The 167,542-nt window shown below is 61.5% G+C and carries 154 protein-coding genes, 1 tRNA gene and 2 pseudogenes; 88 read left to right on the plus strand and 69 right to left on the minus strand.

Going from position 1 to position 167,542, the window contains the following annotated elements:
- The coding region (locus tag M2A_RS18285) for a hypothetical protein (RefSeq protein WP_210164854.1) at positions 1-200 on the plus strand (200 nt) is incomplete at its 5' end.
- Between the two features lie 174 nt (positions 201-374).
- Here the strand turns inward: M2A_RS18285 and M2A_RS17275 are convergent.
- Positions 375-1,193, minus strand: coding sequence for a class I SAM-dependent methyltransferase (locus M2A_RS17275; RefSeq protein ID WP_081875477.1), 819 nt, complete (start codon positions 1,191-1,193; stop codon positions 375-377).
- Positions 1,194-1,401: 208 nt separating this feature from the next.
- Positions 1,402-2,619, minus strand: a complete 1,218-nt coding sequence (locus tag M2A_RS07875; protein WP_045445517.1) for an acyl-CoA dehydrogenase — start codon at positions 2,617-2,619, stop codon at positions 1,402-1,404.
- A 358-nt stretch (positions 2,620-2,977) separates the two neighbouring features.
- Between M2A_RS07875 and M2A_RS17280 the strand changes: the two genes are divergently transcribed.
- Positions 2,978-4,642, plus strand: a complete 1,665-nt coding sequence (locus tag M2A_RS17280; RefSeq protein ID WP_197052878.1) for a sensor histidine kinase — start codon at positions 2,978-2,980, stop codon at positions 4,640-4,642.
- Positions 4,643-4,735: 93 nt separating this feature from the next.
- Here M2A_RS17280 and M2A_RS07885 read toward each other — a convergent pair whose 3' ends face one another.
- The 3 genes from M2A_RS07885 to M2A_RS07895 all read right to left on the minus strand — a co-directional run bounded on the left by M2A_RS07885 (position 4,736) and on the right by M2A_RS07895 (position 8,384).
- Positions 4,736-5,152, minus strand: a complete 417-nt coding sequence (locus tag M2A_RS07885; protein ID WP_045445520.1) for a hypothetical protein — start codon at positions 5,150-5,152, stop codon at positions 4,736-4,738.
- 26 nt (positions 5,153-5,178) lie between these two features.
- Entirely contained in the window at positions 5,179-7,071 is a 1,893-nt protein-coding gene (locus M2A_RS07890) for an alkyl/aryl-sulfatase (protein ID WP_045445523.1), read from the minus strand.
- 131 nt (positions 7,072-7,202) lie between these two features.
- The gene (locus tag M2A_RS07895) at positions 7,203-8,384 is read right to left on the minus strand and encodes a PQQ-dependent sugar dehydrogenase (RefSeq protein ID WP_081875479.1); all 1,182 of its coding nucleotides are present in this window, start codon (positions 8,382-8,384) and stop codon (positions 7,203-7,205) included.
- A 131-nt stretch (positions 8,385-8,515) separates the two neighbouring features.
- Here M2A_RS07895 and M2A_RS17285 point away from each other — a divergent pair, with 131 nt between their 5' ends.
- Entirely contained in the window at positions 8,516-8,950 is a 435-nt protein-coding gene (locus M2A_RS17285) for a hypothetical protein (protein ID WP_052379304.1), read from the plus strand.
- An 82-nt stretch (positions 8,951-9,032) separates the two neighbouring features.
- On the opposite strand, the gene M2A_RS07905 is transcribed toward M2A_RS17285, so the two are convergent.
- Positions 9,033-10,040 (minus strand): NAD(P)H-dependent flavin oxidoreductase, encoded by a 1,008-nt coding sequence (locus M2A_RS07905; RefSeq protein ID WP_045445526.1) that lies wholly within the window; start codon positions 10,038-10,040, stop codon positions 9,033-9,035.
- A gap of 219 nt (positions 10,041-10,259) precedes the next feature.
- Here M2A_RS07905 and M2A_RS07910 point away from each other — a divergent pair, with 219 nt between their 5' ends.
- The gene (locus tag M2A_RS07910; RefSeq protein ID WP_045445528.1) at positions 10,260-10,919 is read left to right on the plus strand and encodes a peroxiredoxin-like family protein; all 660 of its coding nucleotides are present in this window, start codon (positions 10,260-10,262) and stop codon (positions 10,917-10,919) included.
- A gap of 84 nt (positions 10,920-11,003) precedes the next feature.
- Here M2A_RS07910 and M2A_RS07915 read toward each other — a convergent pair whose 3' ends face one another.
- Positions 11,004-11,885 carry a metal-dependent hydrolase gene (locus M2A_RS07915; RefSeq protein ID WP_197052879.1) on the minus strand — a complete coding sequence of 294 codons (882 nt, stop codon included), beginning with the start codon at positions 11,883-11,885 and terminating at the stop codon, positions 11,004-11,006.
- A 176-nt stretch (positions 11,886-12,061) separates the two neighbouring features.
- Here M2A_RS07915 and gdhA point away from each other — a divergent pair, with 176 nt between their 5' ends.
- Complete coding sequence (gene gdhA, locus M2A_RS07920; protein ID WP_045445530.1) at positions 12,062-13,405, plus strand: NADP-specific glutamate dehydrogenase; 1,344 nt, start codon at positions 12,062-12,064, stop codon at positions 13,403-13,405.
- Positions 13,406-13,429: 24 nt separating this feature from the next.
- On the opposite strand, the gene M2A_RS07925 is transcribed toward gdhA, so the two are convergent.
- Positions 13,430-14,332 carry a LysR family transcriptional regulator gene (locus tag M2A_RS07925; RefSeq protein ID WP_045445532.1) on the minus strand — a complete coding sequence of 301 codons (903 nt, stop codon included), beginning with the start codon at positions 14,330-14,332 and terminating at the stop codon, positions 13,430-13,432.
- Between the two features lie 227 nt (positions 14,333-14,559).
- Here M2A_RS07925 and M2A_RS07930 point away from each other — a divergent pair, with 227 nt between their 5' ends.
- Together M2A_RS07930 and M2A_RS07935 are read left to right on the plus strand one after the other, a co-directional pair.
- On the plus strand, positions 14,560-15,558 hold the full coding sequence (locus tag M2A_RS07930) for an NAD(P)H-dependent flavin oxidoreductase (RefSeq protein WP_045445808.1): 999 nt from the start codon (positions 14,560-14,562) through the stop codon (positions 15,556-15,558).
- A 104-nt stretch (positions 15,559-15,662) separates the two neighbouring features.
- Positions 15,663-16,517 carry a TauD/TfdA dioxygenase family protein gene (locus M2A_RS07935; RefSeq protein WP_244444409.1) on the plus strand — a complete coding sequence of 285 codons (855 nt, stop codon included), beginning with the start codon at positions 15,663-15,665 and terminating at the stop codon, positions 16,515-16,517.
- Here the strand turns inward: M2A_RS07935 and M2A_RS07940 are convergent.
- From M2A_RS07940 to M2A_RS07955, 4 genes are all read right to left on the minus strand, one after another.
- The gene (locus tag M2A_RS07940) at positions 16,514-17,419 is read right to left on the minus strand and encodes an EamA family transporter (protein WP_045445536.1); all 906 of its coding nucleotides are present in this window, start codon (positions 17,417-17,419) and stop codon (positions 16,514-16,516) included. The two genes, M2A_RS07935 and M2A_RS07940, sit on opposite strands and share 4 nt — an antisense overlap.
- A 33-nt stretch (positions 17,420-17,452) precedes the next feature.
- Entirely contained in the window at positions 17,453-18,694 is a 1,242-nt protein-coding gene (locus M2A_RS07945) for a serine hydrolase domain-containing protein (protein WP_045445539.1), read from the minus strand.
- Positions 18,695-18,723: 29 nt separating this feature from the next.
- On the minus strand, positions 18,724-19,038 hold the full coding sequence (locus M2A_RS07950; RefSeq protein WP_045445542.1) for a hypothetical protein: 315 nt from the start codon (positions 19,036-19,038) through the stop codon (positions 18,724-18,726).
- Between the two features lie 89 nt (positions 19,039-19,127).
- Positions 19,128-20,198 (minus strand): serine hydrolase domain-containing protein, encoded by a 1,071-nt coding sequence (locus M2A_RS07955; protein ID WP_081875480.1) that lies wholly within the window; start codon positions 20,196-20,198, stop codon positions 19,128-19,130.
- A 93-nt stretch (positions 20,199-20,291) separates the two neighbouring features.
- Here M2A_RS07955 and M2A_RS07960 point away from each other — a divergent pair, with 93 nt between their 5' ends.
- The gene (locus M2A_RS07960) at positions 20,292-22,280 is read left to right on the plus strand and encodes a glycoside hydrolase family 5 protein (protein ID WP_244444410.1); all 1,989 of its coding nucleotides are present in this window, start codon (positions 20,292-20,294) and stop codon (positions 22,278-22,280) included.
- Positions 22,281-22,283: 3 nt separating this feature from the next.
- On the opposite strand, the gene M2A_RS07965 is transcribed toward M2A_RS07960, so the two are convergent.
- Complete coding sequence (locus M2A_RS07965; protein WP_081875481.1) at positions 22,284-23,105, minus strand: helix-turn-helix domain-containing protein; 822 nt, start codon at positions 23,103-23,105, stop codon at positions 22,284-22,286.
- Positions 23,106-23,237: 132 nt separating this feature from the next.
- Between M2A_RS07965 and M2A_RS07970 the strand changes: the two genes are divergently transcribed.
- Genes M2A_RS07970 through M2A_RS07980 form a run of 3 tightly spaced genes read left to right on the plus strand, consistent with a single transcriptional unit; the run spans position 23,238 to position 25,275 of the window.
- Positions 23,238-24,119, plus strand: coding sequence for a TauD/TfdA dioxygenase family protein (locus M2A_RS07970; protein ID WP_081875482.1), 882 nt, complete (start codon positions 23,238-23,240; stop codon positions 24,117-24,119).
- 41 nt (positions 24,120-24,160) lie between these two features.
- Positions 24,161-24,736, plus strand: coding sequence for a DUF1214 domain-containing protein (locus tag M2A_RS07975; protein WP_052379306.1), 576 nt, complete (start codon positions 24,161-24,163; stop codon positions 24,734-24,736).
- Positions 24,733-25,275 carry a DUF1254 domain-containing protein gene (locus M2A_RS07980; RefSeq protein WP_045445545.1) on the plus strand — a complete coding sequence of 181 codons (543 nt, stop codon included), beginning with the start codon at positions 24,733-24,735 and terminating at the stop codon, positions 25,273-25,275. The genes M2A_RS07975 and M2A_RS07980 overlap by 4 nt, the downstream gene beginning before the upstream one ends.
- A 4-nt stretch (positions 25,276-25,279) precedes the next feature.
- On the opposite strand, the gene M2A_RS07985 is transcribed toward M2A_RS07980, so the two are convergent.
- From M2A_RS07985 to M2A_RS08000, 4 genes are all read right to left on the minus strand, one after another.
- A complete protein-coding gene (locus tag M2A_RS07985) occupies positions 25,280-27,388 on the minus strand; it encodes a S9 family peptidase (RefSeq protein WP_045445547.1) in 2,109 nt (702 codons plus the stop codon).
- Between the two features lie 86 nt (positions 27,389-27,474).
- Positions 27,475-27,927, minus strand: coding sequence for a MaoC family dehydratase (locus M2A_RS07990; protein ID WP_045445825.1), 453 nt, complete (start codon positions 27,925-27,927; stop codon positions 27,475-27,477).
- Between the two features lie 194 nt (positions 27,928-28,121).
- Positions 28,122-28,598, minus strand: a complete 477-nt coding sequence (locus tag M2A_RS07995; RefSeq protein ID WP_045445552.1) for an OmpA family protein — start codon at positions 28,596-28,598, stop codon at positions 28,122-28,124.
- 137 nt (positions 28,599-28,735) lie between these two features.
- Positions 28,736-30,301, minus strand: coding sequence for an AMP-binding protein (locus M2A_RS08000; protein ID WP_045445555.1), 1,566 nt, complete (start codon positions 30,299-30,301; stop codon positions 28,736-28,738).
- Between the two features lie 209 nt (positions 30,302-30,510).
- Between M2A_RS08000 and M2A_RS08005 the strand changes: the two genes are divergently transcribed.
- The gene (locus tag M2A_RS08005) at positions 30,511-31,416 is read left to right on the plus strand and encodes a crotonase/enoyl-CoA hydratase family protein (RefSeq protein WP_045445558.1); all 906 of its coding nucleotides are present in this window, start codon (positions 30,511-30,513) and stop codon (positions 31,414-31,416) included.
- 9 nt (positions 31,417-31,425) lie between these two features.
- Here M2A_RS08005 and M2A_RS08010 read toward each other — a convergent pair whose 3' ends face one another.
- Together M2A_RS08010 and M2A_RS08015 are read right to left on the minus strand one after the other, a co-directional pair.
- Entirely contained in the window at positions 31,426-32,694 is a 1,269-nt protein-coding gene (locus M2A_RS08010; RefSeq protein WP_045445561.1) for an MFS transporter, read from the minus strand.
- Entirely contained in the window at positions 32,691-33,947 is a 1,257-nt protein-coding gene (locus M2A_RS08015) for an MFS transporter (protein WP_156101705.1), read from the minus strand. Before M2A_RS08015 ends, M2A_RS08010 begins: the two co-directional genes overlap by 4 nt.
- Positions 33,948-34,255: 308 nt before the next feature.
- On the opposite strand from M2A_RS08015, the gene M2A_RS08020 reads away from it, so the two are divergent.
- Positions 34,256-35,506: a sensor histidine kinase gene (locus M2A_RS08020; RefSeq protein ID WP_052379307.1), complete on the plus strand. Its 1,251-nt coding sequence runs from the start codon at positions 34,256-34,258 to the stop codon at positions 35,504-35,506.
- Here the strand turns inward: M2A_RS08020 and M2A_RS08025 are convergent.
- Genes M2A_RS08025 through M2A_RS08040 form a run of 4 tightly spaced genes read right to left on the minus strand, consistent with a single transcriptional unit; the run spans position 35,496 to position 37,348 of the window.
- Positions 35,496-36,182 (minus strand): NAD(P)H-binding protein, encoded by a 687-nt coding sequence (locus tag M2A_RS08025; protein WP_045445567.1) that lies wholly within the window; start codon positions 36,180-36,182, stop codon positions 35,496-35,498. The genes M2A_RS08020 and M2A_RS08025 overlap by 11 nt on opposite strands.
- 46 nt (positions 36,183-36,228) lie before the next feature.
- Positions 36,229-36,654 (minus strand): Rap1a family protein, encoded by a 426-nt coding sequence (locus tag M2A_RS08030; protein WP_045445569.1) that lies wholly within the window; start codon positions 36,652-36,654, stop codon positions 36,229-36,231.
- A gap of 28 nt (positions 36,655-36,682) precedes the next feature.
- Positions 36,683-36,952 carry a hypothetical protein gene (locus M2A_RS08035; RefSeq protein WP_045445572.1) on the minus strand — a complete coding sequence of 90 codons (270 nt, stop codon included), beginning with the start codon at positions 36,950-36,952 and terminating at the stop codon, positions 36,683-36,685.
- Positions 36,953-36,994: 42 nt separating this feature from the next.
- On the minus strand, positions 36,995-37,348 hold the full coding sequence (locus M2A_RS08040) for a hypothetical protein (RefSeq protein ID WP_045445574.1): 354 nt from the start codon (positions 37,346-37,348) through the stop codon (positions 36,995-36,997).
- Between the two features lie 199 nt (positions 37,349-37,547).
- On the opposite strand from M2A_RS08040, the gene M2A_RS08045 reads away from it, so the two are divergent.
- Positions 37,548-38,702 carry a DUF2336 domain-containing protein gene (locus tag M2A_RS08045; RefSeq protein ID WP_045445575.1) on the plus strand — a complete coding sequence of 385 codons (1,155 nt, stop codon included), beginning with the start codon at positions 37,548-37,550 and terminating at the stop codon, positions 38,700-38,702.
- A 16-nt stretch (positions 38,703-38,718) separates the two neighbouring features.
- On the opposite strand, the gene M2A_RS17740 is transcribed toward M2A_RS08045, so the two are convergent.
- The gene (locus M2A_RS17740) at positions 38,719-39,492 is read right to left on the minus strand and encodes a helix-turn-helix domain-containing protein (protein WP_081875484.1); all 774 of its coding nucleotides are present in this window, start codon (positions 39,490-39,492) and stop codon (positions 38,719-38,721) included.
- 19 nt (positions 39,493-39,511) lie between these two features.
- On the minus strand, positions 39,512-39,793 hold the full coding sequence (locus M2A_RS08055; RefSeq protein ID WP_045445578.1) for a hypothetical protein: 282 nt from the start codon (positions 39,791-39,793) through the stop codon (positions 39,512-39,514).
- A 152-nt stretch (positions 39,794-39,945) separates the two neighbouring features.
- On the opposite strand from M2A_RS08055, the gene M2A_RS08060 reads away from it, so the two are divergent.
- Both M2A_RS08060 and M2A_RS08065 read left to right on the plus strand, forming a co-directional pair.
- Entirely contained in the window at positions 39,946-40,863 is a 918-nt protein-coding gene (locus tag M2A_RS08060) for an alpha/beta hydrolase (protein WP_045445581.1), read from the plus strand.
- A 119-nt stretch (positions 40,864-40,982) separates the two neighbouring features.
- A complete protein-coding gene (locus tag M2A_RS08065) occupies positions 40,983-41,639 on the plus strand; it encodes an OmpW/AlkL family protein (protein ID WP_045445584.1) in 657 nt (218 codons plus the stop codon).
- A 15-nt stretch (positions 41,640-41,654) separates the two neighbouring features.
- Here the strand turns inward: M2A_RS08065 and M2A_RS08070 are convergent, their stop codons facing one another.
- Complete coding sequence (locus M2A_RS08070) at positions 41,655-42,710, minus strand: Rieske 2Fe-2S domain-containing protein (RefSeq protein ID WP_045445587.1); 1,056 nt, start codon at positions 42,708-42,710, stop codon at positions 41,655-41,657.
- Between the two features lie 593 nt (positions 42,711-43,303).
- Here M2A_RS08070 and M2A_RS08075 point away from each other — a divergent pair.
- The 4 genes from M2A_RS08075 to M2A_RS08090 all read left to right on the plus strand — a co-directional run bounded on the left by M2A_RS08075 (position 43,304) and on the right by M2A_RS08090 (position 46,998).
- Positions 43,304-43,732, plus strand: coding sequence for a Ros/MucR family transcriptional regulator (locus M2A_RS08075; RefSeq protein WP_045445834.1), 429 nt, complete (start codon positions 43,304-43,306; stop codon positions 43,730-43,732).
- 137 nt (positions 43,733-43,869) lie between these two features.
- Positions 43,870-44,406: a PAS domain-containing protein gene (locus tag M2A_RS17290; RefSeq protein ID WP_197052880.1), complete on the plus strand. Its 537-nt coding sequence runs from the start codon at positions 43,870-43,872 to the stop codon at positions 44,404-44,406.
- A gap of 90 nt (positions 44,407-44,496) precedes the next feature.
- Entirely contained in the window at positions 44,497-45,024 is a 528-nt protein-coding gene (locus M2A_RS08085; protein ID WP_156101706.1) for a hypothetical protein, read from the plus strand.
- 21 nt (positions 45,025-45,045) lie between these two features.
- Positions 45,046-46,998 carry a hypothetical protein gene (locus tag M2A_RS08090; protein WP_045445593.1) on the plus strand — a complete coding sequence of 651 codons (1,953 nt, stop codon included), beginning with the start codon at positions 45,046-45,048 and terminating at the stop codon, positions 46,996-46,998.
- An 18-nt stretch (positions 46,999-47,016) separates the two neighbouring features.
- On the opposite strand, the gene M2A_RS17295 is transcribed toward M2A_RS08090, so the two are convergent.
- Entirely contained in the window at positions 47,017-47,583 is a 567-nt protein-coding gene (locus M2A_RS17295) for a helix-turn-helix domain-containing protein (RefSeq protein WP_052379309.1), read from the minus strand.
- A 354-nt stretch (positions 47,584-47,937) separates the two neighbouring features.
- Between M2A_RS17295 and M2A_RS17300 the strand changes: the two genes are divergently transcribed.
- Together M2A_RS17300 and M2A_RS08110 are read left to right on the plus strand one after the other, a co-directional pair.
- Entirely contained in the window at positions 47,938-48,363 is a 426-nt protein-coding gene (locus M2A_RS17300) for a helix-turn-helix domain-containing protein (protein ID WP_081875486.1), read from the plus strand.
- Entirely contained in the window at positions 48,356-49,270 is a 915-nt protein-coding gene (locus M2A_RS08110; protein WP_052379310.1) for a DUF6456 domain-containing protein, read from the plus strand. The genes M2A_RS17300 and M2A_RS08110 overlap by 8 nt, the downstream gene beginning before the upstream one ends.
- A 6-nt stretch (positions 49,271-49,276) precedes the next feature.
- On the opposite strand, the gene M2A_RS08115 is transcribed toward M2A_RS08110, so the two are convergent.
- From M2A_RS08115 to M2A_RS08125, 3 genes are all read right to left on the minus strand, one after another.
- On the minus strand, positions 49,277-49,708 hold the full coding sequence (locus M2A_RS08115) for a SufE family protein (protein ID WP_045445598.1): 432 nt from the start codon (positions 49,706-49,708) through the stop codon (positions 49,277-49,279).
- Positions 49,709-49,844: 136 nt separating this feature from the next.
- The gene (locus M2A_RS08120; protein WP_156101707.1) at positions 49,845-50,348 is read right to left on the minus strand and encodes a DUF5330 domain-containing protein; all 504 of its coding nucleotides are present in this window, start codon (positions 50,346-50,348) and stop codon (positions 49,845-49,847) included.
- Positions 50,349-50,747: 399 nt separating this feature from the next.
- Positions 50,748-51,818: a hypothetical protein gene (locus M2A_RS08125; RefSeq protein WP_156101708.1), complete on the minus strand. Its 1,071-nt coding sequence runs from the start codon at positions 51,816-51,818 to the stop codon at positions 50,748-50,750.
- A 442-nt stretch (positions 51,819-52,260) separates the two neighbouring features.
- On the opposite strand from M2A_RS08125, the gene M2A_RS08130 reads away from it, so the two are divergent.
- A complete protein-coding gene (locus M2A_RS08130) occupies positions 52,261-52,659 on the plus strand; it encodes a DUF1491 family protein (protein WP_045445607.1) in 399 nt (132 codons plus the stop codon).
- Between the two features lie 42 nt (positions 52,660-52,701).
- Here M2A_RS08130 and M2A_RS08135 read toward each other — a convergent pair whose 3' ends face one another.
- Positions 52,702-52,923, minus strand: coding sequence for a hypothetical protein (locus M2A_RS08135; protein WP_045445610.1), 222 nt, complete (start codon positions 52,921-52,923; stop codon positions 52,702-52,704).
- A gap of 260 nt (positions 52,924-53,183) precedes the next feature.
- Between M2A_RS08135 and M2A_RS08140 the strand changes: the two genes are divergently transcribed.
- Both M2A_RS08140 and M2A_RS08145 read left to right on the plus strand, forming a co-directional pair.
- Entirely contained in the window at positions 53,184-54,773 is a 1,590-nt protein-coding gene (locus M2A_RS08140; protein WP_045445613.1) for a peptide chain release factor 3, read from the plus strand.
- A 38-nt stretch (positions 54,774-54,811) separates the two neighbouring features.
- The gene (locus tag M2A_RS08145) at positions 54,812-55,990 is read left to right on the plus strand and encodes a mechanosensitive ion channel family protein (protein WP_045445616.1); all 1,179 of its coding nucleotides are present in this window, start codon (positions 54,812-54,814) and stop codon (positions 55,988-55,990) included.
- Between the two features lie 12 nt (positions 55,991-56,002).
- On the opposite strand, the gene M2A_RS08150 is transcribed toward M2A_RS08145, so the two are convergent.
- Positions 56,003-57,097 (minus strand): DUF2336 domain-containing protein, encoded by a 1,095-nt coding sequence (locus tag M2A_RS08150; RefSeq protein WP_045445620.1) that lies wholly within the window; start codon positions 57,095-57,097, stop codon positions 56,003-56,005.
- A 285-nt stretch (positions 57,098-57,382) separates the two neighbouring features.
- Here M2A_RS08150 and M2A_RS17990 point away from each other — a divergent pair, with 285 nt between their 5' ends.
- The 3 genes from M2A_RS17990 to M2A_RS08160 all read left to right on the plus strand — a co-directional run bounded on the left by M2A_RS17990 (position 57,383) and on the right by M2A_RS08160 (position 60,160).
- Entirely contained in the window at positions 57,383-57,556 is a 174-nt protein-coding gene (locus tag M2A_RS17990) for a hypothetical protein (protein ID WP_156101709.1), read from the plus strand.
- Between the two features lie 309 nt (positions 57,557-57,865).
- Entirely contained in the window at positions 57,866-59,146 is a 1,281-nt protein-coding gene (locus tag M2A_RS08155; protein ID WP_045445623.1) for a D-amino acid dehydrogenase, read from the plus strand.
- 54 nt (positions 59,147-59,200) lie between these two features.
- Positions 59,201-60,160, plus strand: a complete 960-nt coding sequence (locus M2A_RS08160) for a hypothetical protein (RefSeq protein WP_045445626.1) — start codon at positions 59,201-59,203, stop codon at positions 60,158-60,160.
- 18 nt (positions 60,161-60,178) lie between these two features.
- Here M2A_RS08160 and M2A_RS08165 read toward each other — a convergent pair whose 3' ends face one another.
- The 11 genes from M2A_RS08165 to M2A_RS08215 all read right to left on the minus strand — a co-directional run bounded on the left by M2A_RS08165 (position 60,179) and on the right by M2A_RS08215 (position 70,052).
- Positions 60,179-60,547, minus strand: coding sequence for a PAN domain-containing protein (locus M2A_RS08165; RefSeq protein ID WP_052379311.1), 369 nt, complete (start codon positions 60,545-60,547; stop codon positions 60,179-60,181).
- A gap of 124 nt (positions 60,548-60,671) precedes the next feature.
- The gene (locus M2A_RS08170; protein WP_045445629.1) at positions 60,672-61,160 is read right to left on the minus strand and encodes a DUF934 domain-containing protein; all 489 of its coding nucleotides are present in this window, start codon (positions 61,158-61,160) and stop codon (positions 60,672-60,674) included.
- Entirely contained in the window at positions 61,147-62,805 is a 1,659-nt protein-coding gene (locus M2A_RS08175) for a nitrite/sulfite reductase (RefSeq protein WP_045445632.1), read from the minus strand. The genes M2A_RS08170 and M2A_RS08175 overlap by 14 nt, the downstream gene beginning before the upstream one ends.
- A gap of 74 nt (positions 62,806-62,879) precedes the next feature.
- On the minus strand, positions 62,880-63,188 hold the full coding sequence (locus M2A_RS08180) for a DUF2849 domain-containing protein (protein ID WP_045445635.1): 309 nt from the start codon (positions 63,186-63,188) through the stop codon (positions 62,880-62,882).
- A 172-nt stretch (positions 63,189-63,360) separates the two neighbouring features.
- The gene (locus tag M2A_RS08185; protein ID WP_045445638.1) at positions 63,361-64,167 is read right to left on the minus strand and encodes an ABC transporter permease; all 807 of its coding nucleotides are present in this window, start codon (positions 64,165-64,167) and stop codon (positions 63,361-63,363) included.
- Complete coding sequence (locus M2A_RS08190) at positions 64,164-64,913, minus strand: ABC transporter ATP-binding protein (RefSeq protein WP_045445641.1); 750 nt, start codon at positions 64,911-64,913, stop codon at positions 64,164-64,166. The genes M2A_RS08185 and M2A_RS08190 overlap by 4 nt, the downstream gene beginning before the upstream one ends.
- Positions 64,910-65,959 (minus strand): ABC transporter substrate-binding protein, encoded by a 1,050-nt coding sequence (locus M2A_RS08195; protein WP_045445848.1) that lies wholly within the window; start codon positions 65,957-65,959, stop codon positions 64,910-64,912. The genes M2A_RS08190 and M2A_RS08195 overlap by 4 nt, the downstream gene beginning before the upstream one ends.
- A gap of 76 nt (positions 65,960-66,035) precedes the next feature.
- On the minus strand, positions 66,036-66,794 hold the full coding sequence (locus M2A_RS08200; protein ID WP_197052881.1) for an HPP family protein: 759 nt from the start codon (positions 66,792-66,794) through the stop codon (positions 66,036-66,038).
- A 106-nt stretch (positions 66,795-66,900) separates the two neighbouring features.
- Positions 66,901-67,422 (minus strand): DUF1254 domain-containing protein, encoded by a 522-nt coding sequence (locus M2A_RS08205; RefSeq protein WP_045445644.1) that lies wholly within the window; start codon positions 67,420-67,422, stop codon positions 66,901-66,903.
- Complete coding sequence (locus M2A_RS08210; protein WP_052379313.1) at positions 67,419-68,027, minus strand: DUF1214 domain-containing protein; 609 nt, start codon at positions 68,025-68,027, stop codon at positions 67,419-67,421. Before M2A_RS08210 ends, M2A_RS08205 begins: the two co-directional genes overlap by 4 nt.
- A gap of 15 nt (positions 68,028-68,042) precedes the next feature.
- Positions 68,043-70,052: a transglycosylase domain-containing protein gene (locus tag M2A_RS08215; RefSeq protein WP_052379314.1), complete on the minus strand. Its 2,010-nt coding sequence runs from the start codon at positions 70,050-70,052 to the stop codon at positions 68,043-68,045.
- 86 nt (positions 70,053-70,138) lie between these two features.
- Here M2A_RS08215 and M2A_RS08220 point away from each other — a divergent pair, with 86 nt between their 5' ends.
- The 13 genes from M2A_RS08220 to M2A_RS08280 all read left to right on the plus strand — a co-directional run bounded on the left by M2A_RS08220 (position 70,139) and on the right by M2A_RS08280 (position 80,033).
- The gene (locus M2A_RS08220; RefSeq protein ID WP_439645668.1) at positions 70,139-70,657 is read left to right on the plus strand and encodes a YcgN family cysteine cluster protein; all 519 of its coding nucleotides are present in this window, start codon (positions 70,139-70,141) and stop codon (positions 70,655-70,657) included.
- A gap of 305 nt (positions 70,658-70,962) precedes the next feature.
- The gene (locus M2A_RS08225; protein WP_081875489.1) at positions 70,963-71,592 is read left to right on the plus strand and encodes a DUF2793 domain-containing protein; all 630 of its coding nucleotides are present in this window, start codon (positions 70,963-70,965) and stop codon (positions 71,590-71,592) included.
- 87 nt (positions 71,593-71,679) lie between these two features.
- Entirely contained in the window at positions 71,680-72,222 is a 543-nt protein-coding gene (locus M2A_RS08230) for a DUF7742 family protein (protein ID WP_045445647.1), read from the plus strand.
- Positions 72,219-72,437 (plus strand): hypothetical protein, encoded by a 219-nt coding sequence (locus M2A_RS08235; RefSeq protein WP_197052882.1) that lies wholly within the window; start codon positions 72,219-72,221, stop codon positions 72,435-72,437. Before M2A_RS08230 ends, M2A_RS08235 begins: the two co-directional genes overlap by 4 nt.
- Before the next feature lie 231 nt (positions 72,438-72,668).
- Entirely contained in the window at positions 72,669-72,860 is a 192-nt protein-coding gene (locus M2A_RS08240) for a hypothetical protein (RefSeq protein ID WP_147446258.1), read from the plus strand.
- Positions 72,861-73,020: 160 nt separating this feature from the next.
- Positions 73,021-73,824 (plus strand): SDR family NAD(P)-dependent oxidoreductase, encoded by an 804-nt coding sequence (locus M2A_RS08245; protein WP_045445652.1) that lies wholly within the window; start codon positions 73,021-73,023, stop codon positions 73,822-73,824.
- A 125-nt stretch (positions 73,825-73,949) separates the two neighbouring features.
- Complete coding sequence (locus tag M2A_RS08250) at positions 73,950-75,098, plus strand: acyl-CoA dehydrogenase family protein (protein ID WP_045445654.1); 1,149 nt, start codon at positions 73,950-73,952, stop codon at positions 75,096-75,098.
- Between the two features lie 15 nt (positions 75,099-75,113).
- Entirely contained in the window at positions 75,114-76,157 is a 1,044-nt protein-coding gene (locus M2A_RS08255) for an acyl-CoA dehydrogenase family protein (protein ID WP_045445656.1), read from the plus strand.
- Positions 76,158-76,206: 49 nt separating this feature from the next.
- A complete protein-coding gene (locus M2A_RS08260; RefSeq protein ID WP_045445658.1) occupies positions 76,207-76,878 on the plus strand; it encodes a nitroreductase in 672 nt (223 codons plus the stop codon).
- A 123-nt stretch (positions 76,879-77,001) separates the two neighbouring features.
- Positions 77,002-77,352, plus strand: coding sequence for a PepSY domain-containing protein (locus tag M2A_RS08265; RefSeq protein ID WP_052379317.1), 351 nt, complete (start codon positions 77,002-77,004; stop codon positions 77,350-77,352).
- A 24-nt stretch (positions 77,353-77,376) separates the two neighbouring features.
- Entirely contained in the window at positions 77,377-78,048 is a 672-nt protein-coding gene (locus M2A_RS08270) for a response regulator transcription factor (RefSeq protein ID WP_045445660.1), read from the plus strand.
- Complete coding sequence (locus M2A_RS08275) at positions 78,038-79,459, plus strand: ATP-binding protein (RefSeq protein WP_045445662.1); 1,422 nt, start codon at positions 78,038-78,040, stop codon at positions 79,457-79,459. Before M2A_RS08270 ends, M2A_RS08275 begins: the two co-directional genes overlap by 11 nt.
- A 109-nt stretch (positions 79,460-79,568) precedes the next feature.
- Positions 79,569-80,033 carry an RT0821/Lpp0805 family surface protein gene (locus M2A_RS08280; protein WP_045445665.1) on the plus strand — a complete coding sequence of 155 codons (465 nt, stop codon included), beginning with the start codon at positions 79,569-79,571 and terminating at the stop codon, positions 80,031-80,033.
- A 64-nt stretch (positions 80,034-80,097) separates the two neighbouring features.
- On the opposite strand, the gene M2A_RS08285 is transcribed toward M2A_RS08280, so the two are convergent.
- Positions 80,098-81,462 (minus strand): YhjD/YihY/BrkB family envelope integrity protein, encoded by a 1,365-nt coding sequence (locus M2A_RS08285; RefSeq protein WP_052379318.1) that lies wholly within the window; start codon positions 81,460-81,462, stop codon positions 80,098-80,100.
- A gap of 137 nt (positions 81,463-81,599) precedes the next feature.
- Between M2A_RS08285 and M2A_RS08290 the strand changes: the two genes are divergently transcribed.
- On the plus strand, positions 81,600-83,039 hold the full coding sequence (locus M2A_RS08290; protein ID WP_045445668.1) for a hypothetical protein: 1,440 nt from the start codon (positions 81,600-81,602) through the stop codon (positions 83,037-83,039).
- Positions 83,040-83,060: 21 nt separating this feature from the next.
- Here M2A_RS08290 and M2A_RS08295 read toward each other — a convergent pair whose 3' ends face one another.
- A complete protein-coding gene (locus M2A_RS08295; RefSeq protein WP_045445671.1) occupies positions 83,061-84,080 on the minus strand; it encodes a D-cysteine desulfhydrase family protein in 1,020 nt (339 codons plus the stop codon).
- A gap of 14 nt (positions 84,081-84,094) precedes the next feature.
- On the minus strand, positions 84,095-85,297 hold the full coding sequence (locus M2A_RS08300) for a CaiB/BaiF CoA transferase family protein (RefSeq protein ID WP_045445674.1): 1,203 nt from the start codon (positions 85,295-85,297) through the stop codon (positions 84,095-84,097).
- Positions 85,298-85,512: 215 nt separating this feature from the next.
- Here M2A_RS08300 and M2A_RS17310 point away from each other — a divergent pair, with 215 nt between their 5' ends.
- Positions 85,513-87,309, plus strand: a complete 1,797-nt coding sequence (locus tag M2A_RS17310) for a sensor histidine kinase (protein WP_052379319.1) — start codon at positions 85,513-85,515, stop codon at positions 87,307-87,309.
- Here the strand turns inward: M2A_RS17310 and M2A_RS08310 are convergent.
- Positions 87,306-89,501 (minus strand): acylase, encoded by a 2,196-nt coding sequence (locus tag M2A_RS08310; RefSeq protein ID WP_045445677.1) that lies wholly within the window; start codon positions 89,499-89,501, stop codon positions 87,306-87,308. The genes M2A_RS17310 and M2A_RS08310 overlap by 4 nt on opposite strands.
- A gap of 158 nt (positions 89,502-89,659) precedes the next feature.
- On the opposite strand from M2A_RS08310, the gene ccmI reads away from it, so the two are divergent.
- The 20 genes and pseudogenes from ccmI to M2A_RS08410 all read left to right on the plus strand — a co-directional run bounded on the left by ccmI (position 89,660) and on the right by M2A_RS08410 (position 113,432).
- Positions 89,660-90,544, plus strand: coding sequence for a c-type cytochrome biogenesis protein CcmI (ccmI, locus tag M2A_RS08315; RefSeq protein ID WP_052379320.1), 885 nt, complete (start codon positions 89,660-89,662; stop codon positions 90,542-90,544).
- A gap of 87 nt (positions 90,545-90,631) precedes the next feature.
- Entirely contained in the window at positions 90,632-91,561 is a 930-nt protein-coding gene (locus M2A_RS08320; RefSeq protein ID WP_045445680.1) for a chitosanase, read from the plus strand.
- Between the two features lie 132 nt (positions 91,562-91,693).
- Entirely contained in the window at positions 91,694-92,176 is a 483-nt protein-coding gene (ccmE, locus tag M2A_RS08325; RefSeq protein WP_045445683.1) for a cytochrome c maturation protein CcmE, read from the plus strand.
- Positions 92,173-94,161: a heme lyase CcmF/NrfE family subunit gene (locus M2A_RS08330; protein ID WP_045445686.1), complete on the plus strand. Its 1,989-nt coding sequence runs from the start codon at positions 92,173-92,175 to the stop codon at positions 94,159-94,161. The genes ccmE and M2A_RS08330 overlap by 4 nt, the downstream gene beginning before the upstream one ends.
- Entirely contained in the window at positions 94,155-94,661 is a 507-nt protein-coding gene (locus tag M2A_RS08335) for a cytochrome c-type biogenesis protein (protein WP_081875493.1), read from the plus strand. The genes M2A_RS08330 and M2A_RS08335 overlap by 7 nt, the downstream gene beginning before the upstream one ends.
- Before the next feature lie 77 nt (positions 94,662-94,738).
- On the plus strand, positions 94,739-95,974 hold the full coding sequence (locus tag M2A_RS08340) for a bifunctional alpha/beta hydrolase/OsmC family protein (protein WP_045445689.1): 1,236 nt from the start codon (positions 94,739-94,741) through the stop codon (positions 95,972-95,974).
- 114 nt (positions 95,975-96,088) lie between these two features.
- Positions 96,089-97,597, plus strand: coding sequence for a Do family serine endopeptidase (locus M2A_RS08345; RefSeq protein ID WP_045445881.1), 1,509 nt, complete (start codon positions 96,089-96,091; stop codon positions 97,595-97,597).
- Between the two features lie 234 nt (positions 97,598-97,831).
- Positions 97,832-98,508 (plus strand): annotated as a pseudogene (locus M2A_RS08350) (winged helix-turn-helix domain-containing protein).
- On the plus strand, positions 98,495-99,868 hold the full coding sequence (locus M2A_RS08355; protein WP_045445692.1) for a sensor histidine kinase: 1,374 nt from the start codon (positions 98,495-98,497) through the stop codon (positions 99,866-99,868). Before M2A_RS08350 ends, M2A_RS08355 begins: the two are co-directional and overlap by 14 nt.
- Before the next feature lie 267 nt (positions 99,869-100,135).
- On the plus strand, positions 100,136-100,420 hold the full coding sequence (locus M2A_RS08360) for an HU family DNA-binding protein (RefSeq protein WP_045445695.1): 285 nt from the start codon (positions 100,136-100,138) through the stop codon (positions 100,418-100,420).
- A 125-nt stretch (positions 100,421-100,545) separates the two neighbouring features.
- Positions 100,546-103,503: a bifunctional [glutamine synthetase] adenylyltransferase/[glutamine synthetase]-adenylyl-L-tyrosine phosphorylase gene (locus tag M2A_RS08365; protein ID WP_045445698.1), complete on the plus strand. Its 2,958-nt coding sequence runs from the start codon at positions 100,546-100,548 to the stop codon at positions 103,501-103,503.
- Between the two features lie 195 nt (positions 103,504-103,698).
- Positions 103,699-105,321: a phytoene desaturase family protein gene (locus tag M2A_RS08370; RefSeq protein ID WP_045445701.1), complete on the plus strand. Its 1,623-nt coding sequence runs from the start codon at positions 103,699-103,701 to the stop codon at positions 105,319-105,321.
- Entirely contained in the window at positions 105,318-106,910 is a 1,593-nt protein-coding gene (locus M2A_RS08375; RefSeq protein ID WP_052379321.1) for a phytoene desaturase family protein, read from the plus strand. Before M2A_RS08370 ends, M2A_RS08375 begins: the two co-directional genes overlap by 4 nt.
- Positions 106,903-108,144 (plus strand): aminomethyl transferase family protein, encoded by a 1,242-nt coding sequence (locus M2A_RS08380; RefSeq protein WP_045445704.1) that lies wholly within the window; start codon positions 106,903-106,905, stop codon positions 108,142-108,144. The genes M2A_RS08375 and M2A_RS08380 overlap by 8 nt, the downstream gene beginning before the upstream one ends.
- A gap of 254 nt (positions 108,145-108,398) precedes the next feature.
- Entirely contained in the window at positions 108,399-108,860 is a 462-nt protein-coding gene (locus M2A_RS08385) for an EF-hand domain-containing protein (protein ID WP_052379322.1), read from the plus strand.
- A 100-nt stretch (positions 108,861-108,960) separates the two neighbouring features.
- The gene (locus M2A_RS08390) at positions 108,961-109,542 is read left to right on the plus strand and encodes an RNA polymerase sigma factor (RefSeq protein ID WP_045445706.1); all 582 of its coding nucleotides are present in this window, start codon (positions 108,961-108,963) and stop codon (positions 109,540-109,542) included.
- Complete coding sequence (locus tag M2A_RS17315; protein ID WP_052379323.1) at positions 109,539-109,991, plus strand: hypothetical protein; 453 nt, start codon at positions 109,539-109,541, stop codon at positions 109,989-109,991. Before M2A_RS08390 ends, M2A_RS17315 begins: the two co-directional genes overlap by 4 nt.
- The gene (locus M2A_RS08400; RefSeq protein ID WP_045445708.1) at positions 109,984-110,565 is read left to right on the plus strand and encodes a periplasmic heavy metal sensor; all 582 of its coding nucleotides are present in this window, start codon (positions 109,984-109,986) and stop codon (positions 110,563-110,565) included. The genes M2A_RS17315 and M2A_RS08400 overlap by 8 nt, the downstream gene beginning before the upstream one ends.
- A 24-nt stretch (positions 110,566-110,589) precedes the next feature.
- Positions 110,590-111,939 carry an NAD(P)/FAD-dependent oxidoreductase gene (locus tag M2A_RS08405; RefSeq protein WP_045445710.1) on the plus strand — a complete coding sequence of 450 codons (1,350 nt, stop codon included), beginning with the start codon at positions 110,590-110,592 and terminating at the stop codon, positions 111,937-111,939.
- 107 nt (positions 111,940-112,046) lie between these two features.
- On the plus strand, positions 112,047-113,432 hold the full coding sequence (locus M2A_RS08410) for a glutamine synthetase family protein (protein ID WP_045445712.1): 1,386 nt from the start codon (positions 112,047-112,049) through the stop codon (positions 113,430-113,432).
- A gap of 10 nt (positions 113,433-113,442) precedes the next feature.
- Here the strand turns inward: M2A_RS08410 and M2A_RS08415 are convergent, their stop codons facing one another.
- Positions 113,443-114,297: a LysR family transcriptional regulator gene (locus tag M2A_RS08415; RefSeq protein ID WP_045445714.1), complete on the minus strand. Its 855-nt coding sequence runs from the start codon at positions 114,295-114,297 to the stop codon at positions 113,443-113,445.
- Positions 114,298-114,462: 165 nt separating this feature from the next.
- Between M2A_RS08415 and M2A_RS08420 the strand changes: the two genes are divergently transcribed.
- Together M2A_RS08420 and M2A_RS08425 are read left to right on the plus strand one after the other, a co-directional pair.
- A complete protein-coding gene (locus M2A_RS08420) occupies positions 114,463-115,257 on the plus strand; it encodes an enoyl-CoA hydratase/isomerase family protein (protein ID WP_045445889.1) in 795 nt (264 codons plus the stop codon).
- Between the two features lie 257 nt (positions 115,258-115,514).
- Complete coding sequence (locus tag M2A_RS08425) at positions 115,515-116,687, plus strand: PAS domain-containing sensor histidine kinase (RefSeq protein WP_081875495.1); 1,173 nt, start codon at positions 115,515-115,517, stop codon at positions 116,685-116,687.
- 63 nt (positions 116,688-116,750) lie between these two features.
- Here M2A_RS08425 and M2A_RS08430 read toward each other — a convergent pair whose 3' ends face one another.
- The 4 genes from M2A_RS08430 to M2A_RS08445 all read right to left on the minus strand — a co-directional run bounded on the left by M2A_RS08430 (position 116,751) and on the right by M2A_RS08445 (position 126,073).
- Positions 116,751-118,547 (minus strand): PAS domain-containing sensor histidine kinase, encoded by a 1,797-nt coding sequence (locus M2A_RS08430; protein WP_052379325.1) that lies wholly within the window; start codon positions 118,545-118,547, stop codon positions 116,751-116,753.
- 318 nt (positions 118,548-118,865) lie between these two features.
- Positions 118,866-121,514 carry an aminopeptidase N gene (gene pepN / locus M2A_RS08435; RefSeq protein WP_045445716.1) on the minus strand — a complete coding sequence of 883 codons (2,649 nt, stop codon included), beginning with the start codon at positions 121,512-121,514 and terminating at the stop codon, positions 118,866-118,868.
- A gap of 192 nt (positions 121,515-121,706) precedes the next feature.
- Positions 121,707-124,850 (minus strand): efflux RND transporter permease subunit, encoded by a 3,144-nt coding sequence (locus M2A_RS08440; protein ID WP_081875497.1) that lies wholly within the window; start codon positions 124,848-124,850, stop codon positions 121,707-121,709.
- 17 nt (positions 124,851-124,867) lie between these two features.
- Positions 124,868-126,073, minus strand: coding sequence for an efflux RND transporter periplasmic adaptor subunit (locus tag M2A_RS08445; protein ID WP_045445718.1), 1,206 nt, complete (start codon positions 126,071-126,073; stop codon positions 124,868-124,870).
- Between the two features lie 149 nt (positions 126,074-126,222).
- On the opposite strand from M2A_RS08445, the gene M2A_RS08450 reads away from it, so the two are divergent.
- The 6 genes from M2A_RS08450 to M2A_RS08475 all read left to right on the plus strand — a co-directional run bounded on the left by M2A_RS08450 (position 126,223) and on the right by M2A_RS08475 (position 132,859).
- On the plus strand, positions 126,223-126,729 hold the full coding sequence (locus tag M2A_RS08450; protein ID WP_197052884.1) for a MarR family winged helix-turn-helix transcriptional regulator: 507 nt from the start codon (positions 126,223-126,225) through the stop codon (positions 126,727-126,729).
- Positions 126,730-126,994: 265 nt separating this feature from the next.
- A complete protein-coding gene (locus M2A_RS08455) occupies positions 126,995-128,119 on the plus strand; it encodes an acyl-CoA dehydrogenase family protein (protein WP_045445722.1) in 1,125 nt (374 codons plus the stop codon).
- Positions 128,120-128,170: 51 nt separating this feature from the next.
- Complete coding sequence (locus M2A_RS08460) at positions 128,171-129,397, plus strand: acyl-CoA dehydrogenase family protein (protein ID WP_045445724.1); 1,227 nt, start codon at positions 128,171-128,173, stop codon at positions 129,395-129,397.
- A gap of 122 nt (positions 129,398-129,519) precedes the next feature.
- Positions 129,520-130,938 (plus strand): membrane-bound lytic murein transglycosylase MltF, encoded by a 1,419-nt coding sequence (gene mltF / locus M2A_RS08465; RefSeq protein WP_081875499.1) that lies wholly within the window; start codon positions 129,520-129,522, stop codon positions 130,936-130,938.
- Between the two features lie 80 nt (positions 130,939-131,018).
- Positions 131,019-132,017, plus strand: a complete 999-nt coding sequence (dusA, locus tag M2A_RS08470) for a tRNA dihydrouridine(20/20a) synthase DusA (protein ID WP_045445726.1) — start codon at positions 131,019-131,021, stop codon at positions 132,015-132,017.
- Positions 132,018-132,019: 2 nt separating this feature from the next.
- The gene (locus tag M2A_RS08475; protein WP_045445729.1) at positions 132,020-132,859 is read left to right on the plus strand and encodes a sulfite exporter TauE/SafE family protein; all 840 of its coding nucleotides are present in this window, start codon (positions 132,020-132,022) and stop codon (positions 132,857-132,859) included.
- A gap of 6 nt (positions 132,860-132,865) precedes the next feature.
- On the opposite strand, the gene M2A_RS08480 is transcribed toward M2A_RS08475, so the two are convergent.
- The 3 genes from M2A_RS08480 to M2A_RS08490 form a co-directional block, all read right to left on the minus strand.
- The gene (locus M2A_RS08480) at positions 132,866-133,294 is read right to left on the minus strand and encodes a PaaI family thioesterase (RefSeq protein ID WP_147446259.1); all 429 of its coding nucleotides are present in this window, start codon (positions 133,292-133,294) and stop codon (positions 132,866-132,868) included.
- Positions 133,295-133,334: 40 nt separating this feature from the next.
- Positions 133,335-134,834 (minus strand): phosphomannomutase/phosphoglucomutase, encoded by a 1,500-nt coding sequence (locus M2A_RS08485; protein ID WP_045445731.1) that lies wholly within the window; start codon positions 134,832-134,834, stop codon positions 133,335-133,337.
- Between the two features lie 123 nt (positions 134,835-134,957).
- A complete protein-coding gene (locus tag M2A_RS08490; RefSeq protein WP_052379328.1) occupies positions 134,958-135,653 on the minus strand; it encodes a retropepsin-like aspartic protease family protein in 696 nt (231 codons plus the stop codon).
- A gap of 224 nt (positions 135,654-135,877) precedes the next feature.
- On the opposite strand from M2A_RS08490, the gene cobA reads away from it, so the two are divergent.
- Positions 135,878-136,807, plus strand: coding sequence for a uroporphyrinogen-III C-methyltransferase (gene cobA / locus M2A_RS08495; protein WP_081875505.1), 930 nt, complete (start codon positions 135,878-135,880; stop codon positions 136,805-136,807).
- Between the two features lies 1 nt (position 136,808).
- On the opposite strand, the gene M2A_RS08500 is transcribed toward cobA, so the two are convergent.
- Both M2A_RS08500 and M2A_RS08505 read right to left on the minus strand, forming a co-directional pair.
- Positions 136,809-137,006 (minus strand): DUF1289 domain-containing protein, encoded by a 198-nt coding sequence (locus tag M2A_RS08500; RefSeq protein ID WP_045445734.1) that lies wholly within the window; start codon positions 137,004-137,006, stop codon positions 136,809-136,811.
- Positions 137,007-137,017: 11 nt separating this feature from the next.
- Positions 137,018-137,827: an adenosylcobinamide-GDP ribazoletransferase gene (locus M2A_RS08505; protein ID WP_045445737.1), complete on the minus strand. Its 810-nt coding sequence runs from the start codon at positions 137,825-137,827 to the stop codon at positions 137,018-137,020.
- A 163-nt stretch (positions 137,828-137,990) separates the two neighbouring features.
- Here M2A_RS08505 and M2A_RS08510 point away from each other — a divergent pair, with 163 nt between their 5' ends.
- From M2A_RS08510 to M2A_RS08530, 5 genes are all read left to right on the plus strand, one after another.
- Entirely contained in the window at positions 137,991-138,983 is a 993-nt protein-coding gene (locus M2A_RS08510; protein WP_045445740.1) for a nicotinate-nucleotide--dimethylbenzimidazole phosphoribosyltransferase, read from the plus strand.
- 36 nt (positions 138,984-139,019) lie between these two features.
- Positions 139,020-139,916, plus strand: coding sequence for a LysR substrate-binding domain-containing protein (locus tag M2A_RS08515; protein WP_045445743.1), 897 nt, complete (start codon positions 139,020-139,022; stop codon positions 139,914-139,916).
- A gap of 118 nt (positions 139,917-140,034) precedes the next feature.
- Positions 140,035-140,901 (plus strand): enoyl-CoA hydratase/isomerase family protein, encoded by an 867-nt coding sequence (locus M2A_RS08520; protein ID WP_052379329.1) that lies wholly within the window; start codon positions 140,035-140,037, stop codon positions 140,899-140,901.
- A gap of 216 nt (positions 140,902-141,117) precedes the next feature.
- Complete coding sequence (locus M2A_RS08525) at positions 141,118-142,311, plus strand: acyl-CoA dehydrogenase family protein (RefSeq protein WP_045445746.1); 1,194 nt, start codon at positions 141,118-141,120, stop codon at positions 142,309-142,311.
- Between the two features lie 169 nt (positions 142,312-142,480).
- Positions 142,481-143,611, plus strand: a complete 1,131-nt coding sequence (locus M2A_RS08530) for an acyl-CoA dehydrogenase family protein (protein WP_045445749.1) — start codon at positions 142,481-142,483, stop codon at positions 143,609-143,611.
- A gap of 71 nt (positions 143,612-143,682) precedes the next feature.
- On the opposite strand, the gene M2A_RS17320 is transcribed toward M2A_RS08530, so the two are convergent.
- Complete coding sequence (locus M2A_RS17320; RefSeq protein WP_052379330.1) at positions 143,683-145,254, minus strand: sensor histidine kinase; 1,572 nt, start codon at positions 145,252-145,254, stop codon at positions 143,683-143,685.
- Between the two features lie 239 nt (positions 145,255-145,493).
- Between M2A_RS17320 and M2A_RS08540 the strand changes: the two genes are divergently transcribed.
- From M2A_RS08540 to M2A_RS08550, 3 genes are all read left to right on the plus strand, one after another.
- Positions 145,494-146,306 carry a crotonase/enoyl-CoA hydratase family protein gene (locus M2A_RS08540; RefSeq protein WP_045445752.1) on the plus strand — a complete coding sequence of 271 codons (813 nt, stop codon included), beginning with the start codon at positions 145,494-145,496 and terminating at the stop codon, positions 146,304-146,306.
- A gap of 184 nt (positions 146,307-146,490) precedes the next feature.
- Entirely contained in the window at positions 146,491-146,787 is a 297-nt protein-coding gene (locus M2A_RS08545) for a putative quinol monooxygenase (RefSeq protein WP_121878519.1), read from the plus strand.
- Positions 146,788-146,846: 59 nt separating this feature from the next.
- Complete coding sequence (locus tag M2A_RS08550) at positions 146,847-148,055, plus strand: acyl-CoA dehydrogenase family protein (RefSeq protein WP_045445755.1); 1,209 nt, start codon at positions 146,847-146,849, stop codon at positions 148,053-148,055.
- Positions 148,056-148,137: 82 nt separating this feature from the next.
- Here the strand turns inward: M2A_RS08550 and M2A_RS18170 are convergent, their stop codons facing one another.
- The 3 genes and pseudogenes from M2A_RS18170 to M2A_RS08560 form a co-directional block, all read right to left on the minus strand.
- Complete coding sequence (locus M2A_RS18170; RefSeq protein ID WP_197052888.1) at positions 148,138-148,995, minus strand: ABC transporter permease; 858 nt, start codon at positions 148,993-148,995, stop codon at positions 148,138-148,140.
- Positions 148,996-149,076: 81 nt separating this feature from the next.
- A pseudogene (locus tag M2A_RS18175) lies at positions 149,077-149,919 on the minus strand (ABC transporter substrate-binding protein); the annotation flags it as partial.
- A gap of 203 nt (positions 149,920-150,122) precedes the next feature.
- Complete coding sequence (locus tag M2A_RS08560; protein WP_045445760.1) at positions 150,123-151,028, minus strand: SDR family oxidoreductase; 906 nt, start codon at positions 151,026-151,028, stop codon at positions 150,123-150,125.
- A gap of 330 nt (positions 151,029-151,358) precedes the next feature.
- On the opposite strand from M2A_RS08560, the gene M2A_RS08565 reads away from it, so the two are divergent.
- The 3 genes from M2A_RS08565 to M2A_RS08575 all read left to right on the plus strand — a co-directional run bounded on the left by M2A_RS08565 (position 151,359) and on the right by M2A_RS08575 (position 154,969).
- Positions 151,359-152,609, plus strand: a complete 1,251-nt coding sequence (locus M2A_RS08565) for a NupC/NupG family nucleoside CNT transporter (RefSeq protein WP_045445763.1) — start codon at positions 151,359-151,361, stop codon at positions 152,607-152,609.
- A gap of 61 nt (positions 152,610-152,670) precedes the next feature.
- Positions 152,671-153,279 (plus strand): glutathione S-transferase family protein, encoded by a 609-nt coding sequence (locus M2A_RS08570; protein ID WP_045445766.1) that lies wholly within the window; start codon positions 152,671-152,673, stop codon positions 153,277-153,279.
- A 253-nt stretch (positions 153,280-153,532) separates the two neighbouring features.
- Positions 153,533-154,969 (plus strand): MFS transporter, encoded by a 1,437-nt coding sequence (locus tag M2A_RS08575; protein ID WP_045445769.1) that lies wholly within the window; start codon positions 153,533-153,535, stop codon positions 154,967-154,969.
- Here the strand turns inward: M2A_RS08575 and M2A_RS08580 are convergent.
- Together M2A_RS08580 and M2A_RS08585 are read right to left on the minus strand one after the other, a co-directional pair.
- Positions 154,951-156,000, minus strand: coding sequence for an LLM class flavin-dependent oxidoreductase (locus M2A_RS08580; RefSeq protein ID WP_045445772.1), 1,050 nt, complete (start codon positions 155,998-156,000; stop codon positions 154,951-154,953). The genes M2A_RS08575 and M2A_RS08580 overlap by 19 nt on opposite strands.
- A gap of 25 nt (positions 156,001-156,025) precedes the next feature.
- Positions 156,026-156,457, minus strand: a complete 432-nt coding sequence (locus M2A_RS08585; RefSeq protein WP_045445775.1) for a PaaI family thioesterase — start codon at positions 156,455-156,457, stop codon at positions 156,026-156,028.
- Positions 156,458-156,656: 199 nt separating this feature from the next.
- Between M2A_RS08585 and M2A_RS08590 the strand changes: the two genes are divergently transcribed.
- From M2A_RS08590 to M2A_RS08605, 4 genes are all read left to right on the plus strand, one after another.
- Complete coding sequence (locus M2A_RS08590) at positions 156,657-157,811, plus strand: acyl-CoA dehydrogenase family protein (RefSeq protein ID WP_045445778.1); 1,155 nt, start codon at positions 156,657-156,659, stop codon at positions 157,809-157,811.
- Between the two features lie 62 nt (positions 157,812-157,873).
- Complete coding sequence (locus M2A_RS08595) at positions 157,874-158,503, plus strand: uracil-DNA glycosylase family protein (RefSeq protein ID WP_045445917.1); 630 nt, start codon at positions 157,874-157,876, stop codon at positions 158,501-158,503.
- Between the two features lie 100 nt (positions 158,504-158,603).
- Complete coding sequence (locus M2A_RS08600; RefSeq protein WP_197052885.1) at positions 158,604-159,488, plus strand: alpha/beta hydrolase; 885 nt, start codon at positions 158,604-158,606, stop codon at positions 159,486-159,488.
- Between the two features lie 85 nt (positions 159,489-159,573).
- The gene (locus M2A_RS08605) at positions 159,574-160,086 is read left to right on the plus strand and encodes an Hsp20/alpha crystallin family protein (protein ID WP_045445782.1); all 513 of its coding nucleotides are present in this window, start codon (positions 159,574-159,576) and stop codon (positions 160,084-160,086) included.
- 138 nt (positions 160,087-160,224) lie between these two features.
- On the opposite strand, the gene M2A_RS08610 is transcribed toward M2A_RS08605, so the two are convergent.
- The 3 genes from M2A_RS08610 to M2A_RS08620 form a co-directional block, all read right to left on the minus strand.
- A complete protein-coding gene (locus M2A_RS08610) occupies positions 160,225-162,672 on the minus strand; it encodes a patatin-like protein (RefSeq protein ID WP_045445784.1) in 2,448 nt (815 codons plus the stop codon).
- 110 nt (positions 162,673-162,782) lie between these two features.
- Positions 162,783-163,448: a hypothetical protein gene (locus M2A_RS08615; protein WP_045445787.1), complete on the minus strand. Its 666-nt coding sequence runs from the start codon at positions 163,446-163,448 to the stop codon at positions 162,783-162,785.
- Between the two features lie 160 nt (positions 163,449-163,608).
- A tRNA-Val gene (locus M2A_RS08620) sits at positions 163,609-163,684 on the minus strand.
- A gap of 131 nt (positions 163,685-163,815) precedes the next feature.
- On the opposite strand from M2A_RS08620, the gene M2A_RS08625 reads away from it, so the two are divergent.
- On the plus strand, positions 163,816-164,994 hold the full coding sequence (locus M2A_RS08625; RefSeq protein ID WP_052379332.1) for a DUF3047 domain-containing protein: 1,179 nt from the start codon (positions 163,816-163,818) through the stop codon (positions 164,992-164,994).
- 155 nt (positions 164,995-165,149) lie between these two features.
- Here M2A_RS08625 and gph read toward each other — a convergent pair whose 3' ends face one another.
- From gph to M2A_RS18290, 3 genes are all read right to left on the minus strand, one after another.
- Entirely contained in the window at positions 165,150-165,839 is a 690-nt protein-coding gene (gph, locus tag M2A_RS08630) for a phosphoglycolate phosphatase (protein WP_045445790.1), read from the minus strand.
- Between the two features lie 181 nt (positions 165,840-166,020).
- Positions 166,021-166,767: a GNAT family N-acetyltransferase gene (locus tag M2A_RS08635; RefSeq protein ID WP_052379333.1), complete on the minus strand. Its 747-nt coding sequence runs from the start codon at positions 166,765-166,767 to the stop codon at positions 166,021-166,023.
- 570 nt (positions 166,768-167,337) lie between these two features.
- Positions 167,338-167,542: hypothetical protein (locus M2A_RS18290; protein ID WP_210164855.1), on the minus strand; the 205-nt coding region annotated here is incomplete at its 5' end.

Raw genomic sequence — 167,542 nt, forward strand, 5'->3', positions numbered from 1 at the left:
GATCTTATCGGCAGATCATGAGGGTTTTGAGAGAAGCGGGCTTTGTTCCCATCTATTACGAAAAACGCGGCTTTGTAAAAAACTATATACCGGTTGTTGGGAGATGGTTGGCCTCAGACGGGGTTACGCTATCTATCTGCGCGCACGTTCTCGGCTGGTATCATTGTATTATTGCGATGCCACACACACCCCTGCAATAGGTACAGCACGTTGACACTCCTGAGGGTGTTGATCATGCCGACCCATGTCGTGGCGGCGCTCTGCTTAGAGACTCTCTATACTGTTCGATATATGCAGATAGCACTGCCGCTCCATTGCGGTTTGTATAGCAGCTCGAAGAGCTGTCGATTTGTTTTAGAGATTGTCAATGCTGTCTACTTCCGTGCGTGGGCGATCAAATACCAGCCGACCGCCTTCCCCAAAAAATGAAGCAAGCTGCGCGGGATATATTTGAAGAAACGATGCACAAACCAAACTGCGGGAAGATCCTCCCATGTCAGTTTGCGGACTTTGATCGATGATACTTTAAAGCCTGTTTGCTGAAGAAGGGCGCGCAACTCTCGTTTTGAATACACGTTCACGATCGGCCGTTCGTCAGCTTCATTAAACTCGATGCGGGAAAGCTGCTCTTGTAGAGTTTCTTTATGACGATAGCCATGGATGATCTGATACCAGATGGCGAGTGTTATCCGATAGAACAAAGAGTTTTTGTTGTAGACCAACACATAGAAGTCACCGCCCGGCTCGAGCACTCGGTGCACTTCGGAAAAAGCCTGCTCAATGCTTGGGACATGGTGCAGCACGCCATTCGAGTAGGCAACGTCGAACGAGGCATCATCAAATGGCAATGCCTCCGCATCTCCTTGCCGTACTTCAGGCTCAAATCCAAATAGCGCCAGGTGTTTTCGTGTGCGCTCCAGATTCTCTGGCGTGATGTCGATGCCGGAGTATGTCGCTCCAGCCTGCATGAAAGAGAGAGCGTCGTAGCCCGGACCGAAGCCAATCTCCAGGACACGCTTCCCCCTCATCTCCTGGAATGGGATGACATCCGGCAGCCACGGCATTTCATGCTTCGAACGGTACTTCAGCGCACGCTCGAAAAAGTCTTTTGTGCCGGGTGCTGAGCCTTTTGCAGATGTTGAGCCGGTTGGGGACGATCCCCAAGTTTTCTGTGCTCTGATTTTACCGTCCATAAGGCCCCCAAGGTATGATGATCATCACAATATCGCATCGCATTCGCTGCAGGGAACCCCAATAACTTGCGGTGGAGGCAAGATTTCCGATGCTTGTGGAAATTTCAAATCTCCGGCGTAATATACTCCGAAGCCGCAATTGTCATTACGTCTGAACGTGATTTGACGGATGCCGTGTCATCAAGCCGGCCAACCGCGATCCCCCCCCTCAAAAAAACGCCTGTATCCCAGTCTGCTCTCTGCCCAAAATCAGCGCGTGGACGTCATGCGTGCCTTCATAGGTGTTCACCGCTTCCAGGTTCATGACGTGGCGGATGACGTGGTATTCGTCCGAGACGCCGTTGCCGCCATGCATGTCGCGGGCGGTGCGGGCGATGTCGAGGGCCTTGCCGCAATTGTTCCGTTTCATGAGTGAAATGGCGGCGGGCGCGGCGGTGCCGGCGTCGAACATGCGCCCGAGCTGCAGGCAGCTTTGCAGGCCGAGAGTGATTTCGGTCTGCATGTCGGCGAGTTTCTTCTGGATGAGCTGATTGGCGGCAAGCGGGCGGCCGAACTGTTTGCGGTCCAGCGTATATTGCCGCGCCGCGTGCCAGCAGAACTCCGCCGCCCCCATGGCGCCCCAGGCAATGCCGTAGCGCGCCCGGTTGAGGCAGCCGAAGGGGCCGGCCAGGCCGCGCACATTGGGCAGGATGTTGTCTTCGGGCACGAACACGTCTTCGAGCACGATCTCCCCGGTGATAGAGGCGCGCAGCGAGAACTTGCCTTCGATCTTCGGCGTCTTGAAGCCCTCGAAACCGCGCTCCACGATGAAGCCGCGGATCGTACCGTCCTTGCCCGGCGTCTCTTCAAGCTTCGCCCAGACGACGGCAAGGTCGGCGATGGGCGAATTGGTGATCCACATTTTCGCGCCGTTCAGCCGGTAGCCGCCATCCACTTTCACCGCCCGCGTTACCATGGAGCCGGGGTCGGAGCCATGGTCGGGCTCGGTCAGGCCGAAACAGCCCACCCATTCGCCGGTGGCGAGCTTCGGCAAATATTTCTCCCGCTGCTCCTCCGAGCCATAGGCATAGATCGGATGCATGACGAGGCTCGACTGCACGGACATGGCCGAGCGGTAGCCGGAATCGACCCGCTCAACCTCGCGCGCGGCCAGCCCGTAGGAGACGTAGGACAGCCCCGCGCAGCCGTATTTTTCGGGCAGCGTGAGGCCGAGCAGGCCCTGCTCGCCCATCTCGTTCATGATTTCCCGGTGGAAAATCTCATGGCGGTTCGCCTCCAGCACCCGGGGGAAGAGCTTGCCTTGCGCAAAGCTGTGGGCCGTGTCCCGCACCATGCGTTCTTCTTCGCTCAGCTGAGAGGAAAGCGCCAGCGGGTCTTCCCAGTTGAAGGGGGGCAGAACGGGGTTGGGCTTGGGTTCGGCGGCCATGGCAAATCCTCGCGGCGGGAGCAAAAACTGGCGCCCTTATAACAGGCGCAGCAGCCTCAGGTAAGGCATCGCGTGATAATTTAGGCGCGCGCGCCGCCGTTTCGAGGCGTTGCCGCGCTGCGCGCCGTCACGCACTTGTGTTCATATTAGAATGGTGAGTTTACAATTATTTCGACGCGTTCTGGCAAGCTTCTTTGCAGGTCTGGTGGGCGGAGTAGCGGATTTGTCGGATCAAGCGCGGACGATCGTGAAGAATGGGCAGCCCCGGCCAAATGGGCAGCCCCGGTCAAGGGAGGGCGAAGCAAGGGAAGGCAGGCCGCCGCTTTTCCGGATACGCCTGTCCGCCGGCCGTGAGCTGGTGCTGAAGAATTGCCGCCTGTGCTGGCGCATCACGGCGGCGGTGTTTCTGTCCATTTTGTTCATTGAAGCGCTGATCCTCATCCCCTCTTACCGTAACTACGAGGCGGACCGGCTCGGCGCGGCTTTCGCCGCTGCCGATGCGGCGCTGACGGCCAGCCTCGTGCAGGCCGCCCGCCCGGCAGGAACCGGTCCATCCGGCAAGCAGGGCGCCGCGCCGCGGGAGGCAGCGGCGGACATTCTGGGCGTCGCCAATATTTCCGGCCTCGTCTTTCTGGACGGCAAGGCCGAGCCACTACACCGGCTCGGCCAGCCTTTGCCGGGGCCGGAAGGCGCGGCGCTGGAAGGGGCGGTGGTGCAAGATGGCCGCGCCCGCGCTGCCCAGTTGCGCCGGATCGAGGCGCGCGGCACCTACCGGCTTTGGGTGACGGTGGAAACACCGCACCTTGCCGGCGAGCTTTTTTCCTTTCTGCTGCGCATCGCCGCGCTGGTGGCAATCGTTTCCATCGTGGTGACGGTCTCCACCATGCTGGTGTTGCGCTGGGCGGTGCTCAAGCGGCTCATCGAGCTTGAAAACGCGGTCTGCGCGGCCTCGCGCGATCTGCCCCATGCGGAGCGCTATCAGGTTGCCTTGGCCGAGGAAGGGCCGGAGAGGCGCAAGGACGAGCTTGGGGCGCTGGTCGGCGGGGTGAACGCTCTTCTGCGCTCGGTCTCTCAGTCCATCGCGCAAATCGAGCACCGCGAGCAGCGCCTGGCCAGCCTCAATGCCTCGCTGGAAAACCGGGTCTGGGAGCGCACGGCGGAGCTGGAAGCGGCGCAGAAGGAAGCCGTGGCCGCCAGCAACGCCAAATCCGCTTTCCTTGCCAATATGAGCCATGAGCTTCGAACCCCGCTCAACGCCATTATCGGGTTCTCCGAGGTCATCTCGGACGAATTGCTCGGCCCCATCCAGCAGCCGCGCTATGTGGAATATGCCCGCGACATTCTGGGCAGCGGCCAGCACCTGCTTTCCATCATCAACGATGTGCTGGACCTCTCGCGCATCGAGGCGAACCGGGCAAAGCTCGATCTGGGCACGTTCGATCTCAACTGCGTCGTGCGGGAGATTACCCGCCTGCTCTACATCAAGGCGCAGGAGCGCGGGGTTTCGCTTTCAAAGCTCCTGCCCGAGCGGCCAACCGTTCTTTATGCGGATGAGCGGCTGATCAAGCAGACTCTGCTCAATCTCGCCGCCAATGCGATCAACTTCACCGAAGAGGGCGGCGACGTCGTCATTGCCGTCGCGCCGGGGCCGGATCATGTCCATATCGAGGTGCGCGACAGCGGCATCGGCATCGACAAAAAGGATCTGGAAAACGTCATCAAACCGTTCCGCCAGGTTGCCCATGTGGAATTCCGCTCGCATCAGGGCACGGGGCTCGGCCTGCCGCTGTCCAAGCGCTTTGTCGAGCTGCATGGGGGCACGTTCAAAATCACTTCAGAGCTGCATGTCGGTACGGTGGTCAACATGTGCCTGCCGCGCGCCGCCGTGCAGCCGGAAGAGGGGGACATGCGCCGCGAGCAGGGGGAAGAGGAAAACGCGGGCAGTGCCCAGCGTGAGACGGCCCCGCAGGGAGGGGACGAGGCGGGAGCGGCAGCGCTCAGCCGGCCGGCCGCCATCGGTTAGGCCGGTGCCAGGAGGAGGGGCAGCGGCGCGCCCTCCCGCCTCGTTTCATCTTTACTTGATGCTGGAAGTTCACGGTCCGGCGCTTTAAGGCGCTCAGGTTTCCTCACTGGAAAGCTGAAAGGTCTCGATAACGGCCGGATGCACGAGTTTCGCATGCAGGGTGAGGAGGATGATCTGCCCGTCGAGCGAGCCTTCTTCCTCAAGCGCCGCCTCGATGCGCCGTTCCTGCTGGCGGGCCAGCACGGGGTTGTTGACGGCGGTAAAAGCGTCGGGCCCGATCATGCAATAAGCGGCAAGGGCGGCGGCCTCTTCATAGTCGCGCGCCTCGGGCCGGGCAGGGACGGCTTCCCGGAGCAATTTAACCAGCGTCAGCTTCACCGCTTCGGGCATGAGATTGGGGTGCAGATCGACTTCCCTCAACGCCTTGTCGAGGGCGCGCAGATCGGCCGAGCGGCCGAAGCGCCCCAGAAAGCCGAGCGAGGGAAAAGCGGAGGACCTGTTCTCTGTCATAGTTCAAGTCTGCCACAGGCAGGGCCTTAAGGCATCACAATCTCGAACCAGAAATCGAACGTGTCGAGGAAGGAGAGAAGGTCGGTGAGCGCTGCTTCATCGCCGGTCAGTTTTGCCGCGCCTGTTGCCTTCACCTCCGCCAGCATCTTTTCCGCGATCACGAGCTCGATGAAATCCATCCGCTTGATGGCAAGCGTCAAGTCCGCATCGTCATGGGCTTTGCCGGGCTCGTGGCGCAGCGTGGCGTTTTCCAGCGAGATAAGAAACTGCTCGCCCGTATCCGTGACGGTCAGATTGATGGCGAATTCCCGCCGCCCCGCTTTCGGGCCGTTGAGCCGCACGGAAAGCGCATCCAGCACTTCGTTCACGGGCAGCGTCTTCAGCTGGCCGTTGGCGCCGGGGCGCGGCGCATTGGAGGGCGCGCGCGGGCTGCGCAGCTCCTGCGCGCCGGTGAGATAAAACGCGCGCCAGGGCCCGCTTTCGGCCTGATAGCCCATCTGCTCCAGCGCATCGGCCTGCAGATGCCGCGCCTCTTCGTTTGCCGGGTCGGCAAAGACGAGGTGATTGACGATCTCCGCCACCCAGCGGTACTCGCCTTTCTCGAAGGCGGCGCGCGCGGTTTTCAGCACGCCGTCCGCCCCGCCCATGGCCTCCACATAGCGTTTGCCGGCTTCTTCGGGCGGCAGCTTGTGCAGGTTCGCCGGGTTGCCGTCGAACCAGCCGAGATAGCGCTGATAGACGGCTTTGGCATTGTGATTGAGCGTGCCGTAATAGCCCCGGCTGAACCATTCTTCTTCCAGCGAGGGCGGCATGCGGATTTCTTCGGCGATCTCCGTCGGCACCAGTCCGTGATTGGCAAGGCGCAGCGTCTGGTCATGCACATATTTGTACATGTCGCGCTGCTTCTTCAAAAAGTCGCGGGCGCGGTCCTCGCCCCAGCGCGGCCAGTGGTGGCTGGCGAAAAGCACATCCGTCTTGCCGGCGAAAAGCTCGATCGCCTCGTTGATATAATAGGACCAGGCCTTGGCATCGCGCACCTGCGCGCCGCGCGGGGTGTAGATATTGTGCAGATGACAGGAGCAATTCTCCGCCATGCAAAGGGCCTTGAATTGCGGGAAATAGAAATTCATTTCCGAGGGCGCTTCGGTATCGGGCGTCACCTGGAAGACGATTTCCACCCCGTCGATGGTTAGCGTCTCGCCCGTCTCGCAAATGCTTTTCGTCGGCGGCACAAGGCTGACCGAACCCATGGAAACGGTCTTGCCGAGGCCCGCATCCACATGGCCTTTCGGTCCGCGCGGCAACAGCGCGCCGTACATGTAAGTCGCGCGCCGTCCCATGGCATTGCCCGCCAGCACGTTCTCGCTTACCGCCGCTTCCAGAAAGCCTTCCGGCGCGATGATGGTCAGGCCTTTCGCAATGTCTTCATCCGAGATAACGCCTTTGATGCCGCCATAATGGTCCACATGGGAATGGGTATAGATGACGGCGGTAACGGGCTTGTCGCCCCGGTGTTCGCGCATCAGCTTCAGCGCGGCGGCCGCCGGTTCGGCGGAAATCAGCGGGTCGATGACGATATAGCCCGTCTCCCCTTCGATGAAGGTGATGTTGGAGAGATCGAAATTGCGCACCTGGTAGATGCCGGGCGTTACCTCGAAAAGCCCGTGAATGGCATTGAGCTTCGCCTGCCGCCAGAGGCTGGGGTTCACCGTATCCGGCGCCTCGCCTTGCGTGAAGTCGAACTGGCTCATGTCCCACACGGCATGACCTGCCTCATGCAGCACCTTGGCGTGCGGTATGGTGGCGATGAAGCCGCGCCGGGCATCCTCGAAATCCTGCCCCGTTTCCTTCGGCAGTTGCTCTTTCAGCGCGGCCTGTGCGCAGCAGGTGGCATGTGTGGCGTCTTTCGGCGTTTCCATTTTTCTCTCCCGGCAGCCTTGCAGCGCGAATTGATGCGGGCGAGCCTAGAGCCAAGCCGCGCGGACGCCAATCCGCCGCGAAAAGCTGTTTCGTGAGGCGGAATTAAGGAGCGACTCTTAAGAGACCGCGTCTAGGAGCCGGAGGCTTTCGCCGGGGTCAGGCGGAGGATTTTGCCCTCTTCCTCATCCGTCAAAACCAGAATGGCCCCGTCCGGCGCCACGGCCACATCGCGCAGCCGCGTCTGCTGCGGCACGAGATAGACCTCCTGGGCCTTCGGCGCGCCGCCTTCGATGTCGATCCGCCGCAGGCTCATTTCGACGAGCGAGGTGACGAGTAAATCACCTTCCCAGTCCTTGAACATGGCGCCCTCGTAAAGCGCCATGCCGGCCGGGGCGATGGAAGGTGTCCATTCCACCCAGGGCTGCTCCATGCCCGGATATTCTTTGTAAGGAGAGATTTGCGCGCCCGAATAATCGGTGCCGCCGGTGATCACGGGCCAGCCGTAATTCTTGCCCGGCTCCAGCACATTCACTTCATCGCCGCCGCGCGGTCCGTGTTCCTGCTCGTAAATCCGGTCGGAGGCCGCATCGTAAAGAATGGCCTGTTGATTGCGGTGGCCATAGGTGTAGATTTCCGGCAGCGCGTCATTGTCGTTCACGAAGGGATTGTCCTCAGGCACCGTGCCGTCCCGGTTGATGCGCACCACCGTGCCCAGATGATTGGAAAGGCGCTGCGCGTCTTCGCGGTAATCGAAGCCGTCCCCCACGGTCACGAGCAGCGTGCCGTCGCCCTTCAGCGCCATGCGTCCGCCATAATGGACGGGCGTATCTTTCTGCGGGCTTGCATCGAAAATCGTCTCGACATTGGAAAGCGCCGTGCCGTCGAACGTAGCGCGCACGACGCGGGTATTGTTCGCCTCCGGCGTGCCATGGGCGAAGGACAGATAGATCACGCGGTTTTGCGCGAAATCCGGATCGAGCAGCACATCGAAAAGCCCGCCTTGCCCGGCATGATAAACCTCCGGCACGCCCGCCACGGGCTCGGGCACCACCTCGCCGCCGCGCACGATGCGCAGGCGTCCGGGAAGCTCCGTCACGAGCAGGGAGCCGTCGGGCAGAAAGGCAACATTCCAGGGATGGTCGAGCCCTTCGGCCAGCGTTTCCACATCGAAGGGGGCGGCATGGACCGCCTCTTGCGCCGCGGCCGGGGCGGCAGGCAGCATGAATGCGCTTGCCGTCAAGACAGCGCCTGCGAGGGCGGCCCCTCTGAAGGCTGCGATAAAGGGAATGGTCCTTGCAGCGTCTTTGGCCATGATGCGCGTCCTCCCGGCTTGGCTCATAGGTGCCGCGGGTCTTTACCCCGCGTCGTTCGGCGATCATAGTACATCAGCGCGCGCTGCGGGAAACCACATGCGCATCAATGAAGAGCAAGAGGGGAGCGCCCATGCGGGTCGTCAATATAACGGTCGCGTTTATCATCGCGGTTCTGACCGTCACGGTGCTGGGCACGGCATCTCACTCGATCTTTGTGTTAAATGATCTGGCCGCCATCGGCGTCAATGTGGAAGGGCAGTATCTTTCCAGCATTTTGAACGATCTCGTGGGCATGGGCCCGCTTTACGGCGCGCTGATGGCTATCGGTTTCGTGATCGCCTTCATTGCCGCGCATTTCGTGCAGCGTCTTGCCCCTTCGCTGCGCTGGTTCGTCTATATGGTGGCAGGCGCCGTCTCGGTCTATGTGACCTTGACGGTGATGGGCATTCTTTTCGACATCACGCCCATTGCCGGGGCCCGTTCTGCCCTCGGCATGGCTTTTCAGGCAGGCGCGGGCGCGATGGCGGGCCTCGTTTTCGCGCTGATGACGCCCCGGCGCGATTGAGCCGGCGCGGTACCCCCGCCCAGTCCGGATATGAAAACGGCGGCCCTGAAGGCCGCCGTTTCCGTTGGGGGACGTGGCTGTGTTACTCGGCGGCCTGCGCAAGCTGGGCGCGCGCTTCGGCCGGCATCTTCGCCAGGAACTCGCGGCAAGCCTCCACATATTCGCTTTTCAGCCGGGCGACGAGTTCTTCCACGGGCGGCGCGTCCTTGATCGAGCCGATGCCCTGGCCGCAGCCCCAGATGTCTTTCCAGGCTTTCGATTTCTGATTGCCGCCGGAGCCGAAATTCATTTTCGACTTATCGGCTTCGGGCAGGTTATGCGGATCAAGCCCGGCATTGACGATGGAAGGCGCCAGATAGTTGCCGTGCACCCCGGTAAAGAGGTTGGAATAGACGATGTCCTCGGCGGCCGATTCCTGCAGCATTTGCTTATAGCCCGCATCGGCATTGGCTTCCTGCGTGGCGATGAAGCGTGAGCCCATATAGGCAAGGTCCGCGCCGAGCGCCTGCGCCGAGGCGATGCCATAACCGTCCGACAGCGCGCCGGAGACGAGCACCGTCCCGTCGAACCATTCCTTGACCTCGCGCACCAGGGCGAAGGGTGAGAGCGTGCCCGCATGGCCGCCCGCGCCAGCGCAAACGAGAATGAGCCCGTCCACGCCCTGCTGAGCCGCCTTCTTGGCATGTTTGACGTTGATAACGTCGTGGAAGACCACGCCGCCATAAGAATGGGCGGCGGTGACGACCTCTTCGGGCGGGCGCAGGCTGGTGATGATGATCGGCACTTCCTGGCGCGTGCACACCTCGATGTCGTGCTGCAGCCGGTCGTTGGAGGCATGGCAGATCTGGTTCACCGCGAAAGGCGCGACTTTCTTGTCCGGATTGGCGGCCTGATATTCGGCGAGCTCCTCCTTGATGCGGATGATCCATTCTTCCAGCACATGGGCGGGCCGGGCATTGAGCGCGGGGAAGGAGCCGACGATCCCCGCCTTGCACTGGGCGATCACGAGCTCGGGGCCCGAAACGATGAAGAGCGGGGACCCGACCACCGGCAGTTCCAGCCGGTCCTGAAGAATTGAAGGCAGCGCCATGGAAGGCTCCTTGAGCAGTTTCCGAGTGAGCGGTTTCTTTCGACCGGTGAGCAATATAGGTCAGCGGGCCCGCGACGTCTTGTACGCAGGTAATCAATCACCGGATCAAAAATGGGCAGAGGGTGTTCGAAAATACCTGTGGAACTCCGGATAATGTGAACGGGTGCCCTGGCGTCCCGCTCCTATAGTGGCGCAAGAAAACCAAAGGGTGGAGGGCATATGTCGCTGAAAGACGAACTGGAAAACATGAAGAATCTGGCCGGCAAGCGGATTCCCGCCGACGTGCTGGACCTCATGGAGCAGGCGACGAAGGATCTGGCGGCAACGGGTATTGCCGCGCGGGCGGTGGCCAAGGGAAAGGTCTTTCCCGGCCTGACGCTTAAAAACGCGGTGGGAAAGCCGGTGAACCTCGGCCAGCTTTATACGCAAAGCCCGCTCATCGTGACGTTTTACCGGGGCGCCTGGTGCCCGTACTGCAATTTGGAGCTGCGCGCCTATCAGGCGCTCTTGCCGGAGATCAAAGCGGCGGGCGGCCAGCTCGTTGCCGTGACGCCGGAACTGCCGGACGGCGCGCTTAGCTCGGTGGAGCGCCACGGGCTCGAATTCGAAGTGCTTTCCGATGAAGGCCTGGCGCTTGCCGGTGTGCTGGGCATTACGTTCGAGCTGCCGGCCAAGCTTGCCGCGGTTTACGGCAAGATCGGCAATGATTTGCCAAAGCTGAACGGCACCGAGGACTGGGTGCTGCCGCTGCCCGCGACTTATGTGGTCGGCACGGACGGGCGCATCGCGCTTGCCAATGTCGAGGTCGATTACCGCGACCGGATGGAGCCGCGCGTGGCGCTGGACGCCTTGAAGGAAACCGTCGCCCAGGTAGCGTGAAGGGTGGCAGCGTGAGACATAAGCGCAGCGGAAAAGGAAAGGGGCCAGACGGCCCCTTTTGCTTGCGCGTTTCCGGCGGGCAGCTTAGGCCAGCACAGGCTCGGGCCCGACGCTTGCCTTCACTTCTTCCAAGAGCTTGCGGTTGTCATGCTGCCAGGGGTGGAAATCGGCTTTGAAATAATCCAGCCATTCCCGGCCCATGCCGCGCAAAATACCGTCCTTGCCGAGAAGGAAGGAAAGCCCGCTGCGCCAGATTTTCATGCGCTGCCAGAAGCTGTAGCCGTCGCGTTTGAGCATATGATTGATATTGCGCGCCGTGTCGCGGATGAAATTCACCGTGATGAAGAGCATGGACATGCGCCGCTCTTTCACCGTGCCGCCGGCCAGCTTCAGCACATCGAAGGCAACGGCTTTATGTTCCGTTTCCTCGATCGCGTGCCAGCGCCAAAGCGCTTTCATGGTCGGGTCCGCGCCTTCCAGCCATTTCGGATTGGAGAGCGTGCCGTTCGCCATGATCGCGGTGTAATGCTCATAGGCAACGGTCGCATAAAGCTGCGCGATGACGGGCAGATTGGCATGGGCCCAGTCACGCCGCTTGATGATCGGCTGTTCCATATAATCGAGATCATAGCCGCGCAGCGCGCAGAGCCGCTCGTTATATTTGCGGTGTTCGCGGCTATGAATTGCCTCCTGGCCGAGAAAGCCTTTCACGTCTTCCTGCAAGGCCGGGTCGGTAACCTTGTTCCGGAAGGCCTTCACCGCATCCATGAAGGATTTTTCGCCGACGGGAAACATCATGGAAAGCGCGTTGAAGAAAGCGGTCTTGAACGGATCGCCGCTGTGCCAATTGGCCGCGAGCGCGCTTTCCAAATCGAATTCATAATTGCGCGGTTTGATGTCGACCATGCCGGGTGCCGGAGCGGCTTCGGGCTGGGGGGCATCTTGTGTATTTTCGGCCGTGGTCATCGTCATCCTCCAGACTGACGTAGGGTCTTGCGCATATTATGTTTACTGACATTAATGTCAATACCGATCAGATTCCCCTGAAATCCGGGAATTTTTGAACCTCTTTCCCAAAGCAGGCGTAGAGAGGGCAGGATGGCTCGAAGCATATCCTCCCCAAGCACGAGCAGGAGAACTCGATGAAATATGCATCGCTCGACGATTTCATGAACGGCGTGGAAGCGCGCGATCCCCATCAGCGCGAATTCCTGCAAGCGGTGAAAGAGGTGATGGACAGTGTCTGGCCCTTCGTCGAAGAAGTGCCGCATTATGCCGAGCAGGGCCTCCTCGACCGGCTGGTGGAGCCGGAGCGTGTCATTCAGTTCCGCATTCCCTGGACCGATGATGAGGGCGTGGTGCGGGTGAACCGCGGCTGGCGCGTGCAGCACAATTCCGCGCTCGGCCCTTATAAGGGCGGCATGCGTTTCAAGCCAGATCTGACGCTTTCCGTCCTTAAGTTTCTCGCCTTCGAGCAGACGTTCAAAAACGCGCTGACCACGCTGCCGCTCGGCGGGGGTAAGGGCGGGGCGGATTTCGATCCCAAGGGCAAGAGCGAAGGCGAGGTGATGCGCTTTTGCCAATCGCTCGTGCTGGAGCTGAGCCGGCATGTGGGGCCCCATACGGATGTGCCGGCAGGCGACATCGGCGTCGGCGAGCGGGAGATCGGCTTCATGGCCGGCATGGCGCGCAAGATCACGAACAGCGCCGAGGCGGTTTTCACCGGCAAGAATCTCAGCTTCGGCGGCAGCCATCTGCGCAAACAGGCAACGGGCTACGGCGTGATTTATTTCACCGAGCGCATGCTCGCCCGGCGCGGCGAAAGTCTGGAAGGCAAGAGCATTGCGATTTCAGGGGCGGGCAATGTCGCCCAGCATGCGATCGAGAAAGCCATGCAGCACGGCGCGCGTGTGGTGACGGCATCCGATTCCTCCGGTGCGGTTTTCGATCCGGCAGGTTTCGATGAAGAAAAATTCGCGGCCCTTCAACACATCAAGAATGTGGAGCGCGGCTCGCTTGAAACCTATGCCGAAAAATTCGGCCTTGCCTTTGAAAAAGGCAAACATCCCTGGGGCGCCAAGGCGGAGATTGCCATGCCCTGCGCCACGCAGAACGAGCTGATGGAAAAAGACGCCAAGACGCTGGCGGAAAACGGCACGCGCTATGTGGTGGAAGGGGCGAACATGCCCGTCTCGGCGGATGCGCTGGAAGTCTTTAAAGAGGCCGGTGTCTGCTTTGCCCCGGGCAAGGCGGCGAATGCGGGCGGCGTTGCGGTTTCCGGCCTTGAAATGTCGCAAGGCTCCATGGGCTTGCGCTGGCCGCGCGAGGAGGTGGAGCAGCGCCTGCAAAGCATCATGTGCGAGATCGAGGAAAGCTGCGCTGTTTACGGCACGAAGAACGGCGACTGCGTGAACTATGTGGACGGGGCGAATGTCGTGGGCTTTACCCGCGTCGCCGATGCGATGCTCGCGCAAGGGGTAACGTAAGCGCGGGGAAGGGCAGGCTCACGCCTACTCTTTCCATTCCCCCAGCAGCTTTTCCTTGTCGGTCTGGGCGGAGGCGGCGATGAAATCGAAAACCGCGCGCACCGGCGCCGTGTCGCGCAGATCCGGATGGGCAAGCATCCAGATATCCGTCGCGCTGAAAAGCTTGTCGGGCGCGATGCGGATGAGATCGTCATAGGTATCGCCGATCAGCGTGGTGAGCACCGAAATGCCAAGCCCCGCGCGCACCGCATGTACCTGGTCTGCAACGGAGGAAAAGCGCAAGGCGGTGGGCGCGCTGCGCGTAACATGGTCTGACCAGTGCGCCAGTTCCTGCTCCGCCGCGCCCCCGGCAAAACCGATCATCGTATGTTTTGCCCATTCCTCGCGCTTGGCGGGCAGCCCGTGCTGGGCGGCATATTCATGCGAGGCATAAAAGGCAACGCCGCAGCGGGCGATCTTTTTGCCCACCAGATTTTCCTGCCCCGGCCCGTAAAGCCTTATGACGATATCCGCCTCGCGCCGGCGCACGCTGGCAGGCCAGGTATCGGTGACGAATTCGAGTTCGATATGCGGGTATTGCTCGCGGAAAGCGGCCATATGCGGCATCAGCCAGTAGCCTGCAAGGGTGGCGGCGGTGGAAATGCGCACGATGCCCTTGGGCGCGCCGTCCGCCGCGCTCGCCGCCCGCTCCGCGCGCAAGGCCGCCGAGGCCATGTCATCGACTTCCGCTTTCAGCCGCTCGCCCGCCGGGGTGAGCGAATACCCATCCGCATCGCGCACGAAGAGCTTGGTGCCGAGGCTGCGCTCAAGCTCCGTGACATGGCGCCCGACCGTGGCGTGGCTCAGTTTCAGCCGCCGCCCGGCCGCCGAATAAGAGCGCACATCGGCAACGGCAAGAAAGGTGCGGAAGAGATTCCAGTCGGCCATATTCTGTTCATCAGCGGTGATTTGGTGTTCAATTATGCACGAAGATGGGGTGTACCCTCGCGGAAATCAAGGAAAACAGAAACCGGCGCCTCAGGCCCGCGCAAAAGCTGACCTAAGGGAAGGGTCTTACTCAATCATAGGCCCTGGCCCGGCGATCTGGTAAAACGGTGACACCGCAATTGACCGGCCGCTAAATGGCCGCAGAAGAAACGGACGGGAGAAAACACGTGATCAAAACACGTTTTACGGAACTCTTCGGAGTGGAAGCGCCGATCGTGCAGGGCGGCATGCAATGGGTCGGCCGCGCCGAGCTTGTCGCCGCCGTCGCCAATGCTGGCGCGCTCGGCTTCATTACCGCGCTGACCCAGCCGACGCCGGAAGATCTGAGCAAGGAAATCGCCCGCTGCAAGGAAATGACGGACAAGCCTTTCGGTGTGAATCTGACCATCCTGCCCGCGCTCAAACCGCCCCCTTACGCCGAATATCGCCAGGCGATCATCGAGGCGGGCGTGAAGATCGTGGAAACCGCAGGCTATAAGCCCCAGGAACATGTCGATCATTTCAAAGAGCACGGCATCAAGGTCATTCACAAATGCACCGCCGTGCGCCACGCGCTTTCGGCTGAGCGGATGGGCGTCGATGCCATTTCTATCGACGGTTTCGAATGCGCGGGCCATCCGGGCGAGGACGACATTCCGGGCCTCATTCTGATCCCGGCTGCCGCCGACAAAGTGAAAATCCCGATGATCGCCTCGGGCGGTTTCGGCGATGCGCGCGGCCTCGTTGCCGCGCTCGCGCTCGGTGCGGAAGGCATCAACATGGGCACGCGTTTCATGTGCACCAAGGAAAGCCCGATCCACCAGAAGGTGAAAGAGCAGATCGTCGCCAATGACGAGCGTGCAACGGACCTCATCTTCCGCACGCTGCACAACACGGCCCGCGTCGCCAAAAACGCGGTCAGCCAGGAAGTCGTCGCCATCGAGAAGAAGGGCGGAGCGAAGATCGAAGACATCGCCCATCTCGTCTCCGGCCAGCGCGGCAAGGTGGTCTATGAGGAAGGTGATCCCGATTACGGCATCTGGTCGGCGGGCATGATCCAAGGCCTCATCCACGATATTCCTTCTTGCCAGGAACTGGTGAGCCGGATCGTCAGCGACGCCGAGGAGCTGATGGCAAACCGTCTGTCGCGCATGCTGGGCGGCAAAGCGGCGGCGGCTGCCGAATAAACCCTGCTTTTGCATATATATACCGAGCGGACGGCCCCCCTTATTGCGGGGGCCGTTTGCGTTCCGCTAGGCTGGGCCCATAAAAAGAAATGGGGAGAGGAACCATGGCCTACCGGCATATTGAGGTGCGCGCGAACGAGACCGGCTTCGGCGCGGAGATTAAAGGGCTCGATCTTTCTGCCCCGCTTGCTCCGCAAACCCTGGAAGAGGTGAAGCGCGCCTGGGCCGAGCATGGTGTCGTCTGGTTTCCCGATCAGCCGCTGGAGCTTGAAGCGCTGGAGCGGTTCACCGAAGAGATCGGTCCCTTCGGCCATGATCCTTTCATCAAGCCCATGGCGGACCATCCCCATGTGCTGGAGCTGCGCCGGGAGCCCGATGAAAAGGCGACGAATTTCGGCGCGGGCTGGCATTCCGACTGGAGCTTTCAGGAAACCCCGCCGGCTGCGACGCTGCTCCATTCCAAGGTCGTGCCGCCCAAGGGCGGCGACACGCTTTATGCCGATTGCACGCGCGCCTATGAGGCGCTTTCTCCTGCCATGAAAGAGCTGCTGGCGCCGCTCAATGCCGTGCATAGCGCCATTCTGCCCTATTCCAAGAAAGGCATCTTCGCGCAGGAAAAAGAAAAACGCACGATGCAGATCATCACCTCGGACGAGGCGGAGAAGACGCAGGCCCATCCCCTTGTGCGCACCCATCCTGTAACGGGCCGCAAGGCGCTTTATGTCAGCCCCGTCTATACGGTCGGTATTGAAGGCATGAGCAATGAGGAAAGCCAGTGGCTCCTCGGCGGTCTTTATCAGCACATGACGAAGCCTGAATTCATCTACCGCCATAAATGGCGCGAGAACATGCTGGTCATGTGGGACAACCGCTCGACGCTGCATTTCGCCGAAGGCGGCTATGACGGTTATTTGCGCGTCATGCACCGCACGACCGTGGCGGGCGAAAAACCGCTTTAGGCGGTAAGCACCAGGACGATGAGCCCTGCGACAATAAGCAAGGTGCCCGTCACTTCCTGCCGGTTGCTCTTTTCCTTGAAGATGAACCAGGAAGCGGCGAAGGTGAAAACAAGCTCGATCTGCCCGAGTGCTTTCACATAAGCCGCATTCTCCAGCGTCATGGCCGAGAACCAGCCGATGGAGCCGAGCGCCCCGGCAAGCCCGGTGAGCGCCCCCCATTTCCAGTTGCGCAAAGCCGCGGCAAGCTGTCCCCGCTCGCGCCATAAAAGCCAACCCGTCATGATCAGCGTTTGCACGGCGAGCACATAGCAAAGCGTGATGGCGGCGGGCACCGCAAAGCCCTCCATCCCGAGCGAGAGGGAAGCGGCGCGGTAGGAGACGGAGGCAACGCCGAACGCCGCCCCGCAGGCAAGGCCGGTGAGGGCGACTTTTTCCTTGAAGGAGCGCAGTACCCGCGCAAACGAAATGGAACTGTGGCCGAGCGAGAGAAAGAGGACACCGACAAGGCTCACGAGAATGGCAAGCCCCGCGCCGGGCGTAATGGCATCTCCCAGCACGGCAAAACCGATCAGCGCGGTCTGCACCGTTTCGGTTTTCGAATAAGCGGTGCCGACGGCAAAGACCCGGTACTGGAAAAGCGAGACGAGAAAAAACGTCCCGAGTATCTGCCCGATGCCGCCGACGAGCCCGTAGATGAAAAAAGAGAGGCCGGGCGCGGGCAGGGCGCTTTGCGAGCTTTGCAGCAGGACCCAGAGATAAAGCGCGGCGATGGGCAGGCCATAAAGAAAGCGCACATAAGTCGCCCCGCCGACGCTCAGCGCGCCGGTCAGATGCTTTTGCAGAACCGAGCGCAGATTCTGCATGAAAGCAGCCGCGACCGTGATGGGGATCCAAAGCGGCAAGGGAAACGTCCTTGATGTGGGAAAGAGGCTTCCCTAGTCGGTCAGCGCGCCGTAAACGAGCTGCTGGAATTGCGGGCGCAGCGGATAGGCCCGCGAAGGCATGAGCTGGGTCATGAAAATCCCGATCAGCTCTTCATCCGGGTCGATCCAGAAGTAGGTCGAGGCAAGCCCACCCCAGCTATAAGAACCCGGCGAGACCGGCATCGCCGCTTCGGCCATATCCATGATGATGGAAAAACCGAGGCCGAAGCCCGCCCCGTCCATGCCCGTCTCGGAAAAGGCGGACTGGTCCATATCTTTCATGCTTTGCCCGCCGGGCAGATGGTTGAGGGTCATGAAGTCGATCGTTTTGGGTGAGGCGATGCGTACCCCGTCAAGCTCGCCGCCGTTGAGCAGCATCTGGCAGAAGCGGAAATAATCGGTGGAAGTGGAGACGAGCCCGCCGCCGCCGGAGAGGAACTTTTGCGGGCGCGCATAGGTGCTGTTTTTATCCGCCGGATCGGCAAGACGCACTTCTTTCGTCTTCGGGTCTTTTTCGTAATTGGCGGCAAAGCGGGCAAGTTTTTCATCGGGCACCGAAAAGCCCGTGTCATGCATGCCGAGGGGTTCGAAAATCCGTTCCTTCAAAAAGACATCGAGCGGTTTGCCGGAAATCACTTCCACAAGCCGCCCGCACACATCCGTCGACATGGAATAGTTCCAGTGTTCGCCCGGCGAAAAGAGAAGCGGAATATCGGCGATCTTTTCCACCATCTCTTCCAGCGTGATGCCGTCCGTCGCAGCGCCTGCAAGCCCGGCTTTGCGGTACATCGCATCCACCGGATGGGCATGCATGAAGCCGTAGGTGAGCCCGGATGTATGGGTGAGCAGATCGCGGATCGTCATGGCCCGCTTCAACGGCTTTGTCGTGAAGCTCTCCCGGTCGCCCTCATCGAAAACGCGCAGCCGCTCGAAGGCGGGCAGATAGCGCGCCACTTCATGGGTGATCTGAAAGCGGCCTTCCTCATGCAGCAGCATCAGGGCAAGGCTGGTGATCGGCTTCGTCATGGAATAGATGCGGAAAATCGTGTCTTTTTCCACCGGTGTGCCGTTTTCCCGGTCGCGCAGGCCCACCGTTTCGAAATGGGCGATCTTGCCTTGCCGGGCAATAAGGGTGGAAAAGCCGGAAAATTTTTGCCGGTCCACATAGTGTTTGAAGAAGGCGGGAATGCGCGCCAGCCGCTCGCTCGAAAGTCCGAGTTCTTCCGGCGTCGTGAATTCTCCTGCATGCGTCATCGCATCCTCCCTCTTGGTTTCTTTCGCCCTTAGCGGGCCTCATTGTCATTGGGCCGGAAGGGAATGCGCGGCGCCAGAAGCCGCATCAGTTCCTGCGTATCGCGCGCGCTTGCCGCGATGATGCGCGTGCCGCATTCAAGATCGACCGCATCCCACCCTTGCGGGGTCTTCTCCAGACGGAAGCTCGGCTGAGCATAGCCGCAGCGGAAGAGATAGGCTTCCGGCTCTCCGGTCGCGTCGGGCTCGAAAAAGACATCGAAGATCGTGCCCGCCACGGCCTCTTTCAGCCGTGCCTGATCGTGATTCGTAATGCGTTCCGCGGGAAACCGGACGACCGATCCCATGCTCTCCTCCTGCTTCTGAGGAAGTTTAGCGCGAGTCAGGGCCGTATTCACCCCCCTTGGAGGCGATCTGTCCTTCTAGCGGCCCATGCCTACTTGCGAAACGTCTCCGTCACCGCGCCCAGCCATTTCTTGACGTTTTTCGACTGCTCGCCCGGCGAGCGGCCATGGCGCACGAAAACCATGTCGAGATCGGGGACGATCAGCGTGAATTGCCCTTCAAAGCCATTGGCCGAGAAACTTCCCGGCCCGCCCATGCCAAGCCACCAATGGGCGCCGTAAGGCCCTTCTTCCTCGAAAGCTTTCGGGGTCTGGGCGGTGGGGGTGCGGGCATAATCCACCCAGCCCTCGGGCAGCACCTGACGCCCGTCCCAGACGCCGCCGCGCAAGTAGAGAAGCCCGAATTTCGCAAAGTCCCGCGCCTCGGCATAACAGAAGGAGGAGCCGATAAAAGTGCCCGCCTTATCGAATTTCGGCAGGACGTTTTTCATGCCGATGACGCCGAAAAGTTCTTCGCGCATGAAGGTCTCGAACTCGGCGCCTTTCTTGCCCGCCGCCTCCGCCGCGCAGCGCGCCACGATATTGCTGGTGCCGCTCGAATAAGACCAGAAATGATCCGGCGCATGGGCTGCCGGGAAAGAGGCGGCGAAATGCGCCACGTCGTCCTTGCCGCTGCCCCAGAGCATGTCGATCACATCGGAAGGATTGTCCGGTTCATAATCTTCGCGGAAGGCAAGCCCGCTCGACATGCGCAAAAGCTGATCGAGCGTAATGGCGGCGCGCGGGTCGCCCGCCGGCCATTCCGGCGCTTTCACGGGCGCGTGAATGTCGATCTTACCCTCGCGCACCAAAATGCCGATCAGCGCCTGAGTAATGCTTTTCGCCATCGACCAGGATTTATAAGTGTCATGCGGACCGAACCCTTCGGCGTATTTCTCGAAAACCAGCTTGCCGCCTTGCACCGCGAGAAAGGCATGGGTCTCGCCGAGATCCGCCGGCTGGGAGAAGGCCTTGGCGACCAGCGCGTCGAACCCTTCCCGGTCCATCTGGCGCGGCATTTCGCCGAGCGGCCATGTCTCAGTCGGCCAGGGCGTGCCCTCCGGCTGCCGAGGCAGAGCAGGAAGCGGAAGATCGGGGGTGATAAGCCGGTCGTGAGATGTCATGAAGCTGAACCTTGCGCTTGATCCCGTGTTTGCTGACTGGTCAGCAAGACTGATATTGCTAGGATAAGCATAACAGGAAAGCAAAGGGAGGCCATGCCGGTGCCGAAAACCAAGCCGATGCCGAAAATCACCATCGACGGCTCGAAATTCAGGGACGAAAAAGGGCGGATGGTGATTCTGCGGGGCGTCAATCTCGGCGGCGACTGCAAGGTTCCTTTCCCCGATGGCGGCACGCACCGGCCGACGGATTTTTCCGATCACCGCACCGTCTCCTTCACCGGCCGGCCTTTTCCGCTGGAAGAGGCGGATGAGCATTTCTCCCGCCTGAAAGCCTGGGGCTTCAATTGCCTGCGTCTTCTCACGACCTGGGAAGCGGTGGAGCATGAAGGCCCGGGCAAATACGACACCGCCTATCTCGATTATTACACCGAGCTTTGCCGGCTGGCGGGCGAGTACGAATTCTATGTCTTTGTGGATTTCCACCAGGACGTCTGGAGCCGCATGACGGGCGGGGACGGCGCGCCCGGCTGGCTCTTTGAAAAAGTCGGTCTCGATTTCACGAAGTTCCATGAGGCGGGCGCCGCCCATGTCATGCAATATAAATATGACTATGCGCGCGGCGGGCGGCAGGAAGAAAACTACCCGACCATGACCTGGTCGCAGAATTACCGCCTGCCGGCAAACGGCATCATGTGGACGCTGTTCTTTGCCGGGCGCGACTTTACGCCGGACTTCATGATCGAAGGCCAGAACGTTCAGGACTATATGCAGTCTCATTATCTGGGCGCGATGCGCGAGATTGCGCGCCGCCTTGCGGACATGCCCCATGTCATGGGGTTCGATACGCTGAACGAGCCGGGCACAGGCTTCATCGGCGAGCCCGTGAGCTACCGCCATACCGGCCCGAGTGAGGTCAACCCGCGCATCGCAGCGCCCGGCCCTGCCTGGTCCGTGCTCGACTGTCTGGCCGTGGCGCGCGGGGTGACGCGCTCCATTCCTCAGCTTGAATTCTCGCTGGAGGAAATGAAATCGGTCGTCACGCACGAGAAAACGGAAAATGCGAACGGCGTTTCCATCTGGCTCGAAGGCCATGGCTGCCCCTTTGAGGCGGCAGGTGTTTACAGCATGGAGGGCGGCGAGCTTAAAGTTGCCGATGAAGAGTATTTCCGCAAAGTGAAGGGCACGCCCGTCACCGTCGAGGACACCTATATGGCGCCTTTCTTCAAAAAGGTGGCCGAAACCGTGCAGGCGATCCGCGAGGACTGGCTGGTCTTTGCCGAGCTTGATCCATTCACCGGGCTTCTTGGCGGCGCCTTTCCGGAAGAAACGCCTGAGGGTACGGTCAATGCCTCGCACTGGTATGACATCGTCACGCTCTCCACCAAGACCTTCATGTATCCCACCTCCGTCAATCCCTTTTCCGGCAAGGTGCTGGAAGGGCGCGAGGCGATCGAAGCGCATTACGCCAAGCAGCTTTCGCGCATCCGCGACACCGCCCGTACTTTAAACGGCGGCAAGGGCGCGCCGACGCTGATCGGGGAATGCGGCATTCCTTTCGATCTCGATGGCGGGGCGGCCTATGAGGCATTCCGCGCAGGGGACCATTCGCAAAAGCCATGGGAAAAGCACATCATGGCGCTCGACTTTCTTTATAACGCGCTCGATGCGCTGCATCTTTCCTCGGCGCAGTGGAATTACACCGCCTCCAACAGCAACGATCTGGCGGTGGGCGATGGCTGGAACCAGGAGGACCTGTCGATCTGGAGCCGCGACCAGCAGGTGGACAGCCAGAACATCCATTCGGGCGGGCGGGCGCTGCATGGCTTCGTGCGCCCTTACGCCAAGGCCATTGCGGGCACGCTGCAGGAGATTTCCTTTGAGCGGGAGAGCCGCCACTTCGAGATGACCTATGAGGCGGCGGGCAGCGAGGCGACGGAAGTGTTTCTGCCTGCTGTGCAATATCCGGAAGGGGCGAACCTGACCGTGGATGGGGGCGAGGCGACCTATAACGGCCACACGCAAATGCTGGCGATCACGGCGCTGAAAGACGGGCCGGTGACGATCACCATCACCCCGCGCTGAGCATCAGGCGGCAGCGGCGATCTGTTTTGCCATTTCATGCAAAGGGCCCGCATAGCGGGTGGCCGCTTCCTGCTCGCTCATGGCGCTGTCATAAAAGCGCAAGGTGATGGCGGCGAGCACGGCATCGCCTTTCATGATCGGCACGGCAATGCCGTTTGCCGTCTCCCCCGGCACTGTCGCCATGGTGGCATAGCCTTTGGCACGAATTTCCGACATCAGCCGGGCGATGAAATTCTTGTCCTTTGCCTCCCGGTCCGCCGCATGGCCTGATTGGCGCAGGAGGCGCAGCAGCACGTCGCGCTCATCCTGCGGGCAATAAGCAAGATAGGCGCGTCCGAGCGCCGCCTGCAAAACGGGAATGCGGTTCGGGCGTTTGACATCCGCGTCATAGCTGAAAGGGCTGAGCCCTTGCGTGCCGTAATGCACATGCATGCGCGCGCCTTCCAGCGTTGCAATCGCCACGGGCCATTTGTGGACGCGGGTAAAGGCATCCATGTAAGGGCGGGCTACCTCCACCACATGATGGTCGAAGCGGAAGCCGCGCGAAAGCTGCAGCACCGCCTGCGTCAGCCGGTAGCCATGGCGGCGGGAGAGCTGTTCCACATAGCCTGCCGCTATCAGCGTTTGCAGAAGGCGCACGAGGGTGGGTTTGGGAAGGCCCGTGCGCTCATGCAAAAAAGCGAGGGAAGCCGGGTTCTTTTCATTCAGGACACGCAATATATCGAGCGCCCGCAAAACTGGCTGCACCGCGCTCTCGCCGTTCTGGAGCGCTGGCGCGGTCTCCGGGGCACTCTCAAAAGCCGGGTTTTGCGCGGGTTTTGACATGGGTGTGATTCTCAAATTCCGTGTTGCGGAATTCTGCCACAAAAGCACTGCGCGCCCAAGCCGCCCCTCCTAGCCTTTTCTCAAGCCGCGGGAACGGCGGCACGGGAGAAAAGCGATCTGGAGGAGATTCTGATGAACGTGCAGGTACTGGACGGGCAATTGCCCGGCAAATCCATCGAAATCGGTGAAGGCTTCACGCTGGAGCCCATGACCCCGACCATCGGCGCTGTCGTGCGCGGCGTGGATATGAGCAAAGTGCCCTTGGGTAAGACGAAAGACGCGCTGCGCGCCGCGTTGCTCGACTGGAAGGTGTTGTTCTTCCGCGATCAGGATGTCTCGACCGAAGCCCATATCGAGTTTGCCCGCGCCTTTGGTGAGCTCGAAGTCCATCCCTTCGCCCCTCACAAGGAAGGCTATCCGGAAATCCTTGCCATCACCCATGACAAGGACCGGCCGGGCAAGGAGAACGAATGGCATTCGGATGTGACCTGGCGCGAATGCCCCTCGCTCGGCTCCATCCTGCGCGCCATCGAGGTGCCGCCCGTCGGCGGCGACACGCTCTTTTCCGACATGTATGCCGCTTACGAGGGGCTGAGCGATGAGGTGAAAGAGAAGATCGAGGGCAAGGTTGCCATCCACGATTTCGCGTATTTCCGCGGCATGATGAAAAAGCGCGGGGCGAGCGATGCGGAAATTGAGGAGATGAACAAGAAATACCCCATGGTCGAGCATCCGGTGGTGCGCACGCATCCTGAAACGAAGCGCAAGGGCCTTTACGTCAATGTCGCCTTCACCCAGTACATCAAGGGCATGGAGCGGGCCGAATCCGACGCGCTGCTGCAGCACCTTTATGCGCAGGCCGCGATCCCGGAATATCAGTGCCGCTTCCGCTGGGAGAAAAACTCCGTCGCCTTCTGGGACAACCGGGCTTGCCAGCATTATGCCGCGTCCGATTATTGGCCGGCCGTGCGCCGCATGGAACGGGTGACGATTATCGGCGACAGGCCTTTTTAACCGCGCGGCCCTGAAGGGCGGTACTTTAAACGGATAAAGCGATGAAGAAGCTTCTATTCTGGGCGAGCGCTGCCGTTGCGGCGCTTGTCCTGGGGGCGGGTAGTGCTGCCTTGATCCTGAAATCGAACACGCTGGCGGGCGGCGTGCGCTCGGGCAGTTGGGGCACGAATCTTGCCATCGGCTCGGAAGAAGCGGGGCTTTATACCCGCGCCATGGTTTCCCTTTACGGTCTCCTCGCGCTTAGCAAGGAAGAGACGGTTTATTACACGGCGGGCACCGATGATAGCGGCGCGCCGCTTTCGGGTGATTGTACCTATAGGCTCGAGGGAAAAGACCTCGATGCGCGCTGGTGGAGTATTACCGCCTATGGGCCGGACAGTTTTCTCATGGATACCGGCGCCGATCATTATTCGGTGAGCCAGACAAGCATTGCAAAAGAGGCCGATGGCAGCTTTACCGTCCGTGTCTCCGCCAAACCTCAAGAGGGCAATTGGCTGCCGGTCAAAGCGGGCCAGCGTTTCGACATGACGGCCCGTTTCTATAATCCGGGTCCGGCCATCTATGAGAGCCCGGAAGCTGCGCCGCTTCCCGCCATCGTCAAGGAGACATGCGAATGAAACCCTGGATGAAATGGACCCTGACGGTTCTCGTCGGCGCGGTGCTTGTGCATGTCGCCGCCACATGGGCGCTGCCGCGTGTCATCATGAATGTCGCCATGACGCGGATCGGCGGAGAAGGCGGGATCAACCGGTTTTCCCATGCCGCCCGCGCCACCCATGAATTCAAGGCGGTGGTGCGGCCAAGCCCCGATCTCAACTACTCTATTTGCGTTCTCGATGTCGGCGCCGGCCCCGTGCGTATCGAAGCGCCGGTGAGTGCGCCTTACACCTCCGTTTCCGTTTTCGCGGCGAATACCGACAATGTCTTTGCACAGAACGACAAGGACGCGGCGGCGGACGGCACGGTCTCCGTCATCGTGGCGCGCGAGGGAGCCGAGACCGCAGATGCAAGCGCCGCAGATGCAAGCGCCAATGTGGTTTATCTGCCGGGCGACAAGGGCCTGGCGCTCGTGCGCCGCGTCATAACTTCGGACGCGCAAAACGCGCAGCTTAATGCGTTGCGGGAAAGCTCGATCTGCGCGCCGCTTGGGAGCTGAGCGCTCAGGCGGCGTCCTTGCCGGTGACGGCGAGCGCAAAGGCATAAACGAGCGCCACTTCTTTCAGCCGCTCGAACCGGCCCGAAGCGCCGCCATGCCCTGCCTCCATATTGGTTTTAAGGAGCAGGGCGTTGTCGTCGGTCTTGGCTGCGCGCAGCTTCGCCACCCATTTCGCCGGTTCCCAATAGGTCACACGCGGGTCCGTCAGCCCGGCAATCACCAGCATATTGGGATAGTCTTGCGCTTTGACATTGTCGTAAGGCGAATAGGAGGCGATGTAGCGATAGGCTTCCTCATCCTCGATCGGGTTGCCCCATTCCAGCCATTCGGGCGGGGTGAGCGGCAGGCTCGCATCGAGCATGGTGCTCAGCACATCGACGAAGGGCACCTCGGCGATGATCCCTTTGAAAAGCTCGGGCGCTTCATTCGCCACCACCCCCATCAACATGCCGCCGGCGCTGCCCCCATGGGCCACGATATTGCCGCGTGAGGTAAAGCCCTCATCGGCAAGAAAGGTGCCCGCGGCGGTGAAATCGGTGAAGGTGTTTTTCTTCGAACTGGTCTTGCCCGCCTTGTACCAGCGGTAACCGCCTTCCTTGCCGCCCCTGATATGGGCGACGGCGTAAATCATGCCGCGATTGACGAGGCTGAGAACGCTCGCGGAAAAATAAGGGTCCATGCTGATTCCATAGGACCCGTAGCCGTAAAGATAAAGCGGGGCGCTGCCACCGAGCGGCGTCGATTTTTTGTAAAGAAGCGAGATGGGAATGCGCTCGCCGTCTTCCGCCGTCGCAAAAAGCCGCCGCGTGACGTAATCGCCCGGCGCATGGCCGCTCGGAATTTCCTGGCGCTTGCGCAAGGTGCGTGTGCCCGTCTCGATATCGTAATCATAGACTTCCGCCGGCGTCGTCATGGAACTATAGGCAAAGCGCAATGTGTGCGCGTCATATTCATAGCCGCCATGAAGATCGAGATCGTAAGCTTCTTCATCGAGCTTGATCACGTCTTCGGCACCCGTTTCCAGCGTGCGGATGACGATGCGTTTCAGCCCATCCCGCCGCTCGATACGCAAATGATAATCGCGGAAGAGAAGCTGGCCGAGAATATAGGTGCCTGCCTCATGGGGCACCACATCGCGCCAATGGGCGGCATTCGGCGCTTCGACCGGCGCTTCGACGATCTTGAAATCTTCCGCGCCATTGTCGTTCGTATGAATGAGAAAGCGTTCGCGCGGGGCATCGTGTTCCACGTCATATTCGATGGCCGCCCGGCGCGGTTCGACGCAGCGCGGCGCGCTCTCAGGCTTTTGCGCATCGATCAGCCAAACCTCGGAGGTCTGGTGGTCATGGGTATTGATCAGAATGAAGGCGCTGTCCTGCGTTTCGGAAACGGAGACGAAGAAACCGGGATCGGGCTCCTCATAGACGAGCGCATCCGTTTCAGGGTCATCGCCCAGCCTGTGCCGGTAAACCCGGCAAGGGCGGTGATTGTCGTCGAGCTTGGTATAAAAAAGCGTCGTGCCGTCCGGCGCCCAGACAGGATCGCCGTTCGTATCGGGAATGGTGTCGGCAAGTTCCTTGCCGGTGGCAAGATCGCGGATATGGAGCGTGAAAAACTCCGAGCCTTTGCGGTCCACCGCCCAGGCGAGCTTGCTGTGATCGCGCGAATGGCTGATGCCGCCGAGCCGGAAATAGGCCTCGCCTGCCGCTTCCTTGTTTCCGTCGAGCAGGACCTCGACGTTTTCTTTTCCGGCCGCATCCGAGGAGCGGCATTCGAGCGGATGCTGCGCGCCGGTCTCGAACTTGCGGAAATAATACCAGGGCCCGTCTTTCGCCGGCACGGAGCTGTCGTCTTCCTTGATGCGCGCGCGGATTTCGCTGAAGAGCGTCTCGCGCAGGTCCGAAAGCGGCTCGAGCGCGGCATCCGCATAAGCGTTTTCCGCTTCGAGATAGGCGCGGATTTCCGCATCCAACACGTCCGGATCGCGCATCACGTCCTGCCAGTTCTCCGCCCTCAGCCAGGCATAAGGGTCGGTGACCGTGATGCCGTGATGGGTGTGGCTGGCGTCTTTCAGCGCGGCGACGGGGGCGTTTGCGGGGCGGGCGAGGGGCATGGGGAACTCCGGCAATGAAAACCAAGTTTACAATGAAAAAGCCCCCGGCGCGCAAGCGGGCCGGGGGCTTTTAAAGAGGCGCGCTCTTATTCGTAGAGCAGCGTGATCGTTTCGGCGATCAGGGCCGGGCGTTCCTGGCCTTCGATCTCCACGGTCACTTCATTGATGAACTGCGTGCCGCCGCCCTTGGGATTGGCTTCTTTCAGCTTCACGCGGGCACGGACCTTGGAATTGACCGGCACCATATTGGTGAAACGCACGGAGTTGGAGCCGTAATTGATGCCGCGCGTCACGCTTTTCACGGCGCTGATCTGGCTCATCAGCGCGGGCAGCAGCGAGAGCGTCAGATAGCCATGGGCGATGGTCGGCATGCCCAGTTCTTTCTTGGTGCGCTCCGGATCGGTGTGAATCCACTGATGGTCGCCCGTCGCATCGGCGAACAGGTTGATGCGGTCCTGGTCGATTTCCATCCACTCGCTGACGCCGATTTCATTGCCGGCCTCTTTTGCATAATCGGCCACGGTGTCGAAAACGCGCATAAATGCCTCCGTCTTTTCTGATTTTGCCGCTGTGAGTGACAGCTGGTTGCGTATGGCGCGGCGCGGGCTCACCCGCCGCCGTCCGGGAATCTGGCCCCAAAGGTAGCGGTCCGCGCGCCGGATTTCCAACGCTTAATTAAAGGCGGAAAAGGCGGTGTTTCACGCCCTTACATGGACCCTGCATGGCCTCCTTCCTACATGGAGAGGCGGATGCGCACGCGCCGGTCTTCCTTGGAATCCCAGGTCAGGCTTTCGGCAATCCAGCCCATGGCCTCGCCTTCCGGTTCGATGGCGATTTTCGAGGCAGGCCAGCCCAGCTTTTGGAAAGCGCGGGCCACGGCCTCGGAGCGCTTGCGGGCGAGCTCGGCATTATAAGCGGCATTGCCCTTCTTGCTGGCTTTGCCGAAAAGGCAGATCTGCTGCATGTGCTGGCCCGTCGCCCGCTCATAAACCCGCTCGATCTTATCGAGATATTCCGGGGCGATGGCGGCACTGTCGGTCTCGAAATAGATATATTCTTCCCGCTGCAGCTTGCCCGAGGCGCCGAATTTGTTGTTGCATTCCTTGCCGGAGGAATGAACTTCCTGCGCGGCTGCCGGGCCCGAGGCGCTCATGGCTGTGAGCCCCAATCCGAGTGATGCGGCGAAGAAAACCGTGGTGAGAATACGCATGGCAAGCCCCCATTTGCGATGATGCAGCCAATCTAGCCTTATTCAGTCAAATGCAAAACAGCTGAACCGGCGCTGAACGGGGCGCTGAAAAGAAAAGGCCCGGCGGTGCCGGGCCTTTGAAGCCTTTGAAGGGAAGGTCAAACGATCTTTGAATCGTGATTGCCCCAATATTTGTCGCGGATGAGCCGCTTATAGAGCTTGCCCGTCGGGTGGCGCGGCAATTCCTTGTCGAAATCCACCGAGCGCGGGCATTTGATCTTGGAAAGTTCGCTCTGGCAGAACGCGATGAGCTCTTCTTCAAGCTCGGGGCCCGCATCCGCCCAGTCCATGGGCTGGACGATGGCTTTCACCTCTTCGCCGAAATCGGGGTTCGGCACGCCGATCACCGCCACATCGGCAACCTTCGGATGGGTGATGAGCAGGTTTTCCGCTTCCTGCGGGTAGATATTCACCCCGCCGGAAATGATCATGAAGGCCTTGCGGTCGGTAAGATAAAGATAGCCGTCTTCATCCAGCCGGCCGATATCGCCCAGCGTCGTCCAATGCTTGTGCTTGGGGTGGCGGCTGTCGCGGGTCTTCTTTTCATCGTTGTAATATTGGAATTGCGGCGCGTTGGGGTCATCGGCCTCGAAATAGATCGTGCCGGCCTCGCCCACGGGCAGTTCGTTGCCCTCATCGTCGCAAATATGCACCTTGCCGAGCAGCGCCTTGCCGACGGAGCCTTTGTGCTGCAACCATTCTTCGGAATTGAGCGCGCAGAACCCGTTGCCTTCCGAGCCGGCGTAATACTCGTGAATGACCGGCCCCCACCACTCGATCATCTGTTCCTTCACCGGCACCGGGCAGGGGGCAGCGGCGTGGATCGCGCATTCGAGCGAGGAGACGTCGTATTTCTTGCGCACCTCTTCGGGCAGCTTGAGCATGCGCACGAACATGGTCGGCACCCACTGGCTGTGCGTGACCTTGTATTTCTCGATCAATTGCAGCGCTTGTTCTTCATCGAAATGTTCCATCACGATGCAGGTGCCGCCAAGGCGCTGCACCGTCATATTGTAGCGCAGGGGCGCTGCGTGATAGAGCGGCGCCGGGGAAAGATAGACCGTGTCCCCGTCGAAGCCGTAAAGCGCCTGGGCCAGCATGACGAGACCCGGCACTTCGTCGATGGGTCCGCCGGAAAGCGGAATGCGGATGCCTTTCGGCCGCCCCGTCGTGCCCGAGGAATAGAGCATGTCCGTGCCCGCCGTTTCATCGGCGATCGGCGTTTTGGGCATGGCATCGCGCGCTTCTTCATAAGCGCTGTAACCTGCTTCCGCGCCGCCGATCATGTAGCGGTGCTTCGCCCCTTTGATGAGGTTCTTGGCGAGCAGGTCTTTTGCCGTTGCCGCCAGCGCCTTCGAGGTGAAGAAGGCCTTCGCCCCGCAATCTTCCACGATGTAGTCGATCTCGCTCGGCGTCAGGCGCGAGGAAATGCAGGTGAAGTAAAGCCCGGCCCGCTGCGCGCCCCAGCAAAGCTCCAGATAGCGGGCATTGTTTTCCATGAAAATGGCAATGGCATCGCCCGTCTTCAGCCCCAGGCTGCGCAGGAGCTGGGCGACCTGGTTGGAGCGCTCGTCGAGCTCTTTATAGGTTACGGTTTCGCCCGTATTCGCCATGATATAGGCGGGCCGGTCGGGCGCATTGGCCGCATGATGAAACGGATGCATGTAGCGTCTCCCTGATTCCCGGTCTTTATGGCCGGTTCTTATCCGGCTCTTGCGGCCGGCTCTCTTTGGCCCGGATCATAAACCAGTTGGAAATTTTGTGCACCGGTTTGCATGGCCGCAGGAGCCGCCTGACGCAACGTCAAGGAGAAAAGAAGGCGGAAATTCCGGGCCGCCTCTTGTATGGTGCCCCCATCGATAGGGAGAAAACCATGACCTACAAGACCATCAAATACGAAGTGGCGGAGAATATCCTCACCATCACCCTCAACCGCCCGGACAAGCTGAATGCCTTTACCGGCGAAATGATGTTCGAGCTGATCGACGCCTTCGACAAGGCCGATGCGGACGACAATGTTGGCGCGGTCATCGTGACGGGCGAGGGCCGGGCCTTTTGCGCCGGGGCCGACCTTTCCGCCGGGGCGAAAACCTTCGACTATGAAAAGCGCGAAGACCGCCCTGACAAGGCGGGTGATCCGCGCCGCGCCGACGGCTCCATCGATTATTCCCATGAAGCGGTGCGCGATGGCGGCGGGCGCGTTTCCTTGCGCATCTTCGAATGTCTGAAGCCCGTCATCGCCGCGGTCAACGGCCCGGCGGTCGGCGTGGGCGTTACCATGCAGCTGCCGATGGATATTCGTCTTGCCTCGGAAGATGCGAAATTCGGCTTCGTCTTCAACCGGCGCGGCATCAACCCGGAAGCCTGTTCGAGCTGGTTCCTGCCGCGCCTTGTCGGCATCAGCCAGGCGCTGGAATGGACTTATACGGGCCGTGTCTTCCCCGCCCAGGAAGCCTTGGAAGGCGGTCTCGTCAAGAAGCTCTATAAAGCCGATGAACTGCTGCCCGCCGCCCGTGCGCTTGCGCGGGAAATCATCGACAACACCGCGCCCGTTTCCAACGCCCTGACGCGCCAGATGATGTGGCGCATGCTCGGCGCGGACCATCCGATGGAAGCGCATAAGGTCGATAGCCGCGCCATCTATTCGCGCGGCGCTTCGGCGGATGCCAAAGAAGGCGTCATGTCGTTCCTGGAAAAACGCCCGGCGGAATATCCTTGCACGGTCTCCAAGGACATGCCGGACTTCTTCCCCTGGTGGGACGAGCGTAAATACAGCTAAGACGCCGGATCAGGAGGCGCCGCTTCCCACTTTGTGAGGCGGCGCTTCCAATCCCCAGAGCGGGGAAAAGAAGAACATCGTCAGCCAGACCACCACCATAGCGGCGGAGGGCACGAGCACCGCGTTGAGCGGGCCGATGGCCTTGATGATATAGCCCGTGGCGAAAGAGCCGATCGGCCCGCCGCCCATCATCCCCAATTGAAAAATCGAGAGCACCCGGGCGCGGTGCGTATCGCTGGCAAATTCCTGCACGATGGCGCGCGACTGCGTCATGGAAACACCGGCGGCCAGCCCCCATGAGGCGGCAAGCACGTAAACGCTCCAGAAGGGCGGCTCGAAATGAAAGCCGACCATCGCCGCCGAGCCGGTGCAGAGCGCCAGCATGATGGCGCGGCCCTGCCGTTTGATGGGCCGCAGGCGGCTTTGCACGGTGGAGGAAATGCCGATGCCGGAAAAGAAGACGACATAGACCCCGGCCAAGGCCGCCGATCCCCCGCCATAAACATCCGGAATGAGAATGGGGAAGAACACCATGAAGACGCCGATATAAAGCACGCCGGAGGAAAACATCATGGTGATGACGGGGCGCAGCCGCTCCGACTGCCAGACGATGACGAGCCCTTCCTTGATGAGTTGCCATTGGGAGGGGTGTTTCTGGTCTTCCTGCAAGGGGGCTGCGGGCGGGGGCGGGGCTTTGGGCAAGCGGCTGGTGGTAAAAGCGGCGGCGGCGAGCGCCAGCGCCTGGGTAAGCACTATAAAGAGCGGGCCTGCAATCCCGGCAAGCCCGCTGAGGAGATTGCCCAGCACCTGCGACATGAACTGCATGCTCATGGCCGAGGCGACGGCTTTTTGAATGGCGCCCGGCCGCTCCCGGTTGATGACGCGGGTGAGAAGCGAATCGCGCGCCGGGGTGACGAAGGCACCGAGTGTCGAGAAAACCAGAAGATAGACGATCATCACCGGATAAGAGAGATAGCCCATATAAATCGCGGCGGCGAGCGCGAGCGGCACCACCATGCCCATCAGCTGCAGGCGCATGAGATAAGAGCGCAGTTCCATGCGGTCCGCCGTCGCCCCGCCGAAAAGCCCGAGCAGCAGCATGGCGAGCATCGAGCAGGCTTGGGCAATGCCCACATATTCCGGCCCCATGCCCAGCACTTCTTTGATGAGCCAGGGCGCCAGCACCATCTGAATGCCGGTGGCGAAGAAATAGGTGCCGAGCCCGCCCATATACCATTTGAGATGAGCGGGAAGGGGCGGGCTTGCCGCAGCATTCATGAGCGGCCCTCATTGTGAAGTTCGGGGCGGGGCGCGTGAAGGGAAAGCAGCGCCGTGCGCAGGCAAAGCCAGGCAAGGATGCCCGCCATCAAAAGTGCGGGCAAAAGCACGGCATTCGCAAGTCCGGTGAGGTCGATAAGTCCGCCCATGGCGAAGGAGCCGATGGGGCCGCCCCCCATCATGCCGAGCTGATAGATGGAGAGAACGCGGGCGCGGTGCGTCGGGCGCGCTTCGCTCTGCACGATGGTGCGCGTGATGGTCATGGTCGTGCCCGCGCCGATGCCCCAGAGAAAAGAGAGCGCGCAAAACATCCAGAAGGAAATGGGAAGCGAAAAGAGCGCGAGGATAATCGCGCCTGAGCCTACCGAGACGACGAGCACCTTGCCGCGCGCTTCCACATGGCCGAAGCGCAGCAGCGTCACGGTGGCGAGGATCGTGCCGCCCCAGAAGGAAAGGTTCGCGGCGCTGAGCTGCGAGACCCCGCCGCCGTAAATATCGCGCACCATGAGCGGCATCAGCACCATGAAGCTGCCCACATATAAAAGCCCGATCGCCGTGATCAGCACGATCACGGGAAAAATCGACGGGGAGTGCCAAACCTCGCGCAGCCCGTCCAGAATGTCGCTGCCGCGCGTTGCCCCGCTTGGCTCATGCAGCGAGGGCATGGGGCGGAGCTGAAAGACCGCCATGCCGCCCAGGACCATGACAAGCGCCTGCACATGCAGGAACAGCGAGACGGCGCTCAAGTCTTCCAGGCCGAAATAAGTGGAAAGGAAGGGAATGAGCTGAACCGAGAGCATGCCGAGAAGCTGCCCGCTCAGCTGCACGCCCATGGCGATCGTGACAATGCGCTGAATATCCTGCCCGCCGAGCCGGCTCAAAGAGGAATCGCGGGCGGGAATGGCAAAGGCCCCGAGGGTCCCCATGGTCAGCGCATAAAGAATGAGAATTTCATAGGCGAGCATGCCTTCAAGCAGCGCATAGCCGAGCCCGAGGGCCGGCAGCGCGGCGATGAGATGGACGCGGATGAGAATGGTCCGGCAATCCGAGCGCTCCGCCGTCAGCCCGCCCACCAGCATGAGAAGGAGAGCAGGAATTTGCAGGCACATCTGCGCCAGGCCGACGAAAAAGGCCGGCTCGTGCAGCACATTGGCAACGAGATGGGGAAAGAGGACGAATTGCATGCCAAGGCTGATGAACCAGCTTGCCTGTCCGCCCATATACCAGCCGAGTTGCCCCTCGGTTCTTGCCATCTTTGCCTCCCGGCGCCCTGTTTGTTGCCCGGTTTTGCCCGGCTTTTGCCGCCGCTGTTTCGCGCGCTGTCTCACGTCCTGTTTCAACGCGGCGCATTTTATTAACACCGGCACATGGCACGGTGCCGATTATATCGGTTCGATGTCATTTTATCGCATTTTTCCGCCACTTCATGCGCGAATATGAATTTTACATGACATTCAGGAATCTTAAGATTTGTGCAATGGCAGGTGCGAAAGATAGCCGCAACTAAAATGCGTTTCCCGCGCGGGCAAGAACCTCGCGCTGTGAGGCAAGGGATGCGGCTATGAGTGTGGAGTATGGACGGGGCGGCGCGTTGCACCCGGTGGCGCGGGATCTGGCGGTGCCGGTGGCGCCTGTGGATGTCACGGCGCCTTGCTCGGATATTTTCGACAGGCTGATGGAAGATGCCGCATTGATGCATATTCCCGTGCTCGATGGCGACGTCATTGCCGGGCTGGTCTCGCGCCAGCAATTCATGCTCACTTATGCCAGCCTTTACGGGCGCGATATTTTCGGGCGCAAGCCTATTACCGAGCTCATGGACAGCGCCCCCATCCTGGTGGAAGCCGCGCTCGACTGCGAAGAGGTCAACCGCCGCCTGTTGCAGTTCGATCTGCAATCGTCCGATGTGCAGGGTTTCATCGTGGTGGAAGAGGGGCGCTATCTCGGCGTGGCGGCGATCACCGGCCTTCTTGCCGTCATTGCCAATGTCATGACGCACCGCGCCGAAGAGCTGGAGCTGGCACGCCAGCGCGCGGAAGCGGCCAGCAAATCCAAAACCCAGTTTCTGGCCAGCATGTCCCATGAACTCAGAACGCCGCTCAACGCGGTGATCGGTTTTGCCGATCTCATCTGCAAGCAGACCTTCGGGCCGGTCACGCCGGCGAAATATCTCGAATATGTCGAAGACATTCACGCCAGCGGCTCGCATCTTCTGTCCATGATCAACGACATTCTGGACATGGCGAAAATCGAATCCGGCCGCTTCGGCCTGCGCGAGGATGTTTTCGATCCGGTGGACACCGCTATCGATATTGTGCGCATGTTCATGCCCGAAATGAAAGAGCGCCAATTGCAATTCCGCATTTGCGGTATCCGCGGCGAAGACGTGCCTTATGTGCGCGCCGATGAACGCCATATGCGCCAGATATTGCTCAATCTTCTCTCCAATGCGGTGAAATTCACACCGCCGGGCGGGCGGATCGATCTGTGCACGCTGCGGCATGAGAACGGCGATCTCTCCATCATCGTCGAAGATACGGGCGCGGGCATTCCCGCTCATATGGTTGAGCGCGTCTTCGAGCCTTTCGAGCAGGTGGAATGTTCTTTCACCCGCAAAACTTCCGGCACCGGCCTCGGTCTGCCGCTCGCCCGCGCCATGATGGAGGCCCATGACGGCACGCTGACGCTGACAAGCGAGGAAGGCAAAGGCACGCGCGTCATGGCGCGCCTGCCGGCCGAGCGGGTCGTGCAGCGCAAAGCGGCCGCCTTAAGGTCTGAAAACGGCAATTGGCCCGGCGTGCTTACGGCCTGAGAAGGCGCATCATCTCATCATAGTGGTAAATGTTGACGGCGCCGTCCCCGTCCCCCGTCTCGGCGGCTTTCGCCATGGCGCGCGCCACTTCATCTGCCTTAATGGGCTTGTAGAGCCGCAAGGGGCCGAGAAGAAGCGGCGAAAGCAAGGGGGCGGCAAGCTGGCCGAGCCCTTCCCCGATCCGCTCTTCCTTGCGCGCGCCGATCAAAAGGCTCGGGCGGAACAGGCGCAAGCGCTCGAAGCGCAGATCGATCAGCCGTCTCTCCGTTTCCCCTTTGCAGTGCAGATAGAAATTGGGGGAGTGCGCGTTCGCGCCGACGGAGGAGACGAGATTGAAACTCCGCGCGCCCGCGCCCTCGCAGGCCGCGGCAAAGGCGCTGTTGAAATCGCAGTCCACCCGGCGGAAGGCTTCCCGGCTCCCCGCCGTCTTGATCGTCGTGCCGAGGGCGGAAAAGCCTTCCGCGATCAATGTTTCAAGCTGGGCGACCGCTTCGCCGATGCGGTTGAAATCGGGCAGTTCGATGGCGCGCAGTTTCGGGTGCTGAAAGCCCGGCGCCTGGCGGGTGAAGGTGATCACCTGATCGAAGGCGGGCGAGGCAAGCAGCGCCTTGGTCAAAGCCCGGCCGATGAGCCCGGTGGCCCCGGCAATGGCGGCGATTTTCGGGTGCTGGCTCATGCGTGTGGTTCCTTGCGCGTTGGCGGCAAGCCTAGCACGGATCGCTTTAGCAGGGATCGATAACGTTGAAGGCCTGCATTACAAGCTCGACGGCGGGTTTGTCGAGAAGCTCCGGGTGCCAGTCGGCGGCGCGGGAAATTTTCTTTTCCAAATCTTCCATATAGCCGACGCGGGGGACCTGCGCGCATTGCACATAGTCCTTTTCGTTATGAGGATGAACTTTCTGTGTGCCGCGCCCTTTCTGCAGGGCATCGAGCGCGCCGAAATAGCCGTTGATATATTGCCGGCAATAGCGCGCCTTGCCGCTGAGCGGCGCCTGCGGGCGCTGCAAGCGGTGCTCGACGGCAAGCTGGCAGGCGGCGGCAAGGTCGCGGCCCGTTTCGATACGCGCGCGGGCCTGTGCCGGGGCTTGCGCAAGCCACATCAAAGCGGTTGCCGCAAGAAGCAAAGCAAAGAGACGTTCGTTTCGCAAACAGGACTCCTTTGCATCAAGAGCCGTTTCAGCTTTCCTCGCCGCCGGTCCAGCGCGCCCACAATTTGCTGGCGCAGGTGGACGTGTCGTATTGGCTGGTCACAAGGCGCATGGCGCGCACCGCGCTTTCCGGCGTCTCGCCGGGCTCGCTGCCGAGCGCGGCTTGCACCTCGCCGAAGGTTTCATCCGCCATGTCCTGGGCCAGCGCCCGGCAGGGCTCCAGCGTGCCGTAGCGGTAATACATCAGTCCGGCGGCAAGTCCGGCCAGCGCAACCAGAACGATCAGAAAAAGACGCATATGTTTCTCCAGCCTGAAGATGCCGCGAGGATATCGGTGAAATCAGAAACGTCCCGCATCCCAGGGCTGGGCGCTGCCGCGTTCGTTGAACAGCTCGCCATTGTCCCCGCGCGTCGCGCCGCCGCAGGTGCCATAGCCGTTCTTCCAGCCTTCGCGGTAATTTTCCTCGCGCTCATAAAGCGCCTCGTTGCGGTGCACGGTCTTCTTCTCGAAGCCTTCGACGCGGGTATGGGCGGTGCGGCAGCCATCCGAATAGCCGAGCTTATAAAGCGGGTCGTTCAGCACCTCCGGTTCGGGTTCGGAAATACAGCCGGCAAGGAGGACCGAAAACGTGAAGGCCGCCAGAATGCCAGTAAACCGGTCAGTAAACTGGCCGCGCCGCATGGAATTGAACATCGAGAACCCCTTTACCGTTGATCCCGGGTCCCCCCGGACCTGGAAAAGTTGCGGGCGAGCTTAACGGAATAAAACCGGCAGGCCAATTGATCTGCCAGTTGATCTCAAGGGCGGGGAGAGCCTTCTTCCGGCGTCTTTACGGGATTTTAGGGGCAGGAGGGGAAAATCAGGGTTAACCCGCTGGAAAGGATGATTTTTCTTGGCCGATTCGCCTGAAAGGCACGACCTGCCGCAAACCGCCGCTGGTATCGGGATCGGTACTCCCGGTGCGCAAGCCCGCGCAGGCGCAGCGCCCGCAGGCGGCGATCTTGCCTTGCTGCTGCGCCGTCTGGCGGATCTGGCCTTGATGCCGGCTGGGCGCATTCCCAAGCCCGAGCGCGATTTGCTCGATCTCAGCCTGTCCCATGCCTATGGCCGGCTCGATCTTGTCACCAAGCGCCGCCTTGCCGAGCGCACGGCGCAAATGGCCGAGCCATTGCCCCATCTCACCCGCCATCTGGCGCTCGACGTGCCGCCCGTTGCCGAGCCGCTATTGCTGGAAGGGGCGCATATGCCCGTCTCGGTGCTGGTCGAAGCGGCGGCGGTTTCTGAAAAGCACCGTGCGCTTCTGGCGCTGCGCGAGGAAGTGCCGCCCGAGCTTGCTGCCGCCATCTTGCGTCATGACGATGTGGAGGCGGTCTATCTTCTCCTTGCCAATCCCGGCTCCGAGCTCTGCCCCCGTTCCATGGAAAATGCGGTGCGCGCGGCCAATGGGCGTGAAAGCTGGCACCGGCCTTTGGTGCTGCGCGTCGAGCTGAGCACCTGGACGGCGAGCCTGCTTTTCTGGTGGGTGAATGCGGAGCTGCGCCGCGAGATCGTGCGCCTGCATCTGCCCGATGCGGTGATGACCCATTCGACGATCGAAGACACGCTGGGCGAGGGGGTGGATACCGCCGCGCTGCCACAGCTCTTGCGCTTCTTCCGCCGCCTCCCGCCGCTCGGCATTGAGGCTCAGCGCGCCGTCCAGCAAGCGGCCATGGCCGAAAGCCCGGCAGCGGGCGTGCAGGCTTTAAGCGATCATTGCGGCCTGCGGGCGGAATTGCTCTCGCGTATTTTCGCCGATCCGGGCGGCGAGCCTGCCGCCGTTATTGCCCGCGCGCTGGGGCTAAGTTTGGAAGAAGCGGGGGCTCTGGCGCAAACGCTTGGCGGGCCGGGCAGGGAGGGCCTGCCGGAAAATGCCGCCGCGCTTTTCGAAGAACTGACGATCTCCCGCGCCACGGCGCTTTTGCAATTATGGGACGAGGCCATGGCCGCCGATATTGCCGAATTGCACAGCCAGGCGCTGCTCGGCACGGGCGAAGAGAGCGGCTTCTAAGGAAATAAGAAACGGGCTATTCGGCGGCGTTCATTTGCGCGGGCGCGGGTATAATTCGGCGCTGGGCGGCTTTGGGCGGCTGTTTGAAACTGTCCAGCGCCACCACCCGCTCCAGATCGAGCCGGGCGTTCTGCGCCGTTTCGATAATATTGCCTTCCGCCTTTTCGATGAGCGCGCGGATTTCATCCACCCCGCGCAGCACTTCGCCGAGCCAGGGGCGCAACTCTTCATCCTCATCCATCAATTGCCGGGCTTCGCCCGCAAGGGATTCGGCAGCCTGACGCACCGCGCCGGTGGAAAAATCGGCCGAGCCGGTCACGAGCTGTTCGATCAGGCGGATTTGCGCGCGCACCCGGTTGATGCGCTGAGCATGTTCGCGCTCGGCCCGCTCGTCTTCATCCATGACGGGGGCAAGATCGTCGAGCGAGACATCGAGGCAGGCGGCAATCGCCGTCATCGTGCGGAACGTGCCGTCCTTCTTACCCGTTTCGATTTCCGAAAGATAAGCCGGGCTGATCCCGGCGGCGCGGGCAAGCTCCACGGCTTTATGGCCCCGGTGCTCGCGCCAGACGCGGACAGGATTCTCCCCGCGCGCAATGCGGTGCACGATATGGGCGGGGACGAGATCGGCGCGGAAATTTTCCTCAAGTGCGGAGCGGGCAGCGCGCAGGTCTTCGGCGTCGGCGGCAAGCTGTTTGAGGCGCTTATAATCGCCGATCGGCAGCACGGCATAGGCCGGTGTGCCGTCCGGGCCCTGAATGATCTGCGGAGAGTCTTTTTTCTTTGTCATTCGTCTCTTGCAATCGACGTTAGGCCGCTATGCGGCCGGTAATGGCCAGAACCGTTATCTGGGTTCCCTCGTCACGCAGGACAAGCCGGCGCCCGCCCGAAAGGGCAATACCTTCATGGGTCTGGCCGAGCATCCGCCGTTCCTCGCGCGAGGGCAGGTCTTTCAGCACACGCATGACTTCCGAACGGGTCTTTTCATCGAGCCGGACCATGGTGCGGAAGGCGGCGCGGCTGTACTGAATGCCGCTGCCGATGGCCATCCCGCTTTTTGCCTTGCTGCTTTTGTGTCCGGTATCCGTCACGCGTGTCCCCGCCGCTTCGGCTGCCTCTCAAGTATCTCAGCTTATACCGTGATTCGTGAAGAAACTGCTGAGCTTGCCTGCGGCAAGGGGGCGGGCGCATGATGCCCCGAAATGGCGGCCCTTGAGGCCCATGCGATCCGGGGAGGCAGATAATGAGCGAGGAACTTAGACCTATCGACAAGCTGAAAGCGCTGGTGCGCCAAAGATCGGCGGAGCGCGACAACCTGCCGCTCGAAGAACGCCGCCGCGCGATGGACGCGACGCTTGAAGTGTTCGGCGTGCCGGAAGGGGCTGAGGTCAACGAAACGGAGCTTGCCGGTATAAAGACCGACCGGATCGTGCCCGCGGGTAAGACGCCTCAAGGCCGCTTTCTTTATTTTCATGGCGGCGGCTATGTCCTCGGGTCTCCGCGCTCGCACCGGCATATGACGGCGCTCTTGGCCCTGAAAACGGGCCGCGAGCTTGTCGTGCCCGATTACCGCCTGGCGCCGGAGCATGTGTTCCCGGCGGCGGTGGAAGACGGGCTCGCCGCTTACCGCGCGCTTCTGGAGGAAGGCCATGCGCCGGGCGACATTGTGCTGGGCGGGGATTCGGCGGGCGGCGGGCTAACGCTCGCCGTGCTTATCAAAGCGCGGGAGGAAGGCCTGCCCATGCCGGCAGCCGCCTGCCTCATCAGCCCCTGGGCGGACTTGAAATGCAATAGCGGCGCCTATGAAAGCCGGGCCGAGGCCGATCCCATGATCGACCAGTCCGGTATCGCCGAAATGGCGGCGCTTTATCTGGGCGGGGCTGCGGCGGGCGATCCGCTGGCCTCACCGCTTTTCGCCGATCTTACAGGCCTGCCCCCGCTCTTTATTCAGGTGGGCGATGCGGAAGTGCTGCTCGATGATTCCCGCGTCCTTGCCGAACGGGCAAAGGCGGCAGGCGTCGATGCCATGCTCGATGTTTGGCCGGAGATGATCCATGTCTGGCACGCTTATTATCCGATGCTGCCGGAAGGCGGCCAAGCGCTGGGCGATATTGCTGCCTATCTGGCGAAAATTGCGGGCGGCAAACGCTTGAGCGCGTAGAAACCCGGCAGCGGAACACTTTGTCGCAGGCTGTAAGCCTTCCGATTGATCGGTATCAAGGACCGGCCGGTCCCTTGCGCGCATTTTCCTTGCAGACAGTTAAACCTGCGAGGGATGAGATGACGAACCTTAAAAAATATACCGCACTTCCTGCCGCGCTGCTTGGCGCGGCCGCGATGACGTTTTCCGCAATTGCCGTACCGGCCATGGCTGCCGAGGGTGAAAAAGACAGTCCCTGGCTTGTCCGCGTGCGCGGCTTGGCCGTGGTGCCGGATGAAGGTGCCGATGTGAACCCGCTGGGCGGCACGGTGGAGATCGACGAGGACTATGTCCCCGAAGTCGATATCTCTTATTTCTTCACCGACAACATCGCCGCCGAACTCATCCTGGCGACGACCCGCCACGATGTGACGTGGAAAGGCGCGGGCAGCCTGGACCTCGGCAAAGTCAGCCTTCTGCCGCCGACCCTGACGCTGCAATATCACTTCATGCCGAAAGAAACCTACCGTCCTTATGTAGGGGCGGGCGTCAACTACACGATCTTCTACAATGAAGATGCGCCGGGCGGTGCTATCACCAGCGCCGACTATGACAATGCTTTCGGCTGGGCGCTGCAGGCGGGCATGGATATCGATATGGGCAACAAATGGGTTGCCAATATCGACGTGAAGAAGATCTTCCTGAATACCGATGTCAGCCTGAACGGCGGCGCGGTGACGGCGGATGTCGATATCGATCCCTGGATCTTCGGCCTCGGCGTCGGCTACCGCTTCTAAGACAAGGGCGCAGCCTTAGCTGCGCCAGCGTAAAGTCACGGGCTGGACGGGGTTTTCGAAATCCCGTCCGGCCTCTTTTGCATCCGCCCATTCTTTTTTCAGCCGGTGATACCACTTGGCCTGAACATCCGAATCGTTGATCAGCATGAGCCGCGGTTCGAATTTCAGCCCCTTCTGCTGCAAGTTCACCATATCCCCGTCCTGCTTCAGAAAGGCGCGGATGAAACGCCGCGCCACGGGTTTGAGCAGGCTGAGCGCGGGCATGGTCCAGTAAAAGCTCTGGGTGATTTCGGTGGTGTTCTCATCGACCGGCGTCACCGCCGTAAAGCCGACGACGCGGTGGCGGCCTGCCTGAATGTTTTCGATGCGCACGCCGGGCAGCTGGAAGGTGATTTCGGTCACCGGCGCGCCGCCGAGGATCTTATAGGCGAAGGAATTCTTGGAAGGGCGGTGCGCGACCATGGAAAAGCCCTGCGGGGCGGGGGCGAAGTCTTTCGCCTTTTCATGGATCGAGCCGCCCGTGCGCCACCACCAGGAGCGGTGGACGAAGGGCCCATGCGCCGGGTCCATCAGCCCGATCACCGCATGGTCGATATGGCAGGCAAACGTCATCGCCTCGCGCAAATTGGGCGCGGCGCCCTCGAAACCCGGCATGAGAGGCGGGGCGGTTTCAGGTTCCGCCTCCGCGCGGCTCTCCGCGGCCATATAAATCCAGATATTGCCCTGCACCTCGCGCACCGGATAGCGGCGCACCTTGATGCGGCCGACATCCATGTCCTGACCCGGCACGAGCGAGGGGATTTCAAGGCACGCGCCGTCCGTGCCGAATTTCCAGCCGTGATAAGGGCATTCCAGCGCCGCTTTGCCGCAGCCGCTCTTTTCTTTGGCATAAAGCTGGCCGGAGGAGAGCGGCACGCCCCTATGCGGGCAAATGTCGCGCAGCGCGAAGGGCGCGCCTTCCGCGTCCCGGCCGATCACCACCGGTTCGCCGAGCAAGACTTTGTGATGCATGTCGCCTTTTTTCAGGCTTTCCCCGGGCAGCGCGAAATACCAGATATCTTTTAGGAACATGTTCTTGTTTCTCTTGGGGCCTTGTTTCTCTTGGGGCGGGGCCGGTCCGCCGCACGCGTCATGGAACGGGCGTCATTATGCTGTGCAGCGGCCTTTATAGAAAGGCGCCGATGGCCGCAGGGCGCGCAAAGGCGCGCAAACCGGGGAATCGCAGATGCGCCCCGCCGGTTCAAGTGCCTTGCGCCATTAATTGAAGCGGCGTGATAAATAGCCCGCGCAAATGAATGATAGAGAAAAAATAGGGAAATTTTCCCTGGTTTCGGCCGTATTGGTGAGCATGAGCATTACAAATCAAGCGGGACCGATTTATATAATCACTGCCCGTACCGGCCAGGATGGCCAAGAACTAGATTTCGCCGCGTAGGCTTTACTTTTTTGGAACGTGAGTGCGTGTGAAAACGTTTGTCTTCGTGTGTGAGTATTAGCACTTAGACAGGATACAGAGTGTAATTATATCGCAAATTCTTTCGTTATACGTTGCCGGTCAATTTGAAAATTGATAGAATTATCCTAAATAGTCTGTTTTGGGAAGGGGCTAAAGCATACCCGAAATATGGACTTGGACCGGACGCATGTCGGGCGGAGACGAGCGCATGACTGAAAAAGCGGATCTCATCGACATGACCGCGGGGATTGTGTCGGCTTATGTGACGAATAATTCGCTCCCGCTATCCGATGTGCCGGCCTTTATTCATCAGGTCTATAAGGCCTTGGAAGCGGCTATGAGCGATCTGCCGGCCTCCGGCGAGGCCTTGCCGGTGCCGGCCGTATCGGTGGAAGAATCCGTCACACCCGATTATTTGATCTGCCTGGAAGACGGGAAGCGCTTCAAATCTCTCAAGCGCCATATCCGCACCCATTACAACCTCTCGCCTGAAGAATACCGGACGAAATGGGGCCTGCCGGCGGATTATCCGATGGTCGCGCCCAATTACGCCAAGGCCCGCTCCAAACTCGCCAAACGCATGGGGCTCGGGCAGAAATCCGTTGGCCGCCCGCGCGGCGCGCGCCGCTCGGGCTAGTCATCGCTCGCATACCGGCGCCTCATTTTCCCGCTATTCGTCAACTATCTCAGAGACTTAAAGCGCATCTGTGACTTTTTAGATTCTTGCTATGCGCGTGTCTTCTCTTCATAGTTAACGAATCGGAGGAGAGCGCGGTGCAGGAAGCACAGTTCACGCAGTCGCAGGATGGATACAGGGGCTTTCGCTCCCAGTTACCGCTGCCTGAATTGCAGAAGCTCTTCGATTATTGGCTGGCGCGCCACCCGGACGGCGCGCTTCCCAGCCGCGCCGACATCGACCCGGTTCATATCCCCTCTTTGTTGCCCGGCATTTGCCTGATGGAAATCAGCCATCCCGATCTCAAGGCCAAAGTCCGCCTGGCCGGCACGCGCCTGCGTGAGGGGTACGGCATGGAGCTGACGGGCCGGATGCTCGATGAGGCCCTGCCGCCCGGCGAGGCGCGGTATTGGCAGGCGGTGGCGCACCGCGTGGCCGTGCAGCGCAAGCCCGCTTATGGCGTCACGCGCAATGTCGGGGAGGACCGGCCGACCTTTCATCAGGTCTGGCTGCGCTTGCCGCTGGCCGGCGAAAATGGCGAAGTGGCGATGATGATCGGCTATGACGCCTTCCTGCTTTCCAAAAAGGCGGATGCGCTGGTCAAGGATCCCGGTAAGATCGTCCAGATCGCTTGAAACCTGGCTCTCCCGCCCGCACGCTTGCAAGCATGGCGGCGGGGAGCCCGTGTCCTTGGGGACCGGGGGGCTCGCAATGGGGATATTGTCATGATGTATCGGCGCGGCGCCATTAAAGGCCGTTCTTTTTCTTTTACCGCTTTCTTGCTGCTGGTCTTACTGGCCTCTGCTTTCGCTCTTTCAGGACCGGGCGTAGTGCCTGCCGCCCATGCCGCTGCCGCCCATGCCTCCGTCGCACAGGCGCGCATCGAAGAAGGGGTGAAGGAAGTTGGCCCGCGCGATGCCGCCCGCTTCAAAGTCGATGCTCCGGCAGATCAGGCAAGCGAGTTTGCCGGCCGCTGCACGCTGAGCGCTGTCGGCGGCTCTGTCAATGTGGCGGTGGACGGTGTGCATTACGTGCCGCTATCGGCGCCCGCCATCGGCGATGTGCTGACGCTGCAGCCCGGCGAAAGCCGTACCTATGAAATGACCGGCACCTTTGCGCCGAATGAGCGCGGCGATGCCGAGATCGCTTTCATCTTCAATGGCTCGCCTGCCGGGTTCTGCTTTCCCGGCCAGCAATGCGCCAAGGCGGCGGAAGGCGCAACCGCGCTGCGGGCCGAGTGCACGAACAGGTAATGGCGTCGGGTGAACGGTAAGATGCGTGGCAGGCTCGGGTATGCGGCACTCGCCGCCGGCGTTTTTGTCGCCGGGCTCACGCTTACTTGGGCCATTTTGTTTTTCGTTATCGGGCGCGGTGTCCCGAACGGTCCTGAGCTTCAGCAAAATCTCGGCTCCCCTGCGACGCGCAGGCTCGGCGCCGAACTGGAAGAGGCGCTCGCCGCCGCCGCGCGTCTGCGCGAAGGCCAGGGGCGCGAGGCGAAGGGCGAGCTTGCGGGCGGTGCCTGTCCCGCTTGCACCGGCACCTGGAAGAGCGTGCGCTTTTTCGAGGAAGAGGCGCGGCGCGCCATGGGCCAGGTCCGCCGCCTTGAAACGCGGATGAACGAAGCCCCCGGGCCCGGCGATGCCGCCGCCGAGGAGGGGCGCCTTGCCGGGCAATTGGCTGCGGCGCAGGAAACGGCGGGCGTTTCCGTTCTCGCCTACCGGCATTTTCTGGGTGCTTTCGAGCAGTGCCGCCTCGATGCAGGCTGCGGCGGGAGCGGGCAGAGCGTGCCTGCCGCCTTTTCCTGCCGCGCCGACGAGCCGCTTTTGCGCACGGCGCTGGCCCGCGTCACGGCGCTGGCGGGTGCCATCGAAAAAGAAGCCGATGCCTGCAATCATCTTTCCTGTCCGGTGCTCGATTGCAAACCGGCCCGCGCCATGATGGACGATCTGGCCGTGGCCGAAGAAGCGCTGGTGGCGCTGGCGAACGGTGCGCCGATCAGCGCGAAATATACCCCTCACCCCGCCGAAAACCGTTTGCAGACACTCGATGTATCCCGGGCGCTCGGCAAGCTGGAAGAACCGTTCAAGACGCTGGCGCGCGGCCCGGAAGATCCGCAAGCATGGGTGCAGGCGCAAGCGGAAGTGGGCGGGGTCGCCTCGGGCCTTTCGGAGTTTATCCGCGAGGCGGAGGAGAGCGATGAAGGCGATACGGTCTGGCGTTTGCGGGCCGTGGTGCTCTCTTTGTCGCGGGCACAGCGTTTCATGCAAGTGGCCGCCGAAGATCAGACCGCCCGCAGTCTCAGCCTCAAGGCGCTTGCCGATGCCATGCTGAATGGCGGGCGTTTGGCGGCGAGCCTGCATGTAAGGGATGCAGCGCCTGCGCCGCAAAAGACCGGTGACGGGATTTGCGCGGCTGCCGATCTTCTTGCCGCGCTGCATGCGGTCAAAGCGGCGCGCGCCGGCTACCGGCTTTGCTGGGAACGTTCGACCTGCAAGGCGCCGGAGCCGGACGAGATAAAAGAGGCGGAAGAGGCCAAGCGCCCGATCCGCACGCCCGCCGCCGCGCTTGAGGCGCTGGTGCGCGGGCTCGAGCTCGATCCGCGCCGCTCGCTTGCCGCCGGCGTGCGCCCGGCGCCTGCGCCGCAGCTTTCCTTGCAGCGCGAAGAATATAAGGAAGGCGAGGTGATCCGCGTCGATCCGGATTTCGGCCCCGGCATGTGCCTGGCCGATGGCGGCTATCTCAGTCTCAATGCGCCAAGCGCTCCGGATACGGAGCAAAAATATGCGCTGAGCGATGCGCCCGGCGGCGCGCTGCTATTTGCGCCGGAAGAGCCGGGCGAACATGAGCTTGGCGCTTATGCCAGCCTTGAACATGGCGGCGGGCTTTTGGCCGCGCGGCGCTTCGAGGTGACGCCGCTGCCCGATACATGCGAGGGCTTTACCGGCCTCTGGCAAACGGATGTGGGCGAGCTGCATCTGATCGAGCGGGACGGCGCGGTAACCGGCAGCTACCGGCGCGAGGCGGGCATGCGTCCCGGTTTCGTCATTGGCGAGGTTGAGGGAAGCCGTTTCGAGGGTACCTGGATTTCCGAAATCGCGCGCGGCGATGCGGAGTTCGTGCTCGATGAAGAAGGCCAGTCCTTCACCGGGCGCTGGTCGCTGGAGCATGATGCGCGCGCCGGGGGCGTGTGGAACGGCGCCTGCGCGCTGCCCCGGGAAGAAAACTGAAGAAAGAAAACCGAGTCTTCAAAGCGCCCGCACGGCCAGCACCGGCCGGGCCGCCCAGGAAAGTGCTGCCGCCCGAGAGGCTTCTCCATCGCCAAGCGGCACGAGAAGATAAGGCGCATCGCTTTCAGGCATGGGCACGAGCCGGGCAAGGCGCACCCGGCCATCTTCAAGCCCGGCAAGGCAGAGACGGTTGTGAAGCTGGCCGGTCTGAAAGGAGGGCAGGCGGTCGGCGATCAGCACTTCGCCCGCTTTAAAGCCGCCTTGATCCGCGCCGATCAACACCTGCACCGGATCGGCAAGCGGCACCTCGCCGAGTAATCCCGCAATATCGGGCAGCGTGCCCGGCACCGCCCAGCCATCGGCGCGGATATGGCCGAGCGCCTTCATGGCGGGGCGGGGGCGCTCCTCGATCAACTCCCCCGTCCGCGCGCCCAGCGCCTTGGCAATCCGCGTCAGCCAATCGGCGGAAAGGCGGATATCGGCGCTTTCCAGCCGGGAGATGGTGGCAACGCTCGTCTCCAGCCGGCGCGCCAGTTCCGCCTGGGTCATGCCCTGTGCCTTGCGCAACTGGCGGATGTTGTTCATGGCCTTGTCCTCATCTGTCTGCCCCGCGCCTGTCCGCCCTGCCGGCCAGCGCGCCCTGTCTGGCCGGCCCGGCCTTTCCGCAGGTGTTTGGGAAATTTGCGTAACTTATCCCCGCTGCCTTGCGCACTACGTAAGTTTTACCTTGGAGTGCGCTCATGTTCCCTATATGTTCTTTATCGGCAATAGGGGGAATGAGCAACCGGTTTTCCAGGGTAGGAGGTCTGAACGCGTATGGAACCTGTCAAAAACCAAGTCAGAAAAGCCAATCGTCCCGCCATTTCCCCATCCATTTCCCCATCCATTTCCCCGTCGGTATTGTCACCGGCCAGGCCGCCATCCAGGCCGCCCTTCCTGATGACCTCTGCCCGCCATGCTCAGCGCGAGCGGGCCTTTCGCCTGGCGCAATTGACCAAGCAGGCGGTTTCTCATGCCTGGGCCGTGCCCGAGGATGAATTGCGCGCCGCCACAAGGCGCAGGGCCCCTGTGGCCACGGCGCGGCAGATCGCCATGTATCTGTGCCATGTGGTGTTCGGGCTGAGCTTTGCGGAAGTGGGCCGCCAGTTTTACCGGGACCGCACCACTGTCGCTTATGCCTGTGAGTGTATCGAGGACCGGCGCGACGATGCCGAGTTCGATCTGATGCTGGACAGGATCGAGCTGGCGGTGCGCGCCGTCTCCGCGCTTGGTGAGCGGCCGGTGCCGCAAAGCAGGCGCCCGCGCGCCGCCTGCATGCCCGCCTTTGCCGGTACTGTGCAAAAGGGAGGGTCGCATCATGCCTGAGCCTCATACCCGCGCTCCTTCCGGCGCTCGTTCTGGTTTCCCTTCGCAGGCGCAAGCGCGCCCGGCGATTGCCCGGGGCGAGCTGGAACGGGAGGCAAGGCGCATCTTCCGCCGTTTGCAGGAAGAAGGCGCCCATCTCATGCCGCTTGAAAAAGACGAGGCAGGGCTCTTCGTTGCCCGCAACCGGTGGGCGAAGCCTGTCATGCGGGTCCCGCTGCGCCTGCTTGCCGCTTTTTTGGCGGAAGACTGGCTGAGCGCGAGCGCTGCCCATGCCAGTTCCGCTCATGGAAGAGCGGGCGGGCCGGAGAATGAAGGCCCGCCGCTTGCCCTTTACCGGCTCTCCGAGGCAGGTCTTGCCTGGTACCGGCGCAGCCTCGCGCCGGAAGATGGCTTTCGCGCCCAGCATCAATTGCGGGTGCGCGAAAAACTCACCGGTGCGGCGCAAACGGAGGCGCCCGTCACGCTCAATGCCGGAGAAAGCCCGCTTGGCTGGCTGCGCCGGCGGCGGGGACGGGGCGGCGCGCCCTTTATCGATGAGGCGCAATATGAAGCGGGCGAGAAGCTGCGGCGGGATTTCACGCTGGCAGCGCTCACCCCTTCCGTCACGCGGGACTGGTCCATGGCACTGCCGAGCGAGGCGCGGCAGAAAGGCTCTTACCGCCAGGGCGAGATCAGCGATAGGGCGCTCGAAGCGCGGCGGCGTTTTGAAGCCGCGCTGGCGGAAGCCGGGCCCGGCCTTTCGGATCTTCTCATCGAAGTGTGCTGCCATTTGCAGGGGCTGGAAAGCGCCGAGCGCGGCTTCGGCTGGCCCCAGCGCAGCGGCAAAGTGGTGCTGAGGCTGGCGCTTGAAAGGCTGGCCCTCCATTACGGATTGCGCAGAAAAGAAGGAAGCGGGAAAAGGCTCTAGCGGAGCTTAGGCGGGCTGGGCGCCGGCAATGGCCGCCGTTGCGTCCGCCCGCGCCCGGTTCACCATGGAATAAAGCCCGTTGGAGCGCTGCGGGCTCAAATGCTCATCGAGGCCGAGTTTGGAGAACACCTCTTTGGCATCGATGGCCAGAATTTCTTCCGGGGATTTGCCCGAATACATTTCCAGAAGAATGGCGATCAGGCCTTTGACGATATGCGCATCGGAATCGCCGCGGAAGAGCACCTTGGTCTTGCCTTGCTCTTCGGCGATTTCCGAAACGAGCCAGACCTGGCTGACACAGCCTTGCACTTTCGTCTCGCTATTGTGCTCGGCCTCGGAAAGCGGCGCGAGCCCCTTGCCGAGTTCGATGACATAGCGGTAGCGGTCCTCCCAATCGTCGAGGAACGCAAAATCTTCCAAAAGGCTTTCAATGCTCATTCTGACGGGCCGAAATTGTGCAAAAGGCACAGCACATGGCTGTGCCCCTGACATAGTCCCTGGGCGCGGCAAAGGCAACCGGGCGGTAATGTCCCTAATAGCGCTGCGGGCGTGCCTAGTAACGCTGTGGGCGGGCCTAGTAACGCTGTGGGCGGGGAAGCGGGACCGGCCCTTCGGCGGTTTGCACCCGCCGCCAGATGACGTCCGGGTCGTCCACGCCTTCATTCACGGCCGCGCCGATCAGCTCCAGCCCCTTCAGGCCGTAATGCTCGGCCTGGGCCCGCACGAAATTGGCGGTCGTTACCGCAGTGTCGCAAACCTGCGGATTGCGGTCGCAAAATTCCATCAGATCGCCGATTGCCTGGCCCGTGGCACGGGCCAGCTGCAAGGCATGGGCAAGCTTGTCGCCGGTTGCGATAGGCATGTCGCTTGCCGGGTCGATCGGGGTGCTGGCATAGGAGCCGTCCGTACCATTGCTGACCGTCTCATAACCATAAGCGTCCCCGCCGGAGCCATAGGCGTCCTCTCCGGGCCGGTAAGCGGCGGGCAGGGGCCGGTAATCTTCGTTTTGGGCAGCGGAGAAGCCGTGCCCGGCGCGTGTCGGCGCAGAGCCTTCGCCCGTGGGCAGAAGGAAGGCCAAGACAGCAATCCAGAATATGGCTCGCAGAATAAACATCACTCTCGCTGCTTCTTCTCGGGTTAACCGATATCTCAGCGTAAAAGCGGGAAACTGAGCCAGTCTTAAGCACTTTGTTAAAATTCAAAGCACCCGGACTTAAGTTGGGAAAACTATGTTCTTTAGCTAGCAAAGACTCAAGGAAACTCGCTTAAGTCGATGTAGTTTTTCGCAAAAAACGAAAAGTATTTGAAAGGCTTTTGCTTCAAATGCCGTGAAAATTTTAAAGACCCGCCCCCGTTTTGCTTCCTGTAAAGGACGATGACAAGGCGCTGCGGTAATAAAGATTAACGGGCAAAAGAAAACCGCGCGTCAACCAAGGTTAACGCGCGGCGGGATCGGGATACCGGTAAGAAGAAAAGCTTATTCTTCTTTCGCTTTCAGGCGGGCGCTGCGGGGCAGCACTTTTGCCCAGCAGGCGCGCACATCTTCCAGCCCGTGCTTGCCCGTGCACCAGGCTTCCTCGGAGGGGAAGTGGGCGGCGGCCAGGCACTGATTGAGATTGAGCCGGGCCCAGCGCAGGCAGCGCGTGGAATTGGAATTGGCGGTAAAGCTGTCGATGAGCTGGGACTGGGCTTCCTGCTCGTCGATGACATGGCGCGCGGCCACGGCCAGAACCTGCTCCATCAGCGGCGCGGAGGCGGCATGGGCGGTGGAAACCGGGCTGAATTCCCGTTTGATGGCCTCAAATACGCCGCGCCCTTCCTCCAGAGCGGCCGTATCGACCGTGCGCTCTTCGGGCAGCGGGGTGAGGCTGCCCCATTTTTTCGACTGGAAATCGCGGGCCGCTGTCAGGAAGCGCTGGCTGAGCGTCGCCATCTTCACATTATCGGCGGCGATCGTCTCGATCACGGCGGCGGTGGCAGAGCCTGCCCCGTCGATCCGGCGGGCATAAACGCCGCGCCCGCTCAAATTGGCAAGCACATTGTCGCGCCCTTCGGCGGCCACACGGGCCTGCACGCCGCGGGCAAAGGCCGGATCGCGCGCCGCGATCAGCGCCCGGTAGGCGATCCAGCCGCGCGCGATGCGTTTGGGCTCGGAATAGCGCAGCTGCTGCAGCACATGGCGCACTTGATTGGGGGTATTGAGTTTCAGCGTGCTCGCATCGTTCAGCACGCTTTGAAAGACCGCATAATCCTGGGCAAAGCCATTGAGGCTCGTATCGCTCGGCAGCGGGCCGGATAGCGCGGCGACGCCTTGCGCCGGGCGCGGCTCGGGCAGGATAAAGACTTCCGTGCCGCTATCGGCGGGCGCGGGCAGGTTGACCTGCTGGCTTTTTTGTTGTGCCGGGCTCGTGCCGGCCGGCTGGGCGCTTCTGTCACCGTCAATGACGGCGCAGCCGCCAAGGGCCAGAAAGGCAACCCCGGTAATGGCAGCGCGGATGGAAAGAAAACCGGAAGAACCGCATCCGGCGGCGAAACGCGACTTCGTCATACCCGAAACCCCTCGAAAGGCTGTGCCCATGCCCCACGCAACAGCAATGCCAATTGCCCCCGATTCAATATTCATATCATGGTTGTGCGGATGGCGCATATATTAGTGTGAAGCTCCTGCCCGATGCAATTGCCAAAAAAGAACGCCCATAGCCGGCCTTATTCAATATTGAACGGCGGCACTGTTTTGGGCCGGAATGCCGGGCGGTACATAGCCTGGCATAATACCGCCCGCGCGGACGGTTCTTTCGAACCTGTTCCGTATAGGGATGTTTACCATGCCTCTTGAGCGGAAGGCGCTTCTGCGGCGCCTCATTCTTATAGCCGGGCGATCATGTGTATCAGGTTAAAGGACGGGGCCGATCTCGCAAAGAATGCCCGCACCCATCGCCTCATTCATGATATGAGAGAGCGCGGTTTCAATAAGAAAGCGGTCCTCTAGCGTGCCTCATAGCGATGAACCCCGGCTCAAAGCGGAAATCTGGGTGAAAGCCTTGATCCGCCGCGCGGGCGCGGAAAATGTTCCTGCCATGGTGGTGCGGCGGGGCGATGACACGTCGGGCACGGTGCTGGTGAAGGTGAACGGGCTTGACGGCACGGCCATGGTCTATGCCCGCGCGCGGGCAGGCGACGGCAGCCCCGTCTGGATACCGGGCAATGGGCCTGAACCCGTGAGTGAGGCCGATGCGGACGCTTATATAGAACGCCAGCGCAAGTTCGACCCGGATATCTGGGTCGTGGAAATCGAGGACCCGGCGCGGCGGCACTTCCTGCAGGAAAAAGTGGAGGGCGAGGAGACCCGCCCTCCGGATCTTTCCGCCTCGTCTCTTTTCAAGATTTAAGCTTTCAAGATTTAAGCCCCGGCGCCTCGAGGTTCAGGTCTTTCAGGGACGCATGAACATATAATCGCCGTCCGGATCGATATTCTCCGCGGAGCTGATGAGTTCGGCGGCGATATCCTCGTTCGAGCGCACGGTGCGGAAAAGCTGAATGGCTTTTTCCAGAAAAAGCCGGCCGACCACATCGGCGTCGTATTTGGCCGCCTCCGCCTCGGCAATAGCCGCTTCCAGATGCGGGGTCACGATGTCACGGGCTGTTCCAGCCATGGGAAATCCTTTCGTCTGATGAGCTTGATAGGTTGAATGCCGGATGGCGCCATTCTGCCTGTTTCCCCGGCCTGCGTCATGATGTGAATCAAGTAAGGGGGCGCGCGAAAACGCCGGGTCCGCCCGGGTCTCTGCGGCGCCTGCCGGGGCCTTTTCAAGGTATGGCATCCGCCGCCTGCTTGGGTTAGGGTGCGCCGCCTTTAGGAGCGGGGCCGGCTCCTCGTTTCCGGCCCGAAATTGCAGTTCAGGCACTTGAATTCATGTACGAACCGAAAACCGAAGCCGTGCGCCGCCGGCGCACTTTTGCGATCATCTCCCACCCGGATGCGGGCAAGACGACCCTGACCGAAAACCTGCTCCTGATGGGCGGGGCCATTCGCATGGCCGGACAGGTGAAGGCGAAGGGCGAGCGCCGCCGCACCCAATCGGACTGGATGAAGATCGAGCAGGAACGCGGCATTTCGGTTTCCTCTGCCGTCATGACCTTCGAGTTCGAGGATACGATCTGCAACCTGCTCGACACGCCGGGCCACGAAGATTTTTCCGAAGACACCTACCGCACGCTGACCGCCGCCGACAGCGCCATCATGGTGATCGACGCGGCCAAGGGCATCGAGGCGCAGACATTGAAGCTCTTCGAGGTTTGCCGCTTGCGCGATGTGCCGATCATCACCTTCATCAACAAGGTGGACCGGGAAGGCCAGAGCCCGTTCGAGCTGATGGACGAAATCGCCGAACGCCTGGCGCTCGATACCGTGCCGATGATGTGGCCGGCGGGCATGGGCGGGCTCTTCAAGGGCCTCATCGATCTGAGGCAAAACACCTTCCTGCCCCATACCAAGGGCGAGGAAGGCACGGGCGAGGCGGTGGATTTTTCCTCCGATGCCATGGCCGAATATATTCCGGAAAAAGAACTGGAGACCTTGCGCGAGGAAGCCGAGCTGGCGCAGGTGGCCAGTCCCGACTTCGATCTCGACCTTTACCGCGCAGGCGCCATGACGCCGGTCTTCTTCGGCTCGGCCTTGCGTAAAGTGGGCGTGCGCCAGCTTCTGCGCGGCGTAACGAGCCTTGCGCCCTCGCCGCGCCCGCAAAAAACGACGGTGCGCACCGTCGAGCCCGATGAAGCGAAAGTCTCCGGCTTCGTCTTCAAAGTGCAGGCGAATATGGACGCCAATCACCGCGACCGGATCGCCTTCATGCGGCTTTGCTCGGGCCGTTTCAAACGCGGCATGAAACTGAAAATCTCATCGAGCGGCAAGGTCATCTCCGTCCACAATCCCATTCTCTTTTTTGCGCAGGACCGCGAACTGGTGGAAGAAGCCTGGCCGGGCGACATTATCGGCATTCCGAACCACGGCACGATCCGTGTCGGCGACACGCTCACCGAAGGCGAGGATCTGGTTTTTACCGGCATTCCGAATTTCGCACCGGAAATCCTGCAGCGCGTGCGCCTCGACGATCCGATGAAGATGAAGCATCTGCGCCGGGCGCTAGAAAGCCTTGCCGAGGAAGGCGTGACGCAGGTCTTCAAGCCGAAGATCGGTGCCAATTGGGTGATCGGCGTGGTCGGCCAGCTGCAGCTTGAAGTGCTGCGCGAGCGCATCGATGCCGAATACGGCATCAAGGTGGGGCTGGAACCGGCGCCCTTCGAAACCGCGCGCTGGGTCTCGGCGGATGACCCTTTGGAGCTCAAGCGTTTCGTCGATGCCAATCAGGGCAATATTGCCGAGGACAGGGACGCAGCCCCCGTCTTCATGGCGAAAAGCGCCTGGGAGGTCGGCTATATAACGGACAAGTGGCCGAATATTTCCTTCTCGGCGACACGCGAACGTCAAGCGGCCGAGACATAAGCGCAAGGTTACTGCGTAGCTGATACAAGAGGACGCCGATGGAAAACGTACCGGCTCAGTTCGAGGAATTGTGGAGCATCACCCGGGAAGTCTGGAATAGCGGTGTCTTCGGCTATTCGGTGGGCGATGCACTGATCGCGCTCGGTATCTTTCTCTTCTTCTATCTGCTGCGCGGGCTTTTTTCCCGCTTCATCTTTTCCGTCGTCGACCGCTGGGTAAAGAACACGCCCAATCATTGGGACGACAAACTTCATGCGGCGCTTGCCGAGCCTTTGCGCTTCGTCTTCGTCATTATCGGTGTTTTCTTCGCGCTCGATTATCTCGATCTCGGTGGCACGGCGGCGGTGGTTGCCAGCAACGTCCTGCGCTCGCTCATCGCCATTGCGATTTTCTGGGGCGTTCACAATGCGCTGACCCCGATCTCCGATCTCTTGCGCGAGCTTGAGCGGGTTTTGACCGAAGAGATGCTGGACTGGCTGGTGACGGGCGCCAAATGGGGCGTCATCGCCATCGGCGCGGCGACCGTGCTGCAAATCTGGGGCGTGCAGGTTGCCCCCATCATTGCCGGGCTCGGGCTTTTCGGCGTGGCGGTCGCGCTCGGCGCGCAAGATCTTTTCAAAAACCTCATCGGCGGGCTTTCCATTCTGGTGGAAAAACGCTTCCGCAAGGGCGACTGGATTTTGGTCGATGGGGTGGTGGAAGGCACGGTGGAGCATATCGGCTTCCGCTCCACCATGGTGCGCCGTTTCGACAAGGCGCCGGTCTTCGTGCCCAATCAAAAGCTTTCCGATGCGGCGGTAACGAATTTCTCCGACATGACCTACCGGCGCATCTTCTGGAAGATCGGCGTCGAGTACCGCACGAGCCTCGATCAGCTCAAAGAAATCCGCGACAAGATCGAAGCGTACTTGCGCGAGCATGAGGCTTTTGTCGGCCCCGCCGAAGCCCCGCTCTTCGTGCGCATCGATGCCTTCGGCGCCTCGTCCATCGACATTCTGCTTTACACTTTCACCCACACCACCGTTTGGGGCGAATGGCTAGAGCTGAAAGAAGAGCTTGCCTTCAAGGTGAAGGAAATCGTGGAAGGGGCGGGCACCGGCTTTGCCTTCCCGAGCCAGTCGCTTTACGTGGAAAAATGGCCCGAAGGCTGCCCCGAGCCTTTCGTGCCGCCCGGCGATGGTCGAGGTGAGGCCCGGCAAGCGCCCCGCGCCAATTAAGCGGGAGCGGGGTTACGCCGCCTCGCTCTTTTCCTGCGCCCGCACCCGCCAGAAGCGCATGGTGCGCTGGGCGACATCCACCGGCACTTCATCGTAAAGCGCGAGCAGCTTGTACGTATCCTCGATGGAGCGCTGGGAATCCGTTTCGCGCAGGAGGATGAAGGTGGAGAAGGTCGAGCGGTCGAAGCGCGAGGCCTTGCAGGCGATCGCGAGGCCCTCGCCCGTCTTGTCGAAGAAAACGCGCTTGGCCGTCTTCTCGTCGATATTGGCAAGATAGGCGAGGCCGCAAACGAGTTCGGGCCATTGCTTTTCCCGGCACAGTTTCACGAGCAGCGCTTCGGTCAGCTCGCGTTTGGCGGCCATCTTTTCGATATAAAGATGGGCGCGGGATTTTTCCGGCGGGGCGGAGCCCATTTCCAGAAGGATGCGCTCTTCGGATTCGCGCAGCAGCCGGTTGACCATGTCGGGGTCGAGATTGGTCGCTTTGGACAGGATCGTCTCGCGCAAGGTGGAAGAGACGAACCAGAACATGTCATGCATCAGTTCTGGCGAAAGATCGTCGCGGTCGACAAGCGGCTTGTGCAGCTTGTCGTTCCCTTCGGCGCGTTTGACGACGCGCTTCATCGTTTCCTTGTCGATCTGCGCGCCTTTGTTCGTGACGAGCCTTTCCAGCACCGTGTCATCGCCATGTTCCACCAGCGCGCCGGAAACCGCCCATGTCACATCGTCGCGCCCCGCGATGAGTTCCTGATGCGGGCCGCCCTTCTGCTGAATGATGGCGATCAGGTCTTCTTCTTTAAGGCCCCGGCTTTTTTCGAGAATGGGCCGGGCGACTTCCACGTCGTCGCTTGCAAGCTGGCGCAGGACCTCGCGCGGCGTATCCACGACTTCCGCGAGGCGGTAAGCAAGCTCGGAGCGCACGCGCGCTTCCATCTCGCTGGCGACATGGGTCATGATATCGGCCAGATGCCCGCGCTCGCTTTCGGTGAAGCCAGCAGGGTTCTCGACGAAAATATCGGTGATTTCGCGCAGCAGCGTGCGCCGCCGCTCGCTCGATGGTTCCTTCGCCAGTTCGATCAGTTGGTTGAGACGCGCAAACTCGGCCATGGTCGCAAAACCCTAACGATCCCCGTCCTGAATCTTCGGTGAATGCCCCCAATATCCTGCAGAGACGTTAAAAGAAGGTGCCGGAAATCCATTAAATTTCGCGCATTTTGCCTCGAATCACCGCGGCGAATCTCTCCCGGCGCACCGGTTAATTTTTTCATTTTGAAACGCCCGCCAAGAGGCCCGTTAATTCTTCATTCATGACAAATGATAATGATGGGACATAGGGAGGCTGTCGTGCTCACACCTTCAATAGGGGGGCGGTTCTCAATCGGGAGCGATGAGATGGCCAAGATCATAGAGTTCAAACCCCGCGAGGCGGGTGCCCGGCATTACGATGAACCGGCAAAGATTCTCGAATTTCCCAAGGCGAATGATGGCGCGCCGAAAGCCGCGCGCAGCAGCGAGATTTCGCTGGCTGCCATCATGGATGCCTCTTGGCCCGCGCAAGACGGCTGAGAGGGCGGCTCACGCCGTCCGAACGAGAGCGGGGCCTGGCGGCGGGGAAGCCAAATCACCGCGCGGCCATTGGGGGGAAATAGAAAGCAGGGGCGCGTTCCTTCGGCGCCCTTTCCAAGACCCTTTCCCTTCCTTCACATGAATGTCAGCGCCCGCGTGCCTCTCCCGGCCGGACAGGGCGCAATGTGTCGATATTTTCCAAAGAGAGAGGTTGCATCCTTTCTCCCGGCATGGTTCCTCTGAGCCGGCCGGGCGCTATTCCTATGGCGCGCCGGCGCTGCGAGAGCCAGCGCTCTGAGAGGAAGTGACGTGCAACTTGTCGTTTTGGGCGCAGGGCTGATAGGCGTGACAAGCGCCTACCGCCTTGCCGAAGAAGGCCATGACGTGACCGTCATCGACCGGCGTGAAGGGCCGGGACTGGAGACGAGCTTTGCCAATGGCGGCCAGCTCGGCTTCCGCGAAGTCTCGCCCTGGGCCGCGCCCGATGTGCCCTGGACCGCGCTCAAGATGCTGCGGGACCCGGCAGCCCCTTTCCGCTGGAAGCCCAAGGCCGAGCTGGAGCAATGGCGCTGGCTTCTGGCGTTTCTCTTGCGCTGCAATTCACCAGCCCGCGCCGAGCGCGAGCGGCACAATCTCTCCCTCGGGCTTTTCAGCCAGAAGGAGCTTGAAGGCCTGCTCGCCCGCCTTGCCGGCGAAGGGGAAAGTTTTTCCTTCGATCACAAGCGCAAGGGTATTTTGCGGCTCTTGCCGGATGCCAAAGCCGTCAAACACGCCAGAGAAGAAATGGCGCGCCTTGCCGATATGGAGCCGGGGCTTGAAGTGTTGGAGGCGGGGGCCTGCGTTGCGCTTGAACCGGCGCTTGCCTCCATCCATCAGCGCGGCGAGCTTGCGGGCGGGCTTTATGCGCCGGGCGACCAGTCGGGGGACGCGCATCTTTTCACGCGCGCGCTGGCAAAGCGCGCCGAGGCCAAAGGCGTGCGCTTTCTTTATGGCCGGGAAATTACGTCGTTCGAGGAAAGCGCCGGGCGGCTGAAAGCCGTGCGCTGCGGCGCGGAGAAGATAGAAGCGGAGGCTTTCGTCTTTTCGCTTGGCGTGGGCGGGCTCAAACTTGCCCGCAAGCTCGGCTTCCGTTTGCCCTTCTATCCCGTCAAAGGCTATTCAGTGAGCGTTGAGATGGAAGAAGGCGCGCCGGAAGTGAGCCTCACCGATGAGGGAAGGCGCATCGTCGTTTCCAATCTCGGCGGGCGGCTGCGTGCGGCGGGCAAGGCGGAGATTGCCGGTTTCGACACCGCGCTCGACCGCACCCGCGCCCGCGCCGTGCTGCAGGGGCTGCAAGAACTCATCCCTTCGGTGGGCGAGGCGGCGGAAGCTGAATTCTGGACGGGCCTGCGCCCCATGACCGCCGATGGCAGCCCGATCATCGACAAGGCGCCGGGCTATGAGAACCTTTATCTGAATACCGGCCATGGCACGCTCGGCTGGACGCTTGCCATGGGCTCGGCCTCGCTTCTCGCCGATCTGATCGGCGGCAAGGCGACCCAGATCGATCCCACGCCTTTCGCGCTGAAACGGCCCTCCCTTTTTCCTTAAGAGGCCCCTAACCATTCCCGCCTAAACTTGCCCGCTCATGGATGGAGGCAGGCCATGCGGGTTTCGGTCGGATCGGCAGCAGGAGCAGCGCTTGTGGCGCTTACCCTCGGCGCGTGCACGGGCGGCGATTACGGGCGCCAGGCCCGCGGCTTCGAGGGAACGGCTGCGCGTGTTTGGGCAAGCCTGCCGGAGCTTGCCCGTGAACAGCGCGAGGAAAGTTCCCTCGCCCTGACCGGCGGGGAAGCGGGCCTGCGGGCGACGGCAGATCAGATCGGCGCCCCTAAAGCCGGTTCCACCGAACATGACCCCCTCGGCATTGCCAAGCTGGAGCGCGTGCTGAGCGATGTACAGGCGCCGGAAGATCCCGAAACCTATTACCGGTTTATGGCGCGCACCTATCAGGATGTGCCCGAAGCGATGCTCTTTGCCATGGCCGCGCATCTGGCCGAAGACCGCGACATGACAAGCCGTTTTGCCCGCCAGGCAGGCGAGATCATCGAGGCCGACCGCGCGCGCCTTGCAGCGCTTGCTACTGCGGGCAGCGAAGCTGCCCTTGGCCGCCGCGCCATGGTGGAGGGGGCCGTGGATGTGCTGCGCCGGGTCGATGAAAACGGCGAAGCGATGGATGAGACCATCACCGTGCTCAATCACCGCATCGCTTCTTACCGCCACGCACTGGTACGCGCGCGCCTTGCGGTGCCCGGCCACGCGCAGCTCATGGTCATTGAAGATGAAATCGGCGCGCTGGAAGAAGCGGTGATGGGGCTCGAGCTCGATGCCAGCCGCCACGGCGCTTTGATGCAGGCGCTCTTTGCGCCGCAAATGGAATTGCCCGGTGCTGCCGATGAAATGGGCCTCGGCATGATGATGGGCAGTCCGCCCGAGGCGGAAGAAAAGAGCGCGGAGAAAACAGCAAAGGGTGACGCATCTTCCGCCGCGCCGCCTGTAACGCCCCCTGGCGCTCAGCCTGCGCCTTCAGGCCCGCGCAATATCCTGCCCGGCAAAACCACCTGACATAAGCGGCGCCTTTGTCTAACGATAAGGACGCACCGGATCGCTGGTGCCCACCGTGACGCCGGAAACGCAGCACGGGCTTTCGGCGCGGAAGGGCACCGTCACTTTCAGTTTGCACATGGCCGGAGCATTGCCGTGGCCGGGCTTCACATATGTCCAGGCCTGACACTTGCCGTCTTCCTCGCAGGCGCGCATGCAATGGGCGGGCGCGGCGCTTTTCAGCTCGAAGACGCGGTAATCTGCGCCCGGCCGGTCGGTGTTCTGTTCCATAAAGACTTTCGCCTCGAGCGGGCGGGTCATGAGCGGCACGGCCATCAGCGCGGTAATCGCAAGAATGGTCGCGGTGACGCCGAAAAAAGTCCGGCGCATATAGATGTGATCGGTCATGGATCTGTCCTGGGTCCCCGTTCTGTCGGACCCAAAGACTAAAGGGGTCCAGTGAGCATTTACTGAACCCCTTTATTCGAATTTTAGGCTTTTGAGGCCGCAAACGGGCCGAAAGGCCGGAAAATCAGCCGCCGTGGCGGGCCTGGAAGATGGTTTTGCGCCCGTCGCTTGCCGGCTGATAGACCACGGAAATCTCGTCCATCGCCTCTTTCCAGCCATCGATGGTGATGCGCTGGCTCACTTCATAGGCATCGAAGCCGCAGCGGTGCATGAAGAAAAGCTGGTCGCGCAGCACATCGCCCGTGGCGCGCAGCTCACCCTTATAGCCATACCGCTCGCGCAGGAGCCGCGCGTAAGAATAGGCGCGCCCGTTCTTGAACATCGGAAAATCGAGCGCGATCACGGCGAATTTATCGAGGTCGCCCGCAATCTCCTTCGGCTCTTCCCCGGAAAGAAGTTTGATGCCGAGCGGGGCGGTGCGGGCGGCAAGCGCCTCTTTTTCGTTATGCCAGCGCGTCAGCGAGACAATGACGGGCCCTTCCGGCAGCGGGCCTTCCTCATCAGCATACGTCCATTTGTCTTCGACGAAGGCTCCATCCTTAATGAGCGGCATAGAGTTTCTCCTTGAACGGTTTCATGCCGATGCGGCGATAGGTGTCGAGGAAGCGCTCGCCATCCTGACGCTCGCTCAAATAGGTTTCCACGATGTTTTCCACCGCGCCGACGATCTTATCTTCGGTGAAGGCGGGGCCGGTAATGTCGCCGAGCGAGGTCTTCTCGTCCGCCGAACCGCCGAGGGAGACCTGATAGAATTCGGTGCCCTTTTTGTCCACGCCCAGAATGCCGATATGGCCGACATGGTGGTGACCGCAGGCATTGATGCAGCCGGAGATTTTGATTTTCAATTCGCCGATATCGTTCTGCCGGTCGAGGTCTTCGAACTTCTTGGCGATCGCCTGGCCGATCGGGATCGAGCGGGCATTGGCAAGGTTGCAATAGTCGAGACCCGGGCAAACGATCTGGTCGGTAATGAGGCCGAGATTGGGCGTGCCGAGGCCGTTCGCGTCGAGCTCCTGCCAAAGCGCGAAAAGGTCTTTCTGCGGCACATCGGCGAGCACCAGGTTCTGCTCATGGGTCACGCGGATCTCGCTAAAGGAATAAGCGTCCGCCAGCTCGGCGACTTTTTCCATCTGCTCGGACGAGGCATCGCCTGCAACGCCGCCCACGGGTTTGAGTGAAATATTGGCGATGGCGTAGCCCGGCACTTTATGCGCGGCGACATTCTGCTTCACCCAGCGGGCAAAGGCAGGGGTCTTTTCAAAGGCCTCATTAAGCTCGGCCGGATCGTTTTCCAGCGTCTCGTAAGCGGGCGGGGCAAAATAGGCCTGAATGCGCTCGATCTCGGCTTTCGGCAGTTCCACCGGCCCATCTTTCTGCATGGCGGCAAACTCTTCTTCCACCTGGCGGCGCATTTCTTCTTCGCCGATCGTGTGGACGAGGATTTTGATGCGCGACTTGAAGAGATGGTCGCGCCGGCCATGCATGTTGTAAACGCGCATGATGGCTTCGAGATAGGTCAAGAGGTTTTCCTGCGAAATCGCCTTGCCGATCAGCTTGCCGATCATGGGCGTGCGGCCCTGGCCGCCGCCGACATAAATGTCGAACGCGGTGCGCCCGTCTTTGCCCTTCACAAGTTCGATGCCGATATCGTGCACGCGGATGGCGGCGCGGTCTTCCGGCGCGCCGGTGACGGCGAACTTGAACTTACGCGGCAGGAACGAGAATTCCGGATGCAGCGTCGACCATTGGCGGATGATCTCGGACCAGATGCGCGGGTCTTCCACTTCATTGGCGGCGACGCCCGCATATTGGTCGGAGGTCACGTTGCGGATGCAGTTGCCGCTCGTCTGCAGCGCGTGCATTTCAACGGAAGCCAAATCTTCCAGAATGGCGGGAATGTCTTTCAGCGCCGGCCAATTGTACTGAATGTTCTGGCGCGTCGTGAAATGGCCGTAGCCTTTGTCGTATTTGCGCGCGATATGGGCGAGCATCCGCATCTGGCGCGAAGAAAGCGTGCCGTAAGGCACCGCAACGCGCAGCATATAGGCGTGAAGCTGCAAATAGACGCCGTTCATCAGGCGCAGCGGCTTGAACTCGTCCTCGGTAATTTCACCGGCCAGGCGGCGCTGCACCTGTCCGCTGAACTGTTTCACCCGGTCCTGGACCAGAGCGTGGTCGAATTCGTCATAACGATACATCGGACTTGTCCTGCAGCTTTAAAACATTCACGCGGGGCGGGGCTTCGGCCCTTATCCCTTGCCTCTCAGGCCCCTCAAGCGGTTTTGCCTTCCGCCTGTTTGCCGAGATCGAGGCGGACCGTCGGCCCGGCCATGCGGATGCGCTCGCGCACGGAAGCGGGCACGAGCGTGCCGTCTTCCTCGGCGATTTCGAAGAGATAGGGCTCCACGATCTCTTGTTGCTCGAGCGCGGGATTGGCTTTTGCAAGCAGCGCCTCGGCCGCTTCCTTGCCTTCGGCAATGGCGGCATCGGCCAGCTTTTCCGACCACGCGCCCTTGGCCGTCAGATAAACCACCACCCCGTCGATCAGCCGGTTGGCGGTGACGGCCTGAACCTGGGCCATTTTGTTAGAGTGCTGGGCCAAAACCTATCTCCGGTAAAATTCCGCGGGCCTTCACACGCGCGCGGGGAATATGCCTCATTTGGGCGTAAACATGGTCATTTTCATAATCTGCGTCAATAGAGGTGTAGAAATATATTATCCACATGACGTGCATGTGAATATGGCGCGGGACTCAGCTCTCCCGTTTGACGGCACTTTCGTGCCAGCGGCGCAAAAGGGCGTATTCCAAAAGGCTGAGCGCGAAGAAAATCGCGATGCCGAGGAGGGAGAGCAGCACTAAAGCCGCAAACATTTTAGGGATTTGCAGCCTGTTGCCTGCCTCGATGATGCGCCAGGCAAGGCCGGTGGAGGCGCCGGAGCCGGCGACGAACTCCGCCACCACGGCCCCGATAAGCGCGAGCCCGCCCGACACTTTCATGCCGCTGAGGATATGGGGCAGGGCGGCGGGAAGCTGCAGGCCGGTCAGCGTCTGCCAGCGGCTGGCCCCGTAAAGGCGGAAGAGATCGCGCAGATTGTGATCGACCGAGCGCAAGCCGAGCACACTGTTGGAGAGAATGGGAAAGAAGGCGACGATCCAGGCGAGAATGAGAAGCGCGAGTTCCACATTGTCGAGCCCGACCCAGATGAGAATGAGCGGGGCGATGGCGACGACGGGCGTGACCTGCAAAATCACCGCATAAGGAAAGAAGGCGGTTTCCACCACCCGGCTCTGGGAAAAGAGCACGGCAAGGCCGACGCCGCTGACCGTGGCCAGAAGAAAAGCGGCGAGCGTCACCTTTAGCGTTACCCAGGCGGAAAGGAAAAGCGATCCGGCATTAGTGACAAGCGCTTCGCCGATGCGGCTCGGGGCGGGGAGAATGAATTCGGGCAGGCCTTGCGCGCGCACCGCCCATTCCCAGGCCCCGAGAAAGAGGAGGCCGACAAGGAGCGGCAATGCCCAGCCCAAAAGGCGCGCGGAGGAAGAGGAGGAAAAGCTCATGGCGCGCTCCTGCCGCGCAAGGCGGCACTGACTTTTTTGACCTGCTCGAAAAAGAGCTGGCTGTCGCGGAAAGCCTGACCGCGCGGAAAGCCGCCTTCGATGGGCATATCGGCTTCAAGGCGCCCGGTCTCGTTCATGATGAGGACGCGCTCGGAAAGATAGACCGCTTCATAAACCGAATGGGTGACGAAGATGACGGTCCAGCCCTGCTCGTTCCAGAGCGTGAGGAGATCGTCATCGAGCTTTTCCCGCGTCAGCTCGTCAAGCGCGGCGAAAGGCTCGTCCATGAAAAGCACGGTGGGTTCCATGACAAGGGCGCGGGTGATGGAAACGCGCATCCGCATACCCCCCGATAGCGCGCGCGGCATGGCATGGGCCGCCTCGCCGAGCCCGACGCGGGAAAGCGCTGCCATGATGCGGGCGCGCGCGTCTTCGGCGGAAATGCCTTTCAGCTTAAGCGGCAGATGCACGTTGGAAAAGACATCCGCCCAGGGCATGAGCGTTGCGTCCTGAAAAACGAAACCGGCTTCGGGCCGCGCGCCGCCTGCCCAGGAAAGCGTGCCCGCGCTGGGGCTGAGGAGCCCGGCCATGAGGCGGAGCAGCGTGCTCTTGCCGCAGCCCGAGGGGCCGACCAGGGAGACGAACTCGCCCCGGCCGATTTCAAGGTCGATGCCGGAAAGAGCCTGCGTTCCGCCCCGGTAGGTTTTCCCCGCCCCCTCGATCTGCAAAAGCCCGGCTTTCGTCATTCGCCAAGCCCGCGCTGATAATCGCGCCCGTAGCCATTATTGATGAAGTGCAGCGTGTAAGCCTTTTTGTAATCGAGGGCGGGGTCGTAAATGCCTTCGCGCGCCATCAGTTCAAAAAATTCTTTCCAGCGTTCATCGCTCATCGCGCCGATGCCGAGCTCCGCCGTCTCGCCTGAATCGACGATGCCGTAGGCCAGCAGTTTTTCCACGGCCTGGGCGAGCACGTCCTCGCTCATTTCCGGATTGTCTTCGAGGATCAGCGCATTGCCGGGGGCGGGGTCATCGTAAAGATAGCTGATCCAGCCTTTGATCGTCGCATCGACAAAGGCTTGCACCACCTCCGGCTCTTCCTCGATCAAACTGTCGGGCGCAAGCACGAAGGCCCCGTAGCCCGGATAGCCGTAATCGGAAAGCAGGAAGACTTGCGGCTTGAAACCGCCTTGCCTTTCGATGAGATAGGGCTCGGAGGAAAGGTAGCCCTGCTGAATGGCCTCTGGGTCGGAAAGGAAGGGCGCAAGGTTGAACGTGTATTTGCGGATCTGCGTATCCTCGAAGCCGTATTTCGCGCGCAGCCACACCCAGAACGCGCTGATCGTCGCATCGGCGATCATGATGGGCTTGCCTTTCATGTCGGCGATGGACTGGATGTCTTCGCGCGGATGGGTGATGAGCACTTGCGGGTCTTTTTGAAAGCTCGCCATCACCGCTTTTATTTCAGCGCCCGCCGCGATCGTGTTGAGCGGAATGAAACTGTTCGAGCCCATGCCCATATCGACCGCGCCCGCGGCAATGAGCTGGGGCACGTTGACGCCCGGCCCGCCCTGGCGGATCGTGACATCGAGCCCGGCTTCCTCGTAAAAGCCCATGGCTTTCGCCTGATAGAAACCGCCTTGCTCTGCCTGCGCCTTCCAGTCCGTCACGAAAGTAATCGCGCGCAGCCCGTGCCCCGCGCTAGGGGCGGGCGCATCCTCGCGCGCGAAGAGAAAAGCAAGCAGCGCGGCGGCGGCAACAACAATTCCGGCACCGACAAGAACGGATCGGTTCATGACATCCCCCATGACCAGATGAGCGGCCAGTTTAGCAGTTTCTTATGTGCAGAAGATAGAGCGCGCGGGGCGGACGTCAGGAGGCGCGTTTGAGCGCGGGGCGGGCGGCGGGCTTTTGTGACGCGGCGGCGCGGGCATGAACGCGCGCTTCCACGTCCCTGATCAGCGTTTCGACGTCCTCAGGGCTGACATCCAGAAAATCGCCGTAATCGCCGAGCACCGCCTCGATATCCTCATGGGTGAAGGCAAGAGGCTCCTGGCCCGCCGGTTTGCCGTGCGGCGCGGGGGCGGCATGGGGATAGGAATGGCGCGTGGCATTGTTGAAGGCGAGCGCGGTCAAAAGCAAAAGCGCGGAATTGGCCGCCACCGGAAAAAGCGCGAACGTGAAGCCCGCACCGAAAATGTCCGGCCCGCCGAGCGTGGCCGTCAGCGCCACCGCGCCGCCCGGCGGGTGCAGGCAGCGGCAGGCAGCCATGAGGCCAATGGCGCCCGCAACCCCGAAGGCCGCGCTTAAAACCGGATCGCCGAAAATCTTCACCGCGCAAATGCCGACCAGCGCCGAGAGCACATTGCCGCCCATGATGGACCAGGGCTGGGCCAGGGGGCTCGCGGGCACGGCGAATAAAAGCACGGCGGAAGCGCCCATCGGCGCGATAAGATAGGCGCTGCCCGCGCTGGAAACGCCGAGCCAATATTGGGACAGCAGGCCGGTCACGAAAATGCCGGTCAGCGCGCCTGCAACCGCGCGCCATTTTTCCGCGCCGGGCAATTGCGGCGCGTCGGGCACGGCATGACGGAGAAACCGGGCAAACGCCCCGGCAGTGATACGGCGCACGGAAATGTCCATGAATGCGGGCCCGCCACCACGAAGGGCCTTCATCAGGCGGGCAGGACTAACCGATGGCGCGCCCCGCCGCAAGTCCTGCTCACGCCTTCCCGCTTTACATCGTGGCGCAGCGGGCCGCTTTCACGGCCTCTTGAAGGGCGGGAAGCTTGTCTTCGGAGGAAATCAGCGTGCGCACCAGCGCGGCGCCCTTGGCCGAAGGCGCAACGACGATGGGAATGCCTTTGGGATCCGGCACGATCTGATCTTCGGTGACGAGAATAACTTCCACCTCGTCGCGGGCGGCCTGGGTATCGTTCACCGTGAAGAAATTATCCGTATTGGCCGCGAACATGGAAAGCGACCAGTAGGTGTCCGGCACGGGCGCGGAAAATTTCACCGGGCCGGAGGTCAGATCATAAGCGCAGATCGCATAAAGAAGATCGGGGCTCGGGCGCACCACGCCGCGCGCCTCGGCGCTGGCGCGGGGACCGGCGATCATTTTATTCGCGCCTTCGCTTTCAACCACGCGGCTGTGCAGCACACCCGTGACGGCATAAGGGTAGGCAAGGATCGCGGAAATATGAAAGAGCACGGCCAGCACCAGCGTGCCGGCAATCCAGAAAGGCCAGCTTTTCATCGGCAGCGCTCCTTCGTGATGGTCGGCAGGGTAAGGTTTTGCGGGGCGGCGGCAACTTCGGGCTCCGGATTATAAAGCCGCAAGGTCAGCGAGAAGGAAGCGCCGCTTCCGCCTTCATATCCCGTCGGCACAAAGTCGCCCTGCGCGCTTTCAGATTCTTCCTCGGGGCCGACGGTGAAAAGAAAGCGCTCATTCGTCCAGGTGACGGTGTTCATCGCGGCGGAATATTTATCCGCCCTGTTGGGGATGAGGTAATGGTCCGCGCCGTAAGCGGTGATGGACCACCAGCGCGCGGGCAGCTTGCCGCCGGAGATGACATAGGCGCAATTGGTTTTCAGCGCCGCGCCGGAATCATCGCTAAAGGCGGTGAAGTAAACCGTTTCGGATTTTGAAAGCGCGAGCAACCCCTGCCGGGCCACGGCGGCGCGGGTGTAAGGGTCGGCGGCGGGGGAGCCGATGGCAAGATTGGTGTGCCAGGCGCCATTTTGCGCCGCCGCCCCGAAGCCGAGGCGCCCGAGCCCGCCATCGACGATCCACCAGGCGGAACCCACGCCCAGCGCCAGCGCCACGAGCAAGGCGGCGATCAGTTTTCCTGCGAGTTTCACTCCCCATCTCCCCTTTTATCTTACCCTAATCGTTTCCCCGCCCTGGCGAAAGCGCGTCGTCCGGCCCGCGCTGACGGGCGGGACAGAGCGGAAGAGGGCGGAAAGCTGGCGGAAATATTCCTGCTCCTTGCCCTGGCGGGCCACCACAGGCTCGCGCCGGACGCCGGGAAGGGCGATGCGCGGCAGGCCGCGGTGAATGTCGTTCATATAAGCGCTCCAGGTGCTGGCCGCGATGCCGCCGCCGCTCGCCCCCGCGCTCGGCGAGTTGTCATCATTGCCGAACCAGATGCCGGTTACATATTGATGGGTGTAGCCGATGAACCAGGCATCGCGGTTGTTCTGGCTGGTGCCGGTTTTGCCCGCCGCCATGCGCCGCCCGAGGCTGGCGCGCGTGCCCGTGCCTTCCGCGATCACCTGATGGAGCATATGGGTCATGTCCCGCGCGCGCCGGGGGGAAATGATCTGGCGCGGTTCTTCCTTGCGCTCGTAAAGCACGATGCCGGACGGCGTCGAAATTTCCGTAATGCCCCAGGGCTCCGTGCCCTTACCGTCGGCGGCGAAGGGAAGATAAGCGCCGGTCAGTTCCACAAGCGTCACTTCCGAAGCGCCGAGCGCAAGGGAGGGGAGCGCTGCGATGGGGCTTTTGATGCCGAGCTGGCGTGCCGTCCCGATCACCTTGCCGCGGCCGACCTGCTCGGTCAGCCGCACGGCGACGGTGTTCAGCGAATGTTTGAACGCGGTGAGAAGCGTGACGGGACCCCAATAACGCCCGGCGCTGTTTTCCGGCTGCCAGCCGTGAATGTCCACCGGCTCGTCGATCATGATGGACGAAGGGCCGAAACCGTTTTTAAGGGCGGTGAGATAAATCACCGGCTTGAAGGCGGAGCCCGGCTGGCGCTTGGCTTGAGCGGCGCGGTTGAACTGGCTGTCGAGATAAGAGCGCCCGCCCACCATGGCTTTGACCGCGCCGTCCCGCGCGAGCGTGAGCAGCGCGCCTTGCTCGATATTCACCGCGGGGCCTTGATCCGCCAGCGCCTTTTCCATCGCCGCTTCCGCTTTGCGCTGCATCGCGCCGTCGAGCGTCGTGCGGATGATGATCGTGCCGTCGGCAGGCGGGATGAGGGCGCGGGCTTCTTCCAGAACCCAGTCGACGAAATAATGCGTGCCGAGCCTTTCCTCGCGCACGACGATTTCGGCAGGCTCGGCGCGGGCGGCGAAAACCTCGCCGTTCGTCAGCGCGCCGGTTTCCACCAGAAGCTGCAGCACATAATCGGCCCGCGCCTGGGCGCGTTTGAGATTGTTGGTGGGGGCAAAACGGCTCGGCGCTTTGGGCAGGCCCGCAAGAAGGGCGGCTTCGGCGAGCGTGACCTGCGACACCGACTTGTTGAAATAAAAGCGCGAGGCGGCTTCCACGCCGTAGGTTCCGGCGCCGAGATATATGCGGTTCAGATAGACGGAGAGAATTTCGTCTTTCGTGTAATGGGATTCCAGCCAAAGCGTGATCAGCGCTTCCTGGAATTTGCGCGCCACCGTGCGCTCGGAGGAAAGATAAAGGTTCTTGGCGAGCTGCTGAGTGATGGTCGAGCCGCCTTCGACAAAGGCGCCGGCCTGCAGATTGCGCCAGGCGGCGCGCAGGATGCCGCGAATGTCGAAACCGCTATGGGAATAAAAGCGCTGATCCTCGGCGGCGAGAAAAGCCTGAATGAGATAAGGCGGCATTTCTTCCAGCGGCACGATGTCGGCATAGCGCCCGCCGCGCGTGGCAAGCTCTTTACCATCCGCATCGAGCACCATGGCCGCGCGCTGCTCAAGAAGCTGGGGATTGTCGATCTGCTTTTGCAGATGCGGCACAAGCGAGAAGACGAGAAGGCCGAGCGCGACGGTGAGCGCCATGAAAGAGAAAGACAGAAGCGAGACCCAGCGGCGCAGACGCGCGCGGACCCGCCCGCCCTCATGCCCGGGCGGGGACAGTCTGTCTCTTTCCGGCCCGCTTTCGGGCCAGCCATCTTGCGGTTTCTCCGCCATTTCCCCTCGCTAATAGGCCGCCCTGTGCCATTCTGACACGAAAGGCGGGCTGGACATGCGCCCATGAAGGGAATTAAGCAATCGCCATGCCCCCGAAACGGGCGGCGGAGACGGGACCTGAGATGAGTAAAGACGCGGGCGCGCCGTTCTGGCAGCGCAAAGCCTTGGACGAGATGAGCCGGGCGGAGTGGGAATCGCTCTGCGATGGCTGCGCGAAATGCTGCCTCGTCAAACTGGAAGACGAGGACACGGCCGAAATCCTTTATACGGATGTGGTCTGCCATCTTCTCGACTGCGAGGCGTGCGCCTGCACCGATTACAAAAACCGCTCGGTACGCGTGCCGACCTGCGTGACGCTGACGCCGGACAATCTGAAAGACCTCGATTGGATGCCGGACACTTGCGCCTATAAATTGCTGCGCGACGGCAAGGACCTGCCCTGGTGGCATCCGCTCGTCTCGGGCGAGCGGGAAAGCGTGCATCTTGCCGGTATATCCGTGCGCGGCAAGGTCGTCTCGGAAGAAGAAGTGACGGATGACGAACTCGACGGGCGCATCGTTTCCTGGCCGCATTATGACGGGCTAAGCGGCGACGGTGATGAGTGAGCCGCATTTATTTTCGCGCGCCTCTTGAAAGTGAAACGCTGCGTTCTTATCTCCAACCCATCTGGAAAATTGCATCCAGCGGCAGCGCGAAACGCGCAGCGATGAGGCAGCTTTAAGGCTGCCTTTTTTATTGCTTGGTGCACGGCATTCTTCGGGATCAGCAAACGGATTATGAGCGGCACGCCGGAACAGGATTGGGCGGCGATCAAACGCGCCTGGGCGGAAGATAAACTCACGCCCAAGGAAATCGCGGCAGCTTATGGGCTGAGCTATCAAAAGCTCTCCGCGAGGGCCCGTGCCGAAGGCTGGCGCAAGGGGGAGAGCGGGCGCGAAGGGAACGCGGAAAAGCAGCGCCGCCGCCCGCCCCGGAGGAAGGCGCGCGTTATCTCGTCGGCCAAGGGGCGAGCGGAGAATGGGCGGGCGAGGAAGGAAAGCTCGCCTGGTTCGACGCCGGGGTCTGGCGGTTTCTTGAGCCGCAGGAAGGCTGGCGCGCCTTTGTTGCGGATGAAGGCGTGAGCCTTGTCTTCAGTGCGGGCGCCTGGCGGCGGGAGGCGGCGGAGCTTTTGGGGATAAGCGCAAACGGGGCGGCGTTTCAGGCGAAGGTGATCGAGGCCGATCATGTGATCGCGGCGGGCGCCTTCAACGACACGGGGTTCGCCATTCCCGACCGCGCCGTCGTTCTCGCCGTGACGGGCCGGGTGCTCGAAACGCTGACGGGGGCCGCGAGCTGGGCGCTCGGCGTTGCCGCCGATCCGCAGCGCTATGGCAATGGCATCGGCTCTGTGGCGGACAGCACGGTGGTGGGGGTGAGCGGTGTACCGACCGCTTATTACGGCGCAACGCCTTTGAGAATAAGCGCGCAAGGGGCGGATTTCACCGGCGGGCGGCTGCGCCTTGCCATTCACTGCCTGGAAATGAGCGTCCCGCAGATGTGATGCAGGGTGGCAGATAGTTCTTGTTTTGTTCTTATTTGTGGAATAAATTCCTAGACAGCGAATTTCAGAACAGCAGCAGGAGGTGTCATGCCGCCCCATCATCATATGGCGGGCGATCCGGACCCGCGTGATTTGCGCCATTTAAGGCTCTTTGCGGCGGCGCTGGCCTTTTGGGCCGCAGACGAGGGCGCGCAAGGCGAGGCGAGCGAGGCCAGCATCCGGGCGCTGGCGGCGCTGATCCGCAACCGGCTTTTATGGGCGCGGGCCTATAAGCGGGCCATGGGCCGGGCGCATCCGCTTTATGGGGACGGCTCGCTTTATGCCGTGCTGGCAAGCCTTGCCGTACGGCAGCCCGAGACGGGGGAGGCGGGGCGGTTTCTCGAAATTTCCCGGGCCGCGCTTTCGGGCGCGCTGCCGGATGAGACCGGCGGGGCGACGCAGTTTCACCGCCATGAGGAGGCCCCGGCCTGGGCGGCGCGGGCGCTGCCGCGCGCGCTCATTGGCCGGCACTGGTTCTATGTCCGCCCGGAAGAAGCGGCGGCGCTTTATCCCTTTTTGGACCCCGTTTCGGGGATGGCATTTGAGGAGAGGACCTGCGGCGGGCCGCAGGAGAAAAGGAGGCGCGAATGAACGATCTGCTCGCCGGTATTCCGGCAATTCTGGCAAGTGTGCCCGACTGGCTCTCGGCGCTCTTGTCGCTGGTGGGGGCGGCCTCGGCCGTAACCGCGCTCACCCCGACGCCGAAAGACGATAAATGGATCGGCAAAACCTACCGGATCCTGGAGATTCTGGCTCTGAATATCGGCTATGCGCGGCCGGGCCAGGCGGGGCCCTGGGAAAAGTAGTTGGGGAAAAGTAGCCGGGGAAGAAATAACGGGCGGGAAGAAGGTTGATCCGGGCGCCCGCCCTGGAGACTTCCGGTCAATAGTGTGCCGGGCACAGTATTTTAAGTTACTTTTTTATTGTTCCGTTCAGATTTGCTTAAAACGTCAATGTTAGTCTGTTTCATGGTGTCCGGTATCTATCGGCCGGGCACTCACTCAAACGCCCGGCCGGAAGGCCGGTGGAGAGGCACCATGACGCAGCGAATGATTTTCTTTCCGCAACGCCGGCGCATCAATGTGAAAGCGCTTGCCGTGTCGCTGTTTCTGCTTACCTTGAGTGCGGCCTCCTTCGTCGCGGGTTTGCAGGTCGGGGTCGAATATTCGGCTTCGCTGAGCGGCAACGTTCCGTTCCTGTCCGTTCAAACGGCATCGGCGGACCTTTAAGCGCGGTCCATTCCCGTCTTTCCGCTCCGTGGCCTGAGGCCGCGTGGAGCCTCCGCGTCCCTATTCCTTCCCTTTATTTCTTTTCTGTTTGAGCCGCGCTTGTGATTGCGCGCTGCCGCCTGCATCATCACCGCCGTTTTGAGCGCGAGATGAGGGCATCATGGATTTGCAGCTAAGCGGCAAGCGGGTTTTGATCAGCGGCGCAGAGCGCGGTACGGGCGCGGTGATTGCCGCAACGCTGGCGCGCGAAGGCGCGGCGGTGGCGCTGCACGGCTTCTCCCGCGAAAAGGCGGAAGGGGAAGCGGCGCGGCTGAGGGAAGAAGCGCTGACCGCCCATGGCGTGAGCGGCGATCTTTTGACCGATGAAGGCGCGCGTCAGGCTTACGATGAAGCCGTGGCGGTGCTGGGCGGTCTCGATATTCTCATCAACAATTACGGTATTGCCGACGGCAAGAAATGGGCAAGCGCCGAAACGAGTGATTGGGAAACCTCCTACAATCACAACGTCTTGACGGCGCAGCGCCTCTCCCGCCTTGCCATGGGCCCTATGAAAGAGCTTGGCTGGGGCCGTATTCTCAATCTCGGCACGATCGGCTCCACTCAGCCTGCTGCCGAGCGCCCGCATTATTACGCGGCAAAGGGCGCGATGGCGGCGATGACGGTTTCCCTTGCCAAGGAACTTGGCGGGACCGGCGTGACGGTCAATCTGCTCAGCCCTGGTCTTATCCGCACGGCGGAAGTGGAAGAATGGATCGCGCGCCTTGCCGCCAAAAGAGGCTGGGGCGAGAGCTGGGAGGAACGCGAGCGCGAGGCGGTGAAACTTTTCGGCGGGAATCTTACCGGGCGAATCGCAACGCGCGAGGAAGTGGCGGATGCCGCTGCGTTTTTATGCTCACCGCGCGCAGGCGCCATCAACGCGGTCAATCTGCGCATCGATGGGGGCAGCGTCGCGCTGGTGACATGAGGCGCGCGCAGTCTGCCTGCCCCTACGGCAACTTGCGGGGAGCGGGCCGTTGCGCCAGATTGCTCACCGCCTCATGACACCCTATATGAGCGATAACAAGAACACCGCTGAGGGAGGCGGACGCCATGCAGGAATTCCGGTTCGATCTATGCACGCTGCCGCCGGAGGCCGAAGCGCTGCGCAAAGAAGTGCGCGCCTTTCTGGCCGACGAGCTGAAAGACATGCCGGCGGTGACGCGCGCGCAGACCTGGATGGGCTTCGATGCTGAGTTCAGCCGCAAGGTTGGCGAGAAAGGCTGGATCGGGCTTACCTGGCCGAAGAAATATGGCGGCCATGAGCGCAGCGCCTTCGAGCGCTATGTGGTGCTGGAAGAAATGCTTGCCGCCGGAGCGCCGGTGGGCGCGCATTGGATCGCCGACCGGCAAAGCGGGCCGCTGCTTCTCAATTTCGGCACCGAAGAACAGCGCCAGATGCTGCTGCCGGAAATCGCCAAGGGCACCTGCTTTTTCTGCATCGGCATGAGCGAGCCGGATTCAGGCTCCGACCTTGCCGCAACGCGCACCCGTGCGGAAAAAGTGGAGGGCGGCTACAAGGTCAACGGCACGAAGCTGTGGACCTCAAACGCCCATAAAGCCCATTACATGATCGCGCTCTTCCGCACGCATTTCGATCCCGACAATAAACATGCCGGGCTCACGCAGTTTCTCGTCGATCTGAAAACGCCGGGCATCACGATCCGTCCGATCACGGATCTTGCGGGCAATGCGCATTTCAATGAGGTCGTTTTCGAAGATGCTTTCGTCCCGGACAATATGCTGGTCGGCAGCGAGGGCAGCGGCTGGGGCCAGGTGACGGCGGAACTGGCCTATGAGCGCTCGGGACCGGAACGCTATCTTTCAAGTTATCTCCTGCTGCAGGAAATGGTGGGCGAGCTGAAAGCGCGCGGCGACAGCTCCGCCGATGCGGAGATCGGCCGTCTCATTGCCGAGCTCGTGACCTTGCGGCAAATGTCGCTCTCCGTCGCCGGGATGCTGGAAGCGGGCGAGAACCCGGCGCTCGAAGCCTCGGTGGTCAAAGACCTCGGCGCGATTTACGAGCAAGGCCTGCCGGTGAAAGCCCATGAACTTCTGGGCGGCGAGCCGCGCCTTGCGGGCGGCAGCGATTATGAAGAAGTGCTGGGCTATCTTGCACAGGTCGCGCCTTCTTTCTCGCTGCGCGGCGGCACACGGGAAATCCTGCGCGGGATCATCGCGCGCGGGCTTGGTTTGCGCTAAGGGCAGGGGACGGACATGAACGAGTTGCAGACCATACTTTCCGATACCGCGAACCGTTTGCTTGCAGGCCGCATCACCCGCAAGGTGCTGGAAGCGGCGGAAGCGGGCGAGTGGCAAGCAGGGCTCTGGCAGGCGCTGGAAGAAAACGGCCTGCCGCGCGTTCTCGTGCCCGAAAGCGACGGCGGGGCCGGCGGCGGCTGGGCGGAAGCGAGCATCGTTTTGAAGGCGGCCGGACGGCACGCCGCGCCCGTGCCGCTCGGCGAGACGATCCTGGCGGGCTGGCTGCTTGCCAAAGCCGGGATCGGGATGCCGGACGGGCCGGTGACGCTTGTCGGCGCGGGGGCAATGATTGAGAAAGGAAAAATCAGCGGCAAGGCGCCGGGCGTGCCTTATGCCCGCCATGCAAGCCATGCCGTTATCCTTCACGCCAAGCCCGATGCGCAATCGACAAAGATCGCGCTGGTGGCGCTTAAAGACGCGGCCATCGAGGAGGACGTCAACCTGGCGCGCCAGCCGCGCGACACGGTGGTGTTTAGCGGCGAGGAAGCTGCCGAGAGCGGGGAGATTCCCGGCCTTGTGGATGTGAAACTTTGGGGCGCGCTGCTGCGGGCCTGTGAAATGAGCGGCGCGCTTTCCAGCCTTTTGGAGCAGACCGTGCAATATGCGGGCGAGCGCAAACAGTTCGGCAAGCCCATCGGCAAGTTTCAGGCGATTCAGCAACAGCTTGCGGTTTTAAGCACCCATGTAGCTGCCGCGAATGTGGCCGCCGCCCATGCTTGCGCTGCTGCCGACAAATACAGTGAAAAGGGAAGCGCGCGCTTTGAAATCGCGGTCGCGAAAATCCGCGCCGATGAAGCGGCGAACCTTGCCACCGGCATTGCTCATCAGGTGCATGGCGCCATCGGCTTTACCTACGAACACAGCCTGCATTTCGCAACGCGCCGGCTCTGGAGTTGGCGGGCGGAATTCGGCAGCGGGCGGGACTGGGCAAAAGAGCTTGGCCATGCGGCCATCGAGCGCGGCGGCGCGGCGCTCTGGCCCTTCGTGACGGCCCGCTAGGCGGAAATTTTCGGCACTCACAACCACCATTACCGATTGGGGATTTGACATGAATGTTTCCGAAGCGCTTGCGACGCGCATTACCTGCCGCGACTTTCTCGACACGCCCGTGCCGCCCGAAACCGTGCGCAAGATTTTGGAAAACGCCAAACGCGCACCCTCCGGCGGTAATCTGCAACCCTGGAACGTCTGGGTGCTGGGCGGCGACCGGCTGAAGGAATTCAAGAAACTGATCGCCGAAAAACTGCCGCAGAACCCGGCGGGCGAGGGCACCGAATACGACATCTACCCTAAAGGGCTGAAAGAACCTTACCGCAGCCGCCGCACTCAGTGCGGAGAAGACATGTACGGCACGATCGGCGTGGCGCGGGAAGACAAGACCGGACGCATGATGCAGTTCGCGCGCAATTTCGATCTCTTCGGCGCGCCGGTGGCGCTCTTCTTTGCGATGGACCGGCAGATGGGCTATGGCCAATGGGCCGATCTTGGCATGTTCATGCAGTCGATCATGCTGAGCGCGCGCGAAGAAGGCCTGCACACCGCCCCGCAGGAGGCCTGGGCGATCTGGTACAAGACGCTGGGCGAGTTCCTGAACATCCCGGAAGAAATGATGCTCTTCTGCGGTATGGGGCTCGGCTATATGAACGAAGAAGCGCCCATCAACACGCTGCGCACGGCCCGCGCGCCGCTCGAGGAATTCGTCGTTTTCGACGGAATTTGATCGCGGGAAAGACCGGCGGCGGGTGATCTTTCCTTGCACCCGCCCGCCGTCTCCTGAAAACTGAATGCCATGAAACGAGGGTATTCATCGCCGGTTCACGCGCGCCGGGCTAGAACTGGCGCCATGATGACACGGGCTCCCATATCGCTTCTGGCACTGGCCGCGCTCCTGACAGCGCTGGCGGGGCCTTTTGCGGCGGGCAGCGCGGCGGCGGACCCCTTCCGCTCGAATTGGGCCAACCCCCATGCAAGCCAGGACGATGCGCGCGAGGGCGTGCAGTCGGGCCGGCTTGTCTCACTCGATAAGGTGCTGGGGCGTGTGCGCGCGCAGGTGCCGGGCCGGGTGCTCGATGCGGAGCTGACGCAAGGCCGCTCGCCGATTTACCGGATCAAGATTCTCTCGCCGAGCGGCGGGGTCGTTCATGTCATCGCGGATGCGCGCACGGGTGATATCCTGCGCGTGCAGGGACGGTAAGCCGCGGGCTGAAGGAGACGGCATATGAGACTGCTTGTTGTGGAAGACGATGAAACGCTGTGCCGGCAATTGAAAGAAGCGCTGGAGGATTCCGGCTATGTGGTCGATACCGCCCATGACGGCGAGGAAGGCCATTTTCTGGGCGATACCGAGCCTTACGATGCGGTGATTCTCGATCTCGGCCTGCCGGAAATGGACGGCGTGACGGTGCTGGAAAAATGGCGCCGCAACAGCCGCAATTTCCCTGTCCTGATCCTGACCGCCCGCGAGCGCTGGTCGGACAAGGTGGAAGGCTTCGATGCAGGCGCGGACGATTATGTCACCAAGCCTTTTTATACCGAAGAAGTGCTGGCCCGCATCCGCGCGCTTTTGCGCCGCGCGGCGGGCCATGCGACAAGCGAGCTTGAATGCGGCGAGCTGCGCGTCGATACGCGCGCGGCCCGCGTGACCTTGAGCGGGGAGCCGGTGAAACTCACCTCGCTTGAATACCGATTGCTGGCTTATCTCATGCATCACCAGGGCCGGGTCGTCTCGCGCACCGAACTTGTCGAGCATCTTTACGATCAGGATTTCGACCGGGACTCGAACACGATCGAGGTTTTTATCGGGCGCCTGCGCCGCAAGCTCGGCAAGGATGCGATCGAAACCGTGCGCGGGCTCGGCTACCGCCTTTCCATGTCGCAAGATGCGGCTTGATCTGAACAGTCTTTCCTTTCGCCTGATCGCCGCTGCGACGGTGTGGATCGGGCTTTTTCTGCTGCTGGCGGGCATTGGCCTCACCTCGCTGTTCCGCCAATCGGTGGAGCGCAGCTTCGACAGCAATCTGGAAGTCATGCTGGACGGGCTTGTCGCCGTCGCCGAAATTTCGCCCGAAGGACGCATCTCGCTTCAGCGCACCCCTGCCGAAACCCGCTTCGACCGGGCTTATTCGGGCTGGTACTGGCAGATCACGCCGCTCGATAGCGCCGCCGTCATCGAGGCGGTGGAAGAAAATGAAGGCCCGGACAGCGAAGTGATGCGCTCGCGCTCGCTCTGGGACATTACGCTGCCGCTCAAACGCCTCGCTGCGCTTGAAGAAGACGATGAAGGCGGGCTCCGGCGCGGTTACATGGCCGGGCCGCAGGATCAGCGTCTGCGGGTGCTGGAGCGCCGGCTGGCGTTGCCGGAAAATCCGCGCGTCATTTCTTTTGCGCTGGCCGCCGATACCTCAAGCATCGACGCGGAAGTGGCGCAGTTCAACGGCTTTGTCATTGGCGGGCTTTTCATGCTGGGCGGCGGGCTTGTCATTGCGCTGGTGATCCAGGTGCGTTTCGGCCTGCGCCCCTTGGAAAATGTGCGCACCGCCTTGCGCGATATCCGCACCGGGCGGCAAACACGGCTGCATGGGGATTTTCCCGCCGAGATCAAACCGCTGGCGGACGAGCTGAACAGCTTGCTCGATTACACGACGGACGTGCTGGAGCGCTCGCGCACCCATGTGGGTAATCTCGCTCATGCGCTCAAAACACCGCTCAGCGTGCTGACGAACGAAAGCCGGCGCTCGCAGGGCGCGCTGGCCGGGCTCGTTGAGCGGGAAGCGGCCGCCATGCGCGAGCAGATCGACCATCATCTCTCCCGCGCGCGGGCCGCCGCCTCCGTGAGGGTGCTTGGCGCTTTCACCCCGCTCGAACCCTTGATCGAGCGCATGGAGCGCACGCTTGCCCGCATCTATCTCGATAAGAACCTCTTGATCGAGGCGGAGTGCGAGGCAGGGCTCGCCTTTCGCGGGGAAGCGCAGGACATGGAGGAGCTGATCGGCAACCTGCTCGACAATGCTTGCAAATGGGCGGCGCGGCGGGTGCGTATTCATGCCAGCGGGGCGGCGGGGGACGGGGACACATTAACGCTTTGCGTCGATGACGACGGGCCGGGCCTGAGCGGGGAAGAGCGGGAAAAAGCGCTGGGGCGCGGACAGCGCCTGGATGAGCGAAAGCCGGGGTCGGGGCTCGGTCTTTCCATCGTCAAGGACATCGCGGCGCTTTATAACGGTGCCTTTACGCTGGAAGAAAGCCCGCTCGGGGGGCTGCGCGCCCGGCTCGTTCTGCCGCGCGCCAAGGCGGAGAGCTGAGGGCGGGAACCTGAACCGGGTATGAACGTTCTATTCACACCAGACATAGGTCGAAGCGTCTAGTCTTATGTTCGAAGTGCACGGACGCACGGAAAGGACAAGGTGTGAAATGCGCATTCTGAAATATTTCGCGGTCGGCCTCATCGCCATCTCCTTGGGCGCTTGCGCGAACTCGGGGATGGGACCGAAACAGACAGGCGGTACGGTGCTCGGCGCCATTGCCGGCGGGGTGGCCGGCTCGCAGTTCGGCTCCGGCAGCGGGCGGCTGATTGCCACGGGCATCGGGACGCTTCTGGGCGCGGCCCTCGGTAACAATATCGGCCAGAGCCTCGACCGGGCCGACCGGCAATATCTGCACAATGCCTCCTATCAGGCATTCGAAACCGGCAATACCCAGCGCTGGAGCAATCCGCAAAGCGGCCATTACGGCGTGGTGGAGCCGGCTCCGGTTTACCAGTCCGGCAACAATTACTGCCGCGAATATAAGCAGACCATCTATATCGACGGTGAGCCGCAGACCGGCACCGGCACGGCCTGCCGCCAGCCGGACGGTACCTGGCGCATCGCCGGGTAACATCACCGCCAATGAGGCAAGCAGGGCCGCCCGGTTAAACGGGCGGCCTTTGGCTATTCTTTGGCTATTCGGCGGCTTCTTTTTTCAGGGTCTCGGCTTCGGCCAACAGATCGGCCACGGTTGCGGTGCGTTTGAGAATGCTCTGCCGGGCCTCATCGAGGCGGGTGAACAGCCCGTCCACGGCAGGGTCGCTATTGATGTCCATGCTGGAAAGGGCGCCGGCCTGCACGCCCCGGCGCACCGTCTCGATCGCCTCGCCAATATCCGATTGCGCGGCATCGCGGCCCGGCATGATCCGCCCGCCCTGTTCGCTGACGGCAATGAAGCCGGCCTGGTGCAGCGGGTAAATAATCTCCTCCAGCACCCCGAGCGGCACATTGAGCCGGCGGGCAAGCACGGCGGCGGGCCAAAGCCTTCCGCCCTTTTTGAAAGCCCGATGAATGATGACGAGAACCGCAAGCGTGATGCGGTCCGTATCGCGCATGGTCAGACGCGCAACGCCAAGCTCGGGTGAGAGGTGGCGCCGGTTCTGGTAATAGTAAGAGACCGAGCAGCCCGTCAGCAAAATGAGCCAGGCGGCATAAAGCCAGATCATGAAAAAGACGAGGCTGGCGAAAGCCGAATAGATGGCCGCATAGCGCGCCGAAGTGACGACGAAAGTGGCAAAGGCCCAGCCCGTCGCCACCCAGATCAGCCCGGCCGTGAGCCCCCCCAGCAACGCGGCGCCCGGCTGCACATGGGTGTGCGGGATCACCTTATAAAGCAGCGAGAACATGCCCACCATGACGAGATAGGGCATGATGAGGCCGACATATTGCAGCGCCTCCTTGATCGGCAGCACGGTGGCCGCGTCTTCCACGATTTCGGAGGAAACCGCGGTCGCCATGATCCCGAAGGCAAGAAAGAGGGCAAGAGGACCGAGCAGGCCGACGCTGACGAATTCCGTCAATTGCCGGGCAAGCGAGCGGCCCGAGCGTACGTGCCAGATCTCGTTGAAGGCCTTCTCGATCTTCTGCATGGTCGAAACGAGCGTGTAGATCAAAAAGACAAGGCCGACGGAACCGAGCACGGAGATATTGACCTGCTCGACGAAGGCGAGGGTACGGTCGGTGATTTCAGCCCCTTGCGCGCCGAGCGGGGCGAGGAATTCGCGCATCAGGTCGGCGACATGGTTTTGCACGCCGAATGCCTTAAGCACTGCAAAGACGATGGCCAGAACCGGCACGAGGGCGAGCAGCGTCGTATAGACAAGGCTCATGGCCTGCTGGTTCGCCCGGCCCGCCATCAGGTCATGGAGGATCACCCAGGTGATACGCCCGGCAAAGATCGCGGCCCGGAGGGGCCGGTTCTCCTTGGGAAGCTGGCTTTCCCAGATGAGCGTGTGAAGGCGCGAAACAGGGTTGATTTCCGCCAGATCGGGGATGCGCATGGGCGGTCAGCCCTCCATAAGCTCGCCTAACTGTGATTTGGCCGTCATCTTGGCGTCAAGGGCTCGTTAAGTCTAATGATGCTAATCTGCCTAACGGTAGATTAACCAAATTCTGACCGATCGGAAACAGGCTGCGGATGCTGGACGAAATATCGGATGCGGAAAAAGCTTCACGCCTCGGCAGCTATTTGACATCGCTGCCGGCAGGCATGGCGCTCAAATTGCTTTCGGGTGTCGAGCGCGCCGTCGTGGCGGGCGAGGAAGCAGGACTGCCGATCGAGTTTATCCGGCAAGCGGTGCGTCCCATCGCCCGTTCATTGGAAGGGCGCCGCCCCGGTTACGCAACCGCGCAGCGCCGGTTTTGTTTGCCGTTTGAGGGGCTGCTGGTCAACCTGCGCACCGGGCGCAAGATACCGGGGCTGGTGCCGCGCGCGTCCATCAATCCCGTTTGGGAAGTGCTGCGCGCCGATCTTTTGCCCGATACTTTCCCCAGCCTCGTTGAAAACGTCTCCCGCCATATTCTGCACGGCGATCCGGAAGCGCTCGGCGCTTCGCTCAGCGTCATGCGCCAGAGCGCGGCCCGCGCGCTTTTGGAAGCTGAGGCACGGGCCGGCAGCGATCCCGGTTACCGGGAAGTTTTGGACAGACGGCTCGGCGGCGCGCAGGTGAGGGCCGATGCTGTAGATATCGCCCATGCGCTGGCGATCGGCGACGATATTCTAGCACTTAGCGAGAAGTTGCCCGAAACGATCGAGGAATTCGACGAAAGCTGCCTGCGGCTGGTGCGCGAAACCTATGACCGTGTTTACAAAGAGGCCCCCGACCACTCGCTTTACATTGCCTTTGCCGTAATGGGCCGTATGGAGCAACCCTGGCAGATCATGCGCCTTGCCCGTTCGATCGCCCGGCAAAATTCGGACCTCTTGATTGCGCGCACGGATCTTGCCGCGCTTGGCGAGCGGCTGCTCATTCAAAGCGAAGACATCTGCGCGCAGGTTTGCGCCTTGCGGCCCGGCGTCACCTCGCTCGAGCCGATGGCCGAAGAGGTGTTGCGGCTTGCCAATATCTCCAAGGGATTTCGGGAGGAAATCGACCTCGTGCGTTATGGCGCGTGGGAGAAACGGGTTTTCGCGGTGCGCCAAAAAATGAGCACGGCGATCGGCGACCATTTGGCGCGCTTCGAGCGCGATCTGCACGGCGCGCTGCCGTTGCAGCAGGCCGGCGCTTTCGGCAAGGCCGCCATTTCCCGCGCCGACCTTTCCAAACGCATGTCGCTGGAAAAGGCCGAGAAGGTCAGAGCCTCGTTCCGCTTCATGCTGGCGACATGGGCGCGCGCCGATGTGCTGGGCGTTTCGCAGATATACCGCGACCTGCGCCATATTCTGGATACCTATCTGGCGCTCTACACCGAAGCGCTGATCACCGAATTGCGCTTGGCGGCAACGAAGCCGGAGATGGAGCCGCCTGCCGCCGCTTTTGCTGCCGAGCTTTTGGAGCTTCTGGAGGGCGAGGAAGCTGCCGCGCTTTTCCGCCGCCGCGTGCAAGTGGCGCTGCGGGAGACGGTGGGCGCGGCGTAAGCAGAGCGGTTCGAAGGCGGCTCAGCCTGCAAATTCTTCTTCATAAGCAAAAAGACCGGGCATGCCGCCGGTGTGCAGAAAGACGACGGTCTCCTCCGGCCCGATCTCACCTCTGAAGATCATCGCGATCATCGCCGCCATGGCCTTGCCGCTATAAACGGGATCGAGCAGGATGCCTTCGGTCTGCGCCAGAGTGGAAACGGCGGCCTTCATCTCATCAGTCGGCACGCCGTAAGCCTCGCCTAAAAACCCGTCTACGATCTCAAAACGCTCCGCCCCCACCCGGCGCACACCAAGCCGGTCCGCCGTGCGCTCGGTAAGGTCGGTGAGGTCCTCGCGCATTTTCTCCGTGTCGTGCCGGTAGACATTGATGCCGGTGACGCGCACATCGCTTGCCCGCCCGGCAAGACCGGTCAAAAGGCCGGCCTGCGTGCCGAGGCTGCTTGAGGCATGGACAATGCGGGTGAGGCCGATTTGTTTTGCGGCGGCCTGATCGAGAATTTCACCGGCCGCGCGCGCATAGCCGATGGCACCGACCGAGTTCGAGCCGCCAACGGGAATGAGATAGGGCGTACCGTCTGCTTTGCTGATGTTACCCATCACCCGCTCGAAAACCTCCGCCGCATCTGCCGTGCCGTCTTCGATGACAAGATCGGCGCCGAGCACTTTGTCGAGCAGCAAATTGCCCGAGCGCCGGTAAAGCGCGCCCTGATAGGGCACGGTATCGAAAAGGATGAGCGTGCAGGCAAACCCCGCCTTGGAGGCCGCGGCCGCCGTCTGGCGGGCATGGTTGGATTGCAGCGCGCCGGCGGTGATCAGCGTGTCGGCATTTTGCTTGCGCGCCTCGCCCAGAAGATATTCGAGCTTGCGTGTTTTGTTGCCGCCGCCTGCAAGGCCCGTCATGTCGTCGCGTTTGATATAGAGCTGCGGACACGAGCCATTTTCGGCGGCGATGACGGCGCGCAGGTTCATCAGTTCTTGCAGCGGGGTCGGCGCTTCGAACAGCTCGACATGAGGCAGCAGGGAAAAGGGACCGGGCATGAATGCTCCAATGCTTAGATGATGTTTTGCGCGCGTAAGGAGCGGATGTCCTCGTCGCTATAGCCGTATTCGGACAAAATATCGGCGGTATGTTCGCCGAGCAGCGGGGCGCGGTGACGGATTTCACCGGGGCTGCCTGAAAGGCGCACCGGTGTTTCCATGAGCGGCGCCTCGCCGTCGATCCCCGGAAAACCCATGGGGTGCAGATAGCCCATGGCCTTGATATGCGGATCATCGAGCGCCTGTTGCGGGGTATAGACCGGACCGGCGGGAATGCGCGCGGCATCCAGTTCATCGAGCGCGGCGGCAACCGTACGCTCGGCGCACCATTTGCCCATGCGCTCACTCAGCACCTCGCCATTATCCCCGCGCGCCAGATCGTCCTTGAAGCGCGGATCGGTGAGCCAGTGGTCTTCGCCCATGAGTTTTGCCCAGCGTTTGAAAAGCGGCTGACCGATACATTGCACCATAATCCAGCCGTCCTTGGCCTTGAAGATATCGACCGGCCCGGCATAGGGACTGCGGTTGCCGATCCCCTCACGGTTCGTCTGGCGCAGCGACTGCTCGATCAGGTGGAAGTTGAAAAAATTGAGCGCTGTGGCGAGCAGCGCGCCTTCCACGACCTGGCCCTTGCCGGTTTTCTGCCGCTCGAAAAGCGCCGCCATGGTGCCGAACGCGGCAAGCGAGGCGGTGCCGAAATCCACCCAGGGCGCATAGCTTTTCATCGGCTCGTCCGCATGACCCGTAAGATGTGCCGCGCCGCACATGGCCTGCGCAACGCCGTCGAAGCCGACGCGGTTCGAGTAAGGTCCGCCATGGCCGAAAGCGGAGACGGTGGTCAGGATGATGCCGGGATTGATGGCGCTCAAGGTCTCATAGTCGAGCCCCATGGCTTTAAGCGTCTGAGGCGGCAGATTGGCCACCACGACATCGGCCTTGGCCACCATCGCGCGCACGACCTTGCGCCCCTCTTCGCTCATCGGGTCGAGGGTCATGCCGCGCTTGTTCCGGTTGAGCTGCAGGAACATCGTGCCTTCGCCGCCTTCTCCCGCGCCCGCGCCAGGGCGGAAGGGCTGCACGAAACGGTCCTCGCTCCCCTCGCGCTTTTCGACACGGATCACCTCCGCGCCCATATCCCCCAACAGCGTCGCGCAATAGGGCCCGGCAATGTAACGGCCGAAATCCAGCACCTTGATTCCCGATAAAATACCGCTCATTTCCGTCTCCCGGTGCGCTTGTTTCTGAAAACTCAAGTCTTTGGCCGCACTATGCCTGCCAAAAGGAAATATTTCCATTTTCTTTACCTGCCAAAACTAGGCTCGTGCCCGGGTAACCTTGAGTGAGCCCAAAAGGGGGAGGGGAACACTCCGTGAAGGCAAGGCCGACCGCGCCCGCGCCGTCCGCCAAGTCCGAGGGAAACAGGAAACGTCCCATGAATATTTACCGGTGGGACGGTGAGTTTTCGGACAGGCAGGAGGAAGCGGCTTTTTTAATGGCGACATGGAATGTCGTCCTGTCCCGCACGCGCGTCGCCATCGCCGCGGCTGTGATTTTTCTGCTCGCCAGCAGTTCCGATTTTCTACATCACGGTTTTTCGCTCGTTTATTTCGAGCTTTTGGCCGCGCGTCTTGCCGCTTTCACGGTTTGTCTTGCGCCGATCGTGCTTTTCCGCCGCAGCCCGGATTCGCAGGTCTTCTTTTTCGGCCTGACGCTGGGTGAGTTTCTCGTCTTTCTCGTGGCAATGACCGCTCATGCGGTGAACGGGGATGAGCTGGCGCTTGTCAGCATCAGTGCTTTTGCGATCGTCGCGGTGATTTATTTCGGGGTGCCGAACCGGCTGATCTACACAGCGCCCGTCGCCATTCTCTCCAGTCTCATTCATGTGGCGATGAGCTACGGCATATTGGGCGCCAGTACGCCGGAGACCGCGCAATTGATGCTCTCCTGGACGGCGCTCCATATTATCGGTATTCAAACGATCCGCATTTCATCTCAATTGCGCCGTTCCGAACACCGCACCATTCACCAGTACCGTGCCCTGACGACCCGGCTGCGCCGGGAAATGAGCGACCGCTGGCAGGCCGAAGGCGTGGCGCAGCTCAATGAGGAAAATTTCCGCACGGTCTTCCGCGCTGCGCCCATTCCGCTGGCCTTGGTGCGCCCGCAGAACAGCCGGATCATCCAGGCGAACAAGGCCGCGCTCGATCTTTTCCGGATTCCGGAAGACAAGGCGGGCACGATCAGTCTTGCCAGTTTCTTCGGCGACGATTTCAAGCAGCTTGCCGCCATTGGCCGCAATTTGAGCGAGCAGGGCGAGATCGAGCTGAAGCTGAGTTCCTATGAGGGTGATGAAATTTGGGCGCAAGTGGCGGGCGCCGCGATCCGATACCGGGGCGGGCCGGCCATTCTTCTGGGCTTGCATGATGTGACCGAGCGGCGCAAGGAAGCCGAAGATCTGCGTCTTGCCCGCGACCAGGCGACGGCGGCGAACAAATCCAAGAGCGAGTTTCTCGCCAACATGAGTCACGAGCTCAGAACCCCGCTCAACGCAATTATCGGTTTTTCCGAATCGATCGAGCGGGAGATTTTCGGACCGCTCGGTTCGCCGCGTTATCAGGAATATGCCGCCGACATCTACGAGAGCGGCATTCATCTGCTCAACGTCATCAACGACATTCTCGATCTTTCAAAAATCGAGGCCGGACGTTTCGATCTCAGCGAGCATGAAATGGATGTGCGCGCGGTCTTGAACAGTGCCGCGGTCATCGTCAAACCGCGCGCGCAGCAGGCCGGCGTGCGGGTTGAAATCGATACGCCCGATGAAGACCTCTTCCTTTACGCCGATGAGCGCGCGCTGAAACAGGTGCTGATCAATCTGCTCGCCAATGCAGTGAAATTCTCGCTACGCGGCGGGACGGTGCATCTTAGTGTGGAGACGGACGAAACGCATATGCACCTGAAAGTGCGCGATGAAGGCGTGGGCATGAGGCCGGAAGATATTCCCCGCGCGCTTCAACCCTTCACGCAGGTCGATGGTTCGCTCTCGCGTTCCCATGAAGGAACGGGGCTCGGCTTGCCGCTCGCCAAACGGCTGGTGGAGCTGCATGACGGCACGCTCTCCATCGAAAGCGCGCTCGGCGAGGGTACGTCTGTAACCGTCAGCTTGCCGATTTCCCGCCTGGTGAATCAGCCGCTTGCCAGCGACGAAAGTTCGATCGTGATGATCTAGTCTGCGGCAGGGGCGGGTGTGGGCGCAGGGCCGGGCAGAAGGCCAGGCCGGTAACGGGCCTTGATATGCGGCTCAAGCGCTGCTTCCTCGAAGAGCACCGGCTTCATTTCCATCTCGGCAAAGAGCGGAGCCTGATCGGCAAAATGGGGCGAGGCTTCATCGAGCGTTGCCGAGCCGAACTGGTGAATGCTCCGGGAGCTCAAAGCCCCGTCTTCGTCCCATTCGACGAACATGATGTAGGTGTCGCCGGCGCGCGCGGTGAGCGTGCCGTCATCGTTTGGCTCGCCGCCATAAACGGCCCGCAGAATATCCGGCCCGCCATCGAGCGGCAGATCGACCTCCCCGCGCCGCAAACGGTTTAGCTTGCTCCATTCCGGGTCGAGCTTGCCGAAATTCTCCATCAGAACCTCTACGGCATCGGCAAGCGCCTGGCGCAGCGGCGGGGCCTCGGTGCCGCGCAGTTCCGCCATGATGAGCGGCTGCAGGGTGAGGACGCCGAGGGCTGCATGGCGGTTTTCCCGGTCCGTGCCAAGGTCCCAATCGGCTAGATGTTTTTGCGCGGCGACCAGTTCTTCATCGTCGCTGAGATCCATCGTTAAAATGGCGGCGCGGGTGAGCCCCACTTTGGAGGCTGGGCTGTAATAAAGGTCGTATTTATAGGCCGCGAATTCCTCCGCGCTGATTGCCTCGTCGCGGGAAAGGAGTTCCTCTGCCCGGAACGCGCGGTTCGTCATTTCCGTTTCGATGCCCATAAAGGCGGGAAATTGCGCGGGCGAGAGATTGTCCGCCGCCGCCGTGGCGCGGAAAGGCGTGTTGTTGGCGTTGAAGACATAGCCCGATTTCGGGTTGATCAGTTTCGGCACTTCCTCGAAGGGCAGGTAAGTCTGCCAGATGAGGTCCGAGCGGTCGCCGGGCAGATAGGCCTGCCAGTCCCAGCCTTCCGCGCGGTCCGGGAACTGCGCGTTATAGATATAGGCGATATTGCCGTCCTTATCGCCATAGACGTAGTTGATGCTGGGCAGGGCCTGCATCTTCATCGCCGCGATCCATTCATCGAAATTGCGCGCCTTGTTGAGGCGGAAATATTGCTCGGCCTGGCGCAGCTCGTTCATGCCCGCATAGCGGATGGCATAGGCGCCATGGTCGGTTTTCAGCACCGGCCCGTGCTCGGAAAAGAACACATCGCGCGTCACGGTCCAGTAGAAGGGGCCGAAAAGTTTGACCTTGATCTCCGCTTCCTCGCGCTCCAGCTCCTTCCATTCCCCGTCGAGGAGATACTGGTTCTCGTTCTCCGGGTTGAGTGTGAGCACATAGACATCGGCGAGATCGGGCTTGTTGACCGTATTCGCCCAGCCAAGATAGCGGTTATGACCATGCAGCATGAAGGGCGAGCCGGGAAAGGCGCCGCCTGCCACATCCCAGCCTTCTTCGCTTTTCAGCCGCACCTCATACCAGGCAACCGGTCCCTTGTAAGGCTGGTGGGAATTGACGAGAAGGCGCGTGTGCCCGTCATCCGAGCGGGAAGGGGCAATGGCAAAGCCGTTCGAGCCGGTGGGATAGACAGGTTCATCGACAGGCAGAAACGCGGTCTCCGGATTTTTGGAGATCGAGCGTTTGCGCTCCGGCTCAAAGAGTTCCATGAGCTGTTTGTCGAGGCCGTAAAAGAACGGCGTCTTGAAAACGAAGCCGGCGGCAATGTCTTTGCCGGTCATGGGCGCAAGGCCGGGCTCGACTTTTTCGGGGTGCAGAGCGGCGAAAAGATTGATGCCATGGGCATAGGCTTCCAGTACCGCGCGGGTTTCCTCGCTCAGTGCCGTTTCATATTGCGCCTCCACCGTCTCCCAGACCTGGAGAAGGTGAACGATATAATCGGTAACGGCGGCATCAGGGCCCTTCACCGCGCCGAGTTTGCCGCGCGTGGCAATGGCGACTTCCTGAATGGTAGCGAAATCATCTTCGGCATGGGCATAGCCGAGGCCGTAGGCAACGTCGGCATCGCGGGGGCCGTAAATATGCGGTACGCCCCAATTGTCGCGGCGGATTTCAACATCATATTGCCGGGCGATTTCCAGAAACGGGGCCGGGTCCCAGGGCGCCGGGCGGGTTACATGCGCGTGGATCGTAAAAATGGCGCCCGCGCCAAAAACCGTTGCGATCAGCCCCAAGAGGCCGGTCAGTAAAACCCGCTTCATTCCCTCACCCTCGTCCCAAGTTGCAGCGGCCAGCCTCACGCAGACGTGCGCGGGCGGCGAATGGCCGCAGCCTTATCGTTTCTGTTCTTATGCGGGCCTACTATGATGGCCTGCGGACGACCCGTCCAGCAGCAAGGAAAATTGAAAGGACGCATCAAATGCAACTTGCCGCGATCGGCAGTTGGCTGCTTTGGCCTCTTCTGGCGCTGCTCACCGGAGCGGTGCTGCTGTTCGTGCTGCGCCCGCTGCGCCGCTCGCCGCCCGGGCGCGAGCGGAGCGGGGAAACGCTGATTTATGAAGAGCAATTGCGCGAGCTGGAAGCAGACGTAGAACGCGGCACGCTGAGCGCCAAGGACGCCGACCCCTTGCGCCGGGAAATTTCGCGCCGCCTTTTGGCTGCCGCCGACAAAGCGGGCGAGGAGCGGCAGAGCCGGTTCGTCTCGCTGCGCATGCTGAAAGTCATCGGCTTTGCCGCCGTCATCGGGGTGACGGGCGTGACGCTTACCCTTTATCTCGCCCTTGGCCAGCCGGGTCTGCCCGATCAGCCGCAAAAGGCGCGGCTCGAAAAACCGTTGGATGAGCTTTCTGTGCCCGAGCTGGTGGCCCGCCTCGAGCGGCGCTTGCGGGAGAACCCGGAAGATCTGCGCGGCTGGAAGATCATCGCACCCATCTATCTGCAGCTTGGCCGCTACGATGCGGCGATCGAAGCCTATGGCCGCTCCATGCAGCTGGAAGGGCGCACGGCTTTCGGTCTCGCCGGGCTTGCCGAAGCGCTGACCCTTTCCTCCGACGGCGTGGTGGTGCCGCCCGCGCGCCAGGCTTTTGCCGCTGCCCTTGAGCTTGAGCCGGAGCAGGCCAAGGCCCGCTTCTATCTGGCGCTCGGCCAGGCCCAGGACGGGGATGTCGCAGGCGCGCTGCGCGAATGGGAAGCGATCCGCGCCGATGCACCCGAAGATGCGCCCTGGACGGGCATGCTCGATGCCGCCATTACCTCGGCGCGGCGCCAGCTTGACGCGCCCAAGGAAGAGCCGCAGGCCGAATAGCGCCATTTATCCCCGCCCGCCGGTTAAGGCATAGTCTTGCCTGATGCTGAACGAATCGGTGTCAGGCCGGTGTGTAGGGGAGGCTAAATGGGCGAACTGGAAAAACGGACCGCGCAGGCGATCGTCAATATTTTCGAATCCGGCAAGGCGGCAGGCGATTATGGCGCGGTGACGGTGCTGGCAGGCGATAGCGGGCATCTGACCTATGGCAAGGCGCAGACGACGCTGGCAAGCGGCAATCTCTATCTCCTGATCAAGGCCTATGTGGAAAGCGCCGGCGCGCTCTACGCCTCCGCATTGAAGGAATACCTGCCCGCGCTGAAGCGCTGCGAGGCGAGCCTCGACAATGATGCCCGTCTGCGCTGGGTCTTGCAGGAGGCGGGCGCGGACCCGGCCATGCAGGACGTGCAGGACGGGTTTTTCGACCGGGTTTTCTGGAAACCCTCGGCGGACGCGGCCCGCGCCCTTGGCATCAAGACCCCGCTCGGCCTTGCCATTGTCTATGACAGCCATATCCACGGGTCCTGGCGCTATTTGAAAGGCCGGGTGGAAGAAAAGGCGGGCAAAGCGGCGGCCATCGGTGAGAAGCGCTGGATCACCGCTTATGTGGGCGAGCGCAAGGCCTGGCTCGCCGGCCATGACAACCGGCTGCTGCGCCGCACGATTTACCGCATGGAAGCCTTCGAGGAACTGATTGCCTCGGGAAACTGGAGCCTGGCCCTGCCGCTCACCGTGCGCGGGGTGCGCATCGATTCGGATATTATCGATTACCATCCTCCCGTCAGGGTTTCTGCGGAAGGGGCCGAAGAGCGGCTTTTGTTGCTCAAATCGCCGCCCATGACGGGCGAAGATGTGCGGGCGCTGGAAGAGGCGCTGAAAAGGCACGGATATGTGATCAATACGGACGGTGTTTTCGATGAAAATCTGGAACGGATCGTCAAGGACTTCCAGCAGCTCGAAAGACTGACCGCGGACGGGATCGTGGGGGCCTCGACCCGCGCGGCCCTGGGGATATAACAAGGAGGGAGCTTTAAAGGCGGTAAAGCGCAGTTTTCCGCGCCGTGCCGCGTCGATTTGGCTCTTTGCCATGAAATGGCGCGCGCTTTATATCAGGTAGGCTGAAGGCAGAGCAGGAACGGGACCGGATTTATGACACGCAAACAGCGCCGCGCCAGTTTGATCGGGGCAGGGTTGGTTATTCTCGCGGCGGCGGTGGGCCTGGTGCTGACCGCACTGCAGGACAATATCGTTTTCTTCTATAGCCCGAGCGACATTGCCGAGCGCGGCACGGAGCCGGGCGAGCGCTTGCGCCTCGGCGGGCTGGTGGCGGAAGAAAGCGTGACGCGCGGCGAGGGCACGGATGTGCGCTTCGATGTGACCGATTTCGCCGCAACCGTGACCGTGACCTATAGCGGCACGCTGCCCGATCTTTTCCGCGAAGGCCAGGGCGTCGTTACCGAAGGCGTGCTCGGCGCGGACGGCGTTTTCGTTGCCGACACGGTGCTCGCCAAGCACGATGAAAATTACATGCCCCCGGAAGTCGCCGACGCGCTGAAGCGCAGCGGCAATTGGCAAGGGGAAGGGGCGGAGAAAAGCCATTCGGAAACTTATGGACAGGGAACCTATCCGTGATCGCTGAAACAGGCCATTTCGCCCTCGTTCTTGCCTTCGCGGTGGCGCTTCTGCAAACCGTTCTGCCGCAGATCGGCGCTTACCGGCAGGATGCGCGGCTGATGGCGGTGGGGGTGCCTGCGGCGCAGGCGCAGTTCTTGCTCGTCCTTCTTTCCTTTGCCGCGCTGACGGCGGCGTTCGTCACCTCCGACTTTTCCGTCTATGCGGTGGCGCAGCATTCTCATTCCGCCAAGCCGCTGCTTTATAAGATCACCGGCGTTTGGGGGAACCATGAAGGCTCGATGCTGCTCTGGATCCTCATTCTCTCGGTCTTCGGCGCGGCGGTGGCGACCTTCGGGCGCGATCTGCCCGACAGTTTGCGTGCCCGCGTGCTTTCCGTTCAGGCGCTGATCGGCGTCGCCTTTCTTGCTTTCTTGCTTTTCACCTCGAACCCCTTCACGCGGCTCGATCCTGCGCCCATCGATGGCGGCGGCCTCAACCCGCTTTTGCAGGACCCCGCGCTCGCCTTCCATCCGCCCTTTCTTTACATGGGCTATGTCGGCTTCTCGATGGCGTTTTCTTTTGCCGTTGCCGCGCTTCTCGAAGGCAAGGTCGATCCGGGCTGGGCGCGCTGGGTGCGCCCCTGGACGCTGGCCGCCTGGATGGCGCTGACGCTGGGCATCGCCATGGGCTCCTGGTGGGCCTATTACGAGCTTGGCTGGGGCGGCTGGTGGTTCTGGGATCCGGTGGAAAATGCCTCCCTCATGCCTTGGCTTGTGGGCACAGCGCTTTTGCATTCGGCCATCGTGGTGGAAAAACGCGGCGCGCTGAAAAGCTGGACGATCCTGCTTGCGATCTTCGCTTTTTCACTCAGCCTCATCGGCACCTTCCTGGTGCGCTCGGGCGTGCTCACCTCCGTTCATGCCTTTGCGACGGACCCGGAACGCGGACTCGTCATTCTCTTTATCCTTGCCTTCTTCATCGGCGGGGCGCTGACGCTCTATGCCTGGCGGGCGCCGCAGCTGAAAGGCGGCGGGCTTTTTGCGCCCGTCAGCCGCGAGAGCGCGCTGGTGCTCAACAATCTTTTCCTGGCGGCGGCAACGGTCGCGGTCTTTGTCGGCACGCTTTATCCGCTGGGGCTCGATGCGCTGACGGGTGAGAAGATTTCCGTCGGCCCGCCTTTCTTCAACATGACTTTCGTGCCCATCGTGCTGCCGCTTCTTTTGCTGGTGCCGCTCGGCCCGCTGCTCGCCTGGAAGCGGTCGGATATCTATCCCGTGCTGCAACGGCTTTTCGTAGCGGCGGGGCTTGCCATTCTCACCATCATCGCGGTGGCGGCCTTCTACAGTGAGGGGCCGTGGCTTGCACCTATCGGCCTTGGGCTCGCCGCCTGGCTCGTCTTCGGCGCCTTTTCCGACATTGCTTACCGGGTGAAAGCCTTCAAAGCGCCTGCGCGTGAGAGCCTGCGCCGGATGCGGCATCTGCCCCGTGCGGTCTGGGGCTCGACCCTTGCTCATGCCGGCGTCGGCATCATGGTGGCGGGTATTGTCGGCATTTCGGCCTGGCGCGTTGAAAGCGTGGCCGCCATGACGACCGGTGAGGTGCTGGAAGTGGGCGGTTATGAAATCATGCTGGCGACTGTCGGGGCCTATGAAGGACCGAATTTCCGCGCTGAGAAAGCCGAGTTCATCGCCATGAAAAATGGCCGGGAAATCGCCCGGCTGCGGCCTGAAAAGCGCGTCTATCCGGTGCAGAACATGCCGACCACGGAAGCGGCGATCTATACCGCCTGGGTCTCCGATCTTTACGTCGTGCTGGGCGACCGGCGCGGGGAGAACGAATGGACCGTGCGCGCCTATGTGAACCCGCTCGTCCCCTGGATATGGATCGGCTCGGTGATCATGGTACTGGGCGGGGCGGTTTCGCTTTCCGATAGGCGCTACAGGCTCGGCATTCCCTTTGCCCGGCGCAAAGCACCCGTGGCGGCGGAAGGAACGGCATCTTGACGCGCGGGCCCTTCCATAAAGGCGCGGTGCTGTTGCTCGCGGCGGCACTATGGACGGGCCTTGCCTTCCCGGCTGGGGCGATCGAGCCCGGCGAGAAGCTGGACAATCCGAAGCTGGAGGAACGCGCGCGGGAACTCTCGCGGGAACTGCGCTGCCTTGTTTGCCAGAACCAGTCTATCGATGATTCCGATGCGCCGCTGGCCCGGGATCTGCGCCTTCTGGTGCGCGAACGCCTGAAGGAAGGCGACAGCAACGAGGAAGTGCTGGACTATATCGTGGCGCGCTACGGCGACTTCGTGCTTCTGCGCCCGCCCGTGCGCCCGGAAACCTGGGCGCTTTGGGCCGCGCCTTTCATAGCGCTTTTTATCGGCGGCGTGGTGGTGCTTATGCTCTTCCGGCGCAAAAAGGAAACGGCGGCGGAAGCCGAACCGCTTTCCGACGAAGAAGCCGCCCGCCTCGATGAATTGATGGAAAAGGCAGACGCGAAAATGCGTGAATAGGGAAGCGTTTGCCGTCACACTTCCTCTTTAGATTGGCTGCCGGGCGGAGGGTTTGGCACAAACGATCGGAGAGAAAGATGGCTGTTCGATCCGAAAAGGTCACGTTCAAAGGCGCGCTCGGAGAAGAGCTGGCCGCCCGGCTCGACAGGCCGGAGGGGCCCCCGCGCGCCTATGCGCTGTTTGCGCATTGCTTTACCTGCTCGAAGGATATTTTCGCCGCCTCGCGTATTGCCTCGGCGCTGGCCGAGAGGGGCATCGCCGTGCTGCGGTTCGATTTCACCGGGCTCGGGATGAGCGGCGGCGATTTTTCCAACACGAATTTCTCCTCCAATGTCGCCGATCTCGTCGCGGCGGCGGACTTTCTGCGCGAGACTTATGAAGCGCCCGATATTCTCGTCGGCCATAGCCTGGGCGGGGCGGCAGTGCTGGCGGCGGCGGAGAAAATTCCCGAGGCCGCGGCCATCGCCACGATCGGCGCGCCGGCGGATGCAGCTCATGTCGCGCATAATTTCGGCGAGAAGATTTGCGAGATCAATGAAAACGGTGAAGCGGAAGTCATGCTGGCCGGGCGCAGCTTCACCATCAAACAGCAATTTCTCGACGATATCGAAACCTCGCGGCAGCGCGATCATATCGGCAGGCTGAAAAAAGCGCTGCTCATCTTCCATGCCCCGCTCGACGAGCAGGTGGGGATCGACAATGCCTCGGAAATTTTTCTTGCCGCCAAGCATCCGAAAAGTTTCGTCTCGCTCGACAATGCCGATCATCTTTTAACGCGCAAGGAAGATGCAGTTTATGTCGCCGGTGTGCTGACCGCCTGGGCGCAGCGCTATATCGAGGCCCCTGCGCCCGTGGAAAAACCCAAAGGCCAGGAAGGCAGCGTGAGCGTGGCCGAGACGGGCGCGGGCAAGTTTCAACAAAAGGTGCAGATCGGCCCGCATAGTTTTCTCGCCGACGAGCCGGAAAGCGTGGGGGGCATGAATTCCGGCCCCGCGCCTTATGACTGGGTGCTGGCCGGGCTCGGCGCCTGCACTTCCATGACCTTGCGCATGTATGCGGACGCCAAGAAATGGCCACTTAAGGGGGTTAGCGTGCGCCTTGAACATAACAAGGTGCATGCGGAAGATTGCGAAGACTGCGAGGAAAAGCCGGGCGCCAAGATCGATCTCATGACCCGCGAGATTGCGCTTTTGGGTGATTTGAGCGGTGAGCAGCGCGCCAGGCTGATGGAAATTGCCGACAAATGCCCGGTGCACCGGACGCTGGAATCGAAAGTGCGTGTCGAAACCCGCCTTGCGGATGAGGACAAATAAGGCAATTTCTGGGCGGATCAAATTAAAGAAATTTAATCGCGCGGACAGCGTGCCGTAAGCTCGCACCTCTTATGTTCATACTCAAGGATGTCCTTCATCACAGGGGTAGCGAACATGACGGATCATGTGAAAAACGCAGAAAACATGTCGGCAAAAAGCAAAGCGGTGCGGCCCATTGCGCTCGCCGCCGCTTTGGTGGCAGCCGGCATCATCGGCTATGGCGCGGGCAGCACGAGCCCGGATATCGCCCGTGCGGCCTCCAATCCTTTTGCGGAAAACCGCCAGGAAAGCACGGAGATCGAACCCGTCGCTCCCTCCAATGCGCCGGCAAGCTTTGCCGATGTGGTGGAACGTGTGGGCCCGGCCGTGGTGAGTGTGCGCGTGACGCAAAAGGCGGAAGCGGGCCCTGCGGCGGGTATGGACCTGCCCCCCGGCCATCCGCTGGAACGCTTCTTCAAGGAGTTCGGCGCGCCGAATGGCGGGGGCAACCAGCCTGCGCCCAAGCGTCAGGCCCAAGGGTCCGGTTTTTTCATTTCCTCTGACGGCTATGTGGTAACGAACAACCACGTCGTGGAAGGCGGCGAGGAAATCGTGATCGCGCTGAGCAGCGGCGAGGAACTGAAAGCCAAGATCGTCGGCACCGACCCGAAGACCGACCTCGCGCTTTTGAAAACCGAACCTGAAAAAGCCATGCCCTATGTGGCCTTTGCGCCGGAAGACAATCTGCGCATCGGGGACTGGGTGGTGGCCGTGGGCAATCCCTTCGGCCTTGGCGGCACGGTAACCTCCGGCATCGTTTCGGCGCGCGGGCGCGACATCGGCGCAGGGCCCTATGACGATTTCATTCAGATCGATGCCTCGATCAACCGGGGTAACTCCGGCGGGCCGACTTTCGATCTTTCCGGCAATGTCGTGGGCGTGAACACCGCGATCTTCTCGCCGTCGGGCGGCAGCGTCGGCATCGGCTTTGCGATTCCGGCGGCTGTGGCTCAGGACGTGATTGCCGATCTGAAAGAACATGGCAGCGTGACGCGCGGCTGGCTCGGCGTTTCCATTCAGCCGGTCACGCCCGAAATTGCCGAAAGCCTCGGCCTTGAAGAAGGTGAAGGCGCGCTTGTCGCCGATGTCATGAAAGCCAGCCCGGCGGACAAGGCCGGCCTTGAGACGGGCGACGTGATCCTTGCCATTGACGGCAAGAAGATGAAGGACGCGCGGGATGTGAGCCGGGCGGTGGCCGGTTACGACCCGGGAACGGAAGTGAATTTCGAGCTGCTGCGCGACGGAGATGAGGAAGAGGTCGATGTGGTGCTCGGCGAATTCCCCGAAGAGCCGCGCCAGGTGGCCGCGCTTGAAAGCGGGGCTGCCGGAAAAACCGGCGAGCTCGGCCTGGCGCTGACCTCCGGCCCTGAGGGCGTGGTGGTGCAAGGGGTCGACCCGCAAAGCGAGGCGGCGGCCAAGGGTGTGCGCCCCGGCGATGTGATCGTCAAGGTCAACGGCCGCTCCGTTTCCAATCCCGGCGAGTTTGAAACGCGAATCGAAGAATCGGGCAAAAGCTCGGTGCTGCTTCTCCTGCGCAATGAAAGCGGGCAACACTTTGTCGCCCTTTCGCTAAAAGATGCGTGAGGTGTGATGGCGGGCCGGCGTCTGCCGGGCCCGCCGTCATCGCAGCAATTATGGGCCTGTTATGCGTTTTGGCCCTCAAGGCCGCACCGGTGATCCGTCCCCCTAACCGGTGCGGCCGCCCCTTTTTCACCCCAGCATTGTGAGGCAAGGATGACAGCCCAGCAGCTTTTGACGCATGATGTGTGCGCGCTCGAACCGGAAACGGATAAGAGGCAAGGGGAGGAACGAGGTAAGGTGCGTATCCTTGTAATCGAGGACGATATCGAAGCGGCGACCTATGTGGTCAAAGGCCTGCGGGAGAGCGGCCACATTGTCGATCATGCAAGCGATGGGGAAGAGGGGGTCACGCTGGCGCTCTCCGGCACCTATGACGTGATGGTCGTGGACCGCATGTTGCCGAAGCGCGATGGCCTTTCCGTCGTCGAGGCGCTGCGCGAAAATGCCGATGCAACCCCCGTTCTCTTTCTCAGCGCTTTGGGCGAGGTGGATGACCGGGTCAAAGGCTTGCGGGCGGGGGGGACGATTATCTCACCAAGCCTTTCGCCTTTGCCGAGCTTTTGGCGCGTATAGAGGTGCTGGCGCGCCGGGCGAACCCCGACAGCGTGCAGACCAAGCTTTCCGTCGGCGATCTGGAGCTCGATCTTCTTACCCGCAAAGTGCAGCGCGCGGGTCAGGATATCGACCTGCAGCCGCGCGAGTTCCGTCTGCTCGAATATCTCATGAAACATAGCGGGCAGGTGGTGACGCGCACCATGCTCCTGGAAAATGTCTGGGAATATCATTTCGATCCCCAGACCAACGTGATCGACGTGCATATTTCCCGGCTCAGATCGAAAATCGACAAGAATTTCGAGGAACCGCTTTTGCACACGATCCGCGGCGCGGGGTATTCGCTTCGTGCTGCTGACTAATCTCCTCAAGACATCGACGTTCCGTCTGGCGGTTATCTATCTCGCCTTGTTCGTGACGTCGGTAATCGCGCTTTTGGGGTATATTTACTGGAACACAGCCGGTTTTCTCGCCCGCCAGACGGACCAGGCGGTGGAAGCGGAAATACAGGGTCTTGCCGAGCAATATGCGCAAGGCGGGCTGCCGCTTCTCGTTCACACGGTCATTCAGCGCTCGCGCGATCCGCGCCAGAGTCTTTATCTCGTGCTCGATCCGCGCGGCAATGTGCTGGCGGGCAATCTCGACGCGAAGCCCGCCGCCTTGCAAGGGCCGGACGGTTATGTGGAATTCAATTATCAGCGCCGCACCATGGAAGGGGTGGAGCGCCATGCCGCCCGCGCCCGCTATATCGAGTTGCCGGAAGGGTTTTTTCTTCTCGTCGGGCGCGACGTGGAGGAGCGGCGCAATATCGAAAGCCTGATCACGGCCTCGCTCATCTGGGCCGTGGCGCTGACACTGGGGCTCGGGCTCATTGGCGGGCTGATCATGAGCCGCAACATGCTGGCGCGTCTCGACGACATCAACCGCACGAGCCGGGAGATCATGCGCGGGGATCTTGCCCGGCGCATCCCCGTTTCCGGCACCGGCGATGAGCTCGATCAGCTTGCCGGCAATCTCAACAATATGCTCGAGCAGATCGAGGCCTTGATGATGGGCATGCGCGAGGTGACGGACAATGTCGCCCATGATCTGCGCAGCCCGCTCAATAGGCTGCGCAACCGGCTGGAAGTGACGCTGATGAAGCCGGCAAGTGAGGCCGATTACAAGGAAGTGCTGGAAAAGACGATCAGCGAGGCGGATCATCTGCTCACCACCTTCAACGCGCTCTTGTCCATTGCCCGCGCCGAAGCGCGCAGCTCACGGGAGTCCATGGTGGATGTGGATGTTTCGGCCCTGGTGCTGGACGCGGTGGAGCTTTACGAGCCTGTTGCGGAGGAGGCGAACCTGACCTTGAAAGCGGAAGTGCCGTCGGGCCTGAAGCTTTTCGCCAACCGCGAAATTCTCTCCCAGGCGATCGCAAACCTTATCGACAATGCCATCAAGCACGGACGCAAGGGGGAAGATGGCGGTGAAATTACGGTCACGGCTGCGCTGTCTCAGGGGCGCGTGGTGCTGAGCGTGGCCGATAACGGCCCCGGCATTCCCGAGGCGGACCGGGCGCGCGTGCTGGAGCGGTTCGTGCGTCTGGAGGCAAGCCGCAACACGCCGGGTAGCGGGCTCGGGCTTTCGCTCGCTGCTGCCGCCGCGCGTTTGCACAATGGACAGATCGAACTTTCAGATGCCGGGCCTGGGCTGCGCGTGACACTATCTCTGCCGGTCTGATCTTTCTTTCGAAGATGCGGGCAGGCGAATCATGAAACAGACCGCGCGAATCGGATTTTCAGATCGCAGGAATCCGCGTCAGGACGGGCGATTCCGGCCCCTGCATTTGGGGCTAAACCCGCTTTTATGTGCGTTTATCGCACTGAAAACGCAGAAAATGGCGTCCTGATGCGGGATTTTGTCCGTTTTTCATTGGCGCGAATCTCTTGGCTTGTTATGGCTTTTACATAAGGCGCCAACCGAGGAGGCCATTCTAGGAGAGACAAGATGAGCAAGGCGGAGTTTATCGAAAACGTTGCAGCAGCTGGCGACATGTCCAAAGCGGAAGCCAAGCGCGCTGTGGAACTGGTGTTCGGCGAAATCGAAGCCGGGCTGAAGCGGGCGAAGAAGGACGGCAAGTTCACTGTCGGCACCTTCGGCACCTTCACGATCACCAAGCGTGCCGCCCGTAAGGGCCGCAACCCGCAGACGGGTGAAGAAATCAAGATCAAGGCGAAGAAGTCTCTGCGCTTCAAGCCGTCCGCTCAGTTGAAAGCGGCTGCCGGCTGCTAAGACAGCACGATCTGACGTTTTGGAAGGCCCGCCCTTGGCGGGCCTTTTCTTTTTGCGGCGGATAAGTAGCCTCGGAAGGTCCAGAGGCCCCGGAAACTGCATAGAAGATGCAAGGTGGCGCAAGAATGAATGAAGTTGGCTCCATGCCCTATCTCGGCGCGCTTGTGCCGCCCCGGCCCTTCGATGCGGCGCGGGCGGCAGGCTTTCTTTCCCAGCTTGAAGAAGAGCTTCAGAAGATACCGCAAGGTGCCGCCCTGCGCGTATTGCTCCAAGAGCAAAAGCCGCTGCTTGCCGGTATCCTCGGTAATTCCCCCTATCTGACCCGGCTGATTACCCGCGAGCCGGCGCGCCTTGGCGTGCTCGACGGCGCGCCGGACGCGGCGTTCGAAAAGCTGCTTGCCAGGTTGAAGGACGAAGCGACAGAGGCAAAGAACGAGGCCGCGCTCATGGCGGTGCTGCGCCGCGCCAAGGCCGAAGCTGCGCTCCTTATCGGCGCGGCGGATATTGCCGGTAAATGGACGCTGGAGGAGGTGACGGGCGCACTCACCCGATTTGCCGATATGGCGGTGAGCCAGGCGACCGGCTGGCTCTTGCGCGATGCCCAGAGAAATAAGTTCATTGCGGAGCTCGACGCGGAAGAACCTGCCAAAGGCACGGGTTTTCTCGTTCTTGCCATGGGCAAATACGGGGCGGGCGAGCTCAATTATTCCAGTGATATCGACCTTGTGGTGTTTTTCGAGCCGGGCCGCGTGTCGCTGTGCCAGGGGCGCGAAGAACAGGACCTTTGGGTGCGCATCGCCAAGAGCCTCGTAAAACTCATGCAAGAACGTACGCCGGACGGCTATGTCTTCCGCACGGATTTGCGCTTGCGCCCGGACCCCGGCAGCACACCCCTTGCCGTCTCGCTGCCCGCCGCCGAGCAATATTACGAAAGCCGCGGCCAGAACTGGGAGCGTGCCGCTTTCATCAAGGCGCGCCAGGTCGCCGGTGACAAAGAAATCGGGGAAATGTTCTTGAAAAACATCCGCCCCTATATCTGGCGCAAGAATCTCGACTTTGCCGCCATCGAAGACATCCATTCCATGAAGCGGCAAATCCATGCGGTGCAGGGCCACGGCAAAATTGCCATTGCCGGGCACAACATCAAGCTGGGGCGCGGCGGCATCCGCGAGATCGAGTTCTTCGTCCAGACCCAGCAATTGATCGCAGGCGGGCGCGACGCGGATTTGCGCGGCAAGCGCACGGTGGACATGCTGCGCGCGCTGGCGGAGAAAGAATGGATCACGCCGCAGGCCGCCGAAGAGCTTGTCGAGTCCTATAGGTTTTTGCGCACGCTCGAACACCGTTTGCAAATGGTCGAAGACGAGCAGACCCATTCGCTGCCCAAGGGGGAAGAGGACCTGGAACGTATTGCGGTTTTCTCCGGCTATGAAGATCGCGCCGCGTTCGATGAGGCGCTGCGCGCGCATCTCTCGCGCGTGCAAGGCCATTATGCGGCGCTCTTCGAAAAAGCTCCGCCGCTCGCCGAAGAAGGCGGCAGCCTCGTGTTCACCGGCACGGATGATGACCCGGAAACGGTGCAGACCTTGAGCGATATGGGGTTCAAACGCCCGGCGGAAATGATGGAAATGATCCGCGGCTGGCATACTGGCCGCTTTGCCGCGACCCGCTCGCCCCGCTCGCGCGAGCGCCTGACCGCGCTGATGCCCGCGCTTTTAAAAGCGCTCTCGCAAACCGCCGACCCCGATGTTGCTTTCACCCGCTTTCACAAATTCATCGAAGGCTTGCCGGCAGGCGTGCAGCTTTTCTCTCTCATCTATGCCAATCCGAGTCTTCTTGGGCTGATTGCGGATATTTGCGGCACGGCGCCCCGCCTTGCCAATCATCTAAGCCGCAACCCGGCGGTGCTCGATGTGGTGCTCGATCCGGAATTTTTTCAGGTGCTGCCGCGCGGGGCGGAGCTCGGGGAAGGTCTGCGTCAGGCGCTTTCCACGGCAAATAGCTATGAAGGCGCGCTCGATGTAACGCGCGTCTGGGCCCGCGAGCAGCGTTTCCGTGTCGGCGTTCGGGTGCTATCGGGCAGTGCCGATGCGGAAGAGGCAGGCAGTGCTTACTCGGCAATCGCGAGCGAAGTGATCCGGGCGCTCAAGCCCGTCGCCCTCGGGGAAATAGAGCGGCGCTACGGCAAGGTGCCGGGCGCGGACATGGCAGTCGTTGCCATGGGCAAACTGGGCAGCGGCGAGATGAGCGCGGAATCCGATCTCGATCTCATCGTGATTTACGATGTGGGTGACGGGGAGGCGGTCTCGAACGGACCGAAAGAGCTTGGCGTCACGCAGTACTACGCCAAGGCCTGCCAGCAACTCGTCAACGCGCTGACCGCGCCGACGGCCGAGGGCAAGCTCTATGAAGTGGATATGCGCCTGCGCCCGTCCGGCAATGCTGGGCCCATCGCAACGCGTTATGACAGTTTTGCCCAATATCAGGAGACCGAAGCCTGGACCTGGGAACATATGGCGCTGACCCGGGCGCGGGTGGCGGCGGGCCCGGCGCATTTGAAGGAAAAGATCGAAACGGAGATTTCCCGTGTGCTTTGCAAGCCACGGGACCCGGTAAAATTGGCGGCGGATGTGGCCGATATGCGCGCGCGCATCGCCAAGGAATTTCCCGCTTCCGACCCTTGGGAGCTCAAACATGTGCGCGGGGGGCTCATCGATCTTGAGTTTATCGCCCAGTATCTCCAGCTTCGTTACGCCGCCGAAATGCCGCAGATCCTCTCCACCCATACGCGCGGGGTTTTCGAGGCTGCCGGACGGCTCGGCATCCTGCCCCCCGCCGAGGCCGATTTGCTCTTGCATGCCATCGATCTGGTGTTGAACCTTACCCAGGTCGTGCGCATTTGCGTGACAGGCACGCTCAACCGCGAGGAAACCAATACCGGTTTGAAGAACCTGCTTGCAAGAGTGGGGGACGCGCCCGACTTTGAGGCCTTGGAGGCCGATTTGAGGGAAAGCCAGAAAGCGGTGCTGAGCTTGTTTGAAAGCTTGATTGGGGGGCTTTCCAAGACCGACAGCTCTGGCTAGGGAATTGCAACTGCCAGCCAGAACGGATCCGGCCCTTTGCGCCGGAAGCGGGCACCTGACCCTTTAGGTCAGGGTTGAACTGGCCTTTTGTGGTTAACCCCCCAAAAGGCAGCATGCGGGCCGCTTCTGTGCCGAAAAGGGACGTGCCATCTCTGCACAAGGGTGCAGGGGCTGTCTGTTTTGGAGCTAGGCTTGATGGAACGGTATGATGTTGTCGTGATTGGGGGAGGGGTGAACGGCCTTGCAGCCGCCGCCCGTCTTGCGCAATCCGGCTTTGCCGTTCTGGTTCTCGAGCGCGGCGAGCAGCCGGAAGCCGCCGCCCTTGCCGGTGAAATCGTTCCCGGCTTCAAGGCGCCGCCTTTTTCGCTGCCGGGCGGCTATCTCGATCCCAATTTCGTTTGCGCCCTTGGTCTTGGCCGCCATGGGCTGCGCGCCTTGCGTCTGGATGGCGGTATCTCGCTTTTCGATGACGGGCGCTATGTCGCTTCCTACACGGATGCAGGCGTCATGACGCGCGAAATTCAGCGTCATAACAAGCGCGATGCGAGCGCCTGGACGCGGTTTGCGCGCGATATGCAGCGCCAGGCCCGGAGGCTTGAAAAACGCATTCTCGAAGAACAGCAGGACCCGGCACGGCGCAGCCCCGCTGCCATCCGCAAGCTGGTGCAGGATGTGCGCGCGCTGATGCTGAAACCCGCTCACGAGCTTCATGATGAAGCCCGTGTCTGGCTGCAATCCATGGAAACCTTCCTCGATGGCTATTTCCGCAGCGATCATTTGAAAGCGCATATCGCCTCTGCCGCGCTGCCCGGTCATGCGCAAGGGCCTTGCGGCCAGACGACGGCGGCGCTTCTCCCGCTTTTGTGGATCGGGGAGCGCAGCGGCGGTATGCCGGCCCGCCTCCTGCCGCAAGGGGGCTTGCCTGCGCTTACCAAAGCCATCGCCAATGCGCTGAAAGCGGCAGGCGGCGATATTCGCTTTGGGGCGGAGGTTGTGGACGTGCGTATGGAAGGGCGCAAGGCGGCAGGGGTGGTTCTTTCCGATGATACGGAAATCGCTGCGCGCTGTGTGCTGTCCGATCTCGATGTGAAGCACAGCTATCTCGGCCTTTTCAACTGGTCCTCCCTGCCCAAGCGGTATGTGGAAGAGATCGGCCATTTCCGCACCGAAGGCGTGACGGCGCAGCTCGATCTCGCCCTTTCCAGCTTCCCGGACTTTCCGGACCTGCCGCGCGGTTGCCCGGCGCTGGCGGGCGGGTTGCGCCTGCCCGGTTTCCTGGATGACATGGAATGGGGCTTTGACGATTGGCAGGACCACACACCGCCGCGCCGTCCGCTGATCGATATGACTTTCCCGAGCCTTGCCGATCCGTCCCTTGCGCCGGCCGGCAAACATCTGGCGAGCATCACGCTTCACTATGTGCCTTACGAATTGCATGACGGGTCCTGGAGCGGCGCGCGCCGGGCCGAGCTTGTGCAGCTTGTGCTGAAGAAACTTGAAACGGTGAGCCCCGGCTTCATTGAGCGGATCGAAGGGTATCGCCTTGCCTTGCCGCGCGATATCGAAGAAGAGACCGGCCACACGCATGGCGATCCTTTTGCAGGGCAAATGAATCTCGATCAGCTTTTCTTCAACCGCCCGGTGCCCGGCTTTGCGGCTTATGAAGGGCCGGTGGAGAATTTCTATCTTTGCTCGGCAAGCGCTCATCCGGGCGGCGCCGGGCTCGGCATTGCAGGCTACAACGTCGCCGAAAAACTGCTCGGCTCACTGAACGGCGGCAGCGGTCTCTTCCGCCGCGGCAAGGGAGCGGCGGCATGATGGAACATGATCTAGCCTATGATGCGATCGTGATCGGGGCAGGCCATAACGGCCTGGTCGCTGCCGCCTATCTTGCCGAGGCGGGCAAACGCGTTCTCGTTCTTGAAGCGGAAAGCGAGGTGGGCGGCGCGGCGGTGACGGCGGAAATCGCCCCGGATTATATGTCTTCAGCCGGCGCGCATTTGCTCTACGCCTGGCCGCAGCGCATCGAAAAAGATTTAAAGCTCGCCAAGCACGGCTTTGAAATGGCAAGCCGCGACATGGTGACCGTTGCGCTCGACAAGGACGGCAAGCATCTCGTGCTGCCTGCGTCCTCGCGCGCCGATATTGCCCGGCTGAAAGACCGATCGCCCCGCGATGCGGAAGCCTACGGCCCTTTCATGAAGCGCGTTCAGCGCTATGCAGGGCTTTTGCAGCCGTTGCTCGAAAAAGGCCTGCCGGTGCCGGGTGAGGGGGCGAAGCAAGCGGCAACGGACGCGCTTTCCTTCATCTGGCGGTTCGAAAAAATGGGCGAGGAAGACCGTCAGGAGCTGGGCCGCTTTCTGCCCGCCAGCATGGCGCAGGTGCTCGACCGCACGTTCGAGGACCCGCTGCTCAAAGCCGCCCTGGCGATGGATGCAACGCTCGGCCATCACATGGGGCCGAAATCGCCGGGCTCTGCTTATCAATATATTTACCGCCTGGCGCAGCAGAACATTGCCGGCGGCAAGATGGGCTATCCGGCAGGCGGCATCGGCGCGCTGCCCCAGGCGCTTGCCCGGCTGATCGGGGAAAGCGAAGGCCGTGTGCGCACGAACAGCCAAGTGCGCCACATTCTCGTTTCCGATAGCGGCGAGACGGAAGGCGTGGTGCTTACCGACGGCACGAAGTTTCATGCGCCTATCGTTCTTTCCAGCCTCGATCCGCGCCGGACTTATCTCGATCTTTTGGGGGCCGCTCACCTTGCGCCCGAACAGACCCGCCGTCTCGGCGGCTGGCGGATGCAGGGCGCCTGCGCAAAGATCAATCTTGCCCTTGAAGGCCTGCCGATCATCGAGGGGCTGGAAGAGCGCGAATATGGCGGGCGCTGGCTCATTGCACCCGACATGACGGCGATGGAACGCGCTTTCGTGGCTGCCAAACGCCATGAGCTGGCGGTGGAGCCGATTATGGAAATCGTGCTGCCATCCTATCACGATCCGCGCGCCGCCCCGCCCGGTCACCACACCATGTCCATTCTGCTGCCGCATGTGCCTTATGATCTGAACGGCGGCTGGGATGCGCGGCGCGATGAGTTCACCAAACGCGTCGTCGATGCCGTGGCCGTCTATGCGCCGGATATCAAGCTCAAGCTGATCGCGGGGGAAATTCTAACCCCGCCGGAAATCGAGCGGCGCTTCGGCGTGCCGGGTGCCGGGTGGCATCAGGGCGATATGAGCCTCGACCAGACCTTGCTCTTCCGTCCGGGCTATGGGCTCTCCCATGATGACGGACCCGTCCGGGGACTGTATTTGTGCGGCAGTGGCACGCATCCGGGCGGCGGCCTGACGGGTGAGCCTGGGCGGCTTGCCGCCGCGCATGTGTTGGAGGGGGGACGCACTCATGTCTAACATTCTCGTGCGTCCGGACTTTGAAAACGAACACCGCAACGAGGCGCTGGAAAAATATGACGCGCCGCGCGCCGATCTTTTCGAAGCCGGGCGCGATGTCCTGCCCTTCGAGATGCAGGCCGAGCCGACCTGCCTGCACAGTTTTGCCGCCATGTCCTGCCGGACCAATGAGTGGGCAAGCTGGAACGGCTATACGACGCCGCAGACCTATGTCTCGCTCGCCAGCGAGTATGAAGCATTGCACGCGCAGGCAGCGCTTGCCGACATGTCCTGGCTGACGAAATACCGCATCAGCGGCCCGCAGGCTGAAGAGTTCCTGCAAAAGCTCGTCACCCGCAATGTCACCGCCTTGCCGGTGCATGGGGCCGCGCGGGTCTTCTTCTGTGACATGGGCGGCAAGATTGTGGGCGAGGGCGTGCTCTTCCGCCTCGAGGAAGAAGACTACCGGCTGACGGTGGAAGGCAACCATCTGGACTGGCTTGACGCCACAGCGGAGGGTTTTAATTGCGCCGTGGAAGATATTTCCGGCACGCTCGGCTGCATCGCTCTTTCAGGCCCGCAAGCAGCTTCCATCGCCCGTCAGCGCTTCGGCGATGCGGTTGCCGGTCTTCCGGCAGGCCGCGCGCTTTGGGCCGAGCTCCACGCCGCGCCCGTCTATATTTCCCGCACCGGTTCGCTCGGGCAGGAAGGGTTTGAAATTTGGGTGGACGCGGAAGATGCGCCGGTCATATGGGGCTCGCTCCTGCGTCATCACAAAGAAATGCTGCGCCCGGCCGGTCTTGCCGCTTGCGAGCTGCGCCGGCTGGAGCGGGGCATTGCCCGTTTCGGACGCGATTATTTCGGCGCAGAATGCGCAGTCGATCCGGACGCTGCCCGCACGCCTTATGAATTGGGGGCAGGGGCCTGCGTCGATCTCGAGAAAGGCCCCTTCAACGGCCGCGCCGCGCTGGCCAAAGCCAAAGAGAAGGGCGCGCAATGGTCCCTCGTCGCGCTTGAGGTTTCGGGCGGCGAGCCGGCCCGTTTTGCCGCCGTTTATTGCGGCGATGACCGGGCGGGCAGCGCTACCTCTATCGGTTGGTCGCCGGTCTTGTGCGCCAATATCGCGCTTGCCACCATCCGCACCGAGACGCTGGCCGCCGATGAAGGGTTCAACGTCCATGCCGAAATTCCCGGCGAAGTGACGGTGCGCCGTGCCCGGTTGCCGGCGAAAATTGCCCGCCGGCCGCTGTTTTGAGCCGTTTTGAGGCCTGATCCGGCGCGTCTTTCAAAAAATCAAATTTTTCCGGTTTCCGGCGACGGAATCCTCTTTGCGCTCCGTTTATAGGAGAAGCGCACGGGACGGGTATGCATTCTCATTGAATCTGCATCCCTCAGCCTCCTCGATCGATCCCCTGCGCATAGTGGGCCGGCCGGCAAGCGCCTCCCCCCCTCGGCTTGCCGGCCGCGTCCTTGACGAAACGGATTGGGGTCAATGAATTGGAGAGACAAATGAAGTCTTGGATAAAAATTACCGGCGGCGCTGTGTTGAGCCTTGGTCTTGCGGCGGGCATTGCCATGGCGGACAGTCATGGCAAGCGCGGCGGTAAAATGTTCGACAAGCTCGATGCGAACAGCGATGGCAAGATCACGCAGGAAGAAGTGGCGGCTGCCAAAGAAGCGCGTTTTGCCAAGGTGGATGCGGATGGCGACGGGTTCGTCACCCAGGAGGAAATGACCGCGCATATGATGGCGCGCCATGAAGAACGCATGAAGAAGATGTTCGAACGTCAGGACGGGGATGGCGACGGCAAGCTTGCCGTCAGTGAATTCGGCGGTCACGGCGAAAAGATGTTCGAAATGATGGATGCTGATGGTGACGGCGCGGTGACGAAGGAAGAAGCCAAGGCCGCGCGCGAGAAAATGCGCGCCCATCACGGCAAGGGCCCGCATGGCCCGGGCGCTGGCGAGTAACAGCGTTTCCAAGCTAAGCTCTGCGGCGGAATATCTGCCGCAGAGTGCAGATCCCGCGCCAAGGTGAAGACCGGGACATGCCCGCTGGAGTGAGACGCGCGTGAGCGAGGAAAGCGACGAGACGCTTTTGAAACGGCTTGCCGCGGGGGAGGAACGGGCCGCTAGATTTTTGCTGGCCCGCTATCTCCCCCGTGTGCTTGCGCTTGCCCAGCGTATGCTCGGCTCGCGCAGTGAAGCGGAAGATGTGGCGCAGGAAGTGTTTTTGCGCATCTGGAAACAGGCGGCGCGTTGGCAGCCTGGCGGCGCAAGATTTTCGACTTGGGTGCACCGGGTGACGAGCAATTTATGCATCGACAGGCTGCGGGTGCGGAAGAGTGCGCCGCTGGAAGATGCCGCCCTCATTGCAGATCCGGCGCCGGGGGCGGAAAGCCGGGTGGCGGAGGCAGAGCAATCGGCAAGGGTGGCGGCCGCATTGCAATCCTTACCCGAGCGCCAGCGTCTCGCTCTCATCCTGGTGCATTATCAGGAACTGGGAAACCGGGAGACGGCGGAAATCATGGACTGCACCGTCGAGGCGGTGGAAGCGCTTTTGACCCGGGCACGCAAGGGGCTGAAGGATTTATTGCTGAAGGACGCGGCTTTCGATGCGCCGGTGAAAGCAGTAAGCGGAGAGAGACAATGAGTGCAGCGGGCTTGGATGAACAACGCTTGTCAGAGCTTCTGGCAGCTTATGGCGCAGATGCGGCGCGCTGGCCGGAAGAAGAGGCCGGGGCGCTGGCGGGACACCCGGACCTTAAGTCAAAGATCGCCAAAGAACGCGCGCTCGATGAGATGCTGAACGCGTTCAAGGTGGAGGCGCCGGATGCGGCATTGAGCGCGCGGATTTTGGCGGCCCGTCCTGGGCGGGAAATGCGGCACGGCACGGGGGTCTGGCGCGCGCTTATGAGCGCGCTCTGGCCGGAAGGGCCGGTATGGGTGCCGATGGGCACATGCGCCGCCGCGCTGCTTTTCGGTCTTTACATCGGCGCGTCGGGCGCGCTGACGGCCATGTCGTCGGACCCGCAGACGGAAACCGCGCTTTTGTCGCTCGCCATGGCCGATAGTGTTTTGGAGGAGAACTGGGATGAGTGACCCGCAGGAAAATGGTGCCAGGAAAAAGAGCGGCGGGCCGCGCACGCTGCTGCTTGTGTCATTGGCGCTCAACCTGTTTCTGGCCGGCGCCATTGCCGCGAGCCTTCTCACCGGTGCGGCCTGGCGCCATTTCCGCCCGGGCGAGCCGCCCGCCTTTCACGGGCCTTTGGGCGGTCTGATCGCAAGCGCGGGTACGCAGGAAGATAAAGCTGCGTTCCGGGAAATGCGGCGCATCATGCGCGAGAATTTCCGCGATGCCCGGCCAATGATCAAGGAGCTGCGCGCCGCGCGCAAGGAAGCGGCACGCCAGATCAAGGCCGAGCCTTATGACGCCGAGGCGGTGGAAGCGGCAATGATGAAGATTCATGAGGTGATGGGCCGTTTGTCCCTGACGACCCAGAAAGGCATTGCCGCCGCGCTTGCCGATGCCTCGCCGCAGGTGCGCGAGAAATTCGCCGAGCATTTGATGCGGCCCCGCCACGGCCGCCGCCATCATGGCCCCCCATCTGCAAAGCCGGAGCGCGCCGGAAATGTTGAAGAGCCAGAAGAAACCGCGCCGGATATGATCCCCTGATCGCACATTAAACCGGGGGGACGGATGAGGTTCGGCGCCGCTTCGCTTTATCATGAGGATATGTATGACCCGGCCGTGCCGGTAGGCAGCCTTTGGGAAGAAACCGCGGAACCCTTCGAGGGCGGCGCGCCTTTCGAGGGGCCGCAGAGCTGCGACACGGCGATTATCGGCGGCGGCTATACCGGTCTTTCGGCGGCTTATCACCTTGCCAAGGATTACGGGGTCGATGTTTGTCTCCTGGAAGCGGGGCCGCTGGGCTGGGGCGCATCGGGGCGCAATGGCGGGTTCTGCGCGCCTTACCCAAGCAGCCTCGGTCTTGAGACATTGCTCTCCCGTTATGGTGCCGAAGAAGCGCGCCGCTTTATGAAGACGCAGGAAGAAGCGATCGACCTTGTCCGCGCGCTGGCGAAAGACGAGGCCTTCGATATCGAGGCGCAAGGAGAGGGCGTCTGGCACATCGCCCATGATGCCCGCCGCTTTGCCGGTCTTCAAAAAGAAGCAGACCTGCTGCGCGAGGCGTTCGGCCAGAAGGCGGAGGTAGCGGGCCGGGAGGAAGTTGCCGAGCGCGTTTATGACTCCACCGAACAATTTGGCGGCATGTGGTGGGGGACGGGCTTCGGCCTCCACCCCATGCGCTTTGCCCGCGGTCTTGGCCGTGCGGCGGCGCGCGCGGGCGCCCGTCTTCACGGCCAGTCCAAAGTGCTTTCCTGGGCAAAGCGGGAAGGCTGGCATGAGCTTGAAACGGCGGGGGGCATCTTGCGCGCGAAAAACGTCATCGTGGCAACGAACGGGTTTACGCGTGAGACGTTCGACCGGCGTTTTGCCGGGCGGGTTTTGCCCATCATTTCCAACATCATCGCAACGCGCCCTTTGACCGCCGCCGAGCGCGCCGCTCAAAACTGGCTGACCGAAGACCCATGCACGAATACGCGCCGCCTGCTTTTCTATTACCGTCTGCTCCCCGACGGACGCTTCATTTTCGGCGGGCGGGGCGATATGAGCGGCACGGCGGAAGACGGCGCGCGCATGAAAGCCTTTCTTACCCGCCGTCTCGGTGAGGTGTTTCCCGCCTGGGCCGAGGTGCCGGTGACACATTTCTGGCGCGGCCTCGTCTGCATGACCCGCGATCAGACCCCCGCCATCGGGCGGTTGAAGGACGATCCGAGTGTGTTTTACGGGCTCGGTTATCACGGCGACGGCGTTGCCGCGGCCCCCTGGACGGGCCGCTTTTTGGCCCGGCTTCTTACGGGCGCGGCAAGTGAGAACGATCTGCCCGCCCCCATGCGTGGGCCCCTTTCCCCCTTTCCGCTGCCCGGGCTCCGGCGCTGGTATTTGCGCGGGGCCCTTGTTTATTATTTTATGACAGATATATAGCCGACCGCTCTTTTTTATCGCCGCAGCGCTGGTAGGACAGGGGGCAGGACGGCTAGTATTTTGTGGCATTTAAATGAAAGCGGAGGCCGGAAATTCCGGATCGAAGAATGAGTGGCAGAACCAAACCCGCTGAGAACGGCATTGCAACTCTGGCGGATTGGAAAGCTTTTCTGGCCGAAAAGGGCCCGGTCGACTATCTGGATGCGGTTTTCGTGGATATTTGCGGGACCATACGCGGCAAGCGCTTTCCCGTCAGCGAGGCCGAGAAGGTTTTTACCTCCGGCATTCAGATGCCCCGTTCGATCTATTTTCTCGATGTGACGGGCGTGAATGAGGATATTCACGGCATGGGCTTTTCCGATGGCGATCCGGACAGTTTAAGCTGGCCGGTCAAGGGAACGCTGCAGCTCGTGCCTTGGGCCGACCAGCCCCATGCCCAGGTTTTCATGACCATGTTCGAGGAAGACGGCGCGCCTTGCGAGCTTGAACCGCGCAATGTTCTCAAGCGCGTCCTTGCCCGGTTCGAGGAAAAAGGCTGGCAGCCTGTCGTGGCCGCCGAGTTCGAATTCTATCTGCTGGACCCGCAGCCTGGCGAGGAAGGCGAGCCTCAGGCGCCGATCAACCCGGAAACGGGCGAGCGCGAATATGGCAACGAGCTATATGGCATCACCGAGCTCGATGGTTTTTCCGCGCTTTTAAAAGATATCGACGAATTCGCCATCGAGCAGAACGTGCCCGCGACGGCGGCAACCGCCGAATTCGCGCCCGGTCAATACGAGATCAATCTGCGCCATGAGGCCGATGTGCTGGCGGCTGCCGACCATGCCGTGATGCTGCGCCATCTGATTGCCGCTGCCGCGCGCAAACATGGCTTCCGCGCCAGTTTCATGGCCAAACCTTTCGCCGATCAAACTGGTAATGGCTGCCATATGCATGTCAGCCTGCTGGATAGGGACGGGCGCAACATCTTCGACAATGGCGGTCCGGAGGGAAGCCAGGAGCTGCTTCATGCCATTGGCGGATTGCAGACTTTGCTCGATCAGTCCATGGCGATCTTCGCACCGAACCTCAATGCTTATCGCCGCTTTGCGCCCAATCTTTTCGTGCCGGTCAACGCGGCCTGGGGCTATAACAACCGCTCCGTCGCCTTCCGTGTGCCGGCAAGCGAGCCGGAGGCGCGGCGCATCGAGCACCGGGTGGCCGGGGCGGATATCAATCCTTATCTTGCGCTTGCCGCCATTCTGGCCGGTATTTTTCACGGCATCGAAAATAAGCTCGAACCGGGCGAGCCGGCGGAAGGCAACGCCTGCGAGCTGATGGACGATGACATTCCCTTCTATGTGCCAAGCGCCTTAAAGCGGATGCGCAATTCAGCCGTGCTGCGCGACTATTTCTCCGATGCCTATGTCGATGTTTATACGGAAGTGAAGCTGCGCGAATACGAGAAATTCCACAGCCACATCTCCACGCTCGAATATGAATGGTATTTGTGAGGCGTCCGGCCTAGCTTTTTCTGGGTGGCTTGACCGGGGTGCAAAAATCATAGCCGCGAAGTAGCCGCAGAAGACTGTCATAAACCTTCGTGCGCGGGTCCTGTTTTTTGCCGATCCTTTTGCGTAGAACCATGATGTCCGAGACGACATGGCGGCCGGCCATCGTGAGTTCCCAGCCCTTTTCCCGGCCGATAAAGGCGGGCAGCACTGTCGTTCCGCCCTGGCTTTCCATGATGTTGACGGCGGCGGTAACGGAATCGCATTGCAGAACCGGCTTGCCCGTCGGCAAATTTGCATCCGCCCAGCGCCCGACCGGTGTCCCGGCCATCCGCCCCACATAGCGGATGGTTTGCTCCGTTCCCGGGGCCTTGAAAATCGCAAAGGCAAACCGTCCCGCCGGACGCCCGATCAAGGGCTCCGTTCCCCGCGTGCCCATGCGCACCGCCACATCCGCATCGCCGTAACGCGGGTCGATCAGTTCGAAATCGGTGCGGATGTCGAGATCGATATCGCCTTCGGGCCCTTGCATCTCTTTCAGGCGCGGCGGCATCCAGAACGTGGCAAGACTTTCGATCGTGTTGACGCGCACAAGCGCCCGGCGCTTGTCGCCCGTAAAACGCAGCCGCAAAAGGGAATCTTCCAGCGAGGTGGCCGGGCTTTCAAGTTGATGAGCGACCTCTTCGCCGAACTCGGTCAGCTTGTAGCCGCCCCGCTCGCGGGTGAAAAGTTCCCGTCCGAGCTGCCTTTCAAGCTCTGCGATTTTACGTGAAACGGTTGCCGGGCTAACCCCCAGCGCATCCGCCGCCGGACCGAGCTGCGGTCTGGTCGTGACGGCGCGGAAAAAACGAACGAGATCCCAATCCATAGGCACACCACTGAATATTGGCCGGAAAACCTAGAACATAGGGAGCGCGTGACCAATGGGAAAAACCAAAAATGGTTCGATCGTTGCAATTTTGTTTGATGACCCGAACCCCCCGTTCGATAGCATCCGGCAGGAGGAATGAGGAAAAGCGGGGAGGCGCGCGCGATGGGAAATATGGTCACCTTCGAACGGGAAGGCGATGTCGGGGTGCTGATGCTCAATGACGCCCCGCTCAATTTGTTCGGCGAGGAATTGATGGCGGATTTGGCCCGCGCGGTAGACGAGGCCTTGGCCTCCGGTTGCCGCGCCGCCGTCGTCTGCGCGGCGGGCCCGCATTTTTCCGGCGGCGCCAATGTCGCGATCTTTCAGGGCCGCAGCGCGCAAAGCGCCAAGGAAATGTTTGCTGCCTATTTGCCGGTCATCCACAAGATGGAAGAGGCGCCGTTTCCCTTTGTCGCGGCGGTTCAAGGGCTGTGTCTGGCAGCCGGGCTCGAGCTTGCGCTTGCCTGCGACATGATTTTCGCCGCGCAAAGCGCGCGCTTCTCCCAGGTGGAAGCGTTGATCGGCGCGACGACTTTTCTGGGCGGCGCGCAGCGTCTCGCCAATCGCTGCGGCGACGCCCGGGCACGGGAAGTCGTTTACACGGCAGACATCTACGATGCGGCGACATTCGAGCGCTGGAACATCGTCAACCGCATCGTGCCCGACGAAATTCTCTTTGCCGAAACGCTGGCCTTTGCTCGCTCCCTTGCGGAAGGTCCGGCACGGGCCCATGCGGTGACCAAGAAAATGCTGCACCGGTTCTGCGACGCAGGGCTTCGGGCCGCCGATGAAGTGGTTCTGTCCGACAGCGTTGCCCTGTTCGAGACGGAGGACATGCAAGGCGGCGTCGCCCGCATTCTGGAAAAGGGTGGGGCGAAGCGGGCCCGGTATGGCAAGAAGCAGTTCGCGGGCCGGTAAGGGGGCGCCGGGACGGCGCCTTGGAAAAAATGATGGATTTCCGGAAAATATAGATTACCCTTTCATGATGGTTATGGGCGTCTGGGTGGTCCGCTCGCCAATTTCCATGAGCTAGACAAGACGATATGACGGCAGTCTGTGGGCTGACGTTCCAAATCCGTCCGTTGCCGGCGCATATCCGCCGGTAACGCAGGGCGGTAATCCAGGGTATGTCCGTTTGCATGACGGATGCCGCTCTCTTGGGGAGGTGAGGTGAATTGCTCTTATCCTCGTTGGATAGCGCGAGCCAATCGGATCTTCTCAAAGCTGTTCTCAACACGGCGGTGGACGGTATTATCGCCATCGACCGGCGCGGCCGGATTTGTCTCTTCAACAAGGCAAGCGAATTGCTTTTCGGTTACAAGGCCGAGGAAGTTTTTGGTCAGAACGTTCATATCCTGATGCCGGAACCGTACCGGACACAGCACGATTCCTATATCGCGAATTATCAGGCCACCGGCGAGGAAAAGATCATCGGTATCGGCCGGGAGGTCGAGGGGCGGCGGAAAGACGGATCGATCTTTCCCATGTATCTCTCGGTTGGCGAGGTGACGGACAGGGCCGAGCTTGCTTATGTGGGCATCGTGCGGGATATAACGGCGCAGCGGCAAAACTTCAGGGCGCTGGAAGATGCGTGCGTGCGCGCGGAAATCGCCAATCAAGCCAAATCCGAGTTTCTTTCCCGCATGTCCCATGAATTGCGCACACCGCTGAATGCCGTTCTCGGCTTTGCGCAGATATTGGAACTGTCCGAACCTGGCGTGCTTTCTCCCGAAAAGGAAAAAGAATATTTCGAGGCCATCATCTCTTCCGGCAATCATCTTCTCGGCTTGATCGAGGATGTTTTGGATCTGGCTAAAATAGAGCACGGGAAGGTGGAAATATCGATCAGGCCAGTGGATTTGCTGCGTACCGTGCGCCAATCGATCACCATGGTGCAGCCCGCTCTCGCCCGGTACCGCATCTCGGTCGTGGATGACGCGCTTTCCCATGCGCCCATGCCGCTGGTAAATGCGGACGAGGTGCGGCTGCGGCAATGCGTGATGAACTTGCTCAGCAACGGCGCCAAGTACAACAAGCCCGGCGGGAAAATTTTCATCAAATGTGAAGTTACCTCTCAGGGCCGCGCGCGGCTGATCATCGAGGACACCGGAATCGGGATTCCCCGGGAGCGTTTGGGCGAACTTTTCAAACCCTTCACGCGCGTCAGCCGGCGCGAGGAAGTGGAGGGGAGCGGCATCGGTCTTGCGATCACCCGGCAATTCGTCGAGCAGATGGACGGCAATATCTCTGTGGTGAGCAAGGAAGGGGTAGGCAGCCGCTTTGCGCTGGAGCTGCCCTTGGCGGCGGGTGTTGAATCCTTTGCCGTCCACAACAACAAGCGCAGATAAAGAAAGCCGCCCCCTGCCGGAGCAGGAAGGCGGCTGTTCTCCGCGCTAAGACTGCCGCTTGACTTAGTGCAGAGCGTCCCTTGGAAGGGTAAAAGACACGGTTGTGCCGATCCCTTCTTCACTTTCAATGGTCAATGTGCCGCCATGCATTTCCACGAGCGAGCGTGAAAGAGCAAGGCCGAGCCCGGTCCCGTTGTGCTTTTTCGACAGCTGGTTTTCGACTTGCTCGAAAGGGCGGCCGAGCTTGCTGAGCGCATTGGGAGGAATGCCGATGCCGGTATCCTTTACGCTGACTTGCAAATTGCCCCGTTCGTCTTCCCCGGCATAAACCGTGACATCGCCGCCGGCGGACGTGAACTTGACGGCGTTGGAGAGCAGGTTGAGCAGAACCTGCTTGATGGCGCGTTTGTCGACCCAGACAGGTTTCTGCGCGCCGACGTCATTGTGCAATTTAACATCCGCGATATCCGCCCGGCCCGATACCAAGCGCAAGGATTCCTCGACCAGCTCCTTGATATCGACATGCTCTTGTTCGAGCGTCATGCGCCCCGCTTCGATCTTCGACATATCCAGAATGTCGTTGATCACATCGAGCAAATGCTGGCCGCTGGCTTTGATGTCGCTGGCATATTCTTCGTATTTCTTCGCGCCGAGCGGGCCGAAGAGCTGGGCTTCCATCATTTCAGAAAAGCCGATCACGGCATTGAGCGGTGTTCTAAGCTCGTGGCTCATATTGGCCAGGAATTCGGATTTGGAGCGGTTGGCGCCTTCCGCGCGGGTTTTCTCGACGGCATATTTTTCCGCAAGCTCGACGAGTTGGCGTGCCTGATCCTGCAGTTTGTGGCGCGACTGTTCGAGGTCCATCACCGTTTTGCGCAGCTCGGCCTGATTGCGGGTCAGTTCCGCTTCCTGGTTCTTGATCGCGGTGATGTCCGTGCCGACACTCACTTGCCCGCCATCTTTCGTCTGGTGCTGGCTGATCTGCAGCCAGCGCCCGTCATCCAGGCGGATTTCCCGGATGCCGTTTTCATCCGAATTGATGATCCAGGAATTGGGCATGCCCGTTGCGTCCAGCACTTCATCGAGCCGGGTACCGGGCGCGACGGCCGTTTCATCCAGATTCAAAAGCTCGCGGAACTTGCTGTTGCAGATGACGAGCTGGTCTTGGGCATCCACCAGTACAAAGGCCTCGCCCGTGCTTTCGATCGCATCGCGCAAGCGCTCGGTCGCCTGGCGCTCGCGCGCTTCGGCGAGTTTCTGTTCGGTAATGTCGATGGTCAGGCCAACAAGCCGCTCGCCCATGGAGCGTCCGTCGCTCCAGACCTGGCCCTTGGCATTGAGCCATATCCAGGTGCCGTCCACGTGCTGCAGGCGGAAGGTGACATCGTAAGAGCGCGCGGCCCTTTTGGGCGCGGCCAGCATTTCGTCGAGCGCGGGCATATCGTCCGGATGGATCATCTCGCGGATTTCGGCGACCGACAGGCGCCGGGAGGGCGGGCGGCGGCCCAGCATGTCGAACATGGCCGAAGACCAGAAAACTCTGTTTTCCTGCAGGTTCCAGTCCCAGATGCCGCAGCGCGCGCCGGCAAAGGCCATATCGAAGCGGCGCTGATTTTCAAGAACCTGCGCTTCGGCGGCAACCTTGCGTTCGATGAGGCGCAGCATGGCGAAGCCGAGCACGAGGCAGGCAATGCTGGCGCCTAGCGCGGCGACCATGGGCCGCGTCATGCCTTCCTGCCAGATCAGCGCGCCGTTCAACGCCAAAAGCGAGATGCCGGCAAGGGCGAGGGTAAGTTTGTATGTCCAGCGGAACAGCTTGCGGCTGCTTTTTCCCGCTTCGGCTTGCGATATCAGCGTCATGTCGGCCGATCCCAGTCTTGCGCCCAATGCCGCTCCCATATTGGTGCGGCCAACATTAGACCCCCAATCCACCATGCCAACCATTCCCCATCCTAGGTTTAGCCAGACCTGCTAACGTTTCGTTAACCGAATCACTTTGGGATGATTCGGCTTGGGAGTCGCCGTGTCCAGTAGGCGCGGGGAGTTTGCCTGAATTTACAGGCCGAAAGCGTCAAACCGATGCATTTTTGACTCACTCTCGTGCCGGAAGGGGACATTTCCGGCAAGAAGTGGGAATTAAAACCGCCGTTCGGGCTCGGAAAATCAGGCTCTTGCGTCTTACCCCAGCGTCTTTGTCGCGATTTCGTAAACGTCACGGGACAGTTCCGCCTGCGAGACGATGCGCTCCAGCGTCTCGCGCATATGCGCCTGCCGGACGGGCTCGAATTGCCGCCAGGACTTGAAGGCGCCAAGTAGCCGCGCGGCCACTTGCGGGTTGATCTTGTCGAGCGCCAGCACCTGCTCGGCCACGAAGCGGTAGCCTTCGCCGCCGCTCTCATGAAAGCGCAGCTGGTTTGCGGTGGCGAAGGAGCCGATCAGCGCGCGCACCTTGTTCGGATTGCGCAGCGAGAAGGCCGGATGCGCCATCAGCTCGCGCACGCGCGAAAGCGTGCCCGGCAAGGGCGAGGTGGCCTGCAAGGCAAACCACTTGTCCATTACCAGATGGTCGTCCTTCCAGCGGTCATGGAAGGCACGGAGCGCTTCTTCGCGCTCGGGGCAGTCCGTATGCGCAAGGACGCCGAGCGCGGCCATGCTGTCGGTCATATTGTCCGCCGTATCGAACTGGTTTTTGGCCAGCGCGATGGCATCTGCCCGGCCCGTCGCTGCCATATAGCCAAGACAGGTATTGCGAAGAGAGCGTTTGCCGGCCGCTTCCGCGTCTGGCGAATAAGTGCCGGGCGTCTCGTTCTCATTATAGGCGCGTTCGAATTCGGCATAGAGCTGTTCGGCAAGCGAAGCGCGGAAAGCTTCGCGGGCGCTATGGATCGCTTCCACATCCACGTCCTGACCGATGGCCTGCGCCAATGTCTGTTCGGCGGGCAGAACGATCATTTGCGCGACGAATTCCGGCTCGAGCCCCGGATCGTTCAATATCTTCCGGACAATCCCGGCAAAGCCGGTGCCCGCACGCGGTATTTTGCCGTTGCTGAGCGCTGCAATGTTCCCGGTCAAGATCATTGACGCGTATTTCTGCGCCGCTTCCCAGCGGTTGAAGGGGTCGCTGTCATGGGCCATGAGGAAGGCCCATTCGCGCTCTCCCAAATTGCTTGAAAGTTTTACCGGCGCCGTAAACCCGCGCAGCAGCGAGGGCACGGGTTTGGCGGTCACGTTTTTGAAGCGGAATGTCTGTTCCCGTTTCGTCAAGCTGATGACATGGGCTCCGCTTGCCGCTGCCGTGCCACCTATGGGCGAAAGCGGCAGGTCCGCGCCATCCTCGCCTAAAAGCCCGATCTCAATGGGAATATGCAGCGGCTCTTTGTGCGGCTGGCCGGGCGTCGGGGGGCAGACTTGCGAAAGCTGCAGCACGTATTCCTGCTGCGCGCCGTCCCATTTGCCCGATGCCATGACTTCCGGCGTGCCGGCCTGGTGGTACCAGCGTTTGAACTGGGAAAGATCGACACCGCTGCCATCCGACAGCGCTTCGAGAAAATCTTCCACCGTCGCCGCGCGTCCGTCATGGCGGGTGAAATAAAGGTCCATGCCTTTGCGGAATTTTTCCGCCCCGAGCAGCGTATAGATCATCCGCACGAGCTCGGCGCCTTTTTCATAGACGGTCGCGGTATAGAAATTGTTGATCTCGATGTAAGCATCGGGCCGCACGGGATGGGCAAGCGGCCCGCCATCTTCCGGGAACTGATGCGTGCGCAGCATGCGCACGTCGGCAATGCGTTTGACGGCGCGTGAGCGCATATCCGCGGTAAATTCCTGATCGCGAAAAACCGTCAACCCTTCTTTCAGGCACAGCTGAAACCAGTCGCGGCAGGTAATGCGGTTGCCGGTCCAGTTGTGGAAATATTCATGGGCGACGATCGCCTCGATATTGGCGAAATCTAAATCCGTCGCCGTGTCGGGCCGGGCGAGAATATATTTGTCGTTAAAGATATTCAGGCCCTTGTTTTCCATCGCGCCCATATTGAAAGCACTGACGGCGACGATCATGAAAATATCGAGATCGTATTCACGCCCGAAGACTTTCTCGTCCCAGGCCATGGCGCGCTTCAACGCATCCATCGCATAGGCGCAGCGGTCTTCGTTGCCGGGCTCCACATAGATGCGCAGATCGACTTCGCGCCCCGAGGCGGTGGTGAAAGCATCGCGCACGCAGCCAAGATCGCCCGCCACCAGCGCAAAAAGATAGGAAGGTTTGGGGTAGGGATCGTGCCATTCGGCAAAATGCCGCCCGTCTTCCAGCACCCCGCTCTCCACGCAATTGCCATTGGCCAGCAGCACGGGAGCCAGCGCCTTTTCGGCGGTGATGCGCGTGCGGTAAACCGCCATGACGTCCGGCCGGTCGAGCATATAGGTGATGCGCCGAAACCCTTCCGCCTCGCACTGGGTACAGAAGATGCCGCCGGCAAGATAAAGCCCCGTCAATGCGGTATTGGCCGCCGGGTTGCAGCGCGAGACCGTGGTCAGCGTGAAGGCGCCTGCCGGCACCTCCATAATGGTCAGCCCGCTCTCATCTTCCTGATAGCGGTTGGGGCCCAGCTTTTCCCCGTTCAGGTGAACTTCCAGCAGCTCCAGCCCTTCCCCGTCGAGCCGCAGACTGTCCTTGCCCGGCCGGCTTGCATTGGGGCGCACGGCAAGCGTCGAGCGTACCTGCGCCGTCTCAGGCGCAAGGTCTACGTCGAGATGCACCTCATCGATCCAGAAATCGGGTTCGCTATAATCTTTCAGCGCGATGGGGCGGGGGTCTTCGGTTCTCATGCGGTACTCGGTGCTTCTGGCGCTGCCGGGGGCGGGCCGGGATGGGGGCCAAACGGCCAAGGCCGATGCTTCTAGCACCGGCCTCTGGCGAAATTTAGGCAATGTCCGGAATATGTCTAGCCTTGCGGGTGAAACTTCACCAGGAAGTGTCGGGCGGACTTGTTGCGGCTGCGAGGCTGCAATCCATAAGGGTTAGTCCGCCGGTCCCTGGGAGCCGCGCCAAATGCCCGCTTTTCCGCCAAGTGCCGCGGCTTTCCGGCCCAATGATTTGAAGAAGCCGGGCGTGTCGGCCATCAGCGTGTACGCGACGGGTACAACCACCAATGTTAGGAAGGTGGAAGAAATAAGCCCGCCAATAACGAGAATACCCATGGCGTTCCGGAACTCCGCCCCCTGGCTGGTGGAAAGGGCGACGGGAATCATCCCGCAAATCGTGGAGAAAGCGGTCATGAGCACGGGGCGCAGGCGCACGGGCCCTGCATGCAGCATTGCCTCGCGGGCCGGGCGGCCTTCCTCGCGCAAGGTGTTGGCATAATCGACGAGCAAAATGCCGTTCTTCATCACAAGGCCCATCAGCGCCAGCATACCGATCTGCGCGAACATCGTCAGCGTCTCGCCGGAAATCGCCAGCGCAAAGAATGCGCCGACGAAAGAGAGCGGGGCGGTGAGCATGATGATCGCCGGCTGGGCGAAGCTGTTGAACTGGCTCGCCAGGATCATATAGAGCGCGGTGAGCGCCAGAAGGAACGCAAAGCTGATCGCCTGCTGGTTCTCCTTCATGCGTTTGGCTTTGCCTTCGGCCGACCAGACATAACCTGGCCCAAGTTCGGCCTCACGCAAAATCTGTTCAAGGCGTGCGGTTGCCTCGCCCAGCGCCACGCCTTCCGGCGTGTTGGCCAGAAGCGCAATGCGGCGGGAGCGGTTCTGCCGGTCGATCTGCGCTGGGCCGCTATCGATGCGGAACTTCGCCATATTGGCGATATCGACAAGTTTCCCGTCCGAGCCGCGCACTTGAATAAGCTCCAGCCGGTCGAGATCGTTGCGCTGATCTTCTTCGAGCCGCACCCGCACATCATAACGTGAGCCATATTCTTCATAGGTCACGACATCCGTGCCGCCGACGAGCGAGCGCACCGTCTCGGCCAGGTTGCGCACCGAAACGCCAAGATCCGCCGCCCGGCGCCGGTCGACGGAAACCTGCACTTCCGGTTTGCCTGTCTCGAAGGAGGTTTTGATATCGGTAAAGAGGCCCGTCTCCTCCATCCGCGCGGTGATCACATCTGTCTTTGCTTCAAGCACGGCAAGGTCCGGTCCGCGCAAAGAATAAGTGAGCTCGAAGGAAGAAAAACCGCCGCCGGAAATCCAGGGCACATCCGAAACGCTCACATGCTTCGCCTCGGGCGCTGCCTGCAGCATGGCCGCGCGGGCCGCACCCATAACGGCGATCGCGCCCTCGTCGCGGTCGGCTTTCGGGGTGAGGCCGATATAGAATTCGGCTTCGTTGACGCGCTGCTGCGTGCCCGAGCCGATCGTATAGAAGACGGTCGTGACATGCTCGGTGCCCGACAGAGCCTGGGCAACGCGGCTCGCCACTTGCCGGGTTTGCTCGATCCCGGCGCCGAAGGGAAGCTCCACTTTCGCAAGGAACTCGCTTCTGTCGGCTTTCGTATCGAAAGCGGTGGGAATGGTGCTTGCCGCCATCTGCCCCAGAATGACAGCGCCGAAGGCCAGCAGCATGACCAGCCAGCGAAAACGCAGCGCCAGATGCAGGAGGTTTTCATAGGCCCGCTCCAGCGAGCGGTAGGCATCTTCGAAAATCCGTGCAAGCCAACTCATCTCATCGCGGTCCACCGTCCCTTTATTGAGGAAGCGGGCGCAGAGCGTCGGTGTGAGCGTCAGCGAGACAAGGAGCGAAACCATGACCGAGAAGGTGATCGCCAGCCCGTATTGAAAGAAGAACCGGCCCACCACACCGCTCATGAAGGCGATGGGCACGAAGACCGCGCAGATCGACAAAGTGCCTGCCAGCACCGCCGCGCCCACTTCCCGCACGCCCAGCGAGGCGGCTTCCATAGGCCCGTAGCCTTCATCGAGCTTGCGGTAAATTGCCTCCAGCACGACGATCGCATCATCCACCAGAAGACCGACAGCGACCGAAAGCGCCATCAATGTCATGAGGTTGATCGTGAAATCCATGACGTAGAAGGCGAAGAAAGTGGAGATCAGCGCCGTCGGCATGGCAATGGCGACGATAATCGTGGCGCGCAGATTGAGCAGAAAGGCGAGCGTCACCAGCACCACGAGAATAATACCGAGAATGATGTCGTCGAAAACGTCATTGGCGGCGCTTTCGATGAAGAGCGAGGTATCGCGCGCCGCGATGATGCGCATGCCGGGCGGGGCAAGCTCTTCCAGATGGGTCAGCTCGGCGCGGATCGCGCGGGCAACTTCCACGGCATTGCGGCCCGACTGGCGGCGGATTTCGAGCGAGACACCGGGCTTGCCGTCGAGCTCGGCATAGGAGCGGAAATCTTCCATCCCGTCCTCCACCCGCGCCACATCGCGGATGCGGGTGGGCGCGCCGTCCTGGCGGAAGGCAATGACGATATCGCCGAACTCCTTCACGCTGCCGACTTCGCCCTTGGTCTTGACCGAAAATTCGGTTTGCAGGCCCGCTGTCTCCAGCCGCCCGCCGGGAATTTCCGCATGTTCGCGCCGCAGCGCGGTGATGAGGTCATCCGCCGTCACGCCGAAAGCGCGCAGCTTCACCGCATCGAGCCAGATGCGCACTTCCCGGTCGCGCCCGCCGACAAGTTTGATGGAGCCGACGCCGGGCACGCGCTGCAGCTGCTCCTTCACCGTCTTATCGGCAAACTGGGTAAGCTGACGGATCGGCATATCGCCCGCGATCATCACGGACATGATGGGCTGCGCGTCGGGGTCGATTTTCTGGACGATGGACTGGCGGGTATCGACCGGCATGTCGGGGCGGGCGAGCGCCACTTTGTCGCGCACATCTTGCGCTTTCACGTCGACATCTTCATCGAGCCCGAATTCGATCACCACCTGGCTTTGGCCTTCGGAGCTCGTGGAAGAAAGATTCTCGATGCCCGAAATCGTGTTGACCTGTTCCTCGACCGGGTCGCTCACTTCCGATTCGATCGTGTCGGGGCTTGCGCCCTCAAGCTCCGTATTGATCGAGACAACGGGAAACTCGACACGCGGAAAAAGATCGACACCGAGCCGCCCGAGGGAAATCCAGCCCAAGGTGACAAGCGCGGCAATGATCATGACCGCGAAAACCGGGCGGCGGATGGAAAGATCGGAAATCCACATGGCTTGTTCCTATCCGCTTAGCGCGTGCCGGTTTGGGTAGGGGTGAGCATGGCCGCCGTTTCCGGTGCCGTCTCGCCCGAATTGCTTTCTTCGATGCGGATGGCGAGCCCGTCGATCAGCGTGCCGAGCATGGGGCCGGTCAGCACCTTGTCGCCGGCTTCCAGCCCGCGCAGAATTTCGACGCTGGCCGCATCGAGCTGCACCGCCTCGACAGGCTGGCGCCGCGCGCGCCCTTGATCGGGCACGAAGACATAGCGCGCGCCTTCAATGCCCAGCAGCGCGGAGCGGTCCATCACCAGTGCCTTGCGCGGGGGAGGATAAAATTCAGCCCGGGTGAAAAGCCCCGTCTTGATCTTGTAATCCTCGTTCTTCAGGCCGACGCGTACTTCGATGGAACGGGTGGTGTGGTCCACCTTGTCGTTGAGGATGTGAATCTCACTGTCGTAAACCTCGTCCACCCCGTCGATATAGACTTTGGCGGGCGTGCCGAGCGCGAGTTTTGAAAGATGGACGGCGGGCACATTGACGATGGCGCCGACAATATCGATTTTCTGAATTTGCACGACACCCGATGGGCCGCCCATGCCGCCCCCGCGCGTCGCCATGAATTTGCCTTCGTAAATATCCTGCTGTGTGATCACCCCGTCGAAGGGCGCGCGCACGGTCGCGTCTTTCAGGCGCTGGCGGGCTTGCTCCAATTGCGCATTGGCGACGCCATATTGCGCGCTGGCCACATCATAAGCGGCCTGTACCTTGTCGAGCTGGCCGATCGACACAACGCCCTTGCTGCGCAGCTCCTTGATGCGTTTGAACTCGCGTTCGGCATTGCGCATTTCAGCGCGCGCCAGCTTGACGCGGCTTTCCAGCTCTTTCACCTGCAATTCGAAATCGATGGCGCGGGTCTTGAAGAGCGCATCGCCTTCCTTCACCCGGTCGCCGACCCGGACATAAACCTCGTCGATAATGCCATCGACCTGCGGGCCCATATCCGTGGTTTTTTGCGCGGCGATCGTGCCCGTCCCGGTGATGGGCTGGACGAGTTCGCGTTCCTCGATTTGCGTTGTGAAAACTGGCACGGCGGCCCGTTCCGCTTTCGGCGCTTCTTCGGCCTCTCCGCAGGCGGCGGTAAACGCCAGCGCCAGAAGAGCGGCGGCGCGCGGCGCGATGCCCGAATACCGATTGCCCGCGTAAGAACAGGAGAAAAAGGGACGGCGTGCCTGCATGATCCTCACCCGCTTTCGCCTCATGAAAAGTGTGAGGCGTTATTTTGTTTCCTGAATTATAGTATACATGGTTACAATCTCACAAGCGTTCTGACGCAAGGGAAGTAAAGAGGTCCGGGGCAGGCCGGCCGCAAGCGATGGATCAGGGGATGAGTGTTCCGCAGGCAGAAGGCATGAAAGCCGCGCAAATGCAGCCGGGCGACGAGTTTGAGTTCGAGCGCACCTTCGGCTGGCTGATGCATGATGCCAACAGGCTGCTCCTGCGCGTCTGGGAGCGGCGGCTCAGGGGAGCCGGCATCGCGCTTTCACTCACCCAGGTGCGTGTCCTTGCCAGCCTCATCCGCAAGGACGGGCGCACCCAGACGGAGCTTGCGCTGGCGGTGGGCCTCGAGCGCGCGCCGCTCGGGCGCATTATCGACAAGATGGAAGGGGCAGGCTGGCTCACGCGGCAGGCCGATCCTGAGGACCGGCGCGTCTGGCGGGTTTATCTCACAAAAAGGATCGATGAGATCAGGCCGGTTCTGGCGGCCTGCGCGCGCGATATGTTTCAGCAGGCTTTCAAGGGTGTGTCGCCGCAGGAAGCCGACCAGCTCTTGACGGTTTTGTCCAAACTGAAGGCGAATCTGTCCACGGAAGAGGACGAAAACAGCCTCTGAGCCCCTATGGGCCGGAAAAATCGCAAAATTCTTGCAAGGCTCTCTCAGCCGGACGCTGCGTCAAAAGCCCGAAGCCATGCGGAATCGCCCATTCGGCCCTTTTCGGGCCTTTTCCCGCCGCTAAATTGAGGGAAAAATGGCGTCACTTGATCCTGCGGCCTCAAGGGATGGCCACGGATACCGATGCACCAGGCAACAATGAACCGGATAACGGTTGGTATGCATCCGCGCGGGTCCCGCGTGTCGATGCCGAACGGGAGGCACTATGAATTTCGATTTCTCCGATGACCAGAAAATGCTCAAGGAGCAGGTCAGCAAATTTCTTTCCGACAAATGTGGCTACGACGTCGTGCGCCGCGTTCTGGAGTCGGACGAGCTTTATGCCGAAGATGTCTGGAAAGGCCTGGTGGAAATGGGCCTGACGGGCACCGCCATTCCGGAAGAATATGGCGGGCTCGGCCTTGGCGCGCTGGAACTGTGTGTGGTGGCCGAAGAACTGGGCCGTGTGGCTGCGCCCGTTCCTTTCTCTTCTTCCGTCTTCCTGGCGACCGAGGCCATTAAGCTGGCCGGCAGCGAAGCGCAGAAACAGAAATACCTGCCCAAGCTCGCCGCCGGGGAGATCATCGGCACGCTCGCCATGGCCGAAGGCACGAACGCGCCGAGCCCGCGCACCGTCAAAGCCAGCCTGAAAGGCGGCAAGCTCACCGGTACGAAAATGCCGGTGCCGGACGGGGAGATCGCGGATATCGCCGTCGTGCTCGTCAATACGGGCGGCTCGGGCGACAAGGCGCTCTCGCTCGCCATTGTGGAGCTGAACGGTTCGGGCATCTCCAAAGAGCAGCTGAAAACCATCGACCCGACGCGCGGCCACGCCGCCCTGAAATTTGATGGCGCCGCCGCCGAGCTCATGGGCGCGGAAGGCGAGGGCTGGGACCTTGTGCGCCGCGTTCTCGATGGCGCTGCCGTCTGGACCGCCTTCGAACAGGTGGGCGGCGCGGAAACCGCCATGTGGATGGCCCGCGATTACGCGCTCGAGCGCTATGCGTTCGGCCGCCAGATCGGCTCTTACCAGGCGATCAAGCACAAGCTGGCCGATATGTATGTGAAGATCGAGCTCGCCCGTTCCAACAGCTATTACGGGGCGATGATGCTCAACGACAATGGCGCCGAGCTCATCGAAGCTGCCGCCGCTGCCCGCATCTCCGCGACGCAGGCCTATATTTATGCCGCTCAAGAAAACATCCAGACCCATGGCGGCATTGGTTACACCTGGGAAGCCAATACCCAGTTCTTCTATCGCCGGGCCAAGCTTTTGGCTCTCTCCCTCGGGTCGCAGCTTTACTGGCGCGAACGGTTGGTCACCCAGCTCGAAGCGCGCAACGCCGCTTAACGAGCAGCCGTAAAGCCAAACCAAGAGACCCAAACAAAGAGGATTTGACCCATGGATTTCAACGATACACCGGAAGAAGCCGCCTACCGCGCCGAAGTGCGCAAATGGCTCGATGCCAATGCCAAGCGCAAGGCAAGCAAGAAAGACACGCTCGAGGCGCTGAGCGGCACAGACGCGCTGCAGCGCGCGAAAGACTGGCAGCGCAAGAAGGCCGAAGCAGGGTTCGCCTGCATCACCTGGCCGAAGGAATATGGCGGTCAGGGCGGCACCTCCATTCAGTCCGTCATCTATTCCCAGGAAGAAGCCAACTATCTGGTGCCCACGGGCTTTTATGACATCGGCCTTGGCATGTGCATCCCGACCGTCCTTGCCTGGGGCACGGAAGAGCACAAGGCCCGCTATGTCGGCCCGGCGATCCGGGGTGAGGAAATCTGGTGCCAGCTCTTCTCCGAGCCTGCTGGCGGCTCGGACGTTGCCGGCCTGCGCACCCGCGCGGAAAAGGACGGCGATGAATGGGTGATCAACGGCCAGAAGGTCTGGACCTCGGGCGCTCATTATTGCGATTACGGCATCGTCGTCGTGCGTACCGACCCGACCGTGCCCAAACACAAGGGCCTGACCATGTTCATCGTCGACATGAAGTCGCCGGGCGTGGAAGTGCGTCCCATCCGGCAGATGTCGGGCGAGGCGAACTTCAACGAGGTCTTCTTCACCGATGTGCGCGTACCCGATAGCGACCGTCTCGGCCAGCCGGGTGATGGCTGGAAAGTGGCGCTGACGACGCTGATGAACGAACGCCTGGCCGTTGGCGGCGGCGGCGGCGCGGACTGGTCCGAGCTTGTGGATCTTGCCCGTGACGCGGAACTTGCGGATGGGCCGGCCATCAACAACGGCGCGGTGCGCGAGCGCATTGCGCAATGGTATGTGGAAACGCAAGGGCTGAAATACACGAAATTCCGTACCCTGACGGCTCTTTCCAAGGGGCAGACGCCGGGACCGGAATCTTCCATCAGCAAGATCGTTTCCGCGCCCAAGATGCAGGAACTCGGCTCCTTCGCCATGGACCTGCAGGACATTGGCGGCATCATCCGCGACCGCGATATCTCCGCGCAGAACGCCACCTTCCAGAACCAGTGGTTCGGCGGCGCGGGCTACCGCATCGCGGGCGGCACGGACGAAATCCTGCGCAACATCGTGGCGGAGCGCGTGCTCGGCCTGCCGCAGGACATTCGTGTGGATAAAAACGTGCCCTTTAACGAAATGCCGAAGGGCAAGTAAGCATTTCTTCAACAAGCTGTGTAAAAGGCCCGCCTTTGGCGGGCCTTTTCATTTTTTTATTTTCCCCTAAATCTTCTCTCAGGCACACTTTCAGCACCTGACGGGCCAAGCGGGGGCATTGCGTGACACACGAGCATCATCGCCGCGAGCACGCGAAAGAGTTGCGGGCAAAGCTGCGGCCTTATCTTCCCTATTTTATCATCGCCGCATTGGTCCTCTGGGGCGTTCTCGACCTTTTGCTTTTTCATGACCGCGTGGACCCGAGCCTCCAGGCGATCGAGGACTCAGGCACGCTCGTCATTGCCACGGTTCCCGGTCCCACCACCTATTATGAGGGCAGGGAAGGACCGACGGGTTATGAATACGAGCTGACGAAAGCGTTGGCGAATGACCTTGGCGTCGAGGCCGAGTACCGGCTTTTTTCCAGCGTGCCCGATGTGCTTCTCGCGCTGAAGGAGGGCCGCGCGCATATTGCGGCCGCCGGTCTCACCGTTACCCCGGCGCGCGAGGCGCTTTATGCCTTTTCCCCCTCCTATCAGAGCGTGAAAGAGATTGTGGTTTGCCGGCGCGGTGGCCCGCGCCTGAAAAAACTGACGGATCTGGCGGATACGGAATTGGTGGTGCCGGCCGGCACCTCCTATGCCGAGCGGCTGGCGGAACTGCGCGAGAAAAGCCTGGCGGAGAAAGCCGAGTTCATTACCTGGCGGGAGTCGAATGAGACGACGGAAGCCCTCTTCGCGCAGATCGCCGATGACGAGATCGGCTGTACCGTTGCCGACACGCCGATCTTTAAGGTCAACCGCCGCCTTTACCCCGAGCTGCGCGCCGCGCTTGACCTCACGCCTCAGCGCGAGATTGCCTGGGCCTATGCCAAAGAGGCGGTGGTGCTGGGTGCTTATCTGGAAGAATGGTTTGCAAAGAAAAAGAAGGCCGGGCTCATAGAGCGGCTCGATCACCGCTTTTTCGATTACTTTCCCGAATTCGACTATGTGGACATTTCCCGCTTCCGGCGGGACATCGAGGAAAAGTTGCCCGACTACCGCGGCGATCTGGAAGATGCGGCAGACCGGTACGGTCTGCCCTGGCACTTGCTCGCAGCCATCTCCTATCAGGAATCCCGTTGGAACCCTTCCGCGCGCTCGCCCACCGGCGTACGCGGCTTCATGATGCTGACGCTCGCTACCGCCGAAGAGGTTGGCGTGGAAGACCGGCTCGACCCGGAAGAATCCATTGAGGGCGGGGCGAAATATTTCGCCGAGCTGATCGACCGTATCCCGGAGGATGTGAAAGGCACGGACCGCTATTGGTTCGCCCTTGCCGCTTATAATATGGGCATGGGCCATCTTTACGATGCCCGGCTTCTGGCCGAGCGGCGCGGGCTCAACAAAAGCTCCTGGACGGATTTGCGCGAGGTTTTGCCGCTTCTCATGGACCCCAAATATTACAAAAGCCTGCGCCACGGTTATGCGCGCGGGCGCGAGGCCCAGCGCTATGTCTCGCAGGTGCGCTCGTATCTCCACATTCTCGAAGGCGTGATTTAGCAGGAAAAGCGGCAAACCTGCTTAACCCGTGGGGCCGGGCGCGCTTGCCAGTGCCCCTCAAGGCGCGATAGAAGCCCCTCATGAGCCAGCTAAACCGCCTTTTCTCGGTTGCCCCGATGATGGAATGGACGGACCGCCATGAGCGGTTTTTCCTGCGCCTTATCTCGCGCCATGCGCTGCTTTACACCGAGATGGTGACCTCCATGGCGGTGCTGCATGGGGATAGGGAGCGTCTTCTGGGCTTTAACGAGGAAGAACATCCCGTCGCCCTTCAGCTTGGCGGCAGCGAGCCGGCGGAACTTGCCGAGGCCGCGCGCATCGGGGCGGATTTCGGCTATGACGAGGTTAATCTGAATGTCGGCTGCCCCTCCGGCCGGGTGCAATCGGGCAGGTTCGGTGCCTGCCTGATGAAGGAGCCAGAGCTTGTTGCGGCTTGCGTCGAGGCGATGCAAAAGGCGGTGACCGTGCCCGTCACGGTCAAATGCCGTCTCGGTGTCGATGAACAGGAGCCGGAAGAGGTGCTGCCCGCCTTTACCGCGCGTATGCGCGAGGCGGGTGTGCGCTCGCTCACCATTCACGCCCGCAAGGCCTGGCTGAAAGGGCTCTCGCCGAAAGAAAACCGCACCGTTCCGCCGCTTGATTATCCGCTCGTTCACCGCATCAAGCAGGAATTTCGGGAGCTGGAAATCATCATTAATGGCGGCATTCGCACGCTGGACGAAACCGCCGCCCAGCTTGCCCATGTGGACGGGGTGATGATGGGCCGCGCGGCTTATGAAACCCCTTATGAGCTGGCGGAAGTGGACCGGCGCTTTTTCGGCGCGAAGACGCCCGTCAAAAGCCGCGGCGAGATCGTGCGCGGCTTTTATCCCTATCTCGAGCGCCGCCTTGCCGAAGGCGTGCCGCTTCACGCCATGACACGGCATATTCTCGGCCTCTTCCAGGGCGTGCCCGGCGCGCGGGCCTGGCGGCGGCATTTGAGCGAAAACGCAGTAAAACCCGGTGCAGGAATATCGGTGGTCGAAGAGGCGCTCTCCTGCGTCGATGATCCGGTTCCCGCTGCCATGACGGAGGCATAAGCGTGGAATTCTTTGCGGATTATTCGGCCGCCGAGCTCGGCCTTTTCATTGCCGGGCTTCTGGCAACGGGCATTGTCGCGGGCATCATTGCCGGCCTCCTCGGCGTTGGCGGCGGCATCGTCATCGTGCCGGTGCTCTTTCATGTCTTCACCGCCATCGGTCTTGATGAGGCGGTGCGCATGCATCTGGCGGTCGGCACCTCGCTTGCCACGATCATCGCCACCTCCATCCGCTCCGTGCGCGCGCATCACAAAAAAGGCGCGGTGGACTGGGCGCTTTTGAAGCGCTGGGCCTTGCCCATGCTGCTCGGCGTTGCCGCCGGTACCTCCCTTGCCGCTTATGTGAACGGGGAAGTGCTAACGGCGATCTTCGCAACCGTTGCCTTGCTCGTCGCTTTCAACATGGCGTTCGGGCGCGATGATTGGCGTTTGGGCAGCGAGCTGCCCGGCACGGCGGGACAGGGGCTTATCGCCGCGATCATCGGCGGGCTTTCTTCCATGATGGGGATCGGCGGGGGAACCTTCGGCGTCACCGTCATGACGCTTTACGGCAAACCCATTCACCAGGCGGTGGCGACGTCTGCAGGCCTAGGCCTTCTCATCTCCGTGCCGGGCGCCATCGGCTTCGTCCTTGGCGGCTGGGGCATCGAGACTTTGCCCCCGCTCAGCCTTGGTTATGTCAATCTCATCGGCTTTGCGCTCATCGTGCCGGCAACGGTGCTGGCCGCGCCTTGGGGCGCTAATCTTGCCCATGCCATTTCGCGCGTCACGCTGGCCCGTGCCTTCGCTTTCTTCCTGCTCATCACGTCCTTGCGGATGTTCTACGATCTTTGGGCGGGTTGAGACCGCTCAGCGCGGCTGAATGATGGCCCAGGCGCCGCTTGCGCTCATGAGCAGACGCTCGCCCGCGCGCATTTCCGCCCGCAAAAAGCAGACGGCGCGGCCCATGCGCAAGACTTCCGCACGCCCTTCGATCCAGTCTCCGGCTTTCGCCGCGCCGATGAAATCCGATGTCAGGCTGATCGTCGCGCAGGGCTTGCCTTCAAGAGCGTGGAAAACGAGGCTGCCCATCATCGTGTCGGCGACGCTGGTCAACATGCCCCCATGCAGCATGCCGTATGGATTGCAGTGATGGGCGGCGGCGCGGAAGCCCCAGCAGGCTTTGCCCTCTGCTTCACCGGCACGCTGATAGAGCGGGCCGATATGCCGCTCGAAACTCACAATGTCCTGGCGTTCCAGATCGATCGGCTCGAACCCGGCCGGGATCTCATCCGTCATGGCGCTGCCCCCGCTTGCCGCTTTCACTTCAGATTTTGCCTCAGATTTTCTGGTCGTACTCACCGACTTCCGGCTGGGCGGAAAGGCGCGTGTCGATCTCGGTAAAGATCGCGCGCATGTTTTCCTCCGAGGTCGGGCTTTCTACCACCACCACAAGGCCGGGCTTGTTGGAGGAGGCGCGCACAAGGCCCCAGGTGCCGTCTTCCAGCACGATGCGCACGCCGTTGACGGTCACAAGCTCGCGGATTTTCTGGCCCGCCAGCATCTCTCCTTTGTCCGCCATGGCGGAAAAGAGCGTCACCATGCGGTCCACCACATCGTATTTCTTTTCATCGTCGCAATAAGGCGACATAGTGGGCGAGCCCCAGGTCTTGGGCAGGGCGTTTTTCAGATCCGCCATGCTCTTGTCCGGGTTGCGGTCCAGCATGTCGCAAATGGCGATAGCGGAAAGCGGCCCGTCATCATAGCCGCGTCCGATGGGCTGGTTGAAAAAGTAATGCCCGCTTTTTTCGAAACCGACCAGTGCGTTCAGCTCGTGCGAGCGGCGCTTGATGTAGGAATGGCCGGTCTTCCAATAATCGGTCTTGGCGCCGTTTTTCAAAAGCACCGGATCGGTCATGAAAAGCCCGGTGGATTTCACATCGACGACGAATTGCGCGTTCGGATATTGGGCGGAAAGATCGCGGGCGAGCATGACGCCCACTTTATCGGCGAAAATTTCTTCACCCTCATTGTCCACCACGCCGCAGCGGTCGCCGTCCCCGTCAAAGGCAAGGCCGACATCGGCGCCCGTTTCCAGCACCTTGTCGCGCAGCGCATGAAGCATTTCCATGTCTTCCGGATTGGGATTGTAGCGCGGGAATGTGTTATCGAGTTCGCAGTCGAGCGCGATGACTTCCGCGCCGATGGCCTCCAGCACGCGCGGCGCGAAGATGCCCGCCGTGCCGTTGCCGCAGGCGGCCACGACTTTCAGCTTGCGCTTCAGGTTCGGCCGGTTCGTCAGGTCCTCGATATAGCGCTCGCGCATATCTTCGATGAAGTGATAGGCCCCGCCGCTGCGTGTCTTGTAAGTGCCTTCGAGCACGATCTTCTTCAGCCGGGACATTTCATCCGGCCCGAAGGTGAGGGGGCGCTCGACGCCCATTTTAACGCCCGTCCAGCCGTTTTCATTGTGGCTTGCCGTCACCATGGCAACGGCGGGCACATCGAGCGCGAATTGCGAGAAATAAGCGACCGGCGACAGCGCAAGGCCGATATCGAACACCTCGCAGCCCGCGCCCATCAGCCCGTTCATCAGCGCCTGCTGGATCGAGCCCGAATAGCCGCGGAAATCGTGCCCGACGGAAATTTTCGGCTCGATACCCATTTCATGGATCAGCGTGCCGAGCCCGAGGCCGAGCGCCTGCACGCCGCGCAGATTGATCTGCGAGGGAAAGAGCCAGCGCGCGTCATATTCGCGAAAGCCGGTCGGGGCGACGAGCGGCGTCGTCTCGAAGGCTTCGGTATTCGGTTCCAGATCGGCGCGCGGTACGGGCAGCATGAAATCACATCCCCAGTGAACTGATGAGGGGCGCCGGACGGCACCCTGAAAGAGCCGGTAAGATACAGCGAAGCGGCAGCCGGTAACAGGGGCGAAGGCCGCCTTGCCCGCCGCTCTTTGAAATTATTGTTTGAGGATGAGCCGGCTGCCTTGCACTTCCAGCGAGCGCAATTGCCCCAGAAAGCTCATGCCGAGCAGTGACTGGTCGAGCCCCTGGCTCATCACCGAGGCGCGGACATTGCGCTGGGTGATCGGCCCAAGTTTGATTTCATCGAGCGTCACGCGCGCGGCAAAGGCAAGTCCGTTCGCCGTCTGGTAAGGCACGGTGTAGGAAAGCTCCTGCGGTTTGAAGCCGAGCCGGCGCGCATCTTCCATGGTCAGCGCCACATCGCTCGCCCCGGTATCGACGAGAAGGCGCACATGCGTGCCGTTGATGAGGGCGTCTGCCAGAAAATGCCCGTTCCGTGTCGAGGCAAGCGTGACGGTGCCCGGCCCTGTTTGCTGCGGGCTTGCAGGGGCAAGCTCGGAGCGCACCTGCGTGCCGAGCGAATAGAACACGTCCCGGTAGCCATAACCGATGATCAGCCCGAGCGCGATGGTAATCCAGATGAGGGCCTGTTTCAGCGCTAGACCCGCGCTGCCCCGCCAGCCGAGTACGAAGCTGCCCCCGACGAAGGAAAGCAGCGCCACAGCGTAAACGAGACGCATCTGCGCGTCCTCCTGGCCCAGAACGCCCGGATAACGCGAATGAAGCACATAAATCAGCGCGGCGAGCGCGAGGCCGAAAAGGCCGAGCCATGTCCAGCGATTGTCTCTCATGGGGTGAGTGTAGCCTCCAAATTATTGCCGTTTCTTTCCCGCTTTCGGGCGGATTTGAGCCTCCTGCGGTTTTCGTGATGCCGCACAGGCGGATTTTCCGGTGCTTTCCTGTTAAAGTGCCGGTCTGGCGCCAGTATCGCAGGGGCTTGCAAGGGGGAGGATAAGTCATTATTTACGTGGTGCAGCGTGAATTGATTTAATTCACGCAAATAATGAGTGAATTCATGGCGGCAGATATCATTCCTCTTGGTCCTTCTGGGGCGGGCGCGTCCGGTGCTCCGGCGCCTGAGAAAGGCGCAGAAAGCGCGCTCGGCCGCGCCGCTGAGGGCCTTGGCCTGCCGCGGTTTGAGCTGGGCTGGGTCTGGCTCGTCGGCGCCGGCCCCGGCGATCCGGGACTTTTGACGCTCCATGCCTGGAATGCCCTCTCTCAAGCCGATGTGATTGTATATGACGCCTTGGTGGATGAGGCGGTGCTGAAGCTTGCCTCGCCGAAGGCCACGCTCGAATATTCCGGCAAGCGCGGCGGCAAGCCGAGCCCGAAGCAGCGCGATATTTCCGCCCGCCTTGTCGAGCTGGCCCGCGCAGGCAAGCGCGTGCTGCGGCTGAAGGGCGGCGATCCTTTCGTCTTCGGCCGGGGCGGGGAAGAGGGCCTGGCGCTCGTCGAAGCCGGCATTCCCTTCCGCATCGTGCCGGGCGTTACCGCCGGTGTGGGCGGCCTCGGCTATGCGGGCATTCCCGTCACCCACCGCGACACGAACCACGCCGTCACTTTCGTCACCGGCCATACCGCGAGCGGCAAGGTGCCCGAACATCTCGATTGGGCGGCGATCGCCAAGGGCTCGCCCGTCATCGTTCTTTACATGGCGCTCGCGCATCTGCCGCGCATTGTCGATATCCTGCGCGAAAACGGACGCAGCGCCGATGAACCGGTGGCGCTGGTGCGCAATGCCACACTGAAAGATCAGGAAACTCTGGAAAGCGATCTGGGCAGCGTCATCGCCGATATCGAGCGCACGGGCTTCAAGGCGCCGGCCATTGTCGTCATCGGGGAAGTGGTGCGGCTGCGCCAGGGGCTCGATTGGCTGGGCGCGCTTTCCGGCAAGGTGCTCGATGCAAACCCGCTCGGCCTGAAAGCGGACCGCGACGCGGGATAAGTCAGGTCCGCTCGCGGATTTTAAAGCCCGCCGCTTTCATGCGCTCGGGCAAGGCGGCCATGATCTCGGCCCGCTCCGGCGCGCTATAGCCGCGCCAGCCGGCAATCTCTTTCAGCTTGCGCCCGCATCCCTCGCAAAGGCCGCTGCGCCCATCGACCGCGCAGACTCCGATGCAGGGGCTTTCGATTTCTTCCGCCATGGCTCGCCTCTCTATCCGGTGAGCACCATATAGCTCGCGGCCAGAAAGGCAATCTGGGTCGTCTCGCCGACAATGGCGAGGGAATTATGCAGAAACGCTTTGCCCCGGCGCACCGCAAGAATGCCGGACAGAATGACGCCGATGAAAGCGCCGAGCAGCCCGGCAAGCGCCGTCCAGACATAGAGCGTGAGAAAGGCGATGAGCGCGCAAAAGATCAGCGCTTGCAGCACCACGGTTTCTGCCGGCCGGTCCGGCGCGTCTTCATCCACATTATAGGCAAAGTGAAGCGCGCTGACGGGGCCGGTGTAACCGGCGGCGCTTGCCGCAATCAGCGCGGTAAGCGCAAGGCCCGCCCCGCCGATCTCGCCGAGCCCTGCAATCAGGCTGACCTTGGCAATGAGGATCAGCACCAGCGCGATCATGCCGGTGGGCGCCGCTTCCCCGCCCACGAGCCGGGGACCTTTGGACTGGCTCGCCAGCCGGTCAACGGCTTTGACGAAAGTGCGCTCGGAAAGCGCCCCCGTCGCCGTCACCATGAGCCCCACGGCAATTGCGCTGGAAACGAGGGCCGGCAATCCGATGCCGCTTGCCAGCAGAAAGCCGATCCCGCCGATGAGCCCGATCAAGGCCCCGGCGAAAGGATAGGCGCGCTGGGCGCGCGGCGGCATTTGCTCTTCCTCGGGCGGGCGCAGCCGGGTCAGCGCGGAAAGGGCGCTTTTAAAATCGGCGAAAAGGGCAGCCGGGTTCACGTCCTGCCAGTGACGGGGGCCCTGGCGCGGGTCTTGGCTGTTTTCGGTGTCGCTTTGGCGGTTGTGTGTCATACGCAATAAGGTATAGGAACGCCCTGCACGGCGTCGATCTTTCCCTTTTGTTTCTTCAAGGGATTTTGCGTCCCGTGTTCCAGATTTAGACAGGAATGCCGCCGATTCAAACTCTCCGCGCGGGGCGGAGGCGAGGAAGGTGGAAATCGGGACAGAGTTTCTTATGCGCGCAGCCAGCGGACTTCCCTTCGACGATATTCGAAATCTCCTCTCCGGACTTCCCGGCCCCGACAAGGAAAGATGGGTAAAGACCCGCGATGAAGCGGCGGCCCGCGCCTGGCCCGTCGCCGCCTTTGGCCGCCTGGCGCCCATGGCCGAATGGCTGGCCGCCTGGCAGGCGGAAGGCCCGATGGTGCTGCGCCCCTTGCTTGCCGTTTTCGCCTCGACGCACGGCGCGGCTGCCCGCGGCCTTGCGCCCGCCGGTGAGCCGGATACGCAAAAGCAGGTGGAGCTGATGGCGGCAGGCGGCGCACCGGTCAATCAGATCGCGCTCGACATCGGCATGGGGCTGAAAGTCTTCGACCTTGCGCTCGATATGCCGACGCCGGATATCGGCGAGGAAGACGCGCTGGATGAACCGGCCTGCGCGGCGACCATGGCCTTCGGCATGGAAGCGATTGCGGGCGGCGCCGACCTTCTTTGCCTCGGCGCGGCGGGAAGCGGCAACCGGGCGGTGGCCGCCGCTCTTGCCGCCGCGCTTTTCGGCGGCAGAGCGGAAGACTGGCTGGAAGGTTTGATGCCCGATATAGCCGATCCCGCCAAGGCTTTGGTCGAGGTGGCCCTGGCGCGCACCCAAGGTGACAAAGACCCGCTGGAATTGCTGCGCAAACTGGGCGGGCGTGAAATGGCCGCGATTGCAGGCGCCATTCTCGCCGCGCGCTATCAGCGCATTCCCGTGCTGCTTGACGGTTTCGTCAGCACGGCAGCGGCAGCGGTGCTCTTCAAGGCCAATCCGCGCGCGCTCGATCATTGCATGGCCGCGCATAGCGCGGGGCCCGCCCATGACCGGCTCTTGAAAGAGCTCGGCCTGAAGCCGGTGCTGAATTACGCTATCGAGGCCGAGCACGGGCTGGGCGCGGCGCTGGCGGCAAGCCAGCTCAAGCAGGCCGTCGCCATTATCCAGCAGACCGCGCCGCGCGAGGACGGGAATAACTGACCCGCACGCCAAGAGCGCTTGAAAGAGGGAAGGACTGTGAGCACGCCGCCCGAAGCATCGCCCTCCCGCCGCCTTCCCAGTCTTCTGGGTGTCGAGGCTTTTGTCGCGGTGGGCCGGGCGCAAAGTTTTTCCCGCGCTGCAGAGCAGTTGAACCTCACCGTCTCCGCGCTTTCCAAGCGCGTGGCGGGGCTGGAAGCGCTCGTCGGCGAAGCATTATTTTTGCGCAGCGGCGCCACGCTTTCCTTTACCCCGTGCGGCCTTTCGCTTTTTGCCGAGCTTTCTCCCATTGTCGATGAACTTGGCCGTATCCTCGCGCCGCCCGCCAAATCCGGCAGCGGCAAACTCGTTCTGCATCTGCCCACTTCGCTTGCCGCGCTCTGGCTCATCGGTGAGCTGAAGAATTTCCATGACACGCATCCCGGCCTCGATCTGAAAATCGAAACCGGCCCCCATGTCACGCGGCACAAACGCGGCGCGGTGGATGCCGCCATCCGCTACGGGCTTGGCAATTGGGAAGATGTGAAAGCGGAGCGGCTCATCGACGGCGCGCTTGCGGTCTTTGCCGTTGAGCCGCTGGATGGGGAAGCGCTGAGCAAAACACCGCTTCTCGGTGTCAGCGGCGCGGAAGATGCCTGGCATGGCTTCTTCGATGAGCTCGGTGCGTCTGCCGCGCCTTCAGAGCCCCACATTTTCGAGAATGCGCAATTGATGCTGGAGGCGGCGGCAAACGGTCTCGGCGCCGCGCTCGCCCCGCGCATTCTTGCTTTGCCGTATCTGAAGGCAGGCCGTCTTACGCAGGCGGCTTTGCCGGTGCTCGATCTTGGCCGCGCCTTTTACTTCGTTGCCGAGCCGCGCCGCTGGGAGGAAGAACCCATCCGGCAATTGCGCGAATGGCTTTGCACGCGCGCAAAGCTCAGCAGTAGCGCGCTCTAATATAGGCTGCCGCGCCTTTTCCAATTTCTCAAAGCTCCGTTGCCGTGAATTCGCGCGCCCTTGTCTGTCTTCCGCTTTATCCCGGACGCGGGACCTTTACAGCCAAAAGGAGAGCGTCATGGAAAATACGGCAAAGACCCCCGGCTACCGCAACCTCATCGAAAGCGCCATGCGCGATGAACGGGAGCTTGTCCGGGTGGACGTAGAAGCAGGGGTTGCCACCGTCACGATGGACGATCCGGCGAGCTACAATGCGCTGAGCGCGACGCTTTGTTATCAGCTGCGCGAACGCATCGAGGAAACGTTGCGCAGCCCGGATGTGGAGGTGCTGATCCTGACCGGGTGCGATCCGGCCTTTTCGGCAGGCGGTGATATGCGCCTTATGGAATTTGCCGACACGATCTTGAAAGAAGGGCGGGAAGGGGCCATCGGCATGTGGCGCTGGATCCGCTATCAGTTCGGCGGCGTGGCGCGGGCGCTGACGGGCAGCGACAAACTATGCATCGCCGCTTTGAACGGGCCGGCCGCCGGTGTCGGCCTTGCCTTTGCGCTTGCCTGCGACATCATTGTTGCTTCTGAGCGCGCGCGGCTCGTCACGGCCTTTGCCAAGATCGGGCTTCTGCCGGAGGTGGGCACGAACTGGCTCTTCTCGCGCCGCATCGGCCATCACCGTTTCATGGAGCTCTATTTGAGCGGGGAGGAACTTTCCGCCAGCCAAGCGCATGATTTCGGCCTCATCAACAAAGTCGTGCCGCATGAGAGGTTGGTGGAAGAAGCCCGCGCCTTTGCCGCCCGTGCGCAGGCGTTGCCCGAAGGGCTGCTGTCCATGGCAAAACCCCTCATGCGCCGGGCGGCGGATATGTCCTTTGAAGAAGCGCTCGCCATGGAGGAATATGCCGAGCCCATCTGCTTCACCACAGCGGCTCATAAAGAGGCGATTGCCGCTTTCATGAAGGCGCATGGCATCGGCAAAGGGCCGGTCTGACCCTGCGGCAAGCGCTGCGAAGATTTTTAGCGCGCGGCTGGATATTGAAAGCCGCCGGCTTATCTTTCTTGAAACCTGACACATTGTCAGTAAACTCACGGCCAATCGCCCGGCCGGGCTCCTTTTCCGGAGCCCCGGAGCCGTTTTCAGAACACGGGCAAAGAAACAAAGGAAACGCGGCGGCCCGCCGGGCGCCGGAAACTGGAGGTTGGTGCCATGGATATGAGCTTTTCCCCGGAAGAGATCGCCTTCCGTGACGAGGTCCGCGCGTTTATCGCGGATAATTATCCCCAAGAGCTGCGCGATCTGAAAACGCGCGGTGACATGACCAAAGAACAGATCCTGATGTGGCACAGGATCCTTTATAAGAAGGGCTGGATCGCTCCCCATTGGCCGGTCGAATATGGCGGCACGGGCTGGTCCATCACCCAGCGCTACATTTGGAACGAGGAATGCGCGCGCGCCGAAACGACGCCGCTTCTGCCGTTCGGCCTCTCAATGGTCGGCCCGGTGATTTACACCTTCGGCAATGAAGAGCAGAAGAAGCGCTTCCTGCCGGGCATCCTGTCGGGTGACGATTGGTGGTGCCAGGGCTATTCGGAGCCGGGCGCGGGGTCCGACCTTGCTAGCCTGCGCACGAAAGCCGTACGCGAGGGCGATCATTACATCATCAACGGCTCGAAAACCTGGACGACGCTCGCCCAGCATGCCGACTGGATGTTCTGCTTGGCCAAGACCGATCCGGACGCCAAGGCCCAGGATGCGATTTCCTTCTTCCTCATCGACATGAAAACGCCGGGCATCACCGTGCGCCCCATCATCACCATGGATGGCGGCCATGAGGTGAACGAGGTCTTCCTGGAAGACGTGAAAGTGCCGGCTGAAAACCTCATCGGTGAGGAAAACAAAGGCTGGACCTACGCCAAGTTCCTGCTCGGCAACGAACGCTCCGGCATTGCTGGCGTCGCGCGCTCGAAAAAGGCCATTGAGCGGCTGAAGAACATCGCCAAGGCGGAACTGGTGGACGGCGAGCCGCTGCTCGACCAGGAAGAGTTCTCGACCAAGATTTCCGAGGTCGAGATCGACCTGACGGCGCTGGAATTTACCGAACTGCGCACCTTGGCCGCCGAAAGCAAAGGCCAGGGGCCGGGGCCCGAATCGTCCATCCTCAAGATCAAGGGGACGGAGATCCAGCAGCGCATCACCGAGCTGACTTTGGAGGCCGTGGGCCATTATGGCTTCGTTTATGCCCCGCACGGACATGAACGGACGGGTAACGAATATGTACCGGGACCCGAATATGCCGCCGGTCAGTCGCAGAATTACTTCAATATGCGCAAGACCGCGATCTATGGCGGCTCCAACGAAATTCAGCACAACATTATTGCCAAAATGGTGCTGGGCCTCTAACAAAAGGGCCAGATCGCCCGGTCTCGCGCTTTAGCGGGCCGGAAAAAGAAATTGGCGTCCGGTCCCGCGCTGGGGCCGGTGCCAGCCGGCCCGCGAGGGGGCCCTTCGGGGCAGCGGAACCGAGACAAACAAACGCGCGTTAGGGCTATAACGCAGGGAAGGTAGCGAGATGGATTTTTCGTTTAGCGAGGAACAGACCCTGCTCCGGAATACGGTGCAGAGCTTCCTGCAGGACAAATACGACTTCGACACCCGCCGTAAGATCGTCGCGAGCGACGAAGGCTTCCGCCGGGATTATTGGCAGCAATTCGCCGAACTCGGTCTGCTTGCCGCGCCGTTCTCCGAGGAGATGGGCGGTCTGGGCGGCGGCGCCATCGACACCATGATCATCATGGAAGAATTCGGCCGCCATCTCGTCGTCGAGCCGTTCCTTGAAACCGTGGTGCTGGCCGGCGGTTTCCTGCGTGAAGGCGGCTCGCCCGCTCAGCAGGAAGAGCTGATCCCCGGCATCATCGGCGGTGAGGACATCTGGACGTTCGCCTATGCCGAGCCGCAGGGCCGCTACAATCTCGCCGATCTGAAAACGACGGCGAAGAAGGACGGCGACGGCTTCGTGCTCAACGGCTACAAATGCGTCGTGCTGGCAGCTCCCTGGGCCGACAAGCTGGTCGTGACGGCCCGCACCTCCGGCGGTCAGCGCGACCGTGACGGCGTTACCGTCTTCATCGTGGACAAGGGCGCCGATGGCGTCTCCACCCGCGACTACCCGACGGTCGATGGGCGCCGGGCATCGGAAATCACTTTCGAGAACGTCAAGCTGGGCGCCGATGCCGTGATCGGCGAAGTTGATAAGGGCCTGCCGCTCGTCGAAAAAGTCACCGACCAGGCCATCGCCGCGCTGAGCGCGGAAGCCATTGGCGGCATGAAAGAGCTGAACGAGGCCACCGTCGAATATTGTAAGACGCGTAAGCAGTTCGGTGTGCCGATCGGCAAGTTCCAGGTGCTGCAGCACCGCATGGTCGATATGTTCATGGCCTATGAGCAGTCCGTTTCCATGACCTACATGGTGAACCTGAAGGTCGAGGAAGAAGAAGCCGAGCGCAAGAAGGCGGCCTCCGGCGCCAAAGTGCAGATCGGCAAAGCCGGCCGTTTCGTCGGTCAGCAGGCCGTGCAGCTTCACGGCGGCATGGGCATGACGGACGAGCTGAGCGTCGGCCATTACTTCAAGCGCCTGACCATGATCGACACGCAGTTCGGCAATGTCGACCATCATCTCAAGCGTTATTCCAGCGCCGCCTAAGCGCGCCGCAATGATCTATCGGAAAGGCCGCCTCCGGGCGGCCTTTTCTTTGCGCAAGTGTGAGAGGCCGCTTAAACCGCAAGGCGGGACTGATCGCCTTCGAACCCGTCTTGGGACGCATCATGGGGCCGGCTGTATTTGTCGATAATGCGGTCCGCCGGGAAGATCGCCTCTGCCCGTGTGCCCTCGCCAAGCCGGCTCGTCAGGCGGAACTCGCCGCCATGCTCTTCCACGAGCCCTTTGACGATGGCAAGCCCGAGCCCGGTGCCCGAGCCCGGGTTCTTTTTACCGGCCGCTCCTTGCGCGAATGATTGGATGACGTGCTCGATCTCATCCTCGGCGATGCCGGGGCCTTCGTCATGCACGCCGATCATCAGGCTGCCATCACCCAGCCGCCTTGCCACCATGTAAACCGAGCGGCTAGGGGGGGAGAATTTCACCGCATTGGTCAGAAGATTGAGCCAGGTCTGCCGGATGGCGCGCCCGTCGGCTTTCAGAAGCGGCAAGGGTGTATCGAAATCTTCCACGATATGCACATCGTGCACGGCGGCACGCAGCTCCACGAGCTTGCGGCAATCGCGTGCCAGGATTTCGATCTCCAGCAGCTCTTCGGAAAAATCCATCCGGCCCGCCTCGATGCGGGAGAGATCGAGAATGTCGTTGATGAGGCCTAAGAGATGCTGGCCGCTTGAATTGATGTCGTGGGAATATTGCTTGTAATTGTCATGGGCGTGCTTGCCGAAAAGCTCCGAATGCATGACTTCCGAAAAGCCGATAATCGCATTGAGCGGTGTTCTGAGCTCATGGCTCATATTGGCAAGGAAGAGCGTCTTGGCGCGGCTCGCGTCTTCGGCCTTGCGCCGGGCAAGGTCCAGCGCCTTTTTCTCCCGCGAGAGCGCATCGATCAGCCCTTTGCGTTCATCGGCCAGATAAAATGAGCGCTGCAGGAAGTCGTTGACGAAGGCGCACATGCGCGAGAGCAGCGCGGTGAAGAGCACGAAGACCACGGCCCCCATCCAGTTGACCGGCTGGTCCGTCCATAAAAGCCTGAGGATCGTGGCGCCGCAGATCGGCGCGACGGTCGTATAAAAAGCGGGATGATAAGAGCAGCTGAAAATGGCAAGCGGAGCGGTGGAGGAAGTCAGCGCGGCGATGATCAACGCGTTATTGAGAAAATTGCCGTCCAGCCAGAAAACAAAGGCAAAGCTTGCCCAGGTAACGGAGACGGCGAGGCTCGAGGCTGCCAGCACAAAGTGCCATTGCCGCTCCCATTCGTCCGGAAAGTCGGTTCGCCTGGCAAGCTCGCCGAGAAACTTTTTGACCGTCAGATGATTGGTCATCATCACGATCATCATCGAAGCCCACCATAGCGCGGCATGCCAGGGGTTCACCCATTCGATGGCGAAGGAGGCGGCGAAGAAGGCAAGGGTGGGCGGGGCGAAGTAGAAGGCGCGCGATTGCAGCTCGGCAAAGACTCTCAGCTGCTCGGCGCGGATACGGGCGCCGCCCGCGGCAGATTTGGTGCCGGCGCCTGCAGTGCCGATGGCGGCGGTGTCCGCAACGGCGGGGATATCGGTGGTGGAGATATCGGTCGTGGCCGATTTGGGCAGAAATGCCGAAATCAGAACCTTGAACCGGTCCATCGGTAAACCCCCTCCCTGTTGCGGAATTGCTCCTTGGCGGAGCGTCGTCGTGCGGGCGCCAGCCTCGGCGAAAGTTCTTAACAAGCGCTTGGGGATTCAGATTAAAATTTATGAAAATTGACGCAGCGTTGCCGGGCGATTGGGGATAACTTGGCAAAATGATGCGTTTTCAAAGATTTACTCGAGCGGCCCCTGAAAGTGTATAAGGACGGTAACCAAAGAAAATTCAGGGAGGATTTATGCCCGCCATCTCAGACGCGCTGCTTTTCGAAAAGAACGGCCCCATTGTTACGCTCACCATCAACCGGCCGGATATGCGCAATCCGCTGGGCGAGCCGGAAGACGCGGATAATTTCACCGAAGCCGCGAACCGCATCAATGAAGACCGTGATGTGCGCTGCGTGATTCTGACGGGCGCAGGCTCCGCCTTTTCCGCCGGCGGCAACATCAAGGCGATGCGCGAGAAGTCGGATGCCTTTGACGGCCCGCAGATTGCCATCGCCGACAAGACCTACCGGCACCGCATTCACCGTATCGTGCGCGCTGTCTGGGGCCTTGAAGTGCCGGTGATCGCCGCCGTCAACGGCCCGGCCATCGGCCTTGGCAACGATGTCGCCTGCATGTGCGACACGCGCATTGCCTCCGACAGCGCGAAATTCGGCGTGACGTTTTTGAAGATCGGTCTCGTGCCCGGCGATGGCGGGGCCTGGCTCCTGCCCAAGATCATCGGCATGGCCCGCGCCGCCGAGCTTTTCTATACCGGTGACATTGTGGATGCGCAGACGGCGCAGGACTGGGGCCTCGTCTCCCGCGTCGTGCCTCATGAGGATCTGATGGGCGAAGCGCAGAAGCTTGCCGCCAAGATCTGCAATCAGCCCCCGGATGTGCTGCGCATGACCAAGCGGCTGATGCGCGCCGGCATTACCGGCACATTCGACACGGTGATGGACATGTCCGCCTCCATGCAGGCGCTGGCCCATGGCACCGAGGACCATATGGAAGCGCTCGACGCCTTTTTCGAAAAGCGCAAGCCGGAATTCAAGGGGCGCTGAGCGCCTGACCGTATTCGTCCAGCAGCTTGTCAAAAACGAACAGCGGAGGAGGGCGGCGGATTGCCGCTATCTCCTTTGCTTATTTGGCAAATCGGGCGGCAGGAAGCATTTGCCGCCGGGGCATCAACGCTCTAAATTGCCCCGCAACGAGATTCCATAATCAAAGAACAGGTGAGGGACAGTCATGGGTGTGATCGGTGTCGTCGCGACGATGAAGGTGCAGGCCGGTAAGGAAGCGGAATTCGAGAAGGTCTTCAAGGACCTGCAGTCCAAAGTGAAGGCGAATGAGCCTGGCTGCCTGCAATACGATCTGTGCAAATCGAAATCCAATCCGCAGACCTTCGTGATCATGGAGCAGTATGAAAGCCAGGAAGCGCTGGATGCCCATGGCAAGTCGGACTATTTCAAAGCGGCCTTTCCCGCGCTCGGCGCGGTGCTCGACGGAGCGCCCGGCCTTGAATTTCTCGACCGGATCGACTGAGGCGGCTCTTTAAGGGAGCCCGCTGCGGCACGGTTATATTTTAAAATTGGGAGACAGGTATGGACCTGACATTCAGCCCCGAAGATGAAGCCTTTCGCAAGGAAGTGCAGGCTTTCATCGCCGAGAATTTCACCGACGATCTGCGCGACAAGGTCAAGCGCACGAAGAACGGGTATCTCGATAAGGAAGATCACCTGAAATGGCAGAAGGCTCTTTATAAAAAGGGCTGGGCCGCGCCGAACTGGCCGGTGGAATATGGCGGGCCGGGCTTCACCCCCACGCAGAAATATATTTTCTCCGTGGAAATGGGCAAAGCCGATGTGCCGCACACGATCCCCTTCGGCATTACCATGTGCGCGCCGGTGATCATGAAATACGGCTCCCAGGAGCAGAAGGACTACTTCCTGCCGAAGATTCTGGCGACCGACATCTGGTTCTGCCAGGGCTATTCGGAGCCGGGCGCAGGCTCCGACCTTGCCTCGCTGCAGTGCAAGGCCGAGAACAAGGGCGATCACTACCTCGTCAACGGCACCAAGATATGGACCTCCGTCGCTCAGCATGCCGACTGGATTTTTTGCCTCGTGCGGACCTCCAATGAAGGCAAGCCCCAGGAAGGTATTTCCTTCCTGCTCATCGACATGAAAACGCCGGGCATCACGGTGGAGCCGATCGTCTGCCTCGATGGCACGCCCGCGCCGCACCAGGAAGTGAACCAGGTGTTCTTCGACGATGTGAAAGTGCCGATCGAAAACCGCATCGGTGAAGAGAACAAGGGCTGGACTTACGCGAAATATCTGCTCGAGTTCGAGCGGGGCAACGCTTATTCGCCCGGCCTCTACCACGCGCTGGCCGAGATTAAGGAAATTGCCGCCGAACAGGAAATGGACGGCAAGCCGCTGATCGAAGATCCGGAATTCGCCGCCAAGATCGCCGATTATGAAGCGCAGATCAAAGCGATGGAATTCACCGAGCTGCGCATCTTCTCCGCCCTTTCGGCGGGCAAGAATGTGGGCCCGGAATCCTCGCTTCTGAAATGCCGCGGCACCGAGCTGCAGCAGCGCGGCACGGAGCTGAAGCTGGAAGCGACGGGCATCTATGTGAACCCGTTCGTCGAAGACGCGCTTCTCAACACGAACGAGCCCGATATCGGCCCGGACTATGCCAAGACCGTGGCGCCTTATTACTTCTCGGTCCGCAAGACCTCGATCTTTGCCGGCTCGAACGAAGTTCAGCGCAACATCATGGCGAAAGCCGTGCTCGGCCTCTAAGGCCCCGCTGCATGAATTTGGGAAGGGCGGTGCCGCGGCGCCGCCTTTTCTTTTGAGCGCCGCCTTTTCATTTGGGTGATGTCTAGCGGTGTTCCGCCCGCTTGCCATAGGCCTGCGTGATCCGGTCGAAGACGATGGCAAGAAGCACGATGGCAAGACCCGCCACGAGCCCGCGCCCTACATCGAGGCGCTGAATGCCGAGCAGCACTTCCTCGCCGAGCCCGCGCGCCCCGATCATGGAGGCGATGACGACCATGGAAAGCGCCATCATGATCGTCTGGTTGATCCCCGCCATGATATTGGGAAGGGCAAGCGGCAGCTCGATATCCCACAGCCGCTGCCAGCGCGTCGCGCCAAGATCGGCGGCGACTTCGGTGAAGCGGTCTTCGACGAGCCGGAGCCCCAGCTCCGTCAGGCGGATCAGCGGCGGTGTTGCGTAGATCAGCGTGGCGAAGAGGGCGGGCACCTTGCCGAGGCCGAACAGCATGAGCGCGGGAATGAGATAGACGAAACTCGGCAATGTCTGCATCGCATCGAGGATCGGGCGGGCGATAATCCGTGCGCGGTGCGAGCGGGCAAGGCCGATCCCCGCCGGAAGCCCTATGAGCACGGCAAAGAAAACCGAAACGGCGGTTAGTGCCAGCGTCTGCATCGCAAGGTCCCAAAGCCCGAGTATGCCGACGAGGAAAAAGAGCCCGGCGAAAAGCGGCGGCGCTGCCCAGTGGCGCATTGCGTGATAGCCTGTTGCTGCGGCGAGCAGCAGTACGAGCCACCAGGGCAGCGCTTTCAGTGCGGTTTCGACGGCGAGAATGATGGCAAGAAGGCCGGTGCTCACCGCCTCGAAGAAACCGCCATAGTTGCGCACTAGCGCGCGGGTGGCGGCGTTGATGGGCTCATCGAGTGACAGTTCCAGAAATTCCGGAAAGCTGCTTTCTGGCATACGCGCCTTGCCTTCGATACGGGCGGCGATTTCAGGCGTTACCCAGGCTTTCCAGATTTCCGGATGGCGCTCCAGAAAATTGCGGGCGGCATCGCGGGCACGCGCGCCTGGATTGGCGCGCAGATAGGCGAGCGCTTCGCTGGTGAGCGCGTTGCTTGTCTCATAAGCCTTAAGGAATTCCGCGATGCGGGGCGCGCCTTCGGCAAAATCCGCGTTTGCGCCGACAACCACTTCGACCGTTGGATAAGCGGTGGGCGGATTGTTGGCCGGATCATCGGCAAAAGCGCGCCATTTCGCCGGTTCATAAGGCGGCTCTTCAAGACGCATGAGATCGAACGCGCCGAGCACCCAGGTCGGCCCCCAATAATAAGCAACGACGGGCTCGCCCCGCTCGTAAGCCCCGGCAATGGCCGCGGCAAGCGCTGCGCCCGTGCCGGGGCGGAAATTCGTGAAATCGTCCTCAAGCCCGTAAGCGCGCAGCTTGGCGGTGTTGAGGACTTCGCAGCTCCAGCCGAGAATGCAATTATAAAAGCGCCCTTTGGCCGGTTCTTCCGGGTCGCGGAAGAGGGTTTTGTAGCGGGCAAGATCGCGTACATGGGAAAGGCCGGGCGCGACAGCTTCGATGCCGCGTGCCGCATCCCCTTCCACGAGATAGCGCGGCACATACCAGCCTTGCACGGCATCGGGAAAATTCGTGCCGAGCGAGACGACATCGCCCCGCGCCAAAGCCTCGTTCCAGGGCTCGGTGACATTGTCGAGCCAGACTTCCATGAGGACGTCGATATCGCCGCGCCCGAGCCCGGTTAAAAGCGGCAGGGAGGAGCCGGGCAGCACGTCGGTCCGGCAGCCATAGCCTTCTTCCAGAACGATGCGCGCGACTTCCGTGTGAAAGGCGTTGGAATCCCAGTCGAGCCCCCCAAACATGATGGGCCGCTCCAGCGGGCAGCTGTCCGCCCGGACGGCAGAAGCGCTGAAAATAAGCGCGGCAAAGAGCACGAGGAAAAGGGCGGGCAAGCGGGTCAAGGGCGTCGTCTTCTCATCTTAAGGAAGCTCATCATAAGCGCATGAAGCCCCAAAACAAAAAGGGAGCCCGAAGGCTCCCTTTCAAACGCTCTATCAAGAAGGCGTTACTTCTTGCCGGCGGCATATTCGAAGAATTTACCGGTCTGCTCGCCGCCCATGAAATAGGGCTTGGCGGTGGACAGGTCGGAAATCTTTTCCCAGTTCTCGGCAATCTTTTCGGCAACGTCGTCGCCCTGGCCGAAGAACATGCCTTCCGTTTCCACGATACGGGCGCGGGCGAAATGGCCGGCACCGGCGCAGATGATTTCACCCGTCGGCGCATCTTCGGAGGTCAGGAACATGACGGCCGGGGACACGCTGTCCGGCGTGAACATCTGTTCGGCTTCCGGCGGCATCAGGTCCGAGGTCATGCGCGTATAGGCAACCGGGGCCAGCGCATTGGCGCGGATATTGTCTTTCTGGCCTTCCAGCTTCAGCGTGTTGATGAAGCCGACAACGCCGAGCTTGGCGGCGCCGTAGTTGGTCTGACCGAAATTGCCGTAAAGACCGGAAGAGGACGAGGTGACGACGATGCGCCCGTAGCCCTGTTCCTTCATGATCGGCCACACCGCTTTGGTCGGCTTTACCGAGCCCATCAGGTGCACGTCGAGAACCAGGCCGAAATCTTTCAGGTCCATCTTCGCGAAGCTCTTGTCGCGCAGGATGCCCGCATTGTTGACGAGAATGTCGATGCGGCCGAAAGCATCCATGGTCTGCTTGATCATGTTTTCAACGCCCGCATCGTCCGTCACGGACGAGCCGTTGGCGATGGCTTCACCGCCGGCAGCCTTGATTTCGGCAACGACCTTTTCGGCCGCTTCCGAATTACCGCCCGTGCCGTCCACGGAACCGCCCAGGTCGTTCACAACCACCTTGGCGCCGCGGCGCGCGAATTCCAATGCGTGGCAACGGCCGAGGCCCCCGCCGGCGCCGGTGACGATGGCAACTTTGCCGTCGTAACGAATGCTCATATTGACGTCTCCTTGAACATTATTTTGGCGTTGGGCCTTTCCGCACTTGCTCAAAGGCAAGGTGCCGCAAGACCGCCCCGCCGCGCCTTTGAAGGGGCGCAGAAGCGGAATTGGGCCCCTTTGTGCACGATGGGCGGGAAGGGGTCAAGCGGCTCGGAGCGCGCCGGGCAAAGGCCGGTTTTCTCCCGGAAAAGGCTGATTTTTCACCGCTTCCCCTCACGCAAAAGTGGCGATTCCCTGATTGCCTGGCAGCCTTTGGCCTCTATGATGGCGGCGTTTTGACGGGGCGGAACAGGTCCAAAACAGGGGGCCAAAGAGGGGAATTGGGGAATGAGCGTATATGCGCTGCAAAGCGTAGCGGGTCTTGGCGTCTTTTGCGCCCTGGCATGGCTCATGAGCGAGAACCGGCGGGCCTTTCCCTGGCGCCTCGTGGCGGTGGGTCTTCTTTTGCAATTTGCTCTCGCGCTCTTTCTGCTCAAGGTGCCGGCGGCGCGCGCGGTGCTTTTCGCGCTGAACGGTGTGGTGGAAGCGCTGAGCGAGGCGACGCAGGCGGGCACCGCGCTTGTTTTCGGCTATATGGGCGGGGGGCCTGAGCCTTTCGAGGTGACCGCGCCCGAACATGCTTTCATCCTCGGATTTCAGGCGCTGCCTCTGGTGCTCGTCGTCTCGGCGCTCTCCGCGCTCTTCTGGCATTGGCGCATCTTGGCCTGGGTAACGCGCGGCTTTGCCTGGGCGCTGGAAAAGACGATGCGCCTTGGCGGGGCAGTGGGCTTCGGCACGGCGGCCAATGTTTTTCTCGGCATGGTCGAAGCGCCGCTTCTCATCCGGCCTTATTTTGAAAAACTGACGCGCTCGGAGCTTTTCATGCTGATGAGCGTCGGCCTTGCAACGGTGGCGGGCACCGTTATCGTGCTTTATGCGGCAATCGTCGGGCCGGTGATCGAAGGCGCGCTGGGGCAGATCATCACCGCTTCGCTTATTTCGCTGCCTGCCGCCATCCTCATGGCGCAGATCATGGTGCCGGGGGATGAGGTAACGGAGACGGGCCGCGTCGAGGCCGATCTTGGCTATCACAGCGCCATGGATGCGGTGACGCAAGGCACGGCGCAGGGCCTCGCGCTGCTTCTCAACATCATCGCCATGCTTTTGGTGCTCACCGCGCTTGTCGCGCTGGTCAATATCGTGCTCGGCACCTTGCCGGATGCGGGCGGCGGGCCTTTGACTTTGCAGCGTGTGCTGGGCTGGTTCTTCGCGCCGCTTGTATGGCTGATGGGGGTGCCGGCGGGTGAAAGCCTCATCGCCGGTCAGCTCATGGGCACGAAAACGGTCCTGAACGAATTTCTTGCCTATCTGGATTTCGCCAAATTGCCGGAAGACGCGCTCAGCCCGCGCGCCGACATGATCATGCTCTATGCCATGTGCGGCTTTGCCAATCTGGGCAGTGTCGGCATCATGATCGGGGGGCTGACCACGCTTGTGCCATCCCGGCGGCAGGAAATCATCGGCCTTTCCATGAAGGCGCTTGTGGCGGGCACGCTTGCCACCTCCATGACGGGCGCGGTGATCGGAATTTTGAATTGAAGCGGCGGCACGCCCGTTTGCTTCATCGCTAGTGACGACAACAACGAAAAGGGAGACGAAGATGAAAATCTATGAAACCAAAGCCGCCCCCAATCCGCGCCGTGTGCGGGTGTTCCTTGCCGAAAAAGGCATCGAGGTGCCCTATGTCGAAGTGAACATGATGAAGGGCGAGCATAAGACGCCGGATTACCGCAAGCTCAACCCGCTGGGCCAGGTGCCGACGCTGGAACTTGACGACGGCACGATCGTCACCGAGACACTGTCGATTTGCCGCTATTTCGAAGAGACCAATCCCGAGCCGCCGCTTTTCGGGCGCACCGCGCTTGAAAAGGCGCATGTGGATATGTGGCAGCGCCGCGTCGAATTCGGCCTGATGCTGCCGGTCGCTTTCTTCTTCCGCCACACCAATCCGATGATGGCGCAGCTGGAAGAGCAGAACCCGGAATGGGGCAACCAGAATAAAGACCGGGCGATCAAATACATGAAGTTCATGGACCGGGAACTGGAAGGCCATGAGTACTTGGTGGGGGATTATTTCTCGGTTGCCGACATTGTCGGCCTGACCACAGTCGATTTCGCGAAATTCGCCGGGCTCGATATCCCCGCCGAATTCAAGAACCTGACCGCCTGGCACCAGCGCCTTGCCGCGCGTCCCAGCGCCAAGGCTTAAGGTCGAGACAGAGAAGGCAAGAGGCGGCGCCAGGGTACGGTAGACGCCGCCTCTTCCCCCCAATCCCCAATACGGGCCCCAATACGGGCCCCCAGTGCGTTCCGCCCCCGGCAGGGAAGGAACAGGGTGTGTCATGGCCGAAGGACCATGGGCAAAGCATGGCCGAACCAAGATGAACCGCACCTGAAAAGCGGCTTGCGCTGCGCTTCTTCCAGATAGTAAGAATAATTTACTAATAACGGGAGGAGGCTTGATGCCGGAGCGCAGCGCACCGGCGGGGGAGATATCGCTCGCCCGCCTGGCAGCTTACGGACAAATGGTGGTGCCGCTGGCCGTGGTCGGCCTGCCGCTCGCCATTTACATCCCCCCTTTTTATGGCGGCACGCTCGGTCTCGATCTCGCTTTGATCGGCACCTTGCTGATGCTGGCGCGCTTCAGCGATGTGGTGACGGACCCGCTGATCGGCCGGCTTTCCGATCTGACGCGCACGCGCTGGGGCCGGCGGCGGCCCTGGATCCTGGCGGGCCTGCCGGTGATGGTGATCTCCGCCTATATGCTTTTCCTGCCGCCGGAAGGGGCGGGGGCGCTTTACCTGCTGGGCGCGATCGTCGCGCTTTATTTCGGTTTCACGCTCATCGTCATTCCTTACGGCGCCTGGGGCGCTGAACTTGTCGGCGGCTATGAAGAACGCAACAAAGTCACCGGCAGCCGGGAAATTTTTCTCGTCGCCGGTATCTTGCTGGCGCTGCTTGTGCCGGTGCTTGCAACGGAAGCGGTGGAGACAAGCGGCACGGGCCAGGCCGTGACGCGGGAGGCCATGGCCTCGCTTGGCTGGCTCACCGTGATACTCGTGCCCCTTTGCGGCTTCGTGCTCCTTGCTTTCGTCGGCGAGCCCCCTGCGCGTCTTGATGTTCCGGGTGCCGCGAAAACGGCAGGGCCTGCCGAGATGCTGCGTCAGATCAGGCCGCTTTTGAAAAACGGTCCCTTCCGCATCGTGCTTTTGTCATCGGTCTGCGGGGCGCTTGCAGGTTCGGTCAATGCGAGCGTTGCCATTCTCTTTTACGATCATGTGGCAGGGATTGGCGAGGAGGGGCTGGTGCTCATCCTTGTGCTCTTTACCGCCGCCCTTGCCGGAACGCCTCTTTGGGTGCGCCTTGGCGCGCGGCTCGGCAAGCATAAGGCGATTGCGCTGGCAGGCCTCATCAATATGGGCGCCTTTGCCATCATTCCGTTTATTATCTATGGCCTGAAACCGCTCGATGCGGAATACGTGCTGCCGGCCATGTTCGCGGTGACAATCGTGCGCGGGGCGACCATGTCCGCCTCCGGCGTGCTCGGCATGTCGATCCTTGCCGATGTGGCCGATCTCGACACGCTGAAAACCGGCGAGCAGCGCACCGGCTTTCTCTTTTCCTTTCTCGGCATGGTGCGAAAGATTTTCGAGGCGGCGGGCGTCGGCATCGCGCTGCCCATCGTCTCCTGGTTCGGCTTCAACCCGGGGCTGGAAGAAAATTCGCAGGCGGCACTTTTCTCGCTGCTGGCGATGTATTGCCTTTTGCCACTTTTATTGTGGCTTGCCTCGATCGCCATTATCTGGCGCTACCCCATCAGCCCGGCGCGCCAGGAACGCCTGCGCCGCGCGCTGCGCCTGAAGGAGGCGCGCAGGGCTCTTCACTCCGCCGCTTCTTGAGCGCGCAAAGAAAAGGCATCGGCCAGAAGCTCGTAAGAGCGCAGCCGGTCTTCATGGTCATGGGTGATGGTGAGGATGACAAGCTCGTCCGCGCCGTAGGTTTCCACCATCTCCAGAAGCTTGGCGCGCACCTGCTCCGGGCTGCCGGTAACGGAGCGCTGCTCGACCGCTTCCAGCATGGCCTTCTCGCGATCCGAATAAGGATAAGCGAGCGCGTCTTCCACCGGCCAGAAGCGCTCCGCCTGATTCTGCAAAAGCTTGACGACCCAGTGGTTGCGCGAGGCGGCAATGCGTTTGGCTTTTTCTTCCGTCTCGCCCACCATGACCGAGACGCCGAGCGACACATAAGGCCGGCTGAGGCGCGGGGAGGGGCGAAAGCTCTGGCGGTAAATCTCAACCGGTCCCGTGCCCGCATCCTGATTGATGAAATGGGCAAAGGAATAGGGCATGCCGAACTGTCCGGCATGGGCGGCCCCATCGCCGCCCGAGCCCAGCATCCAAAGCTCGGGAAAGCCTTCCCCGCGCGGCATGGCGTGAATGCCTTTGTAAGGGTGCTCGTCCGGAAAACCGCCCGCGCTTCCCTCAAGCCCGTTTGCATCTTCCAGAAACTGGATGAGGAGTTCCACCTGCTGGGGAAAGACGGCGATGTCATAAGCCTGCGGGCCGGGCTGCAGCGCGCGCGTGGTGCGCAGATCCGTGCCGGGCGCGCGGCCCATGCCAAGGTCGATGCGGCCCGGATAAAGCGATTCGAGAAGGCGGAACTGCTCGGCCACTTTCAGCGGGCTGTAATGAGGCATCATCACGCCGCCGGAGCCGACCCGCATGCGCGTGGTGGCGGCGCCGAGCGCGGCGATCATGATTTCGGGGGCCGAACCTGCGAAGGATTTCGAATTATGGTGCTCGGCCACCCAGTAGCGGTGATAGCCCCATTTCTCGCAATGCCGGGCAAGGTCGATCGTTTCGGCAAGCGCTTCTGCCGCCGTGCCGTCGCGTCTTATGGGGCTTTGGTCGAGAACGCCGAGCTTGATCATGCTTCCTCCCGAGGGCCCGCCGGTTTTATTTATTGCGCGGGCCAATTCTCTTGATGACGCCAGAGAAAGGCATCAGCGTTTCACCTTCGCAAGTCACCTCGCCTCGAACGAATATGAGGCTCTTTGTGTTTTTGACAACCTCGCCCGTTGCCTCGATCAGCTTACCGGCCTTACCTGCGGCCACAAAATCGCTGTTGAAAGAGACGGTAACGCAAGGCCCGCCCGTCAGCTCGCCCGCAATGGCAAAGAGCGAGTAATCGGCAAAGGTCATGAGCGCGCCGCCATGCAGGAAGCCGCCGCCATTGCAATGGGTCGGTGTGGAAACGAAGGCACAGCGGATGCTGCCATCTTCCATTTTCTTGAAGAAATAGGGCCCGGCATGATCCTCGAACGGGTCCGTGCCATCCCAACCGACATATCCTTCGGGCAACACGGCCCCGGCATTACTCTCGCCCATCTCACAGAATCTCCAGAATGTATTTTGGCGGCTATGTAGCAGGGCGGGGCGGTAAAATCTAGTCACTGACCAGTTTTGCCGGTTTTTCGCGGGAGGCAGCCTTCAAACCTGCGCTTTGACGCGGCGCGCCCGGTGCCCTAAATTCCCGGCCAATCCGGCTCCCGCCAGAGCCCCATCATCATTCAGGAAGGCAGACCCTATGGCCCTGGATCAGGAAACCCGCGAGCAGCTTATCTCTTCCATCCGCCGTTTCGTCGATGAACGGCTGCGCCCGCTTGAAGCGCAAGTCTCCGAGAAGGACGAAGTGCCGGAAGATGTGGTGCAGGAAATGCGCGAGCTCGGGCTTTTCGGTCTGTCCATCCCGGAAGAACATGGCGGCCTCGGCCTTTCCATGGAAGAAGAATGCCTGTTGATGTTCGAGATGGGCCGCACCTCACCTGCCTTCCGCTCTGTCTTCGGCACGAATGTCGGCATCGGCAGCCAAGGCATCGTCATGCATGGCCGCCCGGACCAGAAGGAAGAATGGCTGCCGAAACTGGCGAGCGGCGAAGTGATTGCGAGCTTTGCCTTGACCGAGCCGGAAGCCGGGTCCGATGCCGCCTCGCTGCGCACGACGGCGATCAAGGACGGCGATCACTATGTGATCAACGGCACGAAGCGCTACATCACCAATGCGAACCGGGCAGGCATTTTCACGCTGATGGCGCGCACCGATCCGGCGACGCCGGGCGCCAAGGGCGTTTCCGCTTTCATCGTGCCCGCCGATACGCCGGGCATCACGCTCGGCAAGCCCGATAAGAAGATGGGCCAGCAGGGCGCGCATATTTGCGATGTGATTTTCGAGGATGCGCGCATTCCCGCTTCCTGTCTGCTCGGCGATAAAGAAGGCAAAGGCTTCGTCACCGCCATGCAGGTGCTGGAGCGCGGCCGTCTGCATATTTCCGCAATTTGCGTTGGCGTTGCCGAGCGCCTTCTGGAAGACAGCGTGCAATATGCCGCCGAGCGCAAACAGTTCGGCACCGCCATTGGCGAGCACCAGCTCGTGCAGGCCATGCTGGCCGATTGCAAGACGGAGGCTTATGCCGCCCGCTGCATGGTGCTCGATGCCGCGCGCCGCCGCGATCTGGGTGAGAATGTCGGCACGGAATCTTCCTGCTGCAAATATTTCGCCTCGGAAATGGTGGGCCGCGTGGCGGACAAGGCGGTGCAGATTTTCGGCGGGGCAGGTTATGTCGCCGATTATGGCATCGAGCGTTTCTACCGCGATGTGCGTATTTTCCGCATCTATGAAGGCACCAGCCAGATTCAGCAGATGATCATTGGCCGCAATCTGGTGCGGGAGGCCCAGCAGTAAGCCGCCTGCTTATAACGGGCCTGTGATGTGCGGGGGCGCCCATGGCGGTCTAGGTTTGCTGCATGAGTGACCGCAAGAAAAATACCGCCGCCGCACCGCTGGACGGATTGCTGACGCAGATCCGCGCTTGCCGCATTTGCGCCGAGAATCCGCTTAAAGGAAAACCGCTGCCCCATGAGCCGCGCCCCGTCATTCGCGCGTCCAAAAGCGCGCGCATTTGCGTGGCGGGCCAGGCGCCCGGCACGCGGGTGCATGCGACGGGCATTCCCTTCAACGATCCGAGCGGCGACAGGCTGCGCGACTGGATGGGTGTCACCCGCGACACGTTTTACGATGAAAGCCGCATCGCCATCGTGCCCATGGGGTTCTGTTTTCCGGGCCTTGACGATAAAGGCGGGGACTTGCCGCCGCGCAAGGAATGCGCGCCTGCCTGGCGCGATCAGGTTTTCGAGCATTTGCCGAATTTGGAGCTTGTGCTGCTGATAGGGCAATATGCGCAGACATGGCATTTGGGCAAGGCGCGCAAGAAAAGCATGACCGAGACGGTGCTGCACTGGCGCGACTATGGCCCGGCTTATTTGCCGCTTCCGCATCCGTCCTGGCGCAACAATGTTTGGCTTAAAAAGAATCTCTGGTTCGAAGAAGAAGTTCTCCCGCATTTGCGGGCTGAAGTGGCCCGGCTTACACGTTAGCGCAGCCATTTTCCTGTGCGCGGCAGCTCTTCTTGCTGCCTGCGCACCGCGCGTACAGGTTCAAGGCACCGATTACCGCTCCCCCGCGCTTGAAGCGGACATGGCCATCATGGCCGATGCGGCCCGCCTGCCATTGCAGGTCTGGGCAGCGGAAACCCCCCGCGCCGTCATTATCGGCCTGCACGGCATGAACGATTATGCCAATGCCTTTGCCGCTCCCGGCGCCTGGTTCGCCGGTCAGGGCATTACGTTTTATGCCTATGACCAGCGCGGCTTTGGCCGCGCGCCGGGCCGCGGCCTATGGGCCGGGCGCGGGCAGATGGTGCGCGATCTTCGAACCGTCTTGGCGCTGGTGCGCGGTAAACATCCGGACGTTCCAATCTATCTTCTCGGCACCAGCATGGGCGGGGCGGTGGCAATAAGCGCTCTGAGAGGCGCGGAGGCCGGGGCGCTGCCGGCCGATGGCGTGATCCTCGCCGCGCCGGCGGTCTGGGGCTGGTCCAATCTCAATCCGCTATACAAAACATCGCTTTGGCTCGGCGCGCATGTGCTGCCGGGGCAGAAACTCAGCGGGCAGGGGCTTGAAATCTGGCCATCCGACAATGTCGAGATGCTCAGGCGCCTTGGCGCCGATCCGCTTGTTCTCAAAGAAACCCGCATCGATGCGGTATACGGTCTCGTCGGCTTGATGGAAGAGGCCTATCAAAGCGCGGGCGCATTGGACATGCCGGTGCTGCTGCTTTACGGCGCGCGCGATGAGATCATTCCCCCCGAAGCGGTGCGTGGCCTTGTCGCCTCCCTCAAGGCACCGGCGAGGGTGGTGTATTACAAAAATGGCTACCATATGCTGATGCGGGATCTCCAAGCCGAGACGGTTTGGAGGGATATTGCCGCCTGGATGGCAGCTCCCGCTGCGCCTTTGCCCTCGGGCGAGGAGCTTCCGCTGGCCTGTTTTGCCAATGGCGGGCGCGCCTGCGCCCCTTGAAATTTTGGCGGCAAGCCCAAAATTTACAGCGTCCCGGAACGGGATATTTCCTTCTTCAATGGGTTTGACTGATGGGGTGAAAGCCATGAGCAAGAACGTATTGAAGCTGAACCAACGAGAAGACAAACGCGACATCGCCTCTTACCGAGATCCTTTCCGGAGTTTTCGCGAAGAGGTAAACCAGCTATTCGACCGTTTTTTCGGCGAGTCGATGAGCTTGTTCGACCGGCCTTTTCTGCGCGGTTTCGCTGAGCCGGGTACTTTCTCGCTCAGTCCCAGCGTGGACGTGCATGAAAATAGCCGGGAATACACGATGACGGTGGAACTGCCCGGTATCGTGGAAGAGGATATCGAGCTTTTTGCCGATAATGGCCGCCTCGTACTCAGAGGCAGCAAGAACGAGGAAAAGGACGACAAGGACGGCGATGCCGTTCTTATCGAGCGCCGCTACGGCGCGTTTGAGCGGGTATTTCCGCTGCCGTCCTCCGTTGACGAAAGCAAGATCGAGGCAACCTTTAAACGGGGTGTGCTGAAGATTACGCTGCCTAAACTTCCCGAGGCGGAAGGAACGGCGCATAGGAAGATACCGATCAAGTAGCAGCGGTATCTTGCGCGTATTGAGCCGTCTTCTGGCGCTCTCTCTCTTCCTCTCTCTCCGGAATTTGGAAGGAGAGAGCGCGCCGGATACGGCTGTGCGCAAATGCGGCTTATGGCAGGCCGTACCTATCTTCTTCGATCAGTTTCCGGTGGCGGCTTCTTCCTCTTGAGTGCGGATGCGTTCCTGCGCGCGCTGGCGAAGGGTTTTGATCAGCGAGCCAATGCGCGCGAGATGCGGTTCTTCGGCATCGAGGATGGCGAGAAAGAGGCGGTTCTTGAACGCATCGCGCTCGGAAGGGGTGATGGCGGTTTTTGCCAGCGTGTTGGAAACGATATCCACAAGGCGCTCCGCCGATTGGAGCCGTCCCCATAGATAATCGTGTTCCCGCGCCGTGCGGCTGAAAAAAGCGCCGAAGCGGCCCAGGTCGCGTCCCCGCAGCGCCATGATGTTGCTGCCTTTGCTGAGGCCCTTGGCATCGAGCGGGCTGATCCGGTCCACGCGGATCGTGTCGATATCGTCCACTTCCTCGTTGAGCAGGAGCGGGAAGGTGAGCACATCGAAAAACGGGAATCCCAGATAGGCTTGCAGCAACTCGCGCCGCTCGTCCTCGGGCAGCGTGTTGACGGCCATGATGGAAAAGACTTCGTCCACTTCCCGGTCGATTTCACCCAGGGACATGATGGGCGCGAGCATGGCCAAAATATCTTCGACTTCGGCGACGTTCAGCCGGCCGCCTCTGTCTTTAAGAAGCAGGCTGACTTTTTTGCGGAAGTCGTCGCCGAAAAAAACCGGTGTGGTCCGGGTTTGCAAATGGTCGAGCGCGCGGTAGAGGTGGCGCTTGAAATCGTCGAGCCCTTCGCTGTCGAAATCTCCCTCGTCATGTTCGATAACCCGCTGATAGAGCTCATTCAGTCTGCGGATTACGAAGCGCAGGCGGCGGACACGGAAATTGCGGTCGAAGTTCCGCAAGAAAGCGATCCATTCCCGCGTTGCCTTGGTTCTATCCCCGCTCGAAGGCGTGTGCCAGCGCACCGGAAAAATGCCCTTTGCTTTGGCCCAGGTTTCGAGCGAATTGGAAAGCGCCAGGCGTTCGCTGGGATGTTGAATGGCGGCGCTCATTTCCTCGATAAGTGAGGTAAGCGCATCGAGGACGGAGAGAACTTTTACCTGTACGTAGCCGTCATAGGCGTAACCGGCTTGGGAGACCGCCATGGCATTCGCCTGATGGCGCCAATAGGAAAGGGTCGCGACATTCGGAGCCAAGCTCGGGTCTTCGGCGATGATGGGCGCCACCACATCGGCCACATGCGGGCGGGTGGCGCGCACGACCTCGCGGTATTGGTGAATGCGTTTGCCGATCTGTTGTAAGCTTTCCAGCTCGTCACGCACCGGCTCGTTGCGCGGAATGTCGGAAAGCGCGCCGCGGATCGATTGGAAAAAACCGGGCAGGGAGCGTTTGCGGATCTTGTTGCGCCCTTCGGGATCAGGGTCGATATAAACGATGCGCCGGTCCACCTCGCGGAAGGCGGGGCGGTTGCGCAACGCCGCAATCGCCTCGGCGAAGGGCTTGTTGTTGAGCACCGATCCGTCGATATAGCTGGCGGTGGCCGGATCGATCCCGGCATCGATCAGCGGTTCGAAATTATGCTGAATGAAACTTTCCCGCGTCGGCCAAGTCTCACCGCGCTTTTCCAGCACGCGGTCGATTTCCGAAATTTGCGTGGGAGGAAAGGCGCCCGGAAAGCAGGACGTGGCGCGGGCCGCGAACACGAGGCCGGGAACATTCTCGGCGCCGAAATCCGTATCGACTTTGCCGCCGGGATGTTTGAAATAATTGAAGTGCAGCACGTGGCGGTGCTCGCGCTCCTCGATGAGCGGGGGGTCGTGCAGCGGGATTTTCTGGGTGAAGCCGAAAAAATCCGTCAGTGTGACGAAAAGTTCCAGCCGGTGGCCGAGCGGCAGAAGGGAGGCGCGCGGCGTGCGCGGCGTGCCCATGCTCTTACTCGCGTCGAGCAGCATGTTCGTCAGCTTTTCGCCGGAAAACGGCGGCTTGAACCAGCGCGAGCGCAAGAAGAGAGAGGCTTTTTCCCGCGCCTCTTCATCGGGGATGAGCTTCGTCAGCCATTTACTGTTGATGTTCCAGAAAAGCGGGCGGATGAAGATTTTGCTCCATTTGCCGGGCATGGCTTCGTCGTCGAGCAGGGCCGTCACATCCGCCTTGTTCAACCACATGTCCCGGTGCGTGTCGAGCGGCAGGTCATGGGCAAGGGAGCGGGCCAGCATGACCCCGTTTATGCCGCCTGCCGAGGCCCCGGCAATGACGTCGACGAAGACACGCAGTTCCACTTCTTCCCCAACCCTTTTGAGAAGGTCGAAATAGATGCTCTCGGTATCGGTCTCGCGTGCCGTGTCGTCATTTAGCTCGGTGTAGGTTTTCTGCCGGCGCTCGGAAGCCAGAAGCGGCGCGTTATAGATGCGCGAGGCGCGGACCAGCTTTTGAATCTCTTTTGTTACGCCATGCATATAGACGGCGAGGGACACCCCGCCATAGCAGACAAGCGCAAGCCTGAGTTCTTTTTCCTTCATCCGGCATTGCCCCGTTTTTGGCCCCGTTTCCGGCCGCCTATCCGGCTTAGAAAAGCCCGCGCAGGATAGGTCTTCATTCTTACGCGGCAGGCCATGGCGCGGTCAAATGCTCAGCGGGCCTGCTCGAGCGGCTTTGCCGGGAAAGCGGAATGGCCCGAACGCGGGACGCCGGCAAGGCTGAGGGAGGCGCTGGCGAAAAAGAAGTAGGTGGCCACGCATTCGATCGTTTCTTCGATCATTTTCGACTGGTTTTTCCCCTCGATCAGCACTTCCTTTTCCGTCGCGTCGGTAAAAAGATAAAGCGCGATGCCGAGCAGGGTAAAAACGCCCGGCCGGGTTTTCGCCCAGGCCCAGGCTGCCTCGAAACCGGCCCGCACATAGCGCAGGCTGGCCGCGATGAGCCCCAGCCAGAAGACCCCGAGCGCTGCATAGTGAAGATCGCCTTCGATGATGAAAAGGAAATAGGGCTCGGCCCAGGTCCGCTCCACCTCCACTTCGCGCGAGAGCACCGTCAGGAGGAAAAGCCCGAGACCGGCAAAAAGCCGGCGCGGGGCGGGCGCCGTTTCACCATAAGCGGCGGCGAAGAAGAGAAGGCCTCCGGCCAGGAGATAGAGGAGCTGCAGGATCTCGGCCGCCTGGTTCTCCCGGAAACCTTCCCCGATCGTCCAATCGCCCGTCGCCAGCGCATAGGCCAGGAACCCCGCCATCGCGGTAAAGAGGGTCCACAAAAAAGCGCCGTGAAGGCCGCTGCCGGTGGTGCCGAAGGAAAGACGCATGAACGCTCCGGATAGAGAGAGGCGGTGAAAGCCCGAATAACAGGCCGCCGAGCCCTAACATGCAGGCAGGACACAGGGCCCGGAAAATCCGGACGGTGCCCGGTTCACGCGATCACGTTTCAGCGAGAGGCGGTGCGGGGCACGTCAAATGCGGGAAAAATGGTGGGCGGTACTGGATTCGAACCAGTGACCCCAGCGATGTGAACACTGTGCTCTACCAACTGAGCTAACCGCCCACGAGGGCGCGAGACGCGCCTCAGAGGGGCGTCTATAGGCTGCGCGGGCTTTTCAGTCAAGCCCAAGGACGGCTAGGCTGAGCAAAGAAAAGAGGCCCTGAAAAGGGCCGCGATAAGGGAAAGGAAACCCCATGGCCGCCGCCCCTCAGCTTCGCCGTCCCGGCCCCCTCCACACGCTGGGCATTCTTGCCCGCCTTAGCCTGCGCGCGCTCAAAAGCCGCTGGCAGGGGGAGGGAGCGGACCCGGAGAAGGAGGCGGAGGCCTTCGCCGCCGCCTTTACCGGGGCGATGCGCGCCCATGAGCACAGTTTCGCCGGCTGGGCCTGCGCAGATGTGCCGGCGGGCGCGGCGGACTGGGTCGATACCGGCATCGATCTCGAACGCGGCCAGCGCTTTTCGCTTTTTGCCGCGGGCGCCGTCTGGCTTGCCCGCCCGCTCGGCCTGCGCTTCGGCCCGCAAACGGGGCTCTGGCTGCGCATCGGGGAAGGGCGGATCGAAAAGATGATCGGCGCCACCCATAGCGGCGAGGCGGATGTCTCGGGCCGGCTCTATGTCATCACCAAGCCACCCGGCGAATGGCTGAGCGAGGCGGGGGATTTCGACCCGGCTTACCCGCGCGAGGAACTGGAAGGCGGCTTCACGCTTGGCATCAGCCTCTGGAAAAACCGGGACGGCCCGCGCGCGCTCCAGCCCCTGCAGGAGGCGCACCCGCTTTTCGCCCGCGAGGTGAAGCGCCTTGCCGCCCCCATCAAAACGCCGGAGGGCTGGCATTATCTCTGGCGCCTCGGCCAGGGGGAAATCTACCGCCAGGAGCATGAGGCGGATAATTGCATGCACTGCCACACGAAAGAGGACGTCGGCATTCTGCAATATCCCGCGCCCATGCCGCTCACCGACACGCTCACCCTCGACTGGCGCTGGAAGGCGGACCGGCTGCCCTCCGCGCTCGCCGAAGACATCCAGCCGACCCATGATTATCTCTCCATCGCGGTGGAGTTCGATAATGGCCAGGACCTGACCTACATGTGGTCCGGCGGGCTTGCCCCCGGCACGATCTTCCGCTGCCCGCTTCCCTGGTGGGACGAGCGCGAAACCCACTGGGTGCTGCGCGGGCCGAAGGACCTTGGCCGCTGGCTCGATGAAAGCCGCCCGCTCAAGGCCGATTATGAAAAGGCGATCGGCGGCGAGCTGCCCCGTTCCGTCACCGCCGTCTGGCTGATCGCGGTCTCCTGCTTCCAGCGCGGGGAGGGCGTGTGCACCTATGAGCGCATCGAGCTCGTGGACGGGCGCGAGCATGTAAGGGTGGTTTAGATCCCCGCCGAAAGATTCCGTGTCTGCGGCGCATCGCTTCGCGCTGCACCGCGCACGGAATGACGAAATCATAGTCCGTCATTCCGGAAGCCGGTTTGCCCGGCATTTTCAATGCCGCCGGCAAAGCGCGCTATCCGGAATCTCTCTCCGCTGGCTCAGAACCCCGCGAAAGCCTCCGGCGCGAGGCGGCGCAGCGCGTCCGGAAACGCGTCATAATGATCGATGACGATATCCGCGCCGAGCTCGCCCACCGGCACCCGCGTATATCCGAAGGAAAGAGCGATGGAGGGAATGCCCGCCGCCAGCGCCGCATCGATATCGGGCGCGGAATCCCCCACCATGATCGCCCGGCCCGCATCCCCGCCGAGCCGGCGCACCGCTTCCAGAAGATGACCCGGATGGGGCTTCTTCACCGGCAGCGTATCCCCGCCAATGACCACGGGGAAAAAATGCGTGAGCGAAAGCGCTTCGAGCACCTGATGGGCGAGGCTTTCGATCTTGTTCGTGCACACGGCCATGGCCGCGCCGTGGTCGGCCAGCCTTTCAAGCTGCGCCAGAACGCCGGGCCACAGCACCGTGTGATCGGCAATATGCTCGGAATAATAGGCGATGAAGTCCTGAAAGGCCTGGTCGAGCTGCGCTTCGCTGGCGGGCTCGCCCGTCTCCTTGAAGCCGCGCTCCATGAGCAGCCGCGCGCCGCCGCCGACGAGATGGCGCACCCGCGCCTCCGGCACTTCCTCGCGGCCATGGCGCGCCAGGATCACATTCATCGTGTGGCAAAGGTCCGGGGCCGTATCGGCCAGGGTGCCGTCGAGATCGAAAAGAAGAACAGGCCGCGCGCTCATATCAGTCTCTGTATTTAAGCTCTGGCTGCATGGGAGCAGCCGGACGTTCTCTCGCATGCGGGCAGCGCCGATGCAAGCGGCAAGCACCGGATGCGCCCGCGCCGCGCGCCTGTGGATAAGCCGGAAAGGAATCCGCCTTCAAGTGCTTGGGCGGAGAACCGGATTCAAAATCTGAAGCGCTTCATCCAGCATCTGAACTTTGCCCGGCGGCAATGCCGAGAGCTTTAAGCCGCGCTTCAAGACCCCCGCGCGCCCGTTCCCAGTCCGCCCGCGTGAAACCGAACATCACCGTGTCGCGCAGGCGCATCTGCCCCGTCTCATGGCCTGCTTCGTCCCGCACGGGCAGATGCATGTGATGGCGCAGCACCCCCTCGCGCACCGCGCCGAGCTTGGCGATGGCGGCCTGCGAGCGCGTGTTGAGCGCGTCGGTCTTCAGCTCCATGCGGGTGAGGCCCAGCCTCTCGAAGCCATGGGCAAGCAGCAGATATTTCGCCGCCGGGTTCACCGCCCCGCCCCAATGGGAGGGGTGATACCAGGTGTGGCCGATCTCCGCCCGCCGGTCCCGGCTGGAAATGTTGAGATAGCGGGTGGAGCCGGCAAGCGGCCCTTCCTCGCCCGCGCCGCCCGGACCCTGAGAACCGGCGAGCCGGATCGCCCAGACGCTTTCGCGCCCCGCTTCCGCCTCGCCCAGCGACCAGTCGAACCAGGCATCGAAGCGGGCCCCGCGCGCGGCAATGGGCATCCAGCGCCAGATGCGCGCCTCCGACCCGGCGGCCCGTAAGCCCTCCCGGTGCGCGGGAGAAAGCGGCTCGAGCCGCACCGGCCCGAGCGTGAGCAGGCAGGCCCGCCAGTCTTGGGATTCAAGCGGGGGGAGCGGGGCGCCGAGCCGGGTTTCGGGCGGGCCGGATGGATCAGACAAGTCGGTCACGTCGGTCTTCCTTTTGTAGGGGCGGTCGAGGGGAGCGCATTGGCCCCATAAAGCCCGCGCCGCGCGCAAATGGGCAGAGCCAATCCGCGCATGGGCGCCATGCCGCCCATGGCCGTCGCGGGGCTCCACGGGCCATTTCGAGGAAGCGCCAAAAGCTCCGCGGCGGCGCGCCGCCCAGAGGGATGAAACTTCGGCCCCGCCTTAAAAGGAGGGGCAAGGAGCGCCGCAAGCGACGATCCTAGCTAGATACGGTTCGCCTGACGGCGCTCCTCGCGCGGCGTTTTTTGGTTCGCTACCGGCCCGCCCAGCTCGCCCGCAGCCTGAAAGGCTGCGCCGGGTCGTAGTGCCCGGACCCATGCCGGTACCCCCGGGACGCGCGGGACCGTTATTTCCGCGCGCCGCAGGCGCCGCTCCCGTTCCGGCAGGCGGCCGGTCCGTCCACCCCCTCCACGAAACGGGACGGGCTCAGAATAAAGGCGGGGGAAAAGGCGGGGATAAGTTTTAGATATGACTGATAGCCTGCCTATGTACGCTACTAGAGATTCTTACCAAAAAAGGGAGAGGGCTACGTTAGGTTGCAGCAATCGTAGACAGCATTTTTAGTTCGTCAATCCAATCGACAAACGCAAATTCTGGTGAATTCAATACGGTGGCGAAACACAAGTCAGTTGGGTGTAAGATCGACGGCCCTTTATACCGAGAAAGTATTTTGCCTATTTCTTGTTTGGTTTCGGAGTTCCAATGTGCAGATGCGTTGCGAACAATTTGAAGATGG

This window comes from Tepidicaulis marinus (genome assembly GCF_000739695.1).
GTDB classification, from domain to species: Bacteria; Pseudomonadota; Alphaproteobacteria; order Parvibaculales; family Parvibaculaceae; genus Tepidicaulis; species Tepidicaulis marinus.

Coding starts and splice junctions, on each gene's coding strand:
- M2A_RS17275 (WP_081875477.1), bottom strand. CDS start 1,193: ATGGACGGTAAAATCAGAGCACAGAAAACTTGGGGATCGTCCCCAACC.
- M2A_RS07875 (WP_045445517.1), bottom strand. CDS start 2,619: ATGGCCGCCGAACCCAAGCCCAACCCCGTTCTGCCCCCCTTCAACTGG.
- M2A_RS07885 (WP_045445520.1), bottom strand. CDS start 5,152: ATGACAGAGAACAGGTCCTCCGCTTTTCCCTCGCTCGGCTTTCTGGGG.
- M2A_RS07890 (WP_045445523.1), bottom strand. CDS start 7,071: ATGGAAACGCCGAAAGACGCCACACATGCCACCTGCTGCGCACAGGCC.
- M2A_RS07895 (WP_081875479.1), bottom strand. CDS start 8,384: ATGGCCAAAGACGCTGCAAGGACCATTCCCTTTATCGCAGCCTTCAGA.
- M2A_RS17285 (WP_052379304.1), top strand. CDS start 8,516: ATGCGGGTCGTCAATATAACGGTCGCGTTTATCATCGCGGTTCTGACC.
- M2A_RS07905 (WP_045445526.1), bottom strand. CDS start 10,040: ATGGCGCTGCCTTCAATTCTTCAGGACCGGCTGGAACTGCCGGTGGTC.
- M2A_RS07910 (WP_045445528.1), top strand. CDS start 10,260: ATGTCGCTGAAAGACGAACTGGAAAACATGAAGAATCTGGCCGGCAAG.
- M2A_RS07915 (WP_197052879.1), bottom strand. CDS start 11,885: ATGACCACGGCCGAAAATACACAAGATGCCCCCCAGCCCGAAGCCGCT.
- gdhA (WP_045445530.1), top strand. CDS start 12,062: ATGAAATATGCATCGCTCGACGATTTCATGAACGGCGTGGAAGCGCGC.
- M2A_RS07925 (WP_045445532.1), bottom strand. CDS start 14,332: ATGGCCGACTGGAATCTCTTCCGCACCTTTCTTGCCGTTGCCGATGTG.
- M2A_RS07935 (WP_244444409.1), top strand. CDS start 15,663: ATGGCCTACCGGCATATTGAGGTGCGCGCGAACGAGACCGGCTTCGGC.
- M2A_RS07945 (WP_045445539.1), bottom strand. CDS start 18,694: ATGACGCATGCAGGAGAATTCACGACGCCGGAAGAACTCGGACTTTCG.
- M2A_RS07950 (WP_045445542.1), bottom strand. CDS start 19,038: ATGGGATCGGTCGTCCGGTTTCCCGCGGAACGCATTACGAATCACGAT.
- M2A_RS07955 (WP_081875480.1), bottom strand. CDS start 20,198: ATGACATCTCACGACCGGCTTATCACCCCCGATCTTCCGCTTCCTGCT.
- M2A_RS07960 (WP_244444410.1), top strand. CDS start 20,292: ATGCCGGTGCCGAAAACCAAGCCGATGCCGAAAATCACCATCGACGGC.
- M2A_RS07965 (WP_081875481.1), bottom strand. CDS start 23,105: ATGTCAAAACCCGCGCAAAACCCGGCTTTTGAGAGTGCCCCGGAGACC.
- M2A_RS07970 (WP_081875482.1), top strand. CDS start 23,238: ATGAACGTGCAGGTACTGGACGGGCAATTGCCCGGCAAATCCATCGAA.
- M2A_RS07975 (WP_052379306.1), top strand. CDS start 24,161: ATGAAGAAGCTTCTATTCTGGGCGAGCGCTGCCGTTGCGGCGCTTGTC.
- M2A_RS07980 (WP_045445545.1), top strand. CDS start 24,733: ATGAAACCCTGGATGAAATGGACCCTGACGGTTCTCGTCGGCGCGGTG.
- M2A_RS07985 (WP_045445547.1), bottom strand. CDS start 27,388: ATGCCCCTCGCCCGCCCCGCAAACGCCCCCGTCGCCGCGCTGAAAGAC.
- M2A_RS07990 (WP_045445825.1), bottom strand. CDS start 27,927: ATGCGCGTTTTCGACACCGTGGCCGATTATGCAAAAGAGGCCGGCAAT.
- M2A_RS07995 (WP_045445552.1), bottom strand. CDS start 28,598: ATGCGTATTCTCACCACGGTTTTCTTCGCCGCATCACTCGGATTGGGG.
- M2A_RS08000 (WP_045445555.1), bottom strand. CDS start 30,301: ATGCATCCGTTTCATCATGCGGCCAATGCGCCCGACCGGCCCGCCTAT.
- M2A_RS08005 (WP_045445558.1), top strand. CDS start 30,511: ATGACCTACAAGACCATCAAATACGAAGTGGCGGAGAATATCCTCACC.
- M2A_RS08010 (WP_045445561.1), bottom strand. CDS start 32,694: ATGAATGCTGCGGCAAGCCCGCCCCTTCCCGCTCATCTCAAATGGTAT.
- M2A_RS08015 (WP_156101705.1), bottom strand. CDS start 33,947: ATGGCAAGAACCGAGGGGCAACTCGGCTGGTATATGGGCGGACAGGCA.
- M2A_RS08020 (WP_052379307.1), top strand. CDS start 34,256: ATGAGTGTGGAGTATGGACGGGGCGGCGCGTTGCACCCGGTGGCGCGG.
- M2A_RS08025 (WP_045445567.1), bottom strand. CDS start 36,182: ATGAGCCAGCACCCGAAAATCGCCGCCATTGCCGGGGCCACCGGGCTC.
- M2A_RS08035 (WP_045445572.1), bottom strand. CDS start 36,952: ATGCGTCTTTTTCTGATCGTTCTGGTTGCGCTGGCCGGACTTGCCGCC.
- M2A_RS08040 (WP_045445574.1), bottom strand. CDS start 37,348: ATGTTCAATTCCATGCGGCGCGGCCAGTTTACTGACCGGTTTACTGGC.
- M2A_RS17740 (WP_081875484.1), bottom strand. CDS start 39,492: ATGACAAAGAAAAAAGACTCTCCGCAGATCATTCAGGGCCCGGACGGC.
- M2A_RS08060 (WP_045445581.1), top strand. CDS start 39,946: ATGAGCGAGGAACTTAGACCTATCGACAAGCTGAAAGCGCTGGTGCGC.
- M2A_RS08065 (WP_045445584.1), top strand. CDS start 40,983: ATGACGAACCTTAAAAAATATACCGCACTTCCTGCCGCGCTGCTTGGC.
- M2A_RS08070 (WP_045445587.1), bottom strand. CDS start 42,710: ATGTTCCTAAAAGATATCTGGTATTTCGCGCTGCCCGGGGAAAGCCTG.
- M2A_RS08075 (WP_045445834.1), top strand. CDS start 43,304: ATGACTGAAAAAGCGGATCTCATCGACATGACCGCGGGGATTGTGTCG.
- M2A_RS08085 (WP_156101706.1), top strand. CDS start 44,497: ATGATGTATCGGCGCGGCGCCATTAAAGGCCGTTCTTTTTCTTTTACC.
- M2A_RS08090 (WP_045445593.1), top strand. CDS start 45,046: ATGCGTGGCAGGCTCGGGTATGCGGCACTCGCCGCCGGCGTTTTTGTC.
- M2A_RS17295 (WP_052379309.1), bottom strand. CDS start 47,583: ATGAACAACATCCGCCAGTTGCGCAAGGCACAGGGCATGACCCAGGCG.
- M2A_RS17300 (WP_081875486.1), top strand. CDS start 47,938: ATGACCTCTGCCCGCCATGCTCAGCGCGAGCGGGCCTTTCGCCTGGCG.
- M2A_RS08110 (WP_052379310.1), top strand. CDS start 48,356: ATGCCTGAGCCTCATACCCGCGCTCCTTCCGGCGCTCGTTCTGGTTTC.
- M2A_RS08115 (WP_045445598.1), bottom strand. CDS start 49,708: ATGAGCATTGAAAGCCTTTTGGAAGATTTTGCGTTCCTCGACGATTGG.
- M2A_RS08125 (WP_156101708.1), bottom strand. CDS start 51,818: ATGACGAAGTCGCGTTTCGCCGCCGGATGCGGTTCTTCCGGTTTTCTT.
- M2A_RS08135 (WP_045445610.1), bottom strand. CDS start 52,923: ATGGCTGGAACAGCCCGTGACATCGTGACCCCGCATCTGGAAGCGGCT.
- M2A_RS08140 (WP_045445613.1), top strand. CDS start 53,184: ATGTACGAACCGAAAACCGAAGCCGTGCGCCGCCGGCGCACTTTTGCG.
- M2A_RS08145 (WP_045445616.1), top strand. CDS start 54,812: ATGGAAAACGTACCGGCTCAGTTCGAGGAATTGTGGAGCATCACCCGG.
- M2A_RS08150 (WP_045445620.1), bottom strand. CDS start 57,097: ATGGCCGAGTTTGCGCGTCTCAACCAACTGATCGAACTGGCGAAGGAA.
- M2A_RS17990 (WP_156101709.1), top strand. CDS start 57,383: ATGGCCAAGATCATAGAGTTCAAACCCCGCGAGGCGGGTGCCCGGCAT.
- M2A_RS08160 (WP_045445626.1), top strand. CDS start 59,201: ATGCGGGTTTCGGTCGGATCGGCAGCAGGAGCAGCGCTTGTGGCGCTT.
- M2A_RS08165 (WP_052379311.1), bottom strand. CDS start 60,547: ATGACCGATCACATCTATATGCGCCGGACTTTTTTCGGCGTCACCGCG.
- M2A_RS08170 (WP_045445629.1), bottom strand. CDS start 61,160: ATGCCGCTCATTAAGGATGGAGCCTTCGTCGAAGACAAATGGACGTAT.
- M2A_RS08175 (WP_045445632.1), bottom strand. CDS start 62,805: ATGTATCGTTATGACGAATTCGACCACGCTCTGGTCCAGGACCGGGTG.
- M2A_RS08180 (WP_045445635.1), bottom strand. CDS start 63,188: ATGGCCCAGGTTCAGGCCGTCACCGCCAACCGGCTGATCGACGGGGTG.
- M2A_RS08185 (WP_045445638.1), bottom strand. CDS start 64,167: ATGAGCTTTTCCTCCTCTTCCTCCGCGCGCCTTTTGGGCTGGGCATTG.
- M2A_RS08190 (WP_045445641.1), bottom strand. CDS start 64,913: ATGACGAAAGCCGGGCTTTTGCAGATCGAGGGGGCGGGGAAAACCTAC.
- M2A_RS08195 (WP_045445848.1), bottom strand. CDS start 65,959: ATGAACCGATCCGTTCTTGTCGGTGCCGGAATTGTTGTTGCCGCCGCC.
- M2A_RS08205 (WP_045445644.1), bottom strand. CDS start 67,422: ATGAAAAGCTGGCCTTTCTGGATTGCCGGCACGCTGGTGCTGGCCGTG.
- M2A_RS08215 (WP_052379314.1), bottom strand. CDS start 70,052: ATGGCGGAGAAACCGCAAGATGGCTGGCCCGAAAGCGGGCCGGAAAGA.
- M2A_RS08220 (WP_439645668.1), top strand. CDS start 70,139: ATGCCCCCGAAACGGGCGGCGGAGACGGGACCTGAGATGAGTAAAGAC.
- M2A_RS08230 (WP_045445647.1), top strand. CDS start 71,680: ATGCCGCCCCATCATCATATGGCGGGCGATCCGGACCCGCGTGATTTG.
- M2A_RS08235 (WP_197052882.1), top strand. CDS start 72,219: ATGAACGATCTGCTCGCCGGTATTCCGGCAATTCTGGCAAGTGTGCCC.
- M2A_RS08240 (WP_147446258.1), top strand. CDS start 72,669: ATGACGCAGCGAATGATTTTCTTTCCGCAACGCCGGCGCATCAATGTG.
- M2A_RS08245 (WP_045445652.1), top strand. CDS start 73,021: ATGGATTTGCAGCTAAGCGGCAAGCGGGTTTTGATCAGCGGCGCAGAG.
- M2A_RS08250 (WP_045445654.1), top strand. CDS start 73,950: ATGCAGGAATTCCGGTTCGATCTATGCACGCTGCCGCCGGAGGCCGAA.
- M2A_RS08255 (WP_045445656.1), top strand. CDS start 75,114: ATGAACGAGTTGCAGACCATACTTTCCGATACCGCGAACCGTTTGCTT.
- M2A_RS08260 (WP_045445658.1), top strand. CDS start 76,207: ATGAATGTTTCCGAAGCGCTTGCGACGCGCATTACCTGCCGCGACTTT.
- M2A_RS08265 (WP_052379317.1), top strand. CDS start 77,002: ATGATGACACGGGCTCCCATATCGCTTCTGGCACTGGCCGCGCTCCTG.
- M2A_RS08270 (WP_045445660.1), top strand. CDS start 77,377: ATGAGACTGCTTGTTGTGGAAGACGATGAAACGCTGTGCCGGCAATTG.
- M2A_RS08275 (WP_045445662.1), top strand. CDS start 78,038: ATGCGGCTTGATCTGAACAGTCTTTCCTTTCGCCTGATCGCCGCTGCG.
- M2A_RS08280 (WP_045445665.1), top strand. CDS start 79,569: ATGCGCATTCTGAAATATTTCGCGGTCGGCCTCATCGCCATCTCCTTG.
- M2A_RS08285 (WP_052379318.1), bottom strand. CDS start 81,462: ATGCGCATCCCCGATCTGGCGGAAATCAACCCTGTTTCGCGCCTTCAC.
- M2A_RS08290 (WP_045445668.1), top strand. CDS start 81,600: ATGCTGGACGAAATATCGGATGCGGAAAAAGCTTCACGCCTCGGCAGC.
- M2A_RS08295 (WP_045445671.1), bottom strand. CDS start 84,080: ATGCCCGGTCCCTTTTCCCTGCTGCCTCATGTCGAGCTGTTCGAAGCG.
- M2A_RS08300 (WP_045445674.1), bottom strand. CDS start 85,297: ATGAGCGGTATTTTATCGGGAATCAAGGTGCTGGATTTCGGCCGTTAC.
- M2A_RS17310 (WP_052379319.1), top strand. CDS start 85,513: ATGAATATTTACCGGTGGGACGGTGAGTTTTCGGACAGGCAGGAGGAA.
- M2A_RS08310 (WP_045445677.1), bottom strand. CDS start 89,501: ATGAAGCGGGTTTTACTGACCGGCCTCTTGGGGCTGATCGCAACGGTT.
- ccmI (WP_052379320.1), top strand. CDS start 89,660: ATGCAACTTGCCGCGATCGGCAGTTGGCTGCTTTGGCCTCTTCTGGCG.
- M2A_RS08320 (WP_045445680.1), top strand. CDS start 90,632: ATGGGCGAACTGGAAAAACGGACCGCGCAGGCGATCGTCAATATTTTC.
- ccmE (WP_045445683.1), top strand. CDS start 91,694: ATGACACGCAAACAGCGCCGCGCCAGTTTGATCGGGGCAGGGTTGGTT.
- M2A_RS08340 (WP_045445689.1), top strand. CDS start 94,739: ATGGCTGTTCGATCCGAAAAGGTCACGTTCAAAGGCGCGCTCGGAGAA.
- M2A_RS08345 (WP_045445881.1), top strand. CDS start 96,089: ATGACGGATCATGTGAAAAACGCAGAAAACATGTCGGCAAAAAGCAAA.
- M2A_RS08360 (WP_045445695.1), top strand. CDS start 100,136: ATGAGCAAGGCGGAGTTTATCGAAAACGTTGCAGCAGCTGGCGACATG.
- M2A_RS08365 (WP_045445698.1), top strand. CDS start 100,546: ATGAATGAAGTTGGCTCCATGCCCTATCTCGGCGCGCTTGTGCCGCCC.
- M2A_RS08370 (WP_045445701.1), top strand. CDS start 103,699: ATGGAACGGTATGATGTTGTCGTGATTGGGGGAGGGGTGAACGGCCTT.
- M2A_RS08375 (WP_052379321.1), top strand. CDS start 105,318: ATGATGGAACATGATCTAGCCTATGATGCGATCGTGATCGGGGCAGGC.
- M2A_RS08380 (WP_045445704.1), top strand. CDS start 106,903: ATGTCTAACATTCTCGTGCGTCCGGACTTTGAAAACGAACACCGCAAC.
- M2A_RS08385 (WP_052379322.1), top strand. CDS start 108,399: ATGAAGTCTTGGATAAAAATTACCGGCGGCGCTGTGTTGAGCCTTGGT.
- M2A_RS17315 (WP_052379323.1), top strand. CDS start 109,539: ATGAGTGCAGCGGGCTTGGATGAACAACGCTTGTCAGAGCTTCTGGCA.
- M2A_RS08400 (WP_045445708.1), top strand. CDS start 109,984: ATGAGTGACCCGCAGGAAAATGGTGCCAGGAAAAAGAGCGGCGGGCCG.
- M2A_RS08405 (WP_045445710.1), top strand. CDS start 110,590: ATGAGGTTCGGCGCCGCTTCGCTTTATCATGAGGATATGTATGACCCG.
- M2A_RS08410 (WP_045445712.1), top strand. CDS start 112,047: ATGAGTGGCAGAACCAAACCCGCTGAGAACGGCATTGCAACTCTGGCG.
- M2A_RS08415 (WP_045445714.1), bottom strand. CDS start 114,297: ATGGATTGGGATCTCGTTCGTTTTTTCCGCGCCGTCACGACCAGACCG.
- M2A_RS08420 (WP_045445889.1), top strand. CDS start 114,463: ATGGGAAATATGGTCACCTTCGAACGGGAAGGCGATGTCGGGGTGCTG.
- M2A_RS08430 (WP_052379325.1), bottom strand. CDS start 118,547: ATGACGCTGATATCGCAAGCCGAAGCGGGAAAAAGCAGCCGCAAGCTG.
- pepN (WP_045445716.1), bottom strand. CDS start 121,514: ATGAGAACCGAAGACCCCCGCCCCATCGCGCTGAAAGATTATAGCGAA.
- M2A_RS08440 (WP_081875497.1), bottom strand. CDS start 124,850: ATGTGGATTTCCGATCTTTCCATCCGCCGCCCGGTTTTCGCGGTCATG.
- M2A_RS08445 (WP_045445718.1), bottom strand. CDS start 126,073: ATGCAGGCACGCCGTCCCTTTTTCTCCTGTTCTTACGCGGGCAATCGG.
- M2A_RS08450 (WP_197052884.1), top strand. CDS start 126,223: ATGAGTGTTCCGCAGGCAGAAGGCATGAAAGCCGCGCAAATGCAGCCG.
- M2A_RS08455 (WP_045445722.1), top strand. CDS start 126,995: ATGAATTTCGATTTCTCCGATGACCAGAAAATGCTCAAGGAGCAGGTC.
- M2A_RS08460 (WP_045445724.1), top strand. CDS start 128,171: ATGGATTTCAACGATACACCGGAAGAAGCCGCCTACCGCGCCGAAGTG.
- dusA (WP_045445726.1), top strand. CDS start 131,019: ATGAGCCAGCTAAACCGCCTTTTCTCGGTTGCCCCGATGATGGAATGG.
- M2A_RS08480 (WP_147446259.1), bottom strand. CDS start 133,294: ATGACGGATGAGATCCCGGCCGGGTTCGAGCCGATCGATCTGGAACGC.
- M2A_RS08485 (WP_045445731.1), bottom strand. CDS start 134,834: ATGCTGCCCGTACCGCGCGCCGATCTGGAACCGAATACCGAAGCCTTC.
- M2A_RS08490 (WP_052379328.1), bottom strand. CDS start 135,653: ATGAGAGACAATCGCTGGACATGGCTCGGCCTTTTCGGCCTCGCGCTC.
- cobA (WP_081875505.1), top strand. CDS start 135,878: ATGGCGGCAGATATCATTCCTCTTGGTCCTTCTGGGGCGGGCGCGTCC.
- M2A_RS08500 (WP_045445734.1), bottom strand. CDS start 137,006: ATGGCGGAAGAAATCGAAAGCCCCTGCATCGGAGTCTGCGCGGTCGAT.
- M2A_RS08505 (WP_045445737.1), bottom strand. CDS start 137,827: ATGACACACAACCGCCAAAGCGACACCGAAAACAGCCAAGACCCGCGC.
- M2A_RS08510 (WP_045445740.1), top strand. CDS start 137,991: ATGCGCGCAGCCAGCGGACTTCCCTTCGACGATATTCGAAATCTCCTC.
- M2A_RS08520 (WP_052379329.1), top strand. CDS start 140,035: ATGGAAAATACGGCAAAGACCCCCGGCTACCGCAACCTCATCGAAAGC.
- M2A_RS08525 (WP_045445746.1), top strand. CDS start 141,118: ATGGATATGAGCTTTTCCCCGGAAGAGATCGCCTTCCGTGACGAGGTC.
- M2A_RS08530 (WP_045445749.1), top strand. CDS start 142,481: ATGGATTTTTCGTTTAGCGAGGAACAGACCCTGCTCCGGAATACGGTG.
- M2A_RS17320 (WP_052379330.1), bottom strand. CDS start 145,254: ATGGACCGGTTCAAGGTTCTGATTTCGGCATTTCTGCCCAAATCGGCC.
- M2A_RS08540 (WP_045445752.1), top strand. CDS start 145,494: ATGCCCGCCATCTCAGACGCGCTGCTTTTCGAAAAGAACGGCCCCATT.
- M2A_RS08545 (WP_121878519.1), top strand. CDS start 146,491: ATGGGTGTGATCGGTGTCGTCGCGACGATGAAGGTGCAGGCCGGTAAG.
- M2A_RS08550 (WP_045445755.1), top strand. CDS start 146,847: ATGGACCTGACATTCAGCCCCGAAGATGAAGCCTTTCGCAAGGAAGTG.
- M2A_RS18170 (WP_197052888.1), bottom strand. CDS start 148,995: ATGCCAGAAAGCAGCTTTCCGGAATTTCTGGAACTGTCACTCGATGAG.
- M2A_RS08560 (WP_045445760.1), bottom strand. CDS start 151,028: ATGAGCATTCGTTACGACGGCAAAGTTGCCATCGTCACCGGCGCCGGC.
- M2A_RS08565 (WP_045445763.1), top strand. CDS start 151,359: ATGAGCGTATATGCGCTGCAAAGCGTAGCGGGTCTTGGCGTCTTTTGC.
- M2A_RS08570 (WP_045445766.1), top strand. CDS start 152,671: ATGAAAATCTATGAAACCAAAGCCGCCCCCAATCCGCGCCGTGTGCGG.
- M2A_RS08575 (WP_045445769.1), top strand. CDS start 153,533: ATGCCGGAGCGCAGCGCACCGGCGGGGGAGATATCGCTCGCCCGCCTG.
- M2A_RS08580 (WP_045445772.1), bottom strand. CDS start 156,000: ATGATCAAGCTCGGCGTTCTCGACCAAAGCCCCATAAGACGCGACGGC.
- M2A_RS08585 (WP_045445775.1), bottom strand. CDS start 156,457: ATGGGCGAGAGTAATGCCGGGGCCGTGTTGCCCGAAGGATATGTCGGT.
- M2A_RS08590 (WP_045445778.1), top strand. CDS start 156,657: ATGGCCCTGGATCAGGAAACCCGCGAGCAGCTTATCTCTTCCATCCGC.
- M2A_RS08595 (WP_045445917.1), top strand. CDS start 157,874: ATGAGTGACCGCAAGAAAAATACCGCCGCCGCACCGCTGGACGGATTG.
- M2A_RS08600 (WP_197052885.1), top strand. CDS start 158,604: ATGGCCATCATGGCCGATGCGGCCCGCCTGCCATTGCAGGTCTGGGCA.
- M2A_RS08605 (WP_045445782.1), top strand. CDS start 159,574: ATGAGCAAGAACGTATTGAAGCTGAACCAACGAGAAGACAAACGCGAC.
- M2A_RS08610 (WP_045445784.1), bottom strand. CDS start 162,672: ATGAAGGAAAAAGAACTCAGGCTTGCGCTTGTCTGCTATGGCGGGGTG.
- M2A_RS08615 (WP_045445787.1), bottom strand. CDS start 163,448: ATGCGTCTTTCCTTCGGCACCACCGGCAGCGGCCTTCACGGCGCTTTT.
- M2A_RS08625 (WP_052379332.1), top strand. CDS start 163,816: ATGGCCGCCGCCCCTCAGCTTCGCCGTCCCGGCCCCCTCCACACGCTG.
- gph (WP_045445790.1), bottom strand. CDS start 165,839: ATGAGCGCGCGGCCTGTTCTTCTTTTCGATCTCGACGGCACCCTGGCC.